Here is a 230,686-nt window from a genome sequence, read left to right on the forward strand (position 1 = left end):
GGAGTGAAGTCTGTTCCGCCGCGACCTCGTGGGGGTGGCAACTCGGCGGAGACGCTGCTGACCTCATAGGGGCCGTAGCAGGCTGTATCGACATAGTAGAGTTGGCCAATCACGTGGGGATAGGCAGCCAGAATGCCCCGCAGCTCGCTCAGGAAAAGACCTGAGTCGCTGTCGCTGATCGAGCCACTGGTATCGATAGCAATGTAGACGTACAGCTGCTCGTTGTCCTGAGCGTCGAGGTAAAGCCGCTGGCCGATAAAGCGCCGGTCGAAGCCAGAGAAGTCGCTCGGGGTCTGTGTCAGAAAGCGCCAGAGATAGCTACGCCAGTCAAGCCGACTTGGCTCGATACGAGCAAGCTCGCGCTCCAGGCCGAGCGGAAAACGACCGGGTTGTACTACTGTGCTGCGTGCTTGCTTAATGGCCCGCCACCAGTAGTCTCGCTGGCGGTCATGCTCCGCGTGTGACAACGGGTCCTCCTGTTGGCTCTGCGGCTGGAGATCGAGAGGAGTGCGCAGCTGGGCGGCGCGCTTGGGATTCTGCTGTAGTTGTTGATAGACCTCCTCGACGCTCAGGCTCTCTAAATCAGGCTCGCGCAAATGTCCCCTGGGCAGCTCTAGCCCTTCCAGATGGGCAATGATGCCATTGACAACGATATCGGCAGCAATGTTCCAGAGGTGCGCATCACGCTGGCCGCGCCTTGGCACATGCTGCAGGGCGGTGTGGAGCACCTCGTGGGTCAGCACCCCCAGGCGCTCGGCAGGCGTCAGCTGGAGCCAGAAGGCGGGATTGAACGTGATGCTGCGCCCGTCTGTCATGGCTGTGTCGACACTATCGTTCACTTTAATCTGGGCGAAGAGGCTCAGAGTGGCGAAAAAGGGCTGCCGTAGACGAAGCTGGAGAATCGCGCCGCTGATCTGCTTGTGAACATTGTGGTGCTCCTGCATGGCATCTCCTCCTTGGAGCGAAGCGGCTCAGGCGAAGGCTGAGCGCGGGCAGCCTCTGGCTATAATGAGCGTGCTGCTCCTCCTTCGTTCATTGTTGTGGATTGAGTAGCTCCATGTACTCGGCAAACAGCTTCTGGAGCTGCTGGTTGCGCTGGGCCAGGGCGGCCAGCTTGCCTAGCTCGTTGCGCGCGCGCAGCAGGCGGAAGAGATCCGTGGCGAAGAGCTGAACCCATTCGGGTTGGGCTTTCTGGCTCATCCAGACGAAAGCCTGATAGCACTGCTGCAGGGTTGAGGCGCGCGTCGCCAGAGCAACCGTGATGGCATAGCGCAGCGATGGCTCGCTCGGAAAGGCGATCTGCTCGCCTGCCCCCTCAAGGATAGCCTCGACATCGGGGAGGCGCTCGTAGAGGGCCATGAATGCCTCAAACTCGGCGGCGGCCCCCTGGCCCACTGCCGGAGCGATATCCAGTCCGGCCTTGTAGAGAGCGTCGGCCATCATCCAGGTGCGTGGGGAAGGCCAGGCTGGCTGCTGCGGATCGAGCTTGTGCAGCAGCTCGGGACGGAAGGCCAGGAAGGCTAATAAGTGCTCGTGTATGCCCTGCTCCAGAGCGTAGGTTTTAAAGCTATCGAAGTTCGGTTCCACGAAGAGATGGATAAAGCGGTTGCTCAGCGGTGCGGGCATATCGAAGACGGCGGCGCGATCTTCTTTGCGATTGCCAGCGGCCCAGATGAACCAGCCTTCGGGGACGGTGTAGCTGCCGACGCGCCGGTCGAGAATCAGCTGCTGGGCGATGCCCTGGATTGTGGGCGGAGCCAGGTTGAGCTCATCAAGGAAGAGGATGCCCCGGCCCGCGCGCGGCAGAAACTCAGGCGGATACCAGCGGGCTGTCCCTTCCTCGGCCACGGGCAGACCGCGCAGATCGGTCGGTGCCAGCTGTGAGAGACGCAGGTCGATCAGCTCCAGACCGTGGGCCCGTGCCGTCTGCGCGACAATGCTGGATTTACCAATGCCAGGCGGCCCCCAGATCATGGTGCTCATCATCAGGCGTCGACTCACCAGACCGGACAGAAAGTGTGCCAGGGCATCAGGTCGCATGAGGCTCTTTCTCCCTCCTTTATGGGTATTCTTGTCTTCAGCGAGCGAGGTCAGATCTGCTATCTAGCCTGCGAAAAAGCCTTCCCACCTGTCAACTCCCTGGCTGACTGGCCAGGCGAGCGCGAGCAGCGGCGCGCACAAAGCAATTGCCATCGCGGGCCAGGGTCTCCAGCAAGCTGGGCGGCGCGGCGACATGCCGGCTCACAAGATAGCGCTCAACCCAGCGGCCCGATTCGGCGAACAGCTCCAGTAAAGCTGGCGGCAGATCTGGCCGCTGCAGAAGCAGTGGACGCAGACGCGAGGGCAGGTCAGCTTTGATAATCTCTTCACGCAGGGTCTCTAGCAGATACTCGAAGATCAGGTTCTGACCTTGGGCAGAGACCTGGGGATGAGTCGCGACTGTGATTGCTACTTCGCTATCGTTCAGGCGGAGCAGCTGCTCTAGCAGCGTCAGCGGAGCGGCAGGGTGAGCTGCCAGAGAGCGAAGAATCTCGATGGGTTGCGCGTTCTCTTCTGCCACGAGGGCTGCGCGTTGGCGACGCCACTCGCTCAGGTAGTGGGTGGCAAGGCGCTCCAGCAGGGACACGGGCAAGTGCGGCTGCTGGCACAAGGCCAGATGGATCTCGCGGTCATCAAGCTCCACAAGACGCGCCAGGATCTCGGTGGGGGTCTGGGGATTACGAGCCAGACCAGCCAGCACAGCGCGATCCTGCTTGCGGGAGGCGGCCAGATGGTGCAAGATCTCTGGCGCTAGCGCTGGATGGGAGGCGGCACGCCGACGGACCATCTCCTCTGGATGGGCGCAGAGCTGCTCGGCGAACTCTGTGGGCAGACACGGGTTGCCTGCCAGCGCGAGCACCACTTCCAGTGCGGGGTCGCGGGTCAGAGAAGCAATGAGCGTCGCCGGCAGCCCTGGGTGAGCGGCGACGGCAGCCCGCACCTGAGGGGACTCATCCGCGGCCAGAGGCCGGAACAAGGCGCTCTCAGGCGGCAAATAGGGCACAACGGCGGCCCGGACCTCAGCGCTGGCATCGGTGGCAAACAGCTCACGCTCGCTGGCACCTAGCGCGGGATGGCTGGCCACTGCCCGCCGGACCTCGGATTCGGGACTATGGACCAGGCGCGCTAACGCCTGCGCTGGAAGCTGAGGGTGAAGGGCGGCAGCGCTGCGTACCTGGCCGCTGGGGTCCTCTATCAACGACAGCAACAGAGCAGGAGGCGTAGCGGGATTGGCCGCCACGGCGCTGCGAATCTCTACCTCTGGCCCCTTCGCCAGATCCTGAAGAAGCTCAGGAGGAAGTGCCGCCAGCCTCACAACCTCAGCGCGGACCGCTAACGGTCCCTCGCTGACCAGCTTCAGCAACGTTCCCTGGTGCAGGTGGGGGAAGCTGGCCAGCAAAAGCCGACGCCAGCACTCGTCGTCTGGCAGATAGATCCCCTCAACCAACTCAGGATAGAGATCGGGCATGGCTAACGCCAGGAGCACCAGCGTCGAGCTGAAAGAACGGGGATAGAGGCCAACCTGACTGCTACGCCGCTCGTAATCAGCCACCGCTTCGCTGGCGATGTGCTGCCACTGCTGGTTAAACTCGGAAATCTCACCTGCGATGGCTACGTGCCACTGTAAGGCCCACATGGTTTCATCGGAGAACCAGCGAATGCGACTGAGATTCACGTCCTCATTGAGCCAGCGTAACCAGAGCAGAGGCGTCTCTTCGCAGCGTAAGAGTTGCAGCCAGGCCTGGGGCGAGGCTTGTTTAATAAAATCGGGCTGCGTCAGGTTCAAAAGGGGCAGAATAGGATTGGAAAGAAATTCGTGAGGAAACTCGCGCGCCAGCTCCAGCAACAGGTCAAGCGAAGTATTCGGATTGCGTGCCACGGCCCGGCGTACGGTCAGATCGCGTTCCCTGCTCAGCTGCTCCAGTGCAGCGGGCGGCGTCGCCGGGTTGGCAGCGACCAGGGGACGCAGGGCAGGCTGTTGACTCAGCTCGATCAATCGCTCAGGGGTCGTGTCAAGATCTTGAGCTTCAGCGACCAGCTCGGGAGGCACGTTTTCTGTTGTCATAGGCCAGAAGATCCATCGTAGTCTAGTGCTCGACTATTGAGAATGCTGCTTCACGTACTGGAGTAGCGTCAACGGCAGGCGGCGCGCGAAGCAACTCGCTGTCAAGTCAAGCAAGGAGAGCAGAAGCATAGGCTGAGCAAGAGTCGCCCTCGGCGGCGGCTCTCCGGGCTAGCCCACTGGCAGACAGATAGGTGAGTGACTCGTGGAAACTACTATAGACGACAAGGTGGGTCTCTGTCAATCTGATCCCTGGCCTGCCTGGACGCCCTGCGGTTGGTCCGGTGTAGACGGAAATTCGCTGGACCTCCTCACCTGCCTGCCAAGGGCTGGCAGCCACATTCCTCCCGAGACCACTTAGCTGTGGTGTGAGATCGGCTCTCACTATTCTGCTGCTACAGTCAGAAGTTCTCCTCCGCTCTTGAGATCCGCTCGCAAGGCCATCTCGTTAAGCGTCGTCTTGTATAACTTCTTATGAGAAGAGACGCTATTTTTAACAAACTATTAATATCCATCTGGTTTAGATAGGTGCTATACTCTCTAGCTGTATAGAAGAAACTATTCAAGTGTTCTCCCTATTCTCTGTCAGGAGCGCCTAAATGTTGGCAGATCGCCGTCTAGAGCTGCAATCAGGGTATGAGGTGGAGCGGAGCCAGTGGCAGGAAGCTTCTCTTGACCTGGCTACCCTGCTGCGTCGCACGGGCTTTGGTATCAAACTACGCTTTCTTATATCAATGCTCATTGTGTCGCTAATACCTGTGAGCTTATTTGCTGTGCTTTTTTATGAATCTGTCTATCGGCTAGAGGGGAGGAAAACCTGGCTGCTTCTCAGTGGCATCCTCCTCTTGACTGTTTTGACGGCAACCTGGGTCTTCCTCCCAATTGTGCGCCCCATCCGTCGGGCAACGCGCCGGATCGCAGCTACCACCGACGAAGTGCGGCGCCTGACCATTGACGCCCAACGTATTGCCGGCGAGCAGCAGGTCGGGACCTCCATTTTAGCGGCGGTCAGCCGACACCTGGCGGTGCGTCACACGGCCATTGTGCGTGATATCTCCCTGATCGCCCGAACGTGCCAGGGCCTGCAGCCTCGTTTGGCCCTGCTGCTTCAGCGGGCCCAGGCCAACCACGAGGGCGAGGCCCTGGAAGCGCTGATAGCGCTCCGTCATGGATTGCAGCAAATCTCATTTCTTGCTGGTCGAATGTCTGATGCCTATGAGCGCGATAGGTTGCCGGAGCAGCTAGATAAAGCCATGAAGAGCGCCCAGGAGATCGCGGCCCAGTTCAACGAGGCCAGTCAGCAGCTTGCCAAAGATCTAGAGCAGCTTGAGCTGGCCACCGAGGCACTGATGTAGACTGCTCAAGGGCGATCGAAGGGATCTCCCTGCCCGGCGCGGAAGGCAAGTGAACTGGTCAGTTTGCTGGAGGACGATGGGGACAGCGATGCGATGTACACCAAGGATTTTGCCAGCTTGCTGCAACTCCTGGGTCTGTCTCAGCAGAGTGGGACGCTGATCGTGCTTCGCCAGGGAGAAGCCTGGCAGGCCAGTGTGCAGCTACAGAAGGGGCGTCCTCTCTCGTGTGTCATTATCAGTCTGGTCGATGGGCGGCTCCTCATGAGCGGTGCTCAGGCGATTGACTGGCTGGCCAGGCGAGGAGAATTACAGTGGCATCTGGCGGCAGAAGAGCAGATGGAGGCCGCCGCCCCGGCGCCTGGTCCTGGCCAGCGCCTCACCTCGCCTCCATTCTCTGCACAGGAGCCAGGGCTTTCCCATCTGGTACCTTGCCGGCTGTCCCAGTCGCCTCCTCTCTCGTCCTGGTCGCGTGAGGAACGACTGATCTTTGCCCTGGTTGATGGAAGCCGCACAGTGACTGAAATCGCCCATCTGCTCCGTCGCTCACCAGATCAGATTATGCCTCTACTCCTTTCCATGTCTCAAAAGCGGGCTATCACGCTCAAAGAGATCCGTAAGTGAAATATAGACATAATTATATATACCTACGGTAGAGGGAGAGAGCCATGAACTCGTTTGCATCTCCGCTAGCGCCCGAGCAGCGCCCATCTGCTGGAGATCGAGCGCAGCTGGAAAGTCGCCCTGTCTTGCCGAGCGAGCATTTCCCGCTGGGGCGCTTGCCGCGCGTCCTCCGTCCGCGAGATCTGACGGTGCTCTGTCTATTCGCTGTGCTTCTCATTAACAATGTCCAGACGGTTGGGGCGGCGGGAGGGGGGGGCCTGCTGTACTGGACGCTGGGGTTTCTCTGCTTTCTCGTTCCCTCAGCGCTAGTCTGTGCTCAGCTCTATCGCCTCTTTCCCGGCGAAGGGGCGGTTTACTTATGGGCGAATCGGGCCTTTGGCAATTTCTGGGACACCTTTCTAGGCTTTTTCTGCAACTGGTGGCCGGGGGCCATTGGTTTAACTGTGGAGGCTGAAGCTGCCGTCGCCAGCATTCAGGGACTCAAGAGCGACTGGCTCACGCTGCCCTGGGAGCAGGGAGTGGCGGCGATCCTGATCTTGCTGGCAGCGCAGTTGCTCTGTGCTCTCGGCCAGAAGCAACTGCAGCGCATCTTGAACGTTGCCCTCGTTGCCTATGCCCTCATGTTCGGACTTGTGGGCCTGGCTGGCCTCGGGTGGCTGCTGAGTGGTCAGCCGCTGCGCGGAGACTTCTCGGCCCAGTCCTGGCAGCTCAGCCCCTCTAGCCTGCCGGTGCTGGCCATCGTCACCGTCGCCTTACTAGGGATAGCTGTGCCCTTGAATATGGGGGGCGAGGTCGTGGACTCGCAGCGCAGTGAGCGTTACCTCCTGTGGGGAACGCTCATCATTATCGCAGGCTACCTCTTGGCCACCTTTGGCGTTCTGGCCGTCCTTTCTCCCGCGGAGCTGAAAGAGCCGGGCTTCGTCTCTGTGCTCTTCAGCCATGTTTTTGGTGATGAGGTCGGCTATATTATTTCAGATTGCTATTATCTTACAATGTTCTTCTATTTCATTTGTGCAACAGCGGCCTACAATGCCATGTTCGCGCGTCTGCTCTTCGTCGCGGGCCTGGATCGGCGCTTGCCTCGTGCTCTGGCGCGTCTCAACGCCAGCGGGGTGCCTTTCAATGCCATGTTGTTGCAGACAGCCATGAATATAATCTTTCTTATTATCATATTCTTTATTGCTCCTGCAGCGCCTAACCAGGAGTTAGCCCTCGCCGTCTTCCTGGTCGTCATTAATGGGGCCTCGGTCATCTGGGACATAGCGATGATCAGTCTCTTCCTCAGCGGCATTCTCCTCTGTGGTCGTTTCGGTCGACAGCTGCGCCAGCGCTGGGTGGTGCCGCCGCCGCTTTTTTACCTGGCTACTGTGCTTGGGATCGCCCTGACTGGTGTCGCCATCGGTTGTACCTTTTTCGCTGGGTCGCCAGTACCGGAGGTCTTGAGCAACGAAGACTGGGGCTTCTGGGTTTTGCTCTTTGTGCTGGCCAGCCTGACGGTGGGAGCGATCTACAGCTTTCTGGTGCCGGAGGCGGAGGACCTGGCGGCCCTCTTGCCAGTGCCGTCGAGCGGCCCGACAGTTGGGGCACCGCTGGCGGCCAGCTCCCTGGAGCACATGGCCTCTCCCGCTGGCTCTGTTCCCGGCGCGCTCACTGGCGGTCCGGGGGAGGGGCGTCCTCTCCAGGGGGGCATCTCACATCAGTCTGAGCCGTCGCCGTGGCCACGGCCCGGCTCGCTTCCCGGTCCTGGGGGATGGAGGCCATAGGGTGGGCGCTCTCGTACCTGCCTGCTATCCGCCTGGGTCTGGTGTGGTGGAGTGCTCAACGCAACGGCGGCATGCCGGGTCTGGCCAGAGTTAGCCTGACAGGAGGCGATGAGCCTGGGGCGCTGAGCAAGTGTCACGCGAGATGAGAAGAGAAAGGAACGATGCAAGATGAGTGAAAGCCAGATGCAGACCTCATCGGAGCTGTCTCCTCAAAGCGAGGCGCAGATCTATACCTTACGCAAGAACAGCCTGGGTCTCTTCGATGCCATTGCCCAGTCGGTGGCTCTGCTCTCGCTGGAGATGGGCATTGCTCTCTCCAGCTCCTTTGCCGCCGCTTCGGCGGGGGTAGCCGTGCCGCTGGCCTATGTTGTCGCTGGTCTTGCCAGTCTCTGTCTGGCCTACGTCATCATTCGTTTTACCAGGCGCTTTGCCAGTGCTGGGGGTCTCTATACCTATATTGCTCAAGGGCTTGGGCCGCAGGCTGGCTTTATTGGCGGCTGGATGTATGGCGGGGCTTTTGCTGCCGGGGCTTCCTTCACACTTGCTATTTCCAGTATCTTTCTTGATCAGTTGTTGGAACATCTGGGGCTGACGCTTCACTGGTTCGTCATTTTCTGTATCTTACTGGTGCTCCTCTTTATCCTGGCCTTCTTTGATGTCCGGCTCTCGACGCGAACGCAGCTACTGCTCTCCTTTATCGGTCTACTCTCGGTCCTCGCCCTGGCTGTGATTATCCTGGCCCGTGGTGGAGCGAGCGGCATTAGCTTCACCCCCTTGTCGCCGGCTGGACTGGCGGGTGGCTGGTCCTCGCTCTTCTTCGCCGCCATCTTCAGCTTCACCTCGTTTATTGGCTTCGAGGCGGCGGCGGTGCTTGGAGAAGAGACACAGCGTCCGCGTCAGGCTATTCCCTGGGCCATTCTGACAGCGGTGCTGGTGGCCATTCTCTACTATGTCCTGGTCTCCTTTGCGATGGCCAACGGCTATGGAGTGGCGCACATCGATCAATGGGCCAGGGACGAAGCGCCTCTGGACACGCTGGCAACGCGCTACGCAGGGGCCTTCCTGGCGACCCTCATTGACCTCATGGTTGCCATTGGGGCCTTTAGCGCCACGCTGGCGGGGGTTGTTCTGGCTTCGCGCATGATGTTCGCCGTCGGGCGCGATGGTGGCTTACCGGCAGTCTTTGCCGTGACCCACCCTCGCTACAAGACCCCCTGGGTGGCGATTCTGGTAGTGCTGGCTCTGACGCTGGTACTGGGGGCTGCACTGGGGACGCAGCTGGGACCGTTCCTCTTCTTCGGCTTCATGGCGACGACGGCCTCGCTTGGGATTCTGCTGGCCTACATTCTGGTAGCCCTGTCGGGGATCGTGGCCTCTATCCGGGCCCGCATGCGCGGTGAGGGTGCTCCCCTGGCTCTGGCCTTTGATATCCTGCTGCCCTTGATTGCGATCATCATCTGCGCCTTTACTATCTATAGCTCGATTGTACCGGTGCCGCAGTTTCCGCTCAACCTGGCCCCCTATATTGCGGCGGCCTGGCTGGTCATTGGCCTGGGACTGCTGGTCGCTCTCCAGCTACGCCGCCCGCAGCAGGTGCAGCGCTTCGGGAAAATCCTGGGAGAGCACGTCAGCGAGTAGGCGATGAGAGAGCACTTGACGACGAAAGAGAACCTGGCAGGAGGAAAAGCGATGACAGAGGCAATGGAGCAGTCGGGAACAGGACCCTCGCCCGAGCTGCTCGCAGCGATGGAAGCCAATCTATTTGAAGCCTATGCCCACCTTGGGCGGGCCTTGGGCGGTGAGTTTCACGAGCGTGATGGCCTGCTCTTCTTTTTCAGCGGACGACCGGTCTTCTTCGGCAACGGAGTGATACGCTGCCAGCTTGCTGAGGAGGAGGCCGGAGGGCAGATCGCGGCCCTCTGTGCGGAGGCGCGTCGCCGGCAGGTTCCCTTGACCTGGTTACTCTCCCCCTCATCGCGTCCCGCTGATCTTGAGCAGCGTCTGCTGGCCCAGGGCTGCCGGCTGGACGAGGAGGTGCCGGGCATGGCCATCGAGCTGGGGCGGCCCTTGCCGTCAACAGTGCCAGCGGTGCCCGAGGACCTGGTTGTCGAAGAGGTTGGCGACGCGCGGGCAATGGAGATCTGGCTGCAGGTGCTCTGCGATGGCTTCGGCTTCCCTGAGCCGATCCGGGCGGTCTTCTTCGATCTCTACCAGCGCTATGGCTTTCTGCCGGGCCAGCAGGTGTGCTATCTGCTAGGCTTCTGGCGTGGGGAGCCGGTCGGAACAGCCCTGCTAACCTTCGGCGGGGGCCTGGCGGGCCTCTACGGCGTGGCAACGCTCCCCCAGGCGCGTCGTCAGGGAATCGGCACAGGGATGACGCTGGCGGCCATGCGCACGGCTGAGCGGCTGGGCTATCGCCGTGCCACCCTCCAGGCCACACCGATGGGCTTGAACGTCTATCGGCGCCTGGGCTGGCAGGAGTACTGCCTCTTCAAAACCTATGTCCTGGAGTGAGCGTTTGGCGGCCCGGTGGTGGAGGCTGGCCTGCTGACAGCGCGGAACAGTTGCTTCCATGCCAGGCACGGACCGACAAGGGAGGCGTCCCGGCACTTGTCAGGAAGGGGCGCCTCCCTGTCTGCTGCCCGGTTTCGCCTGCCCGCTGCGATTGCTTTGCCTTTTGTCTCTCTCTGTGCCGACCGCGCCGCATTCGGGCTACCGGGTTTTGACAATCAGGGTGGAATACGCTATAGTACAGACGTTCGGTCGAGGTCTGCTATGGCTTGGCAGGAGGAGAAGAGAGCGGTGAAGGTCACACCCGCACGGCGCCAGTATCTGCAGATCAAGAGCCAGTATCCCGATGCCATTTTGCTCTATCAGGTCGGCGATTTCTACGAGACCTTTGATGAGGATGCGCGCATCGCAGCCCGTGAGCTGCAGATCGTCCTGACGGCTCGCCACTATGGCGAGGAGCGCGTGCCGCTGGCGGGCATCCCGATGCATGCGCTCGAAAACTATGTGGGCAAGTTGATTCAGCGGGGCTATAAGGTGGCGATCTGCGACCAGGTCGGCGAGGTGGGCCACGGCGTGGTAGATCGCGCCGTGACACGCATTCTGACGGCTGGCACCCTCTCCGAGCCCAATCTCTTGCCGGCCCGCCAGAATAATTATCTGGTAGCTATTGCTTCCTCCCGTCAACAGACCGGGCTGGCAGCGGTTGATGTCAGCACGGGCGAGTTCAGCGTGACCTGGTTTGCCCCCACGGAGCTACCGGCGGCGCTGGAGGCCGAGCTGCAGCGTCTCTCCCCTTCCGAATGCCTGCTTGTTGAGGGAACAGGCCGCGAGACCTACCGCTTCCCGTCACAGACCGTGACCATTACCCCCTGTCCACCCCATTTCTTCGATGTCGATGCCGCTCGCGTGCGGCTCTGCCGTCATTTCGGCGTGCAGTCGCTCGACGCCTATGGCTGTGCCAGTGCTCCCCAGGCGATTGCTGCCGCCGGAGCCATTGTTGCCTATCTGGAGAAGATGAATACGGCCCTCCTCTCGCTCTTGACGGGTCTCCATTCTTACCAGACGACCAGCTATATGGTGTTGGATGCGCACACTCAGCGCAATCTCGATATCCTGCAAGGCTCGCGCAGTGGTACGACGCAGGGGAGCCTCTTGGGAGTGCTCGATCGAACGCTGACGCCGATGGGGGCGCGCTACCTGCGCCGCATGGTGACGCAGCCCCTGCTCGACCTGACGCTCCTCAACGCTCGCCTGGAGAGCCTCGAAGAGCTGTATGAAAGCCCCGCGCTGCGTAGCCGCATTGCTGCCTGTCTCCAGAGCCTGGGTGATCTGGAGCGCTGTGCCGGACGGGTGCGTCAGGGGACAGCGACGCTGCGCGAGGTGCAGGGATTGCGGAACTATCTGGAGATCATTCCCCGCCTGCGCGAGCTATTGCAGGGCTGTCAGGCTCCACTGCTGCAAGAGATTGCCGCTGAGCTGGATGATTGCCCCCAGGTGCGCGATCTCATCGCCCAGGCTCTGGTTTCCGAGGGAGCGGTGGACGATGGCGCCGAGCACGGGCGGCTGATCCGTGCTGGTTTCCATCCCGAGCTGGATACCCTGATCGCCTCCATTCGCGACTCGCGTCTCTGGATGGCTCGCCTGGAGCCGCTCGAACGCGAGCGTACCGGCATCAAGTCACTCAAAGTCGGCTATAACAAGGTCTTTGGCTACTATATCGAGGTCAGCAAGGCCAATCGTCACCTGGTTCCTCCCGACTATGAACGTCGCCAGACCCTGACAAACGCGGAGCGTTATATTACGCCCGAGCTGAAAGAGCATGAAGCGCGCATTCTCAATGCTGAGGAGCGGATCGAAGAACTTGAGCGCAGCATCTATGCCGACGTCCTGCGCCAGCTGAGCCTCTCCTACGGCCAGATGATGACCACGGCCTCCGCAGTAGCGCGTATCGATGCCTTACTGAGCCTGGCGGAGGTCGCTGCCCACTACGGCTATGTCAGGCCGGTCCTGGAACAGGGACATGTCCTTGACATTGTCGGTGGACGTCATCCTGTGGTCGAGCGCAGTCTGGATGGCGATGTCTTTATTCCCAACGACACTCACCTGGATGGCGATGAGGGCGAGCGCATCCTGTTACTGACCGGGCCCAACATGGCCGGCAAGTCGACCTACCTGCGTCAAGTCGCTCTCATCACGTTACTGGCCCAGATCGGCAGCTTTGTTCCCGCCAGAAGCGCCCGCATCGGCCTGGTTGATCGCATCTTCACGCGCGTGGGTGCAGAGGATGATATCGCCTCGGGAAAAAGCACCTTTATGCTGGAGATGGAAGAGACAGCGGCGATTCTCCATCACGCAACGCGCCATAGCCTGATTGTGCTCGATGAGATCGGGCGTGGCACCAGCACCTACGATGGCCTGGCGATTGCCCGCGCCGTGGTGGAGCACCTGCATTCGGTGATTGGTGCGCGCACGCTCTTCGCAACCCACTATCACGAGCTGGCAGCGATGGCGAATGAGCTGCCCCATCTGCGCGTCTACACGATGGCGATCAGCGAGGAAGAGAATGGCGACATCGTCTTTCTGCATCGCGTGACCCCCGGCTGCATCGGACGCAGTTACGGTGTCCATGTCGCGCGCCTGGCAGGTATGCCGCCGAGCATTATCCGCCGCGCCCAGGAAGTCCTGCGAGCGCTAGAGGTCGGCCAGCATGCGCCAGGCCAGGTGGCCGGTGTGGCTCTGGTAACCGGCGCTCTGCCTCTTTCCTCAGCTACTGAGTTGCCTGCTACTGGCTCGGCCACCAACGGCCATCGGACAGGGCGCGATCATGGAAGGCGGCAGGCCAGTGTCGCCGAGGATAGTGGCCGACTATCACTGACCTACGCCTGGCAGAGCGAGGAAGGCCGGCGTTTAGCGGCCCTTCTTGAGGATCAGGGGACGGATGAGGCCCTGCTTGATCATATCGATATCTGCGCCATCACCCCACTGGATGCCCTCAACCTGCTCTTTCTGATTCAACGCCAGCGACAGAAACAGAGAAAGGCGCTATGAGTCGCCCAGACCCATTCATGTCTGATTTAACGCAGCGTACTCTATCGGCTCCGAGATCGCTTCCTCCGCGCCTCCCCATTCGCCAGCTACCGGCGGAGGTAGCGGAACGCATCGCCGCCGGCGAGGTCATCGAGCGTCCTGTCTCAGTGGTCAAAGAGCTGGTAGAGAACGCCCTTGATGCCGGCGCCCACGAGATCCGCGTTGAAATTCGAGACGGGGGCCTGCGTCTCATTCGCGTCAGTGACGATGGTCAGGGGATTCCCGAGGAAGACCTGGAACGAGCCTGTGCTCGTCACTCCACCAGTAAGATCGGGCGTGTCGAGGATTTAGAGCAGCTACACACGCTGGGTTTTCGAGGCGAGGCCCTGGCCAGCATCGCAGCGGTCTCCGAGCTGACCCTACTCAGCCGGCCCGTAGAGAGCGAGGAGAGCGGCCAGGAGGAACCGGCGGCCTGGATTACGGTGCGTGGTGGGAACCTTGTCCAGCGAGGTCATCGGGCACGCCCGCGAGGCACGACCGTCACCGTACGCGAACTCTTCTACAATGTTCCAGCGCGACTCAAATTCATGCGCAGTGCCCGGAGCGAGGCTGGCCAGATTCTGCAGCTGCTCTATCGCTACGCCGCGGGCTATCCTGCCGTACGCTTCAACCTGACCGTCGAAGAGCAGCCCCTCTTACAAACCAGCGGCAGCGGCGAGCTGGCCACCGCTCTAGCGGAGCTCTACCGTCTACCGCTCGCGGAGCTGCTCATCCCCGTTGAGGTGGAAGATGAGCAAGGCATCAGGATCTTCGGCTACGTAGGCAACCGTGTCCTGGCCCAGCCCAATCGGCAGCACGTGATGCTCTTCATCAATGGGCGGCCTGTGCAGGTGCGTGCGCTGCAAGAGGCCCTGGAAGTGGGCTATCGTCCACTGCTGGCCAAAGGGCGCCATCCCTTGCTGGTGCTCCATCTGCAACTGCCGGCCTCAGAGGTCGATGCCAATGTTCACCCGGCCAAAACAGAGGTCCGTCTGAGGCGCGAGCGCGAGCTGGCGACCTTGCTCACCCAGAACGTGCGCGCGGTCCTCGAACGCAGTCCTGTGCTGCCCGCCGAAAGCACCTGGCCAGGTCCGGCCAGTGTCTATCAGCCGCACTTGCCGGGGCCACGTCGGCGGGGCCTGCGAGTGCAGGAGGAGAGCGAGCGTTATGGCAACGGAAGCAGCCGCCCGACGCCCGCTGAGGTTCTGGCGGCCCTGCGTCCCCTGGCTCAGCTGCAGCAGGCAGTCATTCTTGCCGAAGCTCTCGATGGGAGCCTTTATCTCATCGACCAGCACCGTGCCCATGAGCGCATCCTCTATGAACATCTGCGCAGCCGGACTGCTGGAGCTGGGAGCGAAGGAGCAGAGAACCTGGCGGCGCACCTCCTGCTGGAACCGATAGTACTGGAATTGAAAGGCTGGCAGGCGGAGCTGCTGGAGCAACGTCTGCCGATCCTGGCCAGCCTGGGCCTGGACTGCGAGCATTTCGGAGGACGCAGCTTCCTGGTGCGTTCAGTTCCCGAAGGCATCGGCGACAGCGAGCAGCTGGCGGCCCATCTGCGTGAGCTGGTGGAGATTGCTCTTGAAGACAGCGAAGACTGGAAGGATCACCTGCTCATTGGGCTGGCCTGCCGCTCGGCCCTGCGCCGAGGACGTACCTTGAGCCAGGGCGAGCAACAAGACCTCCTGCTTCGTCTGGCCCAGACAGCCGCTCCAGCGGTCTGTCCTCATGGTAGTCCGGTGCTGCTCCACTATAGTCGCGCCTTCCTCAGCGAAAAGTTTGAGTGGTAGCATTGGTAGCAACCCACTGCCACGGCGGCAGCCCGTCCAGGGAGCCAGGACGCGCAGACCAAAGACCCCGACGCCCGACGGTGACAGGCTCCGGACGGGCTGGCATCCAGGTCAGACGGGCGACAGACAGCAAGCGCCAGGGCCGGTCACAGCAGCCGGTTGAGGAGATCGGCCACAATAAAGATGGCCAGGTCGAGGATCAGCAGAGCCAGCAAAGCAAAATCGATGTGGAGGGCCACAGAGGCCACTCCCTGCAAGAGGGCCTCGTTGAAGACGAGCAGGTGCGTATACCAGAGCAGCGCTAGCGTAATCCCGGCCAGGAGGAAGAGGCCCGTCAAGAGCCAGCGCGCGCCACGCCAGTCCTGGGAGCTGGGCCAAAGCTCAGCAGTAATGGTTAAAATCAGGTAAGGGGCGAAGAGGAGCGTCCACCAGGGCCAACCTGGCCGGATCAACTGCAGACGTACCTCCCAGATATTGTAGCCAGTGGCCACCCAGTAGAGAAAAATGATGGCCCCAATCCCTCCGATCAAAGGAGCGACGGCGCTCAAGCCATCGCCGATATGGCTGACCAGACGCCCTGGCGGGCGCACATATTGCACCTCGCCGAGCTGCAGCGCCTGGGGCATGCCACGCTGTAGCATACCGTACGCTCTTTCCTGCACTAGTGGTCTGATGCGGAAAAGCGTGATTTTGGTAATGCGGAAGCCAAAGGGGCGGAAGAGCAGGACCACAAAGGCGTGGCAAAGCTCATGCAAGATGACGCCGGGGGCATTCATCCAAAACCAGATCAACAGGCCCCGCTCGCCGAACAAGCGATAGCCGATACGATCGACGCGATGGCGCAGAGCGCGGCAGGTCAGGCGGAGCAGGATAAAGAGCGCGAAAACACCGGCGATCAACAGCCAGGGTTCATAGGGCTTAATCTGAGCAGTCAGGGCAGGGTCCATGAGCATAGCCTCAGCGACAGTCGACAGCGCGACGGCCTCTCATCTTATCACTATTGTAGAGAAGGATCTGGACGAGCGTCAATAGGGCCACGTTTTTCCGGAATCAGCGACTTATCTCATCGGCTTCCGTCTCAAACTCCTCGTGCCCATATTCTTCCTCTGGCTCCTCCTGCAGGCAAGTAGCGGCAGCAGGGTGACGGCGCTCGTAGAAGAAGCCCCAGAGAGCGAAGAGCAAGATAGCCAGAGACAACAAATAGATCACGCGATCGATACCGAGCAGATCGGCTGCCGCGCCAGTCAGCAGAATCACCGGGATTGTTCCGGCATTATAGAGCATCAACTGCAGGGCCAGCACACGGCCCTTAATCCACTCAGGTGTCTCCTCCTGAACACGGGTCTGAGCGGGGATATTAATGCAGTCCAGGGCGATGCCGCCCAAGAACATAATCAGCGCGGCGCTGCCCAGGAAGAGCGGATGAGTATTCCAACCCACCGGCTGCAGGCTGCGGGCAATAAGTGTCAATAGTGGCAGGAGCAGAATGATCAAAGCGAAGCCCAGGCAGCCTAGAAGAATCGAGCGAGAGATCCCGAGGCGGCGCGTGATGCGGGGCATAAAGAGCGAACCCAGCACCAGGCCGATGCCGGCGGGAGCGAAGACAAAGGCCAGGGTGTCGGCTGGCAGCAGGAAGAGCCGTGTCACCAAAGCCGTGGCCAGCTCAGCCACCAGAGCCAGCAAGATACCGGCGAACGACAGCTGCACCACTGCCAGCAGCAAGGGTTTATTCTGGCGGATAAAGAGCCAGCCCTGGCGCATTTCGCTGCCGATATTGCCGAACAGGCTCAGCGACTGCGTAGCCAGGTCCTCGCCGGAAGCAGCCGGGCGGTGCGGAGCGTGCTGTTCGAAAGCGCGGGGAGGGATCAGCAAGATCAGGCCCGCGCAGAGCAGGTAGAGCAGCCCGATCAAGAAATAGAGCGTCTCCACAGGCTGCACTGTCAACGAAAAGAGCTGCAAGGTGGGGAGCAGGCTCAGCACCAGGGGGGCGAAAATAATCATCCCCAGGGCCATCGACGTCATAAACGTGATATTGAAGAGCGCCAGGGCGGGCATCAGCTCGTCCTCATCGACCAGCAGAGGGATTGTCGAACTCTCGGCGGGCGTAAAGAACTGGCCGATACTCGAGATCAAGAAGGTCAGCAAGTAGGCGGGGATCAGCTGTCTGGCATCGATCAGCAGTGAGATCACGAAACCGAAGCTCGCGATCGCGCGCAGGCAATTACTGCCCCAAAGAATCAGCCGTTTGTCCAAGCGGTCGACAAAGACGCCGGCGGGGGCACTGAAGAGCAAAGCGGGCAAGCTGAAGCTGATAATCGCCACACCCACCAGCGTCGTCGACCCCGTGACCTCCTCAACGAGCACCATGATAGCGTAATTGGAGGCGTTGAGGATAGTCATCGAGATCAACTGAGCGAGCCAGAGGTAGACAAAGTTCTTCTTCCTGAGAAGTGTCTTGAAGCCTCCCCCTTGCTTGGACCTGGCAACATCCATAGCATCTCTCCCAAGTGTGCTAGCTTCGAAGTGGACAAGGAGCAACGACCACGGTCAGGCGCGCAGCCGTGGCCATCCGCAGACCCGAGCCGGTGGTGTTCTGGCTCCAACCCTGGGCCGAAGCTGGGGCTAGAGCCTGGGCCGCTCGTCTGTCTCTTCGGGTTCTGGTTCTGGAGCGTACTGGCCCTCTCTCCATCGGTCAGGGCTGGAAAGTTGGCGGCGTCTGCGGATCGTCATTCGGCGGAGTCAAGGGCGGCAGCCGCTCTTTAGTGCGCCGCTCCACCTCCGAGCGGGGCAACAATACGCGCCGTCCGCACGTCTCACAGCGCAGGCCGATATCGGCGCCCAGGCGCACCACCTGCCAGGTTGACCCGCCGCAGGGATGCGGCTTACGCAGGCGCAAGCGGTCCCCAAGCTCAAGATGCATGGGCATCCTGGACATAGCTGGACCTCCCCTCTGCTGGTTCACGCGGCACCGACTCGCGATAGAGCTGGTGCTGTGCAATATACGCCTCGACACTCTCTGGTGTTTGGTACTTGATCGGGCGCCTCTCCGCCACCCGCCGACGCAGGTCGCTTGCCGAGATAGAGAGGTAGGGTGCATTGACCACGCGGAGCCGTTCGCGTATGCCTGGAAGGCGCTCTTCTAGAGCTGTGACCAGCTCCTGGGGCGGGCGATAACCGGGGCGGCCTACCGCCACTAAGCAATCGAGCTGCGCCAGCACGCCAGCGGCGTTGTACCAACTGGTGAACTCGGCCAGGCTATCGGCGCCCAGGATAAAAGCCAGGTAGACCGGTTGTGCGCCCCAGCGCTCGCGCAGCAGGCGCAGGGTATCCACCGTATAAGAAGGGCCTGGCCGCTCGATCTCGATCTCGCAGAGAGAGAAAGCGGGATTCGACGCGATGGCCAGTCGCAGCATAGCGAGGCGATGCTCCGCAGGAGTCACCGGGCGGCCCGGCTTATGGGGCGGCTGACCAGCGGGGATAAACGCTACCTCACTGAGCGCCAGCGTTGCCCGCACTTCCTCGGCGATCACCAAATGCCCGTAGTGAATCGGGTCGAAGGTCCCTCCCAGCAGGCCGATGCGCCTCACAGCTGGCGTCTCTCCCATAGGCGAAAACAACTCCTCTCAGCAAGAATTGTAGGCGGCGCGTCCACCCGACCACCCGACCGGGCTGAGCTGCTAAATGGCGCCGGCAGACTCCTTGACCGTCAGCTCGGCCTCTGCAAAGGCGTTGCGTAGGGAGTGCAGGGCGTCGGCAATCACGCCGCTCTGGCCGTGGACGATCCAGAAGCGTACCGTCAGGGTCACTGTCTCGCGCGTATAGCCACTAATGGTGGCCACTGGCTCTGGCTTGGGGATAATCTCATCAATTTCGCGCAGGATACTCAGAATCCGTGCGGGCGTCTGCTCACGATCGTACTGCTCCTGGGGCAGCGTCATCGTCAGAGTCACGCGGCGTTCGCCATAAAAAGTATTGTTGATGACGGTGGTGCTAAAAAGCCGTGCATTTGGAATCGTCACTTCCTCGCCGCTGACCAGACGGACCTTCGTCGCGCGCAGCTGCACCTCTTCGACGCGCCCTGTCAGGGTACCGGCGGTTCCTCCCTCGATGCTGATCTCATCCCCGATATGGAAAGGGCGCTCGACCAGGATATAGAAACCGGCCACGAGGTCCTTGAGAATATCCTGGATCGCAAAAGTAAAGGCCACCGTGAGGGTGCCCAGAATTGCCAGCGGTGTCTCGATCGAGAGGTGCCAGAGGGCGAGAATCCAGAAGACGGCAATGCCCAGCACCACGAAACTCAGCATGCGCCCGATCAGCGTCCGCGTGTTGATGTCGATGCGGTTCTCTGCCAGATTGCGGATAGTGATCTTGCTTACCGTGCGACCGATACCGATGCCGAGCACCAGAATGACGGCGCTCAGAATGACGGTCCAGACATCGCCCATATAGTTGGCCAGCTTCTCTATTGCCAGGTTGCCTGCGAAGCTATGCCACAGCAGCTGCAGATTACTGATGCTCCAGATGCTAATGACCACCACCACCCCAAGGGCGAGCAGGAGCAAAATGAGCATCACGCCCAGGGTCTCGACCAGCCAGGCATCCAGCACGGTCTGGCGCAGGCGCCTAACGAGCAAACGACGTAAAAAAAAGCCCGCTGCTCCCGCTATGAGGAGAGTCAGGATCGAGTAGATAAGCTGTTGCACCTGGATTCCCATTGCAAACCCGCGTCCGGCTCTTTGCGTTCCCTGAAAAGAGCGTGTGATGTGTATTACTTCGTCGCAAATTATATCATACTCTTCCCGGCTGGCAGCAGGCAGTGCTTTGACCAGGGGCAGAGGCTGTCTGGCAGGGGCTGCGCTGAAGCTGGCAGAGAGAAGCCACCGGCCTGCAGGAGGGCGCTCAGGGTACAGAGCGGGAAGCCCACAACATTGAGGTAGCAGCCGGCAATGCGCTCGGGCAGCTGAAAGGCCGGGTTCTGAATGCCATAGGCGCCAGCCTTATCAAGTGGGTCGCCGCTGGCAATATAGGCCTCGATCTCCTCATCGCTGTAGGCGCGCATCAAGACTGGAGTCACGCACTGACTGCTCCTGATCAGAGCCTGCCTCTGGCCATTGCGACCGCCTGACTCGCCGGTCTCATCTTCGCTCAGCGGGAAGGCCACGGCCACCCCTGTAATGACCTGGTGCCAGCGTCCACGCAGCCGGCGCAGGATCTCTCGGGCGTGGGCGGCATCGCGTGGCTTCCCCTGCGAGATCCCATCGAGGATGACCGTGGTATCGGCGGTCACCACGAGGCAGCCTGCGGCCTCGGGCAAGGCCAGAGCGGCCTCTGCCTTCTGCTCGGCCAACCAGCGCCCTAGCTCTTCGGCGGGACCCTTGTAGCTCGCCTCCAGTCGCTCTTCATCGAGTGGAGACACCGCTACCTTGAAAGGCCGGCCCAGCCGGGCTATCAGCTGGCGTCGGCGGGGTGAAGCCGATGCCAGTAACAAGACTGGGAGCCGCTGGCTACTCTCACTGCTTCTCTTGTCGTTCATGCCTGCCTCTCCAGGATTGCGATACATTCAATATGGCTCGTCTGAGGGAACATGTCCAGTGGCTGGACCGAGAGAAGCCGGTAGGCGGTCTGGCGCCGGCAAAGGATCTGCACATCACGGGCCAGCGTCGACGGGTCGCAGGAGACATAGACGATCCGCCTCACCGGGTGCTGCAGAAGTGCCTCCAGGACCACCTCCTGGCAGCCAGCGCGCGGCGGATCAAGAACCAGGCCATCGACTTGGCCGGCCAGGGTGGGCAGGAGCTGCTCCACCTTGCCTTTCAGAATCTCAACATTGTTGACATGACGCAGATTCCACTGGGCATCCTGAATGGCGCTGGGCGACTCCTCGATGGCGTAGACTCTGGCGGCATAGCGTGCCAAAAGCAGCGCGAAGGTGCCCACGCCACAGTAGGCATCGGCCAGGACTGGTCGGCGCTCAGGCTCAGTCTCTGCGGGCAAGGTCTGACTTTGCCCGCGCCCGCCCGAGGAGGTGCCAGGGCTGGCAGCAGTCTTCTCCTGAAGCAGGCCCTCGATGACCAGACGCGCCATCTTTTCGGCCTGGGCCGTGTTAGTCTGGAAAAACGAGCTGGGACGAATGCGGAAGATCTCGCCAGCCAGACGCTCCTCGATGGCCTCGGTATGGATCTCGAGGCCGGCCTGGCTCAGCTCCTCAGCAACCTCCGGCGCCGGAGCCGGCTGAATAAGCACCTGGCCTGTGGCGGCACCACAGCGTACCAGGACCTGGGGACGTGGATTGACGTGACGCGCCAACACTCCCAGAACGCTGTTAATCCGCTCATGAGCAATTGGACACGTGCTTAGTGGCAGCACGCGATGGCTGCCGCGCGCCGTCAGTCCCGGCTGGCCCTCGCGATTGACCGAAAAGCGCATGTGATTGCGATAGTGCCAGGGAACATCACACGGCTCCGTCGCCCGCACAAGCTCATCCGACTCCGACGCCCCAAAGCCGGCGATCTCGCGCAGCAAAGAAACAACCACCTCACGCTTCCAGGCCAGCTGAGCATCGTAGTGCATATGTTGTAGCTGGCAGCCGCCGCAGGTACCAAAGACCGGGCAGGGAGCGGGCACCCGCACAGGAGAGGCTTCATGAATAGCGCTGATCCAGACGCGCGGTGGCACGTGGCGGCGAGCGCGTCGCCGACGGACCGAAGGTGTCAGCTCTTCAACAGCGATCGTCACGCGCTCGCCTGGCAGGCCGGCGGGTACCTCCACTACCCGAGGCTGGCGGCTGGCGACCTCACCTGGCTCGCTCAGACGCTCGCCAGGAATCTCTGCCTGGGCCAGACCGCTGCGCGCCAGTGGACCCAGAGTTACCGTGTGATAGGTCAGTGAACGCTCTCCCTCCATCATCGCTGTTTCCTGCGCTCGTTCAAAAGCTCACGGGCGGCCTGCACGCTGGGCAGGCGCTGATCGATCTGCTCAGCCTCTTCTAGCAAGCGTTGCGCCTGGCGCAGATCGCCCTGCTCGGCGAGCACCATCGCCAGCAGCGCGCGCAGATGGGCCGACTGAGGAAGCTGCTTCAGGCCCTCCTCTAGCACCGCACGTGCCTCGCCGAACTGCTGTTCCTCGACAGCCAGGTCTACCAGCTCGCTGTAGGCTTGTAGTTCGGCAGGATTGTAGCGGAGAGCATGTCGCAGGCTCTCGCGGGCTTCCGCTCGCCGGCCAAGGGCCCGCTGGGTATGGCTCAGGGCCAGCCAGATCCCGGGGTAATCGGGGCTGAGCGAGGCGGCCCGTTCGTAGTGCTGTAAAGCCTGCGGCTGGTCGCCGCGTGCACTGGCGATCGTCCCCAGTACCGCCTCAATGATGGTCTCCTCGGCGCGATTGGGATTGAGCGCTCGCGCCTGGGCCAGCAGCTGTTCCGCCTCCTGCAAAACTTCTGGTGGAGGGAGTGGAGCCGCGGTATGCTGCAGCTTCATCTGGGCCAGGAGCGCATAGCCAAGGGCTGTCGGACGCAGGGCCAGCGACTCCTGCATATGCTGCTCGGCCAGCTCGTCGAAGCGGCGACTCCGCTCCTTCAAGCCCTGCTGCTCGAAAAGAGTAGCCAGACTATCCTCGGTCATCGCCAGCTCGCGCAAGGCATCGGCACGGCGGCCCGGGAAGCGCTGCGCCAGCCGCTCCAGATAGACTATCGCTCGCTCACCATTACGGAGAGTGGCGGCATGGTTGTAGGCATTTTCGACAAGCTGCTGGTCGAGCGGGAGGCGCACCAGCAGAGCATCCTCATAGTGCATAGCCTGGGTCAGGCGGCGTGTCACCTCTTCGAGCAGCGCCTGCGGATCGGGCCGGTCCAGCAGGGAAATGCTCTTCAGCAGAGCCTCGCGCTGCTGCACTGAAATCTCGCGCACGCGCTCATCGTGCTCCTTAATGCGCTGTTGCAAGTCAGGGATCGGCAGACCCTGAGCGCGGGCCCCCTCATCGGTCATCGAATGAATGCGCCAGACCTCATCTTGGCGCTGCAGTGTATAGCTTGTCCAGAACCAATGGCGGCCTGTTTCCTTATTGACCGCCGTGCCCATTGCCATTTCTGGCAAAGTGCCGCTCAGGGGCGTCTCGCTCAACTCCAATGACCAGCCGATCTCAACCAGCTTGCGCGGGCCACGACTGGAGAGGGTACTGCCTGGCAGCCAGAGACCGCTTTGCGGCTGCTCACTTTCGGTCACGAAGCTGACCGTCAGGCGAGTGGGATGCGCCTCATTGGCCCACGCGCGGCGGCGTTCAATCCACTCCTCGCGGCTCAACCCCTCGCGCAAGGGACTCTGCGGCGTTAACAGATCATAGGCCAGCCCGAAGTCACCCAGCGACCAGGAGCCGATAAAGGTCAGAACCAGCTCTTCCGGGTCCAGGTCTGGCTGAATGAAGGTCAGGCCGCGATCGTGACCGGCCTCAGCCTCGGGAGCCTCCAGTATCAGCTGGCGGATCAGCGGCAGATGATAGCGATAACTTTCTGGCAACTCCTGCCCGCGCCAGCGGCTCACTGCCAGAGCCTCTTCCAGCAAGCGGCGCCCCTCGGCCAGCGTGCACTCCTGAAAGCGAACCTCCTCCAGCAGACCCCTCAGTTCGCTAAGGCGTGTCTCGATGCGGCGTTTACCTGCGCGCTCGACGATGCAATCGCGCACCCCTTGCTGCCAGAAATCCAGCTGCAAGGCGATCAGGCGCGCCTCGTCATAGTCGTAGCCCTCTTCCCAGCAGAGGAAGAGCTGAACCTCGCCCCGCTCGCGGGTCTCTGAGACCAACCCTTTCCAGAAGCGTGGAGGGAGAGCCTGGAAAGTCGTCGGCTGTTCGCGTGGAGGCTGCCATTGAGGATAAAGGCGGGCCCCTTCCAGACGAATCAGCGAGCGCCTGGCCTCCTTGCGACACTCCTTCTCGGGGCTGTAATGATAAAGAGCCTGCAAGAGATCGGCAGCATCCTGCCCGCTCCAGCGAGGCCCTTCTGCTGCAGAGGGAAGCCCTTGAAGCCCCTGCGGCTCCTGAGACCGCTCCCTTCCTGCAGATCCGAGTGATCCCTGTGCCAGCTCTCGCGACAAAGCGAGCTGGACGCTCACGGGAGCGGAGGTAATAGGTGCCAGCGCAGCCTCCACCTCCTGCTGACTCTGGCTGCTGCGGAGCTGTCTGGCCAGATCGGAGACCTGAGCGAGCAGGCTTTGGAGGCGGGCCTGATCCTCCGCAGAGGCCGGGCTGGCAATTTCTTTCTTCCGTGCCATATCAGTAGTACTCTGCTCCTCCCCTCGCGGCGACGTACCTCTGTCTCTGTTGGGAGGATTGTATCACGTCCGGGCGTGAGGCGTCGAGACCTCATCTACTGGCAGCCAGGCAGGCCATTCCGGCCCTGGCCACAGGAGGCGAGGCCGCAGGCAGCTGCTGACCTGGCTAGCCCGACAACCGTGACCGCCGCTGCAATGGCAGGGCTGATAACGAATCAACTGCCGGCAGGCTCGACAGCAGTCCCGCCCCCGCTGGTTGCAAAGCAGCCCGTCCGCTCAGAGCGGGCAGCGGGTGCTGCCCGGCCATCGCCGGCAACGGCTCGCTGGAAGCGGGGCGCTGGGCAGGATACTGCTCACGCTCAAGAGCCGCCTTCTGACGCAGGCGAGCCACCTGTAGCACAAAGAGCGGGAAGGCCGCGCAGTAGAAGTAAGACGAGAGACTGCGCCAGGCGAAGAAAAGCGGCACCGAGGCCAGGAAGAAAGCCGCCTCTGGTCGTGTGCGACAGATCTGCCAGTACCAGACCAGAGAAGCTACCATAGCCGTCAGCTCAAGAGCGAGGTAGACCTTTTCTGGGAGATAGGGAATCAGGTGCGTGGCGCTCAGATTAATAATCCCGACCCCGAGAGGGAACATCGGATCGTTGAGAGGGGCCAGGACGCCGGAGATAAAGGCTCCCGGGTTCCAGACAATAAACGGGAGATTCACCGCCAGGGCTGTCAAAGCGGCGATTCCCATGCGGCGCAAAGCCTCGCGCGGCTGGTAGAGACGCCAGGCCATAATCAGATAAAAAGGCGTCGAAAACCAGGCTGGTTGCTTTGTGGCGATGGCCAGGCCCAGCAAGAGAGCTGAGAGCCAGCCGCGCTCGCGCAGTAGCCAGGCGAGCAGCAGTAAGAGGCAGCAAAAAATATCGAGGTTCGCACCTACTGTGGAGGCCCACATGGGGACATTGGCCAGACCCAGCAGCAAAACCCAGGGGCGCAGCTCCTGACGAGCCAGGCGCCAGCCGATCGCCACGATCAGCAGATAACTCAGCAAATAGAGGGGGAGCACGTTCACATCGCGCAAGGGCGAGTGAAGCAGCACGAAAGGAATGAGAGTCAGAAAAGAGAGGGCGGGATAACTCACCTTGCCCTCGAACTCAGGAGCCTGACCGGTTTTGATCGCCGTGGCGAAAGCAGCCGCCAGCTCGGCATCCGAAGGATAGTCCAGGCGGTTGGCAAAGCGGCCCTGACGCAGCGGGGTGGTCCACTCGGGTTGGATCGCAAAGGTGCGCGCAATGCTCACAAAGTTCGAATCGCTATAGGGATTGCGCCCTGCCAGCAGGAGAGCAGCCGCGTTCGTGTCCAGGGTCGTGCCATCGTTGGAGAACTCGGGAGGGAGGAAGCACATCACGATACCGCGACCTAGCTCTATCACGCCTACCAGGCTTGTCAACAAGATAAGGATGAGAGCGATACGCTGCCAGCGGCGCGGGAAAGGCAGGCTCAGAGTCCGCGGCTGTGGCCGACGGGGTAAGGGGCGCAGGGCCATCAGCATAGCAGCGAAGCTGCCCAGAATCAACCCCAAAGGAATGAGCGAGCCGTAGGGGAGCAAGTAGGGTATATAGAGACGATGATCGATCTCGTTGAGCGCTTGCAGGATCAGGGCGATGCCGATCCAGACAGCGCGTTCCTGCAGGGCGCGGACCAGGTAGTTATCGGGGCTTTGATCCTCACTGAAGAAAAATCGTAACCAGCTACGCTTGGCTGTGGTGGTGGCCTGCGTGGCCTGCTGCTCGCACGCCTCCAGGGACGGGGGCAGTAGGGATGGCTGCACCATAGCGTTCCACTTCCCTCCTGATACTGATGTAGGGCAAGCCTGTTGTATACTCGTGCGCATGACAGGACCACTACCCAACTGGCACCGGGAACCTGTGGGAGACGGCCTGATCTGCTCTCGGGTCAGGCGCACTGGCCGTGCAACCGCACCAGTGAAGCCGGGACGGCCAGAGAGCGGGCGGGGTAGGGCTTCCTCTGATGTTTCCCCAGCCTGAGTCTTACAACGAAGAGGAAGAGCCGGGCGTCACAAATTGGCGTGGGGCTGCGGAGGCTGCTTCGTCTTGCAGAGATGGAAGGCGGGCCAGCGTATGGGCGGGCGGACACCAGGGAGTAGGTGGCGAAGAGCCGTCGTCAGTCTCGCTAGAGGGAAAGGCGATAATACAGCTCACGGTGCTGCAGCTGGAAGCCCAATGACTCATAGAGGCGAATCGCCGGCCTGTTCTCCTCCCAGACGTGCAGATCGAGTGCCTCCAACTGCTCCTGTTGGCGGGCAAAGTCGATAATATAATAGAGCAGGCGGCGAGCAAAACCGCGCTGCCGATATTCCGGCAGGACCACTACCCGGCGGATGTAGCCGGTGCGGCTTCCTTCACTGCCGTCGGCGGGGGGCAGCATCAGCTCGGCCTTGGCCACCGCTTGCCCCTCCAGCTCCCCAAGAAAAATCAAGCCCCGCTCATGTGTTGAAGGATCAACCGAGCCGAAATATTTCTCCAGCTCGCGATGAATGTTGCGTGTGGGCGAGGTACCGAAGCGGTCCAGGTATTCGATGCTCTGGATATCCTCCGCGCAGGCCAGGCGAATCGCAAAGGGGGCGGTGTGCTCCTCTACCATAGGCTGCTACTGATTACCGGTGATTACCGGCGTTGCTCTCGTGGGTTGATCCGGTTCGACTAGCGCTGGGCATGCCTGGCCTTTCTGCTCTGCCGTTCTCGCTCATCCTCTGTCTTCTTGCGTGGCAGCAGCAGAATAGAAACGAGAGCGTAGCCTGCGCACCCCAAGAGCATCAGGGCATAAATGACATCTTCAGTACTTGTGCGATTCGCCAATTGCCAGAGTCCCCACCACAGAAAAGCCGCAAATACAAGAAACAGCAACACCGTGCTGAGGATGGTCTTGCTCATAGCCTCACGATCCTTACATACTGGCCGGCTGGCTGATTGCCATCGCCTGGCATTGTCCCTGTACTGCTGCAGAAGCTGGCTGGAGCATGAGAACAGTACAGCTCACCCTGGGGCAAAGTCGTTGCCAGCGCTCCTGGCCTGTACCAGTGCAGAGTGGGCGGGTCTGCTGCCAGCCAGTGGCAAATACTCGCTAGTATTGTAGCATATCCGTCTAGCGTGCTGCCAGCGGCTCGCGCAGGTGGGCGGGTCTGGTCTCAAGAGCAAGAGAAAGAAGGAGAGAGGAGAGCTAACGACGGCTGGCCAGCAGGCGGAAAGCGCTCTCTTTTCCCTGGGCCAGGGCCAGGTGCACTCGTCCGCCAGTGAAAGCATCGCCACTGAAGAACAGCCCATAGGGGGCGCTTACCCTATGCAGGGCTTCTGCCTCCAGCAGCGTTCCTGGTTCCGGAAGGGCCAAAGGCCAGCGCTGGACGTCGTAGAAGTCCGCGGCTGGCAAGCGCTGGCCGAGCAGTGTCGAGACCAGGGTCGTCGTAGCTGTGGCCAGGGCCTGGTTATCCCAGGACCAATGGGCCCGGCTATAGTCGGGGGCGAGCTGAACGATGAGCAGCGTCCAGGCGGGTGGAACCCGCTCGGGACTCTTTTCCTCCTCGCGGGCCAGCCAGGAGATAGGATGAGCCTTATCGCTATTGACCAGGGCATAGTAAGGGGTAGGTGGGAGTGCGCTTCGGGGCCAGGCCAGGGCGACTGACAGCAGAGGCCGGTAGTGAACCTTGCCGAGCTCGGCGAGCAGGGCCTGCTGCAGCTCAGATGGCAGCTCGCTGGCGGCAATCAAGGCCGCTGCCTCTGGAGCAGGCAGCGTGACCAGCACGTTAGGGACCTCGGCCACAGCCTGATCGCTGGTGGAGAAGAGGCGCCAGCCTGGTCTGAGGTAGGCCAGACGTGCGATTTCACAGTGGGTATAGACCGTCAGCTCGCGCGCCATCAGCTCCCCCAGCGTCAGCAGCCCGTATCGATACGTCCAGCGTGGGAGGGCGTTCTGGCGTCGATCACCTTCGCGAATGCGGTTCTGGCTATCGAAGGTCCAGACTGGCTTGGCGATGGCCACCAGCTCGGAGGTAGCGAAGCGCTGGAGCAGCAGGGCGTCGCTGGCGGGCGCGTTGCCGTGGATATACTGGGCGCCGGGGTCGAAGCAAAAACCCGCGCGCACGCGCGTCGTTGCCCGGCCCCCTACGCGCTCCTCGCGCTCGTAGAGGATCACCTGCAGAGCGTGGTCGCGCAGCACATGGGCTGCTGCCAGGCCAGCGACACCCGCACCGATCACCGCCACCTCAGCGCTCCTCTGGTGCGCGTCCTCTCGCCGGCTCTCCATTCCTCTGCTTCACTCCTTCCCGCTAGCGGGCCTGGGCCTGAGAAGCGTCTCGGCTGGCTCTCTGCTCTGCGACCTCGCTGGTGCCGGCTGTCTGGCTCTCAACCTGGCGTAGCCAATTCTCCTTCCAGAGCTGGGAGCGAGCCAGCAGCTCCTCGGCGCTCTTGAGAGAGAACTCGCTCACGTTCCCGCCCATGATGTGAGCAAGCTCGCGCGCGCGCTGCTCGGGGCGCAGCTCGTTGACGATCGTGATCGTCCGCTCACCCAGCACCTGCTTATTCACATTGAAGTGCAAATCGGCGAAGGCTGCAATCTGGGGCAAATGGGTCACGCAGATCACCTGGTGATTGCGGGTCAGCATCCACAGCTTCTCGGCCACCACCTGGCCGCTACGTCCACTAATACCCGAATCGATCTCATCGAAGATCAGCGTTGGCGTCGCATCGGCCCGGGCCAGGATCGTCTTCAAAGCCAGCATCAGGCGGGAAGTCTCACCGCCCGAAGCGATCTTCGTCAGCGGTTTGAGAGGCTCGCCTGGATTAGGAGCGATCAGAAACTGGATGCGATCAATGCCGGTCGCGTCGCAGGCGTAGAGCGTCTCGGGTTGGCCGTCGATTGTAGCTGGCACGCCCTCGGGATCAGGCTCCTGAAGAATCTCCACCGCGAAGCGGGCCCGCTTCATATTCAAATCATCCAGCTGCTCCTCCATCGCGCTGGCCAGGCGAGCGGCGGCGGCGCGGCGGCGTGTTGACAGCTCCTGGGCGATGCGCCCGATCTCGCGGCGCAGCTGTTGGTCCTGCTGCTCCAGTCTGCGGATATGTTCCTCGCGATTGACAATGCGATCCAGCTCCTGGCGATCCTCCTCGGCGCGCCTGAGAATCTCCTCAATCGTCGCTCCATACTTTCGTTTCAAGCGAGCGATCAGATCGAGGCGCTCCTCGATTTCTGCCAGGCGGGCGGGATCATCCTCGATATCGGCCTCATAACTGCTAATCGCGGCGGCCACATCTTCCAGACGATAGATGGCCTCATCCAGGTTTGCCTCCTGCTCCGCGAGGCTCGTATCCAGGCGCGCCAGCTCATTGAGGGCGCGGGTGGCGCTGCGCAGCAGATCGAGGGCTGACTGTGTCAGGTCGCTGGCCAGCTCCGACCCTTTAATGGCCCCATAGGCCAGGGCGCACAGCTCGCGCATGCGTTCGGCATTGCTCAGGACCTTGCGCTCACGCTCCAGCTCCTCGATCTCGCCGGGCTGCAGCTCCGCCTTCTCAATTTCCTCGATCTCAAAGCGCAAGAACTCAGCGCGGCGGCTCTCATCGCGTTCCGCCTGCAGGAGCTGCTGCAGGCTCTTACGCACCTGGCGCCACTCGCTGACGCGGGCTGCCAGCTGTTCGCGCAGTGGTAGCAGCTCAGCGTAGCGATCAAGAAAGTTGACATGCTGGTCCGGGCGCAGCAGGCTTAGATGCTCGCTCTGGCCGTGGATATCGATCAGCCAGCTAGCCACCTGCTGCAGGACATGCTGAGAGACAGCGCGTCCGTTGATCCGAGAGACCGTACGTCCCGAGCGGAAAATATCGCGTGAGAGGATCAGCGTTCCTTCTTCAGGCTGGAGGCCATACTCTTGGAGCAAGCTGGCGAGAGCCAGGCGTGCATCGGCACTAGAAAGATCGGCGCGGAGGCGTTCCAGGCGCCGGCCCTCCTGGCTTTCGGCCTGCTCCAGGGCCTCATAGAGCGTATCGCCGACAGCAGCCGCTTCCTCCTCCCCCTCAGCCGTGCGGGCCAGGGGCTGGAAGCCATTGCCGCCGGGCGGCAGCAGCGTCTCCAGCGAAAAGACGCCCTCGACACTGGCGCGCTCGCAGCCGGCGCGCACATACTCTGCACCGATCTTTCCTCCCAGCAGGGCGCTAACGGCGTCGATGATGATAGACTTGCCGGCCCCTGTTTCGCCGGTAAAGACGTTGAAAAGTCGATGGAAAGTGAGATGCAGATTGTCGATGATAGCGAAATCCTTAATATTCAGTTCGAGCAACATGGCACTGCACAGGCAACTTTCTCAACGGATGAGCAAAGCGGGAGGCAACAGCGGGCCGGCGGATCGAACCGGCAGCCGGGCCGCCACCTGGCACCCGTTGCTGAAGGGAGCGCGGGCAAGCGCGCGCCTGGCATCGGGGGATAAGCGAGCGAGTGAGCGTACGAGCGATCCTACTCGTCATCTCGCAGCTTCGCATTGATGATCTGGTAAAAGTAAGTTGGCGGTCGGCGTCGCAGGAAGCGAGTCTCATATTGGCTTTTCTGGACAGTGACCATTGCGCCGTTGCGTACCTCACGGTTCAATTGGCCATCGGCAGAGAAGACACCATTTTGCGAGCCGGTCACGATTTGCAGGCGCACGCAGGCATCGGGGTGAAGAATCAGCGAGCGATCGGAAGCCAGATGGGGAGCGATGGGTGTCAAGACCATGCTCTGCACCTGGGGATGGAGCAGTGGCCCCCCGACAGCTAAATTATAGGCCGTTGAGCCGGTAGCTGTTGAGACAATCACCCCATCAGCATAGGTTGTACTATAAAAATGATCGTCGATCCAGATACCTACCTGCACCACGCGGGGCCAGGTGCCGCGTGCGATCACGATATCGTTGAGCGCCAGAAAGGTTTCGCTTTGTCCTTCCTGATCCAGGGTGGCGGTGAGCATAGTGCGTGTATCCACCCAGACCGAATCATCCTTCTCCAGATAGTGTACCAGCTCGTAGGGAAGATCGCGCGGCTCCAGTTCTGTCAGAAAGCCGACACGCCCGTACTTTACTCCCACGATTGGGATACCATCGGCAGCACACAGGCGCGCGGCGTGCAAAATCGTACCATCGCCGCCCAGCACGATGGCCAACTCGCAGCCCTGCAGCAGGCCCGCGGGGGTCTCCTCCCCCTCCTCGCGGATATCAACACTACGAACCTCGTAGCCGCGGCGGCGCAGAAACGGTTCGATCTGGGCAGCAGCCTCAGCGGTGTGCTGTTTGCGGCCCTGATAGAATATCGCGATGACCTTCACAGATGGCTCCAGTTCGTCCGGTTGCGTCGGGTCGGGTCGGGTCGGTCAGTCGGGGATGGCCCGGCACCCCCACGGATCTGCGGTTTGCCCCGCACTCCTGGATAGCTCGCCAGGCACGCCCCCTGGCGAGCAACCGCCTCGTGGTGTGGTGCACAGCTTCCAGCAGAAGCCGTTTGGCTTCTACCACAGCGGAGTGTCACACGGTAATGGTACGTCATCTAGATAGGCTTGTCAACCGTAGTGCAGCCAGGCTCGGAAGGGCAGAAGCCCCCTCCCGAGCCGCTTGAGAGCGAACAGACAGATTTTCTAGTTCGTTCGGTAGCCGTGGCGCTGGCGGCTGTTGTTGTCTGGCGGCAGGCCCGCGCTGAGTGACGTCAGGTTGACCGCCAGGGAATCGCTATGGGCCAGGGCCGCCCGTGGAAGCTGCTTCTCAATCGCCTGAATAAACGAGGCCTTGCAGACGCTGGCCGGTTGATCGTTAGTAGCCACGCAGATCCCTGCCGTCAAATAATTGGCCACGCCCAGGATGCTCTTCGAAATGGACGTGCTTGAATTAGTGATCTGAATCGCAATATCCTTCTGCGAGAGGCCGCTGAGCAACCCCGGGTCAACGGTCTGGCCTTGTGACATATAGATATTGGCGATGTCCAGGAAAGGGAAACCGCCGCTGGGATTGAGGGCGTTCACCAGCTGTTGCTGCTCCTGATTGGGGGTCTGCAGGGCCTGCTGATTGCGGTCTTCGACCTCTAGCGGCACAAAATCAATATAGGAGCTGGTATAGCTGCTGCCGTAGAAGGTGAAGGTCGCCGTATCAGGATAGACATCGCTACTCGAAGAGGTCGTCTCTGGGAGGGCGCTGAAGTGGCCAAAGCGGCTCAGAGCAATTACCAGCGACCAGCGTTCCGCGGCGCAATACGGGCAGAACTCTGCACCCCAGTAGAAGACCTCGGGCTTGCCGTGGGGGCCTACCAGACGATCGCGGTTCGTGACGGCCTTCAAGGGACTCTTCTGTCCACCGGTGCCGATTTGCGCCAGCAAATTGGAGTCGACGCTCGTCACCGTCTTCAGGACCTCGGGGTCGGTGCTGCCGCGTGCTCCAGAGCTGCTGTGCTGCTGAGAGAGGACAATGAAGCCTCCTATGATCGCCAGCACGACAATCAAGGCCCCGGCGACGATCAGCCAGCGTGTTCGTCCACTGACGCGCTGGCGTGTGTAGCGGCGCTGGGTCTGGCGGGCCGTGCTGCTCGGGCGGCTGCTCGCTTCCGTGCGCGTGGTAGTACGCACTGTGGCGGTGCTTACGCTCTTGGGAGAGGTGCCCGCTGTGCTCGTCGAACTCGAAGAAGGGGTCCTGCTCTGGGCTCCCCCTGCCGGTGCGCCACCGGCGCCCTGCGGACTGCGGCTCTGCAGCTGGGCCTGCGCCTGAATCTGCGCCCGTCGCTGGACTGCAGAGGAGCCGCTGCCGCTGTTTTTCTTGCGCTTTTTGGCCATGCTATTCGTTTCCCATTTAGGAATTGTTGAACCAGGTGACTTGAGGAATCGTTTGGCTGCCGGGTATCGCCAGTTATTATAGCACGGGTCCTTTGAATGGAACAGGGCAGGAGTGCGGAGCGAGCATGCAGGGCTGGCCGCCGGGTAAGAACAGCTCGGAGAGCGGAGAAGGCGCTCTGGCTGGCCTGTCTGAGAAGCAGGCGAGGAGGCTACCGACCTGGTTGGGCCAGGAGCCGGCGGGGTCAGGGTCAGCTTCCTGAGCCGGGATGGGTCGTCTCCGGGCTGTCAGCTACGCGGGTCTGCAGGTACTCGCGCGCCAGCCAGAGGGCCTCTTCCTTCGAGTGGATACGCTCCTCGGCGCGGGCCTCAGCGATGACTTCGAGCAGTTCACCGATCAGTGGGCCTGGCTCCAATCCCAGACGGCGCATCAGCTCGTGGCCTGTCAGCAGGCGCGTTGGCAGAAAGCGCTCGCGCTCATGCAGATAGCTGCGCAGCAGCAGTGCTACGCAGGCAAGGTGTGCTTCCCAGGCACCAGTGGGGCGCCGGGGGTAGTCGGGGCCGTAGGTGGCCAGATGGTCGGCCAGTGAGAAAAGAGCCACATGCAAACCCTGCACACCCAGATCGACAAAGTAGCGACGAATAGCACGCGGCGTCACCGTCTCCTGCTGGGCAAGCTGGCCCGGACGCATGTGATGGAGCGTCACCAGACGCACCAGATGGCGATCATGGCCGCTGGCGCTCAGGCGCTTCATCACACCCTCGGCGAGCGGGGCGCCAGCTTGCTGGTGGCCGTAGAAATGGCTGACTCCTTGCTCATCGTAGCTCAGGGTGACAGGCTTGCCGATATCGTGCAAAAGAGCGGCCAGCTTCAAAGCTGGTTTCGTCAGCTCGGAGAGCGACAGCAGGTTCTGATGGCTCGCCTCGGCCAACAGCGCGCGCAGCTGGGCGATCTTCTCCGCCAGCTCAGGAGCCAGCAGGAGCGGCTGACTCCACGAAGCACAGGACAGCTCGTCCAGTGAGAGCGGCTCGGGATACAAGGCGCGGACCACTGCCTCCAGGGCGCTCACGGTCTCTAGCGAGTGCTCAAAAACGTCCCAATGATGGGGAGGTGGCTGTGGCATGCCTCGGGCGGGGGCCAGCTCCGGGATCAGGACAGTGAGCAGGCCGTGGTGATCGAGCAGACGCAAGCTGCTGGTGCCATCCTCCTGTCCGAGCAGCTGGTACAGCTCGCCGTGGAGGCGCTCAGCCACCTCGGTGGCTAGCAGCCCGACGTCGCGGCGGATGAGAGCTTCGGTAGTGGGCTCGATCCGCAGGATGTAGCGGTGTGAAAGGCGGATGGCGCGCAGCAGACGCACCGGGCTGCTGCGAAAGACCTCCTCGTTGACTGCCCGCAGCAGACGAGCCTGAGCATCGGCGAGGCCACCGCAGGGATCGATCCACGGCAGGGAGAGCAGAGCGGAAGGAGAGGGCAGGCTCAGGAGTGCGTCCAGAGGTAGCGCCAGAGCATTCACTGTAAAGTCACGCTGGCGCAGGTCTTCCTCAATGCTGGAGCCCGCCAGCGGGGCCATGTCGAGCGTCCACTCGCCTGTTGGCTGGCGTACCACGACCCGACTGGCTTTTTCATGCATATAGGCATAATAGCCGCCGAGGGCATCGGCCAGCTGGCGCGCCAACAGCGGCGCCTCACCGACGACGACCAGATCCCAGTCGACGGTGGGTAGGCCCAGTAACAGGTTGCGCAAGGCCCCACCTACCAGATACACCTGAGTCTGGTGCCGCTCTGCAAAGAAGCGCGCTACTTGCTTCAGTAGCTCGTAGGTTTCTTGCTCTAAAAAAGGCACCGACATCTCTCTCCCTGCTCATTAGATCGGGGTGGCAATGCCTGGGCGCGGAAAAAGGAGCTTCTCCCTGTCCCGTCAGCAGCCACCTTTCCTACTCCTGCTGGACAAGAGGTTATACATATTTTATGCTAACATACAGTTGTGGCAGTTGCAACCATTAACCTGTGGTACATCTACATATGAGAGTTCTCGGAAGGGGCGAGCATGGAAACCACAGCTCTAGTATCGCCGGGCAGCTTCAAAGCTGATCTTTATGCCCTGCATCTGCGATTGCGGCCATTGCAGCCGGGGACCTTAATGCCGTTTTCGGGAGAACTGGTGCATGGGGCCTGGCTCGAATGGCTGCGTGGTGCAGCCCCGGATGTCTCGGCACGCCTCCACGAAGGAAACAAGCGTCGCCTCTTCACCTGCTCCAGTCTGCAATTTCCGCTGCCGCCGGCCCAGGTCAGAGAGGCGGAGCGCAACAATCGGCACCTCCCGCTCAGCCCGGAGAAGACCTATACCATCCGCATTACCTTGCTGCTCGGCGAGCTATTCCCGCATTTCTACAAAGCCCTGATCCAATTCAACCACTTCAGTGGCAATCTGCGCCGTTCACCTTTCATGCAGATTGGGCGCCAGGTCTTTCTGCTGGAAGAGGTCATTGCCAGCCCCGACGACCCTGCACGCTGGACGGGTTTCACTACCTTTCGTGAGCTGGCTGCGCAAGCGGCCTTGTTGCAGCCCGCGCGCTGCGAACGCATGACTTTAGAATTTGATTCCCTCACGACCTTTAATTGGATTAACACGCGCAACAAAGTCTATGGCAACTATTATGCTCTGCTTCCGTTACCACGCTACCTTTTCCCCGGCCTGGCCAAGCGCTGGCAGGAGCTCGTCTCACAAGAGCCGGAGACGCGCGAGCTGGCCGTGCTGGTCCAGCCTGAGCTGATCGAAGAGTATATTCTTGACGATGGTATTGTCATCGACGACTATGACTTGCGCCCGCATCAGGTGCATTTCTCTACGCATGTTCAACCGGGCTTTATCGGGCGTTGCGTCTACCGCCTGCGTGGGCCTGATCCTCCGCCAGCCTCTGGGTCAGCGTTGGCGGCGGGGCCAGCTCTGACGGTGCGGCAACAGCTCTGGCTTCTCGCCTATCTGGCTTTCTACTCTGGTGTAGGGTACAAAACGCCTATGGGCATGGGGCGAGTGCGCCCTCTATAGAGAGGAAAGCGCTTTATAGAATGAAGCCCTGACATCGTTCTCAGTCTGTCGTCTACGCGTGGCGGGTGAGCTATCTCTGCGGCCAGGTGGCTTACTCTCCCCGCGCTTTCTATGCTACCATTATATAGCAGTGATGCAGCCTGAGCCGAGCGAGCGGTCCATCCAAGCCGTAGTACGTAGGCAGAACATGCAGAGCGCGTACTGACGATCAAAACAGCTATTGCCCCAGGAACGCATGGACAATGAGCCAGAGCTATGGTGTGCTACGGGTGGTGCGCATGTCCCACCTTCAACCCCCAACGACGCGGGGCTGGGCCATACGTACGCGCTCTCCAGTTGTCTGGTTGCCTGATGAGCAGCTGGTGCACGTCCTGACGCGGCGTGAGACCAGCATTGGGAGGGCGCTCAGCAACGACGTTATCCTGATGGATCTCGCGGTCTCGCGCGAGCATGCGCGCGTGGTGCTCGATAGCGATGGTTGCTGGTACATTATCAACCTGACGCCTCACAACGTGATTCGGGTCAACGGGCAAGTCATTCCCTCGCGTGTGCCTTTTCCCCTGCGTTCCCAGGATATCATCGTCTTAGGCAGCACGATGCTCCAATTCCTGGCTCCCCATGTGGCTCTCGTGGGAGAGAGCGGAGAGCGGGCAGAGCAGATAGATGTCCGCTCTGCTGAGCAGGTCACGCAGTTGCTGCCGAGCACCCCCTCCCTGGGAGTCTCGCCTGCGTCTGGTGCTTCCATTCCGCCCACCCTGCCGCCGGGCGAAGGAGGAATGACGGTCTTTGGGCCTTGGGGTGAGGAGGAGGGCGAAGAGGAGGACCTGCTTGGAGCGGGCATTACCATGCAATTCGCTCTCTCGCCGCGACTGGGAAGGCGTATGCGCTGGCTCATGGCCGGTGTTGGACTCAGTGTTCTCGCCATCTGTGCCCTCATGACCCTCATCCTCAACAGTTTCATTGGCATCAATGCCCTGACGCAGAATGGCGCTTCCAGTCTGCTGGCTGCTCTCACCATTCCGCTCATTCCTGCCCTCGCTACCCTACTGCTCGTCAACTTTATCGATCGGTTCGAGCGAGAGCCGTGGTATCTTCGCCTGGCTACCTTTCTCTGGGGTATGGTAATTGCCATTCCCACCGCCTTCTTTATCGAGCGCCTGATCGATGGCGTGCTTCTCAATCTCTTGGAGCCGGGCACAAGTACGGTTCTGCGCTCGGCCTTGCAGGGTCTCAACGCCGGTTTCACTGAAGAGACCGTTAAGGGGCTGGGCCTGCTCCTGCTCTTTCTGGTCCTGCGCGACCAGTTTGACAATATCACAGACGGCATTGTCTACTCGGCCATGATTGGGGCCGGCTTTGCCCTGGTAGAGAACTTCAGCTATTTCGCCAGTGGTTATCGCAACTCGCTGGTCTTTCTCATTATCTACCGGGTTGTCCTGGGCTGGTTGGGACATCCGACCTTTACCGCCTGTTTTGGCGCGATGCTGGGCTACACGCGCCACACGCGCTCACGCTGGCAACAGGTGATCACCCCGTTGCTGGGCTACATCATGGCTGTCATGCTGCACAGCTTTTTCGATTTTGTGGACATTCAGGCGGGCATGGAGGTTCAGGCTAATCCTGGCAATACGCATGTGGCCATGTTAGCTCTGGTAGCGATCATCTGTGACTACGTTCCTCCTTTCCTTGCCCAGATGATGCTGCTCTATCTACTGATTCGCTCGCTGGCCCAGGAGGCGGCCATCATCCGCGAGTTTCTGGCCACCGAGGTGAGCAATGGCGTGGTCACGGTCGACGAGTATGCTTTACTGCAGCACTCCTTTCAGCGCACGCGCCAGGAGCGTAAGGCCCTCTGGCAGTATGGTTTCAAGCATTGGCTACGGGTCAAAGCCCTCTATCAAGCGGAGATTGGCCTGGCTTTTCGCAAGTGGCATGTGAGCATGGGCGACAGTCAAAAAAACGGCTATCTGCGCCAGCCGGAAGATGTCTATCGGGAGCGCATTCGCCGTTTGCGCCAGGAAATTCGCGCATTTGAGGAGCAGGAGCGAGCGAGGCGACGGGGGACCTGAGCCGTCTATTCTCGCAGCGGAGCGCTTTGTGGTACACTTATGGGGGCAGGCGCGTCCATCACCACGGCCAGAGAAGCAGACGAGCTGCCTACTGCTGCCAAGCGGTGGGAAGGGTGGTGAAGCCGTTTCTGGTGAGGCTCGCTGCTGGTCGCTGGTCGTTGGAGATGCCCGTTGTCGGCCACACAGACAGACGCTCACTCCCTCGTCAGGCAGGGATCAGGCGATCACAATGCGGAGGAGTATCCCAGAGGATCATGAGCGAAGCGGAGCGGGCTGACCTGCTGTTGCAGATCTATTATTATATGCGCCTCACCCGCGCGATGGAGGATCGTACGCGCACGCTCTTTCTCCAGGGGCGGATTGTCGGCGGAGTCTATACGGCGCAGGGTCATGAGGCGACGACCGTCGGGGCGGCGATGACGCTGCGCGATGGAGACTGCATTGTACCGCAGCACCGGGATCTGGGCATGCATCTGGTACGGGGAGTCTCGCCACGCGCTGTGATGTGCCAGTGGTTGGCACGCGGCAATGCTCCGACGCTGGGACGCGACGGCCAATTGCACATTGGCGATATGCATCAAGGGGTCGTCCCGATGATCAGTATGCTGGGCGAGTCGCTGCCGGTGGCCTGCGGCGTAGCCCTGGTCATGAAGATGCGCCGCCGTTCAACGGTGGTGCTGGCCAGCTGTGGCGATGGGGCGACCAGCACCGGGGCCTTTCACGAGGCCCTCAATTTTGCTGCGGTGCAGCGATTGCCCGTCGTCTTTCTGATCGAGAACAATGGCTATGCCTATTCGACGCCGAACGCCAGGCAGTTTGCCATTGAGCAGCTTGCGCAGCGGGCGGTGGCCTATGGTATGCCCGGCGAGAGTGTCGATGGCAATGACGTGCTGGCGGTGATGGAAGCTGTCGAGCGGGCAGTGGCTCATGCGCGCAGTGGCCGCGGGCCGGCGCTCGTCGAGTGCCGTACTTTCCGCGTTCGGGGCCACTCCGAGGCCGATAAGGCCGACTATGTGCCGCCAGCCCTGCGCGAGGAGTGGCTCGCCAGGGACCCAATCAAGCGGTTTGAAGGCTATTTAACAGCTCAGGGACTGCTGAGCGCAGAGCGCCGCCGGGAGATCGAGGCCCGGGTGCGGGCCGTGGTCGATGATGCCGTGGCCTTTGCCGAGGCCAGTCCCCCACCCGATCCGGCGACCGTGGCCGACTATGTCTTTGCTCCCGATGGCCCGATCGCTATCGTTGGCGAGCCGGGCGCCACCGATCCTCGCTATGTCAATGCGTTGGATACGCGCACCGGAAGGCCTTTCTGCACGATGAGTCAGGTAGAGGAGGCTGTTACTCAGTTATGACTGCGGTAACCTATCTGGAAGCGATCAGCCAGGCAATTCGCGAGGAGATGCGGCGCGACGAGTCGGTCTTTCTCCTTGGCGAGGATGTGGGCACCTACGGAGGGGCCTTCAAGGTGAGCGCCGGCTTCCTGGAGGAGTTCGGCCCGGAGCGGGTGATCGATACGCCAATGTCTGAGACGGCGATCATTGGCTCGGCGGTGGGGGCCGCCTTGATGGGAATGCGCCCGATCGCTGAAATGCAGTATATCGATTTTATCACCTGCGGCTTCGATCAGATCGTGAACATGGCCTGTAAGATGTACTGGCGCTCTGGTATCCCTTTGCCGCTGGTGATCCGTGGTCCCGCAGGCGGCGGCACGCATGGTGGCCCGTTTCATTCGGCCAGCCCAGAAGCCTGGTTCTTCCACACGCCCGGGATCAAGGTAGTGATGCCGGCCACCACCTACGATGCCAAGGGCCTTCTGAAGGCGGCGATCCGCGATAACAACCCCGTCCTCTATCTGGAGCATAAGCTGCTCTATCGCCTGCCGGAGCTGCGCGAAGAGCTGCCCAGTGAGGACTACATTGTGCCGTTGGGGAAGGCCATCATTCGCCGCCGTGGTCGCCATATGACGATGCTGACCTATGGGGCAATGGTTCATCAGTGCCTCAAGGCTGCCGAGCAGCTCGCCTCTGAGGACGGTCTGGCGGTCGAAGTGGTCGATTTGCGTAGCCTGACCCCTCTTGATCGCCAGACAATTAAGGAGTCGGTCATGCGAACCAATAAGGTACTGATTGTGCATGAGGATACGCTGACCGGGGGTGTGGGGGCCGAGCTGGCAGCTCTGCTGGCCGAGGAGCTATTTGACTATCTCGACGGCCCGATTATGCGGGTGGCCGCTCCCGATGCTCCCTATCCCTATGCCCCTCCTCTGGAGATGGCCTACTTGCCTGGCGTCGAGCGCATCGTGGCCGTTGCCCGTCAGCTCGCTGCCTACTAGCCCGACGAGGTCCGTGCTCCCTCCGTCCTTGGGAGCGACCATGTGACGAAGTGCGCGGTGAGTGAGTTCGTGAGGCCGGGGAGGCGTAAAAGGAGAAAGGGAGAGCAATTTGCTCGCCTCTGAAAGGAAACCGATGGAGTAATTGTTTGCGAGGAGTGGACTATGCCAACGCCGGTGAAATTCCCCCGTCTCGGCGAGTCAGTTGCAGAAGGAACTGTCGCTGCCTGGCTCAAGCGTGAAGGCGATTATGTGGAAAAGGATGAGGCTCTGGCCGAGGTAGTGACCGACAAGGTCAATGCTGAGCTTCCTTCACCTGTGGCTGGTCGGTTGGTGAAAATTCTGGTGCCAGCTGATCAGACGGTACCAGTCGGGACTGCCATCGCCCTCGTTGAGGAGGAAGGAGCGGGGGCGGAGGTCGCAGAGGAAGCGAGGGCTGGTCAGAGCGAGAGTGGTAGTGTAGCCGCTGCTCAGCCGGCGCCCGTAGGTGAGCAGGTGACTTCTGCAGCTGCAGTGCAACGTGGCACCTCGGCCCTCTCGGTAGCGGCTGAGGCCGTGACGGCGGAGCCACACGATGGTCAGCAGCCTGGCGAACGTCAGCGCATTTCGCCCCTGGCGCGTCGCCTTGCTCGCGAGCATGGCATCGACCTGAACGAAATCAAGGGTACGGGCGTCGGTGGACGGGTGCGCAAAGAAGACATCCTGGCTTATCTGGAGCAGCGTCAGCTTGGCGAGCAGACGATTCAGGCACCCGCCGCCGCGGCTGTGACTCTCCAGCCCGGGCCTGCCTCCACCGCTGGCGTCAGCACAGCTGCAGGTGCTGCCAGGGGACCAGAGCCGGTGGCTGTTGGCCCCGATGAGGAAGTCGTCGTCCCCGATCGTATGCGCCTGGCCATCGCTGAGCACATGGTCCGTAGCAAGCGGACAGCACCCCATGCCACCACCGTTGTCGAGGTCGATATGACCGCCATTGCGCGCTGGCTGGAGCGCAACAAAGAGGAATTCAAGCGACGCGAGGGCTACAGTATCAGCTACGTGCCCTTCGTCATGAAAGCGGTCTGTGAAGGCATTCGGAAGGTACCGCTGATCAACTCCAGCTGGACCGAGGATAACCGTATCATTGTCAAGAAGCGTATCCATCTCGGGGTGGCGGTTGCTACCGATAGTGGCCTGGTGGTGCCGACCATTCATGATGCCGACCAGTACACCATTGCTGGCCTGGCGCGGCGTCTCAATGAAGTAGCGCAGCGAGCGCGCAGCAACCGTCTGACGGTGCAGGACCTGCAAGGAAGCACCTTTGTGGTTAATAATCCGGGTACCTTTGGTACAATACTATCGGTACCGATTATCAATCAGCCCCATGCAGCTATTCTCAGCATGGATGCCGTGGTCAAGCGCCCGGTAGTGACAGAGGACGATGCCATTGCCATTCGCTACATGATGTATCTCTGTCTCTCCTTTGACCATCGCATCCTCGATGGAGCCGGGGCGGCCACTTTCCTGCAGGCTGTGCGAGCCAAACTGCAGAGCTACGGGCCGGAGATCGATGTCTATTAAAGAGGCTGCTAATGGGGCAAAGGGAGAGAGAGGAGACAGCGCAAGCGGCAGCCTGCTGATCCCGCTGCTGATCTGGCGGCGTACTTGAGCAGGCCAGGTGGAGTAGGCCAGACCTGGCAAGTGCCAGGCAGTCAGCAAAGGGAGCGATACGAGAGCGAAGCTGAAGCCGAAGCCAAGCCAAGAGAGGAAGTAGAGGAACGATCATGGCGACCATTATCCCTGAGCGCCGCCCCTCGTGGTTACGTGTGCGCCCGCCCGAGGGAGAGGGCTATGAAGAGATCAAGCGGCTCATGCGCAGCAAAGCGCTACACACAGTCTGCGAGGAGGCGCGCTGTCCCAACATCCGTGAATGCTGGGGGCATGGCACTGCCACCTTCATGATTCTGGGGCGCATCTGCACTCGCAGCTGTGGCTTCTGTGCCGTTGAGACGGGGCGTCCCCTGGGTGTAGACTGGGAAGAGCCGAAGCGGGTAGCGGAGGCCGTACGACAGATGGGGCTGCGTTATGCCGTAGTGACCTCGGTCAATCGCGACGAATTGAAGGACGGCGGGGCCTCTATCTTTGCCGCGACCATTCGCTGGATTCGGCGCCTCAATCCCGGCTGCAAGGTGGAGGTGCTCACGCCCGATTTCAAGGGAGACTACGAAGCGCTCAAGGTGGTGATGGACGCCAGACCCGATGTCTTCAACCACAACGTGGAGACGGTTCCGCGCCTCTACCGTCGTGTGCGGCCCCAGGCAGTCTACCAGCGCTCGCTGCAGGTGCTCAAATGGGCCAAGGAGCTGAATCCGGCGGCCCCCACCAAGTCCGGCTTCATGCTTGGTCTTGGCGAAACCTGGGACGAGGTGCTGGAGGTCATGCGTGATTTGCGTGCCCATGACGTGGATATCCTCACCATTGGCCAGTACCTGCGTCCCTCTTTCCAGCATCTGCCGATCCAGCGCTATGTCCCGCTGGAGGAGTTTGCCGCGCTCAAAGAGGAAGGGAAGAAAATGGGCTTTCGTCACGTAGAGTCCGGCCCCTTTGTGCGCAGCTCCTATCACGCTCACGAGCAGGCTGAGGAGGCTCTGGGGTGAGCGTGCCGGTGGGGGCGGGAGTTGCGCTGCGGCGCTGGTTCTGTTGGCGCTGGCTCGGCTCAAGCACGCAGCCGGCGCCCTCAGTGGCTGCGCGCCCGTGGCACTCGCTAAACTTCAACTGAGGAGGGGAAGCTGCTCATGAAAGCACGGCTCAACGGCGTCCAAATCGCCTATGACGATCATGGTGCGGGCTTGCCTGTGCTCTTTCTGCATGCTTTCCCACTGAATCGCAGCATGTGGCAGAGCGAGATGGAGGGACTCCTGCGGGAAGGCCGCTATCGCCTGGTCGCTCTCGATTGGCGCGGCTTCGGCGAGAGCGAGATTGATCGTGAGATTCTCACGATGGAGACGCTGGCCGACGATGTGGCAGCGCTGATGGACTGGTTGGGCATGGATGGCGCTGTGCTCTGCGGTCTGTCGATGGGGGGCTATGTGGCCTTTGCCTTTCTGCGCAAGTATCCCCAGCGTGTCCGTGGTCTGATTCTGGCCGATACACGACCTGAACCTGACAGCGAGGAGGGGAAGGCTAATCGCGAGCAGTTGGCGCGTCTGGCTGAAATCCAGGGCGTGGAGGCGGTGGCCGATCTGCAGATTCCGCGTCTCCTCTCGGAAGAAACGCGCCGCCAGCGGCCCGAGGTTGAGGCTCAGGTGCGGCGCTTGATCGCGGCGGCAACGCCGCGGGGCATTGCTGCAGCCTCACGTGGTATGGCTCAGCGTGCCGATGCCCGTGAGCTATTGTCTACCATTCGCTGCCCGGCGCTGGTTGTCGTGGGCGAGCTGGATCAGCTTTCGCCACCCTCGCTGGCCCGGGAATATGCGGCGCGCATTCCACAGGCCCAGCTGCAGGTGATTCCGCGGGCGGCGCATCTCTCCAATTTGGAGCAGCCACAGGCTTTCCTTGACACCATTAGCGCTTTCCTGCGCTCCTCAATCCCGGCTCTGTGAGCAGGCAAGGTGGCAAGTGGGCCCCTCCTCTGGGCGGAGGAGCGAAATGCGGATCAGAGGAGCCGGTGCGCTGGGCTTGGGCTGTAGGGGAGGTAGGCTGTAGGCGAGCGGAGTGGTCGGGAGGGGAGGGCCTTCCAGCAGCGGCCCCTGGCTCGCTCGCGCCTTCGATCAACGGCGGGAGCGCCCGCTGGCGCTAGCGGTTGGTAGAGGTGATATATGGGTAGTGCTCTATGGTAAGGGGAAAACAAGAAGAAGCAATGGACAATGATTGTGATCGGAGTGCAGGCCATCACCCGATTGTGCTGGTTGTGGATGATAATCCGGCCATTCGCGACATGGTAGCCTGGGCGCTGGAGCTGGATGGCTATGAGCCAGCGGAGGCTGCTGAAGGTCAAGAGGCGCTGGCCTGGGTCGATAATGCGGTGCGCGAGGGGCGCTATCCTTCCGTGATCCTGCTCGACCTCGCCATGCCGGGTATGGATGGTGAGACCTTCTTGCAGCGCCTGCGCTCGCAATGGGAGCCGGCTTATCCTTTTCCTCGAATTGTGGTCATCACCGCCGGAACCGGCTTGACCACTGCTGCCGCTTTAGATGTGCAGCAGATCATTGTCAAGCCCTTTCACGTGCGAGACCTGCTCGAGGTCATCCGCCGTCTCACCGCCTGAGGCCAGCCAGAGCCACCAGGCGAGCCAGCCTCTTGCGGAAGAAGGACGGCAGGGGGGAGAAGAGAGGTGTATGTTCTCCCCGCCAGGTGGCAGGAGCCTGCGTCAGGCTCTTGCCACTACCACTTGGGCTGTCTCTCTGCCAGATGACAGGCAAGCATCAGATGCTCCTCTGATGGGTGAGGAGATCCCCATCCTGTCCCTGGCGCTGTTCCTCTCTTGCAGCGCTTCTTTCAGCTCATTCCATTGATGAAGATGGCTGCCGCTCCTCCCGCTGCTCGCTGGCGCCAATTTGGAGCAGGAGGCGATAGGGCTGTGAGAGACGTTGGATGAATAGGGCAGCGGGCGGAAAGTCTGGGCGTCCAGTCGCTTGCGAACTGAGGCCAAGACGAGCGCGGCCAGCAAGGCGATCGATCAGCCAGGTCAGGAAGAGCGGCAGAAGCCAGGCGCAAGGGCCACGCAGATAGGCCAGTTTGAAGCCAGGAAGGAAAGGCACAAAGGCGCCATGCAGGGCCCAGGCATAGGAGCAGTAGAGCATCAGCATCGTCAGGCTGAGCAGGCGGAAAGGTAGAGGCCGCCGGAGCATGGCCAGCCCACGCCAGCGTACGAGGGTCAATGGCCAGCGCCTGCTCTCGCCGCTCGCTTCCAGCAGGGCATAGAAACCGAAGAACGTGACCAGGTACCAGGGCCAGAACCAGGGAGTGCCGACGGCGCAATAGAGCAGCCAGACCAGCGCCAGCCACTGAATCAGACCGCTGGCGGTCCTGAGACGCCAGGGGTGGCGGAGGGCCTGCCAGCAGAGCCAGAGGTAGCAGAGGACGAAGAGACCCATGCTCAGCGTATGGGTGAGGCGTTCGCCAGGCGAGCCGATAATTGGGATTGTCATCTCGAAATGCGAGACAATAAGCGCGTTGTAGAATTGACCAAGAAACTCGGCGAGCGTATTAATATTACGCGAGGCTGAGGGATTGACGCGCAAGACCTCTAGAATGGCGCCACCATTCCAGAAAGGGGCATAGAGCAGGACGATACAGCTGAGGTAGAGCCCCAGGCAGAGGGCGATCTGTCGCAGCGGTAGGCCCCGCCCCCACAGCAGCAACAGTAGCCCTGGAAAGAGCAGGACCGTGTTAATCTTCAGACAAGCTGCCAGAGCGAAGAGCACCGTCACCAGCGAGTAGAGGAGCAGCACCGGCCTTCCACGCACAAGGAGCCAGAGAGCTAGCAAGATTAGGAAGAGCAGCGTGCTATCGTTATGGGCGTTAACCGCTGCCTCAAAAAGCAGAAGCGGATTCCAGGCGAAGGCCAATGTTGCCAGAACGTGCCGGCGCTGCCTATGCTGATCCTCATCTCGTGCCGGTTGTAAGTAGCCGCTGATAGACCAGATCAGAAGGGCCGAACCCAGGTGAGTGGCCAGGCCAAGCAGGCGCAGCAATAACAAGGGAAGAACCAGATTGTTGGCCCCAGCTAGCGGCAGCGCCAGCCACTGTAAGAAACAAGTGATGGCGGCCCAGGTTGGTCCATAAGCCGAGGGTTGATCGATCCAGTAGAGATAAGGATAGGTTACATCATAGTGGATTTGGGTCGGAAGCGTAGTGAGAGGATTAAGGTGATAAATAACGCCCATCCGCGCATAGATCAGGTAAGAGAAAAGATCTGGCGAGGTGACAACGGGAATAAGCGCGTAGAGCAGGCCAAGGGCTACCGTTGAGAGTACGACATACCGACGGGAGATGAGGGCAGGCAGCCTGGCCAGAGCGTAGAGATAGAGGAGAAAGAGGGACGTCAGGACTGTCAGGAAGAGGACGACCTCAAGCCAGGCCACCGGGGGCGAAGGAATCGCCGGGTCGGTGGGTACTGGCTGGAGCGGAATAATGCTCCAGCTGGGAAAGAGCGCCTGTGTCGGTAAGAGCGACCAGGTGCCGGCCCGTGAGAGCAGCACATCGTTGAACCAGAGGCCGCTGAGCGGGAGCACAGCGTCCAACAGCACAATGGCCAGGACCATTCCCCCAAAAACGGCCAGCGGGAGAAGCCGCTGACTCCTGTGCGGCCTCGCTGGCGCCTGTGGAAGGCTTGCTTCCTTCAACTCCTGTTGAGTGACGACATCTATTCCCGCCGTTTTCTGCTCAAGTGGCAATTCTACATTTCTCATCCCTATGCTTGCTACCCATCTATCACAGTTGATGCTGATATAGCACTGGCAGGTGGTAGCTGGCCTGCATGAAGGAAGGCCCCGAGGGCAGGGCCTTCCTGGACAGCGAGAGGCACAGCTTCCAACTTTCTTGAACGATTGATAGTTTTGCACGGTGACGGACTGGGCCAGATTCCTTTCGAGAGCCATCTTCAGCAAACATATAGCTCTTCTTGAGGACATCTTGAGCTTTCTCTGCTAGCATGACTGCTATAGTCCAGAAAACATTTTGTAGAGAGGATGCACGGGAGCGACCTGGCTTATGGAAGAAGCAGCGAGCTATGAGGCACCGACCTGGTCCCACCCGGCAGAGCAGAGAGAGCCGGAGCCGGGAACGTCTTCCTCAACCTCAGAATCAGCCTCGACGCGGCTGCCCCGGCGACGGCTCCTTGGGCTGGCGGGGATCGGCCTGGGAGCAGCCGGCCTGGTGACTGGAGGCATCGCCCTGGAACAGCTCTGGCAGCAGAACCACGCAGCTGGCGCCCAGGCTGATCAGCAACTCATCGGTCACTTGCTGCGGCGTGCGGGCTTTGGCGCTGGACCCGCGGAGCTAGCGCTCTATCGCAAGCTTGGCTTTGCCGCGGCGGTCGATCGCCTCCTGAGCTACCAACACGTCCCCGACGATGAGATGGAGCAGCGTCTGGCAGCCCTCAATCTCAATCTCGATCGGCCACAGGATCAGCAGCGTTGGTGGTTGCTGCGCATGGCCTGGACGCAGCGTCCGCTGTTAGAAAAAATGGTCCTTTTCTGGCATGGGGTGCTTACCAGCAGCTTTCGCAAAGTCGGCGGTCCGCGCTTCTATCGCCGCATAGTTATCCAGAACCAGTTTTTGCGCGAGCGTGCCCTCGATACCTTTGACAATATCCTGCTGGGAATCACCAGCGACCCTGCCATGCTCTTCTATCTCGATCTCACCAAGAGCACGCGCAACGCCCCCAATGAAAACTATGCGCGCGAGCTGATGGAACTATTCACCATCGGGCTGGGTCATTACACCCAACAGGATGTCACCGAAGGAGCGGCGGCCCTGAGTGGCTGGCATGTTCGGGGCCTCTCCTCTTATTACAATCCTGCCAGTCACAGCGACCGTATCAAGCATTTTCTGGGGCACAGCGGGAACCTGGATTATCGGGACGTCATCGCGATCCTCGCCGATCATCCAGCCACTCCCTGGTTTCTCGCGCGCAAGCTCTTCAGCTTCTTTGTCTACGAGAACCCGAGCGAGGAGGACCTCCAGCCGCTCGTCACTGCTTATCAGCACAGCAACCATAGTATTGGCGCGGTCATGCGTGCTCTCCTGCTCTCTCCGCAGTTCGCCTCGGCCAAAGCCTACCGTAGCCGACTCAAGTCGCCGGTTGAATTTGCCGTTGGTGCCTATCGAGCGTTGGGTCTCCAGGACGATGGCAGCCTGCTGCCGCAGTTCACCACACTCATGGGTCAGACCGTTTTTGATCCTCCCAATGTTGGCGGCTGGCCTGGTGACAAGGTCAGCGCTTTCTGGCTCAATAGTGGCACGTGGATGACGCGCCTCAATTACGTGGACCTTCTCCTGCGTCGTGGTCTGGGGCGCGGTACCGTTCGTCCGCTCGATTTGCAAGCGCTGATTGAGAAGAACCGGCTGGCCTCGCCCGAGGCCTTCGTCGACTACTTTGCGGCCTTCCTGCTCGACGGTCAGCTTGCCAACGACCGGCGGGCCTTGCTCGTCAGCTATCTCACTGCGCCGGCTCCGGGGCGGCAGGAGAGCGTCACCTTCGCCAATGGCAGCGCCTACCCGCTCAGCCGTGTGCGAGATGCTCTCTATCTACTCCTGGCCTCGCCGGAGTATCAGCTCAACTAATCAAACGAAGATTGGAGGAAGCAGACGACCCGCAGGCCCGCGGTCGCGGTCTGCTGGGGAGCCTGATTGAACTGAGAGGAAAGCAATGGCCCTGTCTCGTCGCACCCTGATCAAAGATGGTATGCTCGTCGTGAGCGCTGGCATGGTTATGCCCTCTATCTTCAGCCGTGCCGTGCTCTCGGCGCGTGCGCAGGCCCGTGAAGGGGCGCGGCTGGCCCAGGCGGCCAGCGAGCGTACCCTGATCGTCGTACAGTTAGCCGGTGGCAACGATGGTCTCAACACCGTCATCCCTTATACAGACACCCGCTATTACCAGATGCGCCCCACCCTGGCGATCAAAGAGGCCCAGGTACTGCCGTTAGATCAGCGGCTGGGCCTGCATCCCGAAATGGCAGGCTTCCAAAAGCTCTGGGAGGCCGGGCACCTGGCTGTCATCGAGGGAGTCGGCTATCCCAATCAAAGTCTCTCGCACTTCCAGGCGATGGACATCTGGCAGACCCTCGATCTCAGTGGCAACGGGCGCGAGGGCTGGCTAGGGAAACTTGTGGCCGGCCTTGTGGACCAGGAAGGTCACCCTTTCAAGGCGCTAGAGATCGGCAGCCAGACCGCGCTTGCCCTTTCATCGCTCACTGCCCAGGTCCCGACGCTCTCCAGCCTCAGCTCCTACCGTCTCAACGCTGACCCAGCCGATCACGATGGCGGGGCCTCGCGCCTGCAGGCTCTGCTCAAGCTCTACAATTCCTATCCGCGGACTGCGCCTTATGCTGTGCTGCTGGAGACCACCGCCCTTGACGCCCAGGCGGGTGCGGGGCGCCTGCAGCAAGCGGCCAACACCTACAAGCCTGCGGCAAGCTATCCCCAGGGTCCTTTTGCCGAGGGACTCAAGATTCTTGCGGAAGTCATTGTCAACGATCTGGGCCTGCGTGTCGGCTACATCACTCTGGGTGGCTTCGACACCCATGCCAACCAGCAGGAGACCCATGCCCAGCTTGTCAAAACCCTCTCCGACGGCCTCTATGCCTTCTACACGGACCTCGCTTTGCACGGCAAAGCTGATCAAGTTGTCGTCATGACCTGGTCCGAGTTTGGGCGACGTGTTGAAGAAAATGGCAGTCTGGGGACCGATCATGGAACAGCTGCCCCCATGTTCATCGTCGGCAGCGCTGTCAATCGCGGCATTTTTGGGGAGCCGCCGTCACTGACGAATCTGGACGACAACGGGAATCTAAAATACACGGTTGATTTCCGCTCGGTCTATGCCACCGTATTAGAGCGCTGGATGGGAGCCTCGGCGCGCACTGTCCTGGGAGGCTCCTTCGGCACACAAAATTTCCTCTCGGCCTCATAGCCTTATCGGCTATTGAGCTGATCTATCCTATCGGGGGCTACCAGCGTTTCCCTTCTGTGGACTGCCGATGTGCTCCTGGTTGCCTGGCGGCGGTGGCCTGGCCGTCGGGGTGATCAGGAGCGGCCAGCCTGCCTTGTGAGCTGCCCTGACTTCCAGCGACGAGGCCGTCTGACCCGCCTGTCGGATCTTTGCTATAATATGAACCGGTTGATCTAACTCTCGCAGTCAGGAGTACCATCGTCAAGATGTCTGATGATTTCAAGGAAGAGGGGTATCCGCAGCGGCGTGAGCTGTGGATCACACTGGGCATTGTGGTGCTTGTGATGCTGATCGTCCTGGTTGGTCTCATGGCCTATAGCCACTTACCGCGAGCTGGAGGCAATAGCAACGATGCCCTAACGGCGCTTACCCCCACCCCGGCGCAGAAGAATCCGGTGGCCTCCATCGAGTTAAATCGCACCTTCTCCTATAGCGGGGTCAACCTGACCGTGACCCGGGTTGGTGAAGCAGGCAGCTACTCTGATGATCAGAAGCACCAGAGCAACTATGTCATTCGGGTCTATCTGGACGTTCAGAATCCCGGCGAATCGCCAGTCGGGATCGACTACCAGGCCCTGGCGCGCCTGGTGCTTCCCGATGGCACCCAGATAGCTCCCCAGCTCATTACCATTCCTCCTGTGGTCCTACCGGGCCAGAAGCAAACGGGCTACCTTGATTTTCCTGCCAATCGGCAACTCGATCTCTCCACGCTTTCACTGCATCTCGGCAAGAAAGCGCAGGTGCTCTTCTCCTGATGCATTCCCCGGACGAATACGAAGAACAAGAACAGGAGCGAGGAAGCGATGAGCTGCTCGCCTCAGATGAGCTACGCCTTCCAGAGGGGGCCAGCTTCCTTGTACGGCTGCACGCAGTCAGGGCCTGGCTGGCACGTCGGCAAGAGGAAGCAAGGCTGGCCGCAGGTGAGGCGGCTCTGCGCCTGCAAGAGCAAGCCCTGGCCCAGGAAAGAGAGTCACGTCTGCGCCGGCGTCAGCTAGAGCAACAAGCGCGTCTGCAGGAGCAGGCGCGTCAAGAACTGGAGGGAGCCAACCGTCGGCTCCAGGCCTACGCTGAAGCCGCGGCCCTCTTAGAGGAGACGATCGATCACACCAGCGGCCAGCGCGTGCTGGTCGAATATTATCTGACCCTGAGCGAGCTACTAGAGCACGAAGTAGATAGCGCCAGGTCGCCCCAAGAGAGGGAGAGCCTGATCGCCTGCTCGCCACGGCTCCAGGCTTTGCAGGAAGTGCTGCAGCGCGTGGAGCAGGTAAGCGTATCAACAGAAGACGACTGATCTACTTGCCGGCGGGCAAACCGGACAAGGCGAAGAGAGACGAGCATCCTTCCACCCATCAAGGTGGTGAAGGCCCGTCTCTCTTCGTTCGTTCCAAAGCTCCAATTGCGCCTTCGTCTTTTCCGTCCATTGGGCCTCATCCGGGCCAGGGCTGCCAGCCAGTCAGCATGCGCCAGGCAGGGCAGGGAGCGGACGAGAGACGAGTCCAACCAACAGGACTCAGGCCAGCTCCTCCATCAAAGGCTCCTTGGGTAGAGCAGCCAGCCCCTCCTCCTCATAATCGGCAGGCTGCGTATTGTCCTTCCCCGAAGGAACCCCCAGGGCACGGAAGACCGGGGTCAGGATCAGCGTCAAGACCAGGTTGACCAGCAGCGAATAGACGGCGATATAGGCGGCGATCTTCACATTGCCGAGAGAGATCGTGAAGACCGAGGAGGCGAAGTTATTGGCCACCGCCATCCAGGTGCCAGTCACCATGCCGCCGACCCAGCCGATAATCATCGCCCAGCGGTGCATCCAGTTGGTATAGAGACCCAGGAAGACAGGGGGAAGCGTCTGAATAATCCAGACCCCACCCAGGAGCTGGAAATTGATAATATCGGTAGCCGGCACCAGCAAGATAAAGAGCAGGGCGCCGAATTTCACCACCAGCGAGACCACCTTCGCCACTGTCGACTCCTCGCGGTCCGAGCAATTCGGGCGGAAGTACTCCTTATAGATATTGCGCGTGAAGAGGTTGGCGGCAGCGATCGACATCACTGCGGCAGGAACCAAGGCCCCGATGGAGATAGCGGCGAAAGCGAAACCCGCAAACCAGTCGGGGAAAGCCCAGCTCATGAGCGAAGGCACGGCGCCATTAGCCTTATAGCTATGGAAAGCGGGCTGGCTTGTGACCCCGGTGCCGGCAGCGATGGCCATATAGCCGAGCAGGGCCAGCAGGCCCAGCATCAGCGAATAAAGGGGCAGCAGGGCAGCATTGCGCTTGACCACCTGGCGACTGCTGCTACTAAGCACCCCCGTCATCGCGTGGGGGTAGAGGAAGAGAGCGAGGGCCGAGCCGAGAGCCAGAGTCGCGTAGGCCATCTGGGCCTGGGGAGTTGTCAGCAGATCGCGGAAGGTCGTGCCCTGAGCAATCGCGTTCAGGTGCTTAGTGTGGGCCGCTGCGAAAATATGGTCGAAGCCGCCCAGCTTAATGGGGATCACGATGATCGCCACGATCATCACCGTAAAGATCATCAAATCCTTGACCAGAGCGATCATCGCAGGCGCGCGCAAGCCGCTGGTATAGGTATAAGCGGCCAGAATCAGGAAAGCGATAATCAGAGCGGCCTCAACCGGGACCCCCATTTGAGCGATCGAGACCTCGATACCGAACATCTGGAGGGCGATGTAAGGCATCGTTGCCAGGATGCCAGTGAAAGCGACCACCAGGGCGAGGGTGCTGCTCCCGAAGCGATCGCGGACAAAGTCCGAAGCGGTGATATAGCCATGCTTCTTGGCGACGCTCCAGAAGCGCGGCATCAACAAATAGACCAGGGGATAGGCCACAATCGTGTAGGGGACAGCGAAGAAGCCGGTGGCTCCACTATTGAACATGAGGCCCGGCACAGCCACGAAGGTGTAGGCCGTGTAGAGGTCGCCGCCCAGGAGGAACCAGGTGATCACGGTCCCGAAGCGTCGACCAGCCAGCCCCCACTCGTTCAGCAGGCTCAGATCACCGCGACGCCAGCGAGCGGCAACGAAGCCCAGCACGGTGACAAGAATGAAAAATACAATGAAGACGCTTAAAGCAACGACATTGACCATTGTAGTCTTTCCTTTCTCGGCAGGCATTGCATCACGGTGCAATGCAGCAATCCGTTGCACAGATGCTCGAACAACGCTGTTCTCAGGGCCGCCTGCTTCGCTGGCTCAAGCGCTCAACCAGTAAACAATGGCAGTGACCAGCGCGCCGAGAATGGTCCAGAGCAGCTGATACCAGTAGAAGAATGGGATGCCGATGAACTCCGGCTGATAGGAGTTGTAGAAAAAGGGCAGCAGGGTAGCAATGAAGGGGATGATGAGCAAGAGAAGAGGCCAGCGTCTCTTCTCGGTACGGGTAACCATAAGCTGTCACTCCTTTGAAACAGGTGATACGATTCCCGCGGCGCGTTGGGAGACGATTGGATGGAAAACCTGGTATGGTCGGGTCGGTAAGGCCCATGCGAGAACGATAGCAAGAGCCAGCACACAGGCATGAGGCACTGGATGAAGCAGCACCTACCTCATCGGCTGGCTCGCTGGCTCGCTCGCTGTTGGCCTTTGCCAAGACCATCCCTGCGTGCACCCTTGCACGCAGCTGGCCCGATCAGGCTGAATTGGCGCGTTTCTCAGTCTGTACTGTTGCTGGACCCGGCAACCGACACGCCCAATGCTGACTGGTATGCTATAATCGTACGCAATCAAAGTCGAAAAGTCAACCCGCCCTTGAAGCTAGTCATTCGGACATCCGTGTCTTATGCCGCTCTCCGCAGTTCCCTCCCAGCCAAAGCAGACTGGTATGATTGGAACAACAGGGGGAATTTCCTGCCTGTGCAGAAGTATAATGATATAAAGGTAGCACCACTAGATGGTAGACCTCTCTGTTAAGCTCTTCCTGGATATTCGTCATATACAATAAAAAGGGTATAATAATAAGGAGAAGAAGAAAGGCAGATAGTCAGCTCATGAACGAAGCGCAGACGAGAGGGAGCGCGTGGGATGTAGAAGAACGGGAGCTGCATGGGGCGGCACTGCCGGAAGGCTCGATCATCCTTGGCGGGCGCTATCGTCTGATCCGCCTGCTGCATGAGCGTCCGCGTGTCCATCTTTACCTTGCCAGGCGTCTCTCGGGCAGGCGGGAACGCATCCAGTACAGTGAGGAGCCGGAGCCGCTGGTAGCGGTGCGCGAGCTGCTCCTTGGTGGGCTGAGTGCTCGCGAGCGCATGCAGATTGAGCGAGCGGCCTATGAAGAATTTGCCTCTTTCACGCTGCTGGCCTCGCCGCGCCTGCCCGAGGCGGGGGATCGCCTGCGGGTAGAAGGTGATCGGCACTATCTTGTCCAGCAGCTGGTTGGTTTGCGGCAGGCGCGTGAGCTCGAGGTCATGACCCTGGCCGACCTGCTGCTGGCCGATGGGCGCTGGCCGGCCTGGCTTGATCTAGAGGTTGCGCTCTCCTGGAGTATTCAGCTTGCCCGTCTGGTGGCGCGTCTGCATCGCCTGGGTTGTGTTCTTGGGGACCTTGATCCGGCCACCGTGCTGATCGATGCTGATGGGCGGGCCCCCTGGTCGCCGACGCTGCTCGTCTCCTGGCCGCCGCCACCGGTCTTCTGGCAAGCGACCGTTGGCACCCCCCAGCTCGCCTTCGAGCATTACCGTCAGCTCTTTCCGTCGCCTGCCCCCTCGGCGGCCAATCCATTCGTGGCTCCCGAAGTCTTTTCAGGTCAGTGCGACGAGCGCTCCGATGTCTATTCGCTGGGGGCGCTCCTCTACCTGCTTTGCACGCATTATGCCCCCATTACCGCGACGCATCGCCAGTTAGCGGAGATCCTCGATTGCGAAGAGATGGGGGCAGAGGTTCCTGATCCCCTGGAGCCATTGCCCGTACCCGAGGGTCTGGCTCTGGTTCCTCCACATCTGCTGAATGTTCATCTCCCGCTTGCCATTGAGGATATCCTCTTACGGGCTTTGGCCCTTGACCCTGAGCAGCGCTATCCCTCGGCCTTTGCCCTGGTAGAGGAGTTAGAAGCGCTGGACCTGCGGCGCCTGGGGATCTCGCGCTATCGGCCAGGCGTTCTGGCCCGTTGCCTGAGCAAGCTCTCCGCCTTCCTGCGCCGCTGCACCGGCGCTTACGACCTTGCCTAGCTGCAGCTCTGCCGTCTGCTTCCTGCCCTCGTGAGCAAGCGAGCGAAGAACAACCGGACTGGCAACTATCAAAGCCCCAGTCGGGCAGGCGCCAGCGCTGATTGTCGCTGCCTTTCTTCGGAGAGGTCTGTCGCTCTTCTCGCTCCCCGCTAGCTGGTTGCCTCTCCTCGCCTCAGAGAACTTCTTCTTACTGCTGACCTCTCTTGCCCGACGGGCCTGCTTGCTGTTCAGGGGACTGAGCGAGCTGGTCACCTGTCATGGCGTCAGGCCCATAGAGATGAGGAAAGGATAGTGTATGATAGAGGAGAGATCAGAAAGGCTCTGGTCTTGCCCTCGTGGCGCCGGCTGCTTTCTGCACAGCAGGTGAGCAAAGGAGAGGACACAGCTATCATGAGCACGGTGCGCCTGAGACGCAGCGAACTGTCGACACCGGCCAGCAATGCGCGCATGCTGCAAAAGGCGGCGGCCAGCCAGGCCGATCTTGTCATGTTGGATCTAGAGGATTCCGTTTCCCCCGCCGAGAAGGAGAAAGCGCGCGAGCAGGCCATCGAAGCCCTGCGCTCGCTGGACTGGGGAAAGAAGACCCGGGCGGTGCGCATTAATGATCTTGAAAGCGAACATGCCTATCGTGACATTGTGGCACTTGTCGAAGAGGCTGGGGAACACCTCGACATCCTGATCATCCCCAAAGTCAAGCGAGCGCGTGACGTCTGGTGGGTTGATCGCTTGCTCACCCAAATCGAGAAGCGCTGCAAGCTGACGCGGCCCATTGGACTGGAAGTTTTGATTGAGGAGACCGAGGCCCTGATCAATGTTGAAAAGATCGCCCGTGCGAGTGCGCGCCTGGAAGCCCTGATCTTTGGTCCCGCTGACTATGCGGCCTCCCAGGGCATTGATCTCAAGTACATTGGCAACGATCTGGATGCCTATCCTGGTGATCTCTGGCACTATGCGCGCAACAAAATCGTTGTAGCGGCGCGGGTGGCGGGTATCGAGGCTGTTGATGGTCCCTATATCGACATTCGCAACCTTGACGGCTACCGACGTGAATGCCTGCGGGCGAGCATTCTGGGCTGCAGTGGCAAATGGGCTATTCATCCTGAACAAATTCCCATTGCCAACCAGGTCTTCGCGCCCCCGCCCGAGCAGGTAGCTCAGGCGCGTCGGCTGGTGGCGCTCTATGAGGAGGCTCAGCGTCAGGGGCAGGGCGCCATCGAAGTCGAAGGCCGCATGATCGACGTGGCCGTGGTTCGCAACGCACGACGGCTCATCGCTCGTGCTGATCTGCTGGGTCTCTAGGCGGTCAGCATGGCAGGGCAGGCGCGGGCCGCTGGTGCCAGAGCGAATCGGCGCCTGCCTGGCGCTTTAGCTACTTCCACCCCAGGGTCTGGCCAGGACGCCGCTCAGGGGCGGCGGGATTGGCCTAGAGACTGGTTCCGTCGCGCCCTTGCTCGATCCGGGCCCGCACCTGGCGCTGCAGCTCCTCATCCAGGGCCCGCGTGGGAACCAGCACGCGCCTCCTGTATGACAGGACCATTTCCCCACGCTGGTTGTAGGCCACCGTCTCGACGGTGACAATGCCACGGTCCGGCTTACTGGTCGAGAGCCGCTTATCGAGCACGCGCGACTCAGCATAGATTGTATCGCCGTGGAAGGTGGGGGCCAGGTGCTTGACTTCCTCAAATTCAAGATTAGCGATGGCTTTCCCGCTGACATCGGGCACCGACATGCCGAGCGCGATGCTGAAAACCAGCGCGCCCACAACCAGACGCTGCTTGTGTTGCGTGTAGGCAGCATAGTTGGCGTCGATGTGCAAGGGATGGTGATTCATCGTTAACATGCAAAAAAGCGTGTCATCATACTCGGTGATGGTACGCCCCGGCCAATGCTTGTAAACATCCCCGACCTCAAAATCTTCATAGCAGCGACCGAATGACATGGTATTCTCTCCTTCTCTCTCCATACTAGCCAGGACGGCTACCTGTCAATCGCATACCGTTGGAGGAGCTGGCGGGCGATAATCAGGCGCTGAATCTCGCTGGTGCCCTCGCCGATCAGCATAAAAGGAGCATCGCGATAATAGCGTTCGACATTGAACTCCTTGACATAGCCAAAGCCGCCGTGGATTCGCAGCGCCTCCAGCGTCACGCGCTGGCACATCTCAGTAGCGAAGAGCTTGGCCATCCCTGTTTCGAGATCGCAGCGCCCGCCGGCGGTCTTCTTGCGGGCTGCCTCATGGAGGAGCAGCCGGGCGGCCTCGATCTCCGTATACATCTCGGCCAACTTCAGCTGAATGGCCTGATGCTCAGCGATCGGCTGGCCGAAGGTGCGGCGTTGCTGGGCATAGCGGATGGCATCCTCAAAGGCGGCGCGAGCCAGGCCCACAGCGCGAGCGGCCACATTGAGCCGTCCGATCTCCAGGCCACTCATTGCCTGCTTGAAGCCCTGGCCCTCAAGGCCGCCGAGCAAATTGGCCACAGGCACGCGCACCTCCTCAAAGACCAGCTCAGCCGTATCCACGCCCTTATAGCCCAGCTTCGCGAAGGTGCGGCCCACATGGAGGCCCGGCGTCTCCTTCTCGACCAGAAAGAGGCTCATGCCGCGGTAAGGTGGTTGAGCCTGGAGATCGGTGCGGGCCAGCACGGCCAGAATGCTGGCATGGACCCCGTTGGTCACCCAGAGCTTGGCCCCATTGAGTACATAGGACTCACCGTCGCGCACCGCTGTCATCCGAATAGCCTGGACATCGCTACCGGCCTCTGCTTCCGAGAGACAGAGAGCGCCCCGGCGCCTGCCTTCGGCCATCACTGGCAAAAAGCGCTGGCGCTGCTCTTCGGTACCGTACTGAGCGATCAGAGCAGCCACCAGGACGTGCGTATTGACCACGCCGGCCAGGCTCATCCAGCCGCGCGCCAGTTCCTCGATGAGCTGGACATAGGTCAGCAGGTCCAGCCCCAGACCGCCATAGCTCTCGGGAATAGTGGCTGCGAAGAGGCCGAGGTGGCGTAGCTCTTCGACCAGCTCGCTCGGATAACGGTCCTCATGCTCCAGCTGCTGAGCAACCGGCAGCACCGAGCGCTCCACAAAGCGCCTGACCTCGGCGACCAGCAGACGCTGCTCCTCATCGGAGTGTGATGGCATCTCCATCGAAGCCTCCTTTGCTTGCTCACTAGAGTCTCGTCCAATAGGGTGGTGACTACTCCTTTGCAGCCGAGCCAGGGCCCGTGCCTTGTGGCAGGCAGTGGATTCAGGCGCTCAGCCAGGTGGCAGCGGTTGCCGTCGGCGCTAGGAGTGCGGAGGTTCCTGCTTGCGGAGTCGCTTATCAGCGTGTTGCAGGAGAAAGAGCTTAAAAGCCCGCGCTGTGGCAGAAAGATTCTTATCCTTCAGATGGACGATGCGCCACTGGCGAATAATCGGAAAGCCCTCGACATCGAGAATGACCAGGCGGCCTGTCTCCAGCTCCATATCGATGGCCACTCGCGAGATCAGAGCGATTCCCAGGCCCGCGGTCACGCCCTGCTTAATGGCGCTGTTGTTGCCTACCTGCATGGCCACTTTCAGCGGGACTCCGGCCTCCTGGAAGAGGCCCTCCAGAGCGGCGCGTGTGCCCGAACCGACCTCGCGCAGCAGGAAAGTCTCGCGCGTCACCTCCTCGAATGGAACCTTGCTACGTCCCGCAAGGCGATGTGTGGGTGCGGCCACCAGTACCAGCTCGTTAAAAGCGAAAGGCTCGATGACCACTGGAATGTCATCGGGCACCCGTCCAACCACCGCAACATCGATGCGATTATTGGCCAGGGCCTCCACCACCGCCGCCCGGTTAAGCACGTTCAACGTAATCTCTACCTCGGGATACATCTGATGAAACTTGCCGAGCAGGCGCGGAATGACATAGGAGCCGACGGTGGTATCGGCAGCCACGCTGAGCCGCCCATAGTGTGGACTCCGCAAGGACTCAATGACCTCTAGGGCCTCCTCGATGACAGAGAAAATCTTCTGGCTGTAGAGATACAGCTCCTCGCCGGCCTGGGTAAGATGGGTTTTGCGCCCGATCTGATCGAAGAGCTTGACGCCCAGACTCTCCTCAAGCTGGCGAATCTGTGCCGAAACCGCGGGCTGGCTAAAATGGAGTTCCTCCGCGGCGCGGACAAAACTACAGTGTTTGGCGACTACCTGGAATGTGGCGAGCTGATGCAGATTGAGCGTACGCATGGGGTCTCCTGGCAAGGGAATGGGAATTCGACGGTATATGTATAAGGTGTAGAAAGCACAGTTGCCCAGATGCTTGCTCTTTGTCGTTTATTTATTATCTTAGAAGAAAAGGGCTGACCTCGACAAGCGAGCAAGGAACGGCGAGGCCCTCTCGCAGGGAGCGCCTGGTCGGCTCGGCTACCGCGGGGAAGGCACCAGAGCAGGCTCGCTCTCCTCTCTATAGGATGGGCCTTGCGCCTGGCGCTGACCTCAGTATACCATGAGGGAGGGAAAGGTTGCGGGGGAGCAGCGAGCAGTTCAGCTTCGGGATGATCGACCAGCGCCCGTGGACCGACGGGCGGGCCAGCCAGTCAGCCAGCCAGCCAGTCAGCCGGAGCGGTCAGTAACTCAAGGAGCCAGCATATGAACAGCGAGAACGAGGGGCAGGTCCGCGAGCAGGCAGCAGAGGAAATGGGAGAGCGCTCCGCCCGCTCTGAAGAGAGGGGAACCCCGACGCGCCTGCTGGAAGAACGAGCCTGGAGTGAGGAGCTGCCGTCAGGGGTGCCTCCCCAGGGAACGGTGGTGATCACGATCGCCCGTCAACTCGGTAGTGGCGGCAGCGAAGTAGGGCGTCTGGTGGCCCGTCGTACGGGGCTACGCTATCTGGATCGCCAGATTATTACCGAGGTGGCCCGTCGCCTGGGCGTAGATGTCCGTGAAGCAAGGCGTCTCGATGAATATACCGTCGGCGTGGCGGCCCAGATCCTTGAGGCTGTACGTGCCAGCCAGCCCTTCACCCTCAATTACGCTGGCTTGCTTGGTCAGACCAGTCGTCCCCTGCAGCAGCATGATGAAGTAGCCTATCTGCACCTGACCCAGAAAGTCATTTTAGAGATGGCCACGCAGGGGAACGTCATCATCGTAGGTCGTGGTTCCCAGTTCTTGCTACAACATGCTCCGCGCACGCTCCATGTTGCTCTCTTTGCCCCGCTGCCGCAGCGCATTGCGCGCGTCATGAGCGCGCTGCATGTTGATCAGCGCCGGGCGCGCGAGCTAATTGAGCAGCGTGATTATGAATATACGGCCTACCTGCGCCGCTACTATGGGAGCGATGGCCAGCAGCCGGGCCTCTACCACTTACTCATCAATACTGGCCTCTTCTCCTTCGAGCAGGCTGCTGACCTCATCTGTCAGGCCCTCTCTGCCGTCAGCGGTGAGCCAGAGGCCGACCTGGCATCCCCCCAGCAGTGACTGATTGGACAGCCTGCACTGCCCTATGGTATACTGTAGCGAAAGCAGGCGGGACACGGGTCTTTTTCTGCTGGGCCGTGGAGTAGTCAGCCAACCTGCCTGCCCGCCTGAGAAGTGAGCGTCGTGCAGAACACAAGCCATCACTGCCAATAGAGCGAAACTGGTATTCATCAGATGAAAGGGGGTAGCGTGTATGCCGCGTAAGGGTGAGCTGTCCAAGACAGCGCGCGCGTCGCTAGCCAATCGTGAAGAGGTCAACCATCTGACCGGCCGCATTTGCGCGAAGTGCGGTGAGCCGATCATGCTGAAGGAGCTGCAGCCAGTAAAGGTGATCGGCAAGGGCATGGTATATTATCACAAGAACCATTATAGCATTCAGCAGTAGGAGCATGAGCGGCGGGGAGCGTACTCAGCGCGAGTAGACCCATCGACCGTACGACCTCCCATCCAGCGTCAGCCGGGGCGTAGCAGCCTGGGGAGCCAGGCCAGGTACGCTCAAGAAGGTGCTTACCTGCAGGCAAGGAGGGCATCAGCTACGCTGGCCCGGTCCGGCTGGGGGTGCCCGCTGGCGCCCCCGCCTGCCCAGTTCAGACAAGCGGTTCTGGCCTTCTCTCCTCTGGGGCGGCGGCGCGACGCAACGATAGTGCTGAGTGCCTCTCTTCGTCTGAGAAGGTGTTGAGCCAATGACATGGAAACGAGCGCGTGTCTTATTCTTCCGGGCCTTGTTGCTGCGCTGTCCGGTTTGTGGTGAGGGCAAGCTCTACTGTGGGTTATTCAAGACCTACGAGCGCTGTCCGGTCTGCAACTTTGAATACGAGCGTGAGCCAGGCTACTATACGGGGGCGATGGCCGTCAACCTGGTGTTGAGTGAACTGCTCATCACTGCGATCACTCTCCCGCTGGCGGTTAACACCAGTGTTCCCTTTATTCCCCTGCTCATCTGGGGCATGACGATGCCCATCATCTTCCCTCTCATCTTCTATCGGCACACGAAAAGCTTCTGGATGGCCTTTGACCACCTCATTCATCCGGTGACCAACGAGCGTGTCTTTTTCCCAGAGTAGGGCAGAGCCAGCGCCCGTGCCAATGGGAGTTAAGGGCCGGGTAGGGAAGGAAGGAAGGAAGGAGGGAAGAGGCGAGGGGGAGTGACAGAGGCCATCTGGCGCGCTGGCCGAGAGAGATGTGGCTGTGTACCGTATCAGTCAACGACCCCTGGCTCAAGCCAGGGGCTTGCCCGCAGCCGCATCGGCCCGCGTCTGGGCAAAGGTCTGGGTGCGATGCCGTTGCCGGCGGCCAGACCTTTGCAGCACCCGTCGGACACTGCGGGTGTCCCGATGCTGTACCTTGCGGGCCGCCAGCTTCCGCAGTAACACTTTCTCCTAAAGCCTGCTCAAAGCCTTGTTCTGTGCGAGATCTGACCAAGACCACGCGAGCCTCTCCAAGTAAGGTGTAAACAGCTCTTACCTGCCATAGCTCCGAACCTTCCTGTCTCTTCTTATGCTAACCTGTCTCGGCCAGCGTCAAGCTTTCCTCTTGACAGCGGAAACAGGAATTGGGACAATCGAGAGCGACTATCTGGGTGAGGAGCAAGGTATCTTTGATGGTACAATCGCTAGAGCATGAGCAGGATCGCCCATTGTTGGAAGAGACGACCTCGCGTGCAGAAGAAGGGCGGGGAAGGTCAGCCACGGCTGGAGCCGGGAAGGGCGAGGAAGCCACCGTCCGCGTAGCTTTTCAAGGAGAGCGGGGCGCTTTTGGAGATGAAGCGGTGCGGGCCTACTTTGGTCCCGCCAGTGAGCCGCAGCCCCATCGCAGTTTTGCAGATGTTTTTCACGCTGTTGCTGCTGGTACGATCGACTATGGCCTGGTGCCAGTAGAAAATTCGCAAGCCGGGAGTATCAATGAGGTCTATGATCTGTTGCGTCAGTACGATCTCTTTGTTATTGGCGAGATCAGCCTCCCGGTCAACCATTGTCTGCTGTGTTTACCTGGGCAGCAGCTCAGTGAGATCAAGCGAGTGATTTCCCATCCACAGGCTCTGGCTCAGAGCGAGGCTTTTCTGCGCGAGCTAGGGGTGGAAGTGGTCGCAAGCTACGATACTGCTGGTAGCGCCAAGATGATCCGCGAGCAGAATCTGCGAGGAGTAGCTGCCGTTGCGGGAGCGGCAGCTGCCGAGCTCTACGGGCTGCAGATTCTGGCTGAGGGCATCCAAACCATCAAGGATAACCACACGCGCTTCATCGCTCTGGGGCGTGATCCGGCACCTCGCCGGGAGGGACCAGCCAAGACCATGATTGTCATGGCGACGCCGCATCAGCCTGGGGCCCTCTATCGTTGTCTGGGAGTGCTTGCCGAACGGGGCATCAACCTGCTCAAGCTAGAGTCGCGCCCCTCGCGCCAGCGTGTCTGGGAGTATGTCTTTTATCTCGATTTCGAGGGGCACCGCGATGATCCACCCGTGCGCAGCGCCCTGGCCGATCTGGCGCAATATACGACCTTTTGCAAAGTCCTCGGCTCCTTCCCGCGTCGTATTTAGCTGGCGCATGCTGGGGCCTGACGGCGAGAGGATCATGCCAGAGGAGAGCAAGAGAGAGGGAGGGAGATGCGAAGAGCCTGGCGGGGCACAGCGCAGCGTATCCTTGCAGAGCTTTCCTCTCCTTGGTGTCCGCTGTGCCCCGCTTACCTGACTGGGCTTCAGTGTACTCCTGCTCCGGGCCTCTTCCTCTCACGCATTCCCCGGAACTCGGAAACAGACGGCCCGATGGTGGGCGGGGCCGCTGCAACGAGCCGGGCGGAGGGAGCGCAGCTCACCAGCCGACCGCTGGCGAGTGGCCAATGCGACAGAAGAAGCGGCAGGGCAGGACTTAGCGTTTGATCTTCAGCGTATTCAAGAAGTTCTCGGCCAGTAGCTGGTAGGCCGACGATTCATACTCTTCAATGCGACCTGCGTCACAGAGGGCGGCAACCTGGGGATCAATCGGTAGTTGTGCGAGCAGCGGGGCACCGGTGATAGAGACCAGCTCAGCGCCCTGGCTGGGGCCGAAGATCTCGTAGCGCTCGCCCGAAGGGGTCTCGAAGTAGGCCATATTTTCCACCACGCCGATGATAGTGCCCTTCAGGTGTCGCACCATATTAATGCACTTCTTGACCACCATTGTCGCCAGGAGCTGTGGCGAGGAGACGATGACCACGCCATCGGGGACCACAGCCTGCATGACCGTCAAAGGAGCATCGGAGGTTCCGGGCGGCAGATCGACCAGCAAGAAATCGAGCAGGTCCCATTCGACATCGCTATAGAACTGCTGGATGGCCTTGGCCACCATTGGCCCGCGCCAGATCACCGGGTCGCTCTCCTCGCCCAGGAACATGTTCATGGAGATCACCTTAATGCCGCCGCGACTCTCCACTGGGCGGATGCGGTTATCGGGCAGCATTGTTGGTTTTGTGCCCAGGCCGAACATGCGCGCCATGCTTGGTCCGGTGATATCGGCATCGAGCACGCCGACACGATAGCCCTGACGCCGCAGAGAGACTGCCAGCAGCCCAGTGACGAGCGACTTGCCAACACCTCCTTTGCCGCTCATCACGGCAATGACGTGCTTGATCTTGCGCCCGCCTCCGGAAGCCATTGTTAGTGGAATCCCCCGCCCAACGGGCGCCTTTTTGGGCGCGACAGAGACCGGCTCACCCTTAATAGCAGCATTAAGGTCTTTGAGCAATAAGTCCAGCTTCTCTGGAGGCAGACGGTGGGTGCGCGCTCCCCCAGCGATGCTCTCGCGGGAACCGACCGCGCACGCCGTGCAGGGCAACCCGTACCCGTGGAAGACCTTGACGGTCTCTGGGTGCTTGGTTACCACATCATGAATAACCATATCGGCAGTAATAAGCTCCGCCATATCAGCTGATACCCCGTCCTCTCGTCGGCCAGCTCGCCTCTGTCAGCCAGGAGCGGGCTGGTCGGCGTTGGTGTTTCTCTCTTGTGCCTATGTCGGTTTCGCAAAGTGGCTCTCGCACTTAATTCCGACTTGTGCACTAAGTATTATAGCACAGGGAAGCTGGCTCTGGCTATGCTCTGCTCCTGGAGGGAGGGAGAGCGGCTCGCCCAAGTCTGAGAGACAGCGGCGAGAGAGAGATCGAGCGAGCAAGAAAGCCAACGACATCAAGGGAAGAGAGCTTTCTAGTGACATTGCACAGCCAGAGCCAGTATGTTATCATGGCCGCGAAAGGTCCGGTCTAACCAGGCGTACCTCGACGACCTGGTTGGCAAGCGAGTGCTCTGACCTGAGACAGAGCCGGATGCTCTGCGCTGGTACTGATGCAGCAGAGCTGGCCGGTGGACTCACTCGCGATCCGCGCGACTACTTGCTTACTCGTTTGAGTATGGCCGTTGTCTGTCCCGCCATCTACGGTCAAGAGGGGAATAGCTTATGTCGACAGATGAAATGCTGTATTTGAAGCAGGTATCGAGCTTTGCAGAACTCCCCGACGACGATCTCCGCGAGTTAATGGCGGTTGCCAAGAAACGAACCTTTCGCCCCGGCGAGGTCATCTTCCATCGTGATGATCCGGGGCAAGTACTGTACATCATCAAGGAGGGCAAGGTCAAGATTGCCATCAACAGCCCGGATGGTCAAGAAATTTCGCTGGTCATCTTTGGGAAAGGCGAATATTTTGGCGAATTTGCCCTGCTGGACGGTTTACCCCGCTCGGCGGATGCCGTAGCTCTGGAGCGTGTGGAGTGCTATACACTCCAGCGTGACAACTTTCACCGTGCCATTCTCAAGAATCCGCGGATTGCCATTCACATGTTAGAGTCGCTCTCGCGGCGTTTGCGCAACACCGATCGGATGATTGAAGACCTCATCTTTCTTGACGTGCCGGGACGGGTGGCCAAGAAGCTGCTAGAGCTGGCCGAGCTGCATGGGGTGCCCACCGAGGACGGCGTTCGTATTGACATCCGGCTTACCCAGCAAGACCTGGCTTCGATGGTTGGAGCCTCTCGTGAGAGCGTCAACAAGGTGCTTGGCTATTTTTCCGCCAAGGGGTATATCGCGACTGGTCATCATCGGATTACGCTCCGGCGACCAGCCGAATTGAAAGAGCGCATTTATTAGCGCAAGCCTGGACTGAAGGGTACTGGCTCGCTGGCTGGCTGCAGATCGGGAAAGGCTGGAGGTCGGGAAGAGAGCCAAGGAAGGCAGGGTTGGAGTAGAAGGCGGACTTCCTGCCAGGTCTGTTACTCCCTTTCCCCGCTGCTCGTCTTCACACAAAGGTCAGGGTAGTCGCCCTGCAGGATTGTGCAGTTTAAAGGCAGCGAAGGGAGCGTTTGACCATTGAACGAAGCGTTGACCGATCAAAGAGAGCAATCGCAGCCGGTCGAGCAAAACGTGACATTGGTCAGCGGCGGGGTGGGAGAAGTGGCGAAGGATAGGACAGTGACCTTCGGGGCCCGACTTGGGGCCTTACTGCAGGCTTTGCGTCCGCGTCAGTGGACCAAGAATCTGGCGCTCTTTGTTGGCATACTCTTTGCGAAGCGTCTCCTGGAAGTGACTCCGCTGATCCATGCTCTGCTCGCCTTTATAGCATTTTGCCTTGTCTCAAGTTTTATTTATTTGTTGAACGATCTGCTTGATCTAGAGAACGACCGGCGTCACCCTCGCAAGCGCAATCGTCCCCTGGCCTCGGGTCGTCTACCGATCTCCTGGGCCCTGGTGGCCATGGGCTGTCTCTTAGGCGCGGCAGGGCTGCTTACACTGGTGATTTTTCTTCTTCCGCTGGGAGGCCAGCATCTGCCCTACAGCTCCCTGGGTGGGGGCGATCTGCTCTTCGCTCTTGTGCTGGCGACCTACGTCGTCCTGATGGTGCTCTACAGTGTACGGCTCAAGCACGTTGTATTGCTGGATGTCTTTATTATTGCGAGTGGTTTTCTGTTGCGTATTCTGGCGGGAGCCGTAGTCATCTCAGTGGTCATCTCCCCCTGGCTCTATCTGGTAACGATTCTGCTCTCGCTGTTTCTGGCTCTCAACAAGAGGCGGCATGAGCTGGTATTGCTGCAGGGCGAGGCCAGCACGCATCGGCAGATTCTGAAGGAATACAGTCTGCCCTTGCTGGACCAGATGATCACCATTACTGCTGCTGCGACGGTCATGGCCTACAGCCTCTATACTTTCCAGGGGCCGACGGGAGATCATCATCTCATGGTGACGATCCCCCTGGTGCTCTACGGCCTTTTTCGCTATCTCTACCTGGTCTATATGCGCATGGAGGGGGGCAGTCCCGAGGAAGTGCTCTTACGTGATCGCCCGACTCTAGCGGCAGTCGGGTTGTGTGCTGCGGTGATTTTTGTGGTTCTCTACGTGCTCCCGTCTTAGCAAGAGGAGGATCATCGGCCTATGTTGACTGCGAGCCGGCTTCGGACTGTGCGCACAGGCATAGTGTTTTCGCTGGTGCTGGCTTTTATCGTCCTGGTGGCGATCGGTCTCTATGCGGACTTCCCGCGCATGTTGACAGCGCTAGCGAGCTTCCGCTGGTCCTTCCTGCCCTTGATTCTCTCTTTGACGCTCTTTAATTACTGTTTTCGTTTTGTCAAGTGGCAGTATTATCTTCAGCGTTTGCAGATTCGCCTGCCGCGTCTGAGCAGCTTCCTCATCTTTCTCTCGGGGCTGTCGATGGCCATCACGCCTGGCAAGGTGGGAGAGCTATTGAAGTCCTATCTGCTCAAGCGTTCAACGGGAGAACCTATCAGCCGGACGGCCCCGATCATTATGGCCGAGCGGCTTTCAGATGGGCTGGCGATGCTCCTGCTGGCGGCCACGGGTCTGATCTTCTATCGCTTTGGCTGGGAAGTGCTCCTGAGCCTGCTGGTGGTAGGCTTGGGGATCATCCTGCTCATCCAGCATCGTGCGCTCTCTTTGAGGGTGCTCGCAGCTGGCGAGCGGCTGCCTCTCTTAGCGCGTCTGGCGCAGCCGCTGCGCGCTTTCTATGAGAGCGCTTATACGCTGCTTCGCTGGCGGCCTCTCTTGTTGGCCATTGCCATTGGCTTTCTCTCCTGGTCGGGGGAGTGTCTGGCGCTCTATTTTGTCTTTCTCGGCCTGGGTGTGCCAGCCTCTCCTGACCTCTTGCTGAAGGCTACTTTCATTCTGGCGGTCTCCTCTCTGGTTGGTTCTGCCTCCGGCCTGCCAGGTGGCCTCGGTACCGCCGATGGTAGCCTGCTTGGCCTGATCCGCCTGCTGGTTTCTTCCTCTGCTGTCATTGGTGGGGCTGCAACGCTGCTGATCCGTTTCTGTACGCTGTGGTTTGGTCTGGCGCTCGGTGTTATCGCATTGCTTCTTTTGCGTCTTACTCAATACAAGAAACTTTTCGCGCCGGAGCCTTATGAGGAAGAAAAGATGTATTTCTCAACAGTTGCAGATTCTGATGCAATGCTGCCCGAAGCCGATGGAAGCTACAATCTATCCCGGGCATCGGCACCTCTAAGCAACGGGGAGTGAGCAATCGACGATGAAAACTCTGATCATCATTCCCACCTACAACGAAAAAGACAACCTGCGTCCCCTGATTGGGGAGATCTTTCGCTATGCGCCAGCGACGGATGTGCTGATTGTGGACGACCATTCACCTGATGGTACGGGGGAGCTGGCGGAGGAGCTAGCCAGAGAGGATGCGCGGCTGCATGTGTTGCATCGTCCGGGGAAGCTCGGACTGGGCACGGCCTATATCACAGGCTTCAAATATGCCCTGGAGCATGGCTACGATGCTGCCTTTGAGATGGACGCGGACTTTTCGCATGATCCGCGCTATCTTCCTGACTTTCTGCGTCTCATTGAAGAGGCCGATCTGGTAATTGGTTCGCGCTATATCAAAGGTGGGGCGACACCCAATTGGCCCTTCTTGCGGCGCCTGATCAGCGGGGGTGGCAATATTTTCGCGCGTACCCTCCTGGGTCTGCCGGTGCGCGACTGCACGGCTGGCTATCGCTGTTATCGTCGCGAGGTTCTTGAAAGCATCGATCTTGACTCGATCCGCTCGCGTGGATATGCCTTCCAGGTTGAGCTCGTCTATCGAGTCTGGCGTCAGGGCTTTCGCATTGTCGAGACGCCGATTGTCTTTGTGGATCGGCGAGTCGGCCAGTCCAAGATGTCGAAAGCCATCGTCTTTGAGGGCTTTCTCTTTGTGTTGCGCACCCGGTTGGGCCGTAAGCCGCAGCTGCCACCGCCGGTACGACGTGAGGCCGTTCTGGTGGGGGAGATCTCCGAAAAGGAAGAGCACGAGCGGGTACCTGAGACATCGCGTTAAGCTCATGTGCCTGCCGTGAGGTGGCTTGTTGCTTCGGCTCTCTTCGCTTTGCGGCCTGGCGATAGCCGGAAGGGCAAACATGGGTGAGCCGCGCGCTACTGAAGCGGCTGAACTGTTCTCCTGCCATGCCTGGCATGCTGATGGAGGGCGTGAGGTTGCTTCAGTAGCGTCTTTTTTTCTGCGGGCCGCGTTGCTGGTGGCGCTGAGGCCGATGGTGCCTGGAGAAAGGAGCTTGATCTTCGTAGTCTTCTAGCTTGAAAGAGGGGTCAAGCCCATAGAGGGCGCGCATCCGTATCTGATGGGCGAAGCGCTGGGCCAGACGGCGTGGAGGTGCGTTCAAACGGGTGGCCAGGCCCTGGGTGGACTCGGCCAGGCCGCCCTGGCTGATGACGGCCTGGCGTACCTCGCTATCGTCGCTAAAAAGCTGGACCTCATGTCCGGCGGCGCGGGCCTCGCGGGCAAGGCGGGCAATGACCTGATCGGCGTTTTCACCATGTTGTGAGTAAATAATATGGATGCGTCTCTCGTAGAGGTGTTGCTCGTGTTTGCCTGCGCCATCGAAGACGACCGTGACCTGATAGGGGGTATGGCGATAGCGATGGGCGAGCTGGGTGATTAAGAGCTGGCGGGCGGTTTCCAGGCTTTGAGCCAGGGCGGCGCGAAACTGCGGATTGCGTCGAATCACGTTGTAGCCGTCAACGAGAATGTATTGTCCCATTGTTCACAGTCCTCTCTCGTGCATTCCGCGCAGGAAAGCCTCCTCTATCCAGCGGGCAGCCTGCTCTGGTCGAAGATGCTGATCGTAGGAACGATCGGTATCGGTCGATGCTGTCAGGCAGACAAAGGTTCTGCTCTCCTTAGCCGGGGTCTGCGGAGTGATCTTCAATGAAACCATTGTATCCACTGGAGGAAGAGGTTTATAGTCCCACGAATATCGATATGGATGGCTCGCAGCAGCAGGGCATTAAAGGCTGCTGAGAGTTCGGCGAGCAAGATCGCTGCCAGGGCGAGCGTCAGGAGGGCTAGCAGGGGTAGAGAGAGCCAGAGGGGAAGACCGCTCGCTCTCGGCTGGTGGGCTTCTTTTTGGGCTATGCTGTGAGCGGGTTGGTCTTGAGCGACTTTGGAAGTCGTCCGGGGAGTGAGGCGTGTGGGAGATGCCAGATTATGGCTGGGGGTGGTCTGCTGGAGGAATGGGGAGGCTGTCGAGGACGAGGCTGGTGGAGGGAGTAGGGGGGGCTGCTCGTTGGCAGGAAGATGGAGGGAGGGAGGAATGGCTTTGCTCTCGGTGGCCGCCGTGTTGTCTGTTGGGGGAGTGGAGGGGGAGGGATGTGCTGCCGGCGCGGCTGGACCTGGGCTTGTTGGGGGGAGAGGCTGCACGTTTTGCATTTCGACTGTCTCGATGGCCGCGATGAAGGCCGAGGGAGAGCTGAGGGTGCGGAAGCGACCGGCCTGGAGGCAGGTGAGCAGAGGCTCTTGCGTCGGGCTGCTCTGGTTTATCTGGCAGGTGCAGGGATCAGAGGAGGTGGAGGTGGAGGATGGTGCTGGTGGGGGCGGGGCAAAAAAGGCTCCTTCGAGTGGGGGGACTTCGCGGCGGAAGGGGAGGCCAAGCTCAGCGACGCAGGCTCCGCAGATACGGTGCACATGGTCCCAGCATTCGGGACAGGCGGCGCGGCGGCAGCGGAAGCAGAAATGAGACATGCTCATCAGGGCAGCTTCCAGCACAGCAGGGCTGGCCAGGCGCAGCTCTGGGTGCAGGTGTGAGGGGGCAAAGATGGCCCCGCAGGTGCTGCAGGCTACTGTAGTGTGCTCCGTTGCCGGCGGACGATAGATGCGCCGGGCGCTGCGCGGCTGGCCGTGCTGCTGAGGCGGCTGGTCTGGCCCTGGCATGTCTTCGTTCATGGCTCGCTGCCCATCTCCGTTCGCTTCGAATTGTGCACAGTGCGATGCTGCTCCGCAAGCCGCCACCTGTCGGCTTCGTCCGGCGAGGCGAGCGGTCGATGAAATACGAGGAGGGAAGGTTTGGCCCCTCTGTTAAAGAGTATACCCTACAGGCAAGAGAAGGTGCAGTGTGCCTGACACGATGACTCCTCCTTGGCGCGCCCTCGATCAACTTGCCGATTCTTCCCAAGCTAACCCTTGCTCTGCTAAGAATAGCTGGTCTGCTTGTCTCTACTCAAGCAAGAATTGTTCCTTTGGCTTTTTGGCTGTATACTTAATAGTTGAATGGATTGTGTTTCAGAGGTCAATATCGATGAGCGTAATCGAGCAGCGATTAGCCTACCAGAGGAAGAGGGTTTATGGTTTGGATGGCGATAAGATCGGGGCCAGTATAGAGGCACTCTTTATTCAGAATAACCTGGAGGAGATAAGAGAATTCAGTCAGAAAGTGACAGAGGCTATAGAGGAAATTAAGAGGCAGATAAGGGGTAGGCAGGGAGATATCATCTTTTGCTCAGGGGATAGTATCCTCTTCTTGGGTGATTTTGATGAAGAATGGTGCGAACAGATTTTGCAACGCTTTGCTGAACTCACGGGTTGTACGGCCTCCATGGGCGTTGGAGAAAGCCTTCAAGATGCCTACCTAGGACTGAAGTTAGCCAAGGCCAGTGGGGGGGGGCTCTTGATGTACTATCACCGGTAAGAGTCATGTCGTTGGTAAGGAGCGAAGGTCATGCCTCGATCTTTGCTGCTTCTGGTAGGTTCAGCCAGACCAGGAGCCTATATTAATACATTAGCCTACGCTGTAGATCAGCTGGAGGTCGATCGCATTGTAATGGTGAATATTTTATATGCTCCCTTTAGTAACTCTAGTGATTTTGAGGAACTAGTCGATGAAAAATTGCGAGGTGCTTTGTTGGGATTAAGTAAGGGTGCATATCGATCAATGGCAATTCCTGCCGAATGGGTGGAATTGTATAAAGATTTGTATGTTAAATATAGTTATCGTCATACTGAGAGAATAAATTATCATTTTTTTTAAGAAAAGAGATCTCTAGATTAAGAGGTGCCTATGGTGCAGAAGCTCTTGTAGATATTACTTCTCTGCCTAAGCGCGTGGCGATCGATGTTCTCACCGCTTGCCTTGCTGAGGATCTGCCCCATGTTATGCTTTTCGAGTTGAAGAAACAAGGTGAGTACCTCTATCATGAGCTTGGGAGTAGTGATTACGAGTATATTCCTTTACCAGATTGGTCACCATTGCTCAGCAATATAGAAATCTTCTCAGCGCGTCGCAATCGTCAGAAATTTATATCTATTGCTATCACCATCTGCGTTTCGCTACTTATCATCATTCTTAGCCAGCTTGCCCTCCCTCAGTGGGGAGAGTGGTTAATAACTGCTCTGCTGGTCGGCTTAAATATCGTGGGGGCACTATTGCCTCTCGTCGAAGCCTTGGGAGGGCTCAACCTACGCCTTGCCTTCTGGCGCCGCCTCTAAGCTGCTGTTCTGCAGGACGGGAAGAGAAGCTGCCCGGACCTGCCTCACTAAGCCCCCTTTCCTGGACCCCATTTGCCTTTCTCATACAGCCGTTCAGAGAAGTGAAAGAATGTGAGACCTCGCGCGTTTACCTATTGAGTGGACTGGATTGCTCTCCTATCAAGCGCGGCGGCGCTCGCGAGTACCCGCAGGGCCCACTTCACTTGTCATAATGAGGGTTAATGCTGGCTTTAGCTTGAGCCTACAACAGCGACGAGAAAGGAGTACGGAATGTCATCGGATTCCATAGCTGCAGCTTTTACATCTACATTGCTCTTTTCCTGTATAATTGGGTTGGTCATTGCTGTTTTCGGCGTGCTGATTTTCTGGCAAATCTTTGCCAAAGCTGGCTATAGCGGCGCCTGGGCCCTGTTGATGCTGATCCCATTGGCCAATCTAATAGCGCTCTGTGTGCTGGCCTTCGGTCGCTGGCCTGTCCAGGACGAACTTGAGCGGCTGCGCGCCTATGTTGGCCAGTGGCAGGGGGGCGCCGTTCCCCCAGCCTCTGGACCCGGTTCCTTCTCTCAACCTGGCTTTCCTCCACGAGTCTGATCCTCACAGACAAGCCGCGGTAGGCCAGCCCGCTTATCGCCTGTCTGTTCTGCTTGATTAGTCGCCCTGCTACATGCATAGCTTTCTCCCAGCGGGGGCAGATAGCTGGCCTGCCCTCGCTCCTTCCTCTCCCTGCGCCGTACTCCCCCAAACTGATCCCCTTGCCTGCAGAGAAGGCTTGCGCTGCTCGCCCTCAAACGACGCTATAATAGAAAACGACTGTGTGCTCTCAGGCTCATCTCAGACAATTCTAAGGATTCATTCATTGGAAGCTGGCATACTGGGTCTGAGGAAGGAGGCAGAAGGGTGCGCTCGCTGGCAGCTTGTTGGGTTCTCCCTCTCTCCCTCTCTATGACTCAGTAGATCCTGGTAAGGCGTTGGCCTGGCTCGACTTGACCGTCAAGAGTAAGCGTCACTGGCCAAGGCGACTGACTCACCAGTAGCCCGGAGAGAGGCCTATGAAGGCGCATATCCTGGTTGTTGACGATGATCCACGCATCACCAACCTCCTGCGCAGAATTCTTGCCTACGAAGGATACAGTGTGGCCATTGCCTCTACTGGCGACGAGGCCCTGATGCGCAGTCTGGAGCATCCCCCTGATCTGATGATCCTTGACATCATGCTGCCCGGGATCGATGGGCTGGAAGTGGTCCGTCGCCTGCGTGCCGCCGGGGATACGATGCCTGTCTTGATGCTCACTGCGCGCGATGCCATCCCTGATCGCGTGAAGGGCTTCGAGATGGGGGCCGACGATTATCTGGTGAAGCCCTTTGCTCCCGAAGAGCTGCTGGCACGTGTCATGGCTCTCCTGCGCCGTAGCCAGGCCGAACGCAGCGAAGTGCTGCGCTATGCCGACCTGACCCTGGATACCGGCACACGCCTCGCCTATCGCGGGCAGCGTGAGATCGAGCTATCTCCGACCGAGTATGAGCTCCTGGCACTCTTTCTGCGCCGCCCCCGCCAGGTGCTCACGCGCGATCTGATCATGGAGCGGGTCTGGGGCCTCGACTTTGAAGGCTCATCCAATGTGCTAGAGGTCTATATCGGCTACCTGCGCTCGAAATTGGAAGCCGGCGGCGAGCCGCGGCTCATCCATACGGTGCGCGGCATCGGCTATGTACTCAAAGAGTAGGGGCCTGCAGGCAGCGGCTTTCTTCCGTTGGCTCAGGAGCAGGTCGATTCTCACAGGCTTCGGGGCAGAGGCCGCTTTAGCCAGGACCAGGACCTTGTGATTTGCCTGGGTTTGCCTGAGTCCTCTCGCTGCTTACGTTGATTGAATGACAAGGGAAATGGAAGAAGTGTATGGGTGAGATTGGTGCCACTCGGGCAGCTGCCCGCCTGCGGGCCATGCCACATACCTTGCGCCTACGCCTGGTCTTTTGGTATGGTCTGCTCCTGACGATCACACTGGTGGCCTTCGGCTCCCTCATTTTTCTCCTGGCGAGCAGTGCTCTCAATCAGAGTGTCGTCACAAATACGCGCGTTGTCGGTCATGCTGCCCTGCTGGATGTCGAGCGCCAACTGCAACCAACCCCACCCTATATGCCTCTTAATCCTGACTTTCATGATATTGATCTCTATCGCACACCGATTGTCATCGCGCTCCTTACCCCCAATGGCCAGGTCCTGTACGCCTCGAATGGCAGCCAGCTCAATATGCTGCCGCGCAATAGTGGGGCCTGGAATGCAGCTCTCCGCCGCCAGGAGGCCTGGTATACGACCGAAGTCAACGGCGACCGGCTGTATGTTGGCGTGCTTCCGGTCTGCCAGAGCAAGACAGCGAGTGGGTTGCCTTCTAATGTCAGCGCGACGGCAGCTCCCACCTGTCAGGGGCCGCTCGTTGGCCTGCTGCTTGTGGCCAAGTCGTTCAACGACGTCGACAATATTCTCCTACTGCTCAAGACGTTGCTGGTGGTGGCGAGTGCTGTCATTCTGATCGGGGCATTGGCTGGTGGCTGGTTCATTGTCAGCCATATACTCCGTCCACTGGAGGACGTCGTGGCGACGGCGCGCGCCATCAAGGAAGCCACGGCCCGCGGCACCCGCATTGGTGATCTAAGCCTGCGCGTTCCCCGTCCACGCCGCCACGACGAAATTGGCCTGGTGATCGATTCTTTCAATGCCATGCTCAGTGACCTGGAGCATGCCATTCGGGCCCAACGCCGCTTCATCGCTGATGCTTCACACGAGCTGCGCGCTCCCCTCACAACGATCCAGGGTAATCTGGCGTTCCTGCAGCGTCACATTGATGAGCTGCCACCCGAGGAGCGGCGGACCATGCTGTGCGATGCCCATAGCGAGACACTGCGCCTGGCCCGTCTCGTAGATGATCTCCTGCTCTTGGCGCGGGCCGATGCCAGCTTTGCCCATCAGAACGCAGAAGAGGAGGCGATTATCCCCGGCAGCAATGGCCGTCGCGCTCTGCCCCCTGTCGTTGAGCTGGATCGAGTCGTGCTGCACCTCATCCGCCAGTTGCGCCTCCGTCTTCAGGCTGAAGATTCCCCGCTCAAGCTAGAGATTGGCCATATTGAGCCTGTTCGTGTGCGTGGTGAAGAGGAGAAGCTGCGCCGTCTGATGTTGATCTTGCTTGATAACGCGCTGAAATATACTCCTGCTGAAAGTGAGCAGCAGCCAGGACGAGTGATAGTCTCCCTGGAGCGCCTTGGCCACGAGGCGCTTCTGCGCGTCAGCGATACGGGCATTGGCATTGATCCTGTTGATCTTCCTCATATCTTCGAGCGCTTTTATCGCGCTGACCGGGCTCGCCAGCGCCCGGGCACGGGCCTCGGCCTGGCCATTGCCCGCACGCTTGTCGAGCAGTTTGGCGGTCGCATTGGGGCCGAGAGCGTGCCCGGTGAGGGCAGCACCTTCAGCGTCTGGCTGCCCATTGCCTCCGCTGGTAGTCAGAGCAGCTCGATAACACTGAGCAGCTGAGACCGGGTGGAGGCGCTCTCTCTTGCGCCTCAAGGCTGTTGGCTGGATGAGTCCGCACCCTCTGCTGGGCGAGAGGCTGGCCGCTCGTCAGCAGATTGGGCCAGGTCCTCGGGATAAGTGAGATCAAAAAAGGGTGAAGGCTGCTCGGTACGAATATTGGGAGCATAGGGGCCGTGCCCTCCACGGCCCGAATGAGCATCATAGGCCCCGTGACCTTGTAGGAGTTCCACGGCCTTGCGGGCACTGGCAGGGGGCAGCCCGGCAACGCGCACGGTAACCAGGGCTCGCCCTGCCTGGAATTCTTGCGCATAGAAGCGGGCCTCTTCTCCGGGAATGCCAGCTTCCGTGAGATAGTTCAAATCCAGTTGGGGCCTGCGCATTTCCTGGGGATTGGCCAGGCCAACATAGTCGGCCCCAAAACCTTCCGCTCGTAAGCTTTCATAGGCGTGTCGGGCCTGGTCAACATCCTCGAAGACGCCTACAACGACCGCGCTCTCTGCCATGTCTGTTTTCATCCTCCCTTCAGGCTGCAGATAAGACCAAGAGCCACGCTTGCTTGCTCACTGTCTGGAAGCGGAGCCCGCAACGGTGACCTCCTCGATGTTGTCCGCTCAGTACTTGCCACTCTCACGAGGATTCCACGGGATAGAAGCCCTCCTGGTGACTCTACCATAGGGAGGCGGCAGCCTGGACAGGCCTTTGCCCTGCCGGCGCCGATAGCGGGAGAACAGGCGAGCGGAGCCAGGAGCTCCGCTTCCTCGTGTTCTTCAATGAAGGAAGAAGATCAGCTGACAGCGGAGAGATCTGCGCTCATATTTCTGTTCAGGTTCAGTGAGGTTCTAAAGAGGAGAAAATAGCGATGCAATTAACCGAGAAGGTGGCGCTGATCACGGGAGGCGACAGCGGCATCGGACGCGCCATTGCGCTGCGCTTTGCGAGCGAGGGGGCGCGCCTTGCCATCAGCTATGCTCACGCAGAGGAGAAAGCTGCGGAGGTAAAGCAGCGTATCGAGCAGGCCGGGGGAAAGGTTCTGGTCGTGCAGGCTGATGTCGCGCAGTATCGGCAGGCCCTGGCTCTTGTCGAAGAGACAGTTGAACACTATGGGCGTCTTGATATCCTGGTCAACAATGCTGGCATGGAGATCCACCACCCCTTTGTTGAAGTCACAGAAGAGGAGTTCGATCGTGTACTGGCGGTCGACCTGAAGGGAGCATTTTTCTGTGCCCAGGCGGCGGCCCGCCAGATGATCAGGCAAGGCACAGCGGGGCGCATCATCAACATTTCTTCGGTGCATGAGGATCTGCCCATGCCGCTCAACGTACCGTATTGTTGCGCCAAGGGAGGTCTGCGCATGCTGACGCGCACAATCTGTCTGGAGCTGGCTCCCCATCAAATCACGGTCAATAATATTGCCCCTGGGGCCATCGATACCCCGATCGACGCCGATGTCAAAGCTGACCCTCAGAAGTATCAGGCGCTGCTAGCGGAGATTCCTCTCCATCGCATGGGCCAGCCCGAGGAGGTAGCCGCCCTGGCTCTCTACCTGGCCTCGGACGCGGCAGCCTATGTTACTGGCGCTACCTTTGTCATTGACGGTGGCCTGATGCGCAATACTGGCTCACTCTAGTCCCGGCAAGAGGCCAGACCTACAGGTCTGGCCTCTTGCGCTGGTCTGGCTGCCTGACGTGCCCAGCCGTCAGAGTGATGTTCGCTCCCCCTCACTGCTTTCCTGGTCGGGGGTGGCCAGATGTTCCTCACGCAAGCGCAAGGCGCGCAGCCGCGACCCGAAGGGGAGAAGCAGACGGATGCGCAGGACGCGCTCCCGCTGTCGCTCCTCGATCAGTGTGCGTACCCGCGCCTGCAACAGATCACCGATCGAAACCAGACCAACGAGACGGCCACTCGCGCGCTCGACTACCGGCAGGCGTGTCAGGCCAGTGGCGGCCATGCGATAGGCCACTGGACGCAACGGCTCATCGGGGTGGCAGATGACCGGCTGACGTCGAATGGCCTGAGCCAACAAGCGCCCATCCTGTTGTTCCGACTGCTCCTCGCGAGCGAGCAGTTCCAAATCGCGCCGCGTCAGCACCCCGACGAGGCGTTCTTGCTCGTCGATCAAAGGATAGAGGCGCTGGCCATGCTGATGGGAGGCATGTCTCAGCGATTGTAGCAGCTCCTGCTGGGGCAGCGAAGCTGGCAGCGCCACCACGCTCGTGCGCATCACTTCGCGGATAAAGATGATTTCCAAAGGATCGATGGAGTACTCGCGCGTCAGGTGGTAGCCGCGGCGACTGACCTTCTCCGTCAGGATGGAGCGTCGCATCACCAGGACCGTAAAGGCGTGGGCTGTAGTCACTGCGATCAGCAGCGGGAGCAAGGCGTTCACATCGTGGGTTAGCTCCAGCATGAAGATGATCCCGGTAAAAGGCGAGCGCATCGTCCCGCCGAGGATGGCCCCCATGCTCACAAGGGACCAGAAGCCCGGTCCCTCAGCGGGCAGCAAGGGCGTCAGCAGCCCTCCAAGGGCACCACCCATCAGGAGGAGAGGAGCCAGCACGCCGCCGGAGGTGCCCGAGCCGAGCGAGAGCGCCCAGATCGCTGACTTGACCAGCAGAATACCCAGGATGATGGTCAAAGGGACGGTGCCCTGGAGAAGGGCACTGATCGTGTCGTAGCCTACACCTAAAGCCTGGGGAAAGATCAGTCCGCCCAGGCCGATGGCCAGGCCGCCGATGGCTGGCCACCACATCCAGTGGATGGGCAACTTGCGAAAGGCATCTTCTGAAGCATAGACCGCTACCGTTAACAGGGCCGAGAGCGCCCCGGCCAGCAGCCCAACTACAAGGCAGCAGAGCATGGCCTGGGGACCAATGAAGGCCGGATGGGGCGGCGTTGGAAAGAGCGGCCCCAGACCGATCAGATAGCGCCGCAAGACCGCAGCTGTGGCGCTGGCCAGGGCCACAGGAATCAGGCTGCGTGGCTTCCATTCGAAAAGGAGCAGTTCCACGGCAAGCAGGACCGCTGCCACTGGTGAGGCGAAGGTGGCCGACATCCCTGCCGCTGCTCCCGCGACAAGCAGCGTCTTGCGTTCGGCGCTGCTCAGGTGGAAGAGTTGAGCGATCATCGAGCCGAACGCTCCTCCGGTCATAATAATGGGTCCCTCTGCACCAAAAGGGCCGCCGGAGCCGATCGAGATGGCTGAAGAGAGCGGCTTGAGAAAGGCGATACGCGGCTGCACACGGCTCCCGTTAATAAGAATCGCCTCAATAGCTTCAGGGATACCGTGGCCACGAATGCGCTCAGAACCGTAGCGCGCCATGAGACCGATGATCAGGGCGCCAATGACCGGCACCAGCACCTCGAAAAGGCCAAGGCGGTTGCCCGCCGGCGAGGTCAGGGAGGTGTCGAAGCGCTGGTAGAAGAAGAGATTGGTAAATAAACCGATGAGCCGTAGTAAGACGAGAGCGACAATCGCCCCCAGGGCACCAATGGCAATGGCCAGGAGCGTGATGGGAATCACACGCGGTGTTGTGGTAAAGTCGCCCAGGCGCCCACTGCCGTCTTCTTCCGGGTCCTCGCCCTTCAAGGTCTGAAGCAAAGTCTGCCAGCGACCCGCTCGCCGCTCCCCCAGCTGACGCCCTACCCCAGCCCCAGTGGAGAGCTGTCCCGTCAAATCCCCTACAAGGTCACGCTCAATCATCGTTGTTCATCCTCTTGAGCCACGTGGCCCTCTTGATTCGCAGGCTGGTGACGAGGCTCACGCTCCTGTGGCACACCAGCCAGGACGCTGTCCGTAAGAATGGCCTGCAGCGCAGCGACCAGCGCCGGCCCAACGATCTGCAGCTCGGCCCGGTGATAGGCGGCCAGCGTCCGCAGCACCTCTTCGCCGCGAGGGGTGAGCGAGAGTATGACCTGACGCTGATCGAGGGCATCGCGTTGTTTCTGCACCAGGCCGCGCTCCGCCAGACGGTTGATCAGCTCAACGGCGCTGTGATGCTGGATCTGCAGCCGCTCGGCGAGCTCGGTGATGGTGGCCTTGCGTCCTTCGGGCAGCCCCTTGAGGGCTAGGAGCAGCTGATAGTGTTGTGGCTCCAGGCCGGCTTCACGCGCCACCTGCTCGCTGAAGCGCAGGAAGCGCCGGATCTGATAGCGGAATTCGGCCAGAGCCTGATAGTCGATGGGCGGGTCCTGGTTGGCTGACATGAGCGCTCTCATTCTCGGTTGAACTATATCGTGTTACGATAGAATTTTACGGCGCGCGAGACGCTCTTGTCAAGGCCACAGCGCTTTGGCTTTTCATGTAGCCTTTAACATGAAATCTGTCGCATCTGTATTTGACTTTTTGATATCTTTCATATTGTTCAGATCATTATAATCTACTTATGAGTAAAGGACCGTAATATCTTCATATAGTTGAAAAATATTTTTGCTCTGAAAGGAGGAAGCAACATGCGTGCTCTCAAGTCGAGAGCTACCGCCTGGACTGGGGCCGTGGGGGGGCTAGTGCTGCTCCTCATGCTGGCGGCCTGCGGGGCTGCGACCCCTTCCAGCGGTGCGGCGCCGAACAGGACTGCGGTAACGACCACCTTCGCCAGCGTTGTCTTCAGGCACATGCCGACGGGGACGGCGCAGCTGATCTGGACGCCGCAGGACCACAGTCTGACCGTCAAAGTCACTATGCAGGGCTTAGTGCCAGGAACCAGCCACCCGGCACACATCCACAAAGGAAGCTGTCAGCATGCGGGGCCGGTTGTCTATCCTCTGCCGATGCTGCGTGCTGACGAGCATGGGCAGGCCAGCATTACAGCGGTCTTTAGAGGTGAGACCCAGGGTATTCCTGCCACGGGCTGGTACATCAACGTCCACAACGGACCAACTGCGATCACCGCGGCCCAGATTCAATCGATCTCCTGTGGAGACATCAGCAATCCGGCAAGCTCTTCGCCCAAGAGCCGGCAGCAGGTCAACGTGACTCTGGGTGAAGATGTTGCGCCGAACCAGGCTATCAAGGGGCAGGCTCAGCTGCGCCTGGAGGGGCATACGCTCGCTGTGCACGTCACAGTCAGTGGGCTGGTCCCTGACTCAACCCACGATTTCCAGCTCCATGCCGGCAGCTGCAGCAACATGGGCCAGTTACTCTACAATCTCCAACCCCTGAAGGCCAATGCGCGAGGCGAGGCCGACGCCAGCCTGACAGTCAATGGGATCAAGACCATTCCTTCCAATGGCTGGTATCTGGTGCTCTATCAGACCAGCGGCACCTCAGTGGAGGCCAATAGCGATATCATCGCCTGCGGCGATGTGCTTCCCGCTATCTAAGCCCACTGCTTCCTGAGATGCGCGCCGAGAGAGCAGGCGGCGGACAGAGCCAGTCAGGACCTGGGCGACGGCAACCAGCTCTGTCGCTGGCTGGCTCTCTCGCGCTGCAAGCTGGAAGCCCCTCTGTCAGCCTGCTGTTGCCTGAGCTGGAGCTATCCTGGTCTGCTGGCCCGCCTTGAAGCAACCGCTGGCAATGAGCCAGGAGGCCAGGCAGCCCAACAGGAGGATGAACAGTATGCCATTGTAAGCGACTACGAAGAAGCGCGAATTGCCAGCGAAGAGCATGAGACTGAGGCTGAAGCCGATAGTGTTGGCCGCGGCGTGCACCAGGCTGCTGGCCCAGATGCTGCCGCTGCTGAGGCGCAGCCAGCCAAAGATGATCGACAGGACGATTGTGAAAAGGATGAACAGCAGCGACCCCCATCAGGGATTGGGATAGCCCTCGTAGCCTGCGAAAATCAGGGGCAGGTGCCAGCAACCCCAGATCACGCCCGTGACGATCGCCGCCAGCAGCGGGCGCCCCACGAAAAGACGCTGCTGCAGGTAGCTGCGCCAGCCAAATTCTTCCCCCCAGAGGATCGGCGTAACCAATGCGGCGAAGATGAGCAGTTGCAGAAGCAGGACGGGCCAAAGCGCCGGAGGCAGAGGCCCGCTGTGAACCGTGGGAGCATAGATCTTCATGATAGCGCTCTCTCCTTTCTTTGTCTCCCCTATCAGTCTGGGGTTGCCTCTTTGTGCTATTTGTTATATAATTACTATAACAAATAGTCAAGGCGAGCTGGCGATGTTGATCTTCATCGAACCGGAGAGCGAGAAGCCGATCTATCAGCAGATTCGCGATCAGATCGTTGAGGGGATTGCGCGTGGCGAGTTGCCGCCGGGGACGGGGCTGCCGTCGATCCGGCAATTGGCTGCCGATTTCGGCATCAACCTGCACACTGTCAACAAAGCCTACGAGCTGCTAGAGCGCGAGGGCTTCCTCCAGGTGCGGCGCAAGACGGGGGCAGTGGTACAGCCAAGCGGTCGCCTGGCCGAGGGCTGGGAGACGCGCCTGCGTACGCTGCTGGCAGAGGCGCTGGCCCAGGGGGTGCCTGCGGAAGAGGTTGTAAGGCGTTGCCAGCGTGTGCTGGCTGCTTTGACTGAGCGCGAATGACCCGGCAGGTCGTTCGCTCAGCAGGAAGGAGAAAGAGGGGAAAAGTCACACTAGCCATGAATGCTCTCTACGCTTGTATCAATGCTCTTATGCTCATCTGGATGCTTATCATCTTCTGGCTCTGGCCGGGCCTGACCCCGCCTACCTTACCCTTCGGTGTACGTGTCCCGCCGACCCATGTGAACGAGCCGGTGATCGGGCAGCTCCGGCGTCTCTATCGTCTGATGTTGCTGCTGACAGGGCTGGTTGGCCTGCTGGTCTTGCTACTGGGAGCCTTGTTCTTGCCTCTGCGGTGGCAGATCGGCATGATGCCGCTGATAGTGCTAGGGGCAGCAGTCATGGCGAGTGCCCTCTATGCTTTCGTGCATGGCAGACTCCGGAGCGCGAAAGAGCGAGAAGGCTGGTATAGCGGCCTGCGCCAGGCGGTCGCGGTTGAGGTTGGGGTGCCCGAACAACGTGTGCGGCCCTCTCCCTTCTGGCTGGGACTGGATCTACTACTGCTGGTGGCGCTCTGGGTGCTGACGATCATCCGTTATCCGGTCCTGCCGGAGCGTATTCCCCTCCATTTTGGTCCTGACGGGCAAATCGATCGCTGGGGTGGAAAAGAGGAACTGCTCTGGTTCTCCCTGCTCGCCCTGGCGCTCAATATTCTGCTCCTCAGCCTGGCGCTCGCGCTGCCTTTGGGCAGACGGCAGCTTGATCCGGCGGACCCAGAGCAGGCGCGCCGTGATCAGCAGCGCAGGCAGCAGGCGCTGAGCAATATGCTGGCTGGTGTGCCGGCGATCGTGAACCTGAGCTTCTTTCTGATCCTTTTGCTGCTCACGCAAGTCATTCCTCCGACGGATCTTGGTGTGTTGCTCGTGGTCATCCTGTTGATTTTGCCCCTTGGACTGGGGAGCCTGATGGTCTTCTATCTGACCAGGGCCAGGCCTGCGCGGGCCTACGCGATGCACACGAACTATGTGGCGCGCGACGATGATCGCTACTGGAAAGCGGGCCTCTTCTACTTCAACCACGATGATCCTGCTCTGTTTGTCGAAAGGCGCTTCGGAGTAGGCTGGACCGTCAATCTAGGCCATCCGCTTGGGGTTGTGTTGCTGCTTGCCCTCCTGCTGGTAGTGGTCGCTGTTTTGTTGATGGTTCTGCTGCTTGGGCCGCGCTGATGGGGCCTGGGAAAGGACTGGGAGAGGCCGTATGCTACAATCAGGAAGGGGAGAGCGGCCTCGCGGTCGCCGCCCCTGGTTTCCCAGTCTTTCTTGCGTCAGGAGCAGAAGCATGAGCGCGAGCGCAAGACGGCGCAAATTCTGGGGCTGGGGCTATGAGGGAGACGTCCTCAGCGAGGAGGAACTCAACTGGTTAGAAGGAACGTGGGCGGCCTTCTTTGGCGTGGATCACTTTGAGGTCACGCCTCCGCCGACGGTCGAAGAGATTGAGCTGTATCCTCCGCGTCTGAGTGTGCCCTCTCAGCTCGCGGCCATCTGTACCACGGAGCCTTATGAACGACTGCGCCATGCCTATGGCGCTTCTTTCCCCGACTCAGCGCGGGCCTTTGCGCGCGACTTCTCTCATCCACCCGACGTCGTGGCCTATCCTCGCGATGTTCAAGAGATCGTAGCCCTGCTCGACTGGTGCTACGACCATGATATTATTGTGGTCCCCTTTGGTGGGGGCACGAGCGTGGTGGGTGGCGTTGAACCCCCGTCGGGGGCGGAGCGGGTGCTGACCATTGATCTGACGCGCATGCGGCGCGTGCTGGAGATCGACGAGCAGTCACAGGTGGCGCTGATCGAGGCCGGGGCTGCCGGCCCGGTACTGGAGGAGCAGTTGCGGCCCACTGGCTGGACGTTGCGTTTCTTTCCTCAGTCTTTTGAATTTTCGACCCTGGGGGGCTGGATCGCCACCCGCGCTGGCGGCCACTTTGCGACGCTGGCGACGCACATTGACGATCTGGTTGAGAGCGTCGAGCTGGTCACGCCGCGCGGCCTGGTGCTCACGCCGCGTTTCCCGGCGTCGGGGGCCGGACCTGATCCGTTGCGGCTCTGGCTTGGCTCCGAGGGCATCTTTGGCCTGATCACGCGGGCCTGGGTACGCATTGGACGTCGCCCGCGCTTCCGCGCCTCGGCCAGTGTGCGCTTCGAAGATTTCGCCAGGGCCAGCGAGGCGGTGCGCGCTATTGCTCAGGCTGGCCTCTATCCTGCCAATTGCCGTCTCCTTGATCCGCTGGAGAGCCTGGGCAGTGGGCTGGGCAATGGGACGCAGGCGTTTTTGATTCTGACCTTTGAGTCGGCAGACCATGCGCTTGATCCCTGGCTGCGGCGTGCACTCGAATTGTGCGCTGATTATGGCGGGGTCGTGGAGTCGCAAGCGAGCGAAAGCGGTGAGGGAGAGGGCCATCGCCAGGGAGCTGCGGGGCGCTGGCGCCAGCGTTTCTTGCGCATGCCCTGGTATCGTGAGGCTTTGACGGCGCGCGGTATCATCTCTGACACCTTCGAGACGGCTGTGACCTGGGAGCGCTTTTCACACCTGTACGAACAGGTGCGGCTCGCGACGGCCCAGGCCATACACGAGGTCACGGGCAAGGCTGGCTGGGTCAGTTGCCGTCTGACGCATGTTTATCCTGATGGGGCGGCAGCCTATTTTACCTTCTGCGCGCTCGGCAGAAAGACATCCCTCGTGGAACAGTTCTGGGAGATCAAGCGTGTGGCTCTAAGTGCTGTGACGGAACAGGGCGGCACGATTACCCACCATCATGCCGTTGGGCGCGATCATCGCCCCTGGTACGATCGTGAGCGACCTGCCCTCTTTGCTGAGGTGCTGCGTGCTGCTAAGGAGACGCTTGACCCTCGCTGGCTGCTCAATCCAGGTGTGCTGCTTGACCCGCCTGTCAGCCTGGGCGTGATATAGTAATAGTGCAGCGGACGCGAAGCCTTGGTACAGCGTCGACGCGCCTGATCAGCCCCTGCTCGCAGCTATTGGACGAGCAAAGCAAGCAAAGACGCTCCAGAGGCCAGTGCAGAGAGAGTGAATCAGGGGCGAGAAAGAAGAAAGGTGCGGTAAACGAGAAGCGGCTGGCTCAGCGTCCTGAATTCAAAAGCGAAGACAAGGGAGTATCAACGTGGAACTCAGCGGCAAAAGTGTCATGGTGACAGGAGGCGCCTCCGGCCTGGGGGCGGCCTGTGTGCGACTCTTCAGTCAAAGCGGCGCGCGTGTGCTCATTGCTGACATCAACAGTGAAGGTGGTCAAAAGCTGGCCCAGGAGATCGGACCTGCGGCGCGCTTTGTGCCAACGAATGTTGTTGAGGAAGCCTCGGTTCTGGCGGCACTCAAGGAGGCCCAAGAAGCCTTTGGCGGTCTGCATATCCTTGTAAACTGTGCCGGCATTGGTCTGGCTGAGCGCACCCTTGGCAAGCAGGGGCCTCACAGTCTTGAAACCTTCACGCGTGTCATTCAGGTCAATCTGATCGGCACCTTCAACGCTCTGCGTCTGGCGGCGCAGGTCATGAGTAATAATGAGCCGAACGCGGAGGGAGAGCGTGGAGTCATTATCAATACGGCCTCGGTGGCAGCTTTCGACGGCCAGATTGGCCAGGCTGCTTATTCAGCCTCTAAGGGTGGCATTGCCGGCATGACACTTCCTGTGGCCCGCGATCTGGCGCGCAGCGGTATTCGCGTCGTCACCATTGCTCCTGGCATCTTTGACACGCCGCTGATGGCGGCTCTTCCCGAACCGGCGCGCGTCTCTCTGCTGCAACAGGCGCCCTTCCCGCCACGGCTGGGTAGACCGGAGGAATATGCTTTATTGGCGCGCCATATTGTTGAGAATCCGATGCTCAACGGTGAAGTCATCCGCCTGGATGGAGCGATTCGTCTGCCCTACCTGATCCGTTGAAGTTGTGAGTTGTGAGCTATAAAGCAGGGGCCGCCTGGGAAAGTGCTGAGGGCACTTGAGCTGAGCGGCCCCTTGCTGTCTTTTCTCTGAGGAGAGGAGCCTGGTGGTCTGATCCGCAAGGGTGACCGCTGCAGCGGCGAAGAAAGCAGGAACGTGAGCTGATCGTTGCTGCGTTTCCTGCCCGTACCAATGACGGGATCGATAGAATTCTTTTTAAAGATAATCTTGAAATAGGTAGATAACGAAAAACATCGAAGAAAGAAGTAGAAGATATAATCCACCTCTTTTATCTCTTATCGCATCTCCTCAACAGGTCTAGCAATTGCCCCCCAGCCCTGCTTCCTACCTAAGCCGTGTGGCTTAAGCGAAATAGGTGCAGCGATCCTCTAACGCTCTGGCTTTCAGGGCGCATCGCTGCTCTCAGGCAGCCCCTTCTGATCTGCCGACGTCCTCTGGAGGTTCGTCAGTAGAGGCACTGAGTCCCTCGGGTGGAGCGACCAGCGGTAGCGCAAACCAGAAAGTCGAGCCTGCCCCTTCGCGGCTCTCAACGCCCACCTCGCCGCCCTGCTGCTGAATGAGGCGTCGGCTGATATAAAGGCCGAGTCCCAGGCTGGCCCCGGCGTTCTGGTAGGGTCGAATACCGGGCACCTGATAGAAGCGCTCCCAGATATGCTCGCGGGCCTCATCAGGCAAGCCAGGTCCGGCATCGCACACCCAACAGCGTGCCACAATATCGTTGCGCTCCACACCCACCTCAATCGGTTCCTCGGGAGGCGAGTACTTTAGTGCATTAGTGAGATAATTATGGACAACCTGCTCAATGCGATCACGATCGACATAAACGAAGAGAGGCTCCTTCTCTGGTAATTTGAGACTGATCACACGCTGTGGGAAAGCCAGCTGCAGATCCTGCACCGTCTCGCGCACGATCTCCACCAGGTCCCAATGAGCCAGGCGCAGCTCCAGCCGCTCGTCCTGGTTACGCGACATTTCCAGTAGGTCATTAATCAAGCGGTTCTGGCGGCGTAGATGTTGCTCGCCCCGCTCTAGCAGTCCCTGAGCCTGTTCAAAAAGCTGCAGTCGAGTCTCTTCATCCAGATTAGCCGCGCTTGCCAGACGCTGCAGCAAGCGGCGTGCAAGCTGGATATTACCCAGCAGAGCCGTCAGCGGTGTCTTTAACTCATGAGTTGCCAGGCTCAAGAAAGCATCCCGCTGGCGCTCCAGAGCTGTTTGCTTGCTAATGTCAAGCATAGTACCGATATAGCCGGCGAACGAGAGACTGGCATCGCTGTAAGGGGCGGTACGGACCAGCATATCGTGATACTCGCCATCGGCACCCAACAAGCGAAACTGGGTCTCGTAAGGCTGCTGAGCTGTCAAAGCCATCTGCCAGTGTTCCAGGACGCGCCGGCGATCAGAGGGATGAAGCGCAGCGGTCCACTGCCAGCCCTGACACTGCTCGAATGACCGCCCAGTAAACTGCTGCCAGGTCGAATTGAAATAGACAGCGGCTCCCGTTGTATCGGTTTGCCAAATAATGATAGGGGCATGCTCAGCCAGGCTGCGGAAGCGCTCCTCACTGGCCTTAAGCGCTGCCTCAGCCTGCTTGCGCTCCGTGATATCGCGCGAAATTGCCAGCAAGCAAGAAATGCGCCCTTCGTGGTCAAGGAAAGGGGTAATTGTCACCTGCCACCAGCGTGGAGTGCCCTTCATAGTAGGACAGAAGCCTTCAAAGTGTCCCACCCGTCCAGAGCGGGCCTCTGCCAGGGCCTGCTCGGCCAGGCGGCGACCCTCGCCTGACCAGAAAGTCACCCACTCGCTATTGAGGCAGCTGGCCACATCCTCGATCTCCAAAGCCCGTATACCACCGCGGTTGAGCCAGAGCAAGTGGCCCTCGTGGTCGAGCAACTTGATACAGTCGGGGCTATTATCAATAACCTCGCGAGTATGGTTCTCCTGAAGCAGTTGCTCGATAGAAGGTCCCCTGGCGGGAGGACCCTCCTCCGGAAAGGTTCCAGTCATTGCGGCTACTCCTCTTTTCCTGATCGATCTGAATCCGAGTCACAACGTTCTTAATTATGCCACTATTTGCGCTCTTTGGGGATTCTCTCTAGCTTGCTGCTCCTCACTATCTCACCGCTCGTGCTCATCCACAGTGCCTGGCGGAGGTGGGGTCTCAGCAGATGAGGGAGAAGGAGGAGCAGAAGGTGGTCCCGGTTCCCCTTCCGGGGGGCCGTCGACCTCAGCGGTGCCAGGCATTGGGCCAGCCGGCCCGCCTAGAATAATCTGGCGCAGGAAGACCGTATTAGGGACCGAGAGCAAGCGTGTCTGACCCGCTTCGTCGCTCACCTCCAGGGTCGTATACATGCCCGAAGTAGCCTGAAAGCGTCCCCGGTATCTGCCGAAGCGCAGCTCCTGCGCGGGAGAGAAATGGCGGCGAATATAGTAGCCGGCAATAATATTGCGTGCCGCCTCCTGTGAGCCAAAGCCAAAGCTCAAAGCGATAGCCAGGCCCAGAGCTGCCAGCAGAATCGTAAAGCTCGTCGTCAGCACCGTCGTATCGATGCCGAGCAGCGAAATAGCGATGATCACCAGGAATGCCAGTAGAACGTACTCCACCAACGAAGCCAGGAGGCGGCTGTAGCCAATATTGACACTGCGAGCCAGGGCCGCCACGGTTGCAGCCAGAAAGCGCGCTCCCAGGCCGCCAAGCAACACCAACAAGGCAGCGCTGATGGCGCGCGGTACAAAATGCAGAATAGCATCCAAAAAATCAACTAAGCTGATGAATTCAAGCAAGCGAGCAGCTGATGTAAAGAAGCTCAGCAGCAGGAAGAAGAAAACCGCATTCGCCAGGAAGCGCGGCACCGAAGGCGAAAGGCCCAGTCGGCGTAAAAAAGCGGCAAAGCCGAGGCGCTCACCGAGCTGCTGCACTCCCAGATGATCCAGGAAGAAGCGCAGTCCCCAGCGCACCAGCAGGCTAATCACATAGCCGATGGCCAGCAGTAACAGGCTATTAATCAAGCGAGGGACGAATGAAGCAATCTCCAGCAGCGTCTTGCTCAGGCTATCGATGACCGGTTGGATACTCATTGCCTCTCTTCTTCTTCTTCTTCTTTCCAGGTTGACGCAGACCAGGGTGCTCAATCACAGAGGCCATCTTTGCTGAACCGGGCACCTGCGGCTCTCTGTCCGGCTGTCCTGTCTGGCTCGGCTCAGCGCCAGGTAGGGGTGAACCAAAGCGACCGGCCTGCAGACGGACAGAGAGCGCATCGCAGAGTGCTGGTGGCTGGCTTATGAAGGTCCTGGCTCGACCTGCACAGAGGCAGCTCCCTCGTTACTCTCCCAATCTGGGACCAGAAAGGCGCCGAGCATGTGCAGCAACTCTCTGAGCCAGGTGGTCAGGGCCAGGGCCGAGAGGTCGAGCAGCTCCAGGCTGCAGCGCTCTTGATGGAGACGAGACAGGACCCGTCGCTCCAGGTTGGCAGACAGAGGGGCCGCCCCTTCACGCTGCCGCAGGACCTGAAAAAAGACATGGACCTGGCGCGCGATCTCGAATTCGCGGCGACAATCTGGACAAACAGCCAGCGCTGCCCGGGCCTCAGCTTGCTGGGCTGGGGACAAGCGGCCATCGACCAACTCTGGAAGAAGGGATCGCAGTTCGTCACAATTCATGGCTGCTCCTCTCCTCTCTTCCGCTGCTGCTGAGCCTGCTGCGGAGGACGTCGTTGCCCTGAGCGCTCTGGCCGAGGGCGGGAGCGTACCACCCGCGCATACTGCCCACAGAGCTTGAGAAAGAGACGCTGGAAGGCCAGCCTGGCCCGATGCAGACGCATTTTGATGGCGCCCAGGCTCACCTCGAGCACGCGCGCTATATCGTCGTAGCTCAGCTCTTCCAGCTCTCGCATCACAAGGATCTGAGCTTGCTCTCGCTCCAACGTACAGAGAACGGTATTAATACAATCTCTCAGCTCATTTCGCAGGAGCTGCTCCTCGGGATGAGCCAGGGCGACCGTTGCTGCTGGCGACGGCTGCAGCGGCTCTGGAACCTGCTCAATGGGAGAGGCCCAGGGATGGCGCCGGCGGCGCTCCAGCGAGTCCAGTGCGGCGTTGGTTGCCATACGATACAGCCACGTTGAAAACTGGGCGGGATGCTTAAGCTGGGGTAAGGAGTAGTACGCTTTGAGCAAGACATCCTGCGTGATATCCTCCGCTTCTTCGCGGTTGGCGACGATCCGATAGACCAGGGTATAGATGCGCTGGGTATAGCGCCGAACCAGTTCCTCGAAACTGCGCGTGATCTCAGGCAGCTCGCGCTGGCAGCGCATCACCAGAGCGGCATCGCTAAGCATGCTCTCGTCCAAGGACGTATTCCACCTGCAAAAGAGCAGGCATGGCCGCCCACACCAGAGAGGACTGTCGGCTTGGCTGGCTCATCGTTCCCTTCTTCCAGGCGGAACAAGCAGCCAGCACACGTGGGTTGAGCTTGCCTGACCTTCCTGGCTCCGCTCTCCTAAGCTGAGCGCCAGCCAGGCGAGGGGCGAGGCAATGGAACGAAAAGCAGAAGCAGTGCAGTTCCTGGCGGCCATGCCAGGGCAGAGTCGACAACGGGGCGAGAGAGCAGCCGAATGGCCGATCGCTGGCAAATGATCGGCCCGGCTTAGCTCAGATCAGATCGCGCCGGCGTCCCTGCAAATCTTCCCAAAGGGTCACCACATTAATACGGCCCTCGACAATGCCGCCAACCAGCCAGCCCAGAAAGGCCAGCACGGCAACCAGGAGCGTGGCCCCAAAGCCAAAGGCTACCCAGACTACCCCGAGAGCAAAGCCTAGCACCAGGCCCAAGGTGCGAGCAGTCATCTTCTCACGTCCTCCTTTCATCTCAGTGCATTGCGCAATGCCTCGCTCACCTGCAAGTGACCAGCCACGGCAGCGCAGCCAGCCAATCTGGTCGAGCGGAGCATTGTCCTTCCTTCCCTAGCGGACTCGCCTACCACGTCCTGGAGAGGCGACCTGCGTCGCAATCTCTACCCGCGCCACTGGCAGGCCAAGGTGATGCTGAAGAGTCTGCTGTAGCTTCTCCTGAAGCGTTTTGCCCACCTCTGGGGCTGCCGCATCTGGAGAAATCGCTGCTTGAACGCGCACGCGCAGGCCCTGTTGCTCCTGGCGCACAGCGCCACGAGTTTCCAGGATGCCTGGCACCGTCCCGGCAACATAACGCACCAGCTCATTGACGCTACTGCGTGTCACAGCAACCATGCCGCGGCTATCGTGCTGGATGACGAATTGTGCTGGTGGGCGCTTACCCGGCAGTAGCTCCACGATGAGCAGGATCAGACCGACCAGTGCCAGACCTATTCCCACGAAGGTCGCGGTAGTAGCATCGGCCTGGTTAAGATGGCTCAAGAACTCCCACTGCCGCTGTAAGAAGCCACCAGGGCTAACCTGAGCTGCGGTGACCAGCCCCGCTTCCAGCAAGATGAGTACAATCCCTGCCGCCAAAGCCACCAGGCTCAAAAGCAAGATCAACAGGCGATTGAATATATTTCTCATAGCACTTCCTCAAGTAAGCAGACAAGCAAGAAAGCAGAGAGGAACGGCGTTCCCACTCGTCGGCTTGCAGGAAGCGAGAGAGTGGGAGCGCACATTACACAGACAGCCCTTAGCGCACATCGTCGAAGAAGACATGAATCATTCGTGCAGGCTGTTGTCCGGCCTGCGCAAGCGCGCGCTTGACCGCAGTGCGGATCTGCTCGCTCAACTCCAACAGAGAGAGCGCATGGCTCCCGCTGCTGCTGCCGCCGCTGCTAGCGCTGGACGGATGTGGACGCCACTGAGGCTGAGAGCCAGCGCTCCCCCCAGCGCCGGCAGGGCCACCACTCTGAGTGGAGTAGTGGCCATCGCGCTGCACTGGGAAACTGCGTAGAGCCTGCTCGGCCAACACCACCCGGACCTCAACCTCCAGCGAGTCGGGCGTGGGGCGTTGCAAAACAACCCCACGCACAAACTCGCCAGGACCATAGGTACCTTCACGGGCGAAGCGACCCGCGCTTAGCTCTAGCACCGCTGGAATTTGACAAACTGCCTCTGCCACTGCCCGTGCCAGCGAGAGATCGTCAACGCTCTTCTGGGCCGCTTGCTGCTCAGTCATACCCCTGGCCATCCTCTCTGCTATTGTACACGCGCCTGGCTCGGACGCGCCTGCTCTTCAGGGAAGTAGAGATCGGTCACCGCGATATTCACTTCTTTGACCGTAAGACCGGTCATGGCCCCTACCCGATTGATGATATTCTGGCGCACTGCCGCCGCCACCTGAGGAATGCTCACACCGTAGTCGACCACCATATTCAGATCGATGGCCGCCTCCTGCTGCCCAACCTCGACATTGACGCCGAGCGAGCGCGTATCTCCACCGGTGACGCGGCTGGCCAGACCGGCAATGGCGGCCCCTGCTCCGGCGGGCACAAGCTCGTGTACCCCCTCAATCTCGCGGGCAGCAATGCCTGCGATCTTGGCTACGACGTTATCGGCAATAGAGGTCTTCCCCTGCGGAGTCACTGCCTCCAGGCCCCGCCCCGTCGTCGCCGGGGCCACGCCGCGAATCGGACTCTGCTGTGTCGCCGTTGCTGTTGCGGTCGTCTGTTCATTAGGACGATCTGCCATCTCTATAACCTCCTTTAATCGTAGAAAAAGTCGCTGTCTGTTTTCTTCCTGAAACTTCTGGTTCCTGTTGTGCTCTTCCAGGTTGCTCGAGTCCTGAGCAAAAGGAAGCTGGCTAACGAAAAGAGCCTCTCAGGCTGCTCTCATCTTTATGATAGAGAGGATGCGAATGTCTACTGCCGAAAGAGAGAGACGGCAGAACTTTCAAAAAGTCACGCCTCCCCTCTCTCTGTTGTCGGTCTACAGGAGCCAGCTCCCCGCCGCAAGAGGGACTCCAGAAACAAACACGGCCTGTCCCGGTTCTGCGTTTCTGCCGCGAGCAAAAGAGCAGACGCCAGGAGAAACTGATGACGGTTGAGGTGAACAAGGCTCAGACAATTTTCCAATCAAATTCTCATAAAGAGCTGCTATGCTGAGAAGGGCAGATTCCGGGAACGCGCCGTTGACCTCTTCCTCTGCTCTTTCAGGCAGACAGCCTGCTTCTCCTGTTCTATGGCCTGGGCGATCCTGGGCGACAGGCAGCAGTATCGGATGGGTCGGAAGGGGCGGGGCTATGGGCTGGGAGGGAAGGAGAGAAGGAAAGAGAGCGAGGTCAGGGAAGCGTCCATCCTGTGAGGTGGGGCCCTGCCCTCGTGCACTGACGAGCGCGAGCATTCGGGGGACGAAGGCATGCATATTCTTGTCATTGAAGATGAGAAGCGTCTGGCCTATCTCTTGCGCCGTGTGCTGCAGGAAGAGCGACACACGGTAGATCTGGCTCATGATGGTCAGAGCGGTCTTGATCTGGCACTTTCCGACACCTACGACGTCGTCATTCTTGATCTGATGCTGCCGGGCATCGATGGGTTGGAGATCTGTCGACAAATGCGGGCCGAGCACGTTACCACGCCAGTGCTGATGCTCACGGCGCGCGGTGCCATTGAGGATCGGGTGACCGGCCTGAATGTGGGAGCCGACGACTATCTGACTAAACCATTCGCGATGGCCGAGCTGCTGGCCCGCATCAACGCCCTACTGCGGCGGCGCGATCGTCGCTTCGACGATAACTTACAGCTGAGCGTTGGGGACCTGACTCTCGACCTGGTGCGTCACGAGGCCCGCCGCGCGGGACGGGTCATTGAATTGACAGCGAAAGAGTTCGCCCTTCTGGAGTACCTGATGCGTCATCCTGGTCAGGTACTGAGTCGCACCCAGATCATCAATGCGGTCTGGCGGTATGATATTGATGCGCTCTCCAATGTTGTTGATATCTATATCCATTACTTGCGTGAGAAGATCGACCAGGGCTTTGACTATCCCTTGATTAAAACCGTGCGTGGTGTGGGCTATAAAATCGAAGCGCGGGAGAGCGGTAAGTAAGAGCGAGGATAGTGCTATGTTCCAAGGACCCAGATGGATAGGCGGCCTCTTGAGGCGAACAGGCCGCCGGCTGCTGGTTGAAGAAGCGGGAGCGAGCCTCTTCCGTGGTCTACGCACGCGCCTGACACTCTGGTATTGCGGTGTCCTGGGAGCGGCGCTTATCCTCTTTGGAGTTGCGCTCTACTTTGGGGCCAATTATTTTCTCCTGCAGCCGTTGGAAGACTCGGCTCAGCAGTATGCTCGCGTGCATGCTGCGCAATGGCTTGCAGGGCACATTGACCGTGCCTGCGCCTCTCCCATGCCGGACAATCCCTTTCCGGCGCCTGGCAAACAAGGCCCGGTCATGGAATGGGTACAGTGCTTTGATGCTCAAGGCCATCCTCTTGTTGTCGGTGCCACTCAGCTGCCGCCGGGTCTGCTCAGCGGCGGTCTTGTGCAGCGGGCGATCCAGCAAGGGAATGCCAGCGACATCGTGGACGGAGGCCAGTCCTTCGGAGCCATCTACCGTTATGCGCAGGCGGTACCCAGTGCCGACGGCTCTGGAGTCGTGGGCGTCGTTCTGGTTGGCGAATCCATCCAGGCTCAAGAAAATGCCCTCTCATTGCTGCTAATCCTCCTGCTCTGTCTTGGGGCCTTGAGCCTGGTCGGAGCAGGCCTCGGCGGTCTCTTTCTGGCTAACCGGGCCCTGGCTCCGGCGCGGCTGGCCTGGGCCAATCAGCAACGTTTCATCGCTGACGCCTCGCATGAACTGCGTACGCCTCTTACCCTTCTGCGCGCCGATGCTGAAGTCTTGCTGCGTAGTCGCGAGCGTCTCCAGGGGGAGGACGCTGCTCTTTTAGAGGATATTGTCACTGAAACCAACCATCTAGCGGCTATTGCCAACAACCTGCTCACCCTGGCTCGCCTCGACAGCGGACAGCTCCATCGGGAGCACGAGGTCGTTCACCTGGCGGCTCTTGCCCATAATGGAGCGCGACGCATTCGCGCCCTCGCCTCGCAGCGGGCCATCCGAGTAGAGGAAGAGCACCACGGTCAGCCCTATGTAATTGGTGATCCCCTCCTGCTCGAACAGGCCGTTCTGGTTCTCCTGGACAACGCTCTCAAGTACAATCGCCAGGGCGGCAGCATCCGCATCCGCACGCTAGAGCGCGACAGGAGAGCCTTACTGGAAGTTTGTGATACTGGCATTGGCATTCCACCGGAACATCTGCCGCACCTGGGAGAGCGTTTCTATCGCGTTGACAAGGCCCGCTCGCGCGAAGCGGGAGGCACTGGCCTGGGCCTCTCGATTGCCCGTGGCATTGCCAGGCTGCATCGTGGCCAACTGACGCTGGCCAGCATCCCCGGTCAAGGTACCGTGGCAACGCTCAGCCTGCCCTTAGCTCGCAGTGGGCATGTTGAGACGCTCGAGCACCAGCCCATCTACCTCGGAAGAGCAACGTCTGGTGACCAGCAATCACATGCGCGCTGAACCGGTCTCAGTTGCTAAGGAAGCGCTTCTCCTCGTAAGGAGTTTTCTCTCCTGGTCCTGTAAACAACGCAACTACCCAACGTAAAAGATAGAGAGCAGGACAATTGTAGAAGATAGACTTTGCTTCCATAGGGAGGAACTATGAAAAGGAAGAGCATCATCGTTGCAGTTGTGCTCGTGGTGGTGGTCATTGCCGTCCTTGTTGGCGGCTTTCTGGTCTATACCCAGCATTTTGCCAATAGCGTCAACCAGCCGCATCAGGCGGCGGGACCGATCAGCGTCACAGGGACGCCGACCACGATCTCAGGGCTACGCACCTTCCAGATTGTGCCCGATCAGACCACGGCAAGCTACAGCGTGTATGAGAACCTCATTATTGAGAACAAGCCGCATAACAAAGTTGTCGGCACAACCCATACGGTCCAGGGCAGCTTTGGCGTGCGTACCGATCCTTCGCCGCTCATCGGCAACATGAAGATCACCGTCGATCTGCGAACCTTGCAAACCGATTCGCCGCGACGCGACAACTATGTGCAGCGCAATGCTCTCCAGACCGATCAGTATCCCTATGCGACCTTTGTCTCCGTCCTCTCTCAGGGCTTGCCTGCCAGCTACAGCGATGGCCAGAATGTTCATTTCAAGCTGATCGGCAACCTGACCATGCATGGCAAGACCAACCGTGCTACATTCGATGTCCAGGGCAAACTCAGCGGCAACACCATTACGGGCACGGCGACCACGACAATCTATATGACAGACTTCGGCATTCAGCCGCCGAATCTGGCCAACATTGCCATTTCCGAAAACCAGGTGACGCTTAGCATCACCTTTACCGCCCGCGCCACTGGGAGCTGAGTGGGCGCGAGAGAGGGACCCTCCTGGGGCTGGAAGTAGCAGAGGTAAGGCGTAACAGCGGGGGCAGGAGGCCAGCGAGGCGCTAAGCGCTGAGCTGATCCCGGGAGCGGGGGCGAAAGGCAGGGCGTGCACGGACCTAGAGAAGAGAGGTTGGTCCGTGCACGCCCTGGCCATTCAATGGAGGGAAGCAAGCCGTAGCCTGCGGGTGGCAGGCTGTCAGATCAGGACAGGACTGGCAGATTAGCGCACTCTCCCGTAACTCTCGCCCGACATGGCCTGGCGGCCGAGCGGCAGGAAGCCAACGATGGCCGCGGCAGCCCCAACAACCAGATGGAGCAGATTATCGGCCAGGTTGATATGGACGAGGCCGAGCAGCATTCCGTCGGGAGCGAGGCCCGGAATGAAGCCCAGAATGCCGACCAGCAAGTAGACGATTCCGAGTGCCTGAGCGTAGAGGCGTGACCAGCCTGTAAAGGCCGCCGCAATGCCCAGGATACCTACGAGCAGATGGATGACGTTGTGCTCGATATTGACCGCGAAGATGCCCAGAAGCGCCCCCTCGGTCGGGTTCAGAATGAAGCCAAGGATGCCAACCAGCAAGAAAACGATCCCGATGACCAGAGCGAAACCACGAGCAAGATCAAACTGTCTCATGAGGCAGAACCTCCTTTCTGCAAAGAGGCTACGTGATAGTGAGGCTGGCGGATTACCTCGCACCTGGGGCTCTCCGGGGATAGAGAGAGGTCAGCAGGCCCAGCCGAGCCGGGTTGTCACACTCATTCCTGGTGGGCAACAACAAGAGAGATCCAGAAGGCCATCTTTTGCGTATCCATCGCAGAGAGAGCCTGTGATAGAGCGGCGGCGTGGCTTGTGACTTGCTGTCATGCCTATAATGGCCTCTGTAGTGGCCTCTGGATCTTTTGCTTGCGACGAGGACCGTGGAGTGCAATGAGTGCATCGGGGAAGAAGGAGGGGCAGGGTTCGGATGGGAAGGCTTCTGGCTCTATGCCCAGAGCAAGGCCCCCGCAGATCCCTGTGGAAGAGCTGAGCGATGAAACGCTCGTGCGGGCGATTTCCCTCGGCGTGGTCTGGGCTTTAGAAATGCTCTATGAGCGTTACCATCGCCTGCTCTACTCAATAACGTATCGCATGATCAAGGATCATCAGGTTGCTGAGGACCTGCTCCAAGAAGCCTTTCTGGCGGTCTGGCAGAACGCCGGCAGCTACTCATCGCGCATGGGCTCGGTCCAGAACTGGTTGATCTCGATCATGCGCCACCGGGCGATCGATTACCTGCGTCGCCTGCGCACTCACGCTGAGCTGCGCGGGATGCCGCTGGAAGATGCTGCCACCAGCGAGGAAATGGTCTCTGCCGATGCCTGGGATGCGGTTTGGCGCTCTGTCCAGGGAGCACAGCTACGTAGGGCGCTCGCGCTGCTCTCCAGCGAGCAGCGCCTGGTCATTGAGTTGGCCTATTTCGAGGGCTGGACCCACTCCGAAATTGCCCGCGCTTATGGCCTTCCCCTGGGCACGGTCAAGGCGCGCATGCGCCTGGGCTTGATGCGCCTGCGCAGTATTCTTGAACGACTCGGCACTATCGAAGGCTAGCGCACTGCATCCAGACAGGCAAGATAGAAGCTCGCCAGGTCAGGCCCCATCTATCCTGTGGCGCGCCCGCTCGCTACCCGGGTCCCACGTCAGGCGCTCGCCTTGCTGATTGCCCGCAACAGGCCGTAGCGACCTCCCTCTCTCCAGTCCGATACCACTGCGAGAAAAGGAGAATACTGGAGGCGGCTAACTGCTATGCTGCTCACGTCAATCGAGGGCAAGACCAGCGCTGTCTGTGAACAGAGACCACCCTGCCCAGGCTGGGCACGCTGACAGGGAGCGTTACAATACAAGGGAGCGGGTCGCCCCTGGAAGAGAGTGCAATGGAGACGGAGCCCCTTATGAACTGCCAGGAATTCGAAGAGCTTTCCGGCGCCTATGCCCTTGACGCGCTAACAGAAGAGGAACGACGTGCTGCTGATGAGCATCTGGCCCAGTGCCCGAAGTGCTCGCGCGCGCTGCAGCAGTTGCGCAGCGTCGTGGAGCTCTTTCCCCTCACCGTTCCTCCGGTCGAACCCTCACCGCGTGTGAAGGAGCGCATTCTCGCGCGCATCGAAGAACAGGCCCAACAGCAGCGCTCAGGCCAGATGCAGCCTGCCCTGCCTTCTCAAGCTGGAAGCTACTTGCAGCGGAGAGCAGGCCAGCGCTGGCGTTGGGCCGCACTGGCCGCTGTGGCAGTCCTGTTGCTGTCTCTCCTGGGCGGAACCTTCGCCTGGAATATCTCGCTGCAACAGCAACTCAGCCGTCTACAGCAGCAGGTAGCGCTGCTGGGCAGCCCGGAGGCCCCCGTGGTCTATTCGCTCCGTGGCACTGCTCTGGCCAGCTCAGCTCGTGGCGAAGTCATGTACTTTCCCCGCCAGCAGGTCACCGTGGTTGTGGTCTATGGACTCCCCCCTTTAGAGGGCACCCACGTCTATCAGGGGTGGCTCCTGCGTCATCAACATCCGACCAGTATTGGTCTGCTGACGGTTGAAAACGGCGTGGCCACTCTCAACTTTCAAGGGCCGCTGACCGGCTACGATAGCCTGGCCATCAGCCTCGAAAACGGTCCCCAGCCTAGCATTGAGGCACCAAAAGGTCCTGTCGTAGCTCTCGGTACGCTGATAAATCCTGCAGCAAATTATCATTGAGTAATGGAAAACCATCCTTCAGTAGTATCTATCGATCTTTCAGGTGATAGTGTCTCTGGAGGGAGTAATCTAAGCGAGGGAAATCAGCGTATAGGTGATTCGAGGAGGAGAAGGATAGCAGGTTTCGCTCTACTTCGAGCCATTCTGCTACCCGGTCGGCGGCACACGCTGTAGTTCAGCCTGCCTCTAGCCCAGGCGAGGGGTGCATCAATGGTGCCCGCGCCTGTCTTTCCTCACAGCCTCCTCTCTCCGATCGGGGTGGGCAGGTTGGTTGAGGGACTGGCCTGTGCTTCCCTCTCCTCCTCGCTCAACCGTCCGACCAACTGACAGCAGCCAAACGAAGTGAGAACGACGCAAGGAGTATGGAACAATGGATGAGGTAAGAGAGATACCGACGCCAGAGCTGAAGTCTGGATCGCCGCAGCCGGAAGCGGCCCGGCGTGCCCTTCTGAAAGGAGTAGCTCTCGGCGCGGTGGCTGGGGCTGGTCTGGGAACCGCCCTTTCTACGACTGTCAGCAGCGCTTTCCTGGGGCAGGTAGCTCATGCTGCCTCTTCGGCAAGCAATAGTTGTGTCACACCTATCAAAGATATTTTTACCATTGCGCGCACTGCCGAGCGCCTGGCCGTGACCTTTTATAGCAATGGGCTGCGGCGCGCCTATCGCCTCGGCCTCACCTGGCGTGAGATTGCTGCTCTGGAGGCGGCCCTCATCGAAGAGCAGATTCACGAGAACTTCTTTGCCCAGGCGGGGGGCGATGTCCTCACCAGCGAATTCAGCTTTCCCCACGGAGAGGAGACCTTCGAGAATCTGCGTCTCTTCATTGAGACCCAGCAGCAGTTAGAGGGAGTCTTTGACTCTGCCTTCCTCTCTGCGGTGCGTGAGCTGGCCCAGCAGAATCGCCCGGATCTGGCCCAGATTGCGGCCCAGATCGCCACTGTTGAGGCCGAGCATCGGGCCCTTGGGCGCTTTATCGGGCGGCTTGACCCTGCCGACAACTGGGCTTTCTCGCCCGTACTGGTTGCCAAGGTCGGTGATGCACCGGCCCTGGTCCAAAAAGCCGGCTACCTCAATCCCCGTCCTGGCAACCGCTTCGTCTATCATCCCGTTGACACTACCGATCGCGGCGTGACCTACCGTACGCCGTACGCTGTGGCCTGCTCCTAGGGGGCATTGCTGGCTACGCTAGCTGTCTGGAGCACTGGCCACTGTGCACTGACTGGGGCGGCGAGAATCTGCGCCCGTTATTTTAGCGGGCGGGCGCGCTCGCTGCTCCTTCCCTCGTTGTTGTGGTCCCTGGGTCTCATGGCTGGAGAGCGATGCACAGAATGCCGGCGAAGATCAGCAGCGAGCCGACCACTTTCTGCCTCCCAAAGGACTCGTGCAGGATAGCCGTACCCATCAGAGCGGCAAAGACAACCGAGAGTTCGCGCGCGGACGCAATATAGCTGACCTGCGTTTGCCGAAGGGCGAAAAGGACCAGCAGGTAAGAGAGCAGGGCCAGGGCGCCGGCCAGCACGATCCGCGGGGCATGGGTCTGCCATTCAGCCTGCACCGCTGCGCGGCGGGTCAGGAGCATGTAAGGGAGCAGATAGAGAGCCGAGAGCACGAAAACGAGATAGATATAGGTGAGAGGCGCAGCGTAGCGCAAACCGACCTTATCAACCGTCGAGTAGCCGGCGATACTCAAGCCACAGAGCAGGGCCAGCAAAGCTGCCGGTTCGCGTAGCCGCCGCAGCGGCGCGGTCAGCTCGCGCCAGGCAAAAGCGCGCAGGTGCACCACGTAGATTCCACTCACGATCAAGAGGATACCTACGCCCCCAACAAACGACAGGTGCTCGCCCAGAGCCAGGAGGGCAATCACGGTCACAAACAGCGGAGCGCTGCCACGCGCCAAAGGATAGACCAGCGAAAGATCGCCGTAACGATAGGCAGCTCCCAGCAGCAAGTAGTAAGTGGCCTCCAACGCTGCTGAAAGAGCAATCAGCGGCCAGACATGGGGCGACACCGCATGATAAAGCAACAGAAATGGCAGCAAGCAAAGCAGAGAAGCGGAACAGATCGCTAGCCAGATGAAAACCTGCCGATCCTTTCCCCCCTTCGAAAGGAGATTCCAGCTACTGTGCATGAGGCCAGCACAGACTAAGAGCGCGAGGACCTGGATACTCATTGCTCACGGTCGCTCCTGGCGCGGCAAGAAGTGGTGCGACTCTGCCTGCTTCACCTGAAGCGGAGGGCGTCAGTAAGGCTGGCGTCGCCACCCGCGTCAGCACCTCAGAGGGCCATGACCAGGCTGGCCGTCCTCTGGCTCAGCGATCTGACGCTCGCCGGTCAGAACGGGCAAGGCCGGACTGGGCTGGCCCTTCGTTCAAGGGGCAGAGTGGCATCACCAGTATAGCCCTCGGGCAGCACCACGTCCAGTCTCTCTGGTGACTATGCCGTCCGGCAGAGCGTCGGCGCGAACTCGGCACCCCTTCTGCTTCATTGCCCCTCTGTGCTATGCTGTTAGCATGCCCTGAAGAGCGATGCCACTCTCCCGACGAGCAGGGTGCCACATCGTCTATCATCGCATCTCATCTCTCTCGTTAGCAGCTGATTGCGATTCTGTGGATTTGAGGAGAAGATCGTATCTATGTCGTCGTCATCGCATGCACAGCAAGAACAAAAAGCGCTGATGCCGGAATTCACACGCTCGCATGAGGAGATCAATGCTCTGCTAGGCTATCTGCAGGAGATCTCTGACTTGGCGGCGCTTGGGGCGCTGGCGGCCTGGGACCAGAATACGGCCTTGCCGGAAGAAGCGGGAGATGTGCGTGGGGTCCAACTGGCGACCCTGCAGGGCGTGCTGCATGAGCGCTGGACTGCCCCCGAGCTGGGACGCCTGATAGCCAGGCTGGAAAAGGTAGTTGAGCACGAGCCTTTCACAGATGCCGATCGGGCCCTGGTGCGCGAAGCGCGGCGCGAACATGAAAAAGCCACGCGCCTTCCTCGTGCGCTCGTCGAGGAGATGGCTCGCGTCGAGGCTGCCAGTTTTGAAGCCTGGCGGCGGGCGCGCGAACAAAACGACTTTGCCAGCTTTGCACCCTGGCTGAGCCGCACGGTAGCTCTCCAGCGCGAGGTCGCCGATCGCTATGGCTATCGCGAGACGCGCTACGATGCCTTGCTGGACCTCTTCGAGCCAGGTCTGACTGTGCGCAAGCTCGATGCCCTCTTTGCCCCGGTGCGCGAGGTTAGCCTCTCCTTACTCAAGCGCATTCAGGAAGGTGGGCACAGCCTCGATGCTTCCTGTCTGTATGGACACTTTCCCGTGGAGCAGCAAGATGCCCTCTGCAAGCGTTTCCTGCAGGCCCTGGGCTACGATTTCAAGCGTGGTGGCCTGGCCCATTCGCCGCACCCATTCACCACCAGCTTTGGCAGCCCGGTTGATGTGCGCCTGACCATTCATCCCCAGGAAAACTTTATCGCCTCAGCGGTCATGGCCACGATTCATGAAGGCGGCCATGCTCTGTATGAGCAGGGGTGTGCCCCCACCCTCCTGCGCACTCCCCTGGCAGGAGGGGCCTCGATGGGTGTGCACGAATCGCAGTCCCGTCTCTGGGAAAACTACATTGGCAGCTCCGAGCCGTTCTGGCGAGGCCACTTCCACCTGCTGCGTGCGGCCTTCCCCGAGCACTTTGCGGCCCTCGATGCCGTCACCTTCTCGCGCGCTCTCAACAAAGTAGAGCCGAGCCTGATCCGCATTGAGGCCGACGAAGTTACCTATAATCTGCATATCATTATCCGCTACGAGCTAGAGCGTGAACTCATCAATGGAGGGCTGGCCGTTGAGTCCCTGCCGCGTCTGTGGAACGCCCGCTATCGTGAGTATCTCGGGATCGAGCCGGATAGCGATACGAACGGCGTCCTGCAAGATGTCCACTGGACAAGCGGCTTTGGCTACTTCCCCAGCTATACGCTCGGCAACCTCTATGCAGCCCAGATCTACTATACGCTGCGCCAGATCTTCCCGGACTTCGACGAGCGGCTGGCGGGAGGCGACACGTCTTTTATTCTTGACTGGCTACGCCAACATATGTATATCTATGGCATGATCTACCTGCCTGAAGATCTCATTCGGCGTGTAACGGGTGAAGCGCCCGATGCACGCTACTTTGCCCGCTATCTCAATGAGAAATTTGGCCGTCTCTATGAACTGATCAGCTGAGGCCATCACGGTTCGCTGGCTCGTAGTGCCTGACAGCGACCGGTCAGCGCACTCCCGAAGAAAGAAGCCAGCCAGCCTTCATACCAACTCAACAAAGCCGGGCAGGGCTGCTGCGAGGGTAGTGGATCAGCCTCCTTCCTTGCAGCAGCCCTGCTTGCCTGTCTTAGTGGGAAGAGAGAGGGTTTCAGTCCTAATTGGTGAAATCTTCAGTCACCCAAACGTAGCCCTGGCTATCGAGATAGATGCCGATACCAACGCGGTGGAAGGAGCTACTGAGCAGATTGCGACGGTGTCCGTCATTGGGGGGCTGCTCGTTGAGCATGCTGCTCTCGATAAGCTGCACCCCGCCCCAGGCATCGGGTGAGGCTGAAGCATAGCCCACATTCTCCCCGCACACATTCCAGGTGATCCCCTCGGCGCTGATGCGGTCGCAAGGAGCGGCTTCGCCAGGGCAGGCATGGCTGAGCCCGCAGTGCGCCATGTTCCAGCTGTGCAGGCGGGCGCCAGCAGAGAGTGTGCCATCCAGGGTATAGGCTGGCAAGCCCTGGTTGGCCCGATCATGATTGATCAGGGCAAAGAGCTGCTGCCGTAGCTGACTTTCCTGACTGGTCTCCGCGGGTGGTGTTCCATACGGACCGCTGCCACCTGGCGCCAGGGTTGGAACAGGCGTGGCTGAGGAGCCAGAGCCAGAGCGGCCCGAAGAAGTAGGTCCTGGCGAAGGCGTCGAGTGCCCCCGAGCTGTGGCGCCTGGCGTTGCTGTGGCCTCCCCATGACCCGTAATGCTAATGGGAGTAGCGGCTCCCATGCCTCCGGAAACGGTGGCTGTCGTCTGTGGTGTTCCCTGCAAGGTTGGTGTGCTGCTCCCTTGGGCTGTTGACCCCTTCCCTGACGAGGCCGGTCCTGTTGCCGGTCCGCTTGCGCATCCCGTTAGCCAGATCAGCAGCAAGAGCAACAGCAGCGCCAATGGCTTCTTGCTCAGCACAACATCCTCCCTTCTCCTGGCTCACCTCACCTCTCCAGAGGCGAAGTCATTGCATTGAGCCATCATGAACCAGTCTGGCAGCAATTGTAGCATAGGTAGCTCGTCACGTAGTAAGCAAGCAAGGAGAACAGAGAATGACTAGTACTGAAGTCCTGGAGAGAGGAGCGGAAAGGTTCAGCCCTTCGCGTCCGCTGGGAGCCAGCCATCGGCTCCTGGGGGGCAGAAGCGGGCGCGTTGACAACGCCGTAGACGAAGCAGTACAATTCGGGCAGGCATCTCTTCTTGTAGGATAAACGTGGCTTGTGGTAACAGATGGGAAGGAAACCGAGGCATGTCCGAAGATACCCAAGACCAGACAGATCGTGTTTTTGAGCGTGCCATTACCACCCTATGTAACTGTCGCAGCCTGATCCGTCATCATCCTGATCTGCCAGCCATCCAGCGCGAGCAACTGCTCAGCGATATTGATCAGACGCTACAGCTAGTGCAGGGCTGTGCCGCCAGAGCGGCTCAGGAAGTCTTGTTCTCCGCTGGGCCAGGATCGCGGCGGCCCTCGCAGGAGCAATCGACCCTGCGCGCTCTCTACCAGCTCTATCAAGAGCACATCAACTCGTCCCAGGCCAGCACCCAGGTGCTCAGTGCGCGCTTTAACGAAACCCTGACGACGCTCAAAGAGATTCAGGACCTCATTCAGGAATGTGATGATCTCGATCTAGAGGGTGATCACCAGCAGCTCAGCATTGCTCTCCAGCGTATTGGGGCCTTCACCGCTGACCTCTACTGTCTCTTTATGGAGTTCCGCCGCTCGCTTGCGGCTATTCTTGACGAGCAGAGCAGCTACATACATACTGAGGAACTTTCCAGCCTGCAGCGCCTCCATCCCTCGATCAACGAGCGGCAGCCAGGCCCTGTGCTCCGTCAGCCGCATTTGCGCGAAGACCACCGCCGGCTCGACGAGCAGAGGCAGGTCCTGACTAGCCGACTGACCGATGCCACGGCCTTTCTCGTCCTGCTGGAAGAGGGTCTGCGCAGCGATCTTCAGCGGCGCAATGAGATTGTTGGCCATCTCCACAGCATTGGGCAACTGCTGAGAGACATGGCTGGCCTGCTAGCTGGCTACGAAGAAACGCTGAGGGCCATCCTCTAGCCAGGCCAGAGCGACAAGGCCATCAGCGCTTCTTTGCTTCGCCGAATCTGCTCAGCCAGGCTCAGCCCCGCCCTGTCTTCTGACCTGCTGCCAGGTGCAGAAGCAGAGAAAGAAGGCTGACGAGCACACAAGAGCGAGCAGCCAGGAGGTAAACAGCGAGCGGGCCGCTCTTTGCTGGTCTAGAGAGCGGCCAGAGCTGCCTGAGCCACTTCCATGTCCTGGGTGTAGTGCCCGCCGCTGACGCCGATCCCGCCGATAATCCCCTCAGCGGTCTTAATAGCGAAGCCGCCGCCGAAGACGATCAAGCGATCCGTCTTGATGATCCCATGCAGCAAAGGCGGATCATTCCTAATAAAATCAAACCACTCATGGGTGGCCATGCCTCCAAAGCTGATCGCCGTATAGGCCTTATCCTGAGCGATCTGGACACTCAAGAGTGGGGCCCCATCCATGCGGCTAAAAGCTTTCAACGTACCATCGGCGTCGCAGATAGCGATGCACATCGGCACGCCGATTTCACGAGCTTTCGCCTCTGCGGCGGCGACAAGGCGATGGGCGGCTTCGATCGTAATACTCGGCTTCTGAAAGCTGTTCTCGGCCATCGTTGGCTCCTTTCTTTCTCAGCAAGATGATCGCAACAAGGACAGGCCAGCCAGCTACTCTGATGCGCTGGCCATAGGCCCCTGTCTCTCGTGTCTCTCTAATGCTCACTCAAGCCTGATCTGACTTTCAGCCCTGCCTGGGGTGTGGAGCGGTCTCCTGACGCACCCCATAGCGAGCCTCCAGCTCCTGGATGGAGGGCAGGCCGACCAGTTCGGTAAACTGTTGGAAGCTCACCGACTGATCTGCGAAAGCCGTCGGCGTCTCACCTCGCTTCAGCCCTTCCAGGAGGCGAAGCATGGCATGAGTGGCCGTAAAAAGCAAGGCAACGGGGAAAAGTACCAGCTTAAAGCCCAACTCCCGAATCTCACTCAAAGAGAGCGGGGGCGTCTTGCCGCTCTGGGCCCAATTAAAGAGCAAGGGGACATCGGGGAAAGCCTGCACAATGGCTCGCAGCTCCTCCATCGTGCGGGGGGCCTCAATGAAGATCACGTCGGCTCCCGCCTCGCGGTAAGCTCGTCCGCGGCGCAGTGCCTCCTCAAAACCGAGCACTGCCCCTGCGTCGGTGCGCGCAATGATCACAAAATCGGGGTCTTGACGGGCTTCCACTGCGGCGCGCACCTTCTGAACCATCTCCTCCATTGGGATGACCTGCTTCCCCTCCATATGGCCACACTTCTTCGGCCAGACCTGATCTTCAAGATGCAGTCCGGCCACGCCGGCCCGCTCATACTCGCGTACCGTCCGGCGCACATTCAGGGGATTGCCATAGCCCGTATCGGCATCAGCAATCAGCGGCGTCTCGCCGGTCACTGCTGCCAGGGCCGCCGCGCGGCTCACCATCTCACTCATTGTCAGCAGGCCCACATCGGGCATGCCGAGCACGCTTGCTGACGTCCCGAAGCCCGTCATATAGACCGCAGAGAAACCGGCCTGGGCGATCAGTCGCGCGCTCAAAGCATCGTACGCCCCGGGGGCTACCACCAGCTCGGGGCCGGCCAATAACTGACGCAAGCGCGTTGTCACTCGCATGGGCTTTCTCTCCCTTTCTTCCTTCTCGTCTCCTCCCGTACGCGGGAGCTCGGTGTGGCTGGTGGGCACCTACCAGCCGGCCCGGCCAGAGCGGAACCTGGCATTCCGCTCCGCTACTGGCAAGTGTATGTTAGCCCATGAGCTGTCTCCCTGCAAGCACGCGCTCGGGCCAAAAGAAAAGCCGATGGCAGGCAAAGCCCGCGCCCGGGTCAATATTTGCCGCCGGGCGGGGGCAGGTGTTATCATAAAAAAGGCGACCTCTTAGTGTACCGATGACAATAAAAGCTCAGACAGAGCGACCAGTGAAGAGCAAAGCCATTCTCAAGGAGAGAGCGCCCTCCCAGGTGGGAATAAAACTGGCCGGTAAGCTCTTTCCACTAAAGAGAGGGGTAGAAACACAGAACGGCAAGAAGCCTTGACCAGAGGAGAAGAGCATGGCAAATCCCTTGTTACAACTCAAGGACTACGGACAGAGTGTTTGGTACGACAACATTGACCGGGCGCAGCTTGAATCTGGCGAATTCAAACGTCTCCTGGAGGAAGACGGTATTACCGGGGTCACAGCCAACCCCACCATCTTCGACAAAGCCATCAGCAGTGGTCACGCCTACGATGCCCAGATCGAGGAGCTGATTCGGGAAGGGAAAGAGGTCGAAGAGATCTACGATGCCCTCGTCGTGCGTGACGTTCAGACCGTTGCCGATCTGCTGCGGCCCATCTACGAGCGCAGCGCCGGCGTTGACGGCTACGTCAGCCTGGAGGTCTCGCCGGACCTCGCTCACGATACCGAGGGGACGCTGGCCGCGGTCCGCCGCTACTGGCAGCTCGTCAATCGACCGAACCTCATGATCAAGATCCCGGCCACCCCTGAAGGGCTGCCCGCCATTCAGCAGGCGCTGACCGAGGGCTACAATATCAACATCACCCTCATTTTCTCGATCCAGACCTATCGCGAGGTAACTGAAGCCTACCTGACGGCGCTCGAGAATCGCAACGCCGAAGGCCAGGACATCAGCAGCATTGCCTCGGTCGCCAGCTTCTTCGTCAGTCGTGTGGACACGCTGGTCGACAAGCTGCTGGAAGAAAAGATCAAGGCGAGCAACGACCCTGACGAGCAGGCCCGGCTCCGCTCCCTGGAGGGGAAGGCGGCCATTGCCAACGCGCGCCTGGTCTATCAGGAATTCAAGCGCATCTTTGGCTCGCCGCGCTTTGCGGCCCTGCGCCAGCTCGGGGCCCATGTACAGCGTCCGCTGTGGGCCAGCACGAGTACGAAGAACCCGGCCTACCGCGACGTCCTCTACGCGGAGGAGCTCATTGGCCCCGACACAGTCGACACCATGCCCTACGAGACCATCGAAAAGTTCCGCGATCATGGGCGAGTGCGCTACAGCATCGAGGACGACCTTGATGGCGCGCGCGCACTGTTCAAGGAACTGGAGCAGCTCGGCATCTCCTACGAGGCGGTGACTCAGCAGCTGCTCGATGAGGGTGTGCAGAAGTTTGCCGACTCCTACCACCAGTTGCTCAATAGCATTCGCGCCCGTCAGCAGGCGCTCAAAGAGAGGCAGGTTTCGCGGTGACAGCACAACAGGAGCCAGAGCCACAATTTGAGGCCGAAAGTGCTCTTCAAGAGCTGGTACGTACGGGACTGGAGCGACTCACCGCCGAGGGTGTCGCGCGACGCATCTGGGAACGTGATGCCAGCCTCTGGAAGACTGACCGTGCCGTCCAGCAGGAGATTCGCGAGCGACTCGGTTGGCTGACCGTTGCCAACACCATGCAGGAGCGACTGCAGGAGATCGAGGACCTCGTAGAAGCGGTGCGCCAAGACGGCTATCGCTATGCTGTGCTGCTGGGCATGGGAGGAAGCAGCCTCTGCCCCGAGGTCCTGCGCCTGACCTTCGGCGTCGCGCCCGGCTACCTGGACCTGTTTGTGCTCGACACCACCGATCCTGACACCATTCGCGCCGTCGAGGAGCGCATTGACCCTGGCAAAACGCTGTTCATAGTGGCCTCCAAGTCGGGCGAGACCATCGAGACGCTCTCACACTTCCGCTACTTCTGGCAGCGGGTCAGCGAGCTGGGTGGCGAGGGCGGCGCGCACTTTATCGCCATCACCGACCCTGGCACCTCGCTAGAGCGGCTGGCCCATGACCATCGCTTCCGCCATGTCTTCGCCAATCCTCCCGACATAGGTGGGCGCTACTCGGCGCTCTCCTTCTTCGGCCTGGTGCCTGGTGCCCTGATTGGCGTCGACGTCAAGCAGCTACTGACTCGTGCCCAAGAAGCCATGAGCCGCTGTAGCGCCAGCCAGCCAGTCGCGGACAATCCCGGTCTGCGGCTGGGGACCATGCTAGGGGCCCTGGGCACACAAGGGCGCGACAAGATCACCTTTGTGCTCTCGCCGGCTATTGCCAGCTACGGCTACTGGGTTGAGCAGCTCATCGCTGAGAGCACCGGTAAAGAGGGGCGTGGTCTCCTGCCGGTCGAAGGGGAAGCCCTGGGAGCTCCCTCTGTCTATGGCAACGACCGTCTCTTCGTCTACCTGCGGCTGGAGGGCGACGACAACGCCGCCCTCGATGAGGGTCTGGCGCGTCTACAAGCAGCGGGTCAGCCGCTGGTGCGCTTCCAGCTGGCCGACCGTTACGACCTGGGCGCTCAGTTCTTCATCTGGGAGCTAGCCACAGCGGTCGCTGGCATCTTCCTGCAAATCAACGCCTTCGATCAACCGAACGTCCAGGAGAGCAAAGACAACACCGCGCGCCTCCTGGAGCGCTTCCGTCGGGAAGGGAAGCTTCCCGAGCTAGAGCCAGTTATCAGCGAAGGAGCGCTGCGCGTCTACGGCAGAAGGATGGGAGAGGGGAAGGAAGGACTGGATAGCTACCTGCAAGCCTTCCTCGATCAGGTACGTCCAGGCGACTACATTGCCCTCATGGCCTACGTACAGCGTAGCGAAGTCAATGAAAGCGCCCTGCAGGCGCTGCGTCTGCGCCTGCGCGATCGCTACCGCGTTGCGACAACGCTTGGCTATGGTCCGCGTTTCCTGCACTCGACCGGCCAGCTACACAAAGGCGGGCCTAACAACGGCGTGTTTATCCAGATCACCGGTGATGTGAAGCAGGATGTCCCCATTCCGGGCGAGTCCTATACCTTTGGTATTCTCAAAGAAGCGCAGGCTTTGGGCGACCTCTTCGCCCTCTCGGCGCACGAGCGACGCAACATCCGCATTGCTATCGGAGGTGATCTGGCTGCCGGCCTGCAGGCCCTTGCACAACGGCTGGCCCCCGTAGAGACGCAAGGCGACGGACAGCCCTCGCACTGAGGAGGCATCAACGAGCGCGTATCTGCGCGCACGGGAGAGCCGCACCGCCTCGACTGGTGGCAGCGACCGGGAGGAGGGAGCAAGGCCGTCTCTGCCAGCCTGGCAGGCTGGGCTTCTCAGGCTCCCACCCTGGCGCTCGTTGTCCCTGTCCCTAGCTCGGGTCAAGGGCGGCCTCCTGGCTCAGTCGGCCTGTCAGCCTGCCTGGCCTGGGCACATGGGAAGATCTTCAGAAGATTTTAAATCTGCGCAAGTATTGCACTACAATGAATATAGCCGATGACAGGCGATGAGAGGTCCTGGTTACAAACCCGGCAACGGATGAGCAACCTGGAACTCAGTCGAGAGTGTGTATTGTCTGTCAAGAACAAGTGATGACCAGGAGAATATCATCGATGCCTCAACGCAGCGCGGTCGAGGCGCCCAATCCCCTACGCGAGGGGCTGCGTATCAAGCACAGCCCGGAGCCCTGCGCGATGGTGATTTTTGGGGCGACTGGCGATCTAACCCATCGGAAACTCTTGCCTGCTCTCTACAACCTGGCCCTGGAGCACCCGCTACCGGCAGGCTTTTCCGTCATAGGATTTGCGCGCCGGCCCTACACTGACGAGCAATTCCGGGAGCAGGCCTTTGAAGCCATCAACGAGTACTCGCGCCAGAAGCCCATCAATCAGCAGGTCTGGGAGAGCTTTGCGTCCGGCATCTTCTACCTGCAGTCTGACTTTCACAACCAGGCGGGCTATGAAAAGCTGAATGCCCTGCTCAACCGGCTGGATCGAGAGCGTGGCACAGGTGGCAACCGCATCTTCTACCTATCGACGCCGCCGAGCCAGTATCCTGAGATCATCCAGCGCCTGGGCGCCGCTGGTCTCAACAAGAGCCGCAAAGGCTGGACACGCATCATCATTGAAAAGCCCTTTGGGCATGATCTGGCCTCGGCTCGCGAGCTGAACCGGCAGGTGCTGCGTGTCTTCAAAGAGGAGCAGGTCTATCGCATCGACCACTACCTGGGCAAAGAGACGGTTCAGAACATACTGGTTTTCCGTCTGGCCAACGGTATCTTCGAGCCGGTCTGGAATCGCCGCTACGTGGACCATGTCCAGATCACCGTAGCGGAGAACATTGGCCTTGAGGGGCGAGCGGCCTACTACGAAGAAGCGGGTGCTATTCGCGACATGGTCCAGAACCACATGATGCAGTTGCTGACCCTGGTCGCGATGGAGCCGCCGATTGCCTTTGATGCCACGGCAGTGCGCGACGAGAAGGTCAAAGTGCTGCATGCTCTGCAGCCGCTGCAGGGGCAGAACGCCCTTCTCAACACCGTTCGCGGCCAGTACACTGCTGGTTGGATGAACGGGCGGCTGGTGCCTGGCTATACCGAGGAGCCGGGTGTGCGGCCCGATTCCTCCACCGAGACCTATGTGGCCCTCAAGGTCTTTGTTGACAACTGGCGCTGGGCCGATGTTCCTTTCTACCTGCGCACTGGCAAGCGCCTGCCCAAGCGCGTCACTGAAATCGCCATTCAGTTCAAGCAGCCGCCTTCGATGTTCTGGCAGCGCAGCAACATTCAAGGGCAAATCGAGCCGAACGTCATCGTATTGCGCATCCAGCCAGACGAAGGCATCTCGTTGCGCTTTGGGGCCAAAGTGCCGGGCACCGAGATGCAGATCCGCTCGGTCAACATGGACTTCTTCTACGGCTCATCCTTTATGCGTCCGCAGCCGGAGGCCTATGAGCGGCTGCTGCTCGATTGCATGCTGGGTGACTCCACGCTCTTTACCCGCCGTGACGAGGTAGAAGCGGCCTGGGAGTTCATCCAGGGCATTCTGGATGCCTGGGCGGAGGCGCCGCGCGAGACCATTCATCCGTATGAGGCAGGCACCTGGGGACCCCAGGCTGCCGACGAATTCATCTGGCGTGATGGGCGCCGCTGGCGACGGCCCTAGCGCGAGCCTGCGCTCGCCCCCAGACTGGCGGGTGCAATTCAGACCCACGCCACCGTGCCAGGCCGCGGCTACCCGTCCGGCCTGTCGCGTCAGCCAGCTAACGAGGCTACCAATCAGACAACCAGTCGGTCACCCAAAAGCTGGGTGGGAAACTGGCTGACGCACCCTCGCCTGCATCTTGGCTCCGCCGCCCTCTGCGGCGCGGCCTGATTTTGCCGTGGCTGGTCAGCAGGGGGGACGGTCAACGGAACGGTGGGCAAAGCTGTGACCTGAGCCGATGCACCGATAACACGGGGGGCCTGCTCACTCAACGGTACTGAAGGGAGCTGTTTGCCTTTCGGTACCTCGCTTACACAACACGAGCCAAACGAGAAGCTGCAGTAGCTAGCGCACGCGATCCAGGCCGGACGGCCTCCGCCCGTCCGTCGGTCGCCTGGAACGATGCCGTTCTCTATCAGGGGAGATCTGGAATGACTGTGGACCTCGACCTATCCCCGGGGACACGCTCGCTGTGGGCCGGCAAGGCTATTCCCTGGGAGCATCTAGAGGAAGAAGTGGCTTTGCTCTGGAAAATGGCCGCCGATAACATGCGCATCGGCCAGAACATGAGCGTACGCACCAGCGTGCTCAACCTGGTGATCTGTGTGCCATCGGTTGCGCGCGCACGCTACGCCAGCAACCTGCTGCGCGATCTGCTGAGCACGCATATCGCGCGTGTCATCATTCTCATTCTCGAAGATGATCGCGACGCACCGGCCTCGGTCGCGACCTGGGTGACCCTGCGCAGCTTCCCAGTCATTTCAGACCTGACTCGCCACCACTTTGAGCAGATTACCGCCCTTCTGACCGGGCCTGTTGTTGGGCATAGCGCTGCCTTGTTGCAAAGGCTGGTCAGGCCGGACCTGCCGATCTACCTCTGGTGGCTTGATGAGCCTCCGGCGAGCGGCGATCCTCTGGGTTCGCTGGCTGCTATCAGCCAACGGCTCATCGTCGATTCAGCCAGCTTTCAGGCGCCGGGGCCAGCTCTGCGTCGCCTGGCCTCGCTGTTAGAGACTTATCCTGCCTGTGCCATCAGCGACCTGAACTGGGGACGTCTGACGCCGCTGCGCCAGCTTGTCGCCCAATTCTTCGACGGCCAGGAGTATCGACCGTACTTTGAAGGTATCCAGCGCATCGAAATCGAGCACGCCGTCCTTAGCGCCTCTGACGACCAGAATCACCTGCCGTCGCCAGCGATCTCAGCTGCTGGCGGGCGCTCTCAGCGCCTCCAGGAGCCTGCCCGCGCCCTATTGATGGGAAGCTGGCTCAAGGAGCGTCTCACCTGGCGTCGCGTCGCCTGCAGCGCCTCCTGTCCTGGCAGCAGCGAGAGCCTGCCACCGGGCGCCTATCACTGGTGTCTGGAGAATGGTGCCGGGCAGCCGACCCGGCTGGATATCCGCCCGCGTCGCGAAGGCGAAGTTCCCCCTGGTACCATCTGCCTTCTGCGCCTCACGAGTCGATTGGCGAACCAGCAGGCGCTCTTCAGCATCAGCCGCCTTCCTGGCGACAGCAGCGATCACGTGCTGACCTCCATTGAACTAGAGCAGGAGCAACCGCGCCAGCGCACCCTCAGCCTCAACGAGCAGCGTCAGGAAAGCCAGCTCCTGGTCGATGAGCTAGAGATCACCGGCCATGATGACCAATTCGAAAGAATTCTGCAGGAACTGGCGGCCTTACTGACTTAAGCGAAGCGTCTGGGGGGCGCCATCGAAGGGCCTCTCTCCTCTTCGTCTACGCCAGAGTACTTGCTCTGGCGAGCCAGCTTCACCAGAGAGGACAGAATCGAGAAAATGCAACAGCAGATCGCCATCTATACGGATAGTGAGACTCTCAGTCACGAGGCGGCTCGTCTCGTCACCCGCCTCGCCCAAGAAGCCATTGTCACCCGCGGGCGTTTCACGCTGGCTCTGGCCGGAGGCTCCACGCCCCGCAAGCTCTACAGCTTGTTGGCCAGCGATCCCTATCGTAGCCAGATAGACTGGGCGCGCGTTGACATCTTCTGGTCAGACGAGCGTTGCGTTCCGCCCGACCATCCAGAAAGCAACTACCGCATGGCCTACGAGGTCATGCTGAGCAAGCTGCCTATTCCCGCAGCCAATATTCACCGCATGCCAGCCGAGCAAGCAGATCGCCAGGCTGCGGCGGAGAGCTATACAGCTGAGCTACGGCGCGTCTTTGGCACAGCGGGCGTACCTGTCTTCGATCTCATTCAGCTTGGCATGGGGCCGGAAGGTCACACCGCCTCTCTATTCCCGCATCAGGCGGCTCTACACGAGCGTGAGCATCTCGTCTTGCCCGTCAGCGTACCCAAGCCTCCACCCGAGCGGCTCACCTTCACCCCGCCCCTGCTCCAGGCCGCGCGCCATATCCTCTTCCTTATCACCGGCAGCGACAAAGCCGAAGCCGTGCGCGCCGTCCTCGAAGAGCAAGGCTCGCCCGACGACTATCCCGCCCGTCTTGCACACGCCGCCGCCGGCCAGGTCGCCTGGTTGCTAGACACAGCCGCCGCCGCAGCCCTCAAGAGGAGGCCCACAGCATGACAGCCGAGCAACCAACCCCCAGGGCGGTCCCCGTGCCGCAGACACCAGCAACCATTGGCCTTGTGCCCTCCATCCTGAGCGCCGACTTCAGCCGTCTCGGGGAGCAGGTTCGGGCAGCCGAAGAGGCTGGCGTGCAGCGCATCCAGATCGACGTCATGGATGGGCACTTTGTGCCCAACATCAGCATGGGGCCTCTCATTGTCGAAGCCGTGCGGCGCAGCACCAGCCTGCCGCTGGAGGCGCACCTCATGATCACCAATCCCGAGTACTACATCGAAGCCTTCGCGCAGGCCGGTGCCGATGTCATCATCGTGCACCAGGAGACCTGTCCTCACCTGCACCGCATCGTACAACAGATTAAAGAAGCTGGCAAGCAAGCAGGGGTGGCGCTCAATCCCTCCACTCCCGTCTGGCTGCTTGAAGACATCCTCTCCCTGCTTGACCTGGTCCTCATCATGACCGTCAATCCTGGTTTCGGCGGTCAGGAATTCATCCCCGAGACCCTACCCAAAATTGCCCGTCTCAGGCAGCAGCTCACCGAGCGCCAGCTTCGCTGTGACCTTGAAGTTGATGGTGGCATCAACGAGCACACTGCCCCGCTGGTCGTACGGGCCGGAGCCAACCTACTCGTTGCCGGCAGCGCCATCTACAACCGGCGCGAGAGCGTTGCCGCCGCCGTCGAACGTCTCCGGCGCGCCCTGGCCCTGGCCTGAAAACCTGCAACAGCCCTCAGCAAGTAACAGGAGAGAGTGCGAGCCTTCGGGCCTTCATCTTCTTCGCCCAGGCTGACAGCTCGGCGCCGGACCAGATTGGAGCAAGCCGAAGGCTTGGGGAGACGACCGTGAGGCAGCGCGCTGGGCGTCAGCGCAGCCAGAGCGGCAGCCAGCCGGGCCAGGCGGCGAGGCCACCATCGCCGCCGGACGCCAGAGAACTATCAGGAGGCAGCGACCATGCACGACGACATCACCGATATCCCCGGCATCCGCGTCGGGCACGACACCGACCTGGAGGCAGGCACTGGATGCACAGTTCTGCTCTGTGATCCGCCTGCCGTAGGTGGAGTAGACGTACGCGGCGGAGCCCCGGCCACGCGCGAAACCGACCTTCTGCGCCCCCTCTACCTGGTCGAGCGTGTCAACGCCATCCTGCTCACCGGAGGCAGTGCCTTTGGACTGGAGGCTGCTGCAGGAGTCATGCGCTACCTTGAAGAACGCCACCAGGGTTTTGAGACCGGGGTAGCGCGCGTACCGATCGTTCCGGCAGCCGCCATCTTCGATCTGGGTCTTGGATCATCACAGGTGCGGCCCGACGCTGCGGCTGGCTACCGTGCCTGTGAGCGGGCGAGCGGAGGACCGATCGAACAAGGAAGTGTAGGGGCCGGAACTGGGGCCACTGTGGCCAAGCTAGGCGGAAGTGCGCAGGCCATCAAGGGAGGGCTTGGCTCAGCCAGCATGCAGCTCCCCGACGGGACCATGATCGGCGCCCTGGTTGTCGTCAACGCCGTTGGCAATATTGTCGACCCGGGCAGTGGGGCCATCATTGCCGGGGTGTCGGGAGCGGGAGCAGTCCAAGGGCAAGGTCCCCATCCCTTCAGCAACACCACCATTGCCGTCGTTGCCACCAATGCCGCCCTCAACAAAGCGAGTATCAACAAAATAGCGCAAATGGCCCATAACGGGCTAGCGCAGGCCATTCAACCAGCCCACACCATGTTTGACGGCGACACTGTCTTTGCCCTGGCCCTGGGCGCAGAGACAACACTCCCCCCTGATCCTGCAGCTACGGCAGCGCAGGTCAGTCTCATAGGGGCCGCGGCAGCTGCCACTCTGGCGCGAGCCATTGTCAAAGCCGTGCGCCAGGCCAAAGGACTCCACGGCATTCCAGCGATTGCCGACCGGGCCCAGCGGTCTGAATGAGAGCGTGGGTGGCCGCGCGCTCAGGGGCTGGTCACAGCAGCGCCGGGCAGGGCGCGGATCGACGCTCGACGCGAACGGGTGCGAGCGAGCGACCGGCCAGCTAGTCAGCATCCTGTCTTAGACCTGTGGCCCATCTTGCCGCCAGGCAGCGAAGCGGCGAGGAGTGCGGAGACAACACGAGACGACCCGCAGCCGGGCCGGGCCCGGGAGCGGGCATCAAGAGAGCGCCGTGAGCGGCTGGCGGATAGAGAGGTAGCAGCGGCGCACGGCTCAGCGTGACGGCGGCCAGCGGCTACCGACTGGCGAGAAAGGCCAGGTAACAGGTACCTCAAGGTTAAGGTTCGAGAATCAGCAGCAGCAGCAACCCTCCACTCAGCAGCATAACCAGAAGACAACATAACACCAGAAGAGGGAAGAGCGGGACGTGGGCCGCTGGGGGCGGAGCGGGCGAGGCGGTAGGGGCCTGCCACTCAGCGCGCAGGGGCAAATCGCGCCGCGTAGCCAGCGTCTTCAGGCCCCCAGTTGTCAGGTCCCCGGAAGGAGGGATAGGGGAGCTGCTTATTCCCGGACCGGACTGCAGCGGCTCCGAAGCGGGGAAGGAAGGGGGAGGGGTCACAGGCAAAGCAAGGGGGGGGTATGCGGCGGAAGCGGGGGACGAAGCAGGCGAGTGGGGGAGCACTGCCCGGTCCGCCTGAGCAAGTCGGAGCTGCGCAGAGTGGGCATCGGAAGTTGGCAGTCTCACAGCAATCTCCACCAGGGGCAACTGAGAGCCAGACCCACAACTCACACAACGAACAACGGAACCTACAAGAGACGCGCTACAGAACAGCACTACCAACGCAGTAGCTATTGTTCATTGTAGCCGGGCGAGGGGAAGAATCAAGGAGACCATGACTATTGGGCTGTTGCTTCTTCCAGCAGAGAGAGCAGTTGGTGCAGAATTCTAGCGGTTGCGCCCCAGATGCGGTAAGGGCCGTACTCATAGAAATAGACAACGCGGCGGAGGCCGGAAGTATCCCAGACCTCGCTATGGAAGATGCGGGGGTCAGCCAGGGAAGGGAGAGGGGCGCGGATGATCTCGGCGACCTCAGAAGTCTGGAGGGTCAGGGGGCCAGGGCCGGAAGGCAAGAAGGCCACCACGGGAGTGATCCAAAAATTGGTCACCAAAGTAAAGGAAGGGGGGAGCAGGCCGAGCACCTCAGCGCGCTCGGGAGGGAGGCCGATCTCCTCCTGGGCCTCGCGCAGAGCGGTCATCACCGGATCGCGGTCTTGTGGATCGACCGAGCCGCCGGGAAAAGCGATTTCGCCGCTGTGGGTGCGCAGGGTAGGGGAGCGGCGGATCAGCAGCAAGCAGGGCAGGCCGTCTGCATCGAAGAGCGGTAAGAGCACGGCGGCGTGCCGGAGAGGGCGAGAAGCGATTTCGGGAGGAGGTGCCATTGACGGGGCCTGGTCGGGAGGGGCCAGGCGGGAACGCAGGGCGGTCACCACCTCACTGATGCTGGACATATTCATGTGTCTATTCTACCACATTCACGCCGCAAAAAGGGGCTGGTTGAACTTGCGTGGGTATGATACAATGTGGTAAACAAAAAAACAGCGGGGAGGTCCGCCGAAAAGCTAGCTTTTGCCTTGCATTCACAGGCGGCTTTTGGTATAATTAGAGCATCGAGTGGGGGTATGCTTACACAAGGCTTTCATTATGCCCATATATACCTTATGACCTGTCTGCGGGCATCGTTTCGTAGAACTACTCTCTAGCACGAACGGGTGTACTATGGAGAATCGTCGTCTCATAGTAGGAAGTACAGCGACAAGCAGCAGCCATCGCAGCCTGAGCAGCCTCCTCCGATAGCCAGTTGTCCGAGACGCATCCCCCCGATCTCAAGATGACGTTCCTGTCGTTACCCCTGGCAGAAGTGATAACGGACCAAGGAAGCGGGCGATCTACGTACGACACACGTTAGACAGGATCAGAGGGCGCTCGAGGGGCAAGGCAAAAAAACCGTGGATCGAAGGGGGTATTTTACCCATGCAAGCACAACAGCACGGCGACCTTTCGACACCGCCAGCGGAAAAAACTCAAAGCGGGCAGGTACAGACCATGTCTGAAGCAAGAGAGCCTGAAACCAGCACCAGCAGAATTGGAAACCCGGAAGAATCAGAAGACCTGAACATGGAGGTCCTCCTGGCCTCGGCGAACAATCCCACCAGCCTCAAACGTGGCGATGTTGTCGAAGGGGAAATCGTGCGCATCGACCAGGATGAGATTCTGGTCGATATCGGCCTCAAGTCAGAGGGCGTGCTCTCAACAAAGGAACTGCCGGCCAGCGGCTATGGCTCGCTGAACGAGTTAAAAGTGCACGACAAGGTGCTTGTCTATGTCGTGCAGCCAGAGACACCGGACGGCCATGCCGTGCTCTCGCTGAGGAAAGCCAACGCTGAGCGCCAGTGGCGTCTGGTTGAAGAGCAATACCGCAACAACGACTTGATCAGGGCGCGCGTCATTGACTACAACAAGGGCGGCCTGATCGTCGATGTCAACGGCATCCGTGGCTTCGTACCAATCTCACAGATCCAGAGCCTGAAGCGTGAGGAGGTAGCGGCGGGCGGGGAGAGTCAGGAGACGGCGGCCAAGCTGGCCGGCATGAAGGACAAAGAGCTGCAGCTCAAGATTATCGAGATTAACCGCGCCCGTAATCGGCTGATCCTCTCCGAGCGTCAGGCGGTGCAGGAGTGGCGGCAGCGGCGACGCGAGGAGCTGCTGGATGAGCTGAAGCCGGGCGAGATTCGCAAGGGGCGGGTGAGCAATCTCGCCAACTTCGGGGCCTTTGTTGACCTTGGTGGGGCCGATGGCCTCGTCCATATCAGCCAGCTAGCCTGGAGCCGTGTCAATCATCCCAGCGAGGTCTTGCATGTTGGCCAGGAGGTCGAGGTGCAGGTCCTGAGCGTCGACAAAGAGAAGAAGAAGATCGCGCTCTCCATCAAGAAGGCCGAGGTTGATCCCTGGACGACGGTCGAGCAGCGCTACTCGCCTGGCCAGCTGGTGACGGGCACGATTACCAAGATCGCCCCCTTTGGGGCCTTTGCCCGGATCGAAGACGGCATCGAGGGTCTCATTCACCTCTCAGAGCTGCCTCCCGGGATGGACCCCAAGACCAGCCTGCACGAAGGGCAGCAGCTCCAGCTGCGCATTCTGCGCATTGATCCTGAGCGTCGTCGTCTTGGCCTCAGCCTGCGTCAGGTCGAGGAGCCGGACAGTGCCAAGGCCCAGGCCCAAGGCCAGGGTCAGGGGCAGAGCCAGGGGCAGAATCAGCAGGCGGCTTCCAGCGGAGGCTCGGCTGAGACTACCACCAGGGGGACCACAGATGATAAAATGAAGCTGTCCCTCGAAGAGGTGGCCAGACGTCAGGAGAGCGCGCAACACCAGCAAGAGGGACGTAGCGAGCGCCGCGAACGTGGTGAGAAAGGTGAGCGAGAAGGGCGTGGCGAGCGCCGCGAACGCACTGAGAAAAGTGAGCCATCCTTGCTCGACCACCTGCCGCTGGGTGACGATGGTGAGATCACCGCTATGGCTGAGGCTTTTCGGGCCGCTGCTCGTCAGCGCAATAAGAATCTGACAACCGAGGAAACGGAGGGTTCTGGCAGCTAGCGCGCACCTGTTGCGTTGCGGAGCATGGTGCTGGGTCGCAGCCTGTAGCAGAGGAGCGAGGGAAGGCCCCAAGGGAAAACAGGAGACCGGTGGTGGTGGCTGAGCCTGCGCTGTGGGCCTGGCCCAGCGAGTGCGCTCCGCTCCTGAACGAGAAAAAGAAGCGCTAAAGTACAGCCACGTACTGGCACGCTTCAGGATAGGCCAGGCAAACCAGCCGTTGAGGGCTGGCCGATGACTCGTTCTAGCTGAAGGGAGGCCTGGGCTACCACCGGGTTGAGCGATGGCATCTGCACCGGACGCTAGAGCGTGCATGCGCACCTGAACAGCTGATCTGATTCGACCTCCTTGCTGCGACAGGCGAGAGTGGAGCAGTGAGGGGGTCGCTTGTTTCAGCGTGTAGAGGAGTGATCCATGGATGACGGCAATGCCCCAGGTCGTTCTTGCTTGACGCTGCAAAGAAGGGTGTTGTATGATGAATTACCAAGTTTACCTGAGCGACACAGAGGGCTCGGTTCCACCCTCTGCCACTGAAAGGGGGGTGACAAACAGGTGAACGACAGGGATAGAGATAGATTTGATAAATTCACCGAGCGAGCCAGGAAGGTCCTGAGCCTCGCCCAGGAGGAAGCCCAGCGCTTCCAGCATAATTACATCGGGACAGAGCACCTCCTTTTGGGCCTCGTACGCGAGGGCGAAGGTGTGGCCGCCAAGGTTCTGGCGAATCTGGGTGTCGAGCTGAACAAGGTGCGCAGCGCCGTTGAGTTCATTATTGGGCGCGGTGACCGTATCGTGCTTGGGGAGATTGGCCTGACCCCCCGGGCCAAGAAGGTCATCGAGCTGGCAGTGGACGAGGCGCGCCGCCTGAATCACCATTACATCGGCACCGAGCACCTTCTGCTTGGCCTGGTGCGCGAGGGTGAGGGAATCGCCGCCGGTGTCCTGGAAAGCCTGGGTGTCAACCTGGAGAAGGTGCGCACACAAACGATCCAGGTGCTCAGCCAGTCTGGCTCGCCCCATGAGCGCGATGCCAAGCACTCCAAGACGCCGACGATCGACGCGATGGGCGTCGATCTGACAGCCGATGCCCGTGCGGGGAAACTCGATCCGATTATTGGACGCCATCAGGAGATCGAGCGGGTCATTCAGATCCTGTCGCGTCGTACCAAGAATAATCCCGCGCTTATCGGCGAACCTGGTGTCGGTAAGTCGGCAATCGTTGAGGGCCTGGCGCAGCGCATCGTCGCCGGCGAGGTCCCTGAGACCATCGCGGGCAAACGTCTGCTCACGCTGGATGTCGGCTCCCTGGTGGCAGGCACCAAGTACCGTGGCGAGTTTGAAGAGCGCCTGAAGAAGATCATCGAGGAGATCCGCAATAGTCGCGACTGTATCATCTTCATCGATGAGGTCCACACGCTGGTGGGGGCTGGCGCCGCAGAGGGTGCGGTCGATGCGGCCAATATCCTGAAGCCGGCTCTGGCTCGCGGCGAGATCCAGTGTATCGGCGCGACAACGCTCGATGAGTACCGCAAGTATATCGAGCGCGATGCCGCTCTGCAGCGCCGCTTCCAGGAGGTCATCGTGCGCGAGCCAACCATTGAGGAGACAATCGAGATCCTCAAGGGAATCCGCGAGCGCTATGAGGCCCACCACCGCTTGACGATCACGGATGAGGCTCTCAAGGCGGCGACGGAGATGGCCAGCCGCTATATTACCGATCGCTTCATGCCCGATAAGGCCATCGACCTGATCGATGAGGCCGCCAGCCGCGTGCGCATGCAGCATTCGCTGGCCCCGCTCAACCTGAAAGAGGCCAAGAAGGGCCTGGAGGCGGTGCTCCGCGAGAAGGAGGCTGCTATCCAGCAGCAGGATTACGAGCTGGCCGCCGAACTGCGCGACCGTGAGGTGAAGCTGCGCGAGCGTATTGCCAAGCTGGAGGCCGGTTGGCAGAAAGAGCGTGGGAGCGATCGCCCCGTGGTTGGCGAGGAGGAGATCGCTCAGATCGTCTCGATGTGGACCGGCATCCCGGTGATGCGCATCGCTCAAGAGGAGTCTCAGCGCCTGCTCCATATGGAGGAGGCTCTCCATAAGCGCGTCATCGCCCAGGATGAGGCTATTGAGAAGATTGCGCGCGCCGTCCGTCGTGCTCGCGCCGGCCTGAAAGATCCGAAGCGCCCCATCGGCTCCTTCATCTTCCTCGGCCCAACCGGCGTCGGTAAGACCGAGCTGGCCCGCGCCCTTGCCGAGTTCATGTTTGGCAGCGAGGACGCCCTGATCAAGATCGACATGTCAGAGTTCATGGAGCGCCATGCCGCCGCTCGCCTGGTCGGCGCTCCCCCGGGCTATGTCGGCTATGAGGAGGGCGGCCAGTTGACGGAGGCCGTACGCCGTAAGTCCTACAGTGTGATCTTGCTCGATGAGATCGAGAAGGCCCATCCCGATGTCTTCAATATGCTCCTCCAGATCCTGGAGGATGGAAAGCTGACCGATGCGAAGGGCCGCACGGTGGACTTCCGCAATACGATCATTATCATGACGTCGAATGTGGGCGCCACCTTGTTGAACCGCGAGGCGTCGATCGGCTTCAAGCTGACGAAGGATAAGGAGCAGGCGTATAAGAGCGAGTACGAGGAGATGAAGAACAAGGTTCTCGGCGAGCTGAAGAATACCTTCAAGCCCGAGTTCCTGAACCGTATCGATGAGGTCATCGTCTTCCACTCGCTCCGCCGCGAGGATATGTATCAGATCGTCGATCTGTTGCTCAATCGCGTGCGCAATCAGCTGACAGAGCAGCAGATCGAGCTGGTGGTCCCGCAGCCTGCCAAGGACTTCTTGATCAAGGAAGGCTTCGATCCACAGTACGGCGCTCGCCCGTTGCGGCGCACGATCCAGCGCCTGGTTGAAGATCCGCTGGCCGAGGGTCTGCTCCAGGGTCGCTTCCATGCCGGCGATGTGGTCGAGGCGGTGGTGGTCAACAATGCTCTCGAACTGCAGGTGCGCAGTCGGCTGGAGCAATTGCCCGCTCCAGCTTCGCCGCAGGCGGCGCTCTCTGCCGGGAGCAGTGAGGGCAGCCCCGCCGGTGAAACCTTGCCAGGTTGATAGTGTGCAGAGGAGAGCCACTCTGGCGCGTCTCGCGCGCCGCAGGCTCTCCTCTTTTTTTGTCCTCGTTCGCTTGTTTCCTTACTTGGTGCCCGCTGGCAATGCCGGCAGCTGAGAGGTGCTCTCCTTACGCCTGTCTGATGAGGTGCCGGTCAGGCAGGCTGTCCAGGTCTACAATGCAAAATGACGTGCTTTGAAGCAAGCGTTCTGGTTGTGTAAGCCTATGCCCAAATCTCGCACACGCTTTGTATGCCAGCAGTGTGGTGGGGAGCAGACGAAGTGGCTGGGACGCTGCCCCGATTGCGGCGCCTGGAACACCCTAGAAGAGGTCTCCCTTCCCGAAATGCCAGCGGCGGCTTCCGCCCCTCAGCGCCGCTATGCCTTGTTGACAGGGGCGGCTGCGACCGCGGGGGCCTCTGCCGCTCCCCTGGTGCCGCAGCCCCTGACCCAGGTGAAGGCGCTCTCTCACGAGCGCCTTTCGGTTGGCTACGCCGAAATGGACCGCGTGCTCGGTGGCGGCCTCGTGCCTGGCTCGCTCACGCTGGTCGGTGGCGAACCGGGTATTGGCAAGTCAACCTTGCTGCTGCAGGTCTCAGGCCATATTGCCGAGCGGGTAGGGCCGGTCCTCTATGTTTCGGGTGAGGAATCGAGCGAGCAGATCAAGATGCGCGCCGAGCGCCTGGAGATCACTGGTGAGCGTCTCTATCTGCTAGCAACGGTCGAGCTGGAAGTGATCTGCGAGGCCATTGCTCGCCTCAAACCGGCCCTGGTGGTGGTCGATTCCATTCAGACGGTCTTCGCCACTCATCTGACCTCAGCGCCAGGGAGTATCAGCCAGGTGCGCGAGTGTACGCTGCATCTGATGCAGGTGGCGAAGAGTAGTCACATCCCCATGTTCATCATCGGCCATGTCACGAAGGAGGGGACGGTGGCAGGTCCCAAAGCTCTGGAGCACATTGCCGATTGTGTGCTCTATCTGGAAGGGGAGCGTTACCATACCTATCGGCTGCTGCGTGGGGTCAAGAATCGCTTCGGCGCGACCCATGAGGTGGGGGTCTTTGAGATGCACGGGGAGGGCCTGCAGGAGGTCCCCAATCCGTCGGCTCTCTTTTTGTCCGAACGGCCCGGGGCCGCCAGTGGTTCGGCGGTGGTGGTGAGTATGGAAGGAACGCGCCCGCTGCTGGTGGAGGTCCAGGCTCTGGTGACTCCCAGCAATTTCGGAATCGCTCGCTGTACGGCCAATGGCATTGAGCATAATCGCCTGCTGATGCTGCTGGCAGTCTTGACTAAGCGGGTCGGCCTGGCCCTGGGCAATCACGATGTCTATACTAACGTGGTGGGTGGCTTCACGTTGGAAGAGCCAGCTGTTGATTTGGGAGTGGCTGCCGCGATCGCTTCGAGCTATCGCGACCGGCGTATCCCGCCCGACCTGGCCTTGATTGGCGAGGTGGGCCTCTCGGGAGAGTTACGCCCTGTCAGTCGCCTGGGACTGCGCGTCCGCGAGGCGGCGAAGCTGGGCTTCAAACGCTGCCTGGTCCCGGCCAGCGGACGCACGGAGCGGGTGCGCCGCGAGTTGGAGGGGGCGGGGCTGGCTGAGGAGTGCCGGGTCATTCCCGCCAGTACTCTTGCAGTTGCCCTGGAAATCGCGCTACACTAACCAGCAAAGGTGGCTCTTGTCCCGTGACTGGAGCATCTGCTGAGTTTAAAGAAAGGAGGTGAGCGTTTCGTGCCTTATCGTGGTTCTGGCCCCCAGAGGTCGATCGTTGCTCTTGATTCTGACCCGGGAAAACGGTATACTCTATAGCTGGCATGACGATTTTTGTGATTCGACGGGCGCGTTTCTGGCGGTTCAGCACAGCAGGCCAGGCCCTGTTATCCGGAATCATCGTTCTTGTCCGTCTCATTATCATCTATTCTGCTCCTGCCCGCATGCTTTACCTCACGCTGGCCCGTCGTCGGTGGTCAAACCTCTCACCCTTCTGGAGGCTGATGGGATGTCTGTTAATACAATCGCTCGCTGCATTGGGGCACTTTTGGCTGCCAGCGTCAGTTTCTTCGTCTTCTTTGTTGAGCATCCACTTGCAACACCCTTGCTTGAAAAGCTTGAGTGGTCTGCCGCAATTGCGTTTGCCTGCGGACTTATTGCCTTTGTGATTACTCCCTACGTGACCATTGTCCCCTATCGTTGGGTAAGTCACCAGCTGCGGACGGTGGCGGTCAGCGATCTGATCGCGGGTACCATTGGGTTGATTGTGGGCCTGCTGATCTCCGTGCTCTTTGGTATTCCGCTGGGAGCTTTGCCGGAGAACTGGGGGCATATTCTGCCTGTGGTGGCGGCCATCATCTGTGGTTATTTAGGGGCAATGGTGGCCGTCCTGCGCAAGAGCGAATTAGCGCATATGTTTCAGTCGCTCTTTCTGACACGCCGTCGGGAGCGGGAGGAGGAGCGTGAGCGCGAGCGCGAGCGTGAACGCGCGAAGGAGGCGGAGGCCCTGGCCAGCGCGGCGGGGCCGCAGATCTTGCTCGATACGAGCGCCATTATCGATGGTCGTATTGCTGATATCAGCCAGACGGGCTTTATCTTTGGGAAGCTGGTGGTGCCACGCTTTGTGCTCAACGAGCTGCAGCGGATTGCTGATTCAGCTGATACGCTCCGACGGAATCGCGGGCGGCATGGTCTGGAGATGTTGAATCGCTTGCAGAAGGATGCAACGGTGCCGGTGGAGATTATGGATACGGATATGGAGAGCAGCTCGGAGGAGGTCGATAGCAAGCTGGTAAAGCTGGCGCGCGCGCTCCATTGTCCGATTATCACCAACGATTTCAATCTCAACCGCGTTGCCGAGCTGCAGGGGGTGAAGGTTCTCAATATTAATGAGCTGGCGAATGCGGTGAAGCCGGTCCTTCTGCCTGGTGAGGAGATCGCGATTAAGATTATGCAGGATGGCAAGGAGCTGGGTCAGGGCGTAGGCTATCTGGATGATGGGACGATGATTGTCGTGGAGGGGGGCCGCCAGTATATGAATATGACGATCGATGTGACGGTGACACGGGTGATTCAGACGGTCGCCGGGCGTTTGATCTTCGCTTATCCAAAGCAGAGCAGCGGCAGTGCTACCTCCAGCAATCAGGGGCAGTCGACCGGCAAACAGCGTCAGGGCTAGCCTTGAGTAGGGAACTGGGGAGCGAAAAGACGGCAGCTCCCGGCCAGCTTCAAGTTCAAGGCCAGCGGGTCGCTGGAGCAGAGGCAGTTTGGCTTGGGTGAGAGCGACAAGAAAAAAGGGGGACCTGGCTCTCTCTGGCTGCCAGAGAACGTCATAGTAGATGTCGGGTAGGCACCAGTCAGACGGTGCCTCTCATTATAGGCGGAGGCGTTGGTGGATTATTGCTATGCAAGAACGAGCCGCTGTGGTAATTGTGGCTGCCGGCAGTAGCCGGCGTATGGCCGGTCGCGATAAGCTCTGGACCCCGCTGGCCGGGCGCTTGACGCTGGCCCGCACTGTCGATGCTTTTGAGTGTTGCCCGCTGATTAAGGCGATTGTCCTGGTGGTCCACCCTGCTCGTGAGGCCGAGGCCTGTGAGCTGTTGGCTGAGGAGGGTTGGCGTAAGGTGGTCGCGGTGGTGGCCGGTGGGCCGCGCCGTCAGGATTCGGTGCGCCTGGGCCTGGAGGCTTTGGCTCGCCGTTCGCCAGAAACCCAGTGGGTGCTCGTGCATGATGGGGCGCGTCCTTTTGTCTCTTCTTCCCTGATTGAGGCGGGTTTACAAACTGCCCGCCTGCATCAGGCGGCGGTGGCCGCGGTTCCGGTCAAGGATACGCTGAAGGTGGTTGAGGGAGGCTATGTCTGTGAGACGCCAGAGCGCGCTCACTTGTGGGTGGTGCAGACACCGCAGGTCTTCGCCTTTTCTCTGCTCTGGGAAGCTCATCATGCTCACTCCATTCAGGCAATGAAGGAGGAGGTGAGCGATGATGCGGCACTGGTGGAGCGCCTGGGCTACCGTGTCGTGATTTTCCCCGGCTCGTACACCAATATGAAGATTACAACGCAGGAGGATTTCCTGCTGGCGGAATATCTGGTGCATCAGGAGACGTGGCCGCGATGACGTTGCGAATTGGCTGTGGGTTCGATGCTCATGCCTTTGCTCCCGAGCGACCGCTGGTGCTGGCGGGGGTCGCTGTCCCTTCAGAGATGGGCCTGGCTGGTCATTCGGATGCCGATGTGGTGATCCATGCAGTGGTGGATGCCTTGCTGGGAGCGGCAGCCCTCGGCGATATCGGAATGCATTTCCCTTCTCATGATCCTCGCTGGAAGGATCAGCCGAGCGCTCTTTTTTTGACGTTCGCGCGCGATCTGCTCCGCCAGCATGGCTGGCGTGTGGTCAACGTCGATGCAACGGTCATTGCGCAGCGTCCTCGTCTGGCTCCGTATGTGATGGCGATGCGCTCGCGGCTGGCCGAGCTGCTTGAGCTGCCGCTGGCACAGGTCAGTGTCAAGGCGACGACGACCGACGGCCTGGGCTTTACAGGCCGTGGCGAAGGCATCGCTTGCTCGGCAGTGGCCCTGCTGGAAGAGGCGGCAGCTGGCTGACTTCCCCTTTGTGTCCCCTGGCCTTCTCTTCGTCGGTGGTCGAAAGGTAGCAGCTTCCCCTTCTCCGCTGGCCTCCGCAAGGTGATCCGGCGATCTGGTTCAGGGTAGGGAGCTTGCCTTTAGCTTAAGAAGTAGCGATTGAGCAGCTGGTCGACGATCTGTTCGTACTGCTCTTTGCGCCAGCTATCGTCAGCAATGTGATCGATCATAGACCCTGGAGGGTGGCCTGTAGCTGCTCAGCCAGAGAGGGCAGACCCGCGCGCAGCTCACCTGTAAGTCCGTCGATAGCGGGTGTGATATGGTTGGAGAGTGTAGCATCAACTTTTTGCTCCAGGGCGCTAAGCTGATGGCGCAGATGCTCTTCGATCGCAGGAGCACTCTGGGTGAGCTGCTCTAAGTGCGCTTCCTGGCGGCTCAGGTGATCTTGCATGGCCTGACGATGATCTGCGAGAATCTGCTGAACGCTCTCCTTCAGGTGATGGTTGCTGACTTCCAGCTGCTCTGTCAGGGTGTTGTCCATCGACTGCCTCAGTTCTGCAGTGGATTGCAAGAGCCGATCTTGCCACTCTTGTTCCTCTTCCTCGATCATTGTGATAGCCCGCAGTATTTGCTGAGCCAGGTCACTATCATTCTGATGAATCTTCTCTTCTAGTGTCTGCACTGCCTCCGAGAGGGTCTCTTTCAGTTGCTGAAGCTGTTCATTGAGCGGTTGGGTATCGACGGCGATGGCCGTGAGCTGCTCCCTGAGAGTCTGGAGAGAGGTAGAGAGAGCGGTGAGGTCTTGCTGCCGAGGAAGCTGTCCAAGGGCCTCGTGAAGATCCTGAAAGCTGCGCGTGAGGCGCTCTTCCTCGGATAGGCGAAGGGAAGAACCCTCAAGCCTGAGAAAGCTGATCGATAGATTGGCTTTTCCTGACCTGTGGGGGCTTCAGCCCAGAGCCGGAGCATGGCAGCCTGTTCCGCCCCATCTCCGCTTGTAGAGCACGGCAGCAGGCTGCCAGCAGCTCCCACTCTGGGGAGAGAGAAGAGGCTAGCCGCGTACGGGTAGGCCCAGCAGCTGACGGGTAAGCTGGATATGGCCTAAATGCAGAGCTGAATGCTCTACGGCGTGCAGGAGGGCGTCGCGCGCGATCAAAGGGCGATCTGTGGGGGCATAGCGATAGGTGGTTGGCCCACTCACAGGCTCCTGCAGGCGGGCATCTGGAAGCCTATCCAGAACCTCATGCATCGCTTGTAGCCAGCGTTCATAGTGCTCCTTTAAGGCTGCAAAGTCTCCACGGGCATGAAACTCGGCAGCACGGTCGCGCGCGATCTGGCGCTGCCCGACGAGAACGAGCACCCAGTACTCGGCGGCTCCAACCAGATGAGTGGCTAGTGCGAAGAGGGTGTTAGTTTCGGGCAGTTCAAGCGGACGGTTCAGATCAGCCTCTGGCACGTCTTCGAGCTGCGAAAGGGCATCGCGCGAGATGCGCTCCAGAATATGAGCAAAGCACGCTCCTTCACTCACGCTCATCAGATTTCCTCCATCGAACAGAATAGCTCTGGCAGGGAAGAAGGCGGATACCATCAAGCTGCAGATTGCTTCCTCTCTGCTGATGATCCCCTGTAATCGTATCACCTGTTGGCTGCCGGGGAGGAGGCAGAGAAAGATTGGCGAGCTGAGCGCATCCCAGCTGAAGGCGGAGCGGGGCGAGGGCCGCGAGGAGGAAGCGCCCGTTATGACTGGCGGCAGATCAGGCCGAGACCCTGCGCCGCCGCGAGGCGGACTGCAGCCAATAAGCTGGCGCCGTAGGCTGGGAGCACTTCATCGATCAGGCGCATATCCTGGCCCTGGCCTTGCTCCTGGCCCGCGGCCAATCCCTGGCGAAAGCGGTCGTAGTCCCTGGCGGCCTCCTCGGCCTCTGGGGCTGTGACTGTACGCAGGCAGTGAGCCAGCCTCTGGACCTCGGCGGGCGTCAGGTAGCCGATGTACTTGTAGTGGCCGAGAGTAGTGCCGGAGAAGCTCGCCTGCGGAGCGGACCTGAAGCCGTCTTCAAATGGGAGGGCGCGCCGTCCACAAGCCAGGTACTCAAAAAGCGCCAGCGCCGCAGGCGAGAGAGCAGCTAGCCAGCCGCGCAGGCGTAGCACATTGGGATGCTGCCCAAGAAAGAAGCCCTCTGGGACCTGCTCCTCCATATCAGGACTGGCCACCTCAAAGTAGGTTTCGCTCAGCTGCAGTGGACTGCCGTTAGCTTCCTCTGGCTGGCTCAGCAGACCTACCGCGGCCTGCCTCGCTCTTGCCTGCTGCTCTGTCGTGGCCAGGGCCTCGTCACCTCGGACACAGTAGTGCTCAACGATGGCGCTCCAGACTGTCGCCAGCGCCTCTGAACAGCGATGGAGATGTGGGACATGGCGGTAGAGATAGCGATCGCTGAGGGCCGTGAACTCTTCAGCAGAGCAGAGCAGGCGATATTCATAGAGGCTGTGGGGACCGCGAGGCAGGGCAGCGACAAAGGCCACCGCCCGTGGCCAGGTGCGCGCCGACTGCATTGCAGCGGGTAAAAAAGCCTCCTCGTATGCCAGGCGCGTGGCAGCGTAGAGCGCCTCAACCTCCCCGACCTCATTGGCTGCCAGCCAGCGCGCGAAAGCTGGCATGACTAACTCCCGGTAACTCCTCCAGTCAAAGCCATAGACCAGCATCGCTTTTGCTCTTCTTGCCGTTGTCTACTCACTTGCCCGTGGCCACCAACCAGTGCCCCGGAGCGAAGCAGCCAGAAACCTGGATCAATGCTATCTGGCAGAGCAGACGCCGGCGGCGCTAGTACCGGACCATCTGCTCTGTAACTCTGCTCTACCTTTATCGTACTCGCATATGGGGATTTTCCCAAACTGCTAGCTCTATGGTACTCTGAGAAGAAATGGACGGCTGGCGCGCTTGACGCCATCGCCTGCTGCTTTCTTCCCAGAAATGAAGGATGCTACTGCTCCTGTATCTTAGAAAAGAGGGTTGTTTTGTGCAAAGATGGTGACAGCGTAATATCCATTCTGTTTTTCAGTTGAGGAGCTGATAGCCCTATGGCTGATCAAGAACATACTGAGGGTAGAGAGCAGATTATTCCTGATTTCTACGATCAGGAAACACAAATCTTTGAAGAGTTGGATGCTCCCGAGCCGGTGCGTCCGTGGTGGCGACAGAGGCGTTGGCAGGTGATCATCAGCCTTATTTTACTGCTCGTGCTCATTGGGGGAAGTGTCTTGACAGTAGTGGCGCTCAGGCGTGGGCGAGTGAGCTATCAATATCAGCGTGTCACGCGCGGCACCTTTACCCAGGTAGTCAGTGCCACTGGTACCTTGCAGGGGACCGTCTATAATGTCAATGCCCCCACGAATGGTAAAATCAGCGCTCTCTATGTCAGCGTGGGCCAGCAGGTACGCGCTGGCCAGGTACTCGCGAAGCTTGACTCGACCTCGTTGCAAGACGCCGTCAATCAGGCCCAGGCTCAGGTCGATGCTGCCCAGACGGCCCTCACCGATGCCCAGAACAACCTCAACAAGGTTGAAGCTCAGGCCAATGCCAGCGTGGCCACAGCCTACGATCAGGAGCAGAATGCCCTCTATAACTGTGATCATCCGGCTCTGAATCAGTCGGTACCTCCCAACTGCAAGCAACTGGCTGAGGACCAATACGCCCAGGCTCAGAGCCAGGCAGCGGCGCAGATCGCCTCGGCCCAGGCGCAAGTGGACAACGCCCAGAGCCAGCTAAAGACCGCTCAGGCCCAGCTCACGGCGGCCCGACACAATCTGGACCTGACCACTATCACCGCTCCGCATGCTGGGGTGGTCGCCACTATCAATGGCAGCGTCGGCAGCTATCCCGGCGGCTCTCTCAGCGGGATCTCCGGCGGCGCAAGTGGTAGCGGGCAGGGCGGTGGGGGGAGTGTGGGGTCAGGAAGCAGCGCGGGAAGCCCTGCCACTACGGCCTTTATGCAGCTTGTCGATCTCTCCAGCCTCCAGATCACGGCCAATGTCAATGAGGCCGACATTGGTGCTGTCAACACAGGCCAGCAGGTCCACTTTACGGTCAGCGCCTATGGCAACCGCCAGTTCAGCGGCACCATTCGCGCTATCTCGCCCCTTGGCCAAAGCGTTTCCAACGTCGTTACCTACCCGGTCACAATCAATATAGACCTCAGCAGTGCGCGCGATGCTCATCTGCTTCCAGGAATGACTGCGAACCTGACCATTACTACCCTTGAACATGAGGATGTTCTGCTCATCCCGATCGATGCCGTCAACTTCGCCCGCAGTGCCGCCAACCTGGCCCAGCGCAATGGAACGCCGGTCATTGATCCTGCTCAGATCAAGGCAGCCTCTGCTCAGGCGCGTCAGCTTCTGCAGGAGCTGCGCAATCTTCCGCCGGGCGAGCAACCGACGCCGGGCTACGTGCTGGAGCGCGCTGGGGAGCGCTGGGTAGTCAAACCGGTTGTTCTCGGCCTGACCGATGGCAACACCTACGAAGTGCTGGCTGGTCTAGCAGTTGGTGAGAGCCTCGTCACTGGGGCCCAGGGTGGCCCATTTACCTCCCTCAACCAGGGAGGCAGCTAGACGACGGTTGTGGTCTAATAGAGGCAGGGAGGCAGGGAGGCATTCATCCCCGAGGCACCGCTCGGGAGAAAGGGCCGCAAGCTCGCAAGCTCTCCATCAGAGCAGCTATCTGTATGTCTGCCGAGAAGAGGGAGCTGATCCTCAGCGCTAGAGAGAAGAGAAGAACTATGAGCGACCGAGAAGTACAACTGGCACAGGGCAACGAACGGTCCGTTCCTGCGACCCAGCGACGCCCGCCGATTGTGCTTGTGCGCAACCTGACCAAAATCTACCGACTGGGCGAAACCACCGTCCCGGCTCTGCGGGGAGTCTCGTTGGCCGTCAGGGCCGGTGAGTTCGTGGCTATCATGGGGCCTTCTGGCTCAGGAAAGACAACCTTTATGAATCTACTGGGCTGTTTGGATCGGCCCACCGGTGGCGACTATTGGCTGGTGGGGCGCAGAGTCAGCCGGATGACCCCGGATGAGCTGGCCAACGTGCGCAATCGGCGCATCGGCTTCGTCTTTCAAGGCTTTCATCTGCTAGCCCGCTCTACTGCTCTCCAGAATGTTGCTCTGCCTTTGATGTACGCCGGACTCTCGCGTGCTGAGCAAGAGCGACGTGCGCGTCGCGCGCTTGAGCTGGTTGGCCTTGGCAGCCGGCTGCACCATCGTCCCTCACAGCTATCTGGGGGCCAGCAGCAGCGCGTTGCCATTGCCCGGGCCCTGGTCAATAATCCGGCCCTACTGCTCGCTGACGAGCCGACCGGCAATCTTGATAGTCGAACCAGCATTGAGATCATGGCTATTCTGCAGGCTTTGAATGTCCGGGGCCTGACGATTGTTCTTGTAACCCATGAGGCCGACATCGCTGCCTATACTCGACGGCGTATTCTCTTCCGTGATGGGCAAATCGTGAGCGATGAGCCAGTCGTGGCGACGCGCTCGGCCCAGGATGAGCTGCTCCAATTCTATCAGAGCGGTTCCGCCAGCAATGACGGCTATCGAGCGCTTCCTGCGGAGGGAGGGCAATGAGCGATCCAGTTGAGCCTGACCGCCAGGCAGCAGCAAGGACAGAATTATTGGCCCGGCAGGTCCGTGGGCGAAGTGGGACGCGGGCATCTCCATCGCCAGCGCTGCCCGTAGAGGGTGGTAGGCAGCGTTGGGAGGGCCGGGCAATCCATCGTGGCAGCCTGCTCGTGGCCAACTTTGTGAGCGCCTTTGAATCCCTGTGGGCAAACCGTCTACGTTCGCTACTCACCACCCTTGGGGTCGTCATCGGAGTGGCGGCTGTCATCGCGGCCATGACCCTGACCCAGGGGGCCAGTGTACTGATCCAGGCGCGTTTGAGCGTCTTGGGAACCAACACCTTACTGATCATCCCTGGGGCAGCTACCAGCAGTGGAGCCTTCAGCTCGCTTGGCTCGCAGCAGAGCCTGACCCAGGGAGATGCCGACGCTTTAGCCCCCATCCCGCACGTTGTCCAGGTCTCGCCAGTGCTCTCACTCGGAGCGCAGGTGATCTACGGCAGCCAGAACTGGAATACGCGCATCCAGGGGGTCTACCCGGGCTATCGACAGATCCAGGGCTGGGAGGTTGCCAGTGGGCGCTGGCTGAATGCTCATGATGAGCTGACGGGTTTGCCAGTCGCTGTGCTCGGCCAGGTGGTAGCTAACAGTCTTTTTGGACCGTCCGGCACCAATCCTGTTGGCCAGACGATCCGCATCGGCACCCAGATGTTTCGCGTTGTGGGTGTCCTGCAGCCGAAAGGCTCCTTTGGGGCCTTCTCTCAAGATGATGTTGTGTTTGTTCCTTTTACCGCCGCCTTAATACGTCTCAAAAACAGCAGCTATGTCGATCAGATTCAAGTTCTAGTTGATAAAGCTGAACATGTCGATGCGGTGCAGCGCGCAGTCAATGCCACCCTGGTGAAGCGCCATCGCATCGGCGCTGGAAGTCCCGCTGACTTTCAGATTCGCAATGCCAACCAGTTGCTGCAGACAGCCCAGCAGGCAACTCAGACCTTAACCCTGCTGCTCGTAGGGATTGCGGGCATCTCCTTGACAGTGGGAGGGATCGGCATCATGAACATCATGCTGGTCTCGGTCACGGAGCGAACACGAGAGATTGGCATTCGGATGGCTGTCGGTGCGCGACGGCGGGATATTCGCAATCAGTTCCTCATTGAGGCCCTGACGCTCAGCTCTCTAGGTGGCATACTTGGGATCGCCCTCGGCTTGTTAGTTGGCTGGCTCATGACGACGAACTTTGGAGTGCCTTTTGTGCCTCAGCCGCTATCGATCCTGCTGGCTTTTGGGGTTTCGGCTCTTGTGGGGGTAACCTTTGGCTTCTATCCGGCAGTACGTGCGGCGCGGCTCGATCCGATCATTGCCCTGCGCACAGAGTGAGCAGGGCTGGGCTGCTCTTGATCTCGAGGACCAGCCACTGCTCACTCTACGTGCAAGCCTGCTGAGTCAATCCCCGGCGGAGAGCAAGCCGGGGGAGATGCGCTCTGTGCCGACTGGGTCCGGTTGCTCCTTCCTATCGCTCTCGTCCCTGTTCTCCGCCCTCGGAAGAGGGGCCATCGGCTGTCAGGCTGGCCAGCCAGGGCGGGAGCGTTGAAGACCCTGGATCTGTCTGCCGCTCTCCAGGCGAAGGCGCGGGAGTAGATGGTCCTGGAGACCCGGGCTGGGGCGAGAGCTGGGGGGGCATCTCATGGAGGCCGCTACCGGTACCGGGGCCGGTCGGAAGAGACATTCCCTCGGCGGGAACCAGGCTGGTAGTTGGGAAAAGGAAATTCCCATTGAAAGGGCTGGTTCCGTGCGGTGGGAAGGCGAGATTCGAGGCCACCGGGAGCTCGCCCGTTGTGGGCATCAGGCTGGTGGTCGGGAAGAGAAAATTGCGCTTGAGGCGACTGGAGGCGGGGCCGCCGGAGGTCGCACGGCTGGTGGCCGGACGCCGTGCCGTATCTTCCAGGGGGCTGGAAGGAGAAGCGCTCTGCCTGTGCTGGGCCGAGGAGGAGCTGCCGGGGGTCACCGTCAGCCCGGTCGGCGTGAGTGGCAAATCATGGGCGACCGTGGTAGACAGGGGCGATGGTCGGGTCGAGGCCGGCGAGGGAGCTGCGGTCGATGGAGACATCGACATGGGCATAGAGGTGGCCGGCTGCATTTGCGTTGGAGCAGCGGCAAAGGACTCGCTGGGCGGGGCTGGCATTGCCTTGCTCAGGAGAAGTGGCGCCTGTTGAGCGGAAACGGCTGCCGGCTGCCAGTTGCTGCCCAAGGTGAGGCTGCTGGGGCTGCCCTCCAGAGGTAAGGGCAGGGGATTGCCCGCCAAATCGCGGTCACCTGCCAGGCTCTCCGGGCTGCGGGTGCGGCGCCAGGGGCGCGCGCCGGAGGCCAGACGCGGGCGCGGCAACGGCTCAGGAGCAATGTAGTGGCGCAGGAGGAGTACGCCCACCAGAATCAAGGCCAGTAGCAGCAAGACGATGCCTGTCACCACTGGAAGAAAGCTCAGATTGTTGCGCTGGGCGATGCGTGTCGTGGCCGCTGTATTGTCATTGCTCTGCTGGCCATTATCGGTATTGCCATTTGTCGTGGCGGGGGCCGCCGTGGGGGTCAAGGCTGCCTGGCTGGTAGCAGTTGCTTTGGCGGTCGCCGTGGGTGTTACAGTGACAGTGGCCGCCGCCGTAGCAGTGGCAGTGACGCCAGGCGCTGCAGTCGGCGACGCGGTGCGCGTCGGTGCCGGGGGAGGCGTGCTGGTTTTGGTTGGTTGGGCCGTTGGGGCAGAGGTGGGAGAAGGAGGCGGTGTCGTCGGCTGCGCCGTGGGTGTGGGTGTAGGCGGAGCCGTGGGCGCCTCCGTTGGCGAAGCAACCACCGTCGGCGAGTCGTCAAGCGGCTGCAGAAGCGGAATCTGCGGCCCTGATGCCGCATACATCGGCACCAGATTGGCTAGCACACCAATCACGGAAACTGCTAGGAGACAAGTACAGATAGTGAGCGTGAGCGTCCGTAATAAAAATTTCCCCAGGTCGGGGTCGGTCTGTCTAAACATCGATCCCTACCTCTCGGCACCGGCGATCATTGCCGGTCAGCGGTTGGTGCGCACGATGTGCCGCGTGCTCGACGTAGAACGCGACCGGCAGGTCCAGGGCGACGACTTTGTGTACTTTTGGCTGTGCGCTTTCTCTTTTCCGCCTGCCATCGCCCTAGAGGGGAGTATAAAATATGCGTCTCAGCCGGTCAAGCAATCTGAAGAGGATATCCAAATGTACTAGTCGAAATGTGAATGTTTGGGACCCTTTGACCTTGAGCGAGCCTGCGCCAATCTGATGGAAAACGCTCTCCTGGCCATCTCTCCAGCAGTACACTGGTCATTCTTATTCATCTGGGGATTCGCTATCTATGCTCTCTCTTCCTGAGAGAGAAATATTTGTATCTATATATTATAATCAGAGAAAGAGAGCCTTGCCGTGTAGTGGCAGGCTATGCGAGTCTGGCTTTCGGAGATCGGTGATGCTGCTCACTCATTCCTCTAGTGCTCACGGGGGCGAGTCTTCTGCTGAGGAGTGAGAAAGACGGCGCTATGGAGGGGCGTCTGTCCTTATCAAGGAGCATATCATGCCTCTGGCCGACTGGTTACAGGCCCATGCGACAGCAGTAGGCCAGCGCTATGCCTCGGAGCTGGCGCGTCACTATCGGCTAAGCCAAGAGGGCTGAGCAAGGGAGTGGGGAGAGAAGGAGGGATAAGCGCCTGAGCTGGATCTCCACGTCCCTTGCCTTTCTTGTCCTCCAATCCTCTTTGGGCGGGCCTGTTTATTCATCTCCCTTGCCTTCTTTGGCCGGCTACTCTTGATGCGTATTCTGACTGCGGCCTGGCAAGACTGATAAGCCGCTTTGCACCTGGCGCATCAAGGTCTCCAGGGAGACCTCGGTGGGGGCGCTAGCTGTCTGCTCCTCTTGGGCCTGGGCCTCGATGGTGGGCGAGGGTCCTCCCTCGCCATGCTTCGGTGGCTGTTCGGGTGGAGAGCCATTCGTCATCGTCGGCCTCACGCTAGACAGAGGGAGCGTTTCGCTCTCGTGGACGGAGCTGAAGCGCGTATTGGCTGGCTTCTGGCGTCGCTGACGGTATTGAACAAAGCCGCCGAGAAAGCCGAAGAGAAGCAGGCCGCCGCCCGTGGTTCCGAGTAGCCAGGGGAGCAGCTGGCTAAGGGGCGATGACGGGCTGGTCGGGGCTGTTGTCTGCGACGTGTTCCCCGTCTGAGTGCTGGCGGTAGCGATTGCCGGCATACGGTTGGTATTGCTATCAGCAGTGGCGCTTGGTGGGACCAACGTTGGCGTTGGGGTGTGCGTTGGCGTTGGAGAGGGGAGTCTTGTCGGAGTGGTGGACGGTATCGGCGTCGACCCCGGTATGGGTGCAGCGTTGATCGTAAAAGCGACGCTGGCGCTGAGGGTAGCCGGCGAACCGCTCCCGGCGCTCGCTTTGATTTGGGCTGGACCGACAAGGCCGTTGGGAATAGTAATGCTGCGTGTGAAGCTCCCCTGTCCATCGCTCGTGACGCTCCCCAGGCTGGACGTGGTACCGCTCGCTTGCAGGACCAGCGTCACCTGGGTACCACCGGGGAGGAAATTGCTCCCTGTGACGGTAGCGGTCTGGCCTGCTGTCACCTGCGTTGGGCTGATGCTCAGCCTGGGTGGCGCGCTCGACAGCAAAGTATAGCTACCGGCCAGGGTTGGCGTGGCCTGGATGAGGGCGCAGATTTTGTAAGTGCCTGGGGCCAGGCTGGCTGGCAAGACCAGCCAGCCGCTAAAGCTACCGCCCTCTACTGTGCCTGGCTGACTATTGCTGGCTGGGGTGTAGCCGAGCAGGCAATCCTGCTGGCTATAGCCCAGCGAGACCTGAGTGCCGTCGCTCAGCTGGGTCCAGCCAGAGCCGCTGACCGTAATCACTGTGCCCGCTGGACCCGAACTAGGGCTGCTGCTAAGCGTGCCGCCGTCCCTGCTCGCCGCGCGTGCTGGGCCGCTGCTCCCCATAGCCAACAACCAGGCTACCAGTAGCCCGATAAGAAAGAGGCCCATACCTCTGGCTGGGCTGCGATGATGAAGCCATGCTCCAGATGGCTTCTGGCGCAGTGCCCGTGCCCGCTGTTCGGGGGCCTGTGCAGTAACATCGAAGGCTACAACTGTCTCGCTTGCGTACGCCATGCTGCCGCTAAAATAGCTCCCGCTGGCGGGAGCCTGGCCGCTGTGATGTGCGGTGCTTGCGTATAAATCCATCCTTATTCAGTGTAAGGATGCATTTCCCGAGGTGTCAAGAAAGCACGCAAGAGCCTTGCCAGAAAGGCTATGCCTCGACCAGTTCAATGGTCACCTCGTAGCTGAGACCCCCTGGCGCGCCGCTGGAGAGAGGTACCTGCTGAGTATGCAGATCGCAGGCGTGTTCGGCATAATAGTCGAAGTGCACGGGGATGGGTGTCCCGCCAGTTGGCTCGCTAAAGAGAAGTGTGCGTCCGGTCGAGGAGAGGTAGCTTGTGCGCAGAGCATCGCGGTAGTACTGACCGCTCAGACCAGTAGGCCGGCCATCGTAGCCGACGAGGTCATTGAGACAGAGAATCGTCATACTCCAGGTCCTTCGGCCCGGACCAAGATCGACGTAGGCCTCGCCTCCGTCTGCGCGCACGCTAGCCCGTCGGATACGTGGCTGCGCCATGCGGTAGCTGCCTGGCTTGACGAAGTAGCCGACTCCATCCAGGATGATCTCGCAATCCACGCCGATAGTAGGCATACCGCTAGACCTCCTCGTGACGGTGGTGTGCCGCTATGCCAAAGTTGTCCGCTGGACTGGGGGCTGGAGCAGGCTGTACCTTCTCGATAATGCGGCTGGTCTGGGAGCAAGAGCCGCTGTGGTCGTGGATACTGACCAGCTCGCCGTCGATAGTGATATGGAGGCCGCGCTGCTGCAGAGCCAGGCGAATAGTGCCGATGATCTGGCTCAGGCGCAGGTTCTCCTTCTCCAGGGTTGCCAGACGATCCTTGAGCGTATCAATCTCGTGTTGCATGACACTGATGACGCGCGCCTTGACCTCGTCGGCGGTGCGTGCAAAGCCGTGGTGGTAGGCGACAAAGGCGCCGGCGATCAGGGCCAGAGTAATGAGCAGGTTGGTCAGACTCAGCAGGTCTTGCATGGGATGCTTCTCCTTATTGTCGATTGTACGATGGACGTAGCGACCGCTAGAGGCGGGCCCAGCGAGCAGGGATGTCGCCCCATTGCACACGGGCAGCGCTGGCGAAGTCGCGTTGGTTGCGAATCTCCTGCAGGCGAGCCTCAAACTGGATTCGGCGGGTAGCGATGGCCTCTTGCCAGGCGCGAGGAATCGTGCTGTCATCGAGGTGGTCATGCAACTCGCCGTTCTGAAAACTGAAGTTATCGTTTGTGGGCACCTGATAGGCCTCCATAGCGTAGAGGCTGGCCCCCAGGACAATGAGGTCGCGATGCAGCTCGGGCACAGTGGTGCCGCTGGCATCGAGCTGATGCCTGGTGGCATAAAAGACGCGCATGACAAGGGTATTGTCACGAGGCAGCTCGGCGTTGGAGAGTTTGAGCGTGAAGCTCGGAGTCTGAGCAGCAAGCTGGCCCTGGCCGCTGCCGACATTTCCCTGGAGGCCAAGGTTGCCGCCGGCAGCCAGGGCGGCGCTGCTCTCGAAAAGATTGGAATATTCGGCGAAATCGCGCTCTCGGGGAGGCCAGAGCATCACGCCGCTGGTGTTCACCGTAGGCGCCGGAGGGCGGCCTGTCAGAAGGCTATCGGGTGCAGTGTCAAGGTAGCTCGTACTGCTATTGTCTGCTAGAGTTGCCAGGAGCAGCAGAGTACTGCCTCCGGCTTGCGTTCGATAGAGGTTGCGCCCAATGACGCTGTTGAGGGCACTGCCGGCCAGAGCGGGCTGTGTCGGACCGAGGGGGATATTGCTCAGGTTGACGCTACCATTGTTCGCTACCCAGACGCTCGTGACGGGGGAGGGAGTGGTCTCGCCGCCCTCGCTCAGAAAAGTGACGGCGTACTGATAGAGGCCGGCGCTGAGTCCCCCGCCGCTGCCGGGGCTGGCGCTCAGGCCGCCTGGTGGTGGCTGAAAGTAGCTGCCGTAAGCCTGTAGCGGGTAGATGATGCGTTCGATCCACCAGACTGGATAAGCCGGATTCCACGGTTGTGGATAAGGGTAGGTCCGCTGGTAGGGGCGGGTGCTCATATCGCAGTAGCCGATGTTGGGATAGTACTGACTGTAGCGGATGACGGCTTTGTCGATCGCGCGCTCAAGGTCTGCGCTCGACCAGCGCTGATTGGGACCCGCGGGATCGAAAAGATCGAGGCGCAGAGCATTTTCGATGTCCAGGAGGTTCATCCCGTCTGCGGTCCTCCTTGCTGCTGTGCTACTGTTTGCTGAACGGAGAGCTGCCCGCGCCACGCGCGAGGAGGACCTCATTTCGGTCTTCCTCGGCGTAGCGCGATGAGCAAAGCTCAAACAGGCTAGCTGATATAGCCGCAGGTGACGAGCGTGACGGTACAGGTGGCCCCTACGGCCCGGATGTCGATCTGCCCATTGCTGTCGAGGGGCAGGATGGCCTGGCCCTGCCAGCGTGCTGTTGTGGAGAGCAGGTCGCCACAGGTGACCGTCTGGGCCAGATTGCCGCCGTGGGGGGCGATGTCCAGGCGAGCTGGCTGGCTGCTGGCGCTAAAAGAGATCTTGGCCAGAGCAGCCAGCGCGCCGAAAGGGATGCCGCTGCTACCACCGACCAGCGTGAAGGTAGCGGTAGCTCCATTGCTGATGGCGACGTTAGTGAGCTGTTGCACACCGTTCACCAGCGTCAGGCGGCCTGGTGGTGGCATGGGCAGACCGCTGAGGCCGTTGGCGTAGGTGGCAATCACTACGGCGTCCTGGGGATTATGCTCGTCGAAGAAGAGCACGGCGCACAAGGCTCCAACCAGGCTGCTGCTCCCGTCGAGGCTATTGGCCACTGGTACACCCTGGAGCATATGGGAAGTGGCTTCAAAGAGCAAGACCGCAGCCTGGTACGTGCCTGGGTTGAAGGCCTGGATGATGCCACGTCTGATGCTGACTCCCATAGCGAGCCTTCTCTCTTTCTGCTGCCAGATGCCTGATTCAGGTGATCATGGAGGCTAGGCGTCATTGGCCCCCTGGCCGGGCTGTGGTGCCGCATCGGGGCTGCCGCAGGCATGGAAGCTTGCCGCCGTGTAGCTCGTGCCAAGCAGAGCGTTGAGGGCCGCGGCAATGTTGGCAAAGGTCTGGCTGCCCGAGGGATCAACACGGCAGAAGATGCCGTCTTGGGGGAGCACCGCGTCGCTGGTTGTCTGGAAAATGCACATGGTGCGCGGGTTGAAGTAGCTACCCGCTGGCACTGTGCTGCCGCCATTGTAGCGTCCGTAGGCGAATTCGAGGATGTCCATCATGGCCTGGCTCTGTGGTTCCTTTCTCCTGCGCGGGATTGTTTGACTGTCGGTTGCGGGCGCTTACGCTCAGCGCCAGCTAGATTTCAAGCCATTTCAGAGCGGCGGCCCAGCTGTTGCTGCTCGTTGCCACGTAGATGACCAGGCCGCTCCCTGGTGGCAGGATGATCAGGGCGCCGTTGTTAAGGAAATCGATGGTGGTATTGGAGACGAGCAGCAGGGTATCAAGCTGGCTGCCTACAGGTGTGAGGTTGCTGTTGCTCATGCTGGCACTGGCCACACTGGCGGGGCCGCCGGGCTTGAGGTTGAGCGGTGTGAGGGCGGTTCCCAGGGCTGGGTCACTGCTGGTCAGGTTGAGCTGGTGCCAGCTCGAAGCGGCCTCGGCTACACGTGCTGAGAAGACATGCAATGTCTTGCCGGAACTGCTGGGATTAAAGAGGCTCAGCCCGGTGGTTGCAGTGGCTGTGCTGGTCTGCTTGCCGGTAGTGACGCTGTAGCCCTGGCCATTACTCAGCCACTCATTGAACTGCTGACGTACGAAAACTGGGTTGCCAACGCCGGGTGCAGCGCCGTTCCACTGGGCAATGTTGACCTGGGTCCGTCCGGCGCTATCGAGCAGGAGAGGTGTGTCACCAGCGCTGCTGCTCTTGCCGTAGTTGGAGACGCGGAGTTCGTTGCTGCCGTCCAATCCTGGTGTAGTGCCACCGATCTGGGCGATGTTGATGGCCTGGTTGGGCACCAGTTGCAGGCGCCCATTGCTATCGATAGCCAGTAGATTGCTACCGCTGCCATCAGCCAGCCTGACCTGTCCAATGAGATTGCTGCCGGCGGGGAGAGCTGGCAGGCTGTTGACAGTAACGATCTGGCGTCCAGCGCTGTCGAGCAGGACAGGTGTATCGCCGGGAGCGCTGCTTTTGCCGTAGAGGCTCACCCCCAGACGATTGGCACCAACGCCATCGACCTGGGGTGCAACACCGTTCAGCTGGTTTAAGTTGACGTTCTGCTCAGCGGCGGCATTGAGCGTAGCGGTCGTTTTCAGATTGCCCTGGGCGTCGACTTGTAGAGCCTGGCCCACGCCGCTGGGATTCACGCCCCCGATCAGCAGCGAGCCATCGCTGTTGAGGTAGCCTGACATAGGGTCCTGCCTCCTACCTGCTTAGACGCCACGGTAGAGACCGCGATAGTCGACGACGGCGCCACCGTATTCATGACGGATCTTGTAGGAAATGACGTCTTGAGTAAAATTTAGCCCGTAGAGGGGCTGGTCCTGAATAAAGAGCACAGGATTCACCTGGCCGCCGACGAAGCCGATTTCAATGGTATCGACTTCGCGTGGATCAGCCACCAGGAACCACTGGGTTGGACTGGTGAGCTGGGGCGAGACGATGGGGGTGACGTAGCCCATCATAGGGTTAATATCGTTGTTCGGAGAACCGGGCATACCCGCCGAGCGCGTGGCGATCATCGCGGTCCATTCCAGCTCGGGAGGGACAACCAGGTAGCGCGGGCGCAGTCCGATCCGCTTGCCTGCAAAGTTGGTCTGTTCGCGCATAGCCGTGACCCCGGCCTGCATAGCGGCTGTTGAGAGGGCGGCGTTGCCGAGGTTGTTATGCGGATTGCCGGTCGTAAAGAGTGGGGAGCCGTCGTAGATGGTGGGGTTGCCTGAGAGGAAGCCGTAGGCGAATTCGGCCAGGGTGTAGGCGGCGGCCACGGCCAGCTTGGTGGGGATCTGGCGAATGGCCATCAGGTCATCGTTGATGATGGTTTCGCGTGAGATGGTGACCAGATTGCCGCGCTTCATAGGAACGTAGGTGGCGGCGGTATCGGTCAGACTAAGAGTAGTGTAGGCGCTGTCTTCGGCCACAGTCGAGAGGCTGCCGAAGGCGCCCAGGCGCACGCGCGTCTGTTGCTTGAAGTCTTTGATAGGCACAACGGTGCAAAATTTCTGCCATTCTGCTGGCCAGGCCTGGTAGTCTTTGAGAAGGCGCTTGTTCATAGAGGTGCCCAGCAGGTAGCTGAAGGAAGCAGTGGTTGTGTCGCCCTCGCTGATGCGCATCAGGGGGGCATGCTCCCCGATACGGATCTGGCCAAGCAAGCTACGCTCAGAGAAGCTACTGACGCTTGGGTCGCCAGTGACGCAGGCGTACGCTTCGCGGATACTGGTGAAGCCGCGGATGTTGCCCAAGCGGCTGGTATCAATCTCCAGTTCGAACATGCGATCAAAGGCTGCCTGGATTTTCTCGGCCTCGGTAATTTGCTCTCCGATCTCGGGGCGAGCGTAACCGTGGTCGCGCACGAGACCGGTGGCGGCCAGCTCAGCAAGCATGTGGCGTTGCTCCGCGATAGCCTCCTCTAATTCGGCCATCTCGAAGATGCGTCCCTCATAGCGGTGGCGGAGATGTTGCTTGACGACCTCGGGCAGGTGAACCTCCTGCAGGCGTCGCTCCAGGGCGAGGCGGGCACGCTCAAGGCGTAGCTCTTGCAGGATGGTCTCAAGCGCTGGTGTGGGCGAGGGAGCCTGCTCCTGCTCACGGATAGAAGCGAGCTGGTTGGACTGGCTTGAGAGAGTGCTGTTCTGGTGGGTGGTCGTGTTGATCGAGGGGACGGTCTCGCTCATTGAGTGACCTCGCTGGAGGGGAGCCGACGCTGCCCTTGAAAGGGCGTCGGCCTCTTGGGACGGATAACGGTCCTGAAGAATCCGGCGGATAGTGCCGCCAGCACTGGGGCGAGTGACGATGTCACAGGAGTTCAGGGCGCTGACGCTGATCACTTCGCGCAGCGGGCGGGAGCTATCCCGACTCTCGCGTAGCTGCCAGGTGCCGTAGATGTCGATTGAGAGACCGATCAGGCCTGGCTGGCCCAGGGTGCAGGCTTCGCGGATCAGGCGCCAGAGCCAGTCGGCGGATTCGAGAATGTGGAGGGTGGCGTCGACACGCCCATGCTCGCCAGCGGCAGGCGGTACATAGTGCGGAGCGCGGTAGAAGCCCACGATGTCGCGCACGGAGCGAACAGCGCTCTCGCCGTCGCTGCGGGCATGATCAACGTAGGCGTGAGCGTTGTCGAGCAGAGTGGCGAGGCGTTGAAGGATAGCCTCGCTGTAGTAGTAACCGTTGAGGCTGGCTCCACCGCGAATGACGGTTACCAGGACATCGCGGCGCTCATCTGGGGGGAAGGTCTGCTCTTCACGGATGAATCCTTCTATGTGAATGTGCTCCTGGGGCTGAACAGGGCTGCTGCTGGCGACTTGCTCTGTTCCGGCAGGGCTCTGGTCGACGTGATCAGAGGGGAAGGTATGCTCAGCGGTCACGGGAAACCTCCTGGCCTGCCCAGGAAGTCGACCTATTACTCAGCGCCAGCAGCAGCGGTGCCAGATGACGCAGGCGGTGGGTCATGCCGCCCTGGGTCGTGCGCGTCTCTTCGTAGTAGAGCGTCGGGGGCAGTGCCTGGACATCAGCACTGCGCTGGAGGCGGGTTGCGCCCTCTGGGGCCAGCGTGGCCGGTGTTTCGCCCAGGGTGGGGGCTACCTCTGTCTGGCCCACAGCATGCTCGCTAGGGGGGAAGCGCAAGAGGTTGGGTGGGAGCAGTGGCGCCAGCAGGGTAGGCAAGGGTGGATCGGGCCGATCAGTGGGGGGCAGATCCAGAGGGGCAGAAGCCGACAGCCCGAAAGAGAGCGTAGCTGGATCAGGCTGCTCTGGATCGGGAAGCGTCAGCGCGGGCAGGCCAGGTGGATCTGGCGCGAGCGGAGGGAAACGAAAAGTGGGGAGCTGATCATCGGTCATGGAGGACCTCCTTTCTCGCTGTGGCTGGGTAGGTGGGCGAGGCCACAGAAGAGGGGATGAGTGAATGCGCAGGTTGGACGGTGCTCCACAAGGGTGGAGAGCCGCCAGCGCGCGGTGAGGAGAAGAAGTCAGCGATGCAGCCGCGAAGGTGGGGGTGAGCGCCGCTTTGCAGGCACAATCGAGAAAGGACAGATCATGGGTGGGCGCGAGAGGGCACACTCACCGCTGCCTTGCCGGGACGTGAAGGGGCACGCCGGAGGCCGTTTCGTGGTTGCATCGTGCGGTGGCAAGCGGGAAAAGCTTACCAAGTGACAAGTATAACTGAGGCTTAGGGAGAAGTCAAGCCTATTCGTGGCCAACTGTTTCAGGGCCTGACCCTCTCTTCTTGACAGGTTGCTTGCCATACTCTATACTTGGCTTAGCTGGCAGTTTGCCACCTGCCACATCCTCGCCTACTGCGCACGGCTCGGGCGACCGTTGTACTCGTGTCCCCTGGCCGTGCCGCATCTCGCCACTCGCCTCTGTAGGAGAAAGGCGCTCTGCCCTATAGCTCCGGCAGGGCCCGCTTGCCCCTCATCGTTGCCTCACGAGGAGGTTCCGTATGCCGTCGCGCTTCTCTCTCCCAGGCTGGCTTCCCAAGAAACGTACTGCCGCAAGCCGCCACTCCCCTGTCGGTGAGGCCGTCGTGGGAGCGGCCCCGACTCTTGACCGCATCAGCGAGCAGCTCAATCCCACTACCTTTGCCTCCAGTCCCACGCAAGAAGACTGGTACTGGGGGCGACTCGCCACTGGAGGGGAAGAAGATTACTTCTGGCGCCGTCTTTCGGACAATTGGTACCAAAAAGACCCCATTCCCTCGACCTACCTCGAACTTCACAACCAGTGCTATGAAGCCTACAATGCCAATCCTCTGGCCTTTGCCATCATCGAAATCACCACCAGCTTTGTCATGGGAAAAGGCGTCACGATAGCCGCGCGTGACCCACAGGTGCAGCGCGTCCTGCTTGACTTCTGGCATGATCCCGAGAACCACATGGAGACGCGAGTCTACTCCCTCTGTACCGAGCTGGCGCTCTACGGCGAACAGTTCATCCGCTTCTTCGTCAACCCCTATGACGGGCGCGTCACCATTCGCCAGATCGACCCCTCGCTCATCGATCAAATCGAGACCGATCCCAACGACATTGAGAAGCCCTTGCGTTTCCACCGCCGTCCCGTCGGTCCCTCGGCCAGTCTCCCGAGCGATGCTGACCAAAGCGGTGCTCGCTCATCCAGCGCTCAGCCACCGGTCGCTACCTCTGCTGCTTCTCTTGAGGGTCAGTGGCTCAAGGCCGGTGAGGAGGTGGTCCAGTTTACCATCAATAAGGTCTCCAGCGCGAAACGCGGCAAAAGCGACCTGGCCACCCTCTTGCCCTGGCTGCGCCGCTACAAGGACTGGCTGACCGATCGCGTGCGCATCAACAAGTACAAGGGAGCTTTCTTGTGGGATATCCGTCTGCAGGGGGCTGATCGCAAGACCATCGAGCGCAAAAAGATGGAATATAGCTATCCGCCGGAACCGGGCAGCGTGATCATCCACAACGAGGCCGAGACCTGGTCGGCCATCAAGCCGGAGATCAATGCCAACGAGGCTGCCGAGGACGGACGGGCCCTTAAACTGATGATCGCTGTTGGCGCGCAACTGCCCGAGCATTACCTTTCTGACGGCAGCTACAGCAATCGGGCCACCGCCGCTGAAATGGGCCTGCCGACGCTGCTCAAATTCCAGCGTCGGCAGTACGTCATGCGCGCCATGCTGCGCTCCATTCTCGACCGCGTCCTGCAGGAGGCCTGTCGTGCTGGCAGATTGTCCCCAGAGGTTGACAGGCACTACGACATCATCTTCCCCGAAATCGAGGTCACTGATCACGCTACCCTGGCCAGCGCTGTGCAGATGCTGGTCTCGGCCCTCAGTACGGCTAAAGCCCAGGGCTGGGTCAGTGACGAGACGGCCATGCGTCTCTTCTTCCAGTTCGCCGGTGAGGAGATCGATGTGCACGAAGAGCAAGGACGCATCGGCCATCAGAGCGATCAAAGTGGGCATGAGGATGGCTCTGGAGGTGCCAGCCCTGCGGAAGGGAAGCCACGGCCTCTATGAGTCTTGTAAACCCTGGCTCTCGCTTCCCGATGAGGTTCCCTTCTTCTCCTGTTGTCCAGTACCAGCGGTCAACTGGCTGCGCTCTCTAGAGAGCATCTCTGCGCTGCAGGAAGGAGATCATGAGCATGTCGCGGTCACTTCCTTTGCTCCAGTCTCAATCGGGCCACCGCCGCCTCAAGCAGGCACCGTCTACCCTTGTCGGCCCCCTGGCTCGCAGCCAGTCCTTGCCTGCCAACCGCCAGGGGCTGCTCTCTGACGCCCGCCATCACGGCTATGCGCTGGCCCACTGTCACCAGACTCCTGGCCTTGGTGGGCCTGTACCGGCTTTCCCCTCCTGGTGGACTGGCGTTCCGCAGGAGGAGGGCGACGACCAGGAGCGCCAGCTCCCCCTTTGAGGACTGACTCTACCCCCCCAGTAGGACCCGGGTTAATCTCGGGTCCATCTGGGCAATCTGATGCTGTATTGGCAGAGCAGAAAGGAAATAAACCCGTGCCTCTCGACGCCCGCAAAACTCAGCACGTACTCCAGCTCATCAACCGCAGCTACGCAGGGCGCCAGCGTAGCCTTGTCGCCGTCGTGCTCAGTGGAGGCAGCTACAGCTATCGTCTCATCCAGGGCATTCTGCGCCCCCTGCACTGCCCTGATCCCCAGGTCTATGATACCAGTGGTCAGCCGCCGCGACCCGAGGCCGATCTCTTGCTCATTGCTCCTCTGGGCACCGACTTCAGCGGTGTTGTCTACCTGGCTGATTGTACTGTGGCCAGCGCCAGTGCCGTGGCCACGGCGGTCAAATACGAGCTGATCGAAGCCGTACCTGTGGGCCTGCTGCCCGGAGGAACCCATCTGCGCGTTCTCCTGCGCCGCCTGCGCTGAGCCGCAGGCTCTAATCTGTGGTGCAGCAAGATGAGATTGCGCCGCTGTGAAGCGACGCATTGCTTTCAAGCTCTGCCTGTGGTATGCTCTCGTTGAGATCTAAGCGCAGTTTTGGCCCATTGGGCGCCTTCTCAGAGATTAAGACATCTCACTCAGGCCATGCTATTCATTTCATTTTCAGTTGAAATGCTGATTGCAGGAGGGTAAGTGTCATGGAAGTAGTGCTAGCTGCCCTTGACTGGATCGGACGCATTCTCGTCGTACCTGCGCTGATTGCCTTCGTCTTAGGCGTCTATGAATGGTCACGTGGAGTCTTGGAGGTTCTCTATCGTCTAGGGCTGGGTTTGACACGCCGAAAAATTGCCCTTCTGGCGAAGGGCGACAATGTCGTCAGCGGTCGCAGCCTCTTGCTTGATCCGCGCCTCTTCCGTGAAGAAAACCTGATCATTGTCACTTCGCCCAATGATCTGGGCCGGGCTGAGCGCGCCGATGTTTTGCTGGTTTACTGGGAAGATTGGAAAGACCATATTGATGACATTCTACGCCTCAAAAGGGACCACGTCGCCCTGGTAATTTACGCACTGCCTCAGACCATTTCCCCCGAGAAGCTAAAAGAGCTTGACAGTCATCGCTATACCATTGTGACTAACTTCCGTGGCCGCCTGCTCAACGACGTCATTGTCAGCCTCATTGCCATGAGCCGCCAGCCTCGTAGCGCATAAGGAAGCAGCCTAAAGAGTAGCATCCACATCCTGAGCGAACCATAGCGCTATGGCCTTCGTCCAGTCCACAGCTGCTGGAGGACCCTGGTAGACGAGCTGCCCCTCTTTCAGGACAATGATCTGAGAGGCCAGCTCGCGGAGCATCTCCAGGTGGTGGCTGGTCAGCAAAACGCAGGTCCCTCCGGCAGCCCGCTGCTGCAGATCGCTGCAAAGCAGTTGTAGTGCGACGGGATCGAGTGCATTGAAAGGCTCGTCCAATAGCAGAATGGGGACATCGACCATCAACGCTCTGATCAGGCCCAGGCGCTGAAGCATGCCCCGCGAGTAGGTGCGTACAGGCCGGTCCAGCGCCTCCTGTAAATGATAGCGCTCTGCCAAAGCCAGCGCTTGCTTGAAGGCTTCGGACTGGCCATAGACATCGGCATGGAAGGCCAGATGTTCTGTGCCAGTCAGATGGGGATTGGTAAATGGCTCATCGGGCAGATAAGAGACCCGGCGGCGGATCTCCCAGGTCCGCTGCCCTGGAGACAGGCCCAGCACGTTTACCTTCCCGCTATCGGGCGTGAGCAATCCCGTAATCAGCCGCAGACAAGTGGTCTTTCCGGCGCCGTTGTGACCGGCGAGCGCGGTAATTGTGCCAGCAGGGACCGCACACGTCAGATGGTCCAGAGCCAGAAGCTTACCATAGCCTTTACTCACTTCGTGGAACTCAATGAGTGCTGCATGTTCCATCTGTCAAAACCAGGCCAGCAGCAGAGCTGCCAGCAACTCGCATAGCCCCAGCGCGATGAAGCCAGGCAGAGGAGGCACCTCACGCCAGGCACACCAGGCCAGAGCCAGCAGCCCCAAGTATCCAGGGAGAAAAGCAACCAGAGCGAAAAGGGAATGCCCTGTAAGGCCAATTATGAGCAATGATAGCGACATAAAAGGGAGATAGATCAGTGTGAAAGCAGCGGAGAAGCCGAGGAGCTGCTGGCTGACATGCAAAGGCAGGCCAGTAGCCCGCAGCAGACGGCCTTGCTCTACAAGATAAGAATAAGCCGGCCAGCCGAGCTGAGCGGTGGCCAGGCTGCAACCAAGCAACCAGAGACCTGCCGCTCCAGTTGGGAAGAAGTACCCCAGAGCAAGCAGCCCAGCCAGACGGCTCACCAGGAGCGTAGGAAGGCGTAACTGAGGAGACAGGCACAGCGCCAGACACAACCATTTAGCGACAGCCCATCGTCTGTCGCTGGCAGTGAGAGGATAGAAAGAAGCACGTCGCTCGGGCGTAGCCGCCAGCTCCCAATAGCGCAGCAGGCGCGGTAGCGTCCAGGCTGCGACAAGTACAGTGCTGGCGGTCAGCGGTAGCAGGAAGAGCCAATGACCTTGCAAACTGGCCAATGCCCAGATCCAGGGCCAGCACCACAAGGAAACCAGATCAAAGGCGAAAGAGCGCAGTGCGCGCAGGTGCTCCTCGCTTATGCCCGCATGGAGAGTGCTGGGAGAAAATGCCAAAAACAGCAGAGCAAGCGCTCCGATGCTGGCGAAACGGATCAGGATCAACACAGCTCCTGGCCGGACGAGCGAGAGCAGATGCAGCCCTGTCCCAAATAGCATCACGAAGCCACAGTAGAGCAGCAGCCCACCACAGCCAGCCGGCGTCAAAGTGAATGGGAGCAGACCGCTGAAGCCGAGAGCCAGCAGAGGAGCCAGCAGCAGAGCCGTCAGAGCCAGGATATTGCTCAGGAGCCAGTCGCTGAGCACGGTAAGAGCCACCTGCCAGGGAACCAGAGGCAGGCCTAGCAGATACTCCCACTCGCGGGCCAGACGACTGGTGAGCAAGCCGACACGCCCAGCATTCAGATCGCTTGTGAGCAGGGTCACCACCAACAGCCAGAGGGCCACCTCCTCGGCGGTCAGATGGTGAATGCGTCCGAATACCAGGGCCACGGCCACACCCGAAAGGATCAGCAGCAGCGAGACGAGGCCGCTCATAGCCCAGGCAAAGAGCGGCGTCCCCCACGGACGCCGCCCGCTCAGATACTTGTAGCGGATCAGCAGCGCCATAAGCCCTTCTTATCTTGTGGAAGTGAGCGAGGGGCAACTCGCCATGTGCCCGGTGCTATCCTTTCTGCCGTATGCCCCCTGTCCGATTGACGGATGCGATAAATTCCTCGCACTATAGTATAGCATCGATTTCCTCTCAGAGCGAGTGGCTGCAACTCTCTCTTCTTATCACAAGGCAGTTATTCTGAAACAAGAGAAATTATCAGGATCATCAAATGCTCAATCATCCGCTCATCCAGACCTATAGTGAGCGAACAGGCAGTTCTATGACAACTCCACCAGGCTGGCAAAGGGGCGAAGTCTCCCCGAGCTTCCTGCTATGCCGGGGGGCTTACGAGCAAAGGCAAGAGCCATCTATTGCAGGCGAGTGGGTGGGGGAAAAGAGCATCCCTCTTTTGGAAGAAAGTTCCGCTCGCTCGTTCTATTACAAGGGAACCACGTTTTATGTGAACGAGCAGCAGGCCGGTTCGAGTAGAGCCGCAAGGAAGGAGGTTAGAGCCATGCTCAGCAGCTCATCGAGTAAGTGCCGTTCCGTGCTGTGGTTAGGGCCGACCATGCTTGAGCAGCGGATCGAGCTGCTTACCCGCCTTCTGCTCCTACTGATAGCCCTTCTCTGTGGCTGGGGTCTCTTCTTCCTGCCCGGAACCATTCCCATCCACTACAGCCTCAGTGGTTCTATCCATCCCGATCTCACTGGCAGCAAATGGATTCTGGCCCTCTTCTTCCTGCTGGCCCTGGCCCTCTACGGGCTGCTCACTCTGCTCAGCCGCTGGCTTTATGCCCTGTACCATCCCTTCATGACTGCCCCCCAGCGTGCAGTCCACCGTTATCGGCTTGGGCGCTTACTGCTGGCCGGGTTGAAGCTCTGTCTCAGTGCGCTCCTGGCCTACCTCTCGTGGATGTTTATCCAGGGAGCCATTAGTGGTCTCAACAGCTGGATCTTCCTGGGTTTTCTGCTCTTAGCGGTACTGCCTTCGTTGCTGGTCCTTCTCTATCTTATCCAGGTTCGGCGCCTGCCCTAAGTCTATCCTGACCGATCACGAGGTCGCCCACGTTCTTCTTCCTGTCAGGAGCAGTCTGCTCAAGGCAGCAGGCCGCCTGGTGGCAGCGGCTTGAGCCAGCGGTCTAAAAACAGATAGGCTGCTTCTCGGGCCTCGGGAGGGAAGGTGTGGCCGCCCTGGAAGACCAGATAGCGGAAGCGCTCTGGCACTCCTAGCTGAATATAGATACTCTGTGCGTAGTTCACCATAAAATAGAAACCATCGATTGGCAACAGCGGGTCCTGTTCGCCGCCGACCATCATAAAGGGAGTCGGAGCCAGGGCTGCGACGAGATCATCCATATCGGCCACATCGAGCAAACCTGGAATGCAGTTCACCAGCGGCTGGCTCAGACCATCGCGCAGCAGCGATTTCAGCAGGGTCAGCCCGCAGGATGCCACCCCGGCCATCACCCTGGCGTCGTACCAGGTCAACCAGAGCGCCTCGAGTCCGCCCAGCGAATGGCCAATCACCCCCAGGCTCTGCTTGTCCACTTCCGGGAGTGAGCCCAGAAGATCCAGGCTACAAGTCAGGTCATGCAGGTACTTGGCCTGCAGCGACGAGCCTTTCAGCAAGCGCTTCGTAAACTCAAAGCGCTCATAACTTTCTCCCATCAGGGCCGCCCGTCGTCGACGGATCTCTTCCGGAGGACGGCGCTCCTCGTAGCAGAGAAGATCGGGGCACAGCACCACATAGCCGCGCAAGCAGATTTCCCGTCCATAATGGTACATTGGATCACCAGTGATCCCGCCTACCTCTCCTTTTCCCAGCTCACAGCCCTCGCTATCGCGATGAATGGCCAGGATCGCCGGCCAGCCCTTCTTTGGCTTCTCCTCTTGCGGATGCAGCAGCCAGGCTGGCATGACCTCGCCCGGCTCGACCATGTAGGTGACGCGCGTGCGTGTATACCCTTCCTCTGCGATCGGCTCCTCAAAGACCGCCTCCAGAGGCACCTTCGAAGGGAATCTTCCCAGACGTACCAGGATCTTCTCTCGCAACAGACGATTCTCCATCTCTTCTCCTCTCTTTCTACCTGCGATACCTCATAGCCCGCAACCGGGTCGCTGCAGTGTTGAGCCAGAGCCGGCGGCGGCAGACAGGCGAAGCAGCGGCGCGAGACCTCTGTAAGCTGCAGACACGTGCCCTCTCTGAGCGCCGAAGCGCCCTCTCTGCCTGGAAGCTGGGCCGCTGTCCCCGACGAATCATAGACAGCTCACCTGCTACAGCACCTTCCCACGCAGCGCCTCACTCATCCTTTCCGAGCCTCTCATTTCTTGTATAGCAGAAAAGATATGAATTGTATGATATGCATATTGTAATGCACTGCTTTAAGAATTGCAAGCCTAGGGCAGCGATCTTGCCAACCTTACCTTGTCAGAGGGCAACGGCTGCGGTAGTGTATTATCAATGGGGCTGGCCAGGGAAAGTAGCCAGCGCCAGCTCCAGCTGACCACACCAAGGAGAGACTGACCATGATGTCTGCTCATGCGCAGACGACGGGACAGATGGCCGATCTTGCAGCCTTGCCCGAGGGAGCAGAGGCGGCCATCGTCGTAGATAGATTCTGCAAAAGCTATAGCGGACGACGTGTCGTTGACGAACTCAGTTTCAGCGTGCGGCGTGGGGAAGTTTTTGCCCTGCTGGGACCAAATGGGGCTGGCAAAACCACCACCGTTGAAACGCTAGAGGGCTACCGTCGCCCTGATGGGGGGAATGTACGTGTTCTTGGGCTTGACCCTATCCGGGATGCTGCGCGCCTCAAGCCGCTCATTGGCGTCATGCTCCAGCAAGATGGTCTCTATCCTATGCTACGCCCACGGGAAGTAGTGCGCCTCTTTGCTGGCTACTACCAGCGGCCCCAGCCCGTTGACCAGCTCCTGGAGCGTGTTGGTATCGACCCTGGCACGAAAACCATCTGTCGCCGGCTCTCTGGTGGCCAGAAGCGGCGCCTGGCTCTCGCTCTGGCCCTCGTTGGCAACCCCCAGCTGCTCTTTCTCGACGAGCCTACCGCCGGAATGGACCCCCAGGCCCGTCTGGCTACCTGGGAGATGATTCGCGACCTCAAGGCTCAAGGAATCACTATCTTGTTGACAACTCATCTGATGGACGAAGCCGAGCGTTTGGCCGACCGCGTAGCCATCATTGATCATGGCCGGCTCATCGCCCTGGACACTCCTGAGCGGCTGACCGGTGTTGACAGCGCTACTGTTGTGCGCTTCGTTGCTCCTGCCGGCCTCGATTGCCATGCTCTCGCCGCCTTACCAGGGGTCCAACGCGCCGAGGAAGTACGGCCCGGCAGCTACCTGCTCGAAACGGCGCCGCAAAGCATGCCGGCGGTCCTGGCAGACCTCACGGCCTGGTTGCGCGATCGAGGCATCACCTTGACCGAATTGCGTGTTGGTCATGGCTCACTCGAAGAGCTATTCCTGCGCCTGACCGGGTCCGAGATGCGTGAATGAGTGGAAAGGCTGGTCTTCAAGCGCTCTTTGTGGAGGTAAACAGATGACAACTCTTGCCGATACGAGCCGGAGCGGGCGGGTGCAGCCACAGCCGTCGCAGGCGGCTCCCTTCCTCCGTCAGGTGGGGACCCAGCTCAAAGCCGAGCTTCTCCTGACCTCGCGCCGTGGCGAAAACATTCTTGTCACGCTCATTCTCCCTGTGATTCTCCTGGTCTTTTTCGCCTCGCTCAAGATCATCCCTGTAAGCTCAGGCTCGGTCATTAACTTTCTTTTGCCCGGCATCCTGGCTTTAGCCATCATGGCCTCGGGCATGGTCCATCTGGGCATCTCGACCGCCTATGAGCGGTACTACGGCGTGCTCAAACGTCTTGGAGCGACGCCTCTCCCGCGGAGCGGTCTCATCGTTGCCAAAATTGTCGCTGTGCTGCTTCTAGAAGTGCTGCAAGTGGTCCTGCTCGTGGGCATCGCCCTCCTCTTCTATGGCTGGCGACCCGTTGGCTCGCCGGGCCTGGCCGTTCTCGTCCTGGCCCTGGGAACCATCACCTTTGCAGCCTTGGGGCTGGCTATGGCTGGTAGCTTGCGCGCTGAGACAACCCTGGCAGTGGCCAATGGTCTCTATCTGCTCTTTCTGCTCATTGGAGGCGGCATTTTGCCCCTTGACCACCTGCCAGCTCCCCTGGCAGCTCTGGCTCAGTATCTGCCTGCCGCGGCCTTCACCCAGTCGCTGCAGGCTGCTCTGACTGCTGGTGCTCCTTTCCCTGGCACAGCCCTGCTGACACTGCTCATCTGGATGATTCTCATCCTGGGGGTGGCCGTCAGGACGTTCCGTTGGGAGTAACGCTTTCCTGTGGGAATAAATTAAATCATCTCATTGTTTTTGTCAGGTGGAAGCCCTGAGAAGAGAGCTTGAGCAGGAGCTTCTCAACAGAGAGGTCAGACGGCAGACGAGCGTCTCCTCAAGAGGCGCTCGCGGCGAGCCGGAGAGCAGAGAAGGAGGGCCAGCCGCGAAGGGCGGCGATGGCTCACAAGATCCGAAGCGCAGGGAAGACAAGCCTGATTGAGCGTGTGAAAGGAGGTGAGCGGCGATGGTCGACATCATCCGCTACGATCCTTTCCGCGAGGTGATCAGCCTGCGGGATGCCATCAATCGGCTCTTTGAGGAGAGCGTTGTGGCGCCTGTCTGGCGTTGGGATGAGGCCGTAGCGACCATCCCCATCAATGTGCGCGAGAACGAGCACGGCTATCAGGTTCAGGCGCAGATCCCTGGGGTGAAGCCTGAGCAGCTGGAGGTGAACGTCTCCGGCAACACACTGACGCTCAAGGCTGAGGTGCCGCGCGAGGAGAAGGAAGAGCAGCGTGGTCAGTGGCACGTGCGGGAGATTCGCAGCGGTAGCTTCGCGCGGACGATTACCTTCCCGAAGGACATTGATAGCGGGAAGACCGAGGCCAGATACGAGAACGGCCTATTGACCGTGAATGTTCCCTTCGGCGAGGCGAGCAAGCCGAAGAAGATCCGCGTCAAGGCCGCCTGAACCTGAGCGCTGGCGTGTAGCGCGTATGCAGGCTGAAATCGCGGAGCTGTGACCAGAGCTAATGCCAGATCCCTCACCGTTCTCCAGCGACGGTGAGGGCTTTTTATGTGCTCTGGAACAGGCACCAGGCAAGACGGGCTTGCTGACTCTGACTGCCTGCTCCTCAAGCCTCTTTCAAAAAAAAGCGCCTGCACAACCATGCCGTCTGCTTTGAGGCTGTGCAGGCTGCTGATGGGAGATATTCAGCAGAGGGATGCCACGATCGGTGTCCCCGACAGGAATCGAACCTGCGCGCCCGGTTCCGGAGACCGGTGCTCTATCCACTGAGCTACGGGGACTTATTCCACCCAGGATTATACCATATCTGTCAACGTGCGTCACCACTTCCGCATGGATTCCTCTCCCCCGTAGCGTAGGCACTGACGCCGCTCCTTCCATCCTGTTGCTCGCCCCTCACGGCCAGCGCCCAATCACATGCTCGCCTTGGCCAACGTCGAAGAGTGTCGTTTTTGCTGGCCAGGAAGGCCAGCACCCTTCTGCAACCAACTGCTCTCTCATTTTACTGCCTGCTTCTTAGCGTAAAATTTAGCTCGCCTGCTTCGCAATTAGATTGTCGCATTTAGCTATTGACAGATTCATAAACATCGTGTTATCATCCCCCCGTATTTTCAGGGAACAGGGAATACGTAGAAAGGGATGGGACTATGAAAAATAGTCACAAACATCTATCCTCCTCTCCTGCTCTACCGGATAGTCTTGGCGGCGATTCGCCGCGACACAGCGAGAACATGACCCTCGCTGCCGAGAGCTACGGACGCCGCGAAGAAGATCTGGCACTGGTTGAGACGCTGAAACTGGCCGTCCCGGTTACTCATCCTACGGTCGGGCAGCGCCTGCTCCGAGGGGTAGCACTGATGCTCGCTGTTGTGCTGGCGGTGGCGCTCTATCTCCTCTGGCAGGGAGCAGTACCTGTTGAGGCACCTCTGGAGTCAGTTCCGTCCCCTGGCGGCACGGCGGCAGCGCTGACTCCTGCTTCGGCAGAGAGCCAGGGACCCACGGTGACTACTACAGCAGCGGTTGCGCCAGCTCTGACGCCGCTGACGTCTACTACCAGTATTGAGGTCTATATTGTCGGGGCTGTTCGCCATCCCGGGGTCTATAGGCTACCTGCAGGGTCGCGCGTCTATCAGTTACTGCAGGCTGCTGGCGGTCCGCTGCCCGAGGCCAATCTAGTAGCGCTCAACCTGGCCGCCATCCTCCACGACGGCGAGGAAATCTATGTAACGCGCGTTGGCGAGATCTCGCCGCCAGTTGCTGTCGATGGCTCCTCGCCTGCTATGCCCGGCGCCAGCAGCTCTGCTGCCTCTCCCTCTACTCCAGTGAATATCAATACGGCAAGCGTCGATGAGCTGCGCCAGCGGTTACATGTGAGCGCAACAACTGCCCAGCATATTGTGAATTATCGTCTTCAGCATGGCCCTTATACGGCGGTCGACCAGCTCCTCCAGGTCGTGAGCCGCTCGGTCTACGACCGCATTAAGGATCTGGTAACAGTCTAAGGGGCGGGGCAGAAGAGCGGGAGGAAGAAGAGGATGGCCGTGTCATTGCTGCTCCTCGGACAGGCTCTAGTGCGGCTACGGAAGTTTCCGCTTCTGACCGTCTGCTCAGCCTGGCTGGCAGGGATTGTGCTCGCCGATTGGCTGCAGTTTTCCCCGCGCTGGCTACTGCTGCCACTCCTGGCGCTGGCGCTGGCGACTGTTGTTGGCTGGCGCCGTTGTGAGAGGGCAGGTGTGCTGTTGCTCTTCCTGTCGGCCTTGCTCGCTGGGGCCTGGCGTATGGCGCTGGCTGATCCGCGCCATGATCCCCTGGCCGTCGCCAGTTTGCTGCGCTCCGCTGCTGGGACCGGCCAGCTCGTAGTCCACGGTGAGGTGAGTGCTCCTCCTGCTCTGGAGGGCCATGCGCGTCGCCTGACGGTGAGCGTGATGGAGGTGAGCAGTGATGGCGGGTTGCATTGGTGGCCACGGCATGGTGAGATCGCTGTCTTTACCTCTGGCACACTGCTCGACGATCCCTATGGCCCGGCATACGGCGATGAGGTCCTGCTGAGAGGGCGCCTTCTGCCACCGTCTAGGGCTGGTGCTCCAGATCTGCAGGCATTGATGGCTTTCCCGCGCCTCGCGGTCCGGCGGCATGGAGGAAATCCTCTGCTGGCTTTGCTCTATACCCTCCGTTTCCGGCTGGCTGCTTTGATCGCAAGAGCGTTGCCCCAGCCCGAGGCCGCTCTGCTGGTGGCGATCTTGCTCGGCTTACGGACGCCTCCGCTGCAGCCCCTGACTCCTCTCTTCAATGTGACAGGCACTGCTCATCTGATTGTCCCCAGTGGCTTTAAGGTGACGCTGCTTGCCGGTCTGCTCGCGTTGCCGCTGCAGCCCCTGACTCGCCCCAAACCTGATGATTGGCTCCTGCTGCCAGCGCAACGTCGACGCTCTCAGCGCTGGCTTTGGCTGCTCTGTGTGCTTCAGCTGCTGACCATTGCTGCTTATACAGTGCTTAGTGGTGCAGGACCAGCGGCTTTGCGGGCTGGTTTCATGGGGGCCCTCCTGGTTCTTGCCCCTCGCCTGGGGCGCCACTACCATGTGTATAGCGCTCTGGCAGCGGCAGCTCTGGCGATGAGCCTCGCTGATCCTTTTGTCCTCTGGGATAGTGGTTTCCAGCTTTCGTTTCTGGGCACATTAGGGATTGTGCTCTTGACCCCCCTCTTTGCCCGACCGCTGAGGAGGCTGGAGCGTTGGCCTGCTGGTTCGCTGCTGGTCGAGGCCCTGGCCGTCACCCTGGCGGCTCAAGTGGCCACTTTGCCCGTCTTCGCTCTGACCTTTGCTCAACTTTCCTTTGTGGCTCCGTTGGCTAATTTGCTGACGGTCCCTTTGTTGGAGCTGTTGCTCTTGTTGGGGGTAGCTATCTGCCTGTTGGGGACGGTGTGCTTCCCGCTGGCCCTGGTTGTGGGCTGGCTCGCCTGGTTCCCTTTGCAGTATGTCATTGACGCTGTCGCTTTCTGCGCGCGGCTCCCGCTGGCCTGGCTCAGTACCAGTGACTGGCCCCTCTCGGTTCCGCTGGCCTGGGGCTATTATCTCCTCTTGACTGGCGCCCTGGGTCTGGGCTGGCGCTCTTGTCCTGCCCTCTTTGTCTCGTCCTCTGGCAATAGCCCCCCGCAGGGAAGCGCAAACCGACCAGAGCCGGGGAAAGGACACGGTCGCAAGCGGGGGGTGCTGCTCGGGGGACAGCTGGCCCTGGTGCTCTTGCTCCTACTGGCCACGGGCCTGCGCACGCTACTGAGTCAGGACAGCGCCAGGCTGGTGCTGACAACCTTTGCGCTGGCCTCCCCTTCGGGGGTCACTGGTCCCGCTGTGCTCGTCCAGATGGCTCACGGAGGCGTGCTCTTGATCGACGGTGGCCCCGATGCGACGGCCCTCGCTCACGTACTTGATCGCCGCCTGCCTTTTTGGCAGCGCCGCATTGACTGGCTGGTGCTGTCTGCTCCCTTGCTCTCACATTTGACGGGGCTCCAGGATGCGACCTCGCGCTTTGAGATCGGCCAGGCTCTGGATGGCGGGGTACTCCACCCAGGAACAGGCTATGCGCTCTGGCGCCGTACCCTCCGGGAGAGTGGCGTCCCTTACCAGACGCTCCGTCAGGGCCAACTGCTCTCTGCAGGGCAAAGCCTACGCCTGGAAATACTCTGGCCTCCGTCTCCCCTCCATCGTGGAGGCGATGAGGCCCGCAATAACGCTCTGGTCCTCCGCCTTGTTGCCCCAGGCTTACGCCTCTTGCTGCTAGGAGAGGCGGCTCAGAGCAGCTACGCGCTCAGCGGCTTGCTCACCGCCGTCGGCTCCTCCTCGGCTGGTCAGGACGATGTGGTACTGGCCTCCCTGACTGCCGGCCAGCGACCACCACCTGCTTTCTCTCGTCTGCTGGAACTTCTCCATCCCTCTCTGCTTGTTGTGAACATGACGACCACTCGCTCGCCGTCAGTGGCGCCCAGACCCAACAGCAACGGGCCAGGAGAGTGGCCCGTGACCGTTCCTCCTGACGTGAAGCACACGTTTTTCCTGAGAGCGCCAGCGGCCTTCACATTAGAGAGCCGCCAGACAGGCTGGTCTTTTGGCCCGACAGCCCCGTGAGGGCCATGATCGGGTGGGAAACTGGCGAGGGGAGGCTGGCGAGAGGCGTGTTCTCGGCCTCATAGGACGAATGGATAAGGATAAGAGAGCCGGCAACACTATTGCTCTAGTGGTATTCCATGCTATCATAGGGGGCGTAATTGGCGATTAGCTAGGATAGCGAGAAAGGAGCATCTACGTCTAATGAGCCGCTGTGAACACTGTGGCTATGATAGCCCCCACCATGTGGCCATCTGTCCCGTCTGCGGCTCGGTGACCACGGCCTCCGGCGACTATACTCCTGCGGGAGACTCTGGCGTGTTAGGGGGTACGGGCGAGCCATTTTCGTACTATAACGCCAGCAGCTGGTCAAGTTCTAACCCTGGCTCCTATACTGATCCCTGGCCTCAGCAGGCTTCCTCGTCCTATAATGTCTACTCTCAGCCTCAACAGATCAATGTGACGATTATGCAGCCGCAAAAGGAGGTGGCACCCCTCATTGTCGAGCTTTTGCTGTCCCTGCTCTTGAATATCTACGGCGTTGGTTGGTTGATGGTCGGAGAGACACTTCCTGGGGTGCTGCTCCTGGTAGGCAGCATTGTGCTTGTCTGGCCCCTCATGGTGGTCTCTTTGATTTTCTGGCCGATCTGCTGCGGCATCAAGCTCGCGCTCATCGTGGGACTGGTCATCAATAGCGTGCTGCTGAATAATCATCTGGATCGCCAGGCGGCTCGCCGCTTACTACAGATGCCTCCGCCACTACCTCGCCAATGGTAAAAACGGGTAGCAGGAAACACCGTTGTCTCCGGTGGCAAATGTCAAAAAAGCGAAAACGGCAACGAAGACGGAGAGAAACAACGACTCCACTGCTCTCTCTCCCTCTTAAGCGGCTGGCTTGCGGCTGCCCGGTAGCTGACTCTCGGCCCACCTGGCTGAAATCGTCTCGTAGGGTGAGGGTGGCGCAATGAGAGCTGTCAGACAGGAAAGGCCAGGCGTCGATACTTCTCTCGCGATTCGAGCCAGGCTTCATCAGAGAGACCCAGCCGCTCGCGCAGCGTCTCGAAGGAAACGCCCGCTCGCAGTTGGCGGACAGCAAAGGTATCGCGTAGCAGCTGCAGCGTCACTCGCTTCTTGATACCAGCTGCTTTGACCGCGCGCGCCAAAATATAGTTGAGATTGCGATCGGTGCAGTTAAAGAGCGTCTCGCCCGGCTGATGCTGATACTTGCTTAAATATTCTCGTACAATGTCCGTAAACTCGGGTGGCAGAGCCAGACTGCGCTCGCGATGCTGCTTACCCGTTGAGGGAGGAAAATGGACGCTTACCAGCGGCTGCTGTGGGTTGGAGAGATCGATGTGCTCTGGCTTGAGAATCATGATTTCTTCTTTCTTAAGGCCCGCATGCAGCGTCAGATAGATCAGGCAGAGGCAGCGTGCATCATCGGCTGCCGCTTTGAGCAGCCGCTCAATCTCTTCCTCGAAGAGAAGCTCCGGTAGAGGCGGCAAAGGACGCTCCAGGATGAGGCTCGCCGAAGGATCTTCACGAATCACTCCTTCACGTGCCAGCCAGGAAAAGAAGTTCTTGAGAAAGGTGACTCGTCGTGCCATCGTCTTGGGGGCCGGCGTATGATCTTTATTGCCAAATTTCAGCTTCATGAGCCAGTCGACAAGGTCCTCTTTGGTAATCCTGCCAACAGGCGTCTCTGGCCCCATGAATTCGCTGAACATCTTGAGGTCAGAGAGGAAGCAGGTGATCGTATAGTTCGATTTCCCCCGCAGCTTCAGCTCCTGCTGATAGGGCAAGGCACAGGCTGCCAGGCTGGACTGCTCGGTCAGCGGCTGAGTACGCACCAGCGGCGGAAAAGGGACCTCGCGCGGGTCCGCCGGCTGAGCAACGACCTGCGTGGCCCCAGGAAAAAGACCAGTTTGGACCACTACGCGCTCGTCTTGCGCTACGCTCTCCGTTGGCTGCTTCTTCTGACTATCCTCGTGCATGAGCTGCTCTCCAGTGGTAGTTTCATACTCTGAAGCTGTTCTTTTTGTATTTCATTATAGCAGGAGAAGCCAGCGCTGTTCAACCTTGGCGCTCGCCTCCTGTGACTCCTTTCTCTCGCTCGTCGTTGCTCAAGTGAGGAGGGCTTGCCCTCTTCTCACACTGCCCAGAGAGGATGGTCTTTCTCCTGCATGAGACGTCTACCTGCGCTCTTCCCTGTGCTTGTGGTTGGAAGCCTGGCCCTCGCGGTGCGCGTGATCTATAACCTGACGGTAGCGGCGGCTTACGTTCCCCTCTTTGATGCGCGCTCCTATGAGCAGATTGCGCTTCATCTCCTGCAGGAGCACTGCTTCTGCGAACATCCCTTGGTACCTACCGTCTACCGGGCGCCACTCTGGCCTGCCCTGATCGCTTGCATTTATGCTTTGTTCGGTCAACACAATCTACTGGTCCGCTTCTTTCTCTCACTGGTCGGCACCGGCACCTGCCTGCTCCTCTTTTTCTTCGTCCGTGATCTCTATGGGAAGCGGTTGGGCATGCTGGCCGGTCTGTTCGCTGCTGTTTATCCCGAACTCTATATTTATGATGGATGGCTTTATTCAGAGTCAATAACTATTTTTCTATTACTTGCCCTATGTTATATACTGTATCGTATGACTACACGTGAAACAACGTTATTCTCATGGTGCCTCTGTGCCATTGTGCTGGCGCTGCTGGTGCTGGCGCGTCCGAATGGGCTGCTGGCGTGTGGTATCTTTCTCTGCTGGCTGTTCCTGGCCCTCAAGCAGCATTGGCTCTCCTGGTGGTCGCGCTGGCAGCTAGTAGGGCGTGCCTGTCTGGTTGGGGGGCTGACGCTCCTCATGCTTACCCCCTGGACCCTGCGCAACTATCGTGTCAGCCACAGCTTCCTCCCAGTCGCTACTGGTGATGGCACCGTTCTGCTGGGCGCTTACAACGATCTCGTCCTGACGACCCCGGGCTATATTGGTTCCTGGATCAATCCGCGGCTTGCCGCTCCTGCGCTCGCGGCCCGCTACCCAGCAATCTGCTCTGCTCCTTGCGAGCTGAAGCGTGAGGAAGATTTCAAGCGTGGTGCCGGGCTGTGGATGGAGCGTCATCCGGGCAGTCTTCCATTTCTGCTGGTCATGCACCTTTGGAACCTCTGGCAACCGGAGACCGTGGAGGGCGATTTGCCGACCATTCGCTTCCCCTCAGCGCCTGGAGCACTGGAGGTTGTCCTCATGATGCGTTCTTTCCCGCTCCTCGTTTTTGCCCTGGCCCTCCTCGGAGTCGGCACGATCTGGGGCCGCTGGCGTCTCTGGCTGCCAGTTCTCCTGGCTGTCGCTTTTATCATCGGCCAGAGTCTCATCTTCTATGGCAGCCCACGCATGCGGGCTCCGATTGAGCCACTGCTGATCCTGCTGGCGAGTGCCGCTATCGCCCGCTGGGCAGAGCGCTGGCGTCGGCCCCAATACCGGCCCGGTACCGACAGAAAGGGGACGTCAGCAACAAGCCAGGCGAGGGAGACGGCTCCTCAGCCAGGCAAGAGGACCCGTCTGAAACTGTGGGTTGGCCTGGTCCTCCCTCCGGTGACTGCACTGAAGACCTACTCCAGCGATGACGAGAAAAGAAGAGGCCTCACCCGAATTGCCCTGGCATCGTGAGGGGCAATCGAGTGAGGTCTTTACCCAATGGGGATTATCTCGCTGTAGTGCTGAAGAGGCGCGTCAGGTGGTCCAGGTGGTTATTCTGACTTGCTCTCTGTGTTTTCCGACTCTCCTTCTGCTTCCAGGCTACCTGTTTCCTCCGCCTCTTCCTCGCTGTCCATAGAGTGAAGGGGGTTTTCCAGATCCTCTGGCTCAAACTCTTCATCCACCTCTTCGCTCTCCTCAACGCTGACCACACGCCCCCAATCGCTATAGCGCGCCGGTCGTGACTCCTTCCAGACACGGATGGTGGGTCGCATCGTCGGGAAGGTGCGCAGTCCTTCTGGCGCAGCCGGCCCTTCGAGCTGCGGCTCATAAGCCGGAGCGCTCTCGCGCACGAGTACCTCTTCCCCCCAGGCCGTGGCTTCGAAGCCCAGGCGACGCAGGTCCATAACCATGCCAGGCCAGGTATCCTCTGGAGCAATGGCCCACCATTCGCGCCCCCATAGTCGTACCGGGCGAACACGGAGAGGCCGATTCAGATCCCCCAGAGTAGCTAGTAGCGGCGAGCGCTTGTGTTCCACTTTTTTCATAGCTTGTCAACCGTCCTTCCCAGGACTGAGACCACCTGCTCTGGCCCCTTCTCCTGGTGCTGCATTGCGATGAGCAGCAGTGGATCTCGCTGCTGCTGCCAGGCAAGACCAGGAGAGCCGGATCTTCCGCTATTTACGATACCACATAAGCCCGGCTCTTGCCAGTAGAGCAATGCCCACCGCCTTCCCGTCGCTCCGTGCTGTGCGCCAGAGAAAGTGATGGGCATCGCCTGCGTGTTGTCGTCTGTCTAAACAGGACTGGTACCTGGTACCTGGTCCTGCCTGTCAGCTGGGGCTAGGTTGGCTGTCCTGTCTACTTGCTTTGCTCTGGCAGCCCCAAACGAGCGATGATTTCGCCGTCATGCCACTCGGGCGGTCCTTCTAACCAGCGCAGCATCCGGCGATAGCGCTGATCCTGCTCTTCGCTCTGGGCATTGGCCAGGTAGGCTGCCCTGTCTCTGAAAGCTACGGCGATATAACAATCGCGGTCATCGGCATCCATGCGGTAGACAAGCGTCGCAACAGTTCCAGGCACGTGTGCCTGCTCAAACTCGCGCAGCTCTGCCAGGAGCTGTGCCTCCGCTCCGGGCTTGATCCGACAGTGGGCGACTGTTCCATACATGGGGTCTGTTCCTTTCTGTTTAACTGCAATCAGGGACATTGCCGCATCGGATACCGGGCCGATGCTGTTGTTGTACCCCGTAACCCTGGCTTCTAGCAAGCACAGCTATTGGATATGGTGACCGCGTCCAAAAAAAAAGACGCCGCCAGCTCGCTTTCTGAACGTTGGCTTGACGGCGTCGCCCTGTCCTGGCCAGCCGGGCAGCTGCTTGAGGCCCAGCGCTGAGCCACTTCTCTCGCCAGGATGGGAGGGGCAGAGGGTCTGGAAGCGTAGTGCCAACAAGCGGCGCGGCCCTCTACTCTGGCGTACCTGGCTTTCAGCGGCTCAGCTCAGTGCGTAAATTGCCAGGTTACTATAGACCACGTTGGCATCGTTCTCTCCCACAGTGCCGAGAAAACCGATATTGCCTTCCGTGTAGCTGTTATCGCTAACGGTAGTCAAATAAACATTATTGGCGTAGAAGGAGAGGTTACTTCCGTTGGCGATGATCTGGAGCGTATTCGCCACACCGGTTCCAGACTGCAGAGCCGGGGAGGCGGTCCAGTCGGCGAAGGGCTGTTCGAGGCCCCCGTCGAATCTGGCGATGCGGTAACGGCCCTGGCTGTCAACCTCAAAGAGGTAGCCGGAGGAGAGATTGAACAGATTAGGGCGCAGGCGAATGAAGACGCCTCCCGAGGAGCCGCTCAGAATCTTCATCTGCACACTGAGGGCGATATTCCCGTAACTGTAGTTTACTTCACGACAGATGCGCTGTGTTGTTGTCAGACTGACAGCCTGAACAACGTGGTAGCCATCGCCACCAAAGAGGCAATGATTGCTGCGGTCCCAGTTGGCCTGCCTGGTGGCCGGGTTATCGGCGCTGGTCAGTGCATCGTTGTAGACCAGCCTGCCGGCGGTGGCGGTCTGCCAGACTGCCGCGGTGGCGGTGGCCTGAGCTTGCACAGTTGCAGTGGCCCCGGCGACCGCTGTCTGCGTAGCTTGCGCTTGAGCCTGGGCGGTGGCGGTAGCCTGAGCCTGAGCGGTGGCGGTCAGATTGGGGGTGGCGGTGGGCGTCTGCTGCTGTCCGCTGGACTGACCGCTAGAAGCCGTGGGCCGCCCATTTGTTCCCTGGTGAGGCGAGGAGAAAAAGGCCAGTGCCAGGGGGATGGAGATGGCAAGCAGCAGAATGAGGGCCAGGCTGACAATGAGCAGGCCCCGCCGGGTCGTTCTGGCACCTGGCTGGTATCCGTATTGACCATATTGATCATATTGCCCATAGGGTAGCGGCTGTCCATAGCCAGGATAGCCTGGGCCTGTTGGAGGCGACCCGGTCGCAGCGGCGTTAGTTTGTCCTGAAAAAGGGTAAGAGGTTGGTTGAGGCGGAGTTGCTGCCCCCACGCTACCCATGCTGCGTAGCACCAGTGGCTGTGGCGCTCCGCTCCCGGGGGTTCCTGCGCTGGCGGTGCCGGCCTGGGCCCAGTTCTGGTATTGCTGGGCTGTGGCTCCTCTGGCTAAGGCCCGGCTGCTACCAGCTACTGCCTGACAGAATGCCTCAGCCAGCTCACTGGCGCTGCTATAGCGCAGCTCGGGTCGTTTCTCCAGCCCTTTGAGAATGACCTGCTCGACTGCAGGACTGATGTGCGCAGCATAGAGATGTGGTGGCGGGGGCGGCTTGCTGATATGCATCGTGACGACCGCGATGGGATTCTCGGCAGTGAAGGGTAGGCGCCCGGTGACCATCTCAAAGAGCAGGACCCCAAGCGAGTAAAGGTCACTGCGCACGTTGGCCCGATTGTCTCCCTCGAACAGCTCCGGCGCAACGTATTCGACGGTCCCTAGCACGTTACCGGTGCTGGTGAGCTGCGTGGCGTCGCTGGTTGTGCGCGCGATGCCAAAATCGGAGAGGTAGCAGTGTCCATCGGCATCGAGTAGCACGTTAGAGGACTTGATATCGCGATGGATGATTCCCTGACGATGGATGTAGTCGAGGGCCGCGGCAATCTCGCGCAGGCTGCGGCAGGCTTCGCTCAGCGAGAGCGGCCCCTGCCGGATGCGGGCCCGCAGCGTTCCTCCCTCCATGAAAGGCATCACAATATAGTACCAGGTCAGGCCATCTATCTGGCCCGAGCCGGTGTCATAAATCGGCACCAGATGCTCGTGCTTGAGCGAGGCCATCAGGCGCGCCTCGCGGATAAAGCGCCGCAGCAGCTCCTCGTCTTCTCGCTTGAACACCTTGATCGCCACGGTACGCTCAACCGCTAGGTCGTAGCCCTCATAGACGTCGGCCATGCCTCCTTTGCCAATGAGCCGGCGTAATTCGTAGCGTTCGAGGGTCTTTCCCTCCAGACCTGCCATGCATCTTCTCCCGATTGAAGTCTCACGGTCTTGGAGAATGCTATCTTGCCCGCCGCTAGGGGACATCTCCTTATAGATACAACGGTTGACCCTCCCTTTCGTTACTTGATCCAACCTCGCTTGATAAGAAAGAGCAGGAGCGGTGCCATGACGGCACGGTAGATCATGAATAAGCCAAAGGGAGAGATAATCAACAAGCCGAGGCACATCAGAGCAATAGCTATATTGAATAACTGAGGGTTTCTCTCTGTAAGAGCGAGATCTGAGATATTTTTGATTAAGAAGAGGATCAACCTCCCCATGACGAGGATGAAGAGTGCCGCCCCACAGCCGAAGCCTCTTCTGAGGGAGGGTGACAGGCGTTGAAGAAAGGTGCGATAGCTGAGAATAGGCTGGTAAAGTGGATGAGCTGCCCGGATAGCCTGTAGCAAGCGCTGCTGCGTCGCTTTCTCTTCAGGGTCCAGGCGGATTGCCTCCTTGAGAAGGTGCAGCGCCTGCTGAGGCTGGGCCTGATAGTTGAGCAGGAAATCGCCGTAGTCACTGAGAATCGCGGCATTCTGTGGGTCGAGCGCCAGGGCGCGAAGGTAGGCTTGCTGTGCCAGGGCCAGATTACCATCGATGCTGGCCTGGTATGCGAGCAGGGCCTGCAGACGGGCCTCTTCGGGATCAAGCTCCACAGCTTTGTAGACGTAAGGGCGAGCCTTGTCTGCCTCGGGCCGCGGCTTGAGAGAGAGATAGCTTGCTCCCAGAAAGTAGTAGGGCCAGGGATTAAGCGGTTGAAGCTCTCTTGCCTTCTCCAACTCGGCCTGAGCGAGCTGTGATTGCGATTTCGCCAGCAGGATGATCCCATAGAGTAGATGGTGTGTGCTGGACTGAGGGTCAAGCCGTAGGGCTTCTCGTATGGCGTCCTCGGCCTGGGCGTAGTCCTTGTTCCGCATGGACGCCACAGCCAGCAGCGCCAGGGCATGGGGGTTCTCCGGCTGAGCGCTCAGGACCTTGCTCATCAGCTCCAGCGCCAGCTGTGGCCGCTTGAGGTTCAAAGCGACAATGGCTTTCCTATAGTTCCCTATGATCGCCGCATCGTCCGGAGTCTTCCTCGTCTCTTCGCTCATGGTCATTTACCACTTGGCCTTTTGCATGAAACGGAGCACGTCGTCGTAGAGGCCTCCCTCGTTGCTGTAGGTGGCGTAATTTTTGGCGGTGGCAAACCATTCGAGCGTTGAGGGACGAACCTGTTTGAGCGCGGCTAGCAGATCGCTGGTGCGCAGGGGGCGTGGCTGGCCCGTTTTGAGCGCTTCGCTCAGCACGGCATCTGTGGCTCGCTCACAGACAGCGCGAATATCGGCGCCAGAGAATTTCTCCATCTGCCTGGCGAGCTGTGGGTAATCGATGGCCTCGGTAGGCTTCTCCTCCAGGAGGAGGCGCAGAATCGCGCAGCGCGCCTCCAGGTCCGGGGGAGGCACAAAGAGAATGCGGTCGAAGCGCCCAGGCCGGCGCAAGGAGCTGTCGACAAACCAAGGGCTATTCGTCGCTCCCAGCACGAGGATCTCACTATTATTCGTGGAGATGCTGTCTAGCTCTAGCAGCAGCTGATTGGTAAGGATGCGGAGACCGTGGAAGCGCATTTGTTGTCGGCTCCCTCCGAGGGCATCCAGCTCGTCGATGAAGACGATTGCCGGGCGATTACGCCGTGCCAGCTCGAAGATTCCATGAAGGTTCTTCTCGCTGTTCCCGATGTACATATCGAGAATATCGTGAATGGCAATGTTGATGAAGCTACACTGGCTCTCTCCTGCGGTAGCTCTCGCGAGAAAGGTTTTTCCACATCCAGGAGGCCCGTAGAGCAGAATGCCGCCACCAATGCGCTTTCCAAAGCGTTGGAAGAGATCAGGTTGCTGGAGTGGATAGAGGATCTGCATGCGAATCTGCTCTTTGATGTCCTCCAGGCCCCCGACGTCCTTGAAGCTTATGGTGGGCTTCTCGACGATCTCCTGGTCGGTCTCCACTTCCTCTACGTCAGCAAAGCGCAGCAGGCGCAGCTTTCCTCGGATCACTATGCCTTGTCGGGCCAGCTCCTCTTCGTAGCTGCTCTCGCGCAAGCTCTCGTCGGCCTTCAGGGCCTGATCGTAGTAGTGGCCTGCGCGTTCATACTCCTGGCGCGCGAAGGCATTTTTGGAAAGAAGCAGGTAAAGCTCGGGAGTGGCCTGCTGCTCCAGGGCGGTCTGTAAAAGCTGCTCCGCGCGCTCGAAGTCGCCGCGCTGATAGTAGGCGCGCCCAAGGTTGACGCGGCTCGCGTGATCGTTACTGCGCTCCAGTACCGCCTGGAACTGCTCAATCGCTTCCTCAATCCGACCCAGCCGCAGCTGTAGCTCAGCCAGATGCCTCCGCAACGGAACGTTCTCAGGGCTGACTGCCAGCGCTTCTTGGAGAATCTCAAGGGTCTGCTCGTCTTCCTGGTTAGTCATCGCTTTGCTCTGCCTCACTGAGATCTTGGTTTGAAGAGGGTCAAGGTCGGCCAGCCTCCCGGCCTCTTCTCTTGTCTATTTCTTTTCCTTCTCTCGACGGTGGCTTACGCCGGGACTGGAGAGAGAGAGAGGTGACTCTCTCCTCTGTGGCTCGCTTCTCGTTTCTGCTCTGCGGTCTGGTCGGTAGCCTGGCAGGAGTCGGAGACCTCTTCTTGCTCACTATCACCTGGGGATTCTGCCTCTGCCGGTCTTATCAAGAATAACTTTAGCAGCTCTTGTGAGACGGTGCAAGGGTGGGGGGTCTCGAACGCCTGAGCCTTAAAGGGGCCTGATGTTTACTGCCTATTTACCGCTGGTACCGTTTGATGACTTTTTGGAGCAGACGCCCGGGGTGTGACCCTGGCAAGGGGTGTAAGCTGCTTGACCGGCAGCTTACACCCGTACGTAGAGCTGCTGCTGCTCATCGTAGCGATAGACTTCGTTTCCCTTGTGGAAGGTCAGGTTGCCGTGCGCATCCAGGCTGAGCCAGAGAAGGACACGGGTACCTTGGGGGAGATGAAGCGGGAGCTTCCAATGGTCAAGGCTGCTTGGTCCAACGACGCCGAGCAGCCAGGCTCCTCCATCGTCGTCGATGGTGTTGGGTTGAAATGCGTCGCAGGAAGGAGAATGATTGTCGTAAGTGTCATCGATCTGGATCTGACAGGCGTGCAGAGTAGCGCCATTAAGCGCAGTCTGAGGGTTGGCATAGGGGTAGTTGCTCATCCCGGCAACGTGCGCCAACGGATAGGTAGCGAAGGCCCAGATCCAGGAACCGTTTTGCACGGGGACGTTGGTCGTGGCATCGACATTGACCTCTACTCCTGGGGCAATGCGTACCTGCATTGTGCACCCCTGTGAGCAGTCGATTCCCTGATCGGGGGGAGTGGGCACGGGAATGAGCGGCGTCGGCAGAACCTGGGGTGGTGTAACGGGCCGCGCCTTGAGGATGATTCCGCCGAGCGCCATTAAGGGATACTGCGGCGAGAGGCGGATGACCATCCCCGGCTGGAGCCGGTGGCAGTCTTTGCCAATGGCTGAACTCAAGGCCCGCACAGTCTCCGGTTTGGCATCGCTGAAGATCTGGCTGGCGTCCGTCATGTGCATTTGAACGGTCAGGATCTCGTCGCAGTTATCCCCTTCTTGTACGGTGTAGAGCAGAGAACCTGGCTGCGGCAAGGCCCTGGCAAAGGCCGGATGGGGCGTCGGCACCGGCGTCGCCGGCACCCCTAGCGCGTAAAAAAAGCCGCTAAGAGCCGGCATAATGCGGTCCCCCAGGTGGAGGCTATAGCTGAAAACGGGCGTGACAATCGCCCCAAACAGGATCAAGAGGAGCAGCAGCTTCCAGGGTATAAGATGCAACAGCGAGCGAAATGTGTCGCTTGCTCGCGGGCGTGAAGGCATGCGACTGGCCATAAGGTGCTCTTCCCCTCACTTCATGCCGTTTCCTGGCATGGTGCTATTATAGCAAGGCCGCGCTCTGCTGGCTATCAAGAGGGACTGGCAGGCTCCTCTTGCAGCGGAAGAATAGCTCTTATTGTTATTCTACACTGTCTGCTATGGTTTCTCGGGTGGGGGGATAAGGTCGAAGGTCGAGGCTCTCTAGCGCTGGTCAGCAAAAGCGAGCTGACCAGAGGCTGGGGAGGCGCCAGCCCTGCAGGCAACAGCTGGCTCACCGGCCTCTGGTCAAGCAAGCAGACAGACAGACAGGCCGAGCAGTCCCTGGCGACCGCTTCCTTCAGGAGGCAGGAGGATGCCCCTTGTTGGGTCTTCCCTGCCTAGGCTAGGGTAGCACCCAGGTGCCAGTGCGCCCGGCCAAAGCGCGCCCGATAGCCTGGGGACAGGTGAGCAAAGCTGCGCCGCCACCACGCTCCAGGTAGCGGATGACAGCGCGAATCTTTGACTGCAGACGCTCGTTGGCGAAGTGTCCGGTGGCCTCGTAATGGCGTAGCTCGGCAAGAGTGAGCATGTCCAGAGGATACGCTTGTCCCACCTGCTGGGGACAGAGGGCCACCCTCTCGGCTGTCGTGGCGACCAGGAAGAGGTCGGCGTTCAGCTGCGTGGCCAGGAAGCTGGCAGCCAGATCGGCAGGAAGGCAGGTCTCCACCGGGTAGAGACCTCCCTCTCCATCGCGCCTCATCGGGATGCTGCCACCGGCTGCGGCAATCACGATGAAGCCGGCCTGGAGCAAGGTTTTGATGGCCTCCTGTTCTACAATCTCCAGCAGCTCCAGTCTTGTGCTGGTTGCGTCCTTTGCGCTTAGTGGGCCGGCCATGTCCGTCTCCAGTTCGTCCGTTGTCTGGGCCTTGGCCACGGGTCCGCTGGCAGGCTGGGCGAGCGTCGTCTCGCGGTCGCCTGGGCTGACAACGACCCGCGTGAGCAGGCAGGCACTACGGCGGTTCAATCCCCGGTGCTGCAGCTCATCATCCAGCGCCTGCTGGATCAGATAGCCCAGTCTCCCCTGAAGTCCCGCCAGGAGACTTGCGGGGAACCGCTGGGGAGGGAGTGGGAGCCTGTGAAGAAGAGATTCGCCTGGCTGGTCAATCTGGGGGGTATTGTCATGGGCAATGACCACGTTCCAGCCGTTGACGATCAGGTCGACGATATGCTTTGCTGAGGCGCATATGGCCTCAAGCTGCCCAGGTCCATCCCTGTCTTCCTCGTCTTCGATCAGTGAGTTACCGCCTATGGCAACGACAGCCAGCTTGCTCATTGAACGGGTATCCTCCTCGGATAGTTCTCTCCACTGGCCAGCGAGCGCCTGCTGTGCTGCGCTCAGGCGCTGGCTTGCAGCTCCAGAGCATGCAGCCCTTCACCGCCTCTGGCGAGCGTGACAAGCTCTTCCTCGCCTTGCTCGACTGTCTCACCGCTGCGCTGGCCACTAGCCGTGGCTAGCAGGATGACCGTCTCCTGGCGCCTGATCTTGCCTTCCTCAAGCAGCTGCAGCAGAGCCGCATAGGAGGCTGCTCCCGCTGGTTCGACAAAGATACCGGTCAGGGCGGCCAGCTCCTGGCGGGCTTTGAGCAGGGCCTCGTCGCTGACGGTGATCCCAAAGCCGCCGCTCTGGCGGACGTGGCGCAAGGCCATGACTCCATTGTGGGGATGACCGACGGCGAGGCTCTCCACCTGGGTTGTTGGAGAAACAGCCTCTGGCTGGCGCTGGCTCTCGTTGCTAAGGGAGCGCACGAAAGCCGGCGCGCCTTCTGTCTGCACCGCGATGAGGCGCGGAATCTGACGGACAATGCCAAGCTGGCGCAGGTCTTCGAAGCCGCGGTAGATGCCACTGATCAAGCCACCATCGGCCACGGGTACGAGAATGGCGTCGGGAACGGCGTGCCCCAATTGCTCGGCAATTTCCAGACCGACGGTCTTGAGTCCTTCGACAATATAGGGATTGTAACCGATATTGACGTTGTACCAGCCGAATTTGGCCGTGGCCTCGACGCTCAGGTCAAAGGCGTCCTCGTAGCTGCCGTCGATAGCGAAGATTCGGGCGCCGCAGAGCTGCAGGACCCCGGCGAGCTTGCGAGCGCTGCGCAGGGGGAGAAAGAGCTGACAGCTCAGTCCCAGTGCTGCCGCCTGCTGACTTAGCGCCAGGGCACTGTTGCCTGTTGAGGCGCAGACCAGCTTGCGCTCCTCTGGCAGGGCCAGGCTGGTCGCGACAAAGGCCCCACGGTCAGCGTATGAGCCGCTGGGATTGCGCGTTTCATCTTTGAGCCAGAGATTGCGCATATTGAGGTGCTTGCGTAGTCGCTCTGCCGGGTAGAGCGGCGTTCCCCCGACGATCAGCGGCGGCAGGCGGTTGCCGTAGGGAATGGGTAGGAAGGGACGAAAGCGCCGGATTGAGGGATCACGGCTCTCGGCGTGGTAATTCCAACGAATCTGGTCATAGTCATAATGAACTAAAAGAGTGCCCTGGGGACCGCAGTTCGGGCAGGTGTAGGTGACGCTGCCCGGAGTATAGCTGCTGCCGCAAAGAACACATTCCAGCTTTAGAATATGGCTCGCTAACAGCATAGAACCTGTCCTTTATGTATGTACAGTAATAAGTTGAGTGAGGTTGTGGTGTGGCTGGCCTGTCCCCAACTGTGGTTCGTGGCCAGCCTTGTTGCCTGTACTGTGGGTGGAAGGGAGGAGCTTGCTCTGTTGCTCCACTGATCCCACCGCTTGCTATTATGACACATACGTGAGCCTGACCAGGGAGCGATCGACGCTGGCCAGGTGAGGGCAGCCTGAGAGGGCCATCGCTTGCTCCAGCTCGTCGCGCAGCATCGTCAGGATCTCGGCCACTCCCTCGGCTCCGTTAACGGCCAGGCCCCAGAGCGGGGGGCGCCCGACGAGGACCGCTCGCGCTCCCAGTGCCAGGGCCTTGAGGATATCGCTGCCGCGTCTGATCCCGCCATCCAGGTAGACCTCGCAGCGTCCTGCCACTGCCTCTACGATCTCGGGCAGAACGTCGATGGTAGCGGGTACGCCGTCGAGCTGGCGCCCTCCGTGATTCGAGACGATGATGGCGTCGACCCCATACTCACAAGCCCGCTGGGCGTCCTCGCCTCTCAGAATGCCTTTCAAAATCAGTGGCAGGCGAGTGAGCGAGCGTAGCCAGGGAATGATCTCCCAGGTGCAGGAAGGATCGGGCTGGTCGCCCTCGCCCTCATGCTCAAAATTGGCCTTGCGGATGCTGCGACTAAGTGGGTTGCGCGCGGTGCGCTCTTTATTTCCCCAGCGCGGCGTGTCAACTGTCAGCACCAGGCCCTGATAGCCAGCGGCTTCAGCTCGCTCGACCAGGCGCTGGGCGGTCGGGCGCGCCGTGATATAAAGCTGGAACCAGAGTGGTCCGCCAGCGGCGGCGGCTACTTCCTCCAGACTGCGACTGGCCGAGGTGCTCACTACTAGCAAGGTACCAGCCAGGGCCGCCCCTCGGGCCATCTCGCACTCTCCTTCGGGATGCGCCAGGGTTTGCAGGGCCGTTGGTGCGATGAGAATGGGCATGGGCAGGCTCGTACCGAGCACTGTTGTCGTCAGGTCAACCTGACTGACGTCAACCAGGACCCGTGGCCTGAGTTTGATGCGCTCAAAAGCGCTGCGATTGGCCCGTAGTGTCACTTCATCCTCTGCTCCACAGGCGTAGTAGACCCAGGAACCGCTTTCCATGCGCTCACGGGCCAGAGCCTCGTAGTCGAAGACGTTAATCAGGTCCATTGTACTTTCTCCTTTTCGCTCTCCTGATTCCTCACGTAGCCGCTCTGGCTGCTTGCTGTCTGGCCATGTAGAGGGCGTGCAGGACGCGCTCCGGAGTGAGTGGAAGTTGACGCAGGCGCACACCAAGCGCGTCGGCAACGGCGTTGGCCAGGGCTGGGGCCACGGCAGCGATAGCTATCTCGCTAATGTCGCGGATGTCGAGCGGGTCGGCGCCGTCTCCCTCCATCAGGACAATGCTTGTCTCGGGCATATCGCGGGCACTGAAGATACGATAGTCGTTCAGGTTGGTCGTTAGCGGGTTCCCCTGCTGATCATAGACCATCTCTTCGCAGAGACCATAGCTGAGTCCCTGAGCGATGCCACCCTCGATCTGCCCTTCGGCAAGAACAGGATTGACAATGTGGCCGCCGTCGATCGCTGAGACGACCTTGAGCACATGCGTGGCGCCTGTCGCGGTGTCGACCTCGACCTCGACGCCCTGGGCGGCAAAGGTCGGAGCACTGCAGGCCGCACTCCAGGAGGAGGTGGCGCTGATCGACGTCGGCTGCTCGCCGTAGAGAGCCTGTAGCGCTACCTGCGAGAGGCTGAGGCTTTGACCACCTGGGGCGCGGATCACAGAGTCGGCCAGAGAGAGGCTCTCCGCTGGCACGTTGAGCAGCCGCGCGGCAACACTGAGTAGCTGCTGCCGAACCTGCGCGGCTGCTTGCCTGACAGCGTGAACACAGGCGTAAAGGGAAGAAGAGGGGTCGCTGCTCGTATCGAAAGGAGTGCTGTCGGTATCAGGAGGATGAATGAGAATATCTTCGGGACGCACGCCGAGACCCTCGGCGGCGATCTGGGTCAGGATGGTGTGGCTGCCGTTGCCGTTCTCGGGGAGGCTGATGAGCAGGTTGAAGGAGCCGTCCTCGTTGAGCTTGAGCGTGGCGCTGCTCAGCAAGGACGGGCGGGGAATGGGCAGGTGCATGGCCAGAGCAATGCCGACGCCGCGTTGGATGCGTCCACTCTGGCTCTGTCCCTGTCGGCGTTTCTCTCGCCAGTTGAGCTGCTCTTCGACCACCTGCAGGCAGTGAGGCAGGCCGCAGTGTCTGAGTCGCACGTCCGCCAGTTGGCTGGAGGCCAGAGCTGTCTGGGGAGTGGCAGACTGATAAGCGGCTGTGGCTAGAGGGAGGAAAGGAAGGATCTCCCCCTCCTTGAGCCAGTTTTTGCGTCGCAAGGTCAAGGGGTCCATGCTCAGGCGGCGTGCGATCTCGTCCATGTGGCTTTCGAGGGCAAAAAGGCCCGCCCAGGCTCCATTGCTGCGGAAGGCGCCAGCAGGTGGCAGGTTGGTATAGACCACCTGGGCACTGTAGCGCAGGCTCGGACAGGGATATAAGGGGAGGCTGTTCAACCCGCTTCCCACTGAGAGAGGGACGGCCTGACCTCCGTAGGCACCGGCATTGACCAGGACTAACATCTGATTGGCGAGGATCGTGCCGTCGCGCCGAAGACCGGTCTTGAGGCGGATGATGTGGCTCGGTGCCACACGGCTACTGCGAAACTCGTCTACCCGGCTGTATTCAAGGCGCACAGGACGATCGGTAGCCAGGGTGAGCAGGGCGCAGAGGTCTTCAACGAGAAGATCGTGCTTGGCTCCAAAACCCCCACCCACGCGCGGAGCGATGACCCGAATCCGGCGCGGCGCTAGCCCGGTCAGGACAGCCACAAGGCGCCGCACGTGATAGGGCACCTCGCTGCTCGTGCGCACGACGAGGCGGTCATCCTCATCCCAATAGGTAATTGCAACGTGGTTTTCAATGGCCACCTGCTGGATCTGGGGAAGGACATATTCCCCTTCCACGATCAGCTCGGCGCCGGCAAAAGCCCGCTCAACGTTGCCCTGCTCGAACTGCACGTGAGCTGCGATGTTGCGATTGGCATCGTAGATGCCATACGATTCCGGTTCGGGGTGCAGCTGAGGCGCTCCCGGCTCGAGGGCCTTGCGGGGATCAAAGACGGCGGGCAGCGGCTCGTAGTCGACCTTGATCAGCTTGAGCGCCTGCTCAGCGATGTCCGCCGTCTCGGCGGCGACGACTGCCACGCGGTCCCCTACATAGCGAACGATGTGATCCAGGCTGTACTGGTCGTGTGGTCCAGGCTCAGGCCAGGGCTGAGCGGCGCTAGTGTAGGGGATGCGGGGAATGTCTTTGTAGGTCAGAACGGCATGGACACCCGGTAAGGCGCGCGCCTCTGTCGTATCGATCTCGCGAATGATGGCGTGAGCATGGGGGCTTGTAAGAAGCCGAGCGTGCAGCAGGCCGGGCAGGTTGCAGTCGTCAGCAAAGGCTGGCTTGCCTGTGACAAGCTTGATGGCGTCAATCTGGCGTTCTGGTCGCCCCATCATGGCATGCACGGGTGGTGCTTCCCCGCCCCCGCCCACCTGCTCGTCTGGCTCCAGTGGAGCAGGCCCAAGATCCCAGGGGCGTGTGCGACCACCACTGTCGGGAATGCTGATCGGTTCGATATCTTCGCCGCGCAGCAAGGCTGCAGCGCGCTGCACGGCCTGGACAATGCGATTGTAACCAGTGCAACGGCAGAGATTCCCCGCCAGGGCGTCACGGATCTCTTCCTCGCTGGGATTGGGATTGCGCTGCAGGAGCGCGTAAGCTGAAAGCAACATACCGGGGGTACAGAAGCCGCAGTGGACTGCGCCAGCGTCGATGAAGGTCTCCTGTAAGGGATGGAGGCGGCGAAACGAGCCGAGTCCCTCGACCGTGGTCACCGTCGCGCCAGCTGCCTGCATGGCGAGCATGACGCAGCTAGGACGTGGCAGACCATCGATGAGCACCGTGCAGGCTCCGCAGTGCCCATGACCGCAGCCGTGCTTGACACTGTAGTAGCCTTCGCGCCGAAGAACGTTCAGCAGCAGCTCATTAGGGGCGACATCGAGGCTCTTGATCACTCCGTTGATGCGTAGTTCGAGTTCCATGAGATTACGCTCTCCCTTCCGAGGACGTAATGTCACGCCAGCGTGCTATGTTTGCGGCTTCTTCGAGGGCCCGGTAGGCCAGGTTAGCGCCGCAGACACGCCGGTAGCCCTGGCTGGCGCGGAAGGCGGCGGGTGGGCGGAAGTCGGCCAGGCCGGCCTGGACAGCGGCGGCCAGCAGGCGCAGGTCCTGGACAGGTTGACCCTCCAGGCGCCGCTCGATGGCGGGCAGGCGCTGTGGCTCCATGTTGACGCCACCGAGGGCCAGACGCACGCTGCGATAGCGTCCGTTTTCGACCTCCACCAGGGCGGCAGCGGTGAGCAGAGCCGTATCAACGGCACTCCGGCCAACTCGTTCCAGGGCTGTGCCCCAGCCGCGGCCAGGGGGAGCGATCTGCACTTCGATGATCAGTTCCTGGGGGCGCCGTTCCAGCAAGAGCCGCTGGTAGGGGACGCGCCGCTCCTGTTTGCCTTTGTAGGTGACACCTGAAAGCGCGAGACCCGGGCGCTCGGGCGTGCCGCCGCGTAGATCGACCTGCGTTTTCTGGCCGGAGCGTAGGACAACCTCGGCATCGACAACGGCCAGGGCTGTGAGCAGATCGGCCTGGGCGCTGGCTCCGAGCGCTAGTGTGCCTCCCAGTGTGGCGGCGTTGCGAATGAGCGGTGAGGGAGCGGAGGACTGGGCTGCCTGAGCGAGCAGGCCACCAAGGAAACTCTTAAGCAGTGGCGCCTCCGCCATGCTCTGCAGGGTGGTCATACTTCCAATGCGAATCCCGCGCTGATCTTCTGAAATATAGGCCAGACCCAGGTCACGCAGATCAACCACGGCCTGGATGCTTTCATCGTTCTGGCCCAGCAGATAGGTGCCCCCAGCCAGGGGCACCGTTTTGATGTCGGGACGCGAGAGCAGAATGAGCGCATCATCAACGTCCTCGACCCAGTGATATTCAAGTAAGTTTGACAGCATGCTAAATCCTCGGACTTTCCTTGCCTCAAGGCCCGGCTGGACAAGCCGAGAGTTGCTGGCTCGGCTTGCCTGTGTGCTGATCTGGTTGATGGGTTGGCTAACTTTGCAGTGGCACCGGTGCAAAGCGCTCAACGTCGATCAGTCCTTGATCGGTGAGCTTCAAGGCTGGAATCACTGAAAGCGAAAGGAAGCTGAGGGTCATGCAGGGATGCTCTAAGGTGCAGCCGAGGGCGGTGGCGGCCTCGTCCAGGGTCCGCAGGCGGGCAACTAGCTCGGCGATAGGCGCGGCGGAGACCAGGCCGGCCAGGGGCAGAGGCACGCTGGCCCGTAGCTCGCCGTCAACGACGAGGGCGAAGCCTCCTCCCATCTCTGCCAGGGCCTGGGCTGCCTTGACAATGTCCCGATCGCTGACGCCGGCGATGACCAGATTGTGGGCGTCGTGGGCCACGCTAGAGGCGAGGGCACCACGCTTCAGCCCCAGACCTTGCACCAATCCCAAACCGAGACGCCCACTGGCATGATGGCGCTCGACAACTACCAGCTTCAGGAGATCGCGCTCGGGATCGGCTACGATCTCGCCGTCGCGCACTGGGGCCTCTAGCTGGAGGTGGCGGGTGACGATCTGGCCTGGCTCGATGCCGATGACTGCCACCGGTCCGGGCCGACCTGTGATGCGTAGATCTTCCTCGCGCAAGGCGGCTATTCGAATGGTGTTGCTGAGGTCCTGCGGCTGACCGGCTGCTGGCTCAACCAGTAAGCGCCCCCCCTGGGCAACCAGCTGGCCGCTTTTGTAGACCGACTCCACCTGGAACGTTGTCAGGTCGTCAAGCACCACCAGATCGGCCAGAGCACCTGGAACAATGGCCCCGCGATCGTTGAGGCGGAAATAGTGGGCCGTGTTGTAGCTCGCCAGGCGAATGGCCTCCACCGGGTCCAGTCCCAGCTCGATTGCCCGCCGCACCATTGAATCGATGTGTCCGCGCTCCAGCAGATCCAGCGGGTCGCGATCGTCGGTCACAAAGAAGGCGCGTGGTGGGTGCAGTTCCTGGATGAGCGGTAGCAGGGCCTCCAGATTGCGGGCCGCCGAGCCTTCGCGGATCATGAGCCACATGCCCAGACGCAAGCGCTCGCGCGCTTCAGCAGCTGTGGTGCACTCGTGATCGGACGAGATGCCCGCGGCGGCATAGGCACAGAGATCCCTCCCTTGCAGCCCTGGGGCGTGACCATCGACAACCAGACCGTGATTCAGGGTAGCAGCGATTTTGGCCAGGACCTGCTCGTCGCCGTTGAGCACGCCTGGCATGTTCATCATCTCGGCCAGCCCAAGCACTCGCTCCTCACTGAGCAGGGGCAGCAGGTCGCTGGCGAGCAAGGGACGATAGGGCGTCTCGTACTCGGAAGCAGGAACACAGGAAGAGAGCAGCACAAAGGCGTCGAGTGGCAGGTCGCGCGCTGTTTCTAGCACGAAGCGAATGCCGGCGATGCCGGAGACATTGGCAAACTCATGCGGATCAAGCATCACGGCAGTAATGCCACGGGGGACAACCAGACGGGCAAATTCTGAAAGGACCAGCATCGTGCTCTCAATATGCATGTGCCCATCCATGAGTCCCGGGGCAAGCCAGCGTCCCTCAAGATCGCGCTCTTGCAGGCCGCGATAGCCTCCTGTCGCCTCGCTGATGCCGGCAACCCGCCCGCCAGCAATCGCGATATCGGCGGGGTAGCATTCGCCACTGCAGACATTGATGAGTCTGGCGTTGCGCAAGACCAGATCGGCAGGCTCCTCTCCTCGGGCCACGCGAATGCGCCGCCGGAGTTCTTCCACCGTGTACATCCAAAGAACCTCCTGGCCGGAAAATAGGCTGCTTGAGGCTGTTTACGCGCCTCAGCTGTTGGGGATCAGTTGACACCTCTGGAGAGCGGGCGTGCTCCGTGTCATCCTGCTTGCTTATCCGCTTGATTGGTCGCTGATCCATCCGCCACCGGCTGGGCATCCCTGCTGTCACGCCTGCTATTGCCGCACATAGTAGCAGAAATATGGCCTCTCGTCGAGGGGGAGAGGGCCCCTTTGGGAGGGGGAGAGGGCCCCTTTGGATGAGTCTTTGTGCGGCGAGCGCTCTCATAGAGGGCCGCCGTTGGGAGCTTGAAAGCTGCCTGTAACGCGGCAGGCGGCTCTGCTGAAATTTCTCCTGGGGAGATCAAAGAGCGAACGGCGGGCATAGCTGATCTGATCATCTGTGCCCCTACCTTGCTCAGTCTCCTGACCCTTCACTGATTGATGCATATCACTTATAAAAAGCTAAGGAACAGAGCAAGATGTCGTATGAGGGACAGACTGCCGCTGTAGCCCGAAGCGGGGCGGCGGTACCTGCTACCGGCCTGACGGCGTTGCGTACGCGCGGCCTCACCAAGCGCTATGGCCAGCGCCTGGCGGTGGCTGATCTCAATCTTGAAGTCAGACGCGGTGAAATTTTTGGCTTTCTGGGACCGAATGGGGCTGGCAAGACGACGACGATCCGCATGCTCCTGGGCTTGATTACGCCAACGGCTGGCAGTATCGAAATTCTGGGGCAGAACCTGCAGCGGCAGCCGAGGCTGGTCTTGCCACGGGTTGGAGCCTTGATAGAGACGCCGGCGCTCTATCTCTACCTGTCAGCCCGAGATAATCTGCGGGCCGTAGCCAGTTCACTGGGCGGTGTCTCCGAGCGCCGCATAGACGAGATTCTGGAACTGGTTGGCCTGAGCAATCGCCAGAAGGATCGTGTCAGAACCTACTCGCTGGGTATGAAGCAGCGCCTGGGCCTGGCTCTAGCCCTTTTACATGATCCTGAATTGCTGATCCTCGATGAACCGGCCAATGGTCTCGATCCCGCCGGTATTGTCGAGATGCGCGATCTCCTATATAAACTTGCTGCTCAGGGTAAAACCATCTTCATCTCCAGTCACCTGCTCAGTGAGGTCCAACAGATCTGTACGCGCGTGGCGATCATCAGGCTGGGACGGCTGGTGACCGAGGCCAGCGTGGAAGATCTGACTCGCGGGCGTGGCGAGTTCGTCGTACGCCTGGATTATCCCCACGAAGCCCTGCGGCTGGTGCGTGCCCAGCCCTGGGGAGCAACGGCATACCTCAATCAGAATGGTGAGCTGGTGACACCCGCTCCCAGCGGACGCGGGCGCGAGCTGAATCGCTTCCTCGTCGAGGCTGGCTTCATCCCCGACTCGCTGGCTCCTGCAACCCTGGACCTGGAGCAGGTTTTCCTGCAATTAACGGCTGATGCTGCTGCTATGGGAGGAAAGGTACTGAGTTAAAGATGATGAAAGAAGCACTAGTCTCTTCTGCTGAGCGGGATAGCCAGGGGCTGAGCCTTGTCAATAGGCGTCCGCTTCTACCGAGCTTCTGGGGGCTGGTGCGCGCCGAGCTGCTCAAGCTCTCGCGCCAATGGACGACCTGGATTTTACTGGTGCTGGTGCTCTGTTTTGTGGCCGGCATCTATGTCATTGAGCTGACGATCCCCTCTCTCAAAGATGAGGTTCAGCGTGACCCGCTACACTATCTCGCGATGCAACTGCGCGGCCTGGATATCTTGCGCGTCTTCGCTGGCATCTTCCTCATCGTGGTGGCGGCTCGCTGTGTTGGCCTGGAATATCAACTTGGCACCATTCGCATCCTCCTGGCGCGTGGAGTGGGACGCCTTCAGCTCCTGGGTGCCAAGCTTCTGGCCCTCGTGCTCGTCGGCATAGCGATGCTCGCGCTTGGCCTCGCTGAAGTGGCCATCTGCTCTTGCCTTCTCATGCTTCTCCAGGCGGGCAACCTCAACGCTCTCTCAGCGGCCGATGCCACTTTCTGGCACGATGCCGGCCTCTACACGCTGGCTGTCGCCAGTAGTATGGGGATCTCGCTTCTGATGGCCGTGGCGCTGGCGGTGGTCGGGCGCTCGCAGACCTTTGGCCTCAGCGCGGCTCTGGGCTACTTCCCGGCAGATAACTTTCTGGTCTTCCTGCTCTACCTGGGTTTCAGGCTCACCAACAACCAATTCTGGCAGGATGTTTCAGCCTACCTGCTTGGTCCCAATCTCAATGTCATGGGCTCGGTCGTCACCGCTGGCCGCCTTCCCTCAACGGGCACGCAGCCCCTGAACATGCATCTGGTCGATGCGCGCCATATCTGGCTCCTTCTCCTTGTCTATGCCCTGGTGTTTCTGCTGATCGCGGTGGTGCTGACGAGGAGCCGCGATGTGAAGGAGTAGCCGATCTGGCGGTCACTACTCGATCCATCCATCAGCCTTTGCCGAGTAACCAGCCTAGACGGGCAACAGCCGGCATGCTGCCATAGGGGCTGGCCTTGAGGCGCTGGTAGAGGAGGCTGAGGTGAGCCAAAGCGCGCCGGGCGTTGAGTGCCCTGGCTTCACTGGCTGCCTGTACAGCAAGCGAGGTTGCCACCTCGTAGTCCTTGAGCACCAGGTGAGCCAGGGCCCGATAAATCACGATAAACAGTCGGCGCGTCGCAAACAGCGACTCTGTATGCAGGCTGGCCTGGTCCAGCTCGCCAAGGGCCTGGCCAGCCTGGCCCAGAGCCAGGAGCGTTCTGGCGCGGTTGAGATGATAGTAGCCGACATCGGCAGCCAGAAAGTAAGGATCGTCGTCCTCGCTGACTGCACTCAGCAGCTGACCGGCCTGGTCAAGCAAGACCAGGGCTTGCTTGCGCTCAGGCTCATCTCGGGCCAGGTGGGCCAGAATATGCGCGGCCTCCTCCAGCACAAAGCGCTGAACGGAAGGACAGGTCTCGACTACACGTTCGAGGGCCTCGCCAGCGTGTCGACGGGCGGCTTCCGTCTCCCCTAGCTCGAAATGAGCGATCGCCTGCCCGATCAGAGAATTGGCCAGCAGGTCCCGATAGACCCTCTCCCCTGGCGGCCCACCCTGGTCGCTGGCCTGCTCCCAGCTACGGGCGATGGACTGGCAGAGTTGGACGAATGGCAGGGCACTGGCGACGCCGTAGAGGTCAGCTAATCCATCGGCCACTAATTGGGCATAGTTAAACTCCAGACGCAAGATGTCTCCTAGTAGTCTATTGTGTATAATAGGGGCAAGTCGCTTCAAATAACTGATGCGGTGCAAAGCTCGTGTCAGCAGCACTGGTTGACGAGTAATCCGAAATTCAGCGTAGAGTTCGGCTTGCTGGCGTTGGTAGGTGATCAGCAGGGGCTCCTCACTATTCTCGCTGATGAGGAGAGAAGGAAAAGGGAGGGAGCCAGGAGCCGAAGGGCGTCGTTCAGCGAGTCCTAGCAAATGGGGAGGGATGCCCAGGATAATGGAGAGCATGCGCCGACGCCGCGGGGAGTCCAGATAGTCGCTGCGATTCTCCATGCGACGGATTGCCAGCTCTGACAGGCCCAGAGCTTCCGCCAGATCGGCCTGGGTCCAGGCGCGCTCGCCATTCTCCTGCCGTCGCAACTGCTGCAGGCGATAATGCTTGATAACCGCCCCTGGTAGCGGATAGCCATCGTCGCCGGCGGGAAAGGCCGGGTAGCCCTCCTGTACCCACCAGGGCGGCGAGCCGGTGAGCCGCGGATGGTGGGGGTCAAGCCCCAGCAGCTCGGGAGGAATGGCCAGCAGCTCAACCAGTTGGCGCCGCCGCTTGAGCGAGTCAAGCCCCTGTTGCTGCTTCTCTAGGTAGTAGATCATGCGCGCGTGAACGCCGAGCCGACGGGCCAGTTCTGCTTGAGACCAGCCTTTGTGTCGGCGGAAATGCGCGACAACTTGTCCAGGATGTGGATAGTAGCCGTGTTCGTCTTCGGGATCGAAGGCTCCATAGCTCCGCCACCACTCAGCTGCCATGCTGTTATTCCCCGTCCTTTCTTCTACTACTCTTGAAAACCCCTGTGCTCCCGGAATCGCCACTTCTTGATACACAAGAAGTGGACGAATAATTTGAATATTTCAATGCCAGTATATCATTGTAGCTTTTCATTCATAATTTTGCAAGCGGCCCGCATTCGGCTCGTATACTTCCTTGGAACTTTCCACCCAGCCTGCACCTGGGCCGGGCGAGTGGCTCAGAGCGCGCCTGAGCGAGCCGGGGCTGGCGTCTCAGGCGTCGCGGTCGCGGAGGTCTCCTCTCTCCTGAGCGTGAGCCTTAGCCTGCGGCTGCTGATCGCCTTCTCCTTGCAGCAGCCACTGAGACAGGCGAGGGGCAAGACGACTGGCCCGGGCCGTTGCTGGCAGAGCTGCCAGAGTAGCCGCGCTTATGGAGAGCACAACGAGGCTGCCGACCAGGAGGGCCCAGCTAGCGTCGGGAAGCTGCGGGGTCCAGGAATGCGTCAGAATTTCCAGCGTTGCCAGGCTAGTGCCTGCCACGCCCACCACTGTCCCCGAGCGGAGCAGCCAGGGAGCCATCGCACTCGCTCCCAGGGCCGGGCATGGCTGCTGGTAGGAGATCAGAGTTGTCACGTAAAAGCAGAAGAAAGCTACAAATAGGCGCAGCAACGTCATCGTAGCCAGCAGCGAGGCCATTACCGCTGGGGAACCCATTGTCTCTACGGACATCTGAGGGAGTACGACGAGCAGAACTGTGGCCACTATGCCAGTGAGGAGTGTTTGTATCACGAAAGCGCGCCAGGGAATGCGTTCCCGATTGAGCAAGGCCAGTCCGGTTGGTAAAAGGCCATCGAGGCTGGCTACAAAGAGCAAGCGTGCGCAAGCGGAAGTATGCACAAAGGCTGCACAGAGATAGAAAGCCAGCAAGCCGACCAGGGCCATATTGCCGGCGGTGTGGCCCAGGGCCATCTCAAGCACAAGGCCCGGTCCGCCGCCGGGTGCGACCAGAGCGGCGAGCGCGACGAGCAGATAGCTGCTGCAGACCAGTAGGGTGCTCCCAAGCAATGGGCGGCCTGGAGCGAGACCGGGGCGCAGCTCTCCGGCCATACTCAGAGGGGCACTATAACCAAGATAGAGGAGGGCGGCCAGGCTGCCCCCAGGGCGTGGGGACTCAGTCAGAGACCTGCCTGGGCGCCAGAAGGATGGGGGGCGCCACGCTCCCTGTTGCAGCAGTACCAGGCTACAGATCCCGCTAAGGATCACAATGGCCAGGGTCAGTGCGCTGAACGTGTTCACGATGCGCTGCACCGTGCGCTGTCGTTGCCAGCCTAGCAGGAGCAACAGAGCCAGCAGGATCAAGATCGCCAGCTCCCGCTGCCACGGTTCGGCCAGCCAGCCTGCTTTCAGACCCTGCAGCGTAGCAACAAAACTGACCAGAGCGCTGACGGCTGCCAGCAGACCTGGCAACCAGTCGCTGATTCCCACAACTGTGCCCCAGTAGGGCCCGAGTAAGCGTGCAGTCCAACTATAGAGCGCTCCTTCGGAAGGAGCCAGGGCCATCAGCTGCGAGGTTGCCAGCGTCATGGGGAGCAAGAGCATCAGCGCACCCAAGGCGGCAGCCAGTAAAGCTGGCGGCCCTTCCCTGATCAGTTGCAGCACTGGGCTGGGGGCAAACACTGCTGTGAAATGGAGCAGACAAAGATCGAGCGAGCCGATGGGCCTGGGCAAGGCCCGTCTCGTGTAGTAGTGGGAGAGCGCTGGCGGGCAGGTTGCCCGGGGAGCGCGGCCCAGCGGTCCTCCGGCCCCGGTTTGCATACTGGCATCCCTGCCATTTGGTTGCTGCCCTATCATAACCCATTCCTCCTTCCTCTTCTCCTTCCACCTTGCGCCTCCGTGTGCAGCCAGATGAGGAGATAGCGACCAGGCGAGCGGTCATGGCGAGTGAGGGGCTTGTTCACATCATGGCCAGGCTCGCATTTTACACAAGAAACACCTTCATTCATATTGTACTGGAGCAGGTATAAGGAGCAGAAAGGAGTGGGAGCAGCTCCTTCTCGCCGTGCCTTGACAGAGGGGGGAAAGATATGCTCTTATAGAAGGAACAAACAGCCGGGAGCGTCGGGCTGATGCCCCAGTGAGGTAGTCAGGTAAGTGGTGATTGATTGGCTGCCTGGCCGATCGAGTGGCCAAGAGGGCCAGCCTGGCGAAGCGACCGGTGATCCAGAGGGCGGACAGCGAGACCGCGAGCGTCAAACAAAGAGTTCCTGTGGCTCAGGAAGGACAGGCGCCCTGCTTGCCGTGCTGCTCAAAGGAAGCCAGCCTGATAGCAGAGGCAGGAGACCCGAGAAACGCATCCCCTGAAAGAGACGAGAGTGCCCTGAGCAAGCCAGAGGGGAAGAGCCAGCGACCTCCCCTCCCGGAGGCGATAGCGAGAATCCTGTGGCGGTCGCGCCAGAGAAGCCAGGCCAGGAGAGTGCCAGCCCGGCAGGAAGGCGTCCCGTATCCGGTGCTCGTCTACCCAACACAGGAGGAACGAGTGGCCCGGCACACAACCGATGGAACTCCACGCCAGGAGCCGTGGAGGACGCGGGACCACGTGCCGGGCGTTTGCGTATGTTGTAAGGAGGAAAGGAAGGAGAGCTATGGCTGAGGCCCATACAGCAGAGACCATCGACGACCTGCAAGCGCATCCTGCCGTTGCACCAGCCGAGTTTGCCCTAGATGGACGAGAGAAATTTGTCGGCGAAGGATTGACCTTTGACGACGTCCTGATCATTCCGGCGGCCTCGCGGGTCCTACCCCGCGACGTCTCGACCAAGGCCCGTCTCACGCGCACCATCAGTGTCAACATCCCCATTGTCAGCGCTGCGATGGACACCGTCACCGAAGCGCGCATGGCCATTGCCCTCGCCCGCGAAGGTGGCATCGGGGTCATCCACCGCAACCTCTCGATTGAGGACCAGGCGCGGGAAGTGGATAAGGTCAAACGCTCCGAGTCTGGCATGATCACCGACCCCGTCACCCTTGGACCACAGGCCTCCCTGCGCGAAGCGCTGCAGGCCATGCAGCACTTCCACATCTCTGGCATCCCGGTCGTTGAGAACGGCAGACTGGTCGGCATCCTCACCAATCGCGACATCCGCTTTGAGACCAACCTCGACCGGCCTGTCTCCGAGCTCATGACGCGCGAGAAGCTGATCACCGTGCCAGTAGGCACCACCCTGGAGCAGGCCCGTGACATCCTCCATCGTCACAAGATCGAGAAACTGCCCGTCGTCGATGAGCATGGCATGCTGCGCGGCCTCATCACGATCAAGGACATCCAGAAAAAGATTCTCTATCCTAACGCCGCCAAGGACGAGTACGGGCGCCTGCGTGTCGCGGCAGCCGTCGGCGTGGGACCTGACACCGACGCGCGCGCCGGGGCTCTGGTTGAAGAGGGTGTTGATGTCCTGGTCGTCGATACCTCACATGGCCACTCCCAGATGGTGCTAGACACCGTTGCGCGTCTCAAGCGCCTCTTCGGCGATCGTGTCCAGATTATGGCGGGCAACATTGTCACCGGCGAAGCCACCGAAGCCCTGATTCAGGCGGGCGCGGATGCCGTCAAGGTAGGTATCGGAGCCGGCTCCATCTGCACTACGCGCGTCATCGCCGGGGTGGGCATGCCGCAGGTCACCGCCATCCATGAATGTGCGCGTGTGGCCCGCCGCTATGGCGTCCCGATCGTCGGCGATGGTGGCATCCAGTACTCGGGCGATATCGCCAAGGCCATCGCTGCCGGCGCCGACACCGTCATGCTTGGTAGCCTCCTGGCCGGCGTTGACGAAAGCCCCGGCGAGCTGATCATCTCCCACGGCGAGCGCTTCAAGGACTACCGCGGTATGGGTTCGATCGCGGCCATGAAGCAGCGCAGCTACAGCAAGGATCGCTACTTCCAGGACAATGTCGGCGATGAGTCGCAGCTGATCGCCGAAGGAATCGAGGCCCGCGTCCCCTACAAAGGCATGTTAGGGCCACTCGTGCATCAGCTGGTCGGTGGACTGCGCCAGGCAATGGGCTATGCTGGCTGTGCCACTATTGAAGAGATGCAAACGCGCACTCGCTTTGTGCGCATTACCAGCGCCGGCCTGCGCGAGAGCCATCCACACGATGTGATGATCACCAAGGAGGCGCCGAACTACGGAACCAAGTTCCGCTAGGATCGGAGTCACTGAAGAGTGGGTTGCAATAGGTTGTCTGAGCTGCTAACAGCGCCCGAGGCAATCGCTGCAACCCACTCGCCGCTGCTCTCCTCTGTCCCTGTCAGATCAGGGCAATATCTCCAGGCTCAGAAACAGAGCGCCTGCTCTCCTTCTTCTTTTTCTTCTCCTCCTCCTCCTCCTCTTCCCTATCCTCCACTGGCGCTCTGTGGCCGGCTGCCTGGAGGCCTTTCCTGCCCCTGGAGCCGGGCCAGCTCCAGCTCGACATTGATCAACCGGCGCTGGAAATCCGCGGCCACCTCACGCAACTCCTCCAGCTGCTGCCATAGTCCAGCGCAGCCAGGATCGCCCTCCGCAGCCGCCCGGGCCTGATCATGACGCGGGAGGAGCATCGCAGTCGTGGGCTTGCTCTCAGCAGCGACCGGCCTCAGCCTGTTGCGAGCCAGATAGGCGAAAAGTTCATCCCAGGGATAGGGACCCGGGCAGTAGCTGCGTCCCTGCGGATCAAGCGAGAAATGGCCAGTGATGCCCCCTTGTGCATCAGCGCGCCGTCGTGGAATGCCGTGCCGCTCACACAGATGGTCAATCAGCTGAAAGCTGGCCTGCTTTTGGGCCTCGGTCAGTTCGTCGCCATTATCGCGCCTCAGCTTGTGATGCTCAATTGAAAGGGTCACGTAGTTGGGATTGCCCGTCGTTCCCCACCAGCGATCATGTCCCTGACTCACGGCTCCATTGCCCCAGGCCGCATCGGCCTCGCGTACAAGCTGGAAGATGCGCCCATCGCGCCCAATCAGATAATGGGTGCTTGCCTCCGTTGCGGGACGCTGGAAGAAGGCCACCACCTCCTCGGCAGTCGCAAAACCAGCGGTCCCATGCACAATGATCCAGCGCGGTCGCTCTCCTCGCCGACCGGCAAAGTAATGAGGCGAAGGGCACCACAGCGCTCCCGGTTCGTCCATCGCTCCTCCTCGGTTGGATTGATCACTCATTCAGCTGGCATACAGAGATCACCGATCAACCAGACGCCCGCCCGACTCGGCTCGGCTCTCCCCAGCCTGACCCTGCTTGCTCTTGGCCAGGTCAGAGCCAGAGCGGGGGAAGGCGGCTGGTATGGCTCATACATCTACATATAACCATTAGCCAAGAAGTCTCACCTGGTTGCGCTCTCAAGCCGTATCGTATACAATACCAGCAGTCCCCGTATGGCAGAGCATAGGCGGGAACAGGCTGGATAATTGGCACCGGCGTTCCCTTCATCCACCTGCCGCGAGGTGCAACCCGTTCATACGTGTGTGGCTTCTTTTGCTCGCTAGCTGATAGGCGAGGCAGAGCAGTTTTCTCTGTACGATCAATCGACCGACCTACCAACCGACCCGTTGCGGTGGTGCGTTCCGTGAGAGACGGAGGAGAGCATGGTTGACCTGAAGCAGGCGCTAGGCCGCTTCCTAACCATCCCAGGCGTGAGGATGGCCATCCTCGTTGGGCGCGATGGCCTGCTGATCGAGGGGGTCCCCCGCGATAGCAAGGAAGACCTCGAAGCCGTGGGGGCCATTATGACAAGCGGCCTGGGCGCCGCGGAGGCTCTGGGACGGGAGATCGCTCGCGGCGGGCTTGTTGGCGCTCTCGTCGAGTTCGAACATGGCCTGGTGAGCGCTGACCCCCTAGGCGACTTCGCGCTGATCGTGACGGTTTTCGACTCCGCTTCAGCTCTGGGGCGGGTTCGCCATCTGGTCAAAAGCAGCCGCGATGAGATCCTCGAAGCGCTCGATATCGCTTGATCAGGCGCCGTCGCTCACTCGCTCGCTCGCTGGCTCGCTCACTCGTTTTTCTTTCTTTTGCTTATTTGTTTGTTGGCTCGTTGGTTCGTTCGTTGGTTCGTTCGTTCGTTCGTTCTTGCTTCGCGGTTTGTTCATGACGCCCGCTGCTCGCTGGCGCTCATGAAGCTGTGCCTGTGCTGTGCACGCTAAGCTTGTTGTACCGGACCGGAGGCGGCGCGTACATGGAGCAATTATCAAATCTGGTTATTTCGGATCATGAACTTGAGGCTATCCGGGCAACACTGAGCAAGTTGTTGCACGATACCAGCGCGTCCACGGTGATGTTGCTCGATAAGAGCGGCCAGGTGATCTCTAACTTCGGCAATGGGGTGCGCCGCAATGTGACTTCCCTGGGCGCCTTGCTGGCCGGTGCGTTCTCGTCCTCCCGCCAGGTGGCCGAACTCCTCGGCGAGAAGGATTTCCGTACGATCTTCCAGCAGGGCATGCACGAGAATATCTATACGACCCTGGTCGAAGAACAGTGGCTGCTGGTCATCGTCTTCGATAAACTGACCCATATCGGCCTGGTAAAGGTCTTGTCTAAAAAAGCTACCGATGAGCTGGTGCGCGTGCTTGCGCGCGTCAAGGCCGATACGTCTCGTCGAAAGACGTCCGTGATTAATGTGGAATTCCGTTCCTCTGTCGAGGATACGATCGATTTGCTTTTCCGCGATTAGGGCCTGCTTCCGAGGTAACTGGTTTCTATGGCTCTTATCAATATCGCTACTCACGAGATCCATTGCAAAATTGTCTACTATGGCATTGGATATTGTGGGAAGACTACCAATCTGCAGTACGTGTATAAGAGCATTAATCCCGCTATCCGCGGCGAGATGCTCTCTATCGCGACTGAGACCGAGCGCACGCTCTTTTTCGATTTCCTCCCCCTCGACCTCGGTACTGTGCATGGTTTCCGCACTCGCTTCCATCTCTATACGGTGCCCGGGCAGATTCTCTATGAGCGTACTCGCCTGGCTGTCCTCAATGGCGCCGATGGAATCGTCTTTGTGGTCGATTCGCAAGCGGAAAAGTTTGAGGAGAACGTCCAGAGCATCGCCGAGCTGGAGATGTATATGCGTCGTCTCGGCAAGGATCTCGGCCATTTCCCCTTCGTGATGCAGTGGAATAAGCGTGATCTCCCCTCGGCTCTGCCTGTCCACGTGCTTGATCGCTACCTGAATCGCCGGCGGGTGCCTGCCTTCGAGGCGGTGGCTTCCAGTGGCATCGGGGTCTTTGCGACCCTGCGTGCGATTAGTAAGAGTGTGATCGCCCAGCTCTAGCCGCTTGACCGGGCGGTTGGCTTCTCTGTCTTGCCTGGCCCTGGTCAGGTCTGGCTCTCGAACATTGGCTGCCGGCAGCCGGGTGCGTGCTCGCCTGGTGACGCTTATCGGGTGGATAGAGCGAGGGGGATGAGGTGAGTGGCGCCGGGCAAGGGCAAGCAGCTCTGCCACTGCTTGATCTTGTCCCTGCTTGATCGATGTTATCCCAGATGCGCATCTATGGCTTCGATTTCACCAGTGCTCCCTGCCGTCGCAAGCCGATTGTCATGGCTATTGGCCAGCTAGAGGGCAGGAAGCTCACTCTTCTTGGCCTCAAAGACTGCTCCGACTGGCCTGCCTTCGAAGCCTCTCTGCGTCTTCCTGGTCCCTGGTTGGCGGCCATTGATCTCCCTTTGGGTCTGCCCGCCGTGGTCGTGAATGCGCTCGGCTGGCCAACAGCCTGGGCGAACTATGTGACGCTGGCGGCGCGGCTGGAACTGCCCACCTTTCTGGCGCAGCTCCAGCGCTATAGTGACGGGCAGCCCCCCGGTCAGAAGTTACCACGCCGGCCTACCGATGTTCTGGCTCAGGCGCGCAGTCCCCTGATGCGTCAGCGCGTGCCGTTGGCCCGCATGTTCTGGCAGGGGGCGCCGCGTCTCCTGGCGAGTGGCGCCTGTCTGCTGCCCTGTCATCCGACGGAGACCGGGCGCTGTATCCTGGAAGGCTATCCCGCCCTGGTGGCGCGGCGCTGGCTCAGGAGCCGGCCCTACAAAGGCGAGGGCCGAGGGCAGAATACTCTCGCCTCGCGCCAGGCCAGGGCCGATCTACTGAGGGCACTGACCTCTTCTCAATTAACCCAGAGCTATGACCTGACGCTTGTTCTCCCAGCTGCCTATCGATCCGCCTGTCTGGATGATGAGCGTGGCGATCATCTCGATGCTCTCCTCTGCGCTATTCAGGCTGCCTGGGCAGCTCGGGCCAGTGGAGCCGTGAGCGCTGACACCTCCCGACAACTCCGAGAGCGTCTGAGTGCCCTGCTACCTGTCGACTGCAATCCCGACGAGGGCTGGATCTACGACCCCGCGCTTCTCTTGTCGCCTGCCCTCTCGTTCTCGTCGACGGATCGTCCCCCTTGCAGTCTTAGCCCCGGTTCAGAGCAAGACGCTAATAATCCCGGCCAGGGTCACAATCACGCCGATGATGGCGGTCAATGAGGGGATCTCATGCAGCCAGAGAATGCCGAGCAGAATGCCGCCAGTCACCTCCTGTGTGGCGATCAGATTGGCATAAGTAGCATGCAGCGTCCGTAGCGAGGCGTTGTAGAGCGTGTGCCCCAAACCGAGGGGCAGGACTCCCAAAGCAATCACTGCCCCCAGAGCTGGTAGTGGATAAGCATGGCGGAAGGCGAAGTAGAGCGTGAGCGGCAGCAGCCAAAGCGCTGCCAGCCCATAGACATAGAAGGTATAGCGAAAGAGCGGGTGACGATCCCGTTCGCCACGCCCGGCGATCGAATAGATCCCATAGCAGATAGCCGAGAGAAGAGCCAGGCCATCCCCCAGGAGCATACAGTGGCCTTCTTGAGGCTGACAAGCGGTATAGTGTGGCTCAAAACCAGCCATAAAAGCCACGCCGATCACTGCCACCGCGATACCGATATACTTGCGTAATGGCAGCGCCTCGCGCAGCACCAGGGCAGAGAAGAGCGCCACAAAGATTGGCGAGGTATAGACAATGGCCAGCGAGTGAGCAATCGTGGTAAAGCTCAGCGAGGCGATGTAAAAAATAAAGTGCAGAGCTGTTACCAGCCCATAGAGCAAGAAGCGCGGAAACTCTCGCCACCTCAACAACAGCGACTGACGTGTTACCAACCCCAGTACCAACACGAGCAGAGCGGCAATTGCCAGGCGCCAGAAGGCGATTTCGACCGAAGTAAAGGGGGCGGCAAGACGAATAAAGACGGGACTTGTTGAAAAAAAGAGCACTGCCAGGCAGGCGTAGAGCAGACCCTGCCAGGCGCGGTGTTCTGGGATGACGTCAGTGGGGACAGTAGTGTCGGTGTCGATCTCTTGGGAGGAATGGGACTGCATCAAGCTCCTCCTAGCGTGGTCCACGCCCGGTCGGTCAGGCAGCGTGGAGTGAGGCTGGACCTTCCACGAGGCTGAACGAGCGGGTGAGTGAGGACAGACGATCAGGCCGGCTGCAGACATACAGACAGCCCAGACTGCTGGCCATCGGTCTACCGTTTGTTGACAGCCTATCGGCTGTCTGGCGCTCACCAGGCGCGCCGGCCCTTCTTTCGTCGGACAAAGCTGAGCGAGGTTTGGCAGGGCTAGAATGGCTCGACCCACTGCCAGCGCTCGCTCAGGCGCTGTCAGTACTCTGAGCATGCCAGCGCCGCTGACTCTCAGCGTGCCCTGAGAAGCTAGGGACGGAGAGTTGCAATCAGGCGTTTTGGATAGAAGAGGAGGTCGATCCCATCGATGGGGTTGCGCACCAGCACATCGGCGGCTTGCAAAGCCTCGCGCGCCACCCCCTCGGGTCCCAAGACCGCCACCCCGATGGCAGCTCGGCGCAGCATTCCTGCATCGTTGACGCCATTGCCGAAGGCGATCACATTGGCCGGACCTAGCTCCTCAACATAGCGAGTCTTCTCCTCGCCTGTATCGATCACATGCAGCGGCAGGCCCAGGCTGTGCTCCAGGGCAGCGACCTGCCCATGCGTCGCCGCTGTGAGCAGATGGATAGAGAGAAAGCTGGTCAGACGCTTCAAGCGGCTCACAACCTCGGGCCAGGGCTTTCCATCGAAGGCCAGCGTACCGTTGATATCAAAGACAGCATGCTTCAGTTCAATGGTCTCTCTTTGTGGAATCTCAATCCTGATCATCTCTCTCAACCACTAAGCATCATGGCGCTCAGAGAATGAGAAGGCTGGCCGCTGTCAGAGTGGTCGCCCTCGGCTCGGCTCGGCTCGGCTCGGCTCGGCACCAAAGCGGCGAGGCAAAAGCTGGAGCGGCGGCCAGGTAAACCAACTGGTCGGCGACAAGGAGAGCGATTCGGACTCAACCCCAGTCGCTATGCAGCAGAGCAGCCCCGCTCTCGGGCGGGGCACTCTTGTGCAAGCCTGGTCGATCTCTTCCTCGCTCGCTGACCCCTCCTGGTAGCGGGGCACGAGAAGAGACACCCCCACCATCCCATCCCACTCGGCTGAGAAGCGAGCCAGCTGCTACGAACGGCAGACATCCCCTACAGCCATCCGGTTGAACGGACGGGAGAGGTAGTCAACCTGGTGTGGTGACCACGGCAGCCATCAAGTCCAGTTTGCTCGGGCCTTCCGTCCTCTCTATCTGCAAGGCAGGCCAGGCATCGAGAATAATAAGTCGGCTGGCAGCCCTTCTTGTCCAGGCAGATAGAGAAGCAAACCGACGGATAGGGCCGTCCGCACCTCGCAGCCGCTGCAATCTTATGGCCCTATCTCGGCAAATGGCCCCTCACGGCGGGTGACCATCTCCAGCAGGGCCTGCAAGCCCTCCCGAGCGCCGCGACGCTGGGCCATGCTCAAATTTGTCGCTGCCTGAAACTCATCCTCGTCCAGCACCTGTGCCCTTCCCTGGCGGTCAACCCAGACGTCGAGCAAAAGATCAACCTGCTCAATACGGTCATCGTGAATCACCGCGGGCTCGGCGATGTTGCAATACCAACCCTTGCGCTCACCATCCTTCCCTGCGATTGCGAAGATGTTGAACCAGCGATCAGTATAATAATACTCTGTAAAGCAGTCGCCCGTTTCGAAGCGCGTGTAGCCAAGGTCGCGATCGGGCCACGTCCAGAAGGCACGGAGGATGCAAATACGCGAGGTGGCAGCGAGCACTTCACCCTGGTAGGAGAAGAGCGCCTCACCTTGCGGATTTTTCTTAATAACGGTGATCATCTGCTGCGCTCCCCGTGGCAATCCCAGACGGGCCAGACCACTGCCGGCGTGACTCATCCATCCTGGGAGAAGGGTAGCAGCAAGAGCCGGCCTTGTCAAGTGGCGAGTGCCACATGAGAAAGAGACTCAAGCGTAACTAAAAGAAACGAAATAGCAAAAGATTTCGTGTTTGCAAAAACATAGGAATCTAATGAAACTGAGCAATGCCGATCGGCGCAGCAGAGCGCTCACCTCCTCATCGGGCGCTCTTGTCCAGATCAGCAAGCACGCATTCGGCCTCCAGCTGAACGGTTTTGCCCTACTCGCTTGCTATGCTATACTGACAGCGTATGCTGAGTCTTGATTTACTGCGTCAGCAACCCGAGCTTGTACGGAAAGGACTGCAGAAACGCCGGGTCAGTGTGGCGCTCGAAGAGATCGAGCGTCTGGCCGAGCAGCGTGATGGCCTTGCCAGGCGCTGTGAAGGACTCTACGGGTCGCTCAAGAATCTGCGTGAGCAATGCCGGGCGGCTGCTGCCAGTCGGCGCGCCGGACTTGAACAGCAGATCACGCGCCTCGAAGAGGAGATCCGCGCGCTGGAGTTGCAGATTGCTGACCTGGAGACGCGCCTGCGCCTGTCGCTCTTGCCGTTGCCCAATCTGCCCCATTCTGATGTGCCCACTGGCTTCCTGCGTTCGGCTAATCGCGAGCTACGCCGCTGGGGCGTCCCAATGAGCTTCTACTTCTCTCCTCGCTCGTACCGCGAGCTAGGCAGTGGGCTGGGCCTCATCGACAGCGTTGCCGGCAGTCGTCTGAGCGGCAGTCAATTTATGGTCATAAGCGGCCCGGGAGCCAGGCTGCTGCGGGCGCTGGTGACCTTTGCCCTTGACTTCTTCACCCAAGAATGGACCTACAGAGAGGTCCAGCTCCCGCTCCTGATGAAGTATGGTGCTCTGCTGGCCGCCGGGCAGTTTCCTCCTCTGGAGTCCCAGAGCTATAGCTGTCAGGCGGATGAGCTCTATCTCAACCCGGGGGGAGCACCGTCCCTGGTGAATCTCTACAGTAATACGGTCCTCACCGCTGAGAGCTTGCCCTTGCGCCTGGTGACCTGGACCCCAGTCTTTCACCGCGATGGAGGCTCATCCTCACTTCCTCCCAGTGCAGCGCGCCTGCCCTGGCACCAGCTCAGCGAGGTGCAACTGCTCTTGTTAGTGACCCCGCAGGAGTCATACACAGTCTTACAAACACTGTTGTTACAAATCGAAACACTGTTGCAGCGTCTGGAACTGGCCTACCGGGTCGTCATGCTCTGTAGCGGCCAATTGCCCTTTGCCTCCGCGATGACCCTGACGGTCGAAGCCTGGCTACCGGCCCAGCGGCGCTTTCTCCCCCTGGCCGCCGTCAGCAATTACGAAGGCTTTCAGACGCGCCGCGCCAATATCCTCTATCGAACCCCCGGCGGCCAGATCGACTACCCCCATAGCCTGGGCGCCTGTGCCCTGAGCATTGAGCAGGCGGTGGCCGCCATTCTGGAGGTCTACCAGCAGGCCGATGGCAGCGTGGTGGTGCCGAAAATACTCCGCCCCATGATGGGCCTCTCCCTGCTCACTTCCCAGTGAACGCGATTCTAACAAATGTTTGTTCTCGCCATGACAAAGTGTCTACGATGTGAGCGATCCTTGTTGTGCAATGCATGAGACAATGACCCAAATGGTATGCTCGCAGCGGCCCAAACCTTCCAAATTGAAACCGGTTGTGGTAAACTATCTAGCGGAGGGGTGGCAGAGCGGTCGAATGCAGCCGTCTTGAAAACGGCCGGGCGATGAGCCCCGGGGGTTCGAATCCCCCCCCCTCCGCTCTGCGTTGATCAATAGCGGCTGGTCTGTATCCATAGCCCGGGGGGGACTGTGGGAACAGCGCGATTTTGTCTTTGGGCGGCTGGGCCTCGTGGAGAGCGAGGATCATACTCACGCTGTCGAACAAGGTCGTTTGACGCCAACGCTGCTCAACGTTGTTGAATTTGACTCGGGTCGTATTCTGTTTGTAGATATTGCTGATGTCTCTCACGCATGCCGTGCTTGCTGGAGACGAGAAGCGCATATACACACGCGCACGCACGCATACGCGCAGCAGGGGCATTGTGACAGGCGGTGAATTACTGTGTCTACGGTGAGTTTTGCGACGACGTTAGATCGGGTCAATCTGGCTGATCTCTTGCGGCGCCTGGAGGCCCATGAGAAGAGCGGCATGCTGGTGGTGAAGCAGGGTGCTCTCTGGGTGGAGCTGTACTTCAGTCAGGGGCGCTTGCTCTGTATCGGCCCAGTGCGTGCTCAGCTGACACTGGGCGACCGCCTGCTGCAGGCGGGAGTGATCTCCCAGGCTGCTCTATCCAAGGCGATGGCGGTCCTGCGGGAACGCGGTGAGGAGCCTGGCGAGACTCGCGTTGCTCTCATCCTGATGGAACTGGGCTATGCTACACGCGAGCAATTGCGGGCCTGGGCCGCGCGAGAGGCCTCGCGCGTGCTGGAGGTCCTCCTCTCGTGGCGCTCTGGTGAGGTGTATTTCGAAGAGGGGCGCACGCCTCCTCCCTCGCGCTTACTGGTCTCTCTCTCCCCTTCTGCTCTCTTGCCCGCTCATCAGCCTGCCCCAGCATCGACGTCGCAGCTTGCCCAGAGCCAGGCGCCGTCTTCTCTGGCCAGTCCCGCCCCCGCACCGGCCCCTGCTCATCCTGGCTCTCTGCCTTCTTCTCAGGTATCCTATGAGCAGCCGTTGTTGTCACAACCCCTGCCTCCTCTGTCACAGCAAGCCCAGCCTCAGCCTCAGCCGCTGCAATCAGTGGCTCACGAGCAGGTACTCCAGGCACAGGGGCAGCTCTCCCAGCAGCTTCCCCCGACTTCCCAGCCGCGCGTGACGCAGGCGTTGCCGGAGACAGGGGCTGCTCCTCAGCGCCAGGAGCGTGGGCGCCTTGATCTGAGCTCGCTCTTTGATCCAGATGCTCTGGCCCGCCTCTCGGCGGTGGCTGCTGCTGCTCCCTCTTCCTCCGGCTCCTCGCTCACTGCGCCGGAAGCGGCAGCTGCTCAATGGCAGCCTTCTGCTGCTCAGCCGGCCACCTCAACCACTGGTGCGCTGGCTAACCTGCCGGCTCCTCGCCCGATTACGACCTCTTACACGCCGCGGCGCCTCGATGCCTCTTTTATCCATCCCGAGGCCAGGCTGACGCCGCCTGATCTGCAGGCCCTGCGTTCTGGCAACGTCGAGATTCCTCTCACGCCTGATGAGTGGCGCGTCTTTGGCTGTATTACTGGAGAGGCAACACCGCTGCAGATTGCTCAGCATCTGGGAATGCCGCTGGAGCAGGTCTACGTGGTGATTGGGGAGTTGATGGCCCTGGGTCTGATCCAGCATCCTTACCACATGCAGTCGCAGTTGCATTCCCCTGTTCAGGAGTTTTCGCCTGCCGCTCTGCCTCCAATGGCCGACCCCTCTGCCCCGCTTTCGCAGATGTCCAGCTCGCCAGCCTGGATGCCTGCCCAGGCCCAAGCGTGGCCAGCTCCGCCTCAGACTCCCCAGGTCACGGGTGCCTTCGCGCCCGCGCCCGCTTCTGCTTCGGTCCCGCAGTCTCCGATCTATGTGGAGACCGAATCGCAATGGGGGAATGGGGGCAATGGGGCCCGCTTCATCGTGGGGCGTGGCTGGGGTGTCCAGCCAACACGACCGCTCTCGCCCGGCGGTTCCGCCCAGTCCCCGTATCCCGCCTCAGTGCCCGTTGGGGGCTCCCAGCCCGGCAGGTAGCCGAGAGCAGGTGAGCAGCGTGGGAGGGGCCGCCGTCGGGAAAAGGGTCCTCATCAGCAATGAGGCCGCCTGGCCGCGTGGCCGTGGCTGCTCTCACTCCGGACAATGGCAGTTCCCCTGGCCACCGGGCCTGGCTCCAGGACAGGCCCCAGTTGTGGCCTCCTAGTGGACTGAACTGGAATGGAAGGGTGGGGACGATGTCGCAGGGTTCAGATCCTCATGATGGCTCTCAGCCGCTAGCAGGCTCACCTGCGGTGCAGGAGGATGAGGCGCTGCTGACCGAGTTAGAGCGCTTCGGCCTGGTCATTGGGCGTAGCCAGCCAATGCGCCAGATCGCCACGCTCATCCGTCAGGTGGCAGCTTTCCCAACCACGACAGTCTTGCTGCAGGGAGAGAGCGGTACTGGTAAAGAGGTCGTTGCCTACGCGATCCATGCCCTCAGCGGCGGTTCCGCGCGCCAGTTTGTTGCCATTAATTGCGCTGCCATTCCCGAAACCTTGTTAGAGACGGAACTGTTCGGCGTGGAGGCCGGCGCCTACACCGACGCCCGGGTCACACGCGACGGCTATCTCGCGCGGGCCGATGGGGGCACGCTCTTTCTCGACGAGATCGCTTCGATGCCCCTCGTCCTCCAATCCAAGCTCTTACGCTTCTTGGAAACGCGCTCTTTCCGCCGTGTTGGGGGCACCACCGAGGTTCAGGTCCGTCTGCGCGTGATTTCGGCCTCTAACATCGATCTAGCGACGGCTGTGACCCGTAAGGAGTTCCGTGAAGATCTCTTCTATCGCCTGAAGGTCTTCACCATTCATATTCCCCCCCTGCGTGAGCATCCTGAAGACATTGTCCCGCTGGTCGAGTACTTTTTACGTCAGCAGCCGGGAAGAGAAGACCGGCCCCTGCGTCTCAGTCCCGAGGCCCTGGCCCTCTTGGAACGCTACAGCTGGCCTGGCAATGTGCGCGAGCTGCGCAGTGTCGTCCAATATGGCCAGATTATGTGTGAGGGCGATGAGATTCGGGTGGAACATCTCCCAGCCTATTTGCAGTCTGCCTGCAGCAGTGCTCTGCAGCGCCTGCTGGAACTCAAAGAGCAGCTCCATTTGCCCCCGGAAGGGCTGCCCCTGGAGGAGTTCCTGGCTGAGATCGAGCAGCGTTTCATCTGTGAGGCCCTGGAGCGCTGCAACTATAACCAGGTGCGGGCAGCTGCCCTGCTGGGCCTCTCGCGAGATCAGCTGCGCTACCGCCTGGCACGGATTGGCCCGCGGAGGGGGCAACAGCGTCGTCAGAGCACGGGGGCCAGGTGGCCAGGCCCGCGCTCCGACTGAGTTGAGGCTCTGCACTCGGAAGCTGCTCGTTTGGTTACTCCTCTGGCCAATCGAGCATGAGAGCCTGGGCTCTCTCCCCGGGCTTGAGGGTCTTACCCCCTTCCGGTACTATCACCAGGGCATTGGCGTTGAGCAGCGAGGTAGTAATGTGTGACCCCTGGGGGCCGGTAGTTCGTGCCACGAAGTGGCCCCCTTCCCAGCGTACATGCGCCCGTACATAATGACGGCGCGGCGTGCGCTCGCTGACGCCATCCTCGACTGTGACCTCTACCAGCGGACGATGCAGGCGGTGGTGCCCTAGCAGCTTACGGATCAGTGGCCGCCCAAAAAGCTCGAAGGTCACTGCGGCTGAGACCGGGTTGCCGGGCAGCCCGAGCAGGGGGACCTGCCCAATACGCCCGAAAGCCAGCGGCTTGCCAGGGCGCATGTTAATTTGCCAGAAGTCGATGGCTCCCTGCTCATTCATGATGCGCTTGACCAGGTCGAACTCGCCAACAGAGACGCCTCCCGAGGTAATGATGAGGTCATGTTGCATAGCCTGACTAAAGATTTGGCGCAGGCTCTCCTCGGTATCGCGCGCCACACCCAGGCGCAGGGCTTCAGCTCCGGCCCGGCGCACAGCCGCCTCCAGCAAATACCCGTTACTGTTGCGAATCTTGCCCGGCTGCAGTGGCTCGTCCACATCGATAAGCTCGTCTCCGGTGCTGACAATCGCGACACGGGGGCGGCGAATGACCTGCACACGGGCCTGCCCCACCGTTGCCAGAACACCGATCTCCCACGGACCGATCTCGCTTCCCTGGCTCAGCACACGCTGCCCGCGGCGGATATCCTCGCCCGCGGCGCGAATATTGTTTCCCGGCGCTACCTCCTGGAGGATCTCGACCCAACTGCGATCGGCAGGATCACTGCGCGTCAGCTCGATCTGAATCACTGCATCGGCCCCACGCGGGAGCGGTGCGCCCGTCATGATGCGCATGGCTGTGCCCGGCTCGATGCCGTGCTCAGCTACATAGCCCGCGGCGATCGTCCCAATGACGTGCAGACGGGCCGGGCGACCGTTCTCCATGCGCGTATCCACGCTGCGCAGAGCATAGCCATCCATTGCCGAGTTAGCGAAGGGCGGAAGATCTTCCTGGGCTACAACGTCCTCGGCAAGCACCAGCCCTGTGGCTTCCGCCAGCGCGACGGTGATCACTGGTAGCGGCTGAATCGCGGCCAGCATGCGCTCTTGCGCTTCCTCTACACTGATCATAGGCTCTCTCTTCCTTTGCTCTGTCCTGGCTCGCTCCTGCCGGAGCGGATGGATGCGACAGGGCGAGCGGGGGGAACAAGACGGCCAGCAGGCTGGCTGACAAACAAGCCTGCCCAAAAGCAGAGAGCCTGGCAAACCAGCATGAGAGGAAGGTCTGCCAGGCTCTCCCAACGATTGCCCTTGGTACCTCGTACGGGATTCGAACCCGTGATCTCCGCCTTGAAAGAGCGGCGTCCTAGTCCGCTAGACGAACGAGGCCCGACGACCGCTGCGCGACAGCGTCTGAGAAGGCGCTGAGATGCTCTCGCACAAGCGTCATCTGGATTGTACTGTATCTGGCTCATTTTGTCAAGCGGCTTTTGACAGCTGTCTCCGCCAAGCTGCTCAGGACTGGCGAGCGCTGACCGCCGACCAGTGCCATTGCTGAGGACAGGTGTAGTCGAGGACAGCGACAGTGCCAGGCCCGGCGATGGCCACCACGACGAACTGGGGAACGCTCGATCCCTGCAGCTGGTTCGCCCGATCAGGGAGCTGGAGACCGATGCCATCCAGCTCGTGAATGTGAGCGATGGTTGCCTCAACGGTGGCCAGCTGACGCAGAATAACAGTAACACTGAAGCTGAGACTGTGGTCATGGGCGTCGATGGCCACAAAGCGCGGAATAATGGTATCCTGGGCGTTGCGAAAAGGATCTTGAAAGGTAAAGTCGGTCTTGTAGGGATTGTCAGGAGTGGCGCGCAGGTAGGCATAGGCCTCGGCGCAAAGGTGATACTTGTAGGCACTGTTGGGACTGCGTACGAGCTGAACACGCGGGGCAGGAAGACGCCTGGGCGCCAGACTGGGGCCGAGCTGGTGGATCAGGACCAGCACACCTATCAGCAAGACCGCCGCTGCCAGCGGCAGAAGTAGAAGCCCTAATTGCCAACGCTGCGTCATGGCCTCTCTCCCTTCCCGGGGCCGGAAGGCAAAACTGACCTGGTCCGGCGCCTCCCTTCCTGGCAAGGAAGAGGGTCAATGTGGCCCTGTCCGAGGCCCGAGGCTTGCCACCAGCTTGCCCTGCTCGGCCTCTCGCTTCTCCCGTCAGATTCCATAGGGAGATTGATATCTATCTATCGACCAGACTGGGAAGAGCGCGGGCGTGAGCGAGCAAGCGTTTTTGATGATGGAGCGGGAGCAGGGGCCTGGGAGGTCCCGGCCTCCAATTCAGGCTCCGGTTCCAGCAGCCTGGCCAGGCTAATCAGGAAGGCGACCAGGATCAAGACATGGAGAACGGTACACCAGAGACAAATGGCATGCAGGCGGACCAGCTCGACATAGATCAGGTAGAGCACAGTGACCATTCCGGCCAGCGACCAGAGGAACTGAGCGGGACGAAGCCAGCCAGGCTCTGTGGAGCGTAGCAGGCTCACCAGCGCCAGCCCGGCCAGGATCAGGCACCAGCCAAGGCCAGGGAGCGAGATAGGGAGCGTTGTCCCGGGCACCACCGCGTAGCTGCTGCTGAGCACATGTGCGCAATCAATAGCGCCCGAGGCCGGGCAGACCAGCGGCGCATCTTGATAATGCACGATGGTCAGGTAAATGGCGTCTCCCATGCCCACCAATGCGAGCAAAAGCACCAGGAGCTGCAAGCCTGCACGTCGTAGTAACAGTTCCATCAAGTCAGACTCTTCGATACAAAATCGGTGACAACAGCACTCTCTGTAGAGAGGATACTGCGCGGCTTCCCCTCTGTCAAGGGCTAACCCTGTGCTACAATAGAGGTGGCCTCTCACAGCTCTGGCTGCGAGGGTGCTGTTCTGTGTCTGTGCTACTTACTGAATTAGAGGATACCGAGATGGGGCAGCGCATCGTTCAGGTCGACGCTTTTACTGATCGTCCTTTCGCCGGCAATCCAGCAGCAGTCTGCGTCTTAGCGGAGCCGCGTGATGAACGCTGGATGCAGCTCGTCGCACGCGAGATGAATCTCTCAGAAACGGCTTTTCTGTTCCCAGAAGGAGACGGTTATCGCCTGCGCTGGTTTACGCCGACAGTCGAGGTTGATCTCTGTGGCCACGCCACACTGGCCAGCGCTCATGTTCTCTGGGAAGAGGAGCTATTGCGACCAGATGAGACAGCCCGTTTTTATACGCGCAGCGGCCTCTTAAGCGCTCGCCGTCTGGACGGCTGGATCGAGATGAATTTCCCAGCTACGCCGGCCACAGCCGTTCCCCCACCGCCGGGCCTGAACGAAGCCTTGGGGGTGACGCCGCGTCTGGTCGCCAAGAATCAATTCGACTATCTGGTTGAGCTAGAGAGCGAGGAGGAGGTGCGCGCTCTCCAACCGGACCTGACTCGTCTGCTGACCATTCCTGCTCGAGGGTTCATCGTGACCAGCCGGGCCAGCGGCCAGGAGTATGATTTTGTCTCACGCGTCTTTGCGCCCGCTGTCGGGGTGAATGAGGACCCGGTCACCGGTTCTGCTCACTGTACGCTGGCGCCTTTCTGGTCTAGCCGCCTCGGGAGTCCGGCGCTGACGGGCTACCAGGCGTCTGCTCGCGGCGGCCTGGTGCGTGTCCGTCTGGCGGGAGAGCGCGTCTTTCTCAGCGGCCAGGCGGTCACAGTGCTGCGCGCCGAGTGCTCTTTCTAATGGAAGGGAGGCCGCCAGAGGAGCCGCTGGCACCCTCGCTGCTCTGACTGAAGGAAGGGAAGAATGCTGAGCGCTCCACCGGTTCAGCTGGCCTAGCGAAAGACATAGCCCACGCCGCGCACAGTCTGAATCAGCTTAGGAGAAGCCGGGTCCTCTTCTAATTTCTCGCGCAACCAGCGGATGTGAACGTCGACGGTGCGGGTGTCGCCAGCGTAGTCGTAGCCCCAGACATGGTGCAAGAGTTGATCACGGGTCAGCACCGTTCCACGATTGCGCACGAGATAGACCAGGAGATCGAATTGCTTTGGCTGCATTTCGATCTCCTGATCACGGCACCAGACCCGTCGCCCGGGCAAGTCGATGCGCACAGGGCCAGCGACCAGCTCCCGTGTACTGCGCCGTGGCTGAGCTGTAGCCTCTTGGGGCGAGCTGCCCCCTTCAGGCGGCACCTGCGTCACGGGATAGGCGGCCCGACGCAATAAAGCACGCACTCGTGCAAGCAGTTCACGACGCCCGAAGGGTTTGGTCACATAGTCGTCGGCCCCCACCTCAAGCCCTACCACCCTGTCGATCTCCTCCCCACGCGCCGTCAGAAGCATAATCGCTGTGGTGGCTGTGGCCGGCTCCCGTCGGAGCTGCCGGCAGACCTCCAGTCCGTCGATCTCTGGCAGCATGATGTCCAGGATGATCAGCTGCGGTCGCTCGCGGCGTGCTAGCTCCAGTGCAGCTCTGCCATCGAGGGCTGTGAACACCTGATAGCCTTCCTGCTCCAGACTGTAGGCGATGGCCTCAACAAGCACTTCTTCGTCATCGACCACCAGGATCTTCTCACGTTGACCTCTGATCATAGTGACGCTCTCACCCTTAACTGAAGCGCCCGCTAATGTAGTCCTCTGTCTCTCGCCGCCGCGGTCGCTTGAATAGCTCGCTAGTCGGTCCATATTCGATCAAGCTGCCATTGAGGAAGAAGCCGGTGTATTGGGAGATGCGTGCAGCTTGCGACATATTATGCGTGACGATGACGATGGTATATTCCTTGCTGATCGAGAGCAGCAGCTCCTCGATCTTGAGCGTGGCGATGGGATCGAGGGCTGAGCATGGTTCATCAAGCAAGAGCACCTCGGGGTGCAGAGCCAGGGCCCGGGCGATGCAGAGCCGCTGTTGCTGGCCGCCTGAGAGGCCCAGCGCGGAGGCCTTCAAGCGGTCCTTGACTTCGTCCCAGAGCGCTGCGGCTCGTAGACTACGCTCAACTTCCTCGTGGATCTGCCGACGCGACTTTCTCTGAATGCGCAGGCCGTAGGCAACGTTCTCAAAGATCGACTTTGGGAAAGGATTGGGACGCTGGAACACCATGCCGACGCGCTGCCGCAAGCGAATGACATCCGTGGCCGGATCATAGATGTTTTCGCCATCGAAGATCGCTTCGCCCTCGATGCGGGTCTCGGGAATGAGATCGCTCATGCGATTGAGCGTGCGCAGAAAGGTGGATTTCCCACAGCCCGATGGCCCGATCAGGGCGGTAATCTGCCGCTGGCGAAGCGGGAGCGAGACATCGAAAAGCACCTGGCGTGTCCCGTAGTAGAAATTCAGGTGTCTGACGTCTATTGCAAGGCCGGCGTTTTGGTCCAGTGGCTGACCCGGCTCAACAGCTCCCAGGGCGTGACTCTGCCTGAAATCGACAGGGGGCGTCTCGGATGGCTGGCTGGCGAGACGCCCCTCTGTCGCTGGCAGTCGCGAGTATGGCCCACTCATATTGCTCTCCATTGCCTTTCCTCGCCACCGCATCAGCTAGAGAAGCTGATACTCCTTGTGAAGTGGAATCGCAGTATCTACGATCAGGCGATTGTTCGTCACAATGAGACGAATGTAGCGCCCGGCGAGGGCTTTGCTGATAAAGTACGGGCGCCCTTCGTAGGAAATGTGCCCGCTGCGAGCCACTTTCCGTGAGAAGATGCTGACGCCCTCCGGGAAGGTGCTACCTGTAGTGCTCACTTTATTGGTGCTCTCTGCTGCGGTATCCTTCACGGTAATCCCCTCTCTTGTAGCTGAGTTGTCTTCAGCAACTCGACTAGCCGAAACGTCCACTGATGTAGTCTTCGGTCTCCTTCTTGCGCGGGTGAGTGAAGAGCTGTTGGGTCTCTCCCTCTTCGATCAGGTGGCCGTGCAAGAAGAAGGCCGTGCGGTCCGCGATACGGGCGGCCTGCTGCATGTTATGGGTGACAACCACGATGGTGTACTGGCGCTTGAGATAGGTGATCAGCTCCTCCACCTGGAGGGTGGAGATAGGATCAAGAGCTGAGCACGGCTCGTCCATGAGCAGAATCTCTGGCTCCAGTGCCAGGGCGCGGGCGATGCACAGACGTTGTTGCTGCCCGCCCGAAAGACTGGTAGCTGGGCTGTGCAGGCGGTCTTTGACCTCTTCCCACAGTGCGGCCTGCTGGAGGCTGCGCTCGACCAGCTCCTGGAGCCGCGAACCGTGCAGCCCCAGGTTGAGTCGTGGCCCGATAGCTACGTTCTCAAAAATGCTGCGTGTTGGCAGCGGATTAGGCTGCTGAAAGACCATGCCAATGTGGCGCCTGACATTCATGGGGCGGATGCCGCGTCCATAGATATCGAGGCCGTTGGCGAGCACTTTCCCCTCAACGCGGGCGCCAGGGATGGTCTCATGGAGACGGTTGAGACAGCGCACGAGCGTCGATTTGCCGCAGCCAGAAGGTCCGATCAAGGCGGTGACGCTCAGGGGTGGCACCATCAGGTTGATATCAAACAATGCCTGTTTGCGTCCGTACCAGGCATTGAGCTGTTCAATGCTGAGCGACATTCCCGCCGGACTCGACGCGCTGCTCCTTGATTGCTCCACCATTGCCTGATCCATTGACGAACTCCCTTCTTATCTTCCTGCCTGCCTGTTGGAACCTCGCTGCTCATCGTTGCTTGAAGCCGCCTGTGGCCAGCCGTACGGCCAGGGAGGCGAGGAGGATCAGGACGATGAGCACGAAAGCGCCGGCGTAGGCCTGATTGACCTGTTGTTGATAAGGGCTGAGCGTGAACTGGAAGATGCGCAGTGGCAGAGCATCCATTGGCTGAGTGATGTCGGTGTTCCAGAAAGTTGTTCCAAAGGCGGTCATCAGCAGAGGGGCTGTCTCCCCGGCCACACGCGCCATGGCCAGCACCACGCCTGTGATGATCCCGCTGCGTGCCGCGGGGAGCACTACCTGGAGGATGGTGCGCGCCTCCGTAGCCCCCAGCGCCAGCGAGGCCTCGCGTAGCTCGCGCGGCACCAGGCGCAGCACGTCCTCCGATGTGCGCGTCACGATGGGAATCATGATCATGCCAAGGGCGAAGCCGCCGGCCAGACCCGAGAAGGTTTGCATGGGGATGACAATCAGGACCCAGGCCAGCAAACCAAAGATGATGGTAGGGATGCCGTTGAGGACGTCAACCAGAAAGCGCACTCCCTGGGCAAAAGGCCCGCGTCCGAATTCGGCCAGGTAGATGCCGGTGAACAGCCCCAGCGGGACGCCCATCAGCGAGGCCAGCGCGATGAGAATCAGGCTCCCCTGGAAGGCCTCGCCCATGCCACCGCCTGGCTCACCGTTCGGGGTTGGCAGCTGCGTAAAGAAGTCGAGGTTGATGTAGCGCAGACCCTGGCTCAGTACGTAGCAGAGCAGGTAGACCAACAGCCCGGCAGCGAAAAGGGCCGCCAGGGTGGTGAGAAGAACGATCAGGGCGTTCACCAGGCGCCGTCGTAGGGTCAGGGAGGAGCGTGCGGTCTGGAGCGGGTGAAGGCCGCTCTCTCCTGACTGCAGGGCTGGCGATGAAGGAGATGTTGGCATAGGCACGCTCATAGGCGCCCTCCTCTGCTTCTTCCTTGGGCCTGGCGCTGGAGGCTGGCGATCAACCAGCGTGCCAGGATATTGGTGATCAAGGTGATGGCGAAAAGGATGAGGCCCGCTTCGATGATGGCTGAGAGGAAGAGGCCGGGCGTCGCTTCGCCGAACTGGTTGGCGATGACGCTGGCCAGCGTATAGCCAGGGGTAAAGAGGCTGAGGCTTGGCTCGTTGGCCTGATTGCCGACGATCATGGTGACGGCCATCGTCTCACCAAGGGCCCGCCCAAGGGCCAGAATGACACCGCCCAGGATGCCTATGCGCGCGAAGGGGAGCACAGCGTGGCGAATGACCTCCCAGCGCGTCGCCCCCAGCGCGAGCAGGGCCTCACGTTGAGCAACAGGGGTCACCAGCATAACTTCGCGTGAGACCGAGATGATGAGGGGCAAGACCATCATCGTCAAGACGATGCCAGCCCCAAGGTAGCCGACGCCCTCTGGTTGCCCTTGAAAGAGCGGAAGGAAGCCCAGACGCTGTTGTAGCCAGGGTTCGCCGTAGTTGTGTAGCCAGGGGGCAAGCACGAGAAAGCCCCAGAGGCCGTAGATGACACTCGGAATGGCAGCCAACAGGTCAATCAGAAAGGCCAGGACCAGCCGGAATGGACGCGGGCAGAAGTCGACTAAGAAGATGGCTGCCCCCACGCCCAGCGGTACGGCGAAGATGAGGGCAAAGGTCGAGGTGATCAGGGTGCCAAAAATGGCCGGCAGGACCCCATAGACGTCATGGACTGGGTCGAAAGCTTTGTTGGTCAGGAAGCTGAAGCCGAAGCGTCTGATGGTGGGCAGCGAGTTGCTGATAAGAATCCAGGCTGTGCCCGCGACCAGCCCGAGGACGATCAGAACGAACAGCAGGGTGATACCGCGAAAGAACAGGTCGCCGGGTCGCTGCACTCGCAGCAGCCGTTGCCAGCGTACCCACTGCTGTCGTGCTTTACTAAGACTGACTCTCTCTTGAATCATGCACCCTCCCCTGGCTCTCTCTCCCTTGGTGATGAGGCAGGGGCTGATCTTTGTGGAATACAGTCCCCTGCCTGAACTTGTCTTTCTTGCGACCGGCGCGGCGACTCAACTCGCCAGGACGCTCGTCCGTCAGGAACCGCTGTAGCAGGCGCTGCTGCCGCACCGCAGGGCCTTGATCTGAGCCTCGTCTTTGCTGACGATCGTGTCTGGCAAGGGCACGTAGTTGAGCGGTTGCGCATACTGCTGCCCGTCGTGTACCATCCACCAGAGCAGGCGCGCCAGAGCTTGCCCCTTGTCGCTGTTGCTCTGATTCTGGTAGACCACGACCCATGAGAAGCCCGTGATCGGATAGGCGTTGTCGCCGTTGCCGTTGACGATGTAGAAGCGCAGGTCCGCCGGGATAGAGGTGAAGCTCTCCGCGTCAGCCTTGGCGCTGTCGAGCGAGGGGGCTACGAACTTGCCGGCGGCGTTCTGGAGCAGCGCGTAGGGAATGTTGTTGGCGAGGACGTAGGTCAGCTCAACGTAGCCAATGGCTCCGTCTGTGTTCTTGACCTGCCCGGCGACGCCCGAGCTGCCCTTGGCCCCAACGCCCGTGGGCCAGTTCACTGTGGTTCCTGCCCCAACCTTGCTCTGCCAGTCCGGGCTGATTGCCGAGAGATAGTGCGTGAAGATGCTGGTGGTGCCACTGCCGTCAGAACGGTGGACAACGGTGATGTTCTTGTGGGGCAGGTTGACGCCGCTGTTGATAGCCTTGATCTGTGGGTCGTCCCAGCTGGTAATCTTGCCTTCGTAGATGGCCGCCAGTATCGGCCCCGTGAGCTTGAGCTGGCTGACTCCGCTCAGGTTGTAGGAGATGGCCACTGCTCCAATCGTAATCGGGATGTGCAGAATTGGACCGCTGGTGCTCTTGTTGAGCTGATCGGTGGTCATCGGCGCATCAGTGGCGCCAAAATCGACGATGTGTTGCAGCAGGTTATTGATACCAGCTCCACTTCCTACCGCCTGATAATTGACGTTAATACCACACTTGACTTTCGGATATTCCTGAAACATTTTTGAGAATAAAGGATTGTCAAACGTCGATCCAGCGCCCGTAAGCTGCTTGGTCGAAGGGCAGGTGCTGCTATTGCTGCCTGTGGTGGTGCCTCCGCTGGAGCTGCTGCTGTTGCCGCAGGCTGCCAGTAGGGCCAGCAAGCCCAGCAGCAGGAGGGCAGTGAGATATCTCAGTTGCGGGCGCCCTCGATAGCTGGGTGAAGGTGTGAACTGTGTCATAGCGCTGGTTTCCCCTCCTCACTAACGCTGCCGTGGCGCGACGACAGCGGAAAAATAGATGAGCTGGTGGGCGGACAGGCCGGAGGACCGCCGACCTCAGCCGGGCTGCTCTTCCATTCGGGCGAGACCTGGCTCTTTTCCGCACCACCCGAATTGTACAGTTGTCGCTTTAATGGTCCTTTAAAGCTCGGTTAAGCCCCTTTAAGGGCGGGTTAAAGTTTGCCGAAGGGATAGGAAGACTCTGTTAAGAGGGGGAGGGTACCAGCCTGCCGGGAACGACTGGTACGGCTCTAAAAGATGGCTCTTGCCACGAGCAATGCAAGGGAGGTGCGCAAGAGGGTGCCCGCCGTGGCGTGGGAGCTGTGGCGTTGAGCAGGATGATGCTGAATGCTAAGGCGAACGCTCTCTTCCTTCCTCGGCGGGCCTTCCATGGAGTGGGCTGGGCTGCTTCTCTTGGAGGTCAGGCTGCGCTGTGATCGGAGATCTCTAGCCAGGAGTGCACGGCTGTGTCTCCAGGGCTCCCTGTCTCTGGAGAGGAAGGAGACGACGCTGTTGATTGAGGTTGGGGTTGAGATGAGTGCTGCCGTTCCAGGCGCAAGTGGCCATTTCCCTGGTCGGCGACCAGGAGAAGGTGGTCGCCCCTTCCGATCTCGCCCCGCAGCAGGGCCTCGCTGAGGCGGTCTTCCACTTCGTGGCGCACAAGCCGCCTCAGAGGGCGGGCCCCTTCAGTGAGTAGCTGTCGCTGGCCTCGCTTGAGGAGAGAGTTGCGGGCTGCCACGCTGGTTTCCAGGCTGATGCCGAGCCCGGCCAGGCGCTGGCAGGTAGCGCTCAGCAATTGATCGATAATCTGGCCTAGATGCTCTTGCTTGAGCGGGTGGAAGGGGAGAATGGCGTCGAGTCGGTTGAGCAGCTCGGGCCGAAAGCTCCGCTGGAGCTGAGTGAGGAGCTGTTGCCATTGGCGTCCCCGCGGTGGCCCGCTCTGAGGGAAGCCGCTTCCAAAGCCAGAGGGCGTCGCTGGCGCTGAGAAGTGGGGCAGGCCACTGGTGAGGATGATGATGGCTTCACGAAAGTCCACCAGGCGCCCTTGTCCGTCGCTCAGATGCCCGTCTTCCAGGACCTGCAAGAGCAGATCGAGCAAGGCTGGATGGGCTTTTTCAATGCCCTCGAAGAGCACGATGCTGGCTGGCCGCTGACGAATGGCCTCGCTCAGCAGGCCGGGCTCTCCGTGACCCTGGTAACCCGGTGGACTGCCCAGCAGGCGCTGTACCTGTTGGCGTTCCGTGAAGGCGGCCATATCCAGTGCGATCAATGAGCGCTCGTCTCCTGTCAGTACCTCAGCCAGGGCTGTTGCCAGATGGCTCTTGCCGACACCGCTGGGACCAATGAAGAGGAAAGAGGCTGCCGGACGCCGTGGATCACGCAGGTTGCTGTGTGCGCGGCGCACCGCTCGCGCCACGGCGCTGATGGCTTCTTCCTGACCGGCGACTCGTTGCTGGAGGAGGCGCTCCAGAGAGAGCAGATACTGGGCCTCTGCGCCGCCTGGGAAGGTCACCCGCAGCCCTGTCCACTGAGCCACCACTGCGGCAATGGCCTCCTCGTCAACACGCGGCTGCGCGTCTGTGGTCGCTGTGTCCGTATTTGTAGCACCTATCACTTTCTGCCTCAACCACTCGCTCTCTATGCCCAGAGCATGGCGCAGGAGTTGTTGCTCTTGCCGACGTAGTTCGAGAGCAGTGGGGAAACGCTGCTGCCAGATGGCGGCCTCTCGCTGCGCTCGCAGGCGAGCTAGCTCCTCGTGGAGTTGGCGTAGATCCGGCGGCGGCAGGATCTGGCGCAGCCGCAGTGCGGCGGCAGCTTCGTCGATCAGGTCAATAGCTTTGTCCGGCTGGGCACGTCCGGCAAGGTAGCGCCCTGAGAGGCGCACTGCGGCCTTCAATGCCTCGTCGCTGATGATCACCTGGTGGAAGGCTTCGTAGTGGGGGCGCAGCGCCTCCAGGATTGCCAGCGTCTCGGTGGCGTCCGGCTCAGCAATGACCACAGGCTGGAAGCGCCTGGCTAAAGCGGCGTCCTGCTCGAAATAGCGAGCGTACTCTTCAAAGGTAGTGGCTCCAATACATTGCAGGTGTCCGCGCGCCAGCAGGGGCTTGAGCAGATTGGCCACGTTCGGGGAGCTGGCTGGTCCTCCCGCGCCGATGAGCATATGAATCTCATCGATAAAGAGGAGAATGTCGCTGGCCTCCTTGATTTCTGCCATGACACCTTGTACGCGCTCTTCCAGATCGCCGCGGTAGCGCGTTCCGGCTACGAGCAGGCCGATGTCGAGGGCCACGACTCGTTTGCCTTGCAGACATTCTGGCACAGCGCCGGCGGCAATGCGGGCGGCTAAGCCCTCGACAATGGCGGTCTTGCCGCTACCTGCCGGCCCCAGAAGCAAGGGATTATTCTTAGTATAGCGCAGCAGGATCTGGATCGTGCGCGTCAATTCGGCCTCGCGCCCAATCAGGGGGTCCAGACGCCCTTCTAGGGCTGCCAGTGTCAGATCGTGGCTAACGCTGTTCAGCTCCGGGGTGCGCTCGTAGCGCTCACGGTAACTCGCCTGAAGGCCGCTGGCTGGGCTGGCCAAGGTGGAACTCTCTTGCGCGCCTGTCTCGCTGGCCTGCCCAGAGACAACAGCGGCTTGTTCGGGAGGCGCTGAGGCGGGCCTGGCCAGGGCCTGCAAGCGGGCACGTACGCTGGCACAGGTGACGCCAAAGCCCTCTAGCAGACCCAGCAGCAGAGCAGCCTGACGATCCTGGACGCTGAGCAGGCCCAGAAGCAGGTGCTCTGGCGCAATAGAGGTTGCTCCTAGTTTCCTGGCATGGAGCGCGGCGGCGTGTAAAGCTGCCCGCGCTGCTGGCGACAGCGCCTGACGGCGTGCAAGGGGGCGCTTACGGGGCCTGTCCAGGGCCTCGATCATGTGTCGAAGCAGGGCAGGCCGCAGCATGAAGGAGGCCAGCAGCTGCCCGATGAGAGGATCGTTGAGACGCAAGATGCCCAGCAGGAGCTGCTCATTGCCAATTAGCCTGCGGTGCCGTTTGCTGGCCTCTTCTCGTGCATAGTGCAGGGCCAGGCGAGCCGCAGGTGTATATGCTTCATACACAGGTTGCATTGATCTGGCCTTGTTAACCATGTTCTACAAAAATAGACTCATCAGGTAGCAGAGACCCGCCGCTTTCTCTCCCTTATCTCCTGCAGGTTGCTGAGGCGCGAGAGGAAAGCAGGAGCCTCTGTGTATAGCTCAACAATAATCGATAGGGATAAATATCTCTACAATATCTCTTGTCGGCAGGAGAAGCCTCAGCCATAAGGGGGAAAGCAGATACATCCCCAGGTACCGGAATGCTGGACAGGAGGGGGAGGGGTCACGAGCCAGGCTGCTCTGTCGAGAGAGAAGAAAGGTTGTCTGCTCATAGCCGTTGACAGCCCGGCAGTCCTGGACTCCTCAGCGTGGATATGCTACGATTCTCTTGCGAGCTTCATCGACAGTTGTCGTTCAAGTAGCGCACTGATCAACATAAAAAGCAGAGCAGGGGCAGCTGCGACTGTCTCTGCTCTCTTCTTGCTTGCGGGCTGTGTCTCAGGGCAGCTCGCTCCGCTTTGCTGATGTTCCTTGTTCTGGCTGAAGAATCGGAGGTCATACTCATATGAGTGAAGAGCAGCAACAAGCGCGCGTGCCGGGCCGCTACGGTCTGGATGAGATTGCTGCCAACCGCCTGGAAGGCTGGCCCAATCCGAACCCGGAGCGCGACTACGTCATTCATCTGGAGATTCCCGAGTTCACCTGTCTCTGCCCGCGCTCGGGCTTTCCTGACTTTGCCACCATTGTCATCGATTATGTTCCCGACCGCTTGGTGGTTGAGCTGAAAAGCCTCAAACTCTATATCAATGGCTATCGCGATCGACAGATCAGCCATGAGGCCGCCACCAATACCATTTTGAACGACCTGGTGACGTTGCTGGGGCCACGCTGGATGCGTGTGGCCGGGGACTTCAATGTACGAGGCAATATCAAAACGATTATCTTCGCCGAATATGCCGCTCCCAACTATAGCGGCCCACGTCCTGACTATCGGCGTCATATGACAGGAAGTAGCCTCTAATCGGCTTCTTCAGCGACAGTGCGAGAGAGGCCCGGCCCGCCGCTCGCCCTCCCGGTTGACCGGTGAGATCGCTCGGTGAAAAGGCCTCTCTCGCTGGCTATCATCTGCTTCGACCCGGACGACTGTTGCACAGGTTAGCGCGAGAGCAGAATCGGGCTGAAATTCGTATTGTAATCGAATGTGTCGAGCTGCTCATGTTTCTTGAGGAAATTGACGACCACGTAGGTCAGTGGGGTTGCCACCACCTCGTAGCCCACCTTAAAAAGCCACTGCGTGAGCATCGCCGTCAGCATCTCGGCAGGTGGAATCACACCCCAGAAAGCGATACTGATAAAGATCAGCGTATCCAGTCCCTCGCCCACAAATGTCGAGCCGATGGTCCGCGTCCAGAGCCAGCGCCCTTTCGTCAGAATCTTGAGCTTCGCCAGGACGAACGAATTGGCGAACTCGCCGCAGAGGTAGGCCACGAAAGAGCCGAGCAGCAGACGCGGCGTGAAACCGAGAATGGCATTGTAGGCGACCTGCAGCTTCCAGAAAGGGGCAGCGGGTGCCAGCCCTCCCACGAAAATCGCGATCACCGCCAGCAGGTTGCAAGCGAAGCCAAGCCAGATGACGCGCCGCGCAGCTGCATAACCGTAGACCTCCGTCAGGACATCGCCGAACAGATAACTCAACGGAAAAACGATGATACCGGCGGGCACGAGCAAGCCCGCCAGGGCGATGAGCTTGACGGCGATAATATTAGCGGTAATCAAACAGGTAACAAATAAAGCCGCGATTGTCACGAACCAGAACGATACTCGCAATGGACTCATCCTTTCTTGTCGCTCAGGCTACAAACATCTACCTGCCTTCCGATCTTCACAGGCCATGTGTGCCTGCGTACAATATCAAGAGCAAGCGCCATCATCATCACGCTATCCCGGCGACTGCGGCTCTCAGGTAAGTAGCAGCCGGCCTTGCCTGGCGCCATTGAGCGCCCAGTCAACCAGGGCCGGAAGCGTCAGTAGCAAGCACATCCGGCTGGCCTGACCGGAGCAGCGTGAGAGTCAACAACTGGAAGGAGAAGCAAGCATGTCCCGTCCTAAAGCGATTGCCGTTGTCAGCGGGGGGCTTGACAGCGTTACTCTGGCCCATTTGCTCCAGGCCCAGGGCTATCAGCTCCATTTGCTTTCGTTTGACTATGGCCAGCGTCATCGCAAAGAGCTGCACTTTGCCGAGCGCTGCGCCCAGCGGCTGGAGGCAGTCTTTTCCCTTCTCGATCTGCGGCAGCTAGGCCAGCATTTGAAAGGCTCGGCCTTGACCGACGAAAGCGTGGCCGTGCCTGACGGGCACTATGCAGCTGCCAACATGGCCCTCACCGTAGTGCCCAATCGGAATGCCATCATGCTCGCCATCGCCTACGGAATTGCCGTGGCCGAAGAGGCGGAAGTGGTAGCCTTTGCCGCCCATGCCGGCGATCACTTTATCTATCCTGACTGCCGTCCAGCCTTTATCGAGGCCTTTGGAACGATGGAACGTCTGGCTGTCGAGGGGCATGGCCACCCACGTCTGCATCTGGAAGCGCCCTTTGCTCACCTCAAAAAAGAGCAGATTGTCAGCCTTGGCGCGGCGCTCGGCGTCCCCTTTGCTGAGACCTGGAGCTGCTACAAGGGGGGAGAGAAACACTGCGGTACCTGTGGTACCTGCAATGAGCGCAAAGAAGCCTTCCAGCTGGCAGGCATCCCTGATCCTACCGACTATCTCCAGTAATCCAGCCCCGGGTGAGGAAGGAGGAGACTTCACCCAGAGCTTAGCAGGCGCAGCTGAGATCGAGCGTGGGTACTGCCTCTTCGACGACCGTCTCCTCCTCGCCGTCATGCCCTGAGAAGGCGCGTGGGTTCTCCAATGCCTGATAGATGATAGCCTCCACCTCCGCCAGACTATTGACGCGCACCAGGGCGCTGCGGACATATTTCGCACCCGGAAAATGGCCCAGGTACCAGCCCATATGTTTGCGCAGCTCGACGAAATGGTCCTCGCCCTTGAGCCTTGTGTAGACCCGGGCATGCTCCAGGGCCATCAGCAGGCGCTCCTCACGGCTTGGATTGGGAGGAGGCAGGTCGGCCTCCGTTGGCTCAATGCCTGCCTGCAGCAGGCTCTTCATACGCTCGCGATCGCGGAAGATCCAGGGGTTGCCCAGGGTAGCGCGCCCGATCAGTACCCCATGCACCCCTGTCTCACGAATGCGCCTGGCCGCCTCGTAGAGCGAGTGGATATCTCCGTTGCCGAGAATCAGAGTATCCGTCTGACGCACGATTTCGGCAGCAGCAGCGATCGCCTCCCAGTTTGCCTCACCCTTATAATGTTGCACCAATGTCCGCCCGTGCAGCGAGATGACAAATGGCTCGGTCTCCAGGAGATGCTGCACCCAGTCCTTGATAATGATCGAATCGTAGCCCAGGCGCGTCTTCACCGAGACCGGGATCAGCCGCCGCTCGCTGCGCGGCTGGTCGCCCCAGAGACGGATACGCTCCTCATTCATCTGCCGAATGCGCTGGATACGCTCCGGCTCCATTCCCAGATCCTCTAGCGTCTGGCCGTTCGCCCAGTCGCGCACTCCCCGCTGGGTAGCCCGAATGATCTCTTTGGCCAACTCCGGTGTGCGGATCAGGGCCGCGCCACCACCACGATTGGCCACACTTTTGGCCGGGCAGCCCATATTGATGTCGACACCATCGAAGCCCAGCTCGCAGGCCACGTGAGCGGCGCGATAGAAGGACTCTGGGTTATTGCCAAAGATCTGCGCAACCACGGGCCGCTCGGCGGGCGTGTAGAGAAAATCGCGAAAGATGCGATCGCTGCCCCGCCATAAGCCCTCGACGTTGGTAAATTCGGTAATCACGAGATCGGGCCGCCCATAGAGGCCATGCATGGTACGGCATGGCGCATCTGTTACGCCATCCATCGGGGCCAGCCCGATAATCGGTTGTGGTATCTTCTCCCAAAACGATGGGTACCTCGTCGTCATATCTCCCTCGGCTGCTACCTTTCCCTCGTGGGATGCTGAATATCTCGCCAGGTGCCAGGCACTGAGGACCGGCTATCAGGCGCATGGCAAGACCTTGCCAAGCCCTTCTCTTGCCTGCTCTATCACTGCGATTATAGCTTTGCCACCCCCGATCTGGCAAGTCGACCCCCTGGTTCCCCGGCTGTCTGGCGTCCGACGACGACCGTGGGATATAATGGGCCGCAGGAGCAGTGGCGCTCGTTGCCGCTTCGGAACCACAGAGTTCTTGTCTCTGCTCATCCTGTCTGGATCTCCGGCTGCAGTAAAGGAGTCTACGCGCGATGAATTTCTACTTGACTGAAGAGCAGCAATTAATTCGCGATACCGCCAGACGCATCGCCAGGGAGGTCGTTGCGCCTCGCGCGCCTGAGCTTGATGATACCGGGATCTATCCCGAGGATATTTTCCAGGTCTATAAGGAAACTGGCCTGTTGGGCCTGGGCTTCCCCGAAGAATTAGGCGGCAGTGGCGCTGGCATCTTCGGCCTGGCCCTGGCAGTAGAGGAAATTGCCAAGGTCGACAATGCTTGCGCCCTCATTCTTCTCCTGACGCGCCTCTCCACCAGCGCCATTCTCAAAGGGGGCACTGACGAACAGAAGCAGAAATACTGTGCAGGAACAGCGCGTGGCGAGCTGCGTGGTGCCTTCGGCCTCACCGAGCCAGGAGCCGGCTCCGACTCGGCCAATATTGCCACTCGCGCTGTAAGAAAGGGAGACGAATATATTCTTACGGGCACCAAATGTTACATCTCGGGAGCCAGCGTCGCCGATTTCTTCCTCGTTGCCGCCAAAACCGACCCGCAGGCTGGCTCTCGCGGCTTCAGTGTCTTCATCGTCGATCGTGACACGCCCGGTTTTCGCGTTGGGAGAGAGGACCGCAAGATGGGCGTGCATGGGGTTCCTACCTGTGAGCTGATCTTTGAGGAGGCACGGGTACCGGCTCACAACCTGGTAGGTCGGGAGAACGAGGGGTTCAAGCTTATCATGTGGAACCTCAATTCGGTCCGTCCTTGTGTTGCGGCGCGCGGTGTCGGCACAGCCGAAGGCGCCATTCAGTATGCCGTTGACTACGCGCGTCAGCGTCAAACCTTTGGCCAGCCGCTGATTGAGCACCAGACCATCCAGATGATGATTGCCGAGGTGGCCATGCGCATCGAAGCCTCGCGCCTCCTCACCTATCAGGCTGCTCTGCTGGTCGATGAAGGAAAAGCCGACCGTGAGCATGCTCATTTCCTCTCGATGGCCAAGGCCTTTGCCACAGAGACCGCCGTCGAAGCCTGCGATAAAGCGCTCCAGATCATGGGGGGCCTGGGCTACATGCATGAGTCGCTGACTGAGCGCTTCTATCGCGATGCGCGCCAGCTCACGATCGTCGAGGGAACCAGCCAGGTCCAGCGCCTGATCATCGCGCGTGCGGTCAAAGACAATCTACTCAACTGGTACTAGTGATAGCGGAACCTACCGCTTGCTCTCTGGCCGTGGCCTCACCCAGGCCCGGCCCGGCCAGCTGATGGTTGCCTCTCCACTCGCGCTGAGGTCCCTTCGGCCTTGTCCCCGCTGCGTCCAGCCTGGGAGAGAGATGCAGACAGAGAAGCTGGTCGGAGACGTCCCTTCAAAGAGGCAGAAAGGAAGCAGCAGGCAAGAAAGAGCGACTCTGGCTCTTCTCGCTTCCGTCGAAGAACGACAACGTCCTCTTGCCTGCTGCCTGCCTCCTCTGTCTACTGCTCTTGCCTGCTGAGGCAGCTCTCTCAGGCGGCTCGGGCCTGGCTGGTAAGCTGACGCTGGATAAAAGCGCCAATGTGCTGGATAGCCCGGGTGGCCTCGGGCATCCAGGGCGCACCGATTTGCCAGACGTGCCACATGCCTTCCCAGACCTCCAGCTCGACGGCTACCCCGGCCTGGCGTGCATGCTCAGCAAAAGCAAGCACATCGCTGAGCAGAATCTCATCGCTTCCTACCTGCAGGAGCAGAGGCGGCAGGCCGTGCAAATCAGCATAGAGCGGGGAAAGCAGCGGCTCCGCCGGGTCGTGATTTCCCACATAGGCCGCTACCAGGGGACCGACAGTCTCAGCCCGCAGCACCGGATCACGCTCGGCGTGAGTGCGCAGTGACTCCCCCTTACCGTCGAGGGCTGTGGCGGGCGATAGACAGACGGCTGCTGCCGGCAAAGCCTCGCCAGCGGCTCTCAGGGCCAGCAGGGCGGCCAGGACAAGATTGCCGCCAGCGGAATCGCCGGCCAGAACGACCTCCGAAGACTGGCAATGCTCCCTGAGCAACCAACGATAGGCGGTCAGCGTATCCTCCAGCGCTGCCGGGAAAGGGTGCTCAGGAGCCAGGCGATAGTCAATGACGAGCGCTCGCAGCTGCGCTGCTGCCGCAATGCGGGCTGCCAGTCCACGGTGACTGCGTGGGGAACCCATGACGAACGCCCCACCGTGCACGAACATGACTGTACCACGGTGACCCTTGCCCGGTGGCAAGACCCACTCTGCCGGAATTCCTCCTGCAGAAACCGGCTCGCTCACTGTGCCACAGGGAGCCGAGAGAGAAAGGAACCAGTCCCCTTTCTCCATACTGGCTCGTAGCTGGGTGATACTCACGTCTGCTCGATTGCTGAGCGAGCCGAGGCGCACAAGATGACGGAACAAGGCGCTTCGCAGGCTGGGCATAACGCGCTCTTTTCCAGATGCCTTTTGCTCGGATCACAAGGCTGCCGATCCTTCATTGACAGGCCGGCTGAGAAGGGGCCAAAGCGTTATCAGCTCCCTCGCTTTGATAGTCTACGATTCTCCATTGATGATTGCTATCCTCCTGCAGCGTTAGCGTCAGGCGATAGCTATGCGGGAGCTTACTACGGGTAATCTCGTAGGTGGAGCTCCATGAATTGTCCTGGATAACGGTCGTGCCCTCGACCTGCTTATAATCCACAACTGTGCCAAAGCAAGCATCGTAGCGTTGGGCTTGCGCAATGAAACTGCTCTGAGCGCCTGGTTGGAGTGTCATGGGGGGACCAAGGTAGTGATAGGCCTGAGCGTAGTCCTGAGTTCCCAAGGCGGCAAGAAAGTTGCTTGCCGTCACAGCAGCATCCTTACTGAGGTTCAGGCCAATACCCAAGTTGACGGCGGCAAAGGCCCCCATGAAGCCACAGATTCCACAGATGACCAGCGCAACAGCGACCCACCACCAGCGCCATTTACGCCTGCGAGGCAGCTCTGACTCAAAATCAAGATCATCAGGAGGTAGCCAGGCGGCAGGTGATCCCCGCCCTGCCGACCGGCGGCGGCGATGGCTGCGACCATTGGCCCCGTCGGTCATCTCAAACTCCGCAAAATCCTCTTCATAGCGCTCCTGAGACTCTTCATCCCAGTCCCTGCGTCCTGGCATGTGATCCTCCTGCTGGCTATAGCTTCACGATAGCTGGCTCTATCCACAGCGTTGCTCTTTGAGAGAGCACTGCAGCTAGTGCGCTGCGGGAAGTGACTCTTCTTCCCGAGCTTTCTCACCTTCACATTCGTTTCTCTTAATGACATTATCGCTGGAGAACCACTGGAGAGGCAAGCCAGACCAGACCAGACCAAGTTGCTTGCTTGCAAGAGGCGAGGCAGGGAAAAGCGCCACCAACTCATCCCTGTGTCAGAATGACCCCACTCAAGCGGGCGCGAGCGCGTTGGAGCTGCTCGCTGGCCTTCTTCGTGGCCGTCCGGGTACTCTGCCCCAGAACGACTATCAGGAAGGTCTGATCAACGCAAGCACCCAGCAGCGAAGCATCGGCGCCCTCCAAAACAGGGGCGCCGTGCACCACCAGCAAGCCTGGTTGCCCCTGGTCCTCGTCCAGAAAGCGGCGCAGGTTCTGGAGCAGCTCCGGTAAGCGAGCTGCATAAGGGGCCATCCCATGTGGCATCTCTCCCGTACCGCTGCTCAGCAGCCAGAGGTGAGGCAGAAAGGTCGGCGCCAGGTAGCGGCTCACCAGATGTGGAGTCAAGGTCTGATCCTGCAAGAGCAGGTCCGAGAGACCTGGGCCCTGGCTCAGGCCGAAGCGCTGGCTCAGTCCAGGGTGGCGCACATCGGCCTCAATCAGCACTGTTGGCAAGCCACTTTGAGCCGAGGCAATGGACAAGTTGGCTGCCACTGTCGCCTGTGCCTCTGGATGAGATGGACTGGTCAGCAGGAGTGCCAGAGACCGCTGCTGGCTCTCCCAGTTCAGGCGGATCGTAGCGAATAGCGAGAAAACGGCCTCCACATAGGCTGAACCAGGATCGTAATCCGATAGCAAAGGTTGCATCTGCGTATGTGATTCACCCACGATACACTCTCCCGAGCTGCCAGAAGGTCAAGCTGCCAGGTTGCTCCTCTCTCTGCAAACTACCTGACCAGCCGTTGCTTGTCATCGCTCTCAACTCTTCTCTTGTCTCCTTCTCCGGTTGTTCCTCGTATTGATCATTAATTAAAGCAATAGCCACATGGCAAAGCATGGTCTTGTGGTGACTCGCGTGACTCACTAAAAGATCGCCTTTCAGTCTGGGCCTCGGCCTGGCCGGCTCAGGCTACCGGAGTGGGGGGGACCCGCCGTCGCTCTCGCTGCTCCCCAGCGCGTGGTGCCCGGGGCAGCTCGCCATACACTGGCAGCTCTAGCAGCTCAACAACTTCCTCGGCGCTGCGCAGGCGATCATCCAGGTAGTCTACCAGGAAAGCCAGGGCCAACCCAATAATAAGAGCCACCAGCACGATCGCGGCCAAAAGTGTCAAGCGATTTCCCGCTGAGCCGGCCCCGAGGGCGGGATCGGAAGCGGGACTCACCAGGCGTCCAATCGCTGCCGGTTGCAGTTGCTGAGTAGTAGGACTGGCGGAGGGCGTTCCCTCAATGATATAGTCGAGATAGGTGTTCAGGTGGCTTGTCAGAACCTCACCCACGGCGTTAGCAATGGCCCAGGCTCCGGGGGCCGTAGGCCAGGTGACATCGATGGTCACCAGATTATGCGAGCGGCTTGTCGAAAGGGCCCCGCCAATTGCGCTCGCATTCTGCCAGTCGCCCAGATCGGGATTACTCCCGTAGCGTGCCTGGATAGCTGGCATATCCTGAGCGATCTGATCCGAGACGGCCTTATCAAAACCAGGCATCGTGACCACGCTTGGCACGGCATCGGCCAGCGACTCAGCCACCTGCATATCTTCAATATAGCTAGGAATCATGCTGCGAGGGGTTGGTTGCAAGCCCACCTGAAGCGTCACCGTCGAGTGGTAGGCTTTCAGCGCCCCGGGCGTCTTCCACAGATGATAGCCCTGGTAAGCCACATAGAGAGCGGCGATAACGACCACCAGGAGAACGAGCCAGAGACGGCGTCTGACGACACCCCAATAAGCTCGCAATTCCACGATTAACTATCCTTCCTCTCTTCTTCTTGGCGTGGTTGGCATAGGTAGGGGAAGCCAGCAGGAGCGGGCTCCTCTACCGCTAGAGCGCCCCCGGGGTTCCTGCCTCCCCCCGCGGTTGACCGCGCGCTGCGACCGAAGGGAGCGTAAGAGTCTGCTCGTGCGACCGCCGTTCTGCCAGTTTCGCCTCGATGAATTGCAGCATGCGGCGCTGGAAACGCGGCTTATCGAACTCCAGCGCGTGCTCACGGATCGTATAAGGATCGAAGGCCCGTTCATCGAAGGTAGCCAGCACAGCAGCCAGGCTCTCCACTGTCTGCTCGCGGAAAAAGACCCCGGTCACGCCCTCGATGACAGAGGCCAGGGCGCCGCCGGCTCCATAGGCGATAACCGGGCGGCCCGAAGCCTGGGCCTCAAGCGGCGTGATACCAAAGTCCTCCTCCCCTGGAAAAAGCAGGGCCCGGCAGTGGGCGAAGTAGTCCAGCACCTCCGCATCGCTGAGTTGACCGGCGAAGCGGATCGTCGGCCCGGCCAGCCGTTGCAACCGTGGCAGATCGCGCCCCTTCCCAATAATAACCAGCGGCAAGCGTAAAGCATTGCAGGCCTCAATAGCCAGATCAATACGCTTATAAGGGACCAGGCGGCTCACAATCAAAAAATAGTCACCACTGGCTTGCGGCTCAAACTTGAAGCGGCTGGCATCGACTGGCGGGGGGATGACCACCGCCTCACGACGATAATACTTGCGGATACGCTCCGCTACCACGGGAGAATTAGCGATAAAGTGGTCAACGCGCGCCGCCGTCACCTGGTCCCAGAGACGCAACCGACTCACCAAAAACGGCAAGAGGCTGCGAGCCAGACGTCCCAACTGCTCGCGCTCGACGTACTCCTCATAATTCCAGCACCAGCGCATGGGAGTGTGGCAGTAACAAATATGCAGCGTCTCCGGGCGCGTAATCACCCCTTTGGCAAAGGCACTGGAACTACTCAGCACCAGATCGTAGCCGCGCAGATCCAGGCTTTCCATTGCGTAAGGGTAGAAAGGCAAATAGGGCTGGTGATGGCTCGTCACCAGCGGGAATTTCTGCATAAACGAAGTACGGATATCCATCCGCCGAAAGGCGGGATCAACCCGTTGCGGATCGTAAATAGAAGTGTAGAGGGGGGCATCGGGAAACAGCTCATGGAGCGCCAGAACAACGCGCTCTGCACCCCCCATCTGATTCAGATAGTCATGGACGAGCGCCACTCTCATCGTTTTTAGTATGCACCCCGTCTGAAAATGACCGCTGGGATCGTGCCGAACAGAATCTGGAAGTAGAGACGTAGCGACCAGTTCTCAATGTAGTAAAGGTCGAGCAAGACGCCCTCATCGAAGCTCAAATCGCTGCGCCCACGCACCTGCCAGAGGCCAGAGATCCCCGGCTTAATAGCCAACCTGCCTTTCTGCCATTCCTCGTACTGGGCCACCTCGCGTGGCAGGGCCGGGCGAGGGCCAACCAGACTCATCTCTCCTTTAAGCACATTGATAAACTGGGGGATCTCGTCCAGACTCAGCTTACGCAGAAGACGCCCAACGCGCGTTATGCGCGGATCGGCCCGCATTTTGAAGAGTGGCCCCTGAGCCTCATTGCGGTCGAGCAGAGCCGTCAGCATCTGGTCAGCATTCTGATACATCGAGCGGAACTTATACATCTGGAAAGGCTTGCCGTTCAGTCCGATGCGCGTCGACTTATAGATCACGCTGCCGGGCGAATCCAGACGGATGGCCAGAGCGATGCACAGCCAGAGTGGCGCGCCCACGAGCAAGACCAGGCTGGACACCGCGATATCGACAGCCCGCGTCACAGCCCGCTGCCAGCGATTGAGGGAAGACTGCTTGATGCCGATGAGGGGGATACCCTCGATCGACTCCATATCGATGCGTGAAAGGCTCAGCTCATAGAGGTCGGGGATCAGCTTAAAAGAGGTGCCCAGCCGCTCACAGAGGCGCACAGTTCTGATCACCTGCTCATGCAAGTGGGAGGGCAAAGCGATGATCACCTCATCGACCTGCATCGAGCGGATAGCCATGCCCAGATCATCCAGCGTCCCCAACATCTTAAAGCGACCGAAATCGCCAGGAGGGTTCTCCAGATCATGGAGAAAGCCCACGATAGAGTAGCCCAAGCTGGGATTGGCGGCGATATGCTGCATAATCATCTTAGCCAGACGGCCTGAGCCGACCACCAGCACCCGGGTCTCTCCCAGGCCGAGCTGGTACAGGGTACCCATAATGGCCGAAGCGATCAGGCGTCCCAGGCAGAGCAGCACGATCGAAGTAGCCCAGACGAAAGGTACCAGCAAGCGTGAATTAGCTGTCGGCTGAAAGACGAAGTAGTAAGTAATCAAGAAGGCCATGCCAATCGTGGCCGAGCTGATGATCGTCCACATCTGACGGAACCAGGTACCAGTCAGGCGCAGCCGATAGAGGCCGCGGATGGCGAAGATGGCGATGGCCCCGATCACGATGCCGGCCTGCATCTCGGTCAGCTTATCGAGGGGGATAAATGTGGCATGGCTAGGGCCGGCGTCAGTCAGTGCGCGGCGCAGGCGATCGAGCCAGGGGCTTTCAAACAGCAGCTGAAAACGGATAAGGTAAGCGAGATAGAACGAGATCGCGACTAGCGTAGCGTCCAGCAGCACCATCACGAGGCACTCAAGGAAGCGCCACTGGCGGCGGTGAGAGCGCCGCTGTGAGATAATGCGGGTTAGCTGGCCAGTAGCCCCTGTCACTCCCATACTCCCCGTGTTCCCGGCCATCATACTGGCCCCTGCTGTTGAAGCTGCGGCCTCCGCCGAGGCTCCTGGTTTTGTGCTCACCAGACCTGCTGCTGGCGTTTGGGAGAGCTGTGCTTGTGAGAGTTCGCTACCTTTCACGGCCATATTCCTGCTTTATTGAACGTTTTGTCACTCCAGTGAAGAAACATGTTGCTCCTTGCGTTGCGGCCACGGCTCAGGCTGCTGTGGCTCCGGCGGCTTCTCGCTGAGGGCCTCTTCATAGATGGCCCGCAGCTGGCGAGCCATTGTGCGCAGCGAGAAGCGCTCTGCCACTATGCTGGCCATTGCGCGGCAGTGCTGCCGATAAGCATCGTCGCTGAGTGCCCGGTACAGGGCGTTTGCCAGGGCATCCACATCGCGCGGCTCTACCGTCAGAGCCACACCGGCACCCGCTTCGGGCAAGCTGGAGACAGTAGAGGTGACCACCGGCAGCCCGCAGGCCAGTGCCTCCGCCACCGGCAGTCCGAACCCTTCGTAGAGGGAGGGATAAGCAAAGGCCGTGGCTGCATGATACCATAAAACCTGCTCGCTGTCCGCGATGAAACCCGGGAATAGGACTTCTGACTCAAGCCCCAGGCTGCGAACGCGGGCAAAGATCGAGTCATAGAGCCAGCCCTTGCTCCCCGCCAGCACGAGCTTCTCGCCAATGCCCTGCTGGCGTTTCAAACGAGCAAAAGCCTCAATCAGTGTATCGAGATTTTTGCGTGGTTCTAGCGTCCCAAGATAGAGAATAAACCCGCTCTCAAGCCCATAGCGAGCGCGAAGCGCCCCTACTGCCTGCTCATCTCGCTGACTGGCGGTGAAGCGGGCATCAATGCAGGGATAGACGGTGCGCAGGCGCTCTGCCGGCAGAGAGAGCAGCTCGATGGCATCGCGGCGCGTGCTTTCTGAGACCGCGATGATCAGCCTGGCGCGGCGCAGGCTATGTAACGTAAAGGTGCGTTGATAGAGCCGTTTCGGGCCTGTCAGAACCTCCGGGAAGCGGAGGAAAGCCAGGTCATGGAGAGTCACCACCCCCTGACAGTCCGCTGGCAACCGGAAAGGGAGCACGTTCACCGGCGAGTGCAGCAGCTGAATTCGCCGCTGGCGCAGCTCGCCCGGCAGCTTCAGCTGCTCCCAGGCCACGCGCATTGCTGGCCGCTCTTCCGGCCAGGGGGCGCTCACGTAGGTGAGCTGCGGATGGCGTGCTACCGCGGCTAACCGCTCCTCTACCTCATGACCATTCACAAAGATAGTATAGCTATGCTCACCAGGTTCCTGGGCCAGTCCCTCCAGCAGCCGGCGAATGTAGCGGCTCACTCCACTATTACGATAGCTCTGGCTGTACGATAAGAGCTGGGCATTGATTCCAATATGCATCACAACTGCTGCCCCTCTTCGAATGGCCTGTTCCCTATTTTATGCTATAGCAACCGCTATAACCTGCCAGAAGAACGGCTTGTAGGCTGACCTGGTAACAGCTCTGGGCCTTTTCACCCGCCCTTTGCCTGCTCTCGCCTCCCGAGCGAGCGAGAGTAGTGGCTCAGCTTGCCAACACTCGTGTGAGTTGCTTATGTGCGGACCACCTGCTACCATCACCCTATTACGGATAAACGCATGGCCCTGTCCTTTAGACACAGGGAATCCTGCTTCTCTCTAAGCGCCCTTCTCCTCTGGACGCACGGGGAGCGCAAGCCCTGGAACTTGCTCGGAGCGCTGGTGAGCGAGGCAGAACGTTTCTGCTTTTGAGCTGCCCGGACCCGGCTCTCCCACTGCCCCCAGAACCACTCAGGCCAGCTTTCTTGACCGCAGCCCCTTGCCTGTATACAATGCAAAAAAGGAAACACTCCTCTCCTCCTGGGCAGCTCTCTCTAGAGTGCCTGGCCGTTCGCTGAGCGAGCCAGCCGGAAACCGGACAGGGGGATCGGATCATCCCGAGAGGGAAGAGCACTGCTAACAACAGCGCAGAGGGCAGGCCAGGCCGTAGCCAGTAATGCTGTCTGCTTGCTCATGCTGGGGAGGACCCGGTCAGAGTAGGGGGCTTTGGAGCGCTACCGAGGTCGGGCCTGGTGGCGCGGCTTCTACTCGGCCTTGCTATGCCTTTCCCATGCGTTGCGTTTTTCTCGGCGTCGGTGTAATATAGCCTAAAGTCTCGGAATTGCCTAGTGTGCACATCACTCAATCGCGAGCTATCAAGTACGGGAGAGAAGTGCTTTGGCCAAACAACTCCGTCTCGACGTTGCACAGCTAACAGACGTTGGCCGCAAGCGTGAGCACAATGAAGACAATATGGCCTATGTCATCCCCAAGGACCCCCAGGTGATGGCAACCAAAGGCTCACTGTTCATTGTGGCCGATGGCATGGGCGGTCATGCGGCGGGGGAGGTGGCAAGCGAGATTGCCGTAGACACTGTTAGCACGGCATACTATCAGGACGACAGCGATGAGGTTCCGGTCGCCCTGGTCCGCGCCATTAAGCGCGCCAATGCCGCCATTCATCAACGCGCAGCCGAGAATATGCTGCGCAGCGGCATGGGCACAACCTGCGTGGCAGCGGTGCTGCGCGGGAATATGGCCTATATTGCCAATGTGGGCGATAGCCGCGCTTATCTGATCCGCGGCAAGACGGTCAAGCAGATCTCTCAGGATCACTCCTGGGTTGCCGAGCAGGTACGCGCAGGCTTGCTGACTGAGGATCAGGCCCGTACTCACGCGCAGCGCAATGTGATCACTCGCTCGCTGGGCACACAACCCGATGTCGAGATCGATATTTTTACCGAGCCACTGCAGGAAGGGGACTCGCTGGTCCTTTGCACCGATGGCCTCTCCGGGCTGATTACTGAAGATGAACTGCAGGAGATTG

Annotated in this window: 192 protein-coding genes, 3 tRNA genes and 1 pseudogene (1 of these 196 cut by a window edge); 93 read left to right on the forward strand and 103 right to left on the reverse strand. The window is 60.2% G+C overall.

Features of this window, described 5'->3' with window-relative positions:
* The 3 genes from BGC09_RS01075 to BGC09_RS01085 all read right to left on the reverse strand — a co-directional run.
* Positions 1-944 (reverse strand): vWA domain-containing protein (locus tag BGC09_RS01075; protein WP_069801354.1); only part of this gene is annotated, 944 nt, incomplete at its 3' end.
* An 88-nt stretch (positions 945-1,032) separates the two neighbouring features.
* A complete protein-coding gene (locus BGC09_RS01080) occupies positions 1,033-2,040 on the reverse strand; it encodes an AAA family ATPase (protein WP_069801355.1) in 1,008 nt (335 codons plus the stop codon).
* Between the two features lie 91 nt (positions 2,041-2,131).
* On the reverse strand, positions 2,132-4,105 hold the full coding sequence (locus BGC09_RS01085; RefSeq protein ID WP_069801356.1) for a variant leucine-rich repeat-containing protein: 1,974 nt from the start codon (positions 4,103-4,105) through the stop codon (positions 2,132-2,134).
* Between the two features lie 596 nt (positions 4,106-4,701).
* Here BGC09_RS01085 and BGC09_RS01090 point away from each other — a divergent pair.
* The 7 genes from BGC09_RS01090 (at position 4,702) to mutL (ending at position 15,208) form a co-directional block, all read left to right on the forward strand.
* Positions 4,702-5,457: a hypothetical protein gene (locus BGC09_RS01090; RefSeq protein ID WP_069801357.1), complete on the forward strand. Its 756-nt coding sequence runs from the start codon at positions 4,702-4,704 to the stop codon at positions 5,455-5,457.
* A 93-nt stretch (positions 5,458-5,550) separates the two neighbouring features.
* Positions 5,551-6,078, forward strand: a complete 528-nt coding sequence (locus tag BGC09_RS01095; RefSeq protein ID WP_069801358.1) for a hypothetical protein — start codon at positions 5,551-5,553, stop codon at positions 6,076-6,078.
* A 44-nt stretch (positions 6,079-6,122) separates the two neighbouring features.
* Positions 6,123-7,841: an APC family permease gene (locus BGC09_RS01100; RefSeq protein ID WP_069801359.1), complete on the forward strand. Its 1,719-nt coding sequence runs from the start codon at positions 6,123-6,125 to the stop codon at positions 7,839-7,841.
* A gap of 168 nt (positions 7,842-8,009) precedes the next feature.
* Positions 8,010-9,479, forward strand: coding sequence for an APC family permease (locus BGC09_RS01105; RefSeq protein WP_069801360.1), 1,470 nt, complete (start codon positions 8,010-8,012; stop codon positions 9,477-9,479).
* 51 nt (positions 9,480-9,530) lie between these two features.
* Positions 9,531-10,355, forward strand: a complete 825-nt coding sequence (locus BGC09_RS01110) for a GNAT family N-acetyltransferase (RefSeq protein ID WP_069801361.1) — start codon at positions 9,531-9,533, stop codon at positions 10,353-10,355.
* 288 nt (positions 10,356-10,643) lie between these two features.
* Positions 10,644-13,400, forward strand: coding sequence for a DNA mismatch repair protein MutS (mutS, locus tag BGC09_RS01115; protein ID WP_069801362.1), 2,757 nt, complete (start codon positions 10,644-10,646; stop codon positions 13,398-13,400).
* Complete coding sequence (mutL, locus tag BGC09_RS01120) at positions 13,397-15,208, forward strand: DNA mismatch repair endonuclease MutL (protein WP_084657816.1); 1,812 nt, start codon at positions 13,397-13,399, stop codon at positions 15,206-15,208. The genes mutS and mutL overlap by 4 nt, the downstream gene beginning before the upstream one ends.
* 146 nt (positions 15,209-15,354) lie before the next feature.
* Here mutL and BGC09_RS01125 read toward each other — a convergent pair whose 3' ends face one another.
* From BGC09_RS01125 to BGC09_RS01200, 16 genes are all read right to left on the reverse strand, one after another.
* Positions 15,355-16,155 carry a hypothetical protein gene (locus tag BGC09_RS01125; RefSeq protein ID WP_141727577.1) on the reverse strand — a complete coding sequence of 267 codons (801 nt, stop codon included), beginning with the start codon at positions 16,153-16,155 and terminating at the stop codon, positions 15,355-15,357.
* A 103-nt stretch (positions 16,156-16,258) separates the two neighbouring features.
* Positions 16,259-17,701: an MFS transporter gene (locus BGC09_RS01130; RefSeq protein ID WP_069801365.1), complete on the reverse strand. Its 1,443-nt coding sequence runs from the start codon at positions 17,699-17,701 to the stop codon at positions 16,259-16,261.
* A gap of 199 nt (positions 17,702-17,900) precedes the next feature.
* Positions 17,901-18,134 carry a DUF951 domain-containing protein gene (locus BGC09_RS01135; RefSeq protein WP_069801366.1) on the reverse strand — a complete coding sequence of 78 codons (234 nt, stop codon included), beginning with the start codon at positions 18,132-18,134 and terminating at the stop codon, positions 17,901-17,903.
* Positions 18,118-18,813, reverse strand: coding sequence for a nicotinate-nucleotide adenylyltransferase (gene nadD, locus BGC09_RS01140; protein ID WP_069801367.1), 696 nt, complete (start codon positions 18,811-18,813; stop codon positions 18,118-18,120). The genes BGC09_RS01135 and nadD overlap by 17 nt, the downstream gene beginning before the upstream one ends.
* Before the next feature lie 72 nt (positions 18,814-18,885).
* The gene (locus BGC09_RS01145) at positions 18,886-19,914 is read right to left on the reverse strand and encodes a mechanosensitive ion channel family protein (protein WP_176728812.1); all 1,029 of its coding nucleotides are present in this window, start codon (positions 19,912-19,914) and stop codon (positions 18,886-18,888) included.
* Between the two features lie 80 nt (positions 19,915-19,994).
* Complete coding sequence (locus BGC09_RS01150; protein WP_069801369.1) at positions 19,995-20,744, reverse strand: Maf family protein; 750 nt, start codon at positions 20,742-20,744, stop codon at positions 19,995-19,997.
* Positions 20,741-22,117 carry a class I SAM-dependent RNA methyltransferase gene (locus BGC09_RS01155; RefSeq protein ID WP_084657817.1) on the reverse strand — a complete coding sequence of 459 codons (1,377 nt, stop codon included), beginning with the start codon at positions 22,115-22,117 and terminating at the stop codon, positions 20,741-20,743. Before BGC09_RS01155 ends, BGC09_RS01150 begins: the two co-directional genes overlap by 4 nt.
* Positions 22,114-24,468 carry a tetratricopeptide repeat protein gene (locus tag BGC09_RS01160; protein WP_069801371.1) on the reverse strand — a complete coding sequence of 785 codons (2,355 nt, stop codon included), beginning with the start codon at positions 24,466-24,468 and terminating at the stop codon, positions 22,114-22,116. The genes BGC09_RS01155 and BGC09_RS01160 overlap by 4 nt, the downstream gene beginning before the upstream one ends.
* A gap of 166 nt (positions 24,469-24,634) precedes the next feature.
* A complete protein-coding gene (locus BGC09_RS01165; RefSeq protein WP_069801372.1) occupies positions 24,635-26,287 on the reverse strand; it encodes a glycosyltransferase 87 family protein in 1,653 nt (550 codons plus the stop codon).
* Positions 26,288-26,646: 359 nt separating this feature from the next.
* A complete protein-coding gene (locus BGC09_RS01170; RefSeq protein ID WP_069801373.1) occupies positions 26,647-27,117 on the reverse strand; it encodes a GNAT family N-acetyltransferase in 471 nt (156 codons plus the stop codon).
* Between the two features lie 59 nt (positions 27,118-27,176).
* On the reverse strand, positions 27,177-27,407 hold the full coding sequence (locus BGC09_RS01175; protein ID WP_069801374.1) for a hypothetical protein: 231 nt from the start codon (positions 27,405-27,407) through the stop codon (positions 27,177-27,179).
* A 286-nt stretch (positions 27,408-27,693) separates the two neighbouring features.
* On the reverse strand, positions 27,694-28,773 hold the full coding sequence (locus tag BGC09_RS01180) for an NAD(P)/FAD-dependent oxidoreductase (protein WP_069801375.1): 1,080 nt from the start codon (positions 28,771-28,773) through the stop codon (positions 27,694-27,696).
* 22 nt (positions 28,774-28,795) lie between these two features.
* Positions 28,796-30,799, reverse strand: coding sequence for a DNA repair protein RecN (gene recN / locus BGC09_RS01185; protein WP_069801376.1), 2,004 nt, complete (start codon positions 30,797-30,799; stop codon positions 28,796-28,798).
* 170 nt (positions 30,800-30,969) lie between these two features.
* Complete coding sequence (locus BGC09_RS01190) at positions 30,970-31,812, reverse strand: NAD(+)/NADH kinase (protein WP_069801377.1); 843 nt, start codon at positions 31,810-31,812, stop codon at positions 30,970-30,972.
* Positions 31,813-32,118: 306 nt separating this feature from the next.
* On the reverse strand, positions 32,119-33,300 hold the full coding sequence (locus BGC09_RS01195; RefSeq protein ID WP_069801378.1) for a DUF929 family protein: 1,182 nt from the start codon (positions 33,298-33,300) through the stop codon (positions 32,119-32,121).
* A gap of 248 nt (positions 33,301-33,548) precedes the next feature.
* Positions 33,549-35,147, reverse strand: coding sequence for a tRNA nucleotidyltransferase/poly(A) polymerase-related protein (locus BGC09_RS01200; RefSeq protein WP_069801379.1), 1,599 nt, complete (start codon positions 35,145-35,147; stop codon positions 33,549-33,551).
* A gap of 198 nt (positions 35,148-35,345) precedes the next feature.
* Here BGC09_RS01200 and cas6 point away from each other — a divergent pair, with 198 nt between their 5' ends.
* The 8 genes from cas6 (at position 35,346) to BGC09_RS01240 (ending at position 44,985) form a co-directional block, all read left to right on the forward strand.
* A complete protein-coding gene (cas6, locus tag BGC09_RS01205; RefSeq protein ID WP_069801380.1) occupies positions 35,346-36,347 on the forward strand; it encodes a CRISPR system precrRNA processing endoribonuclease RAMP protein Cas6 in 1,002 nt (333 codons plus the stop codon).
* A gap of 242 nt (positions 36,348-36,589) precedes the next feature.
* Positions 36,590-38,416: a PrsW family glutamic-type intramembrane protease gene (locus BGC09_RS01210; protein WP_069801381.1), complete on the forward strand. Its 1,827-nt coding sequence runs from the start codon at positions 36,590-36,592 to the stop codon at positions 38,414-38,416.
* A 254-nt stretch (positions 38,417-38,670) separates the two neighbouring features.
* Positions 38,671-39,765 (forward strand): thiamine pyrophosphate-dependent dehydrogenase E1 component subunit alpha, encoded by a 1,095-nt coding sequence (locus BGC09_RS01215; protein ID WP_069801382.1) that lies wholly within the window; start codon positions 38,671-38,673, stop codon positions 39,763-39,765.
* Positions 39,762-40,745 (forward strand): alpha-ketoacid dehydrogenase subunit beta, encoded by a 984-nt coding sequence (locus BGC09_RS01220; protein ID WP_069801383.1) that lies wholly within the window; start codon positions 39,762-39,764, stop codon positions 40,743-40,745. Before BGC09_RS01215 ends, BGC09_RS01220 begins: the two co-directional genes overlap by 4 nt.
* Positions 40,746-40,907: 162 nt before the next feature.
* Complete coding sequence (locus tag BGC09_RS01225) at positions 40,908-42,299, forward strand: dihydrolipoamide acetyltransferase family protein (protein WP_069801384.1); 1,392 nt, start codon at positions 40,908-40,910, stop codon at positions 42,297-42,299.
* Positions 42,300-42,502: 203 nt separating this feature from the next.
* A complete protein-coding gene (lipA, locus tag BGC09_RS01230) occupies positions 42,503-43,375 on the forward strand; it encodes a lipoyl synthase (protein ID WP_069801385.1) in 873 nt (290 codons plus the stop codon).
* A gap of 138 nt (positions 43,376-43,513) precedes the next feature.
* Positions 43,514-44,320 (forward strand): alpha/beta fold hydrolase, encoded by an 807-nt coding sequence (locus BGC09_RS01235; protein ID WP_069801386.1) that lies wholly within the window; start codon positions 43,514-43,516, stop codon positions 44,318-44,320.
* Between the two features lie 257 nt (positions 44,321-44,577).
* On the forward strand, positions 44,578-44,985 hold the full coding sequence (locus BGC09_RS01240) for a response regulator (RefSeq protein WP_069801387.1): 408 nt from the start codon (positions 44,578-44,580) through the stop codon (positions 44,983-44,985).
* A gap of 235 nt (positions 44,986-45,220) precedes the next feature.
* On the opposite strand, the gene BGC09_RS01245 is transcribed toward BGC09_RS01240, so the two are convergent.
* A complete protein-coding gene (locus BGC09_RS01245) occupies positions 45,221-47,131 on the reverse strand; it encodes an MptA/MptB family glycosyltransferase (protein WP_141727578.1) in 1,911 nt (636 codons plus the stop codon).
* A 301-nt stretch (positions 47,132-47,432) separates the two neighbouring features.
* Here BGC09_RS01245 and BGC09_RS01250 point away from each other — a divergent pair, with 301 nt between their 5' ends.
* The 4 genes from BGC09_RS01250 (at position 47,433) to BGC09_RS01265 (ending at position 51,685) form a co-directional block, all read left to right on the forward strand.
* Positions 47,433-49,007, forward strand: coding sequence for a DUF1800 domain-containing protein (locus BGC09_RS01250; protein ID WP_069801389.1), 1,575 nt, complete (start codon positions 47,433-47,435; stop codon positions 49,005-49,007).
* Positions 49,008-49,092: 85 nt separating this feature from the next.
* On the forward strand, positions 49,093-50,355 hold the full coding sequence (locus BGC09_RS01255; protein ID WP_069801390.1) for a DUF1501 domain-containing protein: 1,263 nt from the start codon (positions 49,093-49,095) through the stop codon (positions 50,353-50,355).
* A 245-nt stretch (positions 50,356-50,600) separates the two neighbouring features.
* Positions 50,601-51,149 (forward strand): hypothetical protein, encoded by a 549-nt coding sequence (locus tag BGC09_RS01260; protein ID WP_069801391.1) that lies wholly within the window; start codon positions 50,601-50,603, stop codon positions 51,147-51,149.
* Positions 51,149-51,685: a hypothetical protein gene (locus BGC09_RS01265; protein ID WP_069801392.1), complete on the forward strand. Its 537-nt coding sequence runs from the start codon at positions 51,149-51,151 to the stop codon at positions 51,683-51,685. The genes BGC09_RS01260 and BGC09_RS01265 overlap by 1 nt, the downstream gene beginning before the upstream one ends.
* A gap of 219 nt (positions 51,686-51,904) precedes the next feature.
* On the opposite strand, the gene mctP is transcribed toward BGC09_RS01265, so the two are convergent.
* Positions 51,905-53,491, reverse strand: a complete 1,587-nt coding sequence (mctP, locus tag BGC09_RS01270; RefSeq protein WP_069801393.1) for a monocarboxylate uptake permease MctP — start codon at positions 53,489-53,491, stop codon at positions 51,905-51,907.
* 105 nt (positions 53,492-53,596) lie between these two features.
* Complete coding sequence (locus tag BGC09_RS01275) at positions 53,597-53,791, reverse strand: DUF3311 domain-containing protein (protein ID WP_069801394.1); 195 nt, start codon at positions 53,789-53,791, stop codon at positions 53,597-53,599.
* Positions 53,792-54,390: 599 nt separating this feature from the next.
* Here BGC09_RS01275 and BGC09_RS01280 point away from each other — a divergent pair.
* Both BGC09_RS01280 and BGC09_RS01285 read left to right on the forward strand, forming a co-directional pair.
* On the forward strand, positions 54,391-55,566 hold the full coding sequence (locus BGC09_RS01280) for a protein kinase family protein (protein WP_069801395.1): 1,176 nt from the start codon (positions 54,391-54,393) through the stop codon (positions 55,564-55,566).
* A gap of 390 nt (positions 55,567-55,956) precedes the next feature.
* The gene (locus BGC09_RS01285; protein ID WP_069801601.1) at positions 55,957-56,865 is read left to right on the forward strand and encodes an HpcH/HpaI aldolase/citrate lyase family protein; all 909 of its coding nucleotides are present in this window, start codon (positions 55,957-55,959) and stop codon (positions 56,863-56,865) included.
* A 124-nt stretch (positions 56,866-56,989) separates the two neighbouring features.
* On the opposite strand, the gene BGC09_RS01290 is transcribed toward BGC09_RS01285, so the two are convergent.
* The 3 genes from BGC09_RS01290 to BGC09_RS01300 all read right to left on the reverse strand — a co-directional run bounded on the left by BGC09_RS01290 (position 56,990) and on the right by BGC09_RS01300 (position 59,778).
* On the reverse strand, positions 56,990-57,505 hold the full coding sequence (locus BGC09_RS01290; RefSeq protein ID WP_069801396.1) for a MaoC family dehydratase: 516 nt from the start codon (positions 57,503-57,505) through the stop codon (positions 56,990-56,992).
* 38 nt (positions 57,506-57,543) lie between these two features.
* Positions 57,544-58,713, reverse strand: a complete 1,170-nt coding sequence (locus BGC09_RS01295) for an acyl-CoA dehydrogenase family protein (RefSeq protein WP_069801397.1) — start codon at positions 58,711-58,713, stop codon at positions 57,544-57,546.
* A 138-nt stretch (positions 58,714-58,851) separates the two neighbouring features.
* Positions 58,852-59,778 carry a LysR family transcriptional regulator gene (locus BGC09_RS01300; protein WP_069801398.1) on the reverse strand — a complete coding sequence of 309 codons (927 nt, stop codon included), beginning with the start codon at positions 59,776-59,778 and terminating at the stop codon, positions 58,852-58,854.
* Between the two features lie 402 nt (positions 59,779-60,180).
* On the opposite strand from BGC09_RS01300, the gene BGC09_RS01305 reads away from it, so the two are divergent.
* From BGC09_RS01305 to pheA, 4 genes are all read left to right on the forward strand, one after another.
* On the forward strand, positions 60,181-61,008 hold the full coding sequence (locus BGC09_RS01305) for a cytidylate kinase-like family protein (RefSeq protein ID WP_069801399.1): 828 nt from the start codon (positions 60,181-60,183) through the stop codon (positions 61,006-61,008).
* Between the two features lie 193 nt (positions 61,009-61,201).
* On the forward strand, positions 61,202-61,393 hold the full coding sequence (locus BGC09_RS01310) for a hypothetical protein (RefSeq protein WP_069801400.1): 192 nt from the start codon (positions 61,202-61,204) through the stop codon (positions 61,391-61,393).
* Positions 61,394-61,691: 298 nt separating this feature from the next.
* A complete protein-coding gene (locus BGC09_RS01315) occupies positions 61,692-62,072 on the forward strand; it encodes a DUF983 domain-containing protein (protein ID WP_069801401.1) in 381 nt (126 codons plus the stop codon).
* A 536-nt stretch (positions 62,073-62,608) separates the two neighbouring features.
* Complete coding sequence (pheA, locus tag BGC09_RS01320) at positions 62,609-63,544, forward strand: prephenate dehydratase (RefSeq protein ID WP_084657821.1); 936 nt, start codon at positions 62,609-62,611, stop codon at positions 63,542-63,544.
* Between the two features lie 328 nt (positions 63,545-63,872).
* Here pheA and BGC09_RS01325 read toward each other — a convergent pair whose 3' ends face one another.
* On the reverse strand, positions 63,873-64,904 hold the full coding sequence (locus BGC09_RS01325) for a P-loop NTPase (RefSeq protein ID WP_084657822.1): 1,032 nt from the start codon (positions 64,902-64,904) through the stop codon (positions 63,873-63,875).
* Between the two features lie 555 nt (positions 64,905-65,459).
* On the opposite strand from BGC09_RS01325, the gene BGC09_RS01330 reads away from it, so the two are divergent.
* The 4 genes from BGC09_RS01330 to BGC09_RS01345 all read left to right on the forward strand — a co-directional run bounded on the left by BGC09_RS01330 (position 65,460) and on the right by BGC09_RS01345 (position 69,303).
* Positions 65,460-66,122: a Crp/Fnr family transcriptional regulator gene (locus BGC09_RS01330; protein ID WP_176728813.1), complete on the forward strand. Its 663-nt coding sequence runs from the start codon at positions 65,460-65,462 to the stop codon at positions 66,120-66,122.
* 219 nt (positions 66,123-66,341) lie between these two features.
* The gene (locus BGC09_RS01335; RefSeq protein ID WP_218103924.1) at positions 66,342-67,379 is read left to right on the forward strand and encodes a decaprenyl-phosphate phosphoribosyltransferase; all 1,038 of its coding nucleotides are present in this window, start codon (positions 66,342-66,344) and stop codon (positions 67,377-67,379) included.
* A gap of 21 nt (positions 67,380-67,400) precedes the next feature.
* Complete coding sequence (locus BGC09_RS01340) at positions 67,401-68,498, forward strand: lysylphosphatidylglycerol synthase transmembrane domain-containing protein (protein ID WP_069801403.1); 1,098 nt, start codon at positions 67,401-67,403, stop codon at positions 68,496-68,498.
* 10 nt (positions 68,499-68,508) lie between these two features.
* Positions 68,509-69,303 carry a polyprenol monophosphomannose synthase gene (locus BGC09_RS01345; RefSeq protein WP_069801404.1) on the forward strand — a complete coding sequence of 265 codons (795 nt, stop codon included), beginning with the start codon at positions 68,509-68,511 and terminating at the stop codon, positions 69,301-69,303.
* A gap of 160 nt (positions 69,304-69,463) precedes the next feature.
* Here the strand turns inward: BGC09_RS01345 and BGC09_RS01350 are convergent, their stop codons facing one another.
* Both BGC09_RS01350 and BGC09_RS01355 read right to left on the reverse strand, forming a co-directional pair.
* Positions 69,464-70,021 (reverse strand): NYN domain-containing protein, encoded by a 558-nt coding sequence (locus tag BGC09_RS01350; protein ID WP_069801405.1) that lies wholly within the window; start codon positions 70,019-70,021, stop codon positions 69,464-69,466.
* 164 nt (positions 70,022-70,185) lie between these two features.
* Positions 70,186-71,202, reverse strand: a complete 1,017-nt coding sequence (locus BGC09_RS01355) for a hypothetical protein (protein WP_069801406.1) — start codon at positions 71,200-71,202, stop codon at positions 70,186-70,188.
* Positions 71,203-71,554: 352 nt separating this feature from the next.
* Between BGC09_RS01355 and BGC09_RS01360 the strand changes: the two genes are divergently transcribed.
* The 6 genes from BGC09_RS01360 (at position 71,555) to BGC09_RS01380 (ending at position 76,267) form a co-directional block, all read left to right on the forward strand.
* Positions 71,555-71,944, forward strand: coding sequence for a mCpol domain-containing protein (locus BGC09_RS01360; RefSeq protein ID WP_176728814.1), 390 nt, complete (start codon positions 71,555-71,557; stop codon positions 71,942-71,944).
* Between the two features lie 30 nt (positions 71,945-71,974).
* Positions 71,975-72,283 (forward strand): hypothetical protein, encoded by a 309-nt coding sequence (locus BGC09_RS22420; RefSeq protein WP_141727580.1) that lies wholly within the window; start codon positions 71,975-71,977, stop codon positions 72,281-72,283.
* A 125-nt stretch (positions 72,284-72,408) separates the two neighbouring features.
* On the forward strand, positions 72,409-72,741 hold the full coding sequence (locus BGC09_RS01365; RefSeq protein ID WP_069801408.1) for a hypothetical protein: 333 nt from the start codon (positions 72,409-72,411) through the stop codon (positions 72,739-72,741).
* Between the two features lie 270 nt (positions 72,742-73,011).
* Positions 73,012-73,332 (forward strand): DUF805 domain-containing protein, encoded by a 321-nt coding sequence (locus tag BGC09_RS01370; RefSeq protein WP_069801409.1) that lies wholly within the window; start codon positions 73,012-73,014, stop codon positions 73,330-73,332.
* 458 nt (positions 73,333-73,790) lie between these two features.
* The gene (locus tag BGC09_RS01375) at positions 73,791-74,465 is read left to right on the forward strand and encodes a response regulator transcription factor (protein ID WP_069801410.1); all 675 of its coding nucleotides are present in this window, start codon (positions 73,791-73,793) and stop codon (positions 74,463-74,465) included.
* A gap of 170 nt (positions 74,466-74,635) precedes the next feature.
* Positions 74,636-76,267 (forward strand): sensor histidine kinase, encoded by a 1,632-nt coding sequence (locus BGC09_RS01380; RefSeq protein WP_069801411.1) that lies wholly within the window; start codon positions 74,636-74,638, stop codon positions 76,265-76,267.
* Between the two features lie 29 nt (positions 76,268-76,296).
* Here BGC09_RS01380 and BGC09_RS01385 read toward each other — a convergent pair whose 3' ends face one another.
* Positions 76,297-76,770 (reverse strand): hypothetical protein, encoded by a 474-nt coding sequence (locus BGC09_RS01385; protein ID WP_069801412.1) that lies wholly within the window; start codon positions 76,768-76,770, stop codon positions 76,297-76,299.
* Positions 76,771-77,126: 356 nt separating this feature from the next.
* Between BGC09_RS01385 and BGC09_RS01390 the strand changes: the two genes are divergently transcribed.
* Positions 77,127-77,894 (forward strand): SDR family oxidoreductase, encoded by a 768-nt coding sequence (locus tag BGC09_RS01390; RefSeq protein WP_069801413.1) that lies wholly within the window; start codon positions 77,127-77,129, stop codon positions 77,892-77,894.
* Positions 77,895-77,963: 69 nt separating this feature from the next.
* Here the strand turns inward: BGC09_RS01390 and BGC09_RS01395 are convergent, their stop codons facing one another.
* A complete protein-coding gene (locus BGC09_RS01395) occupies positions 77,964-79,967 on the reverse strand; it encodes a chloride channel protein (RefSeq protein WP_084657823.1) in 2,004 nt (667 codons plus the stop codon).
* Entirely contained in the window at positions 79,964-80,470 is a 507-nt protein-coding gene (locus BGC09_RS01400; RefSeq protein ID WP_069801414.1) for a MarR family winged helix-turn-helix transcriptional regulator, read from the reverse strand. The genes BGC09_RS01395 and BGC09_RS01400 overlap by 4 nt, the downstream gene beginning before the upstream one ends.
* Before the next feature lie 246 nt (positions 80,471-80,716).
* Between BGC09_RS01400 and BGC09_RS01405 the strand changes: the two genes are divergently transcribed.
* A complete protein-coding gene (locus BGC09_RS01405; protein ID WP_069801415.1) occupies positions 80,717-81,586 on the forward strand; it encodes a CHRD domain-containing protein in 870 nt (289 codons plus the stop codon).
* Positions 81,587-81,712: 126 nt separating this feature from the next.
* Here the strand turns inward: BGC09_RS01405 and BGC09_RS23195 are convergent.
* Positions 81,713-82,267 (reverse strand): annotated as a pseudogene (locus BGC09_RS23195) (CPBP family intramembrane glutamic endopeptidase).
* A gap of 103 nt (positions 82,268-82,370) precedes the next feature.
* Between BGC09_RS23195 and BGC09_RS01420 the strand changes: the two are divergent.
* The 4 genes from BGC09_RS01420 to BGC09_RS01435 all read left to right on the forward strand — a co-directional run bounded on the left by BGC09_RS01420 (position 82,371) and on the right by BGC09_RS01435 (position 86,628).
* Positions 82,371-82,739 carry a GntR family transcriptional regulator gene (locus BGC09_RS01420; RefSeq protein WP_069801418.1) on the forward strand — a complete coding sequence of 123 codons (369 nt, stop codon included), beginning with the start codon at positions 82,371-82,373 and terminating at the stop codon, positions 82,737-82,739.
* 56 nt (positions 82,740-82,795) lie between these two features.
* Positions 82,796-83,902 (forward strand): DUF1648 domain-containing protein, encoded by a 1,107-nt coding sequence (locus tag BGC09_RS01425; protein WP_069801419.1) that lies wholly within the window; start codon positions 82,796-82,798, stop codon positions 83,900-83,902.
* Between the two features lie 112 nt (positions 83,903-84,014).
* A complete protein-coding gene (locus BGC09_RS01430) occupies positions 84,015-85,643 on the forward strand; it encodes an FAD-binding oxidoreductase (protein ID WP_069801420.1) in 1,629 nt (542 codons plus the stop codon).
* 211 nt (positions 85,644-85,854) lie between these two features.
* A complete protein-coding gene (locus BGC09_RS01435; RefSeq protein ID WP_069801421.1) occupies positions 85,855-86,628 on the forward strand; it encodes a 3-hydroxyacyl-CoA dehydrogenase in 774 nt (257 codons plus the stop codon).
* A gap of 420 nt (positions 86,629-87,048) precedes the next feature.
* Here the strand turns inward: BGC09_RS01435 and BGC09_RS01440 are convergent, their stop codons facing one another.
* The 8 genes from BGC09_RS01440 to BGC09_RS01475 all read right to left on the reverse strand — a co-directional run bounded on the left by BGC09_RS01440 (position 87,049) and on the right by BGC09_RS01475 (position 93,291).
* Positions 87,049-88,650 (reverse strand): PAS domain-containing sensor histidine kinase, encoded by a 1,602-nt coding sequence (locus tag BGC09_RS01440; protein ID WP_069801422.1) that lies wholly within the window; start codon positions 88,648-88,650, stop codon positions 87,049-87,051.
* A gap of 111 nt (positions 88,651-88,761) precedes the next feature.
* Entirely contained in the window at positions 88,762-89,721 is a 960-nt protein-coding gene (locus tag BGC09_RS01445; protein WP_069801423.1) for a mechanosensitive ion channel family protein, read from the reverse strand.
* Positions 89,722-89,922: 201 nt separating this feature from the next.
* On the reverse strand, positions 89,923-90,303 hold the full coding sequence (locus tag BGC09_RS01450) for an anti-sigma factor family protein (RefSeq protein WP_069801424.1): 381 nt from the start codon (positions 90,301-90,303) through the stop codon (positions 89,923-89,925).
* Positions 90,300-90,992, reverse strand: coding sequence for a sigma-70 family RNA polymerase sigma factor (locus BGC09_RS01455; RefSeq protein ID WP_069801425.1), 693 nt, complete (start codon positions 90,990-90,992; stop codon positions 90,300-90,302). Before BGC09_RS01455 ends, BGC09_RS01450 begins: the two co-directional genes overlap by 4 nt.
* Positions 90,993-91,293: 301 nt before the next feature.
* Positions 91,294-91,488, reverse strand: coding sequence for a DUF2273 domain-containing protein (locus tag BGC09_RS01460; RefSeq protein ID WP_069801426.1), 195 nt, complete (start codon positions 91,486-91,488; stop codon positions 91,294-91,296).
* Positions 91,489-91,605: 117 nt separating this feature from the next.
* Positions 91,606-92,181, reverse strand: coding sequence for an alkaline shock response membrane anchor protein AmaP (gene amaP, locus BGC09_RS01465; RefSeq protein ID WP_069801427.1), 576 nt, complete (start codon positions 92,179-92,181; stop codon positions 91,606-91,608).
* A gap of 109 nt (positions 92,182-92,290) precedes the next feature.
* The gene (locus tag BGC09_RS01470) at positions 92,291-92,779 is read right to left on the reverse strand and encodes a hypothetical protein (protein WP_069801428.1); all 489 of its coding nucleotides are present in this window, start codon (positions 92,777-92,779) and stop codon (positions 92,291-92,293) included.
* A 20-nt stretch (positions 92,780-92,799) separates the two neighbouring features.
* The gene (locus BGC09_RS01475; RefSeq protein ID WP_069801429.1) at positions 92,800-93,291 is read right to left on the reverse strand and encodes an Asp23/Gls24 family envelope stress response protein; all 492 of its coding nucleotides are present in this window, start codon (positions 93,289-93,291) and stop codon (positions 92,800-92,802) included.
* A 666-nt stretch (positions 93,292-93,957) separates the two neighbouring features.
* On the opposite strand from BGC09_RS01475, the gene BGC09_RS01480 reads away from it, so the two are divergent.
* The 3 genes from BGC09_RS01480 to BGC09_RS01490 all read left to right on the forward strand — a co-directional run bounded on the left by BGC09_RS01480 (position 93,958) and on the right by BGC09_RS01490 (position 96,973).
* Positions 93,958-94,647: a response regulator transcription factor gene (locus BGC09_RS01480; protein ID WP_069801430.1), complete on the forward strand. Its 690-nt coding sequence runs from the start codon at positions 93,958-93,960 to the stop codon at positions 94,645-94,647.
* Positions 94,648-94,663: 16 nt separating this feature from the next.
* On the forward strand, positions 94,664-96,118 hold the full coding sequence (locus BGC09_RS01485) for a sensor histidine kinase (protein WP_069801431.1): 1,455 nt from the start codon (positions 94,664-94,666) through the stop codon (positions 96,116-96,118).
* Positions 96,119-96,259: 141 nt separating this feature from the next.
* Positions 96,260-96,973: a YceI family protein gene (locus BGC09_RS01490; protein WP_069801432.1), complete on the forward strand. Its 714-nt coding sequence runs from the start codon at positions 96,260-96,262 to the stop codon at positions 96,971-96,973.
* Between the two features lie 240 nt (positions 96,974-97,213).
* Here BGC09_RS01490 and BGC09_RS01495 read toward each other — a convergent pair whose 3' ends face one another.
* Entirely contained in the window at positions 97,214-97,627 is a 414-nt protein-coding gene (locus tag BGC09_RS01495; protein WP_052888053.1) for a DUF4383 domain-containing protein, read from the reverse strand.
* Positions 97,628-97,978: 351 nt separating this feature from the next.
* Here BGC09_RS01495 and BGC09_RS01500 point away from each other — a divergent pair, with 351 nt between their 5' ends.
* The 3 genes from BGC09_RS01500 to BGC09_RS01510 all read left to right on the forward strand — a co-directional run bounded on the left by BGC09_RS01500 (position 97,979) and on the right by BGC09_RS01510 (position 100,876).
* Complete coding sequence (locus tag BGC09_RS01500; protein ID WP_069801433.1) at positions 97,979-98,581, forward strand: RNA polymerase sigma factor; 603 nt, start codon at positions 97,979-97,981, stop codon at positions 98,579-98,581.
* A gap of 341 nt (positions 98,582-98,922) precedes the next feature.
* On the forward strand, positions 98,923-99,711 hold the full coding sequence (locus BGC09_RS01505) for an anti-sigma factor (protein WP_176728815.1): 789 nt from the start codon (positions 98,923-98,925) through the stop codon (positions 99,709-99,711).
* 370 nt (positions 99,712-100,081) lie between these two features.
* Positions 100,082-100,876: a ferritin-like domain-containing protein gene (locus tag BGC09_RS01510; RefSeq protein ID WP_069801435.1), complete on the forward strand. Its 795-nt coding sequence runs from the start codon at positions 100,082-100,084 to the stop codon at positions 100,874-100,876.
* A 136-nt stretch (positions 100,877-101,012) separates the two neighbouring features.
* Here BGC09_RS01510 and BGC09_RS01515 read toward each other — a convergent pair whose 3' ends face one another.
* Entirely contained in the window at positions 101,013-101,879 is an 867-nt protein-coding gene (locus BGC09_RS01515; RefSeq protein ID WP_069801436.1) for an EamA family transporter, read from the reverse strand.
* Positions 101,880-102,341: 462 nt separating this feature from the next.
* Between BGC09_RS01515 and BGC09_RS01520 the strand changes: the two genes are divergently transcribed.
* Positions 102,342-103,913 carry a carboxypeptidase M32 gene (locus BGC09_RS01520; protein ID WP_084657827.1) on the forward strand — a complete coding sequence of 524 codons (1,572 nt, stop codon included), beginning with the start codon at positions 102,342-102,344 and terminating at the stop codon, positions 103,911-103,913.
* Between the two features lie 190 nt (positions 103,914-104,103).
* On the opposite strand, the gene BGC09_RS01525 is transcribed toward BGC09_RS01520, so the two are convergent.
* On the reverse strand, positions 104,104-104,895 hold the full coding sequence (locus tag BGC09_RS01525; RefSeq protein WP_141727581.1) for a CAP domain-containing protein: 792 nt from the start codon (positions 104,893-104,895) through the stop codon (positions 104,104-104,106).
* A 331-nt stretch (positions 104,896-105,226) separates the two neighbouring features.
* Between BGC09_RS01525 and BGC09_RS01535 the strand changes: the two genes are divergently transcribed.
* A complete protein-coding gene (locus BGC09_RS01535) occupies positions 105,227-106,042 on the forward strand; it encodes a hypothetical protein (RefSeq protein ID WP_069801440.1) in 816 nt (271 codons plus the stop codon).
* 179 nt (positions 106,043-106,221) lie between these two features.
* Here the strand turns inward: BGC09_RS01535 and BGC09_RS01540 are convergent, their stop codons facing one another.
* Both BGC09_RS01540 and BGC09_RS01545 read right to left on the reverse strand, forming a co-directional pair.
* The gene (locus BGC09_RS01540) at positions 106,222-106,644 is read right to left on the reverse strand and encodes a GlcG/HbpS family heme-binding protein (RefSeq protein WP_069801441.1); all 423 of its coding nucleotides are present in this window, start codon (positions 106,642-106,644) and stop codon (positions 106,222-106,224) included.
* 127 nt (positions 106,645-106,771) lie between these two features.
* Positions 106,772-107,674: an isocitrate lyase/PEP mutase family protein gene (locus tag BGC09_RS01545; protein WP_069801442.1), complete on the reverse strand. Its 903-nt coding sequence runs from the start codon at positions 107,672-107,674 to the stop codon at positions 106,772-106,774.
* A 434-nt stretch (positions 107,675-108,108) separates the two neighbouring features.
* Between BGC09_RS01545 and tal the strand changes: the two genes are divergently transcribed.
* The 7 genes from tal (at position 108,109) to BGC09_RS01580 (ending at position 117,434) form a co-directional block, all read left to right on the forward strand.
* Positions 108,109-109,254 carry a transaldolase gene (gene tal, locus BGC09_RS01550; RefSeq protein ID WP_069801443.1) on the forward strand — a complete coding sequence of 382 codons (1,146 nt, stop codon included), beginning with the start codon at positions 108,109-108,111 and terminating at the stop codon, positions 109,252-109,254.
* Positions 109,251-110,996 carry a bifunctional transaldolase/phosoglucose isomerase gene (locus BGC09_RS01555; protein ID WP_069801444.1) on the forward strand — a complete coding sequence of 582 codons (1,746 nt, stop codon included), beginning with the start codon at positions 109,251-109,253 and terminating at the stop codon, positions 110,994-110,996. Before tal ends, BGC09_RS01555 begins: the two co-directional genes overlap by 4 nt.
* Before the next feature lie 392 nt (positions 110,997-111,388).
* Positions 111,389-112,939 carry a glucose-6-phosphate dehydrogenase gene (gene zwf / locus BGC09_RS01560; RefSeq protein ID WP_069801445.1) on the forward strand — a complete coding sequence of 517 codons (1,551 nt, stop codon included), beginning with the start codon at positions 111,389-111,391 and terminating at the stop codon, positions 112,937-112,939.
* A 470-nt stretch (positions 112,940-113,409) separates the two neighbouring features.
* Complete coding sequence (locus BGC09_RS01565) at positions 113,410-114,663, forward strand: glucose-6-phosphate dehydrogenase assembly protein OpcA (RefSeq protein ID WP_069801446.1); 1,254 nt, start codon at positions 113,410-113,412, stop codon at positions 114,661-114,663.
* 105 nt (positions 114,664-114,768) lie between these two features.
* A complete protein-coding gene (pgl, locus tag BGC09_RS01570) occupies positions 114,769-115,518 on the forward strand; it encodes a 6-phosphogluconolactonase (protein WP_069801447.1) in 750 nt (249 codons plus the stop codon).
* Complete coding sequence (rpe, locus tag BGC09_RS01575) at positions 115,515-116,231, forward strand: ribulose-phosphate 3-epimerase (RefSeq protein WP_069801448.1); 717 nt, start codon at positions 115,515-115,517, stop codon at positions 116,229-116,231. The genes pgl and rpe overlap by 4 nt, the downstream gene beginning before the upstream one ends.
* A gap of 237 nt (positions 116,232-116,468) precedes the next feature.
* The gene (locus tag BGC09_RS01580) at positions 116,469-117,434 is read left to right on the forward strand and encodes a P1 family peptidase (protein ID WP_069801449.1); all 966 of its coding nucleotides are present in this window, start codon (positions 116,469-116,471) and stop codon (positions 117,432-117,434) included.
* A gap of 894 nt (positions 117,435-118,328) precedes the next feature.
* Here BGC09_RS01580 and BGC09_RS01585 read toward each other — a convergent pair.
* A complete protein-coding gene (locus BGC09_RS01585) occupies positions 118,329-118,946 on the reverse strand; it encodes an NUDIX hydrolase (protein WP_069801450.1) in 618 nt (205 codons plus the stop codon).
* A gap of 661 nt (positions 118,947-119,607) precedes the next feature.
* Here BGC09_RS01585 and BGC09_RS01590 point away from each other — a divergent pair.
* The 6 genes from BGC09_RS01590 to ispF all read left to right on the forward strand — a co-directional run bounded on the left by BGC09_RS01590 (position 119,608) and on the right by ispF (position 128,765).
* Positions 119,608-121,083 carry a 30S ribosomal protein S1 gene (locus tag BGC09_RS01590; protein WP_069801451.1) on the forward strand — a complete coding sequence of 492 codons (1,476 nt, stop codon included), beginning with the start codon at positions 119,608-119,610 and terminating at the stop codon, positions 121,081-121,083.
* A gap of 549 nt (positions 121,084-121,632) precedes the next feature.
* Complete coding sequence (locus BGC09_RS01595; protein ID WP_069801452.1) at positions 121,633-124,179, forward strand: ATP-dependent Clp protease ATP-binding subunit; 2,547 nt, start codon at positions 121,633-121,635, stop codon at positions 124,177-124,179.
* 223 nt (positions 124,180-124,402) lie between these two features.
* Positions 124,403-125,836 (forward strand): DNA repair protein RadA, encoded by a 1,434-nt coding sequence (gene radA / locus BGC09_RS01600; protein WP_069801453.1) that lies wholly within the window; start codon positions 124,403-124,405, stop codon positions 125,834-125,836.
* A 337-nt stretch (positions 125,837-126,173) separates the two neighbouring features.
* Entirely contained in the window at positions 126,174-127,343 is a 1,170-nt protein-coding gene (locus BGC09_RS01605) for a PIN/TRAM domain-containing protein (RefSeq protein ID WP_069801454.1), read from the forward strand.
* A 226-nt stretch (positions 127,344-127,569) separates the two neighbouring features.
* A complete protein-coding gene (ispD, locus tag BGC09_RS01610; protein ID WP_069801455.1) occupies positions 127,570-128,280 on the forward strand; it encodes a 2-C-methyl-D-erythritol 4-phosphate cytidylyltransferase in 711 nt (236 codons plus the stop codon).
* The gene (ispF, locus tag BGC09_RS01615) at positions 128,277-128,765 is read left to right on the forward strand and encodes a 2-C-methyl-D-erythritol 2,4-cyclodiphosphate synthase (protein WP_069801456.1); all 489 of its coding nucleotides are present in this window, start codon (positions 128,277-128,279) and stop codon (positions 128,763-128,765) included. The genes ispD and ispF overlap by 4 nt, the downstream gene beginning before the upstream one ends.
* Positions 128,766-128,970: 205 nt before the next feature.
* On the opposite strand, the gene BGC09_RS01620 is transcribed toward ispF, so the two are convergent.
* The 3 genes from BGC09_RS01620 to BGC09_RS01630 all read right to left on the reverse strand — a co-directional run bounded on the left by BGC09_RS01620 (position 128,971) and on the right by BGC09_RS01630 (position 131,441).
* Positions 128,971-129,426 (reverse strand): hypothetical protein, encoded by a 456-nt coding sequence (locus tag BGC09_RS01620; protein ID WP_069801457.1) that lies wholly within the window; start codon positions 129,424-129,426, stop codon positions 128,971-128,973.
* Between the two features lie 366 nt (positions 129,427-129,792).
* Positions 129,793-130,275: a DinB family protein gene (locus tag BGC09_RS01625; protein WP_176728816.1), complete on the reverse strand. Its 483-nt coding sequence runs from the start codon at positions 130,273-130,275 to the stop codon at positions 129,793-129,795.
* A 203-nt stretch (positions 130,276-130,478) separates the two neighbouring features.
* Positions 130,479-131,441, reverse strand: coding sequence for a hypothetical protein (locus BGC09_RS01630; protein ID WP_069801459.1), 963 nt, complete (start codon positions 131,439-131,441; stop codon positions 130,479-130,481).
* Between the two features lie 375 nt (positions 131,442-131,816).
* Here BGC09_RS01630 and BGC09_RS01635 point away from each other — a divergent pair, with 375 nt between their 5' ends.
* The 3 genes from BGC09_RS01635 to BGC09_RS01645 all read left to right on the forward strand — a co-directional run bounded on the left by BGC09_RS01635 (position 131,817) and on the right by BGC09_RS01645 (position 135,732).
* Complete coding sequence (locus BGC09_RS01635; RefSeq protein WP_069801460.1) at positions 131,817-133,346, forward strand: efflux RND transporter periplasmic adaptor subunit; 1,530 nt, start codon at positions 131,817-131,819, stop codon at positions 133,344-133,346.
* Between the two features lie 239 nt (positions 133,347-133,585).
* Positions 133,586-134,359, forward strand: coding sequence for an ABC transporter ATP-binding protein (locus tag BGC09_RS01640; RefSeq protein ID WP_084657848.1), 774 nt, complete (start codon positions 133,586-133,588; stop codon positions 134,357-134,359).
* Positions 134,356-135,732 carry an ABC transporter permease gene (locus tag BGC09_RS01645; RefSeq protein WP_084657829.1) on the forward strand — a complete coding sequence of 459 codons (1,377 nt, stop codon included), beginning with the start codon at positions 134,356-134,358 and terminating at the stop codon, positions 135,730-135,732. The genes BGC09_RS01640 and BGC09_RS01645 overlap by 4 nt, the downstream gene beginning before the upstream one ends.
* A 133-nt stretch (positions 135,733-135,865) precedes the next feature.
* Here BGC09_RS01645 and BGC09_RS01650 read toward each other — a convergent pair whose 3' ends face one another.
* The 10 genes from BGC09_RS01650 to BGC09_RS01700 form a co-directional block, all read right to left on the reverse strand.
* Entirely contained in the window at positions 135,866-137,287 is a 1,422-nt protein-coding gene (locus BGC09_RS01650) for a hypothetical protein (protein WP_176728817.1), read from the reverse strand.
* An 878-nt stretch (positions 137,288-138,165) separates the two neighbouring features.
* Complete coding sequence (locus BGC09_RS22700; RefSeq protein ID WP_176728818.1) at positions 138,166-139,524, reverse strand: hypothetical protein; 1,359 nt, start codon at positions 139,522-139,524, stop codon at positions 138,166-138,168.
* Between the two features lie 139 nt (positions 139,525-139,663).
* Entirely contained in the window at positions 139,664-140,104 is a 441-nt protein-coding gene (locus tag BGC09_RS01665; RefSeq protein ID WP_069801467.1) for a hypothetical protein, read from the reverse strand.
* A gap of 4 nt (positions 140,105-140,108) precedes the next feature.
* Positions 140,109-140,504, reverse strand: a complete 396-nt coding sequence (locus tag BGC09_RS01670) for a hypothetical protein (RefSeq protein WP_069801468.1) — start codon at positions 140,502-140,504, stop codon at positions 140,109-140,111.
* A 46-nt stretch (positions 140,505-140,550) separates the two neighbouring features.
* Positions 140,551-141,717, reverse strand: a complete 1,167-nt coding sequence (locus BGC09_RS01675; protein ID WP_069801471.1) for a hypothetical protein — start codon at positions 141,715-141,717, stop codon at positions 140,551-140,553.
* A gap of 125 nt (positions 141,718-141,842) precedes the next feature.
* A complete protein-coding gene (locus BGC09_RS01680) occupies positions 141,843-142,439 on the reverse strand; it encodes a hypothetical protein (protein ID WP_069801473.1) in 597 nt (198 codons plus the stop codon).
* Between the two features lie 54 nt (positions 142,440-142,493).
* Positions 142,494-142,784: a hypothetical protein gene (locus BGC09_RS01685; RefSeq protein ID WP_069801475.1), complete on the reverse strand. Its 291-nt coding sequence runs from the start codon at positions 142,782-142,784 to the stop codon at positions 142,494-142,496.
* Between the two features lie 76 nt (positions 142,785-142,860).
* Positions 142,861-143,916 (reverse strand): hypothetical protein, encoded by a 1,056-nt coding sequence (locus BGC09_RS01690; RefSeq protein ID WP_069801476.1) that lies wholly within the window; start codon positions 143,914-143,916, stop codon positions 142,861-142,863.
* A 21-nt stretch (positions 143,917-143,937) separates the two neighbouring features.
* Positions 143,938-146,088, reverse strand: coding sequence for a phage major capsid protein (locus BGC09_RS01695; protein ID WP_069801478.1), 2,151 nt, complete (start codon positions 146,086-146,088; stop codon positions 143,938-143,940).
* A complete protein-coding gene (locus BGC09_RS01700; RefSeq protein ID WP_069801480.1) occupies positions 146,078-146,560 on the reverse strand; it encodes a hypothetical protein in 483 nt (160 codons plus the stop codon). Before BGC09_RS01700 ends, BGC09_RS01695 begins: the two co-directional genes overlap by 11 nt.
* A gap of 601 nt (positions 146,561-147,161) precedes the next feature.
* Here BGC09_RS01700 and BGC09_RS01705 point away from each other — a divergent pair.
* From BGC09_RS01705 to BGC09_RS01720, 4 genes are all read left to right on the forward strand, one after another.
* Positions 147,162-148,697 (forward strand): hypothetical protein, encoded by a 1,536-nt coding sequence (locus tag BGC09_RS01705; protein ID WP_069801482.1) that lies wholly within the window; start codon positions 147,162-147,164, stop codon positions 148,695-148,697.
* Positions 148,698-148,822: 125 nt separating this feature from the next.
* Positions 148,823-149,092 (forward strand): hypothetical protein, encoded by a 270-nt coding sequence (locus BGC09_RS01710; protein ID WP_069801484.1) that lies wholly within the window; start codon positions 148,823-148,825, stop codon positions 149,090-149,092.
* A gap of 95 nt (positions 149,093-149,187) precedes the next feature.
* A complete protein-coding gene (locus tag BGC09_RS01715; RefSeq protein WP_069801486.1) occupies positions 149,188-149,571 on the forward strand; it encodes a hypothetical protein in 384 nt (127 codons plus the stop codon).
* A gap of 212 nt (positions 149,572-149,783) precedes the next feature.
* Positions 149,784-150,293, forward strand: a complete 510-nt coding sequence (locus BGC09_RS01720) for a hypothetical protein (protein ID WP_069801488.1) — start codon at positions 149,784-149,786, stop codon at positions 150,291-150,293.
* A gap of 9 nt (positions 150,294-150,302) precedes the next feature.
* Here the strand turns inward: BGC09_RS01720 and BGC09_RS01725 are convergent, their stop codons facing one another.
* Both BGC09_RS01725 and BGC09_RS01730 read right to left on the reverse strand, forming a co-directional pair.
* Positions 150,303-151,025, reverse strand: coding sequence for an ABC transporter ATP-binding protein (locus tag BGC09_RS01725; protein WP_069801490.1), 723 nt, complete (start codon positions 151,023-151,025; stop codon positions 150,303-150,305).
* Between the two features lie 3 nt (positions 151,026-151,028).
* Positions 151,029-152,339 (reverse strand): hypothetical protein, encoded by a 1,311-nt coding sequence (locus tag BGC09_RS01730; protein WP_069801492.1) that lies wholly within the window; start codon positions 152,337-152,339, stop codon positions 151,029-151,031.
* 500 nt (positions 152,340-152,839) lie between these two features.
* On the opposite strand from BGC09_RS01730, the gene BGC09_RS01735 reads away from it, so the two are divergent.
* Positions 152,840-153,361 carry a DUF1648 domain-containing protein gene (locus BGC09_RS01735; RefSeq protein WP_069801494.1) on the forward strand — a complete coding sequence of 174 codons (522 nt, stop codon included), beginning with the start codon at positions 152,840-152,842 and terminating at the stop codon, positions 153,359-153,361.
* Positions 153,362-153,420: 59 nt separating this feature from the next.
* On the opposite strand, the gene BGC09_RS01740 is transcribed toward BGC09_RS01735, so the two are convergent.
* A complete protein-coding gene (locus tag BGC09_RS01740) occupies positions 153,421-154,392 on the reverse strand; it encodes a dienelactone hydrolase family protein (protein ID WP_069801495.1) in 972 nt (323 codons plus the stop codon).
* A gap of 462 nt (positions 154,393-154,854) precedes the next feature.
* Here BGC09_RS01740 and BGC09_RS01745 point away from each other — a divergent pair, with 462 nt between their 5' ends.
* The 3 genes from BGC09_RS01745 to BGC09_RS01755 all read left to right on the forward strand — a co-directional run bounded on the left by BGC09_RS01745 (position 154,855) and on the right by BGC09_RS01755 (position 157,370).
* Positions 154,855-155,838 (forward strand): ABC transporter ATP-binding protein, encoded by a 984-nt coding sequence (locus BGC09_RS01745; protein ID WP_141727594.1) that lies wholly within the window; start codon positions 154,855-154,857, stop codon positions 155,836-155,838.
* Positions 155,839-155,881: 43 nt separating this feature from the next.
* The gene (locus BGC09_RS01750) at positions 155,882-156,676 is read left to right on the forward strand and encodes an ABC transporter permease (protein WP_069801497.1); all 795 of its coding nucleotides are present in this window, start codon (positions 155,882-155,884) and stop codon (positions 156,674-156,676) included.
* 247 nt (positions 156,677-156,923) lie between these two features.
* Positions 156,924-157,370: an Hsp20/alpha crystallin family protein gene (locus tag BGC09_RS01755; protein ID WP_069801499.1), complete on the forward strand. Its 447-nt coding sequence runs from the start codon at positions 156,924-156,926 to the stop codon at positions 157,368-157,370.
* Between the two features lie 266 nt (positions 157,371-157,636).
* On the opposite strand, the gene BGC09_RS01760 is transcribed toward BGC09_RS01755, so the two are convergent.
* A tRNA-Arg gene (locus BGC09_RS01760) sits at positions 157,637-157,708 on the reverse strand.
* 366 nt (positions 157,709-158,074) lie between these two features.
* On the opposite strand from BGC09_RS01760, the gene BGC09_RS22010 reads away from it, so the two are divergent.
* From BGC09_RS22010 to BGC09_RS01775, 3 genes are all read left to right on the forward strand, one after another.
* Positions 158,075-158,929 (forward strand): ComEA family DNA-binding protein, encoded by an 855-nt coding sequence (locus BGC09_RS22010; protein WP_084657830.1) that lies wholly within the window; start codon positions 158,075-158,077, stop codon positions 158,927-158,929.
* A gap of 33 nt (positions 158,930-158,962) precedes the next feature.
* Positions 158,963-161,548 carry a ComEC/Rec2 family competence protein gene (locus BGC09_RS01770; RefSeq protein WP_069801501.1) on the forward strand — a complete coding sequence of 862 codons (2,586 nt, stop codon included), beginning with the start codon at positions 158,963-158,965 and terminating at the stop codon, positions 161,546-161,548.
* Positions 161,549-161,731: 183 nt separating this feature from the next.
* Positions 161,732-162,304 (forward strand): hypothetical protein, encoded by a 573-nt coding sequence (locus BGC09_RS01775; protein ID WP_069801503.1) that lies wholly within the window; start codon positions 161,732-161,734, stop codon positions 162,302-162,304.
* Positions 162,305-162,501: 197 nt separating this feature from the next.
* Here BGC09_RS01775 and BGC09_RS01780 read toward each other — a convergent pair whose 3' ends face one another.
* Positions 162,502-163,521, reverse strand: a complete 1,020-nt coding sequence (locus BGC09_RS01780) for a tyrosine-type recombinase/integrase (RefSeq protein ID WP_069801505.1) — start codon at positions 163,519-163,521, stop codon at positions 162,502-162,504.
* 189 nt (positions 163,522-163,710) lie between these two features.
* Here BGC09_RS01780 and BGC09_RS01785 point away from each other — a divergent pair, with 189 nt between their 5' ends.
* On the forward strand, positions 163,711-165,183 hold the full coding sequence (locus tag BGC09_RS01785; protein ID WP_069801507.1) for an ArnT family glycosyltransferase: 1,473 nt from the start codon (positions 163,711-163,713) through the stop codon (positions 165,181-165,183).
* Between the two features lie 80 nt (positions 165,184-165,263).
* Here BGC09_RS01785 and BGC09_RS01790 read toward each other — a convergent pair whose 3' ends face one another.
* The 12 genes from BGC09_RS01790 to ade all read right to left on the reverse strand — a co-directional run bounded on the left by BGC09_RS01790 (position 165,264) and on the right by ade (position 182,180).
* The gene (locus BGC09_RS01790; protein ID WP_141727587.1) at positions 165,264-165,758 is read right to left on the reverse strand and encodes a hypothetical protein; all 495 of its coding nucleotides are present in this window, start codon (positions 165,756-165,758) and stop codon (positions 165,264-165,266) included.
* Positions 165,759-166,071: 313 nt separating this feature from the next.
* On the reverse strand, positions 166,072-166,380 hold the full coding sequence (locus BGC09_RS01795; RefSeq protein WP_069801512.1) for a putative quinol monooxygenase: 309 nt from the start codon (positions 166,378-166,380) through the stop codon (positions 166,072-166,074).
* 324 nt (positions 166,381-166,704) lie between these two features.
* Complete coding sequence (locus BGC09_RS01800; RefSeq protein WP_069801514.1) at positions 166,705-168,714, reverse strand: serine/threonine-protein kinase; 2,010 nt, start codon at positions 168,712-168,714, stop codon at positions 166,705-166,707.
* A 101-nt stretch (positions 168,715-168,815) separates the two neighbouring features.
* A complete protein-coding gene (locus tag BGC09_RS01805; RefSeq protein ID WP_176728819.1) occupies positions 168,816-169,826 on the reverse strand; it encodes a tetratricopeptide repeat protein in 1,011 nt (336 codons plus the stop codon).
* Between the two features lie 6 nt (positions 169,827-169,832).
* A complete protein-coding gene (locus tag BGC09_RS01810; protein WP_069801518.1) occupies positions 169,833-171,179 on the reverse strand; it encodes an ATP-binding protein in 1,347 nt (448 codons plus the stop codon).
* 432 nt (positions 171,180-171,611) lie between these two features.
* Positions 171,612-172,631 (reverse strand): hypothetical protein, encoded by a 1,020-nt coding sequence (locus BGC09_RS01815; RefSeq protein ID WP_069801520.1) that lies wholly within the window; start codon positions 172,629-172,631, stop codon positions 171,612-171,614.
* Between the two features lie 367 nt (positions 172,632-172,998).
* Entirely contained in the window at positions 172,999-173,928 is a 930-nt protein-coding gene (locus tag BGC09_RS01820; protein WP_069801522.1) for an amino acid kinase family protein, read from the reverse strand.
* Positions 173,929-173,990: 62 nt separating this feature from the next.
* Positions 173,991-175,232 (reverse strand): threonine synthase, encoded by a 1,242-nt coding sequence (gene thrC / locus BGC09_RS01825; RefSeq protein ID WP_069801524.1) that lies wholly within the window; start codon positions 175,230-175,232, stop codon positions 173,991-173,993.
* A gap of 156 nt (positions 175,233-175,388) precedes the next feature.
* Positions 175,389-176,417, reverse strand: a complete 1,029-nt coding sequence (locus BGC09_RS01830; RefSeq protein ID WP_069801526.1) for an alpha-hydroxy acid oxidase — start codon at positions 176,415-176,417, stop codon at positions 175,389-175,391.
* 31 nt (positions 176,418-176,448) lie between these two features.
* The gene (locus BGC09_RS01835) at positions 176,449-179,382 is read right to left on the reverse strand and encodes a molybdopterin-dependent oxidoreductase (protein ID WP_069801528.1); all 2,934 of its coding nucleotides are present in this window, start codon (positions 179,380-179,382) and stop codon (positions 176,449-176,451) included.
* Between the two features lie 4 nt (positions 179,383-179,386).
* Positions 179,387-180,346 (reverse strand): FAD binding domain-containing protein, encoded by a 960-nt coding sequence (locus BGC09_RS01840; protein ID WP_069801530.1) that lies wholly within the window; start codon positions 180,344-180,346, stop codon positions 179,387-179,389.
* A 97-nt stretch (positions 180,347-180,443) separates the two neighbouring features.
* Entirely contained in the window at positions 180,444-182,180 is a 1,737-nt protein-coding gene (ade, locus tag BGC09_RS01845; RefSeq protein ID WP_069801532.1) for an adenine deaminase, read from the reverse strand.
* Between the two features lie 482 nt (positions 182,181-182,662).
* Between ade and BGC09_RS01850 the strand changes: the two genes are divergently transcribed.
* A complete protein-coding gene (locus BGC09_RS01850; RefSeq protein WP_218103926.1) occupies positions 182,663-183,655 on the forward strand; it encodes an ABC transporter ATP-binding protein in 993 nt (330 codons plus the stop codon).
* Positions 183,656-183,657: 2 nt separating this feature from the next.
* Positions 183,658-184,593: an ABC transporter permease gene (locus BGC09_RS01855; RefSeq protein WP_069801534.1), complete on the forward strand. Its 936-nt coding sequence runs from the start codon at positions 183,658-183,660 to the stop codon at positions 184,591-184,593.
* Positions 184,594-184,624: 31 nt separating this feature from the next.
* Here the strand turns inward: BGC09_RS01855 and BGC09_RS01860 are convergent, their stop codons facing one another.
* Both BGC09_RS01860 and BGC09_RS01865 read right to left on the reverse strand, forming a co-directional pair.
* On the reverse strand, positions 184,625-186,184 hold the full coding sequence (locus BGC09_RS01860) for a helix-turn-helix transcriptional regulator (protein WP_069801536.1): 1,560 nt from the start codon (positions 186,182-186,184) through the stop codon (positions 184,625-184,627).
* Positions 186,185-186,436: 252 nt separating this feature from the next.
* On the reverse strand, positions 186,437-188,014 hold the full coding sequence (locus tag BGC09_RS01865) for an amino acid permease (protein WP_069801538.1): 1,578 nt from the start codon (positions 188,012-188,014) through the stop codon (positions 186,437-186,439).
* Between the two features lie 791 nt (positions 188,015-188,805).
* Between BGC09_RS01865 and guaB the strand changes: the two genes are divergently transcribed.
* Positions 188,806-190,365 (forward strand): IMP dehydrogenase, encoded by a 1,560-nt coding sequence (guaB, locus tag BGC09_RS01870; RefSeq protein WP_084657832.1) that lies wholly within the window; start codon positions 188,806-188,808, stop codon positions 190,363-190,365.
* Positions 190,366-190,553: 188 nt separating this feature from the next.
* Here guaB and BGC09_RS01875 read toward each other — a convergent pair whose 3' ends face one another.
* The gene (locus tag BGC09_RS01875; RefSeq protein WP_069801540.1) at positions 190,554-191,324 is read right to left on the reverse strand and encodes an N-acetylmuramoyl-L-alanine amidase; all 771 of its coding nucleotides are present in this window, start codon (positions 191,322-191,324) and stop codon (positions 190,554-190,556) included.
* A 453-nt stretch (positions 191,325-191,777) separates the two neighbouring features.
* Here BGC09_RS01875 and BGC09_RS01880 point away from each other — a divergent pair, with 453 nt between their 5' ends.
* The 4 genes from BGC09_RS01880 to BGC09_RS01895 all read left to right on the forward strand — a co-directional run bounded on the left by BGC09_RS01880 (position 191,778) and on the right by BGC09_RS01895 (position 194,655).
* Entirely contained in the window at positions 191,778-192,143 is a 366-nt protein-coding gene (locus BGC09_RS01880) for a roadblock/LC7 domain-containing protein (protein WP_052888161.1), read from the forward strand.
* A gap of 221 nt (positions 192,144-192,364) precedes the next feature.
* The gene (locus BGC09_RS01885) at positions 192,365-192,859 is read left to right on the forward strand and encodes a roadblock/LC7 domain-containing protein (protein ID WP_052888162.1); all 495 of its coding nucleotides are present in this window, start codon (positions 192,365-192,367) and stop codon (positions 192,857-192,859) included.
* A gap of 27 nt (positions 192,860-192,886) precedes the next feature.
* Entirely contained in the window at positions 192,887-193,462 is a 576-nt protein-coding gene (locus BGC09_RS01890; RefSeq protein ID WP_069801542.1) for a GTP-binding protein, read from the forward strand.
* Between the two features lie 209 nt (positions 193,463-193,671).
* Positions 193,672-194,655, forward strand: coding sequence for a DUF429 domain-containing protein (locus BGC09_RS01895; RefSeq protein WP_069801544.1), 984 nt, complete (start codon positions 193,672-193,674; stop codon positions 194,653-194,655).
* Here BGC09_RS01895 and BGC09_RS01900 read toward each other — a convergent pair.
* The 3 genes from BGC09_RS01900 to BGC09_RS01910 form a co-directional block, all read right to left on the reverse strand.
* Entirely contained in the window at positions 194,593-195,528 is a 936-nt protein-coding gene (locus BGC09_RS01900) for a DMT family transporter (RefSeq protein WP_069801546.1), read from the reverse strand. The two genes, BGC09_RS01895 and BGC09_RS01900, sit on opposite strands and share 63 nt — an antisense overlap.
* A 335-nt stretch (positions 195,529-195,863) precedes the next feature.
* Positions 195,864-196,325 carry an HAD family hydrolase gene (locus BGC09_RS01905; RefSeq protein ID WP_069801548.1) on the reverse strand — a complete coding sequence of 154 codons (462 nt, stop codon included), beginning with the start codon at positions 196,323-196,325 and terminating at the stop codon, positions 195,864-195,866.
* 576 nt (positions 196,326-196,901) lie between these two features.
* Positions 196,902-197,426, reverse strand: a complete 525-nt coding sequence (locus BGC09_RS01910; protein ID WP_084657835.1) for a ribonuclease FAU-1 family protein — start codon at positions 197,424-197,426, stop codon at positions 196,902-196,904.
* Positions 197,427-197,698: 272 nt separating this feature from the next.
* On the opposite strand from BGC09_RS01910, the gene BGC09_RS01915 reads away from it, so the two are divergent.
* The 4 genes from BGC09_RS01915 to BGC09_RS01930 all read left to right on the forward strand — a co-directional run bounded on the left by BGC09_RS01915 (position 197,699) and on the right by BGC09_RS01930 (position 202,462).
* Entirely contained in the window at positions 197,699-198,967 is a 1,269-nt protein-coding gene (locus BGC09_RS01915; protein WP_069801552.1) for an aminoacyl--tRNA ligase-related protein, read from the forward strand.
* Positions 198,968-199,120: 153 nt separating this feature from the next.
* Positions 199,121-199,204, forward strand: a tRNA-Ser gene (locus BGC09_RS01920).
* A 304-nt stretch (positions 199,205-199,508) separates the two neighbouring features.
* Positions 199,509-201,140 (forward strand): DUF4388 domain-containing protein, encoded by a 1,632-nt coding sequence (locus tag BGC09_RS01925; protein ID WP_069801554.1) that lies wholly within the window; start codon positions 199,509-199,511, stop codon positions 201,138-201,140.
* A gap of 197 nt (positions 201,141-201,337) precedes the next feature.
* Positions 201,338-202,462 carry a sigma-54 interaction domain-containing protein gene (locus BGC09_RS01930; RefSeq protein ID WP_069801556.1) on the forward strand — a complete coding sequence of 375 codons (1,125 nt, stop codon included), beginning with the start codon at positions 201,338-201,340 and terminating at the stop codon, positions 202,460-202,462.
* A 34-nt stretch (positions 202,463-202,496) separates the two neighbouring features.
* Here the strand turns inward: BGC09_RS01930 and BGC09_RS01935 are convergent, their stop codons facing one another.
* From BGC09_RS01935 to BGC09_RS01950, 4 genes are all read right to left on the reverse strand, one after another.
* Complete coding sequence (locus tag BGC09_RS01935) at positions 202,497-203,717, reverse strand: molybdopterin molybdotransferase MoeA (protein WP_069801558.1); 1,221 nt, start codon at positions 203,715-203,717, stop codon at positions 202,497-202,499.
* 181 nt (positions 203,718-203,898) lie between these two features.
* Positions 203,899-203,975 (reverse strand) — tRNA-Glu (locus BGC09_RS01940).
* 126 nt (positions 203,976-204,101) lie between these two features.
* Entirely contained in the window at positions 204,102-204,653 is a 552-nt protein-coding gene (locus tag BGC09_RS01945) for a hypothetical protein (RefSeq protein ID WP_069801560.1), read from the reverse strand.
* Positions 204,654-204,826: 173 nt separating this feature from the next.
* Positions 204,827-205,372: a vitamin K epoxide reductase family protein gene (locus BGC09_RS01950; RefSeq protein WP_069801562.1), complete on the reverse strand. Its 546-nt coding sequence runs from the start codon at positions 205,370-205,372 to the stop codon at positions 204,827-204,829.
* A 179-nt stretch (positions 205,373-205,551) separates the two neighbouring features.
* On the opposite strand from BGC09_RS01950, the gene BGC09_RS01955 reads away from it, so the two are divergent.
* Positions 205,552-206,343, forward strand: coding sequence for a PhzF family phenazine biosynthesis protein (locus tag BGC09_RS01955; RefSeq protein ID WP_069801564.1), 792 nt, complete (start codon positions 205,552-205,554; stop codon positions 206,341-206,343).
* A 92-nt stretch (positions 206,344-206,435) separates the two neighbouring features.
* On the opposite strand, the gene BGC09_RS01960 is transcribed toward BGC09_RS01955, so the two are convergent.
* The 8 genes from BGC09_RS01960 to BGC09_RS01995 all read right to left on the reverse strand — a co-directional run bounded on the left by BGC09_RS01960 (position 206,436) and on the right by BGC09_RS01995 (position 215,612).
* Positions 206,436-207,191, reverse strand: coding sequence for a response regulator transcription factor (locus BGC09_RS01960; protein WP_069801566.1), 756 nt, complete (start codon positions 207,189-207,191; stop codon positions 206,436-206,438).
* 16 nt (positions 207,192-207,207) lie between these two features.
* Positions 207,208-208,107 (reverse strand): phosphate ABC transporter ATP-binding protein PstB, encoded by a 900-nt coding sequence (gene pstB / locus BGC09_RS01965; protein WP_084657838.1) that lies wholly within the window; start codon positions 208,105-208,107, stop codon positions 207,208-207,210.
* Between the two features lie 24 nt (positions 208,108-208,131).
* Positions 208,132-208,335, reverse strand: a complete 204-nt coding sequence (locus BGC09_RS01970) for a hypothetical protein (protein ID WP_141727589.1) — start codon at positions 208,333-208,335, stop codon at positions 208,132-208,134.
* Between the two features lie 76 nt (positions 208,336-208,411).
* Entirely contained in the window at positions 208,412-209,218 is an 807-nt protein-coding gene (pstB, locus tag BGC09_RS01975; protein WP_439959661.1) for a phosphate ABC transporter ATP-binding protein PstB, read from the reverse strand.
* Between the two features lie 49 nt (positions 209,219-209,267).
* A complete protein-coding gene (gene pstA, locus BGC09_RS01980; protein ID WP_218103928.1) occupies positions 209,268-210,191 on the reverse strand; it encodes a phosphate ABC transporter permease PstA in 924 nt (307 codons plus the stop codon).
* Positions 210,188-211,192: a phosphate ABC transporter permease subunit PstC gene (pstC, locus tag BGC09_RS01985; RefSeq protein ID WP_084657839.1), complete on the reverse strand. Its 1,005-nt coding sequence runs from the start codon at positions 211,190-211,192 to the stop codon at positions 210,188-210,190. The genes pstA and pstC overlap by 4 nt, the downstream gene beginning before the upstream one ends.
* 129 nt (positions 211,193-211,321) lie before the next feature.
* Positions 211,322-212,464, reverse strand: a complete 1,143-nt coding sequence (gene pstS / locus BGC09_RS01990; RefSeq protein ID WP_069801572.1) for a phosphate ABC transporter substrate-binding protein PstS — start codon at positions 212,462-212,464, stop codon at positions 211,322-211,324.
* Between the two features lie 460 nt (positions 212,465-212,924).
* Positions 212,925-215,612 (reverse strand): ATP-dependent Clp protease ATP-binding subunit, encoded by a 2,688-nt coding sequence (locus tag BGC09_RS01995; RefSeq protein ID WP_176728820.1) that lies wholly within the window; start codon positions 215,610-215,612, stop codon positions 212,925-212,927.
* A gap of 535 nt (positions 215,613-216,147) precedes the next feature.
* On the opposite strand from BGC09_RS01995, the gene queF reads away from it, so the two are divergent.
* Positions 216,148-216,603, forward strand: coding sequence for a preQ(1) synthase (queF, locus tag BGC09_RS02000; protein ID WP_084657841.1), 456 nt, complete (start codon positions 216,148-216,150; stop codon positions 216,601-216,603).
* 134 nt (positions 216,604-216,737) lie between these two features.
* On the opposite strand, the gene BGC09_RS02005 is transcribed toward queF, so the two are convergent.
* Complete coding sequence (locus BGC09_RS02005) at positions 216,738-217,409, reverse strand: queuosine precursor transporter (RefSeq protein WP_069801574.1); 672 nt, start codon at positions 217,407-217,409, stop codon at positions 216,738-216,740.
* 268 nt (positions 217,410-217,677) lie between these two features.
* Here BGC09_RS02005 and queC point away from each other — a divergent pair, with 268 nt between their 5' ends.
* Complete coding sequence (queC, locus tag BGC09_RS02010; RefSeq protein WP_069801576.1) at positions 217,678-218,355, forward strand: 7-cyano-7-deazaguanine synthase QueC; 678 nt, start codon at positions 217,678-217,680, stop codon at positions 218,353-218,355.
* A gap of 40 nt (positions 218,356-218,395) precedes the next feature.
* On the opposite strand, the gene BGC09_RS02015 is transcribed toward queC, so the two are convergent.
* Entirely contained in the window at positions 218,396-219,613 is a 1,218-nt protein-coding gene (locus BGC09_RS02015) for a tRNA dihydrouridine synthase (RefSeq protein WP_084657842.1), read from the reverse strand.
* A gap of 320 nt (positions 219,614-219,933) precedes the next feature.
* On the opposite strand from BGC09_RS02015, the gene BGC09_RS02020 reads away from it, so the two are divergent.
* A complete protein-coding gene (locus BGC09_RS02020) occupies positions 219,934-221,097 on the forward strand; it encodes an acyl-CoA dehydrogenase family protein (protein ID WP_069801581.1) in 1,164 nt (387 codons plus the stop codon).
* Positions 221,098-221,399: 302 nt separating this feature from the next.
* Here the strand turns inward: BGC09_RS02020 and BGC09_RS02025 are convergent, their stop codons facing one another.
* The 7 genes from BGC09_RS02025 to BGC09_RS02055 form a co-directional block, all read right to left on the reverse strand.
* Positions 221,400-222,320 carry an alpha/beta hydrolase gene (locus tag BGC09_RS02025; RefSeq protein WP_069801582.1) on the reverse strand — a complete coding sequence of 307 codons (921 nt, stop codon included), beginning with the start codon at positions 222,318-222,320 and terminating at the stop codon, positions 221,400-221,402.
* A 52-nt stretch (positions 222,321-222,372) separates the two neighbouring features.
* Positions 222,373-223,035: a hypothetical protein gene (locus tag BGC09_RS02030; protein ID WP_069801584.1), complete on the reverse strand. Its 663-nt coding sequence runs from the start codon at positions 223,033-223,035 to the stop codon at positions 222,373-222,375.
* 238 nt (positions 223,036-223,273) lie between these two features.
* A complete protein-coding gene (locus BGC09_RS02035) occupies positions 223,274-223,954 on the reverse strand; it encodes a CpsD/CapB family tyrosine-protein kinase (protein WP_141727591.1) in 681 nt (226 codons plus the stop codon).
* 236 nt (positions 223,955-224,190) lie between these two features.
* On the reverse strand, positions 224,191-225,024 hold the full coding sequence (locus BGC09_RS02040; RefSeq protein ID WP_069801587.1) for a YveK family protein: 834 nt from the start codon (positions 225,022-225,024) through the stop codon (positions 224,191-224,193).
* A gap of 79 nt (positions 225,025-225,103) precedes the next feature.
* Entirely contained in the window at positions 225,104-226,279 is a 1,176-nt protein-coding gene (locus BGC09_RS02045; protein ID WP_084657843.1) for a glycosyltransferase, read from the reverse strand.
* Positions 226,280-226,284: 5 nt separating this feature from the next.
* Entirely contained in the window at positions 226,285-227,886 is a 1,602-nt protein-coding gene (locus BGC09_RS02050) for a sugar transferase (protein ID WP_176728821.1), read from the reverse strand.
* 87 nt (positions 227,887-227,973) lie between these two features.
* A complete protein-coding gene (locus BGC09_RS02055) occupies positions 227,974-229,203 on the reverse strand; it encodes a glycosyltransferase family 4 protein (RefSeq protein ID WP_069801589.1) in 1,230 nt (409 codons plus the stop codon).
* Positions 229,204-230,037: 834 nt separating this feature from the next.
* On the opposite strand from BGC09_RS02055, the gene BGC09_RS02060 reads away from it, so the two are divergent.
* On the forward strand, positions 230,038-230,686 hold the start of the coding sequence (locus tag BGC09_RS02060; protein WP_069801591.1) for a Stp1/IreP family PP2C-type Ser/Thr phosphatase. 1,718 nt of this gene lie beyond the right edge of the window; the window shows 649 of its 2,367 coding nt (coding positions 1-649); the start codon lies at positions 230,038-230,040; the stop codon falls past the right edge of the window.

This window comes from Thermogemmatispora onikobensis, assembly GCF_001748285.1.
Taxonomy (GTDB): Bacteria; Chloroflexota; Ktedonobacteria; order Ktedonobacterales; family Ktedonobacteraceae; genus Thermogemmatispora; species Thermogemmatispora onikobensis.

Bases quoted from the DNA above. Each gene is read 5' to 3' on its own strand.
- BGC09_RS01080 (WP_069801355.1), bottom strand. From the start codon at position 2,040: ATGCGACCTGATGCCCTGGCACACTTTCTGTCCGGTCTGGTGAGTCGA.
- BGC09_RS01085 (WP_069801356.1), bottom strand. From the start codon at position 4,105: ATGACAACAGAAAACGTGCCTCCCGAGCTGGTCGCTGAAGCTCAAGAT.
- BGC09_RS01090 (WP_069801357.1), top strand. From the start codon at position 4,702: ATGTTGGCAGATCGCCGTCTAGAGCTGCAATCAGGGTATGAGGTGGAG.
- BGC09_RS01095 (WP_069801358.1), top strand. From the start codon at position 5,551: ATGTACACCAAGGATTTTGCCAGCTTGCTGCAACTCCTGGGTCTGTCT.
- BGC09_RS01100 (WP_069801359.1), top strand. From the start codon at position 6,123: ATGAACTCGTTTGCATCTCCGCTAGCGCCCGAGCAGCGCCCATCTGCT.
- BGC09_RS01105 (WP_069801360.1), top strand. From the start codon at position 8,010: ATGAGTGAAAGCCAGATGCAGACCTCATCGGAGCTGTCTCCTCAAAGC.
- BGC09_RS01110 (WP_069801361.1), top strand. From the start codon at position 9,531: ATGACAGAGGCAATGGAGCAGTCGGGAACAGGACCCTCGCCCGAGCTG.
- mutL (WP_084657816.1), top strand. From the start codon at position 13,397: ATGAGTCGCCCAGACCCATTCATGTCTGATTTAACGCAGCGTACTCTA.
- BGC09_RS01125 (WP_141727577.1), bottom strand. From the start codon at position 16,155: ATGGACCCTGCCCTGACTGCTCAGATTAAGCCCTATGAACCCTGGCTG.
- BGC09_RS01130 (WP_069801365.1), bottom strand. From the start codon at position 17,701: ATGGATGTTGCCAGGTCCAAGCAAGGGGGAGGCTTCAAGACACTTCTC.
- BGC09_RS01135 (WP_069801366.1), bottom strand. From the start codon at position 18,134: ATGCCCATGCATCTTGAGCTTGGGGACCGCTTGCGCCTGCGTAAGCCG.
- nadD (WP_069801367.1), bottom strand. From the start codon at position 18,813: ATGGGAGAGACGCCAGCTGTGAGGCGCATCGGCCTGCTGGGAGGGACC.
- BGC09_RS01150 (WP_069801369.1), bottom strand. From the start codon at position 20,744: ATGAACGACAAGAGAAGCAGTGAGAGTAGCCAGCGGCTCCCAGTCTTG.
- BGC09_RS01155 (WP_084657817.1), bottom strand. From the start codon at position 22,117: ATGATGGAGGGAGAGCGTTCACTGACCTATCACACGGTAACTCTGGGT.
- BGC09_RS01160 (WP_069801371.1), bottom strand. From the start codon at position 24,468: ATGGCACGGAAGAAAGAAATTGCCAGCCCGGCCTCTGCGGAGGATCAG.
- BGC09_RS01165 (WP_069801372.1), bottom strand. From the start codon at position 26,287: ATGGTGCAGCCATCCCTACTGCCCCCGTCCCTGGAGGCGTGCGAGCAG.
- BGC09_RS01170 (WP_069801373.1), bottom strand. From the start codon at position 27,117: ATGGTAGAGGAGCACACCGCCCCCTTTGCGATTCGCCTGGCCTGCGCG.
- BGC09_RS01175 (WP_069801374.1), bottom strand. From the start codon at position 27,407: ATGAGCAAGACCATCCTCAGCACGGTGTTGCTGTTTCTTGTATTTGCG.
- BGC09_RS01180 (WP_069801375.1), bottom strand. From the start codon at position 28,773: ATGGAGAGCCGGCGAGAGGACGCGCACCAGAGGAGCGCTGAGGTGGCG.
- recN (WP_069801376.1), bottom strand. From the start codon at position 30,799: ATGTTGCTCGAACTGAATATTAAGGATTTCGCTATCATCGACAATCTG.
- BGC09_RS01195 (WP_069801378.1), bottom strand. From the start codon at position 33,300: ATGGCCAAAAAGCGCAAGAAAAACAGCGGCAGCGGCTCCTCTGCAGTC.
- BGC09_RS01200 (WP_069801379.1), bottom strand. From the start codon at position 35,147: ATGTCGGTGCCTTTTTTAGAGCAAGAAACCTACGAGCTACTGAAGCAA.
- cas6 (WP_069801380.1), top strand. From the start codon at position 35,346: ATGGAAACCACAGCTCTAGTATCGCCGGGCAGCTTCAAAGCTGATCTT.
- BGC09_RS01210 (WP_069801381.1), top strand. From the start codon at position 36,590: ATGAGCCAGAGCTATGGTGTGCTACGGGTGGTGCGCATGTCCCACCTT.
- BGC09_RS01215 (WP_069801382.1), top strand. From the start codon at position 38,671: ATGAGCGAAGCGGAGCGGGCTGACCTGCTGTTGCAGATCTATTATTAT.
- BGC09_RS01220 (WP_069801383.1), top strand. From the start codon at position 39,762: ATGACTGCGGTAACCTATCTGGAAGCGATCAGCCAGGCAATTCGCGAG.
- BGC09_RS01225 (WP_069801384.1), top strand. From the start codon at position 40,908: ATGCCAACGCCGGTGAAATTCCCCCGTCTCGGCGAGTCAGTTGCAGAA.
- lipA (WP_069801385.1), top strand. From the start codon at position 42,503: ATGGCGACCATTATCCCTGAGCGCCGCCCCTCGTGGTTACGTGTGCGC.
- BGC09_RS01235 (WP_069801386.1), top strand. From the start codon at position 43,514: ATGAAAGCACGGCTCAACGGCGTCCAAATCGCCTATGACGATCATGGT.
- BGC09_RS01240 (WP_069801387.1), top strand. From the start codon at position 44,578: ATGGACAATGATTGTGATCGGAGTGCAGGCCATCACCCGATTGTGCTG.
- BGC09_RS01245 (WP_141727578.1), bottom strand. From the start codon at position 47,131: ATGAGAAATGTAGAATTGCCACTTGAGCAGAAAACGGCGGGAATAGAT.
- BGC09_RS01250 (WP_069801389.1), top strand. From the start codon at position 47,433: ATGGAAGAAGCAGCGAGCTATGAGGCACCGACCTGGTCCCACCCGGCA.
- BGC09_RS01255 (WP_069801390.1), top strand. From the start codon at position 49,093: ATGGCCCTGTCTCGTCGCACCCTGATCAAAGATGGTATGCTCGTCGTG.
- BGC09_RS01260 (WP_069801391.1), top strand. From the start codon at position 50,601: ATGTCTGATGATTTCAAGGAAGAGGGGTATCCGCAGCGGCGTGAGCTG.
- BGC09_RS01265 (WP_069801392.1), top strand. From the start codon at position 51,149: ATGCATTCCCCGGACGAATACGAAGAACAAGAACAGGAGCGAGGAAGC.
- mctP (WP_069801393.1), bottom strand. From the start codon at position 53,491: ATGGTCAATGTCGTTGCTTTAAGCGTCTTCATTGTATTTTTCATTCTT.
- BGC09_RS01275 (WP_069801394.1), bottom strand. From the start codon at position 53,791: ATGGTTACCCGTACCGAGAAGAGACGCTGGCCTCTTCTCTTGCTCATC.
- BGC09_RS01280 (WP_069801395.1), top strand. From the start codon at position 54,391: ATGAACGAAGCGCAGACGAGAGGGAGCGCGTGGGATGTAGAAGAACGG.
- BGC09_RS01285 (WP_069801601.1), top strand. From the start codon at position 55,957: ATGAGCACGGTGCGCCTGAGACGCAGCGAACTGTCGACACCGGCCAGC.
- BGC09_RS01290 (WP_069801396.1), bottom strand. From the start codon at position 57,505: ATGTCATTCGGTCGCTGCTATGAAGATTTTGAGGTCGGGGATGTTTAC.
- BGC09_RS01295 (WP_069801397.1), bottom strand. From the start codon at position 58,713: ATGGAGATGCCATCACACTCCGATGAGGAGCAGCGTCTGCTGGTCGCC.
- BGC09_RS01300 (WP_069801398.1), bottom strand. From the start codon at position 59,778: ATGCGTACGCTCAATCTGCATCAGCTCGCCACATTCCAGGTAGTCGCC.
- BGC09_RS01305 (WP_069801399.1), top strand. From the start codon at position 60,181: ATGAACAGCGAGAACGAGGGGCAGGTCCGCGAGCAGGCAGCAGAGGAA.
- BGC09_RS01310 (WP_069801400.1), top strand. From the start codon at position 61,202: ATGCCGCGTAAGGGTGAGCTGTCCAAGACAGCGCGCGCGTCGCTAGCC.
- BGC09_RS01315 (WP_069801401.1), top strand. From the start codon at position 61,692: ATGACATGGAAACGAGCGCGTGTCTTATTCTTCCGGGCCTTGTTGCTG.
- pheA (WP_084657821.1), top strand. From the start codon at position 62,609: ATGGTACAATCGCTAGAGCATGAGCAGGATCGCCCATTGTTGGAAGAG.
- BGC09_RS01325 (WP_084657822.1), bottom strand. From the start codon at position 64,904: ATGGCGGAGCTTATTACTGCCGATATGGTTATTCATGATGTGGTAACC.
- BGC09_RS01340 (WP_069801403.1), top strand. From the start codon at position 67,401: ATGTTGACTGCGAGCCGGCTTCGGACTGTGCGCACAGGCATAGTGTTT.
- BGC09_RS01345 (WP_069801404.1), top strand. From the start codon at position 68,509: ATGAAAACTCTGATCATCATTCCCACCTACAACGAAAAAGACAACCTG.
- BGC09_RS01350 (WP_069801405.1), bottom strand. From the start codon at position 70,021: ATGGGACAATACATTCTCGTTGACGGCTACAACGTGATTCGACGCAAT.
- BGC09_RS01355 (WP_069801406.1), bottom strand. From the start codon at position 71,202: ATGAACGAAGACATGCCAGGGCCAGACCAGCCGCCTCAGCAGCACGGC.
- BGC09_RS01360 (WP_176728814.1), top strand. From the start codon at position 71,555: ATGAGCGTAATCGAGCAGCGATTAGCCTACCAGAGGAAGAGGGTTTAT.
- BGC09_RS22420 (WP_141727580.1), top strand. From the start codon at position 71,975: ATGCCTCGATCTTTGCTGCTTCTGGTAGGTTCAGCCAGACCAGGAGCC.
- BGC09_RS01365 (WP_069801408.1), top strand. From the start codon at position 72,409: ATGCTTTTCGAGTTGAAGAAACAAGGTGAGTACCTCTATCATGAGCTT.
- BGC09_RS01370 (WP_069801409.1), top strand. From the start codon at position 73,012: ATGTCATCGGATTCCATAGCTGCAGCTTTTACATCTACATTGCTCTTT.
- BGC09_RS01375 (WP_069801410.1), top strand. From the start codon at position 73,791: ATGAAGGCGCATATCCTGGTTGTTGACGATGATCCACGCATCACCAAC.
- BGC09_RS01380 (WP_069801411.1), top strand. From the start codon at position 74,636: ATGGGTGAGATTGGTGCCACTCGGGCAGCTGCCCGCCTGCGGGCCATG.
- BGC09_RS01385 (WP_069801412.1), bottom strand. From the start codon at position 76,770: ATGGCAGAGAGCGCGGTCGTTGTAGGCGTCTTCGAGGATGTTGACCAG.
- BGC09_RS01390 (WP_069801413.1), top strand. From the start codon at position 77,127: ATGCAATTAACCGAGAAGGTGGCGCTGATCACGGGAGGCGACAGCGGC.
- BGC09_RS01395 (WP_084657823.1), bottom strand. From the start codon at position 79,967: ATGATTGAGCGTGACCTTGTAGGGGATTTGACGGGACAGCTCTCCACT.
- BGC09_RS01400 (WP_069801414.1), bottom strand. From the start codon at position 80,470: ATGTCAGCCAACCAGGACCCGCCCATCGACTATCAGGCTCTGGCCGAA.
- BGC09_RS01405 (WP_069801415.1), top strand. From the start codon at position 80,717: ATGCGTGCTCTCAAGTCGAGAGCTACCGCCTGGACTGGGGCCGTGGGG.
- BGC09_RS01420 (WP_069801418.1), top strand. From the start codon at position 82,371: ATGTTGATCTTCATCGAACCGGAGAGCGAGAAGCCGATCTATCAGCAG.
- BGC09_RS01425 (WP_069801419.1), top strand. From the start codon at position 82,796: ATGAATGCTCTCTACGCTTGTATCAATGCTCTTATGCTCATCTGGATG.
- BGC09_RS01430 (WP_069801420.1), top strand. From the start codon at position 84,015: ATGAGCGCGAGCGCAAGACGGCGCAAATTCTGGGGCTGGGGCTATGAG.
- BGC09_RS01440 (WP_069801422.1), bottom strand. From the start codon at position 88,650: ATGACTGGAACCTTTCCGGAGGAGGGTCCTCCCGCCAGGGGACCTTCT.
- BGC09_RS01445 (WP_069801423.1), bottom strand. From the start codon at position 89,721: ATGAGTATCCAACCGGTCATCGATAGCCTGAGCAAGACGCTGCTGGAG.
- BGC09_RS01450 (WP_069801424.1), bottom strand. From the start codon at position 90,303: ATGAATTGTGACGAACTGCGATCCCTTCTTCCAGAGTTGGTCGATGGC.
- BGC09_RS01460 (WP_069801426.1), bottom strand. From the start codon at position 91,488: ATGACTGCTCGCACCTTGGGCCTGGTGCTAGGCTTTGCTCTCGGGGTA.
- amaP (WP_069801427.1), bottom strand. From the start codon at position 92,181: ATGAGAAATATATTCAATCGCCTGTTGATCTTGCTTTTGAGCCTGGTG.
- BGC09_RS01470 (WP_069801428.1), bottom strand. From the start codon at position 92,779: ATGACTGAGCAGCAAGCGGCCCAGAAGAGCGTTGACGATCTCTCGCTG.
- BGC09_RS01475 (WP_069801429.1), bottom strand. From the start codon at position 93,291: ATGGCAGATCGTCCTAATGAACAGACGACCGCAACAGCAACGGCGACA.
- BGC09_RS01480 (WP_069801430.1), top strand. From the start codon at position 93,958: ATGCATATTCTTGTCATTGAAGATGAGAAGCGTCTGGCCTATCTCTTG.
- BGC09_RS01485 (WP_069801431.1), top strand. From the start codon at position 94,664: ATGTTCCAAGGACCCAGATGGATAGGCGGCCTCTTGAGGCGAACAGGC.
- BGC09_RS01490 (WP_069801432.1), top strand. From the start codon at position 96,260: ATGAAAAGGAAGAGCATCATCGTTGCAGTTGTGCTCGTGGTGGTGGTC.
- BGC09_RS01495 (WP_052888053.1), bottom strand. From the start codon at position 97,627: ATGAGACAGTTTGATCTTGCTCGTGGTTTCGCTCTGGTCATCGGGATC.
- BGC09_RS01500 (WP_069801433.1), top strand. From the start codon at position 97,979: ATGCCCAGAGCAAGGCCCCCGCAGATCCCTGTGGAAGAGCTGAGCGAT.
- BGC09_RS01505 (WP_176728815.1), top strand. From the start codon at position 98,923: ATGAACTGCCAGGAATTCGAAGAGCTTTCCGGCGCCTATGCCCTTGAC.
- BGC09_RS01510 (WP_069801435.1), top strand. From the start codon at position 100,082: ATGGATGAGGTAAGAGAGATACCGACGCCAGAGCTGAAGTCTGGATCG.
- BGC09_RS01515 (WP_069801436.1), bottom strand. From the start codon at position 101,879: ATGAGTATCCAGGTCCTCGCGCTCTTAGTCTGTGCTGGCCTCATGCAC.
- BGC09_RS01520 (WP_084657827.1), top strand. From the start codon at position 102,342: ATGTCGTCGTCATCGCATGCACAGCAAGAACAAAAAGCGCTGATGCCG.
- BGC09_RS01535 (WP_069801440.1), top strand. From the start codon at position 105,227: ATGTCCGAAGATACCCAAGACCAGACAGATCGTGTTTTTGAGCGTGCC.
- BGC09_RS01540 (WP_069801441.1), bottom strand. From the start codon at position 106,644: ATGGCCGAGAACAGCTTTCAGAAGCCGAGTATTACGATCGAAGCCGCC.
- BGC09_RS01545 (WP_069801442.1), bottom strand. From the start codon at position 107,674: ATGCGAGTGACAACGCGCTTGCGTCAGTTATTGGCCGGCCCCGAGCTG.
- tal (WP_069801443.1), top strand. From the start codon at position 108,109: ATGGCAAATCCCTTGTTACAACTCAAGGACTACGGACAGAGTGTTTGG.
- zwf (WP_069801445.1), top strand. From the start codon at position 111,389: ATGCCTCAACGCAGCGCGGTCGAGGCGCCCAATCCCCTACGCGAGGGG.
- BGC09_RS01565 (WP_069801446.1), top strand. From the start codon at position 113,410: ATGACTGTGGACCTCGACCTATCCCCGGGGACACGCTCGCTGTGGGCC.
- pgl (WP_069801447.1), top strand. From the start codon at position 114,769: ATGCAACAGCAGATCGCCATCTATACGGATAGTGAGACTCTCAGTCAC.
- rpe (WP_069801448.1), top strand. From the start codon at position 115,515: ATGACAGCCGAGCAACCAACCCCCAGGGCGGTCCCCGTGCCGCAGACA.
- BGC09_RS01580 (WP_069801449.1), top strand. From the start codon at position 116,469: ATGCACGACGACATCACCGATATCCCCGGCATCCGCGTCGGGCACGAC.
- BGC09_RS01585 (WP_069801450.1), bottom strand. From the start codon at position 118,946: ATGAATATGTCCAGCATCAGTGAGGTGGTGACCGCCCTGCGTTCCCGC.
- BGC09_RS01590 (WP_069801451.1), top strand. From the start codon at position 119,608: ATGGAGGTCCTCCTGGCCTCGGCGAACAATCCCACCAGCCTCAAACGT.
- radA (WP_069801453.1), top strand. From the start codon at position 124,403: ATGCCCAAATCTCGCACACGCTTTGTATGCCAGCAGTGTGGTGGGGAG.
- BGC09_RS01605 (WP_069801454.1), top strand. From the start codon at position 126,174: ATGTCTGTTAATACAATCGCTCGCTGCATTGGGGCACTTTTGGCTGCC.
- ispD (WP_069801455.1), top strand. From the start codon at position 127,570: ATGCAAGAACGAGCCGCTGTGGTAATTGTGGCTGCCGGCAGTAGCCGG.
- ispF (WP_069801456.1), top strand. From the start codon at position 128,277: ATGACGTTGCGAATTGGCTGTGGGTTCGATGCTCATGCCTTTGCTCCC.
- BGC09_RS01625 (WP_176728816.1), bottom strand. From the start codon at position 130,275: ATGAGCGTGAGTGAAGGAGCGTGCTTTGCTCATATTCTGGAGCGCATC.
- BGC09_RS01630 (WP_069801459.1), bottom strand. From the start codon at position 131,441: ATGCTGGTCTATGGCTTTGACTGGAGGAGTTACCGGGAGTTAGTCATG.
- BGC09_RS01635 (WP_069801460.1), top strand. From the start codon at position 131,817: ATGGCTGATCAAGAACATACTGAGGGTAGAGAGCAGATTATTCCTGAT.
- BGC09_RS01645 (WP_084657829.1), top strand. From the start codon at position 134,356: ATGAGCGATCCAGTTGAGCCTGACCGCCAGGCAGCAGCAAGGACAGAA.
- BGC09_RS22700 (WP_176728818.1), bottom strand. From the start codon at position 139,524: ATGGCGTACGCAAGCGAGACAGTTGTAGCCTTCGATGTTACTGCACAG.
- BGC09_RS01665 (WP_069801467.1), bottom strand. From the start codon at position 140,104: ATGCCTACTATCGGCGTGGATTGCGAGATCATCCTGGATGGAGTCGGC.
- BGC09_RS01670 (WP_069801468.1), bottom strand. From the start codon at position 140,504: ATGCAAGACCTGCTGAGTCTGACCAACCTGCTCATTACTCTGGCCCTG.
- BGC09_RS01675 (WP_069801471.1), bottom strand. From the start codon at position 141,717: ATGAACCTCCTGGACATCGAAAATGCTCTGCGCCTCGATCTTTTCGAT.
- BGC09_RS01680 (WP_069801473.1), bottom strand. From the start codon at position 142,439: ATGGGAGTCAGCATCAGACGTGGCATCATCCAGGCCTTCAACCCAGGC.
- BGC09_RS01685 (WP_069801475.1), bottom strand. From the start codon at position 142,784: ATGATGGACATCCTCGAATTCGCCTACGGACGCTACAATGGCGGCAGC.
- BGC09_RS01690 (WP_069801476.1), bottom strand. From the start codon at position 143,916: ATGTCAGGCTACCTCAACAGCGATGGCTCGCTGCTGATCGGGGGCGTG.
- BGC09_RS01700 (WP_069801480.1), bottom strand. From the start codon at position 146,560: ATGACCGATGATCAGCTCCCCACTTTTCGTTTCCCTCCGCTCGCGCCA.
- BGC09_RS01705 (WP_069801482.1), top strand. From the start codon at position 147,162: ATGCCGTCGCGCTTCTCTCTCCCAGGCTGGCTTCCCAAGAAACGTACT.
- BGC09_RS01710 (WP_069801484.1), top strand. From the start codon at position 148,823: ATGTCGCGGTCACTTCCTTTGCTCCAGTCTCAATCGGGCCACCGCCGC.
- BGC09_RS01720 (WP_069801488.1), top strand. From the start codon at position 149,784: ATGGAAGTAGTGCTAGCTGCCCTTGACTGGATCGGACGCATTCTCGTC.
- BGC09_RS01725 (WP_069801490.1), bottom strand. From the start codon at position 151,025: ATGGAACATGCAGCACTCATTGAGTTCCACGAAGTGAGTAAAGGCTAT.
- BGC09_RS01730 (WP_069801492.1), bottom strand. From the start codon at position 152,339: ATGGCGCTGCTGATCCGCTACAAGTATCTGAGCGGGCGGCGTCCGTGG.
- BGC09_RS01735 (WP_069801494.1), top strand. From the start codon at position 152,840: ATGCTCAGCAGCTCATCGAGTAAGTGCCGTTCCGTGCTGTGGTTAGGG.
- BGC09_RS01740 (WP_069801495.1), bottom strand. From the start codon at position 154,392: ATGGAGAATCGTCTGTTGCGAGAGAAGATCCTGGTACGTCTGGGAAGA.
- BGC09_RS01745 (WP_141727594.1), top strand. From the start codon at position 154,855: ATGTCTGCTCATGCGCAGACGACGGGACAGATGGCCGATCTTGCAGCC.
- BGC09_RS01750 (WP_069801497.1), top strand. From the start codon at position 155,882: ATGACAACTCTTGCCGATACGAGCCGGAGCGGGCGGGTGCAGCCACAG.
- BGC09_RS01755 (WP_069801499.1), top strand. From the start codon at position 156,924: ATGGTCGACATCATCCGCTACGATCCTTTCCGCGAGGTGATCAGCCTG.
- BGC09_RS22010 (WP_084657830.1), top strand. From the start codon at position 158,075: ATGAAAAATAGTCACAAACATCTATCCTCCTCTCCTGCTCTACCGGAT.
- BGC09_RS01770 (WP_069801501.1), top strand. From the start codon at position 158,963: ATGGCCGTGTCATTGCTGCTCCTCGGACAGGCTCTAGTGCGGCTACGG.
- BGC09_RS01775 (WP_069801503.1), top strand. From the start codon at position 161,732: ATGAGCCGCTGTGAACACTGTGGCTATGATAGCCCCCACCATGTGGCC.
- BGC09_RS01780 (WP_069801505.1), bottom strand. From the start codon at position 163,521: ATGCACGAGGATAGTCAGAAGAAGCAGCCAACGGAGAGCGTAGCGCAA.
- BGC09_RS01785 (WP_069801507.1), top strand. From the start codon at position 163,711: ATGAGACGTCTACCTGCGCTCTTCCCTGTGCTTGTGGTTGGAAGCCTG.
- BGC09_RS01790 (WP_141727587.1), bottom strand. From the start codon at position 165,758: ATGAAAAAAGTGGAACACAAGCGCTCGCCGCTACTAGCTACTCTGGGG.
- BGC09_RS01795 (WP_069801512.1), bottom strand. From the start codon at position 166,380: ATGTATGGAACAGTCGCCCACTGTCGGATCAAGCCCGGAGCGGAGGCA.
- BGC09_RS01800 (WP_069801514.1), bottom strand. From the start codon at position 168,714: ATGGCAGGTCTGGAGGGAAAGACCCTCGAACGCTACGAATTACGCCGG.
- BGC09_RS01805 (WP_176728819.1), bottom strand. From the start codon at position 169,826: ATGAGCGAAGAGACGAGGAAGACTCCGGACGATGCGGCGATCATAGGG.
- BGC09_RS01810 (WP_069801518.1), bottom strand. From the start codon at position 171,179: ATGACTAACCAGGAAGACGAGCAGACCCTTGAGATTCTCCAAGAAGCG.
- BGC09_RS01815 (WP_069801520.1), bottom strand. From the start codon at position 172,631: ATGGCCAGTCGCATGCCTTCACGCCCGCGAGCAAGCGACACATTTCGC.
- BGC09_RS01820 (WP_069801522.1), bottom strand. From the start codon at position 173,928: ATGAGCAAGCTGGCTGTCGTTGCCATAGGCGGTAACTCACTGATCGAA.
- thrC (WP_069801524.1), bottom strand. From the start codon at position 175,232: ATGCTGTTAGCGAGCCATATTCTAAAGCTGGAATGTGTTCTTTGCGGC.
- BGC09_RS01830 (WP_069801526.1), bottom strand. From the start codon at position 176,417: ATGGACCTGATTAACGTCTTCGACTACGAGGCTCTGGCCCGTGAGCGC.
- BGC09_RS01835 (WP_069801528.1), bottom strand. From the start codon at position 179,382: ATGGAACTCGAACTACGCATCAACGGAGTGATCAAGAGCCTCGATGTC.
- BGC09_RS01840 (WP_069801530.1), bottom strand. From the start codon at position 180,346: ATGCTGTCAAACTTACTTGAATATCACTGGGTCGAGGACGTTGATGAT.
- ade (WP_069801532.1), bottom strand. From the start codon at position 182,180: ATGTACACGGTGGAAGAACTCCGGCGGCGCATTCGCGTGGCCCGAGGA.
- BGC09_RS01850 (WP_218103926.1), top strand. From the start codon at position 182,663: ATGTCGTATGAGGGACAGACTGCCGCTGTAGCCCGAAGCGGGGCGGCG.
- BGC09_RS01855 (WP_069801534.1), top strand. From the start codon at position 183,658: ATGATGAAAGAAGCACTAGTCTCTTCTGCTGAGCGGGATAGCCAGGGG.
- BGC09_RS01860 (WP_069801536.1), bottom strand. From the start codon at position 186,184: ATGGCAGCTGAGTGGTGGCGGAGCTATGGAGCCTTCGATCCCGAAGAC.
- BGC09_RS01865 (WP_069801538.1), bottom strand. From the start codon at position 188,014: ATGATAGGGCAGCAACCAAATGGCAGGGATGCCAGTATGCAAACCGGG.
- guaB (WP_084657832.1), top strand. From the start codon at position 188,806: ATGGCTGAGGCCCATACAGCAGAGACCATCGACGACCTGCAAGCGCAT.
- BGC09_RS01875 (WP_069801540.1), bottom strand. From the start codon at position 191,324: ATGGACGAACCGGGAGCGCTGTGGTGCCCTTCGCCTCATTACTTTGCC.
- BGC09_RS01880 (WP_052888161.1), top strand. From the start codon at position 191,778: ATGGTTGACCTGAAGCAGGCGCTAGGCCGCTTCCTAACCATCCCAGGC.
- BGC09_RS01885 (WP_052888162.1), top strand. From the start codon at position 192,365: ATGGAGCAATTATCAAATCTGGTTATTTCGGATCATGAACTTGAGGCT.
- BGC09_RS01890 (WP_069801542.1), top strand. From the start codon at position 192,887: ATGGCTCTTATCAATATCGCTACTCACGAGATCCATTGCAAAATTGTC.
- BGC09_RS01895 (WP_069801544.1), top strand. From the start codon at position 193,672: ATGCGCATCTATGGCTTCGATTTCACCAGTGCTCCCTGCCGTCGCAAG.
- BGC09_RS01900 (WP_069801546.1), bottom strand. From the start codon at position 195,528: ATGCAGTCCCATTCCTCCCAAGAGATCGACACCGACACTACTGTCCCC.
- BGC09_RS01905 (WP_069801548.1), bottom strand. From the start codon at position 196,325: ATGATCAGGATTGAGATTCCACAAAGAGAGACCATTGAACTGAAGCAT.
- BGC09_RS01910 (WP_084657835.1), bottom strand. From the start codon at position 197,426: ATGAGTCACGCCGGCAGTGGTCTGGCCCGTCTGGGATTGCCACGGGGA.
- BGC09_RS01915 (WP_069801552.1), top strand. From the start codon at position 197,699: ATGCTGAGTCTTGATTTACTGCGTCAGCAACCCGAGCTTGTACGGAAA.
- BGC09_RS01930 (WP_069801556.1), top strand. From the start codon at position 201,338: ATGTCGCAGGGTTCAGATCCTCATGATGGCTCTCAGCCGCTAGCAGGC.
- BGC09_RS01935 (WP_069801558.1), bottom strand. From the start codon at position 203,717: ATGATCAGTGTAGAGGAAGCGCAAGAGCGCATGCTGGCCGCGATTCAG.
- BGC09_RS01945 (WP_069801560.1), bottom strand. From the start codon at position 204,653: ATGACGCAGCGTTGGCAATTAGGGCTTCTACTTCTGCCGCTGGCAGCG.
- BGC09_RS01950 (WP_069801562.1), bottom strand. From the start codon at position 205,372: ATGGAACTGTTACTACGACGTGCAGGCTTGCAGCTCCTGGTGCTTTTG.
- BGC09_RS01955 (WP_069801564.1), top strand. From the start codon at position 205,552: ATGGGGCAGCGCATCGTTCAGGTCGACGCTTTTACTGATCGTCCTTTC.
- BGC09_RS01960 (WP_069801566.1), bottom strand. From the start codon at position 207,191: ATGATCAGAGGTCAACGTGAGAAGATCCTGGTGGTCGATGACGAAGAA.
- pstB (WP_084657838.1), bottom strand. From the start codon at position 208,107: ATGGAGAGCAATATGAGTGGGCCATACTCGCGACTGCCAGCGACAGAG.
- pstB (WP_439959661.1), bottom strand. From the start codon at position 209,218: ATGGATCAGGCAATGGTGGAGCAATCAAGGAGCAGCGCGTCGAGTCCG.
- pstA (WP_218103928.1), bottom strand. From the start codon at position 210,191: ATGAGCGTGCCTATGCCAACATCTCCTTCATCGCCAGCCCTGCAGTCA.
- pstC (WP_084657839.1), bottom strand. From the start codon at position 211,192: ATGATTCAAGAGAGAGTCAGTCTTAGTAAAGCACGACAGCAGTGGGTA.
- pstS (WP_069801572.1), bottom strand. From the start codon at position 212,464: ATGACACAGTTCACACCTTCACCCAGCTATCGAGGGCGCCCGCAACTG.
- BGC09_RS01995 (WP_176728820.1), bottom strand. From the start codon at position 215,612: ATGCAACCTGTGTATGAAGCATATACACCTGCGGCTCGCCTGGCCCTG.
- queF (WP_084657841.1), top strand. From the start codon at position 216,148: ATGAGTGAAGAGCAGCAACAAGCGCGCGTGCCGGGCCGCTACGGTCTG.
- queC (WP_069801576.1), top strand. From the start codon at position 217,678: ATGTCCCGTCCTAAAGCGATTGCCGTTGTCAGCGGGGGGCTTGACAGC.
- BGC09_RS02015 (WP_084657842.1), bottom strand. From the start codon at position 219,613: ATGACGACGAGGTACCCATCGTTTTGGGAGAAGATACCACAACCGATT.
- BGC09_RS02020 (WP_069801581.1), top strand. From the start codon at position 219,934: ATGAATTTCTACTTGACTGAAGAGCAGCAATTAATTCGCGATACCGCC.
- BGC09_RS02025 (WP_069801582.1), bottom strand. From the start codon at position 222,320: ATGCCCAGCCTGCGAAGCGCCTTGTTCCGTCATCTTGTGCGCCTCGGC.
- BGC09_RS02030 (WP_069801584.1), bottom strand. From the start codon at position 223,035: ATGCCAGGACGCAGGGACTGGGATGAAGAGTCTCAGGAGCGCTATGAA.
- BGC09_RS02045 (WP_084657843.1), bottom strand. From the start codon at position 226,279: ATGAGAGTGGCGCTCGTCCATGACTATCTGAATCAGATGGGGGGTGCA.
- BGC09_RS02055 (WP_069801589.1), bottom strand. From the start codon at position 229,203: ATGCATATTGGAATCAATGCCCAGCTCTTATCGTACAGCCAGAGCTAT.